This is a genomic window from Bradyrhizobium sp. LHD-71, from assembly GCF_031157255.1.
Lineage (GTDB): Bacteria > Pseudomonadota > Alphaproteobacteria > Rhizobiales > Xanthobacteraceae > P52-10.
The window spans coordinates 1-191,438 of the sequence record NZ_JAVIFX010000013.1 but is presented as its reverse complement, the minus strand read 5'-3'; the positions used below and the strand labels follow the sequence as shown (position 1 = coordinate 191,438).

At 61.5% G+C, this 191,438-nt stretch carries 184 protein-coding genes and 4 pseudogenes; 83 read left to right on the top strand and 105 right to left on the bottom strand.

Translation table 11 applies throughout. From position 1 onward, the window contains the following. Nucleotides 1-155: 155 nt before the first annotated feature. A complete protein-coding gene (gene ligD / locus RCO31_RS16445; protein ID WP_308969497.1) occupies nt 156-2,861 on the bottom strand; it encodes a DNA ligase D in 2,706 nt (901 codons plus the stop codon). Nucleotides 2,862-2,966: 105 nt separating this feature from the next. Between ligD and RCO31_RS16440 the strand changes: the two genes are divergently transcribed. The 5 genes from RCO31_RS16440 (at nt 2,967) to RCO31_RS16420 (ending at nt 5,317) form a co-directional block, all read left to right on the top strand. Beyond that, the gene (locus RCO31_RS16440; protein WP_308969503.1) at nt 2,967-3,989 is read left to right on the top strand and encodes an ATP-dependent DNA ligase; all 1,023 of its coding nucleotides are present in this window, start codon (nt 2,967-2,969) and stop codon (nt 3,987-3,989) included. Nucleotides 3,990-4,109: 120 nt separating this feature from the next. Continuing rightward, nucleotides 4,110-4,313: a hypothetical protein gene (locus RCO31_RS16435; protein WP_308969496.1), complete on the top strand. Its 204-nt coding sequence runs from the start codon at nt 4,110-4,112 to the stop codon at nt 4,311-4,313. A gap of 52 nt (nt 4,314-4,365) precedes the next feature. Continuing rightward, the gene (locus tag RCO31_RS16430) at nt 4,366-4,635 is read left to right on the top strand and encodes a hypothetical protein (protein WP_308969495.1); all 270 of its coding nucleotides are present in this window, start codon (nt 4,366-4,368) and stop codon (nt 4,633-4,635) included. Nucleotides 4,636-4,746: 111 nt separating this feature from the next. Next, on the top strand, nt 4,747-5,013 hold the full coding sequence (locus tag RCO31_RS16425) for a hypothetical protein (protein WP_308969494.1): 267 nt from the start codon (nt 4,747-4,749) through the stop codon (nt 5,011-5,013). An 85-nt stretch (nt 5,014-5,098) separates the two neighbouring features. Next, nucleotides 5,099-5,317 (top strand): hypothetical protein, encoded by a 219-nt coding sequence (locus tag RCO31_RS16420; RefSeq protein ID WP_308969493.1) that lies wholly within the window; start codon nt 5,099-5,101, stop codon nt 5,315-5,317. Between the two features lie 92 nt (nt 5,318-5,409). Here the strand turns inward: RCO31_RS16420 and RCO31_RS16415 are convergent. Continuing rightward, nucleotides 5,410-5,610: pseudogene (locus RCO31_RS16415) on the bottom strand (DUF6496 domain-containing protein); the annotation flags it as partial. A gap of 111 nt (nt 5,611-5,721) precedes the next feature. Beyond that, nucleotides 5,722-5,902: pseudogene (locus RCO31_RS16410) on the bottom strand (DUF1328 domain-containing protein). A gap of 45 nt (nt 5,903-5,947) precedes the next feature. Between RCO31_RS16410 and RCO31_RS16405 the strand changes: the two are divergent. After that, on the top strand, nt 5,948-6,850 hold the full coding sequence (locus tag RCO31_RS16405; RefSeq protein WP_308969491.1) for an FkbM family methyltransferase: 903 nt from the start codon (nt 5,948-5,950) through the stop codon (nt 6,848-6,850). A 47-nt stretch (nt 6,851-6,897) separates the two neighbouring features. Here RCO31_RS16405 and RCO31_RS16400 read toward each other — a convergent pair whose 3' ends face one another. Further along, a complete protein-coding gene (locus RCO31_RS16400) occupies nt 6,898-8,367 on the bottom strand; it encodes a DHA2 family efflux MFS transporter permease subunit (RefSeq protein WP_308969490.1) in 1,470 nt (489 codons plus the stop codon). A 138-nt stretch (nt 8,368-8,505) separates the two neighbouring features. Between RCO31_RS16400 and RCO31_RS16395 the strand changes: the two genes are divergently transcribed. Together RCO31_RS16395 and RCO31_RS16390 are read left to right on the top strand one after the other, a co-directional pair. Beyond that, entirely contained in the window at nt 8,506-9,027 is a 522-nt protein-coding gene (locus RCO31_RS16395; protein WP_308969489.1) for a MarR family transcriptional regulator, read from the top strand. Further along, nucleotides 9,024-10,100, top strand: coding sequence for an HlyD family secretion protein (locus RCO31_RS16390; RefSeq protein ID WP_308969488.1), 1,077 nt, complete (start codon nt 9,024-9,026; stop codon nt 10,098-10,100). Before RCO31_RS16395 ends, RCO31_RS16390 begins: the two co-directional genes overlap by 4 nt. Before the next feature lie 66 nt (nt 10,101-10,166). Here RCO31_RS16390 and RCO31_RS16385 read toward each other — a convergent pair whose 3' ends face one another. The 3 genes from RCO31_RS16385 to RCO31_RS16375 all read right to left on the bottom strand — a co-directional run bounded on the left by RCO31_RS16385 (nt 10,167) and on the right by RCO31_RS16375 (nt 11,336). Further along, complete coding sequence (locus RCO31_RS16385) at nt 10,167-10,316, bottom strand: hypothetical protein (RefSeq protein WP_308969487.1); 150 nt, start codon at nt 10,314-10,316, stop codon at nt 10,167-10,169. Between the two features lie 104 nt (nt 10,317-10,420). Beyond that, entirely contained in the window at nt 10,421-10,780 is a 360-nt protein-coding gene (locus tag RCO31_RS16380; RefSeq protein ID WP_308969486.1) for an SPW repeat protein, read from the bottom strand. A gap of 61 nt (nt 10,781-10,841) precedes the next feature. Then, the gene (locus RCO31_RS16375; protein ID WP_308969485.1) at nt 10,842-11,336 is read right to left on the bottom strand and encodes a DUF892 family protein; all 495 of its coding nucleotides are present in this window, start codon (nt 11,334-11,336) and stop codon (nt 10,842-10,844) included. A 233-nt stretch (nt 11,337-11,569) separates the two neighbouring features. Here RCO31_RS16375 and RCO31_RS16370 point away from each other — a divergent pair, with 233 nt between their 5' ends. Next, on the top strand, nt 11,570-11,821 hold the full coding sequence (locus tag RCO31_RS16370; protein WP_308969484.1) for a hypothetical protein: 252 nt from the start codon (nt 11,570-11,572) through the stop codon (nt 11,819-11,821). A gap of 2 nt (nt 11,822-11,823) precedes the next feature. Here RCO31_RS16370 and RCO31_RS16365 read toward each other — a convergent pair whose 3' ends face one another. The 10 genes from RCO31_RS16365 to RCO31_RS16320 all read right to left on the bottom strand — a co-directional run bounded on the left by RCO31_RS16365 (nt 11,824) and on the right by RCO31_RS16320 (nt 24,014). Beyond that, on the bottom strand, nt 11,824-15,003 hold the full coding sequence (locus tag RCO31_RS16365) for a multidrug efflux RND transporter permease subunit (RefSeq protein WP_308969483.1): 3,180 nt from the start codon (nt 15,001-15,003) through the stop codon (nt 11,824-11,826). 32 nt (nt 15,004-15,035) lie between these two features. Next, entirely contained in the window at nt 15,036-16,217 is a 1,182-nt protein-coding gene (locus RCO31_RS16360; RefSeq protein ID WP_308969482.1) for an efflux RND transporter periplasmic adaptor subunit, read from the bottom strand. A 406-nt stretch (nt 16,218-16,623) separates the two neighbouring features. Continuing rightward, complete coding sequence (locus tag RCO31_RS16355) at nt 16,624-17,268, bottom strand: flavin reductase family protein (protein ID WP_308969481.1); 645 nt, start codon at nt 17,266-17,268, stop codon at nt 16,624-16,626. Nucleotides 17,269-17,270: 2 nt separating this feature from the next. Further along, nucleotides 17,271-18,167, bottom strand: coding sequence for a polysaccharide deacetylase family protein (locus tag RCO31_RS16350; RefSeq protein WP_308969480.1), 897 nt, complete (start codon nt 18,165-18,167; stop codon nt 17,271-17,273). A gap of 104 nt (nt 18,168-18,271) precedes the next feature. After that, nucleotides 18,272-19,582, bottom strand: coding sequence for a TRAP transporter large permease (locus RCO31_RS16345; RefSeq protein ID WP_308969479.1), 1,311 nt, complete (start codon nt 19,580-19,582; stop codon nt 18,272-18,274). Nucleotides 19,583-19,618: 36 nt separating this feature from the next. Further along, a complete protein-coding gene (locus RCO31_RS16340) occupies nt 19,619-20,155 on the bottom strand; it encodes a TRAP transporter small permease (protein WP_308969478.1) in 537 nt (178 codons plus the stop codon). 50 nt (nt 20,156-20,205) lie between these two features. Next, nucleotides 20,206-21,219, bottom strand: a complete 1,014-nt coding sequence (gene dctP, locus RCO31_RS16335; RefSeq protein ID WP_308969477.1) for a TRAP transporter substrate-binding protein DctP — start codon at nt 21,217-21,219, stop codon at nt 20,206-20,208. A gap of 63 nt (nt 21,220-21,282) precedes the next feature. Beyond that, a complete protein-coding gene (locus tag RCO31_RS16330; protein WP_308969476.1) occupies nt 21,283-22,641 on the bottom strand; it encodes an amidase in 1,359 nt (452 codons plus the stop codon). Then, nucleotides 22,638-22,829, bottom strand: a complete 192-nt coding sequence (locus RCO31_RS16325) for a hypothetical protein (protein WP_308969475.1) — start codon at nt 22,827-22,829, stop codon at nt 22,638-22,640. The genes RCO31_RS16330 and RCO31_RS16325 overlap by 4 nt, the downstream gene beginning before the upstream one ends. A 153-nt stretch (nt 22,830-22,982) precedes the next feature. Next, nucleotides 22,983-24,014, bottom strand: coding sequence for a C4-dicarboxylate TRAP transporter substrate-binding protein (locus RCO31_RS16320; RefSeq protein ID WP_308969474.1), 1,032 nt, complete (start codon nt 24,012-24,014; stop codon nt 22,983-22,985). 263 nt (nt 24,015-24,277) lie between these two features. Here RCO31_RS16320 and RCO31_RS16315 point away from each other — a divergent pair, with 263 nt between their 5' ends. The 4 genes from RCO31_RS16315 to RCO31_RS16300 are packed head-to-tail and all read left to right on the top strand — an operon-like array spanning nt 24,278 to nt 28,035. Further along, on the top strand, nt 24,278-25,702 hold the full coding sequence (locus tag RCO31_RS16315; RefSeq protein ID WP_308969473.1) for an amidohydrolase family protein: 1,425 nt from the start codon (nt 24,278-24,280) through the stop codon (nt 25,700-25,702). Further along, a complete protein-coding gene (locus RCO31_RS16310) occupies nt 25,693-26,028 on the top strand; it encodes a hypothetical protein (protein WP_308969472.1) in 336 nt (111 codons plus the stop codon). Before RCO31_RS16315 ends, RCO31_RS16310 begins: the two co-directional genes overlap by 10 nt. Then, a complete protein-coding gene (locus tag RCO31_RS16305) occupies nt 26,025-27,032 on the top strand; it encodes a GTP-binding protein (RefSeq protein WP_308969471.1) in 1,008 nt (335 codons plus the stop codon). The genes RCO31_RS16310 and RCO31_RS16305 overlap by 4 nt, the downstream gene beginning before the upstream one ends. A 4-nt stretch (nt 27,033-27,036) precedes the next feature. Beyond that, a complete protein-coding gene (locus RCO31_RS16300; protein ID WP_308969470.1) occupies nt 27,037-28,035 on the top strand; it encodes an asparaginase in 999 nt (332 codons plus the stop codon). Between the two features lie 59 nt (nt 28,036-28,094). Here RCO31_RS16300 and RCO31_RS16295 read toward each other — a convergent pair whose 3' ends face one another. The 9 genes from RCO31_RS16295 to dctP (RCO31_RS16255) form a co-directional block, all read right to left on the bottom strand. After that, nucleotides 28,095-29,729: an acetolactate synthase large subunit gene (locus tag RCO31_RS16295; protein WP_308969469.1), complete on the bottom strand. Its 1,635-nt coding sequence runs from the start codon at nt 29,727-29,729 to the stop codon at nt 28,095-28,097. A 144-nt stretch (nt 29,730-29,873) separates the two neighbouring features. Continuing rightward, entirely contained in the window at nt 29,874-30,281 is a 408-nt protein-coding gene (locus tag RCO31_RS16290) for a hypothetical protein (protein ID WP_308969468.1), read from the bottom strand. 29 nt (nt 30,282-30,310) lie between these two features. Then, a complete protein-coding gene (locus RCO31_RS16285) occupies nt 30,311-32,098 on the bottom strand; it encodes a hypothetical protein (RefSeq protein ID WP_308969467.1) in 1,788 nt (595 codons plus the stop codon). 149 nt (nt 32,099-32,247) lie between these two features. Continuing rightward, nucleotides 32,248-33,384, bottom strand: a complete 1,137-nt coding sequence (locus tag RCO31_RS16280) for a helix-turn-helix transcriptional regulator (RefSeq protein WP_308969466.1) — start codon at nt 33,382-33,384, stop codon at nt 32,248-32,250. 183 nt (nt 33,385-33,567) lie between these two features. Next, the gene (locus tag RCO31_RS16275; protein ID WP_308969502.1) at nt 33,568-34,419 is read right to left on the bottom strand and encodes a shikimate dehydrogenase; all 852 of its coding nucleotides are present in this window, start codon (nt 34,417-34,419) and stop codon (nt 33,568-33,570) included. Nucleotides 34,420-34,431: 12 nt separating this feature from the next. Further along, complete coding sequence (locus tag RCO31_RS16270; protein WP_308969465.1) at nt 34,432-34,881, bottom strand: type II 3-dehydroquinate dehydratase; 450 nt, start codon at nt 34,879-34,881, stop codon at nt 34,432-34,434. Between the two features lie 26 nt (nt 34,882-34,907). Then, nucleotides 34,908-36,209 carry a TRAP transporter large permease gene (locus RCO31_RS16265; RefSeq protein WP_308969464.1) on the bottom strand — a complete coding sequence of 434 codons (1,302 nt, stop codon included), beginning with the start codon at nt 36,207-36,209 and terminating at the stop codon, nt 34,908-34,910. After that, nucleotides 36,206-36,721 carry a TRAP transporter small permease subunit gene (locus tag RCO31_RS16260; protein WP_308969463.1) on the bottom strand — a complete coding sequence of 172 codons (516 nt, stop codon included), beginning with the start codon at nt 36,719-36,721 and terminating at the stop codon, nt 36,206-36,208. The genes RCO31_RS16265 and RCO31_RS16260 overlap by 4 nt, the downstream gene beginning before the upstream one ends. Nucleotides 36,722-36,765: 44 nt before the next feature. Beyond that, nucleotides 36,766-37,758, bottom strand: a complete 993-nt coding sequence (dctP, locus tag RCO31_RS16255) for a TRAP transporter substrate-binding protein DctP (protein ID WP_308969462.1) — start codon at nt 37,756-37,758, stop codon at nt 36,766-36,768. 118 nt (nt 37,759-37,876) lie between these two features. Between dctP (RCO31_RS16255) and RCO31_RS16250 the strand changes: the two are divergent. The 3 genes and pseudogenes from RCO31_RS16250 to RCO31_RS16240 form a co-directional block, all read left to right on the top strand. Further along, nucleotides 37,877-38,524: pseudogene (locus RCO31_RS16250) on the top strand (GntR family transcriptional regulator); the annotation flags it as partial. A 72-nt stretch (nt 38,525-38,596) separates the two neighbouring features. Continuing rightward, nucleotides 38,597-39,244 carry an FCD domain-containing protein gene (locus RCO31_RS16245; RefSeq protein ID WP_308969501.1) on the top strand — a complete coding sequence of 216 codons (648 nt, stop codon included), beginning with the start codon at nt 38,597-38,599 and terminating at the stop codon, nt 39,242-39,244. Nucleotides 39,245-39,281: 37 nt separating this feature from the next. Then, nucleotides 39,282-41,168: a TIM barrel protein gene (locus RCO31_RS16240; RefSeq protein ID WP_308969461.1), complete on the top strand. Its 1,887-nt coding sequence runs from the start codon at nt 39,282-39,284 to the stop codon at nt 41,166-41,168. Between the two features lie 44 nt (nt 41,169-41,212). Here RCO31_RS16240 and RCO31_RS16235 read toward each other — a convergent pair whose 3' ends face one another. After that, entirely contained in the window at nt 41,213-41,881 is a 669-nt protein-coding gene (locus RCO31_RS16235) for a glutathione S-transferase family protein (RefSeq protein ID WP_308969460.1), read from the bottom strand. Between the two features lie 69 nt (nt 41,882-41,950). Here RCO31_RS16235 and RCO31_RS16230 point away from each other — a divergent pair, with 69 nt between their 5' ends. Then, the gene (locus RCO31_RS16230; protein WP_308969459.1) at nt 41,951-42,547 is read left to right on the top strand and encodes a TetR family transcriptional regulator; all 597 of its coding nucleotides are present in this window, start codon (nt 41,951-41,953) and stop codon (nt 42,545-42,547) included. 33 nt (nt 42,548-42,580) lie between these two features. Here the strand turns inward: RCO31_RS16230 and RCO31_RS16225 are convergent, their stop codons facing one another. The 10 genes from RCO31_RS16225 to RCO31_RS16180 all read right to left on the bottom strand — a co-directional run bounded on the left by RCO31_RS16225 (nt 42,581) and on the right by RCO31_RS16180 (nt 52,658). Next, complete coding sequence (locus tag RCO31_RS16225) at nt 42,581-43,228, bottom strand: transglutaminase-like domain-containing protein (protein WP_308969458.1); 648 nt, start codon at nt 43,226-43,228, stop codon at nt 42,581-42,583. A gap of 21 nt (nt 43,229-43,249) precedes the next feature. Continuing rightward, nucleotides 43,250-43,666, bottom strand: coding sequence for a tautomerase family protein (locus tag RCO31_RS16220; protein ID WP_308969457.1), 417 nt, complete (start codon nt 43,664-43,666; stop codon nt 43,250-43,252). 80 nt (nt 43,667-43,746) lie between these two features. After that, nucleotides 43,747-44,310 (bottom strand): TetR/AcrR family transcriptional regulator, encoded by a 564-nt coding sequence (locus RCO31_RS16215; protein WP_308969456.1) that lies wholly within the window; start codon nt 44,308-44,310, stop codon nt 43,747-43,749. Between the two features lie 153 nt (nt 44,311-44,463). Beyond that, a complete protein-coding gene (locus RCO31_RS16210; RefSeq protein ID WP_308969455.1) occupies nt 44,464-45,900 on the bottom strand; it encodes an NAD-dependent succinate-semialdehyde dehydrogenase in 1,437 nt (478 codons plus the stop codon). A gap of 160 nt (nt 45,901-46,060) precedes the next feature. Next, a complete protein-coding gene (locus RCO31_RS16205; protein WP_308969454.1) occupies nt 46,061-46,342 on the bottom strand; it encodes a hypothetical protein in 282 nt (93 codons plus the stop codon). A gap of 200 nt (nt 46,343-46,542) precedes the next feature. Continuing rightward, complete coding sequence (locus RCO31_RS16200; RefSeq protein ID WP_308969453.1) at nt 46,543-48,156, bottom strand: ABC transporter ATP-binding protein; 1,614 nt, start codon at nt 48,154-48,156, stop codon at nt 46,543-46,545. After that, nucleotides 48,153-48,965, bottom strand: a complete 813-nt coding sequence (locus RCO31_RS16195; RefSeq protein ID WP_308969452.1) for an ABC transporter permease — start codon at nt 48,963-48,965, stop codon at nt 48,153-48,155. The genes RCO31_RS16200 and RCO31_RS16195 overlap by 4 nt, the downstream gene beginning before the upstream one ends. Next, a complete protein-coding gene (locus tag RCO31_RS16190; RefSeq protein ID WP_308969451.1) occupies nt 48,962-49,906 on the bottom strand; it encodes an ABC transporter permease in 945 nt (314 codons plus the stop codon). Before RCO31_RS16190 ends, RCO31_RS16195 begins: the two co-directional genes overlap by 4 nt. Before the next feature lie 23 nt (nt 49,907-49,929). After that, entirely contained in the window at nt 49,930-51,444 is a 1,515-nt protein-coding gene (locus tag RCO31_RS16185) for an ABC transporter substrate-binding protein (protein WP_374991494.1), read from the bottom strand. A gap of 53 nt (nt 51,445-51,497) precedes the next feature. After that, nucleotides 51,498-52,658: a C45 family peptidase gene (locus RCO31_RS16180; RefSeq protein WP_308969449.1), complete on the bottom strand. Its 1,161-nt coding sequence runs from the start codon at nt 52,656-52,658 to the stop codon at nt 51,498-51,500. Between the two features lie 83 nt (nt 52,659-52,741). Here RCO31_RS16180 and RCO31_RS16175 point away from each other — a divergent pair, with 83 nt between their 5' ends. Continuing rightward, a complete protein-coding gene (locus RCO31_RS16175) occupies nt 52,742-53,671 on the top strand; it encodes an FCD domain-containing protein (protein ID WP_308969448.1) in 930 nt (309 codons plus the stop codon). A gap of 56 nt (nt 53,672-53,727) precedes the next feature. Here the strand turns inward: RCO31_RS16175 and RCO31_RS16170 are convergent, their stop codons facing one another. Genes RCO31_RS16170 through RCO31_RS16150 form a run of 5 tightly spaced genes read right to left on the bottom strand, consistent with a single transcriptional unit; the run spans nt 53,728 to nt 58,715 of the window. After that, nucleotides 53,728-54,702, bottom strand: coding sequence for a tripartite tricarboxylate transporter substrate binding protein (locus tag RCO31_RS16170; RefSeq protein ID WP_308969447.1), 975 nt, complete (start codon nt 54,700-54,702; stop codon nt 53,728-53,730). Then, a complete protein-coding gene (locus tag RCO31_RS16165; RefSeq protein WP_308969446.1) occupies nt 54,699-55,577 on the bottom strand; it encodes an amidohydrolase family protein in 879 nt (292 codons plus the stop codon). The genes RCO31_RS16170 and RCO31_RS16165 overlap by 4 nt, the downstream gene beginning before the upstream one ends. Continuing rightward, the gene (locus RCO31_RS16160) at nt 55,574-56,833 is read right to left on the bottom strand and encodes a CoA transferase (protein ID WP_308969445.1); all 1,260 of its coding nucleotides are present in this window, start codon (nt 56,831-56,833) and stop codon (nt 55,574-55,576) included. Before RCO31_RS16160 ends, RCO31_RS16165 begins: the two co-directional genes overlap by 4 nt. Then, entirely contained in the window at nt 56,830-57,753 is a 924-nt protein-coding gene (locus tag RCO31_RS16155; protein ID WP_308969444.1) for a CoA ester lyase, read from the bottom strand. Before RCO31_RS16155 ends, RCO31_RS16160 begins: the two co-directional genes overlap by 4 nt. After that, nucleotides 57,750-58,715 (bottom strand): tripartite tricarboxylate transporter substrate-binding protein, encoded by a 966-nt coding sequence (locus RCO31_RS16150; RefSeq protein WP_308969443.1) that lies wholly within the window; start codon nt 58,713-58,715, stop codon nt 57,750-57,752. Before RCO31_RS16150 ends, RCO31_RS16155 begins: the two co-directional genes overlap by 4 nt. A 139-nt stretch (nt 58,716-58,854) precedes the next feature. Here RCO31_RS16150 and RCO31_RS16145 point away from each other — a divergent pair, with 139 nt between their 5' ends. After that, a complete protein-coding gene (locus tag RCO31_RS16145) occupies nt 58,855-59,781 on the top strand; it encodes a LysR family transcriptional regulator (protein WP_308969442.1) in 927 nt (308 codons plus the stop codon). A gap of 14 nt (nt 59,782-59,795) precedes the next feature. On the opposite strand, the gene RCO31_RS16140 is transcribed toward RCO31_RS16145, so the two are convergent. Next, nucleotides 59,796-60,485 (bottom strand): GntR family transcriptional regulator, encoded by a 690-nt coding sequence (locus RCO31_RS16140; protein ID WP_308969441.1) that lies wholly within the window; start codon nt 60,483-60,485, stop codon nt 59,796-59,798. A gap of 113 nt (nt 60,486-60,598) precedes the next feature. Here RCO31_RS16140 and RCO31_RS16135 point away from each other — a divergent pair, with 113 nt between their 5' ends. The 11 genes from RCO31_RS16135 to RCO31_RS16085 all read left to right on the top strand — a co-directional run bounded on the left by RCO31_RS16135 (nt 60,599) and on the right by RCO31_RS16085 (nt 70,626). Beyond that, nucleotides 60,599-61,567, top strand: a complete 969-nt coding sequence (locus RCO31_RS16135; RefSeq protein ID WP_308969440.1) for a tripartite tricarboxylate transporter substrate binding protein — start codon at nt 60,599-60,601, stop codon at nt 61,565-61,567. A 56-nt stretch (nt 61,568-61,623) separates the two neighbouring features. After that, nucleotides 61,624-62,763: a mandelate racemase/muconate lactonizing enzyme family protein gene (locus RCO31_RS16130; RefSeq protein WP_308969439.1), complete on the top strand. Its 1,140-nt coding sequence runs from the start codon at nt 61,624-61,626 to the stop codon at nt 62,761-62,763. 16 nt (nt 62,764-62,779) lie between these two features. Then, nucleotides 62,780-63,685: a fumarylacetoacetate hydrolase family protein gene (locus tag RCO31_RS16125; protein ID WP_308969438.1), complete on the top strand. Its 906-nt coding sequence runs from the start codon at nt 62,780-62,782 to the stop codon at nt 63,683-63,685. Continuing rightward, nucleotides 63,678-64,640, top strand: a complete 963-nt coding sequence (locus RCO31_RS16120) for a hydroxyacid dehydrogenase (protein WP_308969437.1) — start codon at nt 63,678-63,680, stop codon at nt 64,638-64,640. Before RCO31_RS16125 ends, RCO31_RS16120 begins: the two co-directional genes overlap by 8 nt. Before the next feature lie 8 nt (nt 64,641-64,648). Next, nucleotides 64,649-65,788 carry a mandelate racemase/muconate lactonizing enzyme family protein gene (locus tag RCO31_RS16115; RefSeq protein WP_308969436.1) on the top strand — a complete coding sequence of 380 codons (1,140 nt, stop codon included), beginning with the start codon at nt 64,649-64,651 and terminating at the stop codon, nt 65,786-65,788. Next, on the top strand, nt 65,781-66,815 hold the full coding sequence (locus tag RCO31_RS16110; RefSeq protein ID WP_308969435.1) for a tripartite tricarboxylate transporter substrate binding protein: 1,035 nt from the start codon (nt 65,781-65,783) through the stop codon (nt 66,813-66,815). Before RCO31_RS16115 ends, RCO31_RS16110 begins: the two co-directional genes overlap by 8 nt. Further along, on the top strand, nt 66,812-67,135 hold the full coding sequence (locus RCO31_RS16105; RefSeq protein WP_308969433.1) for a hypothetical protein: 324 nt from the start codon (nt 66,812-66,814) through the stop codon (nt 67,133-67,135). Before RCO31_RS16110 ends, RCO31_RS16105 begins: the two co-directional genes overlap by 4 nt. A 241-nt stretch (nt 67,136-67,376) precedes the next feature. Beyond that, nucleotides 67,377-67,700, top strand: a complete 324-nt coding sequence (locus RCO31_RS16100; protein WP_308969431.1) for a hypothetical protein — start codon at nt 67,377-67,379, stop codon at nt 67,698-67,700. Nucleotides 67,701-67,799: 99 nt separating this feature from the next. Further along, nucleotides 67,800-68,798 carry a 2-hydroxyacid dehydrogenase gene (locus tag RCO31_RS16095; RefSeq protein WP_308969430.1) on the top strand — a complete coding sequence of 333 codons (999 nt, stop codon included), beginning with the start codon at nt 67,800-67,802 and terminating at the stop codon, nt 68,796-68,798. 101 nt (nt 68,799-68,899) lie between these two features. Continuing rightward, nucleotides 68,900-69,952, top strand: coding sequence for an alcohol dehydrogenase (locus RCO31_RS16090; RefSeq protein WP_308969428.1), 1,053 nt, complete (start codon nt 68,900-68,902; stop codon nt 69,950-69,952). 362 nt (nt 69,953-70,314) lie between these two features. Beyond that, nucleotides 70,315-70,626: a hypothetical protein gene (locus tag RCO31_RS16085; RefSeq protein WP_308969427.1), complete on the top strand. Its 312-nt coding sequence runs from the start codon at nt 70,315-70,317 to the stop codon at nt 70,624-70,626. A 121-nt stretch (nt 70,627-70,747) separates the two neighbouring features. Here the strand turns inward: RCO31_RS16085 and RCO31_RS16080 are convergent, their stop codons facing one another. Further along, entirely contained in the window at nt 70,748-71,932 is a 1,185-nt protein-coding gene (locus RCO31_RS16080; protein WP_308969425.1) for a transporter, read from the bottom strand. Between the two features lie 549 nt (nt 71,933-72,481). Between RCO31_RS16080 and RCO31_RS16075 the strand changes: the two genes are divergently transcribed. The 8 genes from RCO31_RS16075 (at nt 72,482) to RCO31_RS16040 (ending at nt 81,120) form a co-directional block, all read left to right on the top strand. After that, nucleotides 72,482-73,456 (top strand): formylglycine-generating enzyme family protein, encoded by a 975-nt coding sequence (locus tag RCO31_RS16075; RefSeq protein WP_308969424.1) that lies wholly within the window; start codon nt 72,482-72,484, stop codon nt 73,454-73,456. Continuing rightward, on the top strand, nt 73,456-73,962 hold the full coding sequence (locus RCO31_RS16070) for a hypothetical protein (RefSeq protein ID WP_308969423.1): 507 nt from the start codon (nt 73,456-73,458) through the stop codon (nt 73,960-73,962). The genes RCO31_RS16075 and RCO31_RS16070 overlap by 1 nt, the downstream gene beginning before the upstream one ends. Before the next feature lie 9 nt (nt 73,963-73,971). Then, a complete protein-coding gene (locus RCO31_RS16065) occupies nt 73,972-75,186 on the top strand; it encodes a hypothetical protein (RefSeq protein WP_308969422.1) in 1,215 nt (404 codons plus the stop codon). Between the two features lie 50 nt (nt 75,187-75,236). Then, a complete protein-coding gene (locus tag RCO31_RS16060) occupies nt 75,237-77,567 on the top strand; it encodes an arylsulfatase (RefSeq protein ID WP_308969421.1) in 2,331 nt (776 codons plus the stop codon). Between the two features lie 65 nt (nt 77,568-77,632). Continuing rightward, nucleotides 77,633-78,091, top strand: a complete 459-nt coding sequence (locus RCO31_RS16055; RefSeq protein ID WP_308969420.1) for a DUF202 domain-containing protein — start codon at nt 77,633-77,635, stop codon at nt 78,089-78,091. A gap of 42 nt (nt 78,092-78,133) precedes the next feature. Continuing rightward, nucleotides 78,134-79,660 carry an arylsulfatase gene (locus RCO31_RS16050; RefSeq protein ID WP_308969419.1) on the top strand — a complete coding sequence of 509 codons (1,527 nt, stop codon included), beginning with the start codon at nt 78,134-78,136 and terminating at the stop codon, nt 79,658-79,660. A gap of 93 nt (nt 79,661-79,753) precedes the next feature. Further along, nucleotides 79,754-80,122: a DUF1622 domain-containing protein gene (locus RCO31_RS16045; protein ID WP_308969418.1), complete on the top strand. Its 369-nt coding sequence runs from the start codon at nt 79,754-79,756 to the stop codon at nt 80,120-80,122. Further along, nucleotides 80,119-81,120: an HAD family hydrolase gene (locus RCO31_RS16040; RefSeq protein WP_308969417.1), complete on the top strand. Its 1,002-nt coding sequence runs from the start codon at nt 80,119-80,121 to the stop codon at nt 81,118-81,120. The genes RCO31_RS16045 and RCO31_RS16040 overlap by 4 nt, the downstream gene beginning before the upstream one ends. Nucleotides 81,121-81,903: 783 nt before the next feature. Here the strand turns inward: RCO31_RS16040 and RCO31_RS16035 are convergent. Together RCO31_RS16035 and RCO31_RS16030 are read right to left on the bottom strand one after the other, a co-directional pair. Next, nucleotides 81,904-82,899, bottom strand: coding sequence for a transporter (locus RCO31_RS16035; protein WP_308969416.1), 996 nt, complete (start codon nt 82,897-82,899; stop codon nt 81,904-81,906). 457 nt (nt 82,900-83,356) lie between these two features. Further along, nucleotides 83,357-83,611, bottom strand: a complete 255-nt coding sequence (locus RCO31_RS16030) for a hypothetical protein (RefSeq protein ID WP_308969415.1) — start codon at nt 83,609-83,611, stop codon at nt 83,357-83,359. A 749-nt stretch (nt 83,612-84,360) separates the two neighbouring features. On the opposite strand from RCO31_RS16030, the gene RCO31_RS16025 reads away from it, so the two are divergent. Next, a complete protein-coding gene (locus tag RCO31_RS16025; protein ID WP_308969414.1) occupies nt 84,361-85,905 on the top strand; it encodes an arylsulfatase in 1,545 nt (514 codons plus the stop codon). A gap of 38 nt (nt 85,906-85,943) precedes the next feature. Here the strand turns inward: RCO31_RS16025 and RCO31_RS16020 are convergent, their stop codons facing one another. Beyond that, nucleotides 85,944-86,504, bottom strand: coding sequence for a homoprotocatechuate degradation operon regulator HpaR (locus tag RCO31_RS16020; RefSeq protein ID WP_308969413.1), 561 nt, complete (start codon nt 86,502-86,504; stop codon nt 85,944-85,946). A 177-nt stretch (nt 86,505-86,681) separates the two neighbouring features. Here RCO31_RS16020 and RCO31_RS16015 point away from each other — a divergent pair, with 177 nt between their 5' ends. Genes RCO31_RS16015 through RCO31_RS15995 form a run of 5 tightly spaced genes read left to right on the top strand, consistent with a single transcriptional unit; the run spans nt 86,682 to nt 91,724 of the window. Beyond that, nucleotides 86,682-87,488, top strand: coding sequence for an ABC transporter permease subunit (locus RCO31_RS16015; protein ID WP_308969412.1), 807 nt, complete (start codon nt 86,682-86,684; stop codon nt 87,486-87,488). Further along, nucleotides 87,485-88,282, top strand: coding sequence for an ABC transporter ATP-binding protein (locus RCO31_RS16010; RefSeq protein WP_308969411.1), 798 nt, complete (start codon nt 87,485-87,487; stop codon nt 88,280-88,282). The genes RCO31_RS16015 and RCO31_RS16010 overlap by 4 nt, the downstream gene beginning before the upstream one ends. Nucleotides 88,283-88,288: 6 nt before the next feature. After that, nucleotides 88,289-89,278 (top strand): twin-arginine translocation pathway signal protein, encoded by a 990-nt coding sequence (locus RCO31_RS16005; RefSeq protein ID WP_308969410.1) that lies wholly within the window; start codon nt 88,289-88,291, stop codon nt 89,276-89,278. Between the two features lie 19 nt (nt 89,279-89,297). Further along, nucleotides 89,298-90,731 carry an FAD-dependent oxidoreductase gene (locus tag RCO31_RS16000; RefSeq protein ID WP_308969409.1) on the top strand — a complete coding sequence of 478 codons (1,434 nt, stop codon included), beginning with the start codon at nt 89,298-89,300 and terminating at the stop codon, nt 90,729-90,731. Nucleotides 90,732-90,749: 18 nt separating this feature from the next. Then, nucleotides 90,750-91,724: a tripartite tricarboxylate transporter substrate-binding protein gene (locus RCO31_RS15995; RefSeq protein WP_308969408.1), complete on the top strand. Its 975-nt coding sequence runs from the start codon at nt 90,750-90,752 to the stop codon at nt 91,722-91,724. Between the two features lie 99 nt (nt 91,725-91,823). Here the strand turns inward: RCO31_RS15995 and RCO31_RS15990 are convergent, their stop codons facing one another. From RCO31_RS15990 to RCO31_RS15965, 6 genes are read right to left on the bottom strand one after another with little or no spacing between them, the layout of a single operon-like run. Then, complete coding sequence (locus RCO31_RS15990; protein WP_308969407.1) at nt 91,824-92,810, bottom strand: 2-dehydropantoate 2-reductase; 987 nt, start codon at nt 92,808-92,810, stop codon at nt 91,824-91,826. Between the two features lie 42 nt (nt 92,811-92,852). Then, the gene (locus RCO31_RS15985) at nt 92,853-93,533 is read right to left on the bottom strand and encodes an ABC transporter ATP-binding protein (protein ID WP_308969406.1); all 681 of its coding nucleotides are present in this window, start codon (nt 93,531-93,533) and stop codon (nt 92,853-92,855) included. Nucleotides 93,534-93,537: 4 nt separating this feature from the next. After that, a complete protein-coding gene (locus RCO31_RS15980; RefSeq protein WP_308969405.1) occupies nt 93,538-94,296 on the bottom strand; it encodes an ATP-binding cassette domain-containing protein in 759 nt (252 codons plus the stop codon). Next, nucleotides 94,293-95,201 (bottom strand): branched-chain amino acid ABC transporter permease, encoded by a 909-nt coding sequence (locus RCO31_RS15975; RefSeq protein WP_308969404.1) that lies wholly within the window; start codon nt 95,199-95,201, stop codon nt 94,293-94,295. Before RCO31_RS15975 ends, RCO31_RS15980 begins: the two co-directional genes overlap by 4 nt. A gap of 15 nt (nt 95,202-95,216) precedes the next feature. Next, nucleotides 95,217-96,161, bottom strand: a complete 945-nt coding sequence (locus RCO31_RS15970; protein WP_308969403.1) for a branched-chain amino acid ABC transporter permease — start codon at nt 96,159-96,161, stop codon at nt 95,217-95,219. Between the two features lie 41 nt (nt 96,162-96,202). Continuing rightward, a complete protein-coding gene (locus RCO31_RS15965; RefSeq protein WP_308969402.1) occupies nt 96,203-97,378 on the bottom strand; it encodes an ABC transporter substrate-binding protein in 1,176 nt (391 codons plus the stop codon). A 153-nt stretch (nt 97,379-97,531) separates the two neighbouring features. Here RCO31_RS15965 and RCO31_RS15960 point away from each other — a divergent pair, with 153 nt between their 5' ends. Next, complete coding sequence (locus RCO31_RS15960; RefSeq protein ID WP_308969400.1) at nt 97,532-97,777, top strand: hypothetical protein; 246 nt, start codon at nt 97,532-97,534, stop codon at nt 97,775-97,777. A gap of 24 nt (nt 97,778-97,801) precedes the next feature. On the opposite strand, the gene RCO31_RS15955 is transcribed toward RCO31_RS15960, so the two are convergent. The 5 genes from RCO31_RS15955 to RCO31_RS15935 form a co-directional block, all read right to left on the bottom strand. Beyond that, nucleotides 97,802-99,655, bottom strand: coding sequence for an NAD(P)/FAD-dependent oxidoreductase (locus RCO31_RS15955; protein WP_308969399.1), 1,854 nt, complete (start codon nt 99,653-99,655; stop codon nt 97,802-97,804). Between the two features lie 236 nt (nt 99,656-99,891). Continuing rightward, the gene (locus RCO31_RS15950; RefSeq protein WP_308969398.1) at nt 99,892-100,872 is read right to left on the bottom strand and encodes a tripartite tricarboxylate transporter substrate binding protein; all 981 of its coding nucleotides are present in this window, start codon (nt 100,870-100,872) and stop codon (nt 99,892-99,894) included. Nucleotides 100,873-101,144: 272 nt separating this feature from the next. Continuing rightward, the gene (locus RCO31_RS15945; protein ID WP_308969397.1) at nt 101,145-101,702 is read right to left on the bottom strand and encodes a carboxymuconolactone decarboxylase family protein; all 558 of its coding nucleotides are present in this window, start codon (nt 101,700-101,702) and stop codon (nt 101,145-101,147) included. 8 nt (nt 101,703-101,710) lie between these two features. Next, nucleotides 101,711-102,370, bottom strand: a complete 660-nt coding sequence (locus RCO31_RS15940) for a thiamine pyrophosphate-dependent enzyme (RefSeq protein WP_308969396.1) — start codon at nt 102,368-102,370, stop codon at nt 101,711-101,713. After that, entirely contained in the window at nt 102,367-102,912 is a 546-nt protein-coding gene (locus RCO31_RS15935) for a decarboxylase (RefSeq protein WP_308969395.1), read from the bottom strand. Before RCO31_RS15935 ends, RCO31_RS15940 begins: the two co-directional genes overlap by 4 nt. 656 nt (nt 102,913-103,568) lie before the next feature. On the opposite strand from RCO31_RS15935, the gene RCO31_RS15930 reads away from it, so the two are divergent. The 6 genes from RCO31_RS15930 (at nt 103,569) to RCO31_RS15905 (ending at nt 109,490) form a co-directional block, all read left to right on the top strand. Further along, the gene (locus RCO31_RS15930; RefSeq protein ID WP_308969394.1) at nt 103,569-104,627 is read left to right on the top strand and encodes a 2-dehydropantoate 2-reductase; all 1,059 of its coding nucleotides are present in this window, start codon (nt 103,569-103,571) and stop codon (nt 104,625-104,627) included. Nucleotides 104,628-104,629: 2 nt separating this feature from the next. Further along, the gene (locus tag RCO31_RS15925) at nt 104,630-105,688 is read left to right on the top strand and encodes a tripartite tricarboxylate transporter substrate binding protein (RefSeq protein WP_308969393.1); all 1,059 of its coding nucleotides are present in this window, start codon (nt 104,630-104,632) and stop codon (nt 105,686-105,688) included. 51 nt (nt 105,689-105,739) lie between these two features. Beyond that, on the top strand, nt 105,740-106,624 hold the full coding sequence (locus tag RCO31_RS15920; RefSeq protein WP_308969392.1) for an amidohydrolase family protein: 885 nt from the start codon (nt 105,740-105,742) through the stop codon (nt 106,622-106,624). Then, nucleotides 106,611-107,468, top strand: a complete 858-nt coding sequence (locus RCO31_RS15915; protein WP_308969391.1) for an isocitrate lyase/phosphoenolpyruvate mutase family protein — start codon at nt 106,611-106,613, stop codon at nt 107,466-107,468. The genes RCO31_RS15920 and RCO31_RS15915 overlap by 14 nt, the downstream gene beginning before the upstream one ends. 63 nt (nt 107,469-107,531) lie before the next feature. After that, complete coding sequence (locus RCO31_RS15910; RefSeq protein WP_308969390.1) at nt 107,532-107,975, top strand: tripartite tricarboxylate transporter TctB family protein; 444 nt, start codon at nt 107,532-107,534, stop codon at nt 107,973-107,975. A 6-nt stretch (nt 107,976-107,981) separates the two neighbouring features. Then, nucleotides 107,982-109,490, top strand: a complete 1,509-nt coding sequence (locus RCO31_RS15905; RefSeq protein WP_308969389.1) for a tripartite tricarboxylate transporter permease — start codon at nt 107,982-107,984, stop codon at nt 109,488-109,490. 33 nt (nt 109,491-109,523) lie between these two features. Here the strand turns inward: RCO31_RS15905 and RCO31_RS15900 are convergent, their stop codons facing one another. The 3 genes from RCO31_RS15900 to RCO31_RS15890 form a co-directional block, all read right to left on the bottom strand. Further along, nucleotides 109,524-110,888, bottom strand: coding sequence for a flavocytochrome c (locus tag RCO31_RS15900; protein ID WP_308969388.1), 1,365 nt, complete (start codon nt 110,886-110,888; stop codon nt 109,524-109,526). A gap of 35 nt (nt 110,889-110,923) precedes the next feature. Next, nucleotides 110,924-112,396, bottom strand: a complete 1,473-nt coding sequence (locus RCO31_RS15895; protein WP_308969387.1) for an FAD-dependent oxidoreductase — start codon at nt 112,394-112,396, stop codon at nt 110,924-110,926. A 161-nt stretch (nt 112,397-112,557) separates the two neighbouring features. Continuing rightward, nucleotides 112,558-113,373 carry an aspartate/glutamate racemase family protein gene (locus RCO31_RS15890; protein WP_308969386.1) on the bottom strand — a complete coding sequence of 272 codons (816 nt, stop codon included), beginning with the start codon at nt 113,371-113,373 and terminating at the stop codon, nt 112,558-112,560. Between the two features lie 339 nt (nt 113,374-113,712). On the opposite strand from RCO31_RS15890, the gene RCO31_RS15885 reads away from it, so the two are divergent. From RCO31_RS15885 to RCO31_RS15870, 4 genes are read left to right on the top strand one after another with little or no spacing between them, the layout of a single operon-like run. After that, nucleotides 113,713-114,558 carry an aspartate/glutamate racemase family protein gene (locus RCO31_RS15885; protein ID WP_308969385.1) on the top strand — a complete coding sequence of 282 codons (846 nt, stop codon included), beginning with the start codon at nt 113,713-113,715 and terminating at the stop codon, nt 114,556-114,558. Next, complete coding sequence (locus RCO31_RS15880; RefSeq protein WP_308969384.1) at nt 114,558-115,301, top strand: SDR family NAD(P)-dependent oxidoreductase; 744 nt, start codon at nt 114,558-114,560, stop codon at nt 115,299-115,301. The genes RCO31_RS15885 and RCO31_RS15880 overlap by 1 nt, the downstream gene beginning before the upstream one ends. Continuing rightward, a complete protein-coding gene (locus tag RCO31_RS15875; protein WP_308969383.1) occupies nt 115,279-116,271 on the top strand; it encodes a tripartite tricarboxylate transporter substrate binding protein in 993 nt (330 codons plus the stop codon). Before RCO31_RS15880 ends, RCO31_RS15875 begins: the two co-directional genes overlap by 23 nt. A 35-nt stretch (nt 116,272-116,306) precedes the next feature. Next, on the top strand, nt 116,307-116,888 hold the full coding sequence (locus RCO31_RS15870; protein ID WP_308969382.1) for a cysteine hydrolase: 582 nt from the start codon (nt 116,307-116,309) through the stop codon (nt 116,886-116,888). On the opposite strand, the gene RCO31_RS15865 is transcribed toward RCO31_RS15870, so the two are convergent. After that, entirely contained in the window at nt 116,868-117,839 is a 972-nt protein-coding gene (locus RCO31_RS15865; protein ID WP_308969381.1) for a LysR family transcriptional regulator, read from the bottom strand. The genes RCO31_RS15870 and RCO31_RS15865 overlap by 21 nt on opposite strands. Before the next feature lie 153 nt (nt 117,840-117,992). Then, nucleotides 117,993-118,901 (bottom strand): methylisocitrate lyase, encoded by a 909-nt coding sequence (gene prpB, locus RCO31_RS15860; protein WP_308969380.1) that lies wholly within the window; start codon nt 118,899-118,901, stop codon nt 117,993-117,995. Between the two features lie 273 nt (nt 118,902-119,174). Between prpB and RCO31_RS15855 the strand changes: the two genes are divergently transcribed. The 6 genes from RCO31_RS15855 (at nt 119,175) to RCO31_RS15830 (ending at nt 124,707) form a co-directional block, all read left to right on the top strand. Further along, nucleotides 119,175-120,131, top strand: a complete 957-nt coding sequence (locus RCO31_RS15855; RefSeq protein ID WP_308969379.1) for a hydroxymethylglutaryl-CoA lyase — start codon at nt 119,175-119,177, stop codon at nt 120,129-120,131. An 11-nt stretch (nt 120,132-120,142) separates the two neighbouring features. Then, nucleotides 120,143-120,670, top strand: a complete 528-nt coding sequence (locus tag RCO31_RS15850; protein WP_308969378.1) for a MaoC family dehydratase N-terminal domain-containing protein — start codon at nt 120,143-120,145, stop codon at nt 120,668-120,670. Between the two features lie 4 nt (nt 120,671-120,674). Then, complete coding sequence (locus RCO31_RS15845) at nt 120,675-121,172, top strand: acyl dehydratase (protein ID WP_308969377.1); 498 nt, start codon at nt 120,675-120,677, stop codon at nt 121,170-121,172. Then, nucleotides 121,172-122,701 carry a class I adenylate-forming enzyme family protein gene (locus tag RCO31_RS15840; RefSeq protein WP_308969376.1) on the top strand — a complete coding sequence of 510 codons (1,530 nt, stop codon included), beginning with the start codon at nt 121,172-121,174 and terminating at the stop codon, nt 122,699-122,701. The genes RCO31_RS15845 and RCO31_RS15840 overlap by 1 nt, the downstream gene beginning before the upstream one ends. Nucleotides 122,702-122,868: 167 nt before the next feature. Further along, the gene (locus tag RCO31_RS15835) at nt 122,869-123,864 is read left to right on the top strand and encodes a tripartite tricarboxylate transporter substrate binding protein (protein ID WP_308969375.1); all 996 of its coding nucleotides are present in this window, start codon (nt 122,869-122,871) and stop codon (nt 123,862-123,864) included. A 39-nt stretch (nt 123,865-123,903) separates the two neighbouring features. Next, nucleotides 123,904-124,707, top strand: coding sequence for an aspartate/glutamate racemase family protein (locus tag RCO31_RS15830; protein ID WP_308969374.1), 804 nt, complete (start codon nt 123,904-123,906; stop codon nt 124,705-124,707). Nucleotides 124,708-124,784: 77 nt separating this feature from the next. Here RCO31_RS15830 and RCO31_RS15825 read toward each other — a convergent pair whose 3' ends face one another. The 5 genes from RCO31_RS15825 to RCO31_RS15805 all read right to left on the bottom strand — a co-directional run bounded on the left by RCO31_RS15825 (nt 124,785) and on the right by RCO31_RS15805 (nt 129,437). Continuing rightward, a complete protein-coding gene (locus RCO31_RS15825) occupies nt 124,785-125,678 on the bottom strand; it encodes a neutral zinc metallopeptidase (RefSeq protein ID WP_308969373.1) in 894 nt (297 codons plus the stop codon). 224 nt (nt 125,679-125,902) lie between these two features. Then, a complete protein-coding gene (locus RCO31_RS15820) occupies nt 125,903-127,210 on the bottom strand; it encodes a TRAP transporter large permease (RefSeq protein ID WP_308969371.1) in 1,308 nt (435 codons plus the stop codon). Further along, a complete protein-coding gene (locus RCO31_RS15815) occupies nt 127,207-127,833 on the bottom strand; it encodes a TRAP transporter small permease (protein WP_308969370.1) in 627 nt (208 codons plus the stop codon). The genes RCO31_RS15820 and RCO31_RS15815 overlap by 4 nt, the downstream gene beginning before the upstream one ends. A gap of 94 nt (nt 127,834-127,927) precedes the next feature. Then, a complete protein-coding gene (gene dctP / locus RCO31_RS15810; RefSeq protein WP_308969369.1) occupies nt 127,928-128,971 on the bottom strand; it encodes a TRAP transporter substrate-binding protein DctP in 1,044 nt (347 codons plus the stop codon). 268 nt (nt 128,972-129,239) lie between these two features. After that, the gene (locus tag RCO31_RS15805; protein ID WP_374991492.1) at nt 129,240-129,437 is read right to left on the bottom strand and encodes a hypothetical protein; all 198 of its coding nucleotides are present in this window, start codon (nt 129,435-129,437) and stop codon (nt 129,240-129,242) included. A gap of 227 nt (nt 129,438-129,664) precedes the next feature. Here RCO31_RS15805 and RCO31_RS15800 point away from each other — a divergent pair, with 227 nt between their 5' ends. The 3 genes from RCO31_RS15800 to RCO31_RS15790 all read left to right on the top strand — a co-directional run bounded on the left by RCO31_RS15800 (nt 129,665) and on the right by RCO31_RS15790 (nt 131,732). Beyond that, on the top strand, nt 129,665-130,087 hold the full coding sequence (locus RCO31_RS15800; protein WP_308969367.1) for a hypothetical protein: 423 nt from the start codon (nt 129,665-129,667) through the stop codon (nt 130,085-130,087). Between the two features lie 156 nt (nt 130,088-130,243). Further along, entirely contained in the window at nt 130,244-131,335 is a 1,092-nt protein-coding gene (locus RCO31_RS15795; protein ID WP_308969366.1) for a DNA topoisomerase IB, read from the top strand. 220 nt (nt 131,336-131,555) lie between these two features. Further along, a complete protein-coding gene (locus RCO31_RS15790) occupies nt 131,556-131,732 on the top strand; it encodes a hypothetical protein (protein ID WP_308969365.1) in 177 nt (58 codons plus the stop codon). An 86-nt stretch (nt 131,733-131,818) separates the two neighbouring features. On the opposite strand, the gene RCO31_RS15785 is transcribed toward RCO31_RS15790, so the two are convergent. The 4 genes from RCO31_RS15785 to RCO31_RS15770 form a co-directional block, all read right to left on the bottom strand. Continuing rightward, a complete protein-coding gene (locus RCO31_RS15785; RefSeq protein ID WP_308969364.1) occupies nt 131,819-132,877 on the bottom strand; it encodes a Crp/Fnr family transcriptional regulator in 1,059 nt (352 codons plus the stop codon). 78 nt (nt 132,878-132,955) lie between these two features. After that, nucleotides 132,956-133,831: a GntR family transcriptional regulator gene (locus tag RCO31_RS15780; protein WP_308969363.1), complete on the bottom strand. Its 876-nt coding sequence runs from the start codon at nt 133,829-133,831 to the stop codon at nt 132,956-132,958. Nucleotides 133,832-134,699: 868 nt separating this feature from the next. Then, the gene (locus RCO31_RS15775) at nt 134,700-136,139 is read right to left on the bottom strand and encodes a GntR family transcriptional regulator (protein WP_308969362.1); all 1,440 of its coding nucleotides are present in this window, start codon (nt 136,137-136,139) and stop codon (nt 134,700-134,702) included. Between the two features lie 809 nt (nt 136,140-136,948). Beyond that, a complete protein-coding gene (locus RCO31_RS15770) occupies nt 136,949-138,142 on the bottom strand; it encodes an NADH:flavin oxidoreductase/NADH oxidase (RefSeq protein ID WP_308969361.1) in 1,194 nt (397 codons plus the stop codon). 266 nt (nt 138,143-138,408) lie between these two features. Here RCO31_RS15770 and RCO31_RS15765 point away from each other — a divergent pair. Next, a pseudogene (locus RCO31_RS15765) lies at nt 138,409-138,856 on the top strand (NapC/NirT family cytochrome c); the annotation flags it as partial. Between the two features lie 27 nt (nt 138,857-138,883). Here RCO31_RS15765 and RCO31_RS15760 read toward each other — a convergent pair. From RCO31_RS15760 to RCO31_RS15695, 14 genes are all read right to left on the bottom strand, one after another. Beyond that, nucleotides 138,884-139,267 carry a rhodanese-like domain-containing protein gene (locus tag RCO31_RS15760; protein ID WP_308969360.1) on the bottom strand — a complete coding sequence of 128 codons (384 nt, stop codon included), beginning with the start codon at nt 139,265-139,267 and terminating at the stop codon, nt 138,884-138,886. A 149-nt stretch (nt 139,268-139,416) separates the two neighbouring features. Then, nucleotides 139,417-139,866 carry a hypothetical protein gene (locus tag RCO31_RS15755; RefSeq protein ID WP_308969359.1) on the bottom strand — a complete coding sequence of 150 codons (450 nt, stop codon included), beginning with the start codon at nt 139,864-139,866 and terminating at the stop codon, nt 139,417-139,419. 110 nt (nt 139,867-139,976) lie between these two features. Then, the gene (locus tag RCO31_RS15750) at nt 139,977-140,978 is read right to left on the bottom strand and encodes a putative sulfate exporter family transporter (RefSeq protein WP_308969500.1); all 1,002 of its coding nucleotides are present in this window, start codon (nt 140,976-140,978) and stop codon (nt 139,977-139,979) included. A 420-nt stretch (nt 140,979-141,398) separates the two neighbouring features. Further along, complete coding sequence (locus tag RCO31_RS15745; RefSeq protein WP_308969358.1) at nt 141,399-141,602, bottom strand: hypothetical protein; 204 nt, start codon at nt 141,600-141,602, stop codon at nt 141,399-141,401. 207 nt (nt 141,603-141,809) lie between these two features. Continuing rightward, entirely contained in the window at nt 141,810-142,301 is a 492-nt protein-coding gene (locus RCO31_RS15740; protein ID WP_308969357.1) for a Rid family hydrolase, read from the bottom strand. A gap of 40 nt (nt 142,302-142,341) precedes the next feature. Further along, nucleotides 142,342-142,764 carry a cytochrome c gene (locus RCO31_RS15735; protein WP_308969356.1) on the bottom strand — a complete coding sequence of 141 codons (423 nt, stop codon included), beginning with the start codon at nt 142,762-142,764 and terminating at the stop codon, nt 142,342-142,344. Between the two features lie 47 nt (nt 142,765-142,811). Further along, nucleotides 142,812-144,410: an NAD(P)/FAD-dependent oxidoreductase gene (locus RCO31_RS15730; protein WP_308969355.1), complete on the bottom strand. Its 1,599-nt coding sequence runs from the start codon at nt 144,408-144,410 to the stop codon at nt 142,812-142,814. A gap of 137 nt (nt 144,411-144,547) precedes the next feature. Then, nucleotides 144,548-145,279, bottom strand: a complete 732-nt coding sequence (locus RCO31_RS15725) for an alanyl-tRNA editing protein (RefSeq protein ID WP_308969354.1) — start codon at nt 145,277-145,279, stop codon at nt 144,548-144,550. A gap of 125 nt (nt 145,280-145,404) precedes the next feature. Continuing rightward, nucleotides 145,405-145,926: a hypothetical protein gene (locus RCO31_RS15720; protein WP_308969353.1), complete on the bottom strand. Its 522-nt coding sequence runs from the start codon at nt 145,924-145,926 to the stop codon at nt 145,405-145,407. Between the two features lie 57 nt (nt 145,927-145,983). After that, nucleotides 145,984-146,409: a hypothetical protein gene (locus RCO31_RS15715; protein ID WP_308969352.1), complete on the bottom strand. Its 426-nt coding sequence runs from the start codon at nt 146,407-146,409 to the stop codon at nt 145,984-145,986. 166 nt (nt 146,410-146,575) lie between these two features. Next, nucleotides 146,576-147,685 carry a sn-glycerol-3-phosphate ABC transporter ATP-binding protein UgpC gene (locus tag RCO31_RS15710; protein ID WP_308969351.1) on the bottom strand — a complete coding sequence of 370 codons (1,110 nt, stop codon included), beginning with the start codon at nt 147,683-147,685 and terminating at the stop codon, nt 146,576-146,578. Between the two features lie 9 nt (nt 147,686-147,694). After that, nucleotides 147,695-148,552 (bottom strand): carbohydrate ABC transporter permease, encoded by an 858-nt coding sequence (locus RCO31_RS15705; protein ID WP_308969350.1) that lies wholly within the window; start codon nt 148,550-148,552, stop codon nt 147,695-147,697. Beyond that, nucleotides 148,545-149,474, bottom strand: a complete 930-nt coding sequence (locus RCO31_RS15700) for a sugar ABC transporter permease (protein WP_308969349.1) — start codon at nt 149,472-149,474, stop codon at nt 148,545-148,547. Before RCO31_RS15700 ends, RCO31_RS15705 begins: the two co-directional genes overlap by 8 nt. Then, entirely contained in the window at nt 149,471-150,751 is a 1,281-nt protein-coding gene (locus tag RCO31_RS15695) for an ABC transporter substrate-binding protein (protein ID WP_374991491.1), read from the bottom strand. The genes RCO31_RS15700 and RCO31_RS15695 overlap by 4 nt, the downstream gene beginning before the upstream one ends. 152 nt (nt 150,752-150,903) lie before the next feature. Here RCO31_RS15695 and RCO31_RS15690 point away from each other — a divergent pair, with 152 nt between their 5' ends. Both RCO31_RS15690 and RCO31_RS15685 read left to right on the top strand, forming a co-directional pair. After that, nucleotides 150,904-151,689 (top strand): hypothetical protein, encoded by a 786-nt coding sequence (locus RCO31_RS15690; RefSeq protein ID WP_308969348.1) that lies wholly within the window; start codon nt 150,904-150,906, stop codon nt 151,687-151,689. A gap of 245 nt (nt 151,690-151,934) precedes the next feature. Continuing rightward, nucleotides 151,935-153,191 (top strand): Hsp70 family protein, encoded by a 1,257-nt coding sequence (locus RCO31_RS15685; RefSeq protein ID WP_308969347.1) that lies wholly within the window; start codon nt 151,935-151,937, stop codon nt 153,189-153,191. 63 nt (nt 153,192-153,254) lie between these two features. Here the strand turns inward: RCO31_RS15685 and RCO31_RS15680 are convergent, their stop codons facing one another. From RCO31_RS15680 to RCO31_RS15655, 6 genes are all read right to left on the bottom strand, one after another. Beyond that, on the bottom strand, nt 153,255-153,605 hold the full coding sequence (locus RCO31_RS15680; protein ID WP_308969346.1) for a GrlR family regulatory protein: 351 nt from the start codon (nt 153,603-153,605) through the stop codon (nt 153,255-153,257). 288 nt (nt 153,606-153,893) lie between these two features. Beyond that, nucleotides 153,894-154,859: a tripartite tricarboxylate transporter substrate binding protein gene (locus tag RCO31_RS15675; RefSeq protein WP_308969345.1), complete on the bottom strand. Its 966-nt coding sequence runs from the start codon at nt 154,857-154,859 to the stop codon at nt 153,894-153,896. Between the two features lie 110 nt (nt 154,860-154,969). Next, a complete protein-coding gene (locus RCO31_RS15670; RefSeq protein ID WP_308969344.1) occupies nt 154,970-155,383 on the bottom strand; it encodes a nuclear transport factor 2 family protein in 414 nt (137 codons plus the stop codon). 14 nt (nt 155,384-155,397) lie between these two features. Next, nucleotides 155,398-156,507 (bottom strand): hypothetical protein, encoded by a 1,110-nt coding sequence (locus tag RCO31_RS15665; protein WP_308969343.1) that lies wholly within the window; start codon nt 156,505-156,507, stop codon nt 155,398-155,400. After that, nucleotides 156,500-157,528: an ornithine cyclodeaminase family protein gene (locus tag RCO31_RS15660; RefSeq protein ID WP_308969342.1), complete on the bottom strand. Its 1,029-nt coding sequence runs from the start codon at nt 157,526-157,528 to the stop codon at nt 156,500-156,502. The genes RCO31_RS15665 and RCO31_RS15660 overlap by 8 nt, the downstream gene beginning before the upstream one ends. Then, nucleotides 157,525-158,376 carry a fumarylacetoacetate hydrolase family protein gene (locus tag RCO31_RS15655; RefSeq protein ID WP_308969341.1) on the bottom strand — a complete coding sequence of 284 codons (852 nt, stop codon included), beginning with the start codon at nt 158,374-158,376 and terminating at the stop codon, nt 157,525-157,527. Before RCO31_RS15655 ends, RCO31_RS15660 begins: the two co-directional genes overlap by 4 nt. A gap of 133 nt (nt 158,377-158,509) precedes the next feature. On the opposite strand from RCO31_RS15655, the gene RCO31_RS15650 reads away from it, so the two are divergent. Continuing rightward, complete coding sequence (locus RCO31_RS15650) at nt 158,510-159,436, top strand: LysR substrate-binding domain-containing protein (protein ID WP_308969340.1); 927 nt, start codon at nt 158,510-158,512, stop codon at nt 159,434-159,436. Nucleotides 159,437-159,511: 75 nt separating this feature from the next. Here RCO31_RS15650 and RCO31_RS15645 read toward each other — a convergent pair whose 3' ends face one another. The 3 genes from RCO31_RS15645 to RCO31_RS15635 form a co-directional block, all read right to left on the bottom strand. Continuing rightward, nucleotides 159,512-160,135: a thioredoxin family protein gene (locus tag RCO31_RS15645; RefSeq protein ID WP_308969339.1), complete on the bottom strand. Its 624-nt coding sequence runs from the start codon at nt 160,133-160,135 to the stop codon at nt 159,512-159,514. Between the two features lie 30 nt (nt 160,136-160,165). Further along, on the bottom strand, nt 160,166-162,259 hold the full coding sequence (locus tag RCO31_RS15640) for a protein-disulfide reductase DsbD domain-containing protein (protein WP_308969338.1): 2,094 nt from the start codon (nt 162,257-162,259) through the stop codon (nt 160,166-160,168). Nucleotides 162,260-162,571: 312 nt separating this feature from the next. After that, nucleotides 162,572-164,242, bottom strand: a complete 1,671-nt coding sequence (locus tag RCO31_RS15635) for a TIGR03767 family metallophosphoesterase (RefSeq protein WP_308969337.1) — start codon at nt 164,240-164,242, stop codon at nt 162,572-162,574. Between the two features lie 115 nt (nt 164,243-164,357). Here RCO31_RS15635 and RCO31_RS15630 point away from each other — a divergent pair, with 115 nt between their 5' ends. Continuing rightward, entirely contained in the window at nt 164,358-164,612 is a 255-nt protein-coding gene (locus tag RCO31_RS15630; RefSeq protein WP_308969336.1) for a hypothetical protein, read from the top strand. Nucleotides 164,613-164,634: 22 nt separating this feature from the next. On the opposite strand, the gene RCO31_RS15625 is transcribed toward RCO31_RS15630, so the two are convergent. Continuing rightward, nucleotides 164,635-165,282, bottom strand: coding sequence for a polysaccharide deacetylase family protein (locus RCO31_RS15625; RefSeq protein ID WP_308969335.1), 648 nt, complete (start codon nt 165,280-165,282; stop codon nt 164,635-164,637). 550 nt (nt 165,283-165,832) lie between these two features. Between RCO31_RS15625 and RCO31_RS15620 the strand changes: the two genes are divergently transcribed. Both RCO31_RS15620 and RCO31_RS15615 read left to right on the top strand, forming a co-directional pair. After that, a complete protein-coding gene (locus RCO31_RS15620; RefSeq protein ID WP_308969334.1) occupies nt 165,833-166,408 on the top strand; it encodes a TRAP transporter small permease subunit in 576 nt (191 codons plus the stop codon). A 6-nt stretch (nt 166,409-166,414) separates the two neighbouring features. Then, nucleotides 166,415-167,950, top strand: coding sequence for a TRAP transporter large permease subunit (locus RCO31_RS15615; RefSeq protein WP_308969333.1), 1,536 nt, complete (start codon nt 166,415-166,417; stop codon nt 167,948-167,950). A gap of 66 nt (nt 167,951-168,016) precedes the next feature. On the opposite strand, the gene RCO31_RS15610 is transcribed toward RCO31_RS15615, so the two are convergent. Beyond that, nucleotides 168,017-169,126: a TRAP transporter substrate-binding protein gene (locus tag RCO31_RS15610; protein WP_308969332.1), complete on the bottom strand. Its 1,110-nt coding sequence runs from the start codon at nt 169,124-169,126 to the stop codon at nt 168,017-168,019. A gap of 345 nt (nt 169,127-169,471) precedes the next feature. Between RCO31_RS15610 and RCO31_RS15605 the strand changes: the two genes are divergently transcribed. Next, entirely contained in the window at nt 169,472-169,858 is a 387-nt protein-coding gene (locus RCO31_RS15605; RefSeq protein ID WP_308969331.1) for a hypothetical protein, read from the top strand. Nucleotides 169,859-170,139: 281 nt separating this feature from the next. Here RCO31_RS15605 and RCO31_RS34750 read toward each other — a convergent pair whose 3' ends face one another. Next, nucleotides 170,140-170,406, bottom strand: coding sequence for a DUF3551 domain-containing protein (locus RCO31_RS34750; protein ID WP_374991493.1), 267 nt, complete (start codon nt 170,404-170,406; stop codon nt 170,140-170,142). Between the two features lie 369 nt (nt 170,407-170,775). Between RCO31_RS34750 and RCO31_RS15600 the strand changes: the two genes are divergently transcribed. Continuing rightward, nucleotides 170,776-172,368 carry a hypothetical protein gene (locus RCO31_RS15600; RefSeq protein WP_308969330.1) on the top strand — a complete coding sequence of 531 codons (1,593 nt, stop codon included), beginning with the start codon at nt 170,776-170,778 and terminating at the stop codon, nt 172,366-172,368. 401 nt (nt 172,369-172,769) lie between these two features. On the opposite strand, the gene RCO31_RS15595 is transcribed toward RCO31_RS15600, so the two are convergent. The 7 genes from RCO31_RS15595 to RCO31_RS15565 are packed head-to-tail and all read right to left on the bottom strand — an operon-like array spanning nt 172,770 to nt 179,460. Next, complete coding sequence (locus RCO31_RS15595; protein WP_308969329.1) at nt 172,770-174,212, bottom strand: MmgE/PrpD family protein; 1,443 nt, start codon at nt 174,210-174,212, stop codon at nt 172,770-172,772. A 51-nt stretch (nt 174,213-174,263) separates the two neighbouring features. Continuing rightward, the gene (leuD, locus tag RCO31_RS15590) at nt 174,264-174,893 is read right to left on the bottom strand and encodes a 3-isopropylmalate dehydratase small subunit (protein WP_308969328.1); all 630 of its coding nucleotides are present in this window, start codon (nt 174,891-174,893) and stop codon (nt 174,264-174,266) included. After that, the gene (leuC, locus tag RCO31_RS15585) at nt 174,893-176,290 is read right to left on the bottom strand and encodes a 3-isopropylmalate dehydratase large subunit (protein WP_308969327.1); all 1,398 of its coding nucleotides are present in this window, start codon (nt 176,288-176,290) and stop codon (nt 174,893-174,895) included. Before leuC (RCO31_RS15585) ends, leuD (RCO31_RS15590) begins: the two co-directional genes overlap by 1 nt. 29 nt (nt 176,291-176,319) lie before the next feature. After that, entirely contained in the window at nt 176,320-176,649 is a 330-nt protein-coding gene (locus RCO31_RS15580; RefSeq protein ID WP_308969326.1) for an isocitrate lyase/phosphoenolpyruvate mutase family protein, read from the bottom strand. A 20-nt stretch (nt 176,650-176,669) separates the two neighbouring features. Next, nucleotides 176,670-177,290: a 3-isopropylmalate dehydratase small subunit gene (leuD, locus tag RCO31_RS15575; protein WP_308969325.1), complete on the bottom strand. Its 621-nt coding sequence runs from the start codon at nt 177,288-177,290 to the stop codon at nt 176,670-176,672. Between the two features lie 12 nt (nt 177,291-177,302). Continuing rightward, entirely contained in the window at nt 177,303-178,718 is a 1,416-nt protein-coding gene (leuC, locus tag RCO31_RS15570) for a 3-isopropylmalate dehydratase large subunit (protein ID WP_308969324.1), read from the bottom strand. Between the two features lie 46 nt (nt 178,719-178,764). Continuing rightward, on the bottom strand, nt 178,765-179,460 hold the full coding sequence (locus RCO31_RS15565) for a GntR family transcriptional regulator (RefSeq protein WP_308969323.1): 696 nt from the start codon (nt 179,458-179,460) through the stop codon (nt 178,765-178,767). A 249-nt stretch (nt 179,461-179,709) separates the two neighbouring features. Between RCO31_RS15565 and RCO31_RS15560 the strand changes: the two genes are divergently transcribed. The 10 genes from RCO31_RS15560 to RCO31_RS15515 all read left to right on the top strand — a co-directional run. After that, the gene (locus tag RCO31_RS15560) at nt 179,710-180,711 is read left to right on the top strand and encodes an ABC transporter ATP-binding protein (protein WP_308969498.1); all 1,002 of its coding nucleotides are present in this window, start codon (nt 179,710-179,712) and stop codon (nt 180,709-180,711) included. A gap of 24 nt (nt 180,712-180,735) precedes the next feature. After that, nucleotides 180,736-181,740 carry an isocitrate lyase/PEP mutase family protein gene (locus RCO31_RS15555; RefSeq protein ID WP_308969322.1) on the top strand — a complete coding sequence of 335 codons (1,005 nt, stop codon included), beginning with the start codon at nt 180,736-180,738 and terminating at the stop codon, nt 181,738-181,740. A 65-nt stretch (nt 181,741-181,805) separates the two neighbouring features. Further along, nucleotides 181,806-183,653, top strand: coding sequence for an ABC transporter substrate-binding protein (locus tag RCO31_RS15550; protein ID WP_308969321.1), 1,848 nt, complete (start codon nt 181,806-181,808; stop codon nt 183,651-183,653). A gap of 27 nt (nt 183,654-183,680) precedes the next feature. Beyond that, nucleotides 183,681-184,655 (top strand): ABC transporter permease, encoded by a 975-nt coding sequence (locus RCO31_RS15545; RefSeq protein ID WP_308969320.1) that lies wholly within the window; start codon nt 183,681-183,683, stop codon nt 184,653-184,655. Nucleotides 184,656-184,763: 108 nt separating this feature from the next. Beyond that, the gene (locus RCO31_RS15540; RefSeq protein ID WP_308969319.1) at nt 184,764-185,603 is read left to right on the top strand and encodes an ABC transporter permease; all 840 of its coding nucleotides are present in this window, start codon (nt 184,764-184,766) and stop codon (nt 185,601-185,603) included. A gap of 2 nt (nt 185,604-185,605) precedes the next feature. Further along, entirely contained in the window at nt 185,606-186,619 is a 1,014-nt protein-coding gene (locus tag RCO31_RS15535; RefSeq protein WP_308969318.1) for an ABC transporter ATP-binding protein, read from the top strand. 27 nt (nt 186,620-186,646) lie between these two features. Then, on the top strand, nt 186,647-187,510 hold the full coding sequence (locus RCO31_RS15530) for an isocitrate lyase/PEP mutase family protein (protein ID WP_308969317.1): 864 nt from the start codon (nt 186,647-186,649) through the stop codon (nt 187,508-187,510). Between the two features lie 92 nt (nt 187,511-187,602). After that, nucleotides 187,603-189,576 (top strand): FAD-dependent oxidoreductase, encoded by a 1,974-nt coding sequence (locus RCO31_RS15525; protein WP_308969316.1) that lies wholly within the window; start codon nt 187,603-187,605, stop codon nt 189,574-189,576. Between the two features lie 10 nt (nt 189,577-189,586). Next, nucleotides 189,587-190,024 (top strand): tripartite tricarboxylate transporter TctB family protein, encoded by a 438-nt coding sequence (locus RCO31_RS15520; protein ID WP_308969315.1) that lies wholly within the window; start codon nt 189,587-189,589, stop codon nt 190,022-190,024. Beyond that, nucleotides 189,922-191,438: tripartite tricarboxylate transporter permease (locus RCO31_RS15515; RefSeq protein ID WP_308969314.1), on the top strand; the 1,517-nt coding region annotated here is incomplete at its 3' end. The genes RCO31_RS15520 and RCO31_RS15515, both read left to right, overlap by 103 nt.

The window sequence follows — 191,438 nt, the reverse complement described above, 5'->3', positions numbered from 1 at the left end:
ATCCATAAACGACACTAGAATCATAAACTTGCTAGTGTCCTGATCGAATCCGAAGTTCGCTCTGAGCTCGCTGCAAAGTATAGCGAACTTCGGATTCGGGACACTAGCGCAGATCCAGTCAAATTCGCGGAGAATGGTCACGGTTCCCCGGCGAGCTACGCCGCGAGCGCCCTGCCGCGGGGGCCCTGCAGGCGGACCATCGCATCGATCACCGACCGTTCGCTGTCGCAATACTCGGCCCATGCCGACATCTTCTTCAAGAGCCGGGGCACCGTGTGCATGTTGAATTTCAACGGATCGAGTCCTGCCCGCACCTGCCCCCACGTCAGCGGCATGGAGACCGGTGCGCCGTCGCGAGCGCGCGCAGAAAGCGGCGCCACCGCGGTCGACATCCGGTCATTGCGCAGGTAGTCGAGGAAAATCTTTCCCTTTCGCCGATGCTTCGACATGTTGATCAAATACTTTTCCGGGGAATCTCCGGCCATCTGCAGGCAGACTTCGCGCGCGAAAGCCTTCGCCGCGGACCAGGCCAGCGATTGGCCCTTGCGCGGCTTGGCGAGCGGCGTCACCACGTGCAGCCCCTTGCCGCCCGTGGTCTTGCAGAAGCAGACCAGGCCAAGATCCTGCAGCCTGTCCCGCAGCTCGTGCGCGGCATCGATGACCTGATCGAACCCGACATCAGGCGCCGGGTCGAGATCGAAGACCAGGCGTCCCGGCAGAGCCGGATTGCCCGGCTGATTATTCCATGGATGCAGTTCGAGACCCGCGCTCTGCGCGACGGCCGCCAGTGCCTCCACGCGATCGAACTGCAGATATGGCTGGCGGTCGCCGGACACGATCGTGAGCTCGAAAAGGTTCGACGCGCCCTTCATCGCGTGGCGCTGGAAGAAGCGCTCGCCCTCGATTCCATCGGGATAACGGATGATCGAACAAGGCCGTCCGCGGATATGTTCGATCATCCAGTCGCCCACTGCTTCAAAGTATTGTGCGAGCCCGATCTTCGTGATCGGCTCCTCGCCGTCCGCCGCGGGCCAGAGAACCTTGTCCGGCTTGCTGATGGGGACGCCCATGACGACCGCGTTCGCCCCGCTCGCGCCAGCACCTCGTGCGGCGCTGCTCTTTGCGGCCGCCGGCTTGGCGATCTCGGCGTGGGCGGAAGGCATCTCGGCCTCCACCTCCTTGGCAGGCTTGTCCTGACGCAATCCCTTGAAGGCCGCCTGTCGGATGTTGCCGCCACCGGTCCATCCGGCAAACTCGATCTCCGCCACAAGCTTCGGCTTGAGCCAGTGAATATCGGCTTTCTTCTTCGGAGCAGTCTCGCCGCCAAACGGATTGGTCGACGATGCGGCCGCCTTCAACCGCGGCATCAGGCGCCGGACGACGTCCTGACCGAAGCCCGTGCCGATGTTCCCGACATAGACCAAATGGTCGCCGCGATAGACGCCGGCCATCAACGAGCGAAGCTTGCCTGCATTCGCGCGCCAGCCGCCCAGCACCACCTCGTGCCCGGCGCGGCACTTTGCCTTTGTCCAGCTATCGGTGCGGCCTGACCGGTACGGCGCATCCGCCTGCTTGGAGATGATCCCTTCGAGCGACATCCGGCACGCGGACTTGAGAACGGCATCTCCACTGCTTTCGAAATGCTCCACGTAGCGGATCGCGCTATCCCTGGTTCGAAATTTCGTCCGCACGATCTCCTGCAACCGGGCCTTTCGTGCCGTGAGCGGGTCGTCGCGAAGATCGACGCCGTCGTCGAACAAGAGGTCGAAGGCGAAAAAAATCAGTCCCTTCGTCCGCTTGTCGGACAGCGCCGCCTGCAGGCCTGCGAAATCGGGCGAGCCGTTGCCGTCGAGCGCGACGATTTCACCGTCAATGATGCACGAGGGCAGACGCCGGGCTGCGTCAACGATCTCCGGAAACTTTTCGCTCCAGTCCAGCCCCTTGCGCGTCTTGATCGTCACATCGCCATCGTCGACGCGCAACTGCACGCGATATCCGTCGAACTTGATTTCATGAACCCAGTCCGAGCCGCCCGGCGGCCGGTCAACAAGCCGGCTGAGCTGCGGCGCAATGAAGGACGGAAGAGCGGCCGCAGCTTTCTTGCGTTTGCGCGCAGGCTTCTTGCGTGATTTCGCGGCACGCGTCGCGCCGCGCTTCACTGTCTGCCGCCGCGCGGCGCCGCGGGACTGCGCCACCAGACCTGAACTGGAATCCCAGGATGCGCTGGCGGAGACCTTGCCCTTGCCTTTCAGCACGAACGGGCGTGGCCGCCGGCCCTTTCCGGCCGCGATCTCGTCCATCGAGCGTCCCGACGCGACGGAGCGGTCCTCCTCGAGGATATCGTTCGCCTTTCCTTCGCGCGCAGCCTCGTCGCGGTGCTTGATCAGCAGCCAGTTGGTGCGCTTACCGCCGCTCCGATCGTGGCGCAGGCGCACGAGAACCCAGCCGCCCTGCAGCTTCTCTCCGTCGAGCGTGAACTTGAGCTCACCCTTCTTGAAACCGCGTTCCGGATCGTCGCCCTCCCAATAGCCGCGATCCCACAGCATCACCGTGCCGCCGCCATACTGGCCCTTCGGAATCGTCCCTTCAAAATCTCCGTAATCCAGCGGATGGTCTTCGACCTCGACAGCCAGACGCTTGTCGCGCGGGTCCAGCGACGGTCCCTTGGTGACGGCCCAGGATTTGAAGACCCCTTCCCATTCGAGCCGCAGATCGTAGTGCAGGCGCGTGGCCGCATGCTTCTGAATGACGAACCGGCGGCGCACTCCCTTTGAAACCCTCAGCCGGCCACTGGGCTCATCCGTCTTCGAAAAATCGCGCTTGGCGCGATACTTCGCCAGCCTGGTCTTGACGTTGGGCATGCAACGAAACGTTGCCGCGACGGTTAAGGTTCCACTTCGACGCAATGGAGCAGCCAGATGGCGCCCCGCGCGCGCCCGGGCAAGATGAAAGCGAAGCGTGTCCGCATGCCCACCATCGAGCCGATGGAAGCGCGCTCGGTCGATGCACTCCCGTCCGGCGAGCAATGGCGGTTCGAACCGAAATGGGACGGGTTTCGCTGCATCCTCGTCCGGCACGGCGACACCGCCGCGCTGCGGTCGAAGAGCGGCGAAGATCTCACGCGCTATTTTTCCGAGCTGGTCGAGGCTGCGCTGAAGATCAAGTCGCAGACTTTCGTACTTGACGGCGAAATCGTCGTGCCTGACGGCAACACATTCTCATTCGACGCCTTGCTTCAGCGCATTCACCCCGCTGCATCGCGGGTCGCAAGGCTTGCAGAGGAAACTCCTGCCCTGTTCATCGCCTTCGACCTGCTTGCGGCCGGACCAGCGGATCTCACCGGGCGGCGTCTCGCCGAGCGTCGCGTGGAGCTCGAACGCTTCGCAAGGCTCTTCAAGACAAATGACAGCTTTCGCCTGTCGTCGATCACCGCCGATCGCAGCAAGGCCATGCACTGGCTGAAGATGGCCGGCGGCGGCTTCGACGGCGTGATTGCCAAACGGTTCGATGTGCCCTACGGCCCCGGCACGCGCGATGCCATGCAGAAGATCAAGCGCTATCGCAGCGCCGACTGCGTCATCGGCGGCTTTCGCTACGCGGAGAACAAGCTGAACGGGCGCAGTGTCGTCGGATCGCTGCTGCTCGGCCTCTATGACGACGATGGCCTGCTGCATCATGTCGGCTTTACGTCCGCGATCAAAACGGCGGAAAAAGCCAGACTCACGGACAAGCTGACGGCGTACATCGCAGAGAAGAGCTTCACCGGACGGGCGCCAGGCGGCCCTAGCCGCTGGTCGACACGGCGGTCGGCCGAGTGGACGCCGCTGAAGCCACGGTTCGTCGTCGAGGTCTCGTACGATCACTTCACCGGCGGGCGTTTCCGCCATGGCACACGCATCCTGCGCTGGCGGCCGGACAAGAAGGCGCAGCAATGCACGCTCGACCAGCTGAGGCAGAAGATCGTCAGCCCGGCGTCACTTCTGAGCTGATTCTGGCGGCCGGGAACCCGCGCTGCAAATCGTCGTTATCGTCGAAGATCGCGGAAAACCGAACCGAGGGAGCGAGCAATGCGGGTGAAGCAGCCAGGCAGCGCGGATGGAGGTTTCGGCATGAACGATTCGGAAAGCAGCTTCGCCTTGCTGGCAGGACGCGCCGCCTTGCGGCTCTGGCCGGACCTGCCGCGGGACGTCCAGGAGCAGCTGTTCGAGACCGCGGTGCCGCACGACGATCAGGTGCGGCACGACCTCGCGGTCTTCCTGCACGACCGCCACCCGCGCACCGCTCACCCGCAGAAGCCGACCGCGTTGGCGTAGCGATCATCGGAACTGGGGGCGGTCGCCCGGATTTCACCTTCCGGAGGTTCTCATGTACGGCCGATCCGCCACTCAAGCCCTGCACGAACAGGCCGCCGAGGAAGCCTTCTCCATCGCGTGGCACTTCATCAGGAATACCCATGATGTCGCGGACGAGTTCGCCACGCAGACGTTCCTCGCCGTCGAAATCATGAATCTGCTTGAGCAAGGCGAGCGTCACAAGATCGCGCTCGCAAACCGCGCGATCACCGCCTATGAGCATGCGCATCCGGACAGCATCGATCACTTTCTCGCGCTCGGCTACATCGACCATCATCGGTAACGGAGCCCGCGATCAGGACTCTCTCGCGAGCGGGAACCCCACTCAGTTGAGCGGAACGATCGCAACGGCGGTCGATTGATCCCCTGTAAGCAACCAGCAAGGAGTTGCGCCATGCAGGGCAACAAGACTCACGAACAGCACAAGCGCATCCTGGAACGCAAGGCCGATGTTCCATCGCCCACGCGATCGGATGCGGAAAAGCAGGCCGATGCGGTCGCCAAGTCTGCCAGGGCGCTGCGCCGTAATGCTCGGCAGAGCGAATTTCCGATCAGTTCCGGCGGCATGAACCAGGAGAGCGATCATAACAAGCACAATCGGCGGACACAGGACGGCCATAAGCCGCAAACGCCGGAGCCCGCACAGCAGAAGCAGGATTAGCCTCGGCCGGAAGCCGCTCCGACGTCCGCTCACGACGGCAGCGGTTTTCGCGCCATCTCATTGCAAAACGGACAGGGAGTTCACGATGAAGAAGGAAGGCAAAAAGGGCGTAGGGCCGCCGGCTCGCAGCAAGGGATCCGGCGTCGGCGCGATGACGGAGATTCCGGAAGGCATGCTCGGCGAGAACGACGTACTCTCGAATCGTGACAAGGTCAGTCGCTCAGCAGCCCGCGGTCAGGACGGCAGGCGCATCCAGAGCGACCAGTATCAAAGCCACACACACGACAAGCAGCTTGACGAATGAGTGAGCGCGCCCGTGGGCTGTCATGGACCCAACGCCCTGACGGCCCTACGGGCAGCAGACGCGCTCCGTCGGCGGCGTCAGGACTTCCGCTTCTTCGATTTGCGCTTCTTCGGCACCTTCGCGCCGGCACGACGTGCTTCTGACAGACCGATCGCAATCGCCTGCTTGCGGCTCTTGACCTTCTTGCCGCTGCGGCCGGAGCGCAAGGTCCCCGCCTTGCGCTCCTTCATCGCACGCTTCACCTTCTTTGCGGCGCCTTTTGAGTATTTCCGCTTGCCGGCTTTCTTGGCCATAGCTCTTCTCCAGATAATCGGTTGATGCCGCTCCTTTTTGCGCGTTCCGGAACGCCTGCTTGGCGCCCGGCCGCTTTTCAAACTCGATCGCTCTTGATTGCTATGCTGCAGTCATCCCGAGACGTTCCTGGATATCGTCAAGCCGAGGATGAGCAGAATGAGAACGATGACGATGACGATGTAGAACAGGACGCGTGCGATATCGGCGCCTGCTTCTGAGATCCCGGAAAATCCGAACAGGCGGCCACAGAGAAACCACGACGAAGATGACAGCCCATTTCAACAGCGACATTGTTCAATAGCGACGTTGTGTTCGCGGTGCCCTGGAACTTTCCGCTTGCAGAGGCAGAACGAGAGAGAGGTTCCTAGGTTCCGCAACGACCATGCTTTTTTGCAGAAAAGCTTCCCTTTAACGCCGTGCGTTGTCGCCGCACCGGTGGCTGCTTGGAGCGTTAGCTCATTCGAGCGCGATATCGCATCGCGTCGATCCTCTGGCAGTTTTTGCGCAAACTTCGAAATGTCCCGCTCAGCTTCAATTCGGCGCACACCTACGTGGCTCTATCGGCTCCGCCGAATGATGCGCACGCGTCACGTGACGATCGACGGCTTACGCTTGATCGCCTATCGGCGGGATATTCCCAAGCATGTCTCGCAAATGCTTGTACGCGGCGACTATGAGATGCCGGAGCGTTGCGCGGTGGCCGGTCTCTTGCAAAGCGAAGATCGCGTGCTGGAAATCGGAAGCTGTGTCGGCCTCGTGGCCTTGACCGCGGCAAGGATCGTCGGCGCTGCGAATGTGAAAGCGTTCGAGCCCAACCCGGATGCCGCAAGGATCGCACGGGAGAACTTCGCGTTGAACGACCTTCCTGTGGAACTTGTCAACGCTGCGGTCGGTATCGACGACGGTACGCTCGACCTGCGTGTCGCGCCCGACAGTTGGCTCGGTGCAAGCGGCCGCCGATGTTTCGACGGCCGCACCATTGCCACTCCAATGCACGCCATCTCGAAAGTCGTCGGCGCCGTCAGACCTTCGGTTCTCGTGATCGACGTCGAAGGGATGGAGGACGAGCTTCTGCCCGCGTGCCCGCTTACGGGAATCCGCACGATTATTCTCGAGGTTCATCCGGACGTGATCGGCACGGAGGGCATCGAGCGATTGCAGGTGTACTTGCGCGAAAGCGGATTCGCACCGGTCGACAGCTTGTGCTCGGCCGACACCCAGGCCTGGCAGCGATCGTAAATGACGTGAAGACGGCGGGAAAACCCACCATCATCTCGCGCTACGCTTCATTCGGGTTTCGCCCGGCGCCGGCGGATCAGCAAGACGAACACGACCGCGAGCGCAGAGGTCGCCGTATACATCATGAAGGCATTGAGATAGCCAATCATCGCCGCCTGGCGCGCGATCTCCTTCGCGACCCGGGCGAGGCCCGGCACTGTGTCGAAAGCCCAGGCACCGATCACCGCCGGCATCGTCAGCGCATCGTTATAGGGCGTGATCATCTCGGTCATACGACTGTAGTTGGCGCCAGTCGCATACACAATCTCGGCGATCGACAGTGAGATGAAGAAACTGGAACCGATGTTGCGCAGCAAATGAAAGATCGATGAGGCCTCCGCGATGTGCCTTGGCTCAAGGGTCTCGAATGCGACCACTGTGATCGGCACCCACACCACGCCGACGGCGAAGCCTTGAATGGCGCTGTTGACGACCAGAATCTCCATCGTCACGTTGAGGTCAAACGTCAGCATCCAAGCCCCTGCGATGGTCTGCAGGCCGAAGCCGAACGCCATGCTGATCCGCGGATCGATCCGGGCCATCAGGCCCGCAGTCATGAAACCGATCGTCATGCCGATGCCGCGCGCACCGATCACCTGCCCGACCAGCGCATCCGAGAAGCCGACATGCTGCTGCAGCAGGGGCGGCAGCAGCACCATCGGCGTGAAGTTCAGCATGCCGTAGATCGTCACCAGCGCCAGGCCGATCGCGTAGTTGCGGTCGGCGAGCAGCCTCAGGTTCAGGAACGGTGTCCGGGCGCCGAGGCTGTGCACCAGAAAGACGTAAAAGGCGATCGCAGCGATCAGGCATTCGATCACGATCTCGGTCGATTCGAACCAGTCCAGCCGCACACCCCGCGCGAGCACCAGCTGGACTGATGCGAGCGCCGTCGCCAGCGCGAGGAAGCCAGTCCAGTCAAACCGAACTTTCGAGAGTCGCGTGTCGGACGGTAATGTCAGGCTCATGCCGATCGTGGCGCAGATGCCGACCGGCACCAGCATGTAGAAGGTCCAGCGCCAGCTGTAGATCTCGGCGAGCCAACCGCCGAAGACCGGCCCCACGACCGGCGCTACGGCGACCGCCATGCCGAAGATCGACATCACCATTGTGTGCTGATGGCGGGGGAAAGTATTGAACAAGATCGACTGCGACAGCGGCACCACCGGCGCGCCCGTTCCGCCCTGAACGATGCGCCACAGCACTAGCATCTCGAGTGATTGCGCCATCCCGCACATCAGCGTCGCCGCCGTGAAGCAGCCGATCGAGCAAATCACGACGCGCTTCGTACCGAAACGCGACACCAGCCAGCCTGTCATCGGCGTCACGACCGCGGTCGCGAGAATGTTGAACGTCATAGCCCAGGCGATTTCGTCCTGGGTCGCCGACATCGCCCCCTGCATCTGCGGCAGTACCGTTGAGGTCGTCAGCAGCGCGGTGCCATAGAGTGAAGACCCCAGTACCACAGTGGCAAGGGTCAAAAACCGCTGCGCCGCGGACGTTGTCGCGGCCGCGCTCCCGGCATCCGTGCTTGCAGAGCTTGAAGTCATGTCGCCTGCGACGCTAAGATCGTGATAGTAACCTATCTTACTAATTCTGCGGCGGCTACAATCGACCCCATGCCCAACACAGACGAATATATCGGGGTGGTGATCTCGGACGTCGCCCGGCTGCTGCGGACAGAGTTCGATCGCCGCGTGCGGAAGCTCGGCATCACCCGCTCGCAGTGGCTGGCGCTGACCCGCCTGCACCGCCACCCCGGCGCATCGCACTCCGAGCTTGCCGACATGATGGAGGTGGAAAAGGCGACCGCCGGGCGAATGATCGACCGGCTCGAAGCCAATGGATGGGTCGAACGCCGCGCCGCTCCAGACGACCGGCGCGTCAAGTGCGTCTACCTCACAGCGGATGCCGAGCGGGTGCACAAACGCATCTGGCGCGTGGCGGAAGCCACGGTAGACGATGCCCTCGCCGACCTCTCCGTCCGGGAAAGCAGGCAGCTCATGGCATTGCTGTCGCGCGTCAAGAGAACCCTGGTGTCGACGTCGAACGGCGCGCCAGCACGGAAAACAACGGCTACCGCCGGTTCAAGACCCGGCCTGCGTCGCAGCCGCGGCCACAACGGCAGGGCCTCCCCATGACAGGCGGCTTGCGGGCGGTCGCGCTGATCGGCGTTCCGGTCCTGGTGCTCGTCGCCGCGCTGATTATATGGCTGCAGGGCGGCCGCTACGCCTCGACCGAGAACGCGTTCGTCAAGGCAGACATCACTCAGATCGCGAGCGAAGTACCGGGTCGAATCATCGACGTACGCGTGCGCGACCACGCGACCGTCGCCGCGGGCGACGTGCTTGTGCGGCTCGATCCTGCGCCGTACCGGCTCGCGCTCGCGAAGGCGGAGGCGGAGATCGATTCCGCACGCGCCACCGTCGAACAGCTCAAGGTGTCATTGCGCGAAATCCGCGCCGAGGCCACGGAAGCGGAGAACCGACTGGCCTACTTGCAGGTACAGGCCAAACGTCAACGCGACCTTTCGCAACGTGGCGTCACGTCTGCGGCGAGCCTGGACCAGGCCAACAGTCAGGAGCAGGAGGCAAGCGATCGTCTGGCGGTCCTGCAACAACGGATTGCCGGCGTCGAAGCGGCGCTCGGCGGCAAGCCGAACCAGCCGACCGATCGCTATGCCGCGGTGCGCGAGAAGCAGGCGCTACGCGATCGCGCCGCGTTCGACCTCGCGCATACCGAGATTAAGGCGTCGCACGGTGGCACGATCGTCAATTTCAAGTTGCAGCCGGGCGAACAGGTGAAGGTGCAGACGCCGCTGTTCGCGCTCGTCACCGACCGAAGACCGTGGCTCGAAGCCAACTTCAAGGAGACCGACCTGACCCACGTGACAGTCGGTCAGAAGGCCACGGTTGTCCTTGACATGCATCCGGACGTGATCTGGGACGCCGAGGTGGAAAGCATCAGCCCGGCGACTGGCGCCGAGTTCGCGATCCTGCCTGCGCAGAATGCTTCCGGAAACTGGGTGAAAGTCGTGCAGCGCATTCCTGTACGACTGAGGCTGATCGAGCGGCCGGACGAGCCGCCGCTGCGCGCCGGCATGACGGCTTTTGTCAATATTGACACAGAACGGGTCCGCACGCTGGCCGGCATCTTCGGCAGCGGCACAGCGGTTGCAGCGCGACCGAAGCAGGAATCGGTCAACGCGGATTGAGCCGCGTGCCCCTACGCGCGAAGGCGCGGCGGCTGGCGGCAGCTCGTGCTTTCTGCGTCACCGAACTCAGTGCCGTTTGAAGAACTGCACCGCGCGCTCGTGTTTTTCTGCCGCGGTCCGCGACTTGAACGTGCCGAGATTGCGCCGCCGATTGGTCCGCGGATCCTTCTTGCGCGAATAGAGGCGGTATTCGCCGGATTTCAGTTTGCGTATCATCAGTGGCTTCTCAGGCTCGTTTACGCAAGACAGTGTGCTCCGAGTACTGTTTCCGGAGCACACCATCTCGATGGAGCGGTCGACTATGGCCCGCTCCGCCGGGGCTATCGGGCCGCGGTCCGATGAGGCGGTTGCTGATGCATCATCCACAGCTCAATCGCCGCGAGGATCGCAACCAGAATGCCGATGACCACATGCACGGTCATGGCCGTCGTTCCCTGGAATCCCAGCACCCAGGGCGATACAGCGACCCAAAGGCCGACGATCAGGTTCAACCACTCTTCCCAGACGGCAAATGCCGCAAGCGCTGCGATGGCCAGCGCGCCGATGACAAGACCGCTGATCCAGGCGTTCTGGGATTGCACGCCGGGGTCAAAGGCGAATAGCCACGGAGCGCAGAACAGGATCGCTCCCAGGATCAGGTTCGCCACGTCGCAAAGTTTGGCGTTCGTCCATTCGTTCATGATGGTCCTCCTTGCACTCAGTGAGAAAACCTTCCGGACCTTGCCGACGCGCGCCGGCGCGTTACGCCGCGAGTGCGTCGTAGTTCACCTCCGCCTTGGCGAGCTTCGTCAGCAGCGCGTCCGCCCGCCTTTCCTCTTCCAGGCTGTCGTGCAGCATCCGCTGGTCGTTGCGCAGATCGAGCTGCCCGGCCAGAGCCGCCGCGGTGCCGTAAGCCGCCATCTCGTAATGTTCGATTTTCTGGGCTGAGGCGATAAGTCCCGCGTCGCGCAGGTCGCCGCCCTGCAATATGGCGAACATCTTTTCGGTCTCGTTCAGGAGCGCCTGCATCGACTGGTCGATGTGGGCTCGAACGTCCGCGCCATACTGTTGCAGGATCGCTTCAAGCCGCTGCTGCTGGACCTGCGTTTCCTCGCGGTGATGCATCAAGGCGTCCTTCAGTGCCGGATGCGACGCCACGACGGCCATCCGGCCCAACGCCTCGGTGAGCTGCTCTTCGACGCTCACGAGCTCCTGGAGCTCGGCGATGTACATGTCCTTCAAGCTGGCGATCTGCATGGTCACCGTCCTTCGCTTGCGCGACATATCGGACAAGGACCTTCGGGTCGGCAGCGGCCCGAACCCTTTGTCCGGATGCGCTTAAACGCCCACTTGATATGAACGAATGGCTCGGTGCCCGGTTCCGCCCCGTTCGTGACATTTGCAATGTCGCGGGCGTGACCCGTCCGGCCCGCCTGAACACATCCCGGGAACCAGCGTTGGCCGACCGTCGTGACTGACAGGAGATGACCATGACCGCCCTGACCCGAGACGACATCGTGAGCGTGCTGAAGCCCGCCAAGGACACCGCCGTGATGGAAATCCTGGCCACGGGCGCGACCCGGGAGGAGTTCATCGAGGCCTATGCATGGATGCAGAATGATGAGGCGCTGTTGAACGCCGGCCGGACGTTGCCATCCGGCCGGATCGGCGAGGTCATCGCCATCCTGCAAGCGGTCGAAGACGACGAAGCGCCAGGCATGGCGCCGCCCGGAGAGTACTAGGCTTATGCCGCCCCGGTCTGGTGACCGACCTCGTGTGGCTTCGATGCCGTAGTCCGCCGCTCCATCGCACGGCAAACGACATAGAAGATCGGTGTGAACACCAGTCCAAACGCCGTCACGCCCAGCATGCCGAAGAAGACGGCGGTGCCCAGGGATTGACGCATCTCCGCTCCGGCGCCCGTGGCGATGACCAGCGGCACGACGCCGAGGATAAAGGCGAACGACGTCATGAGGATCGGACGCAAGCGCACCCGCGCCGCCTGGATCGCCGCGGCAGCACGGCTCATTCCATCGTGCTCCGCCTGCCGCGCAAACTCCACGATCAGAATGGCGTTCTTGGCCGCTAGGCCGATCAGCACGACCAGACCGATCTGCGCCAGGATGTTCATCTCCATCGCAAAGATCCGCAGCCCCGCGAGCGCCGCCAGCAGGCACATCGGCACGATCAGGATCACCGACAGCGGCAGCGTCCAGCTTTCGTACTGGGCGGCCAGGAGCAGGAAAACAAATACGACCGAGGCCGCGAAGACCAGAAGGCCTGTGTTGCCGGCGAGCCTTTCCTGCAGCGCGAGCTCTGTCCACTCGAAACTATAGCCCTCGGGCAAGGTCTCGGCCGCGATCTTCTCCATTCTGTCGAGCGCCTGTCCGGTCGAAAAGCCGGCCGCCGCCGCACCCTGCACTTCCGCCGCGGGATAGAGATTGTAACGCGGCACCCGATAGGGACCGGTGCGTTCTTCAAAGGTTGCCACCGAGCTCAGCGGCACCATGGCGCCGGAATCGCTGCGCGTCTTGAAGTTCTCGACCGCCGACAGTTCCTGCCTGAACTGACCATCTGCTTGCGCGCGAACCTGGAAGGTGCGCCCGAGGAAATTGAAATCGTTGACGTAGGCCGAGCCCAGATACACTTCGAGGGTCTCGAACACGCGGCTGGCCGGAACGCCCAGCATCTCGGCCTTCACACGGTCGATGTCCGCGTAGAGCTTGGGCGTGGCCGTGTTGAACGGCGAGAAGACACCCGCGAGTTCCGCCGCCTGGTTCGCCGCGGCACTGACGCGCTGCGACACCGCCTCGATCTCGGACGCCGTTCCGCCACGCCTGTCTTCGATCATCATCTTGAATCCGCCGGAGTTGCCGATGCCGCGAACAGACGGAGGCTTGATCGGAATGACGCGCGCTTCAGCCACGTCGCGCATACGCGCCGGCAACGAGGCAATGATCCGGTCAGCATCGAGGCCGCGCTTCGAGCGGGCTTCATAGGGCGTGAGAACCGCAAAGATCAGACCGGTGTTCGTCGAACTGGTGAAGGTTGCACCATCGAGGCCCGCGATAGCGACCACATGAGCAATGCCTTCGGTCGCCATCAGCCGGTCGGAGACTTTCTTCATGACCTCATCGGTCCTGGCGAGGGATGACCCCGGCGGCAATTGCACGGCATTGATGAAATAACCCTGGTCCATCACGGGGATGAAGCCTCGTGGCGCCAGGGCGAGCTGCCACCCGGTCAGGCCAAGAAGCCCGACATACGCGACGAGCATGAGCGCGCTGACCCGCAAGAAGCGCTTCGTCAGGTGTCCATAGCCCATCGATATCCGATCGAACGCCGCATTGAAGGCGCGGAAAAATCCATCGCGCCCGCGTGCGAGGATGTTCCGTCTATGCACGACCTCCTCATGGTCATGCGGCTTCAGCAGAATTGCGCACAGCGCCGGGCTCAGTGTCAGAGACACGAAGGCCGAGATGGCCGTCGCGGCAGCAATGGTTACGGCGAACTGGCGGAAAAACTGGCCAGAAATGCCTGAGATCATGGCGGCCGGAATGAACACGGCACAGAGGACGAGCGCAATGGCGATCAGTGCACCACCGATCTCGTCCATCGATCGATGAGCTGCTTCTTTCGCGGAGAGGCCGGCGCGAAGGTGGCGCTCCACGTTCTCGACGACAACGATCGCGTCGTCGACGACGATGCCGATGGCAAGCACGAGACCCAGAAGCGAAAGATTGTTGAGCGAATAGCCGAGCGCCGCCATCACGGCAAAAGTGCCGATCAGCGAGATCGGGATGGCCAGGATCGGGATGACCGCCGCGCGCCAGGTCTGCAGGAACAGGACGACCACCAGGACGACCAGGCCTACCGCTTCGAAGATGCTCTTGTAGACCTCGTGGACCGACTCGGCGATGAACTCCGTCGGGTTGAAGGGTATGCTGTATTCCACGCCTGCCGGCAGATTGCGCCCCATCGTCTGCATCGCCGCGATGACGCGATTGGCTGTTTCCAGCGCGTTGGAGCCGGGCTGCTGATAGATCTGGATCGGCTGCGCCGGCAGCCCGTCGAGGTAGGCGGACCCGCGGAAGCTCTGCGCCGTCAGTTCAACTCGGGCGACATCGCGCACGCGCGTCACGCGCCCACCTGCATCCGTCTTGACGATGATGTTCTCGAACTGCGAGGGATCGGAAAGGCGGCCCAGAGTCTCGACATTGAGCTGGAACGCGCCTGCGTTCGGAACCGGCGGCTCGTTGAGCACGCCGGCCGCGACCTGGACGTTCTGCGCGCGTAACGCCGCGATGACCTCGCTCGCGGTCAGGTTGCGTGCCGCCACCTTGTCGGGATCGAGCCATGCCACCATGGCGTAGTCGCGCGCAGTTGGGAGGCGCACGTCACCAACGCCGTTGATGCGGAGCAGCGCATCGCGGATCTGCAACGTGGCGTAATTGGAGATGTACAACGGGGAGCGCGATCCGTCCGGCGAGTAGAGCTGGATGACCATCAGCAGGTCCGGCGACGATTTCCGAACCGTTACGCCGAGCCGGCGGACATCTTCCGGCAGGCGCGGCTCCGCGACTGCGACGCGATTCTGCACCTGCACCTGCGCCTGATCGAGGTTCGTCCCCAGTGCGAATGAAACAGTGATCGCCAACTGCCCATCGCCGGTCGCTTGCGAGGACATATAGAGCATGTTCTCGACGCCGTTGATCTCCTGTTCGATCGGCGTCGCAACCGTGGCGCTCAACACATCGGCCGAGGCTCCCGGATACTGCGCGCGGACCACGACTGTCGGCGGCGCAATCTCAGGATACTGCGCGACGGGAAGCGTGAAATAGGCCGCAATCCCGATCAGAACGATGAGGATCGAGCTTACCGTCGCAAAGATCGGCCGCTCGATGCAGAAATGAGCGACGCGCATGATCGCACCCTGTCAGTCGGAGGTCCCGGAGGTCAGGACGCGGATTGAGACTGCTGGGCGATCGCGCCCGCCTGCGGTGTCACCTTGGCGCCGGCCCGCGCGCGCAGCAGGCCGTTGATGACGATGCGATCAGTCGGCCGCAGTCCCTCTCGAACGACGCGCAGTCCACCCGGCTGGCTCGGACCGAGTTGGACCGTCTTCGTCTTGACGACATTGTCATCCCCCACCGTGAGCACGATCCGCTCGCCTTGGTCCGTAAGAAGCGCCGTTTCAGGAATAAGGATTCCGTCATACTCGTCAGACGACGGCAGTCGGATGCGACCGAATTGGCCAGGCGTTATGAACGAGTCGCGATTGGGCAACACCGCGCGCACGCGGATCGTCCCGGACCCGAGTTCAAGCCGATTGTCCACAAAGTTCATCGTGCCCTGATAGGGCCACCCGTCGTCATCCGGCAGGCGCGCCCAAACAGGAGTGCCCTTGTCCCGAATGGAGCGAAGTTTCCCGGACTTCATCGCACGCTCATAGGCAACGAAATCGCGTTCGCTCATGTCGAAGACGAAATAGATCGGGTCGAGCCTGACGATCGTGGTCAGGAGGGTGTCGCCACCGGCGACGAGACTTCCTGGATCAACCCTGCGATTGGACACACGTCCGGTCACGGGGGCCTTGATCTCCGTGAACTCGAGATCGAGCCGGGCTCGTTGCAGGGCGGCTTCAGCAGTTTCAAAGGCGGCGTCGGCCGCCCGTTTTTGCTGGTTGCGCTGATCGTAGGTTGCTCGCGAAACCGCCGCGCTTCCAACGAGCTGTTCTGCGCGCTGAAGCTCCAGATTGGCGAGATCGACTTGCGCGCGGGCGCTGGACAGCCGCGCCTCCGCTTCGGCGACGGCCGCTCGATACGGCCTTGGATCGATGACGAACAACGGCTGCCCCATCTCGACGAGTTGACCGTCTTCGAAATTGATGGATTGCAGGTAGCCCGAGACGCGTGCGCGGATCTCGATGCTGGCGGACGGTTCGAAACGCCCGCTAAACTCGTTCCAATCCACGATCGACTTCGAGAGCGGCTGGGCGACCATCACGGTCGGGGGAGTCGATGGGGGCTGCCCGACCGCCGCGTTGCTCTCCGTGCCGCGCGAGCTATAGATCCACAAAGCGCCGAGGACAGCGAGTGCACCGCCTGCGCCAATCGCGCGCGTGACCAATCGCTTCATGCCGGCTTCCCCGAAATGTCAGATGCTGTCTCGTACTATGCATGCTGCAACGCACACTTCGCAAATGACGCTTTTTAACGACTTCGTGAGCTATGGCGGGAAGTATCTCTCACTGCTTACAAATTAAGCGCGCGGCTGACCCGAGCACGTTGACCCGCACGGTAAACTGTTCCTGCAAAATCGCTTCCGTTCAGGTTTGCATCGGCTTGAGTTCGTCGACCAGCACGCGCACGTTCTCGGCAATCAGGTGCACGCGACCGGCGGTGAACGTATCTTCAAGCGCCGGCACCAGATCTAAGACTCCAGAGCGTTTTCCGAAAAGTGCGAAGCGGTTTTCGGATAAGAGCGACGGCAAACAAAAAGCTGGGGCCCTCCTCCGGCAAACCGGAATGCGGAGTGCGCCAGGTCAGGCTTGTCCCTCAGCGCCGTTCTGCTTGAGCCATTCGTCGTAGCTCAGTCGCTTCATCTCGAACTGCTCGCGCGTGCGCGTGTAGAGATTGGCGAAGAGCCGACCGACAGGCTTATAGGCGCTGATGTCGATGCGCAGCGTCCCAGGGTCGATCAGGCCGTCGCGGACATGCATCATCACCACCTCGCCGATGGCGATCTTGCGTTGCGGTGCGATCTGGACGACCGCGATGCGGCGGCATTCCAGCGTCGCCGGCGCCTCCACGACGCGCGATGCCTTCACGAGATCGCAAGGCGCGAGCGTGAGGCCGGCCATGTCAGCTTCGTTGACGTCCTCCGGGAATTCGGTCGCGCAGATGTTCATTGCCTGGGCAATGCCCTCGTCGACCAGGTTGATCGCATATTCCCCGGTCTCGACGATGTTGACCGTCGTGTCCTTTACCGTCCGGTCGTGATGGTCCTGTAAGCCCAGGATCACCACGGGAGGGGCTTCGCCGAACATGTTGAAGAGGCTGTAAGGAGCGACATTGTCGATGCCGGCGGACGACCGGCTGGAGACCAGCGCGATCGGCCGCGGCACCACCAGCGATGACATCACCTTGTACTGATCGTTCGCGCCAAGCTCGCGGATGTTGATCTTCATGTCTAGATGTCGTCACCGGGGACGGTTCCCTTGGGCTGATTTTCCACGTGCCGGCAGATGTCCGCGGGCCGGGTCAGCCAGATCTTGTCGCGGCGGCTGGCGATATGCTCGAGCGCGCGGCGCAGCTCACGCAGACGATAAGGCCGGCCCACCACGAACGGGTGCAGCGACACCGGGAACACCAGCGGCCGGTCCTTGGACTGCTTCAGCATCTCGTCGAAAGTGTCGATCATCATGTCGGCGAACTCCGCGGAGCTGTAGCGATACCAGACCAGCGCGCGATTATCGTTGTTTTCGACGGGATAAGGCATCAGCAGGATGCGGCCCGAGCGCGTCTTGGCCCAGACCGGTTGGTCATCCATGGTCCAGTCCATGGTGTAGCGGTAGCCCGCCTCCTGCAGCAGGTCGAGCGTCCTTTCGGAGTTGGAGAGCCAAGGGCTCATCCATCCCAGGGGCTTCGATCCCTCGTGTTTCTCGATGGTAGCCGTGCAGTGCTCAATGAGCTTGCGCTCCTCCTCCTCGGGAAGCCCGCCCTGCTCGTCGGAATTGGTGATGCCGTGGCCGAGGATCTCATCCTTGCGCGCGCGAATCCGCTCCATGATGTCGGGGCAGTGATCATAGACGGCAGTGTTGAGCTGGTGCTCCACCGGGAGGTCCAGCTGATCGAAGAGATCCATCAACCGCCAGAAGCCCACGCGGTTGCCATAGTCGCGAAAGGAATAGACGCTGTGGCTGTTGGCCTGATCCGGCGGCGCTATGGCGGCGCCCTTGCCCTTGCCGTAGCGGAACACCTCGATGTTCATGGCGATGTAGACGGCGAGCCGCTTGCCGTCCGGCCAGTCGTAGACCGGCCGGGAGTCGATGCCGGAATAGGCGTAGCGTCCGTGTTCTTCGATCATTATTGAACTCCAACTGCTGCTGGCACCCTGCGCGGAGCCAGATCGTTCATCAGCGGCATAGGTTGCTCCTCGCGATATCGGGGTGGGCTGGGTTGGCTGGCCGGCTATTTCATCATGTTCGGTACGAAGAGCACGAGATCCGGAAAGATGATCAGGATGGCGAGCACGATCAATTCCATGACGATGAACGGCATGACGCCGGAGAACACATCCTCCAGCGTCATAGGGACGGGCGAGGCGCTGCGGACCACATAGACGTTGAGGCCTACGGGCGGGGTACACAGGGATATCTCCGCCATCTTCACGGCGATGATGCCCAGCCAGATCGGGTCGTAGCCCACCTTCAACATGACCGGGAACATCACGGGAAGCGTCATCACCATGATCGCGATCGGCTCGATCACCATGCCCAGGAGCAGGAACAGGATCGCGAAGGACATGAGATAGGCGAAGGGCGGCCAATCCAACGCGATCATGTAATCCGCGATTTCGGTCACCAAGTCGGTATAGGTCAGGAACCGAGAAAACAGCATGCCGCCGATGATGATGATGAAGATGGTGGTGCTGGTGATGCCCGTGTCCTTGATGGTTTCGAGCAGCCCTGCTGCACCCAGCCGGCGCCGGGCGAGGACGATAAGCATGGCGCCCGCGGCACCGACCGCTCCGGCATAGGTGGGGGTGAAGAAGCCGCCGTAGATGCCGCCGATCACCAGAAGGAACAGCAGGCTAATGCCCCAGACGCCGGATAGCGCGCGGACGCGTTCGCGCAGCGACAGCCGAAAGTCCGGCATAGGGGCGAGGCTCGGCTTGCGGCGCACCATGACATAGATGCCCAAGGCAAACACGAAGGCGGTGAAGACGCCGGGAACGATGCCCGCCAGCATGATCTTCGCGATCGACTGCTCCGTTATGACGGCATAGACCACCATGAGGATGCTCGGCGGGATCATGGCGGCCAGTGTGCCGGAGGCGGCGATGCAGCCCGCGCTCAGCCGCTTGTCGTAACCGAGCTTGGTCATCTCCGGCAGGGCCATCCGTGTGAATACGGCGGCGTTCACGATGGTCGAGCCGGATGCCGCGCCGAAGGCCGCGGACGCGAAGGTGGTGGCGATGGCAAGCCCGCCGGGAAGGCGTCCGAGCCAGCTGTAGGCGGCCTGATAGAGGTCCCGCGTCAGGTTGGCCTGGGTGGCGAAGGCACCCATTAGGATGAACAGTGGGATTACGGCGAGAGTGAAGGAATTGGTGGTGCTGAACGGCACCGTGGCCAGCTGCGCCAAAGCCGCATCTGGCCCGATGACGAGATACATCCCGAGCAGGCCGGCAAGACCCAGGGCAATCCCGATATGCGTCCCGATTATGAGGAGGAAGGTCAGGGCGGCGAAGACAATCACGCCGGCGGTCGAGGGATCAAGCACAGGTCTTTCCTTCGAGACTGTTAGCGACTCCAAAACTCACAGATTATCGGCGTCGACCGGCATGAGATCTTCTTCGCGCCCGCCCCGGTTTTGCGCCAGACGCTGTATGTCTTCGACGAGATCGAGAATGAGCTGGAGACAAAACAGGCTTGCACCGAAGACCAGAGCGAAGCGGGCCGGATAAAGCGGGAAGCGGATCAAACCCGACGTGGCTTCGTCGATTTCCAAACTGTACTGGGCTTCGTTGATCCCCTGCCACAGCAGAAGCAGGATGAATGTGATGGCCGCCAGGCCGGCAATGATGTCCATGGTAGACTGCAGCCGCGGCCGGACGTGGGTGTAGAGGAGCTCAACCCTGATGTGCTTGCGCTTGATCTGGGCGTAGGTCAGGCCACCGAAGACGACGAGCACCATGGTGCTTTCGGTAAACTCGTAAGCCCCGGCCACAGGATGATTGAAATAGCTGCCGATGACGTCGGCCACGCCGAGAATCATGGAGATCAGGAGGCCAATGCCACCAATGAGTACGGAAACCCAGGCCAAGCGTTCGACGACAATGGAAAGTGCCTTCACGTATCACCCCATTTTTCTTGTACGGTTGGCTGTGCTGGGCAAGCGGGCCGTTACTTGATCAGCTCACGCCACCGCTCGGCCACCTTCTTGGCTTCCTCGCCCTTCCCGCGGCGGCTGACGTCATCCACCCAGCCCTGCAGAAGATCGGGCGTGGCGGCCTTCCACTTGGCGAATTCGTCGGGTTTGAAGGGCTTTATGACCGCGCCGGCTCGCCCGATGGTCTCGATGGCACGTCTGCCGTTCTCGGCGATCCAGTCGAGGTAGCGCTGCTGCGCCGCGGCGGCCTCTTCGGTGAAGATCTTCTGGTATTCAGCCGGAAGCCGCTTCCAGGTGCGTTCGCCGATCACCACGAGGTGGCCGCTGAAGGTCATGACGGGACCACAGATGTTCTTGCCTACCTCATAGAGTCTAAGAGCCGCGACGTTGCCGATATCGGCATTAGCGTAGTCCAGCGTCCCACGCTGCAGAGCTTCATACATCTCGGTGGTGGTGAGGGTGATCGGCGTTGCGCCGGCGGCGCTGATGATCTTCGGAATATCGGCCCCGAAGGCACGGATCTTTTTACCCGAGATGCCCGCCAGCGTATCGCAGTTCTCGCCCGGGCCAACCAGATAGTAGGATCCGAGCGGCTGCTGGAGCAGGTAACGGACTCTCAGCCTGTCCATCTCCTCGTTGAAGACCGGAAATTCCTCGGCGAGCGTCTTGAATGTCGCGATCGCCTCATTGGGAGTGTCGAACTGGAACGGAATCTGTGAAGCCTTCCAGAAGAGCAGTTGATCGGGGTAATAGCCGGGGGCCGCTGAGGCCATGTCGACCGCACCGCGACCGGCGAGCGTGAACACCTCGGTCGCTCCTCCGAGAGCACCGGAATAGGCGATGGTGATCTTCACCTTGCCGCCGGTGCGCTCCTCTATCTTCTTGGCGAAACCTTCCTCGACCTCAAGAAACGGGCCGTTCGGAAGATAATGGGCCCAGCGCAGGTTGAACTGCTGCGCTGACGCGCTTTGAAGCATTGCTGCAAGACCCGCAGCCGCCGCGATTCCACCGATCAATAGATGCTTCATATGCGGCTCCTGTTCATGGTGAGTGCCTTGGCTCTTGCAGCGGGCGCGAACTTGCAACGCAGATCACTGCATGGCCGGCGGCCTCATCGCGGACCAAGGTGTGACACTTTCATAGGCCGCGGCCGCACGAAGGATGAGGTCCTCCCGCTCCAGCGGCCCGATGAGTTGCAGGGCGATCGGCATGCGCTGCTGGGACAGCCCGCACATGATCGAGATCGCCGGATGGCCGGTGATGTTGAACGGGGCGCGAGCATGTTCGAAGTAGCTCCTGGCGATCGCCTCCTCATCATCGATCCGGCAGGCCGGATTCATCGCGTTGGCGGTCAGGAGAACATCGACGCTATCAAAGGCCCTATTGACCTCCTCCTTCAGCCTCGCCGCCATTGCCGTCGCCCAGACGTAGCTTTCGGCCGTGATGAAAGCGCCGACCATCAGCCGCCTGCGGGCGAGCTTGCCGTATTTCTCGGGTGTCGCGCGCATCCTGTCGCCATGGATGGCCCAAGCCTCCGGTGTCAGGATCGCGCGGCTGACAACCGCGAAATCGTGCAGTGGAGGCAGTTCGATGTCCGTGACGACAGCTCCCATGCCAAGGAGAGTGTCGGCGGCGGCCTCCAGCGCAGCGCGGGTATCCGGCCCCGCAACCATGTCCCGTTCATGGAAGCTCCGGACAAAGCCGATGCGCAGTCCCTTGATGTCCCGGTTGGGCGGGGTTGGTTGAGGGGCACCGGTCAGCACGTCGAACAGGAGAGAGACATCCTCCACATGCCGGGCCATGGGGCCGACATGGTCCAGCGTCCCGGACAGCGGGTAGACTCCTGTCCGGGAGATCTTCTCATAGCTCGCCTTCAGCCCGACGACCCCGCAGGCTCCGGCCGGGTTGCGGACGGAACCGCCGGTGTCGGTACCAAGGGCGAGCGGGAAGAAGCCGGCAGCCAGGCCCGCTCCCGAACCCGATGACGAGCCGCCGGGATGGTGCTCGCGATTCCAGGGGTTGCGCGCCGGGGGAAACGGAAGGTCGAACGAAGGGCCGCCGATCGCAAACTCGTGGGTTGCGACCTTCCCAAGAATGATCGCGCCACCCGCGCGCAGCCGCGCAACCGCCTCGGCGTCTTTCTGCGCAATATTCCCGCGCAGCACCGCGGAATGGCAGGTGGTCGGCAGCCCGGCGACGTCGATGATGTCCTTGATGCCGATCGGGACACCGTGCAGCAGCCCACGGTCGTGGCCGTTAGCAATCTCGGTCTCCGCCTGGCGGGCCTGCTGAAGGGCGCCGTTAGCATCCAGATGAATGAAGACGTTGAGCTCCGGGTCGAGACGCGAGATCCGGTCCAGAAGATGCTGGACGACTATCACCGGCGACAGTTCCCCGTTCCTGTAGGCAGCTCCCAGTTCCTTTGCTGAAAGCCAGGCGATCTCCGTCATCGGCCCTGCTCTTCCGGAACCAGCGTTCCAAGATAGATCGGCGACGTCTTCTGCTCCGCGATCGCCTTGTTGTACGTCTCGGCCTGCTGGATCGCGACCGTCACGTCTTCGGGAAAAGCGGCGAATACCGCTTCCAGGCCGGCCAGCTTTACCCGCGCGCGCATCCGATCTTCGTCTTCCGAACCCATCGGGACCACCTAAAGTCGTTTCTGTTCGGAGGGGGAGCCGAGGCTCTACCTCTTTGTTTTGTTCACGCGAACCTGCGCCCCACTTCGCTCGAAATTGCGCCAACCCGCATCGGTGTGCCGGCCGATGCTGACGCACCGGCCGAAAATTCATGCCTACTTCGCCGTCATCTTCCTCCAGAGATCGGCAACCTTGGCTGCGTTCTCGCCCTCGCCGCGCTTGGTCATGTCGTCGACCCAGACCTGCAGCAGATCGGGGGTCGCCGCCTTCCATTTGGCCATGCCCTCCTCCGAGAATGGCTTCACCGTGCCGCCGGCCGCCTTGATCGCCTCGATGGTTTCCTGATCGTTCCTCTCTTGCCAGGCGATGTATTCCTTCTGGGCGATGACGGCCTCTTCGTTGATGATCGCCTGGATATCGGGCGGCATGCGATCCCAGGTGCGCTTGTTCATAACGAGCATATGGCCACCCAGCGACATGATCGGGCCGCAGGTTGTCTTGCCGACCTCGTAGAGACGATTGGCGGCGATATTCCCGACGTTGAGGAACGAATAATCCAACGTTCCACGCTGAAGCGCCTCATAGATTTCGATCACGGCAATCGTGAGCGGCACCGCGCCGGCGGCACTGACCACCTTGGGGATATCAGCACCGAAGGCGCGGATCTTCTTCCCGGCGATGCCTGCCAGGGTGTCGCAATTGGGCGAGGGACCCGTCAGGTAGAACGAACCGAGCGGCTGCTGGAAGAGGAAGTGGACTCTCATCTTGTCCATTTCTGCGGTGAAGGCTGGGATCTCCTTCATCGAAGCCTGCATGACCTCGATCGCCTGGCCAGGACTGTCGAAGACGAAGGGGATCTGCAACGCCTTCCAGTAAAGCAGCTGGTCGGGATAATAACCAGGAACCACCGCCGCCATGTCGATTCCGCCACGGCCGGTCAGCGCCAGCACCTCTGTGCCGGATCCCAGGCCACCGGAGTAGGTGATGTTGAACTTGACGCGCCCCTTGGTGCGCTCTCCCACCTTTCGAGCGAAGCTCTCTTCAATCTCGAGGAACGGCCCTGCCGCGAGGTAGTGCCCCCAACGCAGCGTAAAATTCGCCTGAGCGAGAGCCGATGTCGATGTCGATGCAGCCAGCAATCCAGCAAGCATGGCAGCGCCACACACGATGCTTAGCTTCTTTTTCATTGCCTGCTCCCTCCGATGTCTAAGAGACAGAACATTGTAGCTCTGCCTGCGGCTGGACGCTGGTCGGGAAGGCCCGATCGTTGATTGCTTCTGTGACTGACCTGAGAGACAACTGTCAACTGTATACGTGAGTCCAGCCGGCTATCGCCGGCTCCACCTGGTCAGGACGGCGATAGTCTGGTGCCGTCTTGTAGGGGCCTCGACAGCCCCTCTCCCGCGCGCGGTCCGCATGGGCGGTAGCGCCTGCACCGATGGAGCAAGAGATGATCGACGTCGTAATTCGCTCGGACCAGGTGGTGACGTCGCACGGAGTCGGCGCCTATGACGTCGCCGTATCCGGCGGCAAGATCGCGGGTGTCGCAGCCGCCGGGACCTTCGACGGGGGCTCGGATGTTCGCGTGATCGACGCGACGGGTAAGGTCGTCATTCCCGGCGGCATCGATCCGCACGTGCATTGCGCATGGCATGTGCCAAACCCTGACGGCACAGCAGGCCTGTCGGACCCGCCCCCAATCGTGAGCAAGGCCGCCATCCATGGCGGCACCACCACTGTGATCGATTTTGCGCGCTGGACCCACGGCAACACCATCCGCGACACCATCGAGACGCGCGACAAAACCTGGGTGGGGCAGTGCTACTGCGATTATTCCTACCACGTCATGGTGGAGGGGACCCTGCCTCCCGATCTGCCAGGCCAGATCGCCGAGACCGTCCAGGCCGGCTATCCTACCATCAAGATCTTCACCACCGACATCCGTCCCTCGACGATCGGCCGGATGGTGCGCTTCGGCGATATCTGGGAGATATTCAAGATCCTCACGGAGAACGGCGGCATGGGTGTGATCCATGCCGAGGACAATGACATCGTTATGCACATGTACGACAAACTCATCCGGGAGGGCCGCACCGGCTTCGAGAACATGGCGGAGGTGCACAACGTCTTGTCGGAGGATCTGTCGTTCCGGCGCGTGATCCGGCTCGCGGAGCAGGTCGGCACCGCGCTCTACATGATGCATGTCAGCGCCGCGAGCGGCGTGTCCGCAATCCGCGAGGCGCGGGCAAAGGACCTCCCGATCTATGGCGAGACCCTGCATCAATACATCATGTATACCAGCGAAGACTACAAGCGCGAGAACGGCCAGATCTATCACACCTACCCTTCGCTGAAATCCAGAGAAGACCAAGATGCGCTCTGGACCGGCACGCGCGACGGCTCGATCAATACGATCGCGACTGACGAGCTTTGCTGCTCGCTGCAGAGAAAGGTGCAAGGCAAGCGCATCGACGATACGACCGGCGGCAATGCGGCGGTCGAGCCGCGTGTCTCGCTGATGTACACCGAGATGGTCGAGCGGCGGAACTATTCGCTGGGACAGTTCGTCGATCTCGTGTCCACCAACGCGGCGAAGCTGATGGGCCTCTACCCTCGCAAGGGCGTGATCGCTGCCGGGAGCGACGCTGACATCGTGATTCTCGACCCCGGGCTTCGCCGCGTGCTGCGGGCGGATGAACTGCACGAGAGCGATTATTCGCCTTGGGAGGGTCGCGAGATGGCAGTCTGGCCGTCGCTCACCATGCTGCGCGGGAAGATCGTGATGGAGAACGGTGCGTTCCTCGGCGATGCGCGCGACGGGATCTACCTGCCCCGCAAGATCTCCGGCGAAATCCTGGCGCAGGCATGTCTCTAGCCGAAGCCCAGACCGTGACGACATTGCGCGCCCTGCTCGCGGAAAGCGTGGGATTATGGGGCGCGGGCCATCGGGTACTGTCGGGCAACGAGGGTCGCATCATTCTGCAGGGCGAGGCTGGCTTGCCCACCGTCACCGTGGAGCCCTGCGATCCGTCCTCCGGACTGACGCGCTGGATCGTGGCTGTCGACGGAGAGGATTCCGTCACCCGCCCGCAGCCGTGCAGTTCCGTTCTCGGTGTGCTCGATGCAGTGCGCGATGCGCTCGGCGTGCCCTCCGGCGCGTCCAGCGCGCTACGGCTCGGGCTCTCCCCGCGCGAGCCATGATTCCGGTCACGCTCCTCACCGGGTTCCTCGGCAGCGGCAAGACGACCTTGCTGTCGCGCCTCCTGCGCCGTCCGAGCTTCGCGCGCACCGCCGTCGTCATCAACGAGTTCGGCGAGATCGGGCTTGACCATGAGCTGGTAGAACGGGGCGATGAAACCGTGGTGACCCTCAGCAACGGGTGCCTGTGCTGTCGAGTATCCTCCGATCTCGCCCAGACGCTCGCGCATCTGGAACAACGGCGCGCCATAGGCGAGATCGCATTCGATCGGGTAATGATCGAAACCTCCGGGCTCGCCGATCCCGTGCCGATCCTTCAGGCGCTGGCGGGCGATCGGCTGATAGGATCGGCCTTCGCGGTCGGCGGCGTGGTCACTGCGGTCGATGCGCTTGCCGGTACCGCGACGCTTCAACGCTACGCCGAGTCCCGGCGGCAGGTCGCCATCGCAGATGTGCTGCTCGTCACCAAGGCGGATCTGTCCGAAAGCGACGCCGACGGCCTGCGGGACGTGCTGGCCGGGATCAATCCGACAGCCGAGATCATGGACGTACGTGACTGGGACGGACAGAGTGGCGGAAACAGTCACATGACCGGCGCGCACCCGCCGGGGCGGGCGCCGCTGACCCTGCGCGTCCGGCCCCAACGCCACAGCCATAACTTCTCCACCATATCGCTCACGCGCCAGCGACCGCTGTCGGCGCTGACCCTGCCGCTCTTCCTGGAGGGCCTCGCACGGCACCTCGGGCCAAGGTTGCTACGCGCCAAGGGCCTGGTCGCAGTGCGAGAACTGCCGGACCAGCCCATGGCGATTCATGCGGTCCAGCACATGATCCACAAACCGGTCTTTCTCGCCGGCTGGCCCTCGCCGGACCACAGCACGCGGATCGTGCTGATCGGCCACGATCTGCCGGAGCAATGGCCGGGCCTCTTGCTCGATGCCTTGGAAGCCGAGGTCACGAGCGTGACACGACCGGCAGAACCGATACCGCAGCCCCAAGCAGGATAGCTTCATGAGCAAGCCAAGGATCGCTATCATCGGTACCGGAGGAACCATCTCCTCCATAGGCGCCCATTCACTGGAGGTGCTGAACTACCCCGAGACGGGTCGCAAGATGGAGCCCGCGGAAGCCATTGAGCGGGTGCCCGAGGCGGCGCAGTTCGCTGACCTCGTTCCGCTGCCATTCCGCGCAGTGGGAAGCACCAAGATTTCGCCGACGGACTGGATCGAGCTTGCACAACTCGTCACCAGAATCGCGCGGGATGAGGCCGACGTTGCCGGTTTCGTTATCCTCCACGGCACGGCGACTCTTGAAGAGACGGCCTACTTCCTCACTCTGGTGTTGAAGACGGACAAGCCGGTCGTGCTGGTGGGCGCGCAGCGCCCGGCCAGCGCCCTCAGCTCCGATGTGGGGATGAACCTCGTCGGCGCGGTCCGGACGGCGATCGACTCCAACGCACGCGGCAAGGGAGTCCTGGTGGTTCTCAACGACGAGATCCATAGCGCCCGAGACGCCACTAAGACCTCGACCTATCGTTTGCAGACCTTCCAGAGCCGGGACTTTGGCCTGCTCGGCCACATCGACGGCGACGGGGTCTATTTCTATCGCGCGCCGCTCCGGCGGCACACGCTCCAATCTGCCTTCGATATCGCTGAAATCACCGAACTTCCGCGCGTGGATATCGTCTATTCCTATGCGGGATCCGACGGCGTCGCGGTGGATGCCTTCGTGGCCGCAGGGGCACGCGGCCTGGTTTCCGCCGGACTCGCGCCGGGCCTGACGGCTCCGCTGGAGCGCGAGGCGGCAGAGAAGGCCGCGCAGGCCGGCGTCCTGATCGTGCAGTCCAGCCGCGCGGGAAGCGGCCGGGTCGCCCGCCGCACCTACCTCAGCACCAACCGCATGATCGGCGCCGATAACCTCAACCCGCAGAAGGCGCGGGTGCTGCTGTCGCTCGCGCTCACCAAGACCAGCGACCCCGACGCGGTGCAGGAGCTGTTCGCGACCCACTGACGCGCCGAAGCCCGCGCGCACCGCGCTGGCAGCCGGTCTCGTCTTGGGATTTGCTTTGGTCAGTCCTGCATCGGCTTCAGCTCGTCGACCAGAACGCGCACGTTTTCGGAATAGTCGATCGGAACGGCGATCAGGTGCACGCCGCCGGCGGTGAACGCATCTTCGAGTGCCGGCACCAGATCGTCCGCCGCACCGACGCGCCGGCCCTTGGCACCATAGGCGGCCGCGTACGCGACGAAGTCGGGATTGTCGAACGTCAGGCCCCAGTCCGAGAAGCCGTCGATGGCCTGCTTCCAGCGGATCATGCCATAGGCGTGATCCTCAATGATCAACACCACGAGATTCAGTTTGAGCCGCTGCGCGGTCTCCAACTCCTGGCTGTTCATCATGAAGCCGCCGTCGCCCGCCACCACGAGCACCCGTCGCTTCGGATATAGCAGAGCGGCCATCATGCCCGACGGCAGGCCCGCTCCCATTGTCGCCAAGGCATTATCGAGCAGCAGCGTGTTGGCGACGTCGGTCCGATAGTTGCGTGCAAACCAGATCTTGTACATGCCGTTGTCGAGCGCGACGATGCCGTCGGCCGGCATCACGCGTCTCACGTCATGGACGATCCGCTGCGGCGTCAGCGGAAAGCGGTCCTCCTCAGCCCGTTCGGCAATGTGATCCAGGATATCGCGGCGCACGGCCACCCAATCCGGATTCACGTTGAGCCTGCCCGCGAGGCGGGCTGCGAGCTGGTCGAGCCCCTTTGCGAGATCGCCGATCACTTCCGCCTGCGGGAAATAGACCTGCTCGACCGTGGCCGAGGTGAAGCCGATATGGACGACCTGATGCCGGCCGCGGGTCATCAGGAACGGCGGCTTCTCGACCGTCTCGTGGCCGATGGTGACGATCAGGTCCGCGCGATCGATTGCCTTGTGAACGTAGTCCCGCTCACTCAAGGCGGCCGTGCCGACATAGAAATCCGAAGCGCCGCCGACAGAGCCCTTGCCCATCTGTGTATTGAAGAAGGGGATGCGGACACGGCGCACGAAATCGGCGAGCGCCGGTGCAAGCTGAGGCCGGCTCGCGCCTGCACCGAACATCAGCAACGGACATTTCGCGGCCAGGATGAGTTCGGCCGCCCGCTCGATCGCGTCCGCCGACGGTACCGGAGGCTCATTGGCATGCGCCGGCACGAGCTGCGCGTCGCCCGCCTCCTCGGCTGCGACATCCTCGGGCAGCTCAAGGTGCACGGGACCGGGGCGCTCCTCCATCGAGGTTCGGAACGCATCGCGGACCAATGTCGGAATGCTGGCAGCGCTGACGATCTGTTTCGCCTGTTTGGTCAAAGGACGCATCGTCGCCACCACGTCGACGATCTGGAACAGCGCCTGCCGGCTTTGGTGGATCGCCTTCTGCCCGGTGATAAGCACCATCGGCATGCCGCCGAGATATGCATAGGCCGCGGCGGTGGTGAAGTTGAGCGCACCGGGGCCAAGCGTGGAAAGCGCAACGCCCGGCTTGCCGGTCAGCCGTCCGTGCGTCGCGGCCATGAATGCAGCCGGCTGCTCGTGGCGGGTCACCACCAGATCGATCGACGAACGGCGCAGACTTTCGACGACATCGAGATTTTCTTCGCCCGGAACACCGAAGACCCTGTCCACTCCTTCGTTCTCGAGTGCAGCGACGAGAAGATCCGATCCCTTCATGGCGATCCCTTCCGATCCTTGTATCGGGCGCGACGGGCCCTCATCGACTCAGCAGGTGGTTCCGACGAACGCTCCGCTCCGCGAGCTTTGCCGCAACACTCGTCCGCGCCGCCGCCGATACCCTCGTCATGGAGGCCTCTCACCCTATGCGGTCTTTTCAAGTCGCGGAAAAAGACTGTCGACAACGTATCCGACGACACCTCCCAGCAGAACCTCGAGGCCTGCCAACGCCTGCTGAAGCGATTCAGGCTTCGAGAACTGCTCGGTCGGAAACACGTGAACCACGTAGAACACACCAGCCATCAGAAACGCCGGTATAATGAACGACACGAACGCGTAGTTCCAATTGACCAGCTTGCCCGGGCCTCGTTCCTCGCTTGAATCAACGAAGCTTTTGACGACGGCGACAAAGTACGCCGCGAACACCGGCGCGACCGTGAGTGCGGCAGACAACTGACGATTCACATCCCAGGTATCTGCCTTTCCAAAGAAGATGTAGAGAATGATACCAAAGTGTCCCGCTATGATCGACCAACCTACAACTGTCTTCACATAGTTCCGCCCGACCATGAGATTCCCCCTCATTCAATTCCCGACCATTGCACGCGCAGACGATCAACGATCGTCTGCTGCAGCCACTTCATCGAATCGAAGTTCTTGGATCGATCGCCGCCAGTAGGGCTGAGATGATCGTAGTGTCCCTCCGGGGGCGGCTTCGTCGGCGAGGGCCAACGAGCAAGCCAGGCGTCGGGAATTCCCACCAGCATCGTATCGTGCGCTTTCGTTTCATCCTCCTGGTTCAAGGTACGGCTGAACTCGAACAGCACTTTCGCCTTTATCCAGAAGCCTTTGAAACTCGAATTCCCCAAGACATCCATAGGTGCTTCAACCGCAAACGCATATCGAAGCCCCCTTCCTTCAATTGCCAGCATCGAGTCATCGATCGGGACTTTGACGAAAAGATCCTGCAACGCGTTGCGTAGCTTCACGCGCAGATTCTCCTGGTCCTCGCTGAGCGTCCGATAAACTGAGCGTGCCGGAAAATACAGCGGTTGCGGGGGGGTGCCGGCGCCTGCAGGCTGTCGCCATACGTCAACGACCCAGGACAGCCTCTTGAGCGTTGCCACTTCGTCGACCTCGGACCCCACCGGCACGCTCAGGGTATAGATGTTGATTGCCTCCTGAGCAGCATAGCGACGGGTCGTCCAGTCGAACTGTCTTTGCGTAAAATAGTCGCGCGCCTCCTGCTCGGCATCAGGATAGACTACGACGTTGAGGATTTCAGATTCAGGTCCGACCTCGCTGCAACGACTGAGTCTCAGCTCGAAGCCGGCCAACGCCCTTTTCAATGCCAGCCTGGTCTTCTTTCCATCCAGGTCGAAATCGGACGTCTCGATCCTTTCGACAGGAATACCCCGTTCGACAGAAAATTGTCTCTTGGAGCTCACCTCAACGGATCTGCCCGACTTTTCTCCGAGGACGAGCGTGTAGGTGCTTATGTCTTGCAGATGAAGGTAAAACGGCGTGCCTTCCGCATCATAGTCGCAGTTTGCCGGCGTCAAACGACCATAGCCGTTGTAGATGACTTGACTGTCCCCCAACTGGCCGACCCAGGCGCTGTTGTTTTCCGGCAGTTTATCGTGCGGACGCCTCACTCGCTGGACATCCAGGATGAAATCCTGTTTGAGCAGATCGTCTCCAACTTTTCCCTCGTCCCCTGCCGAAATGCCGCTGATCTCCATCAGATTGCTCGGCTCTCCTTCATACGATGAAAACGGTGTCCGATGACCGCTTGCAGGCGATCGCCAGGCGAAACCGGCTTCCTTGACCTTTCTTTCGAAAGAGGCCTGCATGCTCGGTCGGATCAATGCGTGGAGCAGACCAGGTGCATAATCCACCTGTGTTCCAGTAGACGAAGACTGCCCTTCGAATATGCAGTTGTTCAATCTCTGCTTGAATTTATTGTCGACGATACCCTTGATCGACAATGGCGTTTCCCGTCCTTTCTGAGTCAGCTTGCCTGTAAGCTGGAGGTAGGGAATTCCACCAACAGTCACACGTGACGGCTTCAAGACGACGTCGGCAGTCGAACCATTCGACAGGGCCAGTGTGAGACGCAGCGTGTCCGCGCGAGCAGGACGCACGATGCCTTCTGCGATCGGCGTCTGCTCATCGCAAAGAAATCGATCCTTCGACAATTTATAGATGACGACCTTCTGTCGACCATCCGTGTCCATCAGAAACGACACTTCAACGCGATCCGGACCGAAACTCCCATACCAATCGAAAGGCTGATCAATTGCAAAGCACTGGCTGCTGATGAATACGACAATGACCATCAGGCACAATGACAATTTGCCGAAGCGCACGATCACCTCCAACGTCAGTGGACAGCTTGGTTCGGGAGTCGCGGCTACATTTGTAGCCAGGAAGACACTCAAGCGCGCAAATCAATTGATCCAGTACTTCCGCAAACGCGCGCGCTTTCTGCATCATGCCGGTCTGGACGTGAAATGGATCAATCAAAGACCGGCATGCCCGACAGCAGGCGGGCAAGCGCAACCTGGGAGCGCGTGCCCGTCTTCTCGAACGAGCGAGCCAGATGCGTCTTCACGGTTGCTGCCGTGACACCCAGCACGTTTGCGGTCTGCGGGCCGCTTAGGCCGCTTGCGACCAGACTGGCGACGCGCGCTTCCGCTGCAGTCAGCCCGAACGCGCTGCGCAGTCCCTTGATCGCATTTTCCTGCCGCGCGTTGGGATCCAGAACGAGAACCAGTGCGCGAGCAGATTCGACGACCTTCCAAAGCTCGAAAACCGGCTTTGGAAGAGGCACCGGAACCACCAGCAAGGATCCTGCACCGGACAGACGTGTGATTTTCACCGGCTCGCCGATGCGACGATCCTCGCCGGAGGCGACATCGAGCGCTTCCGTCAGTGCGCGCGAGAACGCAGCGTTTTCTGCCGGAAACGGGTTGCCAACTTGCAGCTGCCTTTCCCGGTCGAGGGAAAGCCCGTCGCGAGCAACAAAAAGCTGCTCTGCCGCGGCGTTGGCAAACCTGACGCGCCGCTGCCCATCAATCAACAGTGCAGCGCTCGGCATCAGGCTCAGGACACGTTCAATCTGCCTGGTGCCGTCGATCAGCGGCGCAAGCTTGATGCAGGCTTCCAACGCCCGACAGAGATGGGGGGCAAGCCTTTCGAGCTGCCGTGCAGTCTCCGACGTCCATTTCTCACGCCTGCGCTGAATTGAGAAATGAAGACCGCCGTAACCACCGTCAATCGCTAACGAGGGCAACATGATGCTCATCCCATCCACGATTGCTCCTGGAGCCAACACATCCGCGTGGAAAGGCGTTTTGCTGACCGATGAAAAAGGGACCAGCGACGACATCATCACGACACGTCGGTTGGGGATCACTCTTTGCATCGCTTTGGTCCAAGGGTTGGCGAGATGGCGATCCTCGAACACCTTGGCAAAAACAGGCGATAGCCGGCCGATCTCCATCATGCTCTCGCCACGCCCAAGGTTGACGTAAGCGGCCATTCCGCCAAGGCTGCCGATCTGATCGGAAACTGATGTCAGCAGGCTTGGCCAGCGGGCCGGGTCAGCTACGACAGAATAGATTTGGTCAATAAGTCCTTCATCGCCCGCCATCGTCGGCTCCGTGGTCCGGACCAGGCATAAAGCAACTGTATCACAATCGCGGCCGGCTCCCTCCCCCGATCGGAGGATGCGCTGAACGAAGCCACGTGGTGCTCGAGACAACGGCCGACATCGAAAAGGTACTGATGAACATTTGCGATACGGGTTCGAGACGACCTGTGAGCAGGTTTGCCGCTACATGGAGCGGAAATGTCTCAGCATGCGACCGGTATCCGGCTCCAGGCCTGTGAACAAGCGAAACGCGTCGGCCGCCTGAAACACTGCCATGTCACCACCATCCATGGTGCGGCATCCCTGCAATCGCGCCTGGCGCAACAGCTCGGTCTCGAGCGGAAAGTAGACGATGTCGGCAACCCACATGTCCGTCCGCAACCAGCCTGTCTCAACCGCCATGCCTGGATACCGCGCCATGCCGACCGGCGTCGCATTCACAACTCCGTCGGCCTGTCGCATCGCCTGAGCGGCATCCGCCTCGGCGCGCACCCGAGGCCCGAACTCGCCGCGCATCGTGGCAGCCACAGTGGCTGCGCGGCTCTGCTCCGTGTCGACAATCAGCAACTCGTCCACGCCGAGTCGCAGCAGGGCGCAGGCCACCGCCGCACCGGCCCCGCCCGCGCCGAACAGAGCGACGCAGCGCCGGCGCACATCGGGCAGGTTGCGTGTGAAGCTCCGCTCGAATCCCGATCGATCGGTGTTGTGGCCCATGCGGCGGCCGTCCTTGAAGACAACGGTGTTCACCGCAGCCAGCATCGCTGCCTCCGCCGATAACTCATCGAGATGTGACAGCGCCGTCTGCTTGCAGGGATGCGTGATGTTCAGTCCGGCAAAGCCGAATCGATCCGCCGCGCTGAGGATATCCGCCAGACCGGCGCCCGAAAGGCCGGGCGTATCGAGATCGATCAGCCGATACATGTAATGCAATCCCTGCGCGGCCCCCTCGCGTTCATGCAGAGCCGGGGTGCGCGACGCCTGGATGCCGGCACCGACCAGGCCGACCAGCACCGAGCGCTGTACGGACGGATCGATCATGTCGTTCGTTCACGCATGTATCGGTGCCGCCTCCACGAGCGCGCGCACGGCCCTTACGGCGATCGGGTAGCCGTTTGTCCCAAGTCCAGCGACGACGGCAGTGACGACCGGCGACATGAATGACTTGTGGTAGATCGGCTCGCGCCGGTGGATGTTGGAGATGTGCAACTCGACGATCGGTCCCGGAAACATCTTCAAGGCGTCCATGATCGCCATCGAGGTGAAGGTGAACGCGGCCGGATTGATGACGACGGCACTCGCCTCGTCGATGGCTTCCTGGATCCAGTCGACCAGCTCGTACTCGCGGTTCGACTGCCTGAACACGACAGGCCAGTCACCGCTTGCCTCCCGACACATTGCCTCGACCTGGGCGAGTGTCGTCGAGCCATAGATGTGCGGCTCGCGCGTACCGAGGCGGTTCAGGTTCGGCCCGTTCAGAACGTAGATCGGTTTCGGCATGGTTGCATCTCCTCTTCGGAACGCGATTATCCCTGATAGCCCATCAACCGCGGCAGCCAGAGCACCGTCTCCGGAACAAATGTGATGATCGCCAGCGCAACGAGCATCGCCCAGAGGAACGGCAGACATTCGCGCACGATGTCGCGCAAGGGCTCGCCGGAAATATTCGTCATGATGAACAGCAACAGGCCATAGGGCGGCGTGATGAGGCCAATCATGATGTTGACGACGACCACCACGCCGAAATGCACAAGATCGATGCCGAGCGCCTTGGCCGTCGGGATGAACACCGGCACAATGACAAGGAGAATTGCCGTTCCCTCGAGCACGCAGCCAAGCAGCAGCAGCACAACGTTGACGAGGATCAGGAATGCGGTCGGCGACAGCTCCCAGCCGGCGAGGATGCCGCGCAAGGTGTCAGGGATGTTTTCGGCGGTGACGACATAATTGAAGACCAGCGCACCGGCGATCAACATTCCGATCGACGCGGTGGAACGCGCGCTGACCGCAAGCGACTCGTACAAGCCTCGCAAGCTGACGCTGCGATAGAGCCCCGCTGAGACAATGAGCGCATAGGCCGCCGCAAGCGCGGCCGCCTCGGTCGGAGTCGTCGCGCCGCCATAGATGCCTCCGAGCAGCACGACCGGCATCAACAGCGATGGAAAGGCTTGCCAGGTGATGCGCGGCAGAGCGCGCAGGCCAACCGGCGGCTCGATCGGAAAGTTGCGCCGCCGCGCGGTGGTCGCAACGATGACCATCTGCGCCAACGCCATCAGCAGCCCAGGGATTACGCCACCGAGAAACAGATAGCCGATCGATGCGTTGGAGATGAGCGCATAAAGCACCATTGGGATCGACGGCGGAATGATCGGACCGATCACCGAGGAGGCGGCGGTCACCGCCGCCGCATAGCTTGCTGTATAGCGGCCACCGCGGGTCATCATTGCCTGCATCATGCGTCCTGAGCCGGCAGCGTCGGCGACCGCCGAGCCCGACATGCCCGCGAACATGATGCTTTGCAGGATGTTTACGTGCGCCAGGCCGCCACGGAAGCGGCCGACCAGGGCGTTACAGAATGTCAGAAGCCGGTCCGTCATGCTGCCGATGTTCATGAACTCCGCCGCAAGAATGAACAGCGGCACCGCCAGGATCACGTAATTGGTGTACATGCCGTTCAGCAGCTGCTCGGCGGCCGTCCCCATGTCCTGACCTGCGAGCAGGAGATAGAGGATCGAGCCTGCGATCATCGAATGGCCGATAGGCAGGCCTAGAAATGCAAGCGCTGTAATGGTGCAGATCGCGAGCGAGAACGGGCTTGCAAAGCTCATACGCCTGAGCTCGCTTTCGTCGGGTCGAACTCCTCGGGGGCGACGCCTCGCAAGGCGAGCCAGCCGAGCCAGAGATAGCGTATGATCACCGCGACGACGAAGACCACGTAGATCGAATACAGCCAGTCGAACCTGATCTTCAGATACGCAGTCTTCTCCACCTTCATGAAGCTCACATAATCGATGACGGCCGGTAGTGACACGCCGTAGAGCATGACCAGCGCAACAGCGGTGATAACGCACATGACCCGGCGCGCCCCGGGGCCGACGGCGCCATAGATGACGTCGAAACGGATCTCCTCGCGCTCGCGCACGACGAAGGCCGCACCAAACAACACCAGCCAGAGCCACAGGACGACGCTCAGCTCCTGGGTCCAGCCGATCGGAAAGTTCGCCACGTAGCGGAAGAATATCTGGATGATAAAAGCAACGAACATCGTTGCCAGCATGACGGCGGCGACGTTCTCGGCGCGGCGCGCCAGAAATCCCATCGATCGGACGATAGCAGACATCGATTACGGGCCCTCAAGCCGAGAACCGCCAGGCGCCGCGACGGCTACAACGCGTTGATCTTCTCCAGCATGCCTGCGGGCCAGCTCTTGGCGAGATCGGAAGCGAGGTACTTCTTCTGCGCGAACTCGCGGAACGCCTTGACGTCGGGCGTATAGACATCGAGGCCCTGCCCTTTAAAGAAGTCGACGAGTTCAGCCTCTTTCTTCAGGTGCTGCTCGGTGCTCCAGGCGATCGCCTTGTCGGCGGCAGCCTGGAATGCCGCCTGCTTCTGCGGCGTCATCGCATTCCAGACCTTGCTCGACACCGTCAAGAGATCGAAGCCGACGAGGTGTGCGGTCAGCACGATTTGTGAGGAGACCTCGTAGAACTTCATGTTCTGCACGTTCGGCAGTGGATTGTCCTGACCGTCGATCGCACCGCTCTGCAGGCCGGTATAGACCTCGGCATAGGCCATCGGTGTCGGATTGGCGCCGAGCGCTTGTCCAAGAAACTGCCAGGCGTCGCCGCCGGGCATGCGCAGTTTGATCCCGGCCAGGTCGACCGGTCCGTTGATTTTCTTCTTCGGCTTCAGCCCTACGTGGCGCACGCCGAAATAGGTCGGTCCGAGGATGCGAATCTTGAGCTGGTCCTCGGCCATCTTCGTCAGCTGCTGACCGACCTCGCTCGCAAAAACTTTCTTCAGATGCTCAGCGTCGCGGAAAAGATATGCGGAGCTGACGATCGACCAGGCCGGCACCTGGTTGGAGATGTCCTGCGGCGCAATGTTGCCCATCTCCAGGTTGCCGCGCTGGAGCGCCACGAGTTCGGTGCCCTGCTTGAATAGCATCCCGCCGTAGTGAGGTTGCAAGGTGAAGTCGCCCGCGATCTCCTCGGCAAAGCGCTTCATCATCTCCGCGCGTGTGTCCTGATCCGAGAACACGGCTGAGAAGCGCAGGACTTGCGGCGTTTGAGCCCTGACGCCAGTGCCCGCGGAGGCGAGGCCCACCAGAGCGGCAGTCCCCGTGATCAGGCGCCGCCTGTCGATCCGAACTGTCATTTGCCCGATCCTTTTTCGCGTCCATCCCTGTTTTTTGACGAACTATCTCCTCGGATATTAGTGAAATCAATAGCTGATTCAAAAATTCTATGATATTTTTGATTTTCTCAGGTGATTTATGAGCTTCGAACTTGTTGCCGCCTCCATCGCCGACCGGGCGTATGTCGACATTCGCTCGGACATCATATTCGGCCGTCTGTCGCCGAGCCGAAGGCTTCGGCTTGATGCTCTGGCCGCAACTTACGGCGCCAGCGTCAGCACCTTGCGTGAGATCCTCAGCCGGCTGTCATCCGAGGGACTCGTAGTTGCGGAAGGGCAACGCGGCTTTCAGGTGGCGGGCGTCTCGGCCGAGGGCTTTCAGGATATCGCTGCGCTGCGGCTGCTGCTGGAGACCTACGCGCTTCCCCTCTCCTTCGCTGCCGGCGATCTCGAGTGGGAAAGTCGCGTAGTTGCGGCCTACCACAAGCTTTCGCACATGGAAGGGCGCATGCTCGCGGGTGCGCAGGACCAGACCGAGCTGTGGAAGAGATACGATCGCGAATTCCATCGCACGCTGATCGAGGCCTGCGGATCGCAGACGCTGCTCGATCTCTACGATAGCGTGTTCGACCGTTATCTCCGTTACCAGATCGTCGCGGTCGTATTTCGCGGCGCCGCGGCGGCCGAAGAGCATCGGTTGCTGCGCGACTGCGCACTGGCCCGGGATTCCTCGCAGGCGTGCGTGGTCGTCACTCGTCACGTCAACGACTGCGTGGCGCACACCATTGACGGCTCACTGTTGCCGCAGGCATCTGTGCTTACCGGCGACGTCGGCGACGAGCGCGTTCCGGACGACCTTCTGTCGGTCGGCGAAAAGGCCTATCGCAGAATCCGGACCGACATCGTGTTCGGCCGGTTGCTGCCCGGCAAGAAGCTCAAGCTCGACGCGCTGAAATCAGACTACGGTGCCGGCATCAGCACGCTGCGGGAGATCCTCAGCCGCCTGGCGTCTGAGCGCCTCGTTGTGGCCGAGGGGCAGAAGGGGTTCGAGGTCGCGCCAGTTTCGGCGTCCAACCTGCAAGAGATCGCCACGCTTCGACAGTTGCTGGAGAGCCGCGCACTTGAGCAATCATTCCGCAGCGGCGACATGGAATGGGAGAGCCGGCTCGTCGCCGCCCACCATCGGCTCGCGCGCATGGAAGAGCGGATGGCTCAGGGTGACAGATCATGCGTCGAGCAGTGGAAACAGTATGATTGGCAATTCCATCAGGCGCTGATCTCGGCCTGCGGATCACGGATGTTGATCGAGACGCACGCGGCGGTGTTCGACAAATACCTGCGCTACCAGATGCTGGCGCTCAGTTACCGCGGCGACATCGCCGCGCACGAGCACACCTTGCTGAAGGAGAGCGCGATGGCCCGCGACGCGAGGGGGGCTGCAGAGGTGCTGAGCCGGCACGTATCGGGCGGCCTCGAGCATGCGCTGGCAACGGGAACGTTGCGGTAGGAGACTGTCACCCACGACGAGCAAGAGCAGCTAAAGCATGCGCACTGCAATCGCCACCGTCTGCCTGAGCGGCACTCTGCCCGAAAAGATCGACGCCATCGCCGCGGCGCGTTTCAAGGGTGTCGAGATCTTCGAAAACGACCTGCTTTCCTTCAACGGCAGGCCGCGAGATGCACGCCGCATGATCGAAGATCGCGGGCTCCAGACAGTCACGTTCCAGCCCTTTCGCGACTTCGAGGGCATGCCCGAGCCCCAGCGTTCGAAGGTGTTTGCGCGAGCAGAGCGGAAGTTCGACATCATGCAGGAGCTCGGCTGCGATCTGCTGATGGTGTGCAGCAACGTCGCGCCGGACTCGCTCGGCGGGATCGACCGGGCGGCCGCTGATTTTCATGCGCTCGGCGAGCTCGCGGCGCAGCGCGGCATGCGGGTCGGCTTCGAAGCATTGTCGTGGGGCCGGCACGTTCATGACTATCGCGATGCATGGGAGATCGTGCGGCGCGCGGATCACCCCGCGGTTGGTCTGGTCCTCGATTCCTTTCATGTTCTTGCGCGAGGCACCGACCTCTCGGCCATTCGTACCATTCCGAAGGATCGCATATTTCTGGTGCAGATGGCTGACGCACCAAAGCTGGACATGGATTACCTGTCATGGAGCCGCCATTACCGCTGCTTTCCCGGCCAGGGCGATCTGCCGATCGACGACTTCATGCTGGCCCTGAACGAGACCGGCTTCGACGGCCTGCTGTCGCTGGAGATCTTCAACGACCGCTTTCGCGCCGGCTCGACGCGAAGCGTCGCCATCGACGGCCAGCGTGCGCTGCTGGTGATGCTGGACGAACTGCGCCAGAAGACCGGCGCCGCTGTTGCGGGCCTCCCCTCGCTGCCGCCGAAGGCGCGCTGCAGCGGTGTCGAGTTCATCGAATTTGCAACGGACGCGCGCGCCAAGAACGCGCTCGAACAGACCTTGCAAGGTCTCGGCTTTATGAAGGCCGGAACGCATCGTTCCAAGGCGGTGACACGCTGGCGCCAGGGGGATGCCAATGTCGTCGTCAACGCCGAGACCGACGGCTTTGCGCACTCGTTCAATATCATGCACGGACTTTCCGTGTGCGCGCTCGCGCTTCGCGTCGACGATGCACAACGGACTGTTGCACGCGCGACGGCTTTGCTCGACCCGCCTTTCCAGCAGCCGGTCGCACCCGGCGAATTGAACATTCCGGCCGTCCGATGTCTCGGCGGCAGCCTGCTCTATTTCGTGGATCACAAGAGCGGGCTCGACCGCCTCTGGGACGTGGACTTCGAACCGGTCGTGTTGGATCCCGATTCCGGAACCGGACTCGAACGCGTCGATCACATCTCACAATCGATGCATCATGAGGAAATGCTCACCTGGCTCTTGTTCTACACCTCGCTGTTCGAAGCGCGAAAGACGCCGCTGCAAACCGTGTTGGATCCCGGCGGCATCGTCCAGAGTCAGGTCGTGGATGCCGGTAACGGCGGCCTTCGTCTCGTGCTTAATGCCTCACAAAGCCAACTGACGCAGTCGTCGCGTTTCCTAAGCGATTTCTTCGGCTCGGGTGTCCAGCACATTGCTTTTGGCACGCGCGACATCTTTGCAACCGTCGAACGGATAAAAGCAAACGGCGTGGATCTGCTTGCCATCCCGCAAAACTACTACGAAGATCTTGAGGTGCGCGTCGACCTGCCGCTGGAGACCATCGCGCGCATGCAGGCGAACAACATCCTTTACGATCGCGACGATGCAGGCGAGTACTTCCAGGCCTACACGCAAACGATCGAAGGCGGAATGTTCTTCGAGATCGTCGAGCGGCGGCACTATGCCGGCTTCGGCGCCATCAATGCGCCGATCCGCTTGGCCGCACAATCACGCCTCGCGCAGATCGCGACGCAGTTAGGTGTATGAGGGCCTGGCTCAGCGTCGGGCTCGCCAACTTTGCGAACCTACACTCACTGCAGCACCGATTGCCCCGCCAGCGCGTGGTTCTTGAGCCGGTTACCGGGCAGAAGATCATACGCGGCAATCCAGTCGGGGGTCTTGGCCAGTCTGTCCAGCCAGGCCGCTGTTGCGGGGTAATCCGCCGGCAAGTCAAATCCGTGCTCGTCTTTTGGGTAGGACAGGTACGACTGCATTGAAAGGTCCGCGATCGTCAGGGATCTGCCGACGGCAAAATCGTTCTTTTCAAAGCGTCGTTCGAGGACACTCAGAAAATCCTCGATGCGCTTTTTCAGGAAATGCAGTTCCTGCGGCTCGGGATTGGGCGTGAAGGCCCGCTTGTACCGATAGGTCGCAACGTAACCACTCAGCTTGTGGTTATCCCAGAACAACCAGCGCAGGATGGCGAATTTCTCTTCGTCGCCCTGCCCGCCAAAGCGGCCGTACCGATCTGCGAGGCGAAGCAGGATCGGAGCGCTTTGGGTCAATTTCCGCCCATCCTCTTCGAGCACCGGGATCTCGCCCATCTGGTTGACCCGCTCGCGCCATTCATTCGTCCAGGTCACACCACTGCCAAAGTCGGTCCACACCGGCTCGAACGGCTGCCCGCAGAGCCGCAGCATCAAGCCCACCTTGTAGCTATTGCCGGATTCCGGGAAATAGTGGAGACGATAGCTCGGCATGCTTTCACTCCCATCAGAACATATGTTCTGAATTACAGAACATTTGTTCTTTGTCAAGGGCGCAGAAAAGTGCGTAAAAAAACTGCCAGGACGGAACGAGACTCGGGCGTTCAGGATACCGTGGTCCTCGCGACGCTGAAGGTCATCGGCAGAATGGGCCTCGCGGGAGTGACCCATCGCGCCGTCGCCGACGAAGCAGGACTCTCGCTCGGCGCCGTCACCTATTACTGCCGGACGCGCGACGATCTGGTAGATGCAGCCCTGCAATCCGCCGTCGACCGCGAAGCGCGCCGACTGGAGGCTCTGTCCGCAAGGCTCAAGCAGGACGACTTCACCACCGCCCCCCAATGGATTGAGCATCTGGGTCGGTGGTATGCGGACGAGCTCAAAGACAATGCGGACGTGCATCTTGCCTGCTACGAGGCGTTTCTGGCTGCGGCCCGGTCCGAAAAGCATCAGCAAAAGGTCGCCGCCCTGCAGCAGGCCTGGGAGAGAACCGCTGAGGTCGCGTTGACCGCGGCCGGAATATCAAGCGCCGCGGACCGCGCCGGCATCTTCGTCGCCGCGCTGATGGGCATTCTCCTCGAAGAACTCGCCCTGCCCCGGCGCGGAACGTTCGCGCGTGTCAGCAGCAAGCTGACGCGGCTGATCGAAGGATGGACTTGACCGTCCGGTGGCCATCCTTGCCGAGCATATCGGCTAAAGGCTTCCGGCCCGAATGGCGGCGTACGCGCGGGGATACATCCTCACCATTTCAGCAGCCAGAAATCGCGCAGGCACATCATGAAACCTGCCGTGCAGCTTGTCGTAACTCATGAACATTTGCCCAATGCCGTCGTAGGGCTGAAGATAAGCATCTGACCTGCCGTCGAATTCGAGCGGCAGGACATTCATCCGTTTGCAAAGCGGCGCATCAAAGGTCGGACTTACCTTCAACCAGAATCCGTCAACGAGGGCTTCCGCGTAGCCGTGCCAGGCGAAAACGGCCCCCTCCATCAACTCCAGAGTTCTGGCCGTCGCCAGATGATTGGTAACATCGGCAAACGCAAGACGCGCGGGTATGCCGGCTGCCCTTGCAAGCGCCGCAAAGGCTGACGCCTTGGCGACGCAATAACCTCTGCCTTCCGCAAGCACGGTGCTTGCCTTGAATGAATCGAGACGGTCGAAGTCCGGAGCGCCATAGGACAGATCCCGCACGTGGTAGAACAAGCGTCGAACGACCGTCGCAGGATCTCGCACCGCTCCAGCCAGTCGCGCTGCTGTCTGCAGCACCAGCGGATGATCGCTATCCACATACTCCGCCGGAGCGAGATAAACCTTGTGAGTGTCGGTTACGCGCACCACCATCAGGCTCTTCCGGCAAGACCGTTAGTATGGGGACGGTTTGTTCTCTGCAATCCAGCGTTTCTCGTGCTCGCTGTTCGGAGGCGGCGGCCTCAGTCCCTGGATGGACCAAAGGTCGAATGGCGTCTCGTCGATATGGTACTCCCAGTCCAGTCCGCGATCGCGCACAAAGGGCGCGAGAGCTTCCTCGACCATCCCTATCCACCTGGCCTTGATCTCGTCGTTGGCGAACGTTCGCGCGATGTGATCGACCCAGATACGAACAAAGCGATCGGCAGGCTCGCCACCGACGAAGAAGCTGTCCTTGTCGACCTCCTGGAAAACGATGCCGACATAGAACTTCGGCAGAACCGGATAGAGTCGCGTAATGCGCTCCGACAGTTCCTTCTTGTCCGGCGGAGAGAACGCATCCTTCGGGTGATAGATCTTCCACAGCGGCATCTGACTGCTCCATTGTCTAATGATGATGTATATCATCATTACGTGCAAGCGTAAACGGCTCGTCGCGAGGTGCCGAGAATTTACTTGCTGTCGACGTCCGACAAGCAGGCCTTCAGGTTCGTCCTGAGCAGCTCCGACGCCAGCGGATCGTCGTTCGGGACCGCGCGCGAAAGCATGAGCGCACCGACCATGCGCGCGACCAGGCCGACGGCTTTCGCCCGCGCCGTCTTCCTGTCGCCGTCGAGCCCCGCGGCGATTGCATCGATCATGCCGTCCAAACCGGCCGAAAAGGCTTCCTTGACCTGTGGCGGCTGGCGCGCCACATCGCCCGCGAGCGCGGCTGCAGGACAGGCCTTGCCCGGTGCATTGCGAGCAGCTTCGGAAAGATAGGCGCGCAGGAGCTGCGGCAGATCCCTCGCGCGCGATCGTTCACGCGCCATATCAGCCCAGGCACTATCAAGTGCCCGACGAACCAGATCTTCCTTGGACGAAAAGTGATTGTAGAAACCGCCATGGGTGAGGCCGGCGGCCTCCATCACCTCGCCGACGGCGACACCATCGAAGCCGCGTGAGCGGAATAGCTCCGACGCCGCGGTCAAGACTCGTTCCCTGTTCTGCAGGGCCTCTTCGCGGCTAATTCGCATTTCCACCTCCTTGGACGAGCGCTCCAATGATGAAGTATATCATCATTGGAGAATGTTTACGCTCGAACCAAGGACTGGTGTCGTGATCGAATCCGAAGTTCGCTCTGGGCTCGCTGCAAACTTCGGATTCGGGACACTGGCTGCCGACGGCGCTCAGGACGCCGACTGCGTAATGTATTTGATGTTGAGGTAACCCTCGAGCGCCTCGGTGCCACCTTCCGAACCGTAGCCGGAATCCTTGATGCCGCCGAACGGCACCTCGGGCAGGGCCAGCGGTGCGCCGTTGATCGCGAGCATGCCGCTCTCGATCACGGAGCCAAGGGCTGTTGCGGTCTTGGTCGAGCCGGTGAAAGCATAGGACGCCAGGCCATACGGCAGGCGATTGGCCTCAACCTCGACCTCCTCGAAGGAGGAGAACGGCGAGATCAGCGCCAGCGGACCAAACGGCTCCTCGTTCATGGCCCGCGCATCCTTCGGCACGTCGGTGATCACGGTCGGCTCGAAGAAGTAGCCCTTGTTGCCGATGCGGGCGCCACCCGCCTTCAGCTTTGCACCCTTGGCGACGGCGTCCTGAACCATGCCCTCGATCGCCTGCACGCGGCGCGGATTGGCGAGCGCGCCCATCTTGGAAGCCGCATCCAGGCCGTTGCCGACCTTCACGGCCTTGGTGCCTTCCACGAACTTGTCGACAAACTCGTTGTAGACCTTGTCCTGCACCAGCATGCGGGTGGGTGACACGCAGACCTGCCCGGCGTTGCGATACTTCGCACCCGAAAGGACCGCGGCCGCCTTGGTGACGTCGGCGTCGTTGAAGACGATTGCCGGTGCATGGCCGCCGAGCTCCATCGTCGCCCGCTTCATGTGCAGCCCGGCGAGTGCGGCGAGCTGCTTGCCGACACTGGTCGATCCGGTGAACGAAATCTTGCGGATGATCGGATGCGGAATGAGATACTCGGAAATCTCAGCCGGCACGCCGTAGACGAGATTGATGACGCCCGCAGGGATGCCGGCGTCAACAAACGCGCGGATCAGTTCGGCAGGCGAGGCCGGTGTCTCTTCCGGCGCCTTGACGATGATCGAACAGCCGGAGGCCAGCGCTGCGGACAGCTTGCGCACCACCTGATTGATCGGGAAATTCCACGGTGTGAACGCCGCCACCGGGCCAACCGGCTCGCGCAACGACAGCTGGTAGACGCCGGGTGCACGCGGCGGAATGACCCGGCCGTAAGTGCGCTTGCCCTCCTCCGCCATCCAGTCGATCACATCGGCACCGGCGAGCGTCTCCATTTTCGCCTCGGCCAGCGTCTTGCCCTGCTCCTGCACCATGAGCGGCGCAATGTGGTCGGCTCGCTCACGCAAGATGTCGGCGGCCTTGCGCATCAGCTTGGCCCGGTCGAACGGCGCCACCGCGCGCCAGGCCTTGAAGCCGGCGGCCGCCGCCTCCAGCGCCTCGTCGAGATCCGCCTTGTCCGCATGTGCGACAGTGCCGATCGTCTCTTCGGTCGCTGGATTGAGAATGGCAATGCTCTTGCCGGACTTGCTGCCGCGCCATGCGCCGTTGATGTGCAGCAATACGTCTGGATAGGTCACGCTCGTCTCCTTCAAAAACTTGGGGGGCGCATCCTTTTAGAACACTTGGGCCGTGCGCGCCATCCGCGCTTCAAATGATCCGCGTTATCCGGTCAGCGAGACACTTTAAGAGGACGCGGTTGTTGGAACCACATGTGTCCGTGTCGCGTCTGCCGCGCAATCACTTCGGTTGATCGGACGACCCACGATCCAGCGAGACGGATTTCAGCGCCGCCTTCCGTTGTTGCTTCCACATTCCGTAAGGTGCGAAAATATAGCCGAGCATCGCCCATCCGATCATCCAGGTGATTGCGAGCCATTTCGGCAATTCCACCAGTTCTCCCAGTCCCGCCGGGACGAACATTCCGGCAACCCACACCAGAACGAACGCGAGCGCCCTCACCCAGCCATGGGTCCGGACGTAAACCCAATAGGCTCGCAGATACTCACGAAAATCCCGCATTTTGATCACACTGGTTGTGGCTTGCGCGCCGTTTGATGAAGACGAACACTGCCTGCCCCCATCCAGGAAGCCGGACAGCCGGCGTTCAATACCCGGGAATCAGGGTGCGATCCAATATCGGGTGCTCGCTGGCCCGCTTTACGACGCCGTATCTCGCCTCACCAACGAGAAGACCACATCGCCTCATGCATCCATGCAATCTAGGCGCGCACGCGCTGCTCGTCGGGCTTACCGAAATCCAGCACCGGCGCAGCCGCCAGCAGCGCCTTCGTGTAGTCGTGTTGCGGGCGGTCGAAGATGTCGTCGCGCGATCCTTGCTCGACGATGCGGCCGCCTTGCATCACGACCACGCGGTCGGCGACCTGCTCGACGGCGGCGAGATCGTGGCTGATGAACAGACAGGCGAATCCGTACCGGACCTGCAGCCGCTCGAACAGCTTCAGCACCTGCGCCTGGATCGTCATGTCGAGCGCGGAAACCGGTTCGTCCGCCACCACGAACAGTGGATCACGCACGATGGCGCGCGCGATCGCGATGCGCTGGCGCTGGCCACCTGAGAGTTCATGCGGCCAGCGGCCGCCGAAACCGGCGAGCCCGACCTCGTCCAGCATCCTGTCGACGCGCTTCGCGCGATCGCCCGCCGAAAGCCCGGTCACGTGCCGCAGCGGTTCGGCTACGATATCGCCGACGCGCATGCGTGGATCGAGCGAGGAATAGGGATCCTGAAACACGAGCTGCGACGACAGCCGAAAATCCCTGTCGGCCACCGCCGGAACATCCTTGCCGCGAAAGCGGACTTGTCCTGCTGCCGACGGAATAAGCCTCAACATCGCGCGACCGAGCGTGGTCTTGCCCGAACCGCTGCCACCGACCACGGCGACCGTCTCGCCCGCATGAATGTCGAGGTCGACGCCATCGACCGCGCGCATCCCGGGTTTGCGTTGGAAGAAGCGCCGGCGTCCGCCGAATTCGACCTTGAGGCCGCTGACGCTCATCAGCAGTTCGCCGGCCGATCGCCGAACCGCGCCGGTCGTGCGCCGCGGCAGCGCCTCGACAAGCTGGCGGGTGTAGACCTGTTGCGGCGCTGAAAGGATCTGCCGTGCGGCGCCGGTTTCAACCAGCCTGCCTTGCTGCATAACGACGGCGCGCTGCGCATAACGAGCGACCAGACCAAGGTTGTGGGTGATCAGCACGACGGACGTGCCGTGGTCGCGCGCAAGATCCACCATCAGATCGAGCACCTCGCGTTGCGTCAGCGTATCGAGCGCCGTCGTCGGCTCATCTGCAATCAGGAGCTTCGGCTTCAGGAGCATGACCGAAGCGAGCATGATGCGCTGTCGCATGCCGCCGGAGAATTCGTGCGGATAGGCATCGAAGGTGTGAGCCGGATCGCGAATCTGCACGCGCGCCAGCATGTCGAGGCAACGCGCCCTGATCTCCTGCCGCGGAAGGCGCAGATGCAGGCTGAGACCTTCCGCCATCTGCCGGCCGACGCTGATCGCCGGATTGAGCGAAACCATCGGCTCCTGGAACACCATACCGACCGCCGGTCCGCGCAACGCCCGCAAGTGCTTGGGCGAGACCTTCGCGAGATCTTTGCCATCGAGCACGATGCGGCCGCTCACCCGGCGCAGACCCGGCGGCAACAGGCCGAGCACGGCGCGCGCCGCCACCGTCTTGCCGCTGCCGGATTCGCCGACGACAGCCAGGAATTCGCCGGAGCGAATCTGGAAGGAGACGTCATCAACGACCGCTGCCCCGGTCCGTTCGACCTCGATGCGCAGGCCTTCGATATCAAGCAGAGGTGCGGTCATCCGTGTGCCATCCGCGGATCGAGGCGATCGCGCAGCGAGTCACCGAGCAGGTTGATGCCGAGCAACGTCAGCGCAATACAAAGTCCCGGCGCGATGCTGAGCCAGGCGGCGCTCTCCATGTACGGCCGGCTTGACGCCAGCATGTTCCCCCAGGTCGGAGCTGGAGGCGGCACGCCAAGGCCGAGGAAGCTGAGTGCGCTCTCCGCCAGCAGAACCCAGCCGAACATGCTGGTCGCCAGCACGGCAACCGGTGCCAGGCTGTTCGGCAGGACATGACGCGCCATCGAGTAGAATTCGGAATTGCCGATCACGCGGGAGGCTTCGATGTATTCCTTCTCGCGGATCGACAACACCGTGCCGCGCACGACACGTACGACCGACGGAATGTAGGCAAGCCCCAGCGCCAGCACGATGCCAAACTTGTTTGCGCCGACCACGATCATCACGCCGAGCGCCAGGAGAATGCCCGGAAAGGCGAGCAGTGCGTCGTTCACGGCCATGATGACGCGGTCGGTCCAGCCGCGCACGTAGCCGGTGACGACGCCCAGTGCGGCGCCGATCACGACCGCAAAAGCGACCGTGAGAAACGCGACGGTGACGCTTGTGCCGGCACCGGCCATCGTCCGGCTCAGAACATCACGACCGAACTCGTCAGTACCGAGCCAATAGAGCGCCGAAGGCGGCTGCAACCGTGCGCGAAGATTGACACGCAGCGGGTCGAATGGGGTCCAGAATGCCGCAGTCACTGCGGTCGCGACCAGAACGCCGATCAGGAAGCCGCCGATCGCGGTGTTGGCGCGTATCTTCATTCCGCAGCCACCCGTGGATCGAACAACGGATAACAGAGATCGACGATCAGGTTGACGACGACGTAGATCGCCGCCGTGAACAGCAGACAGCCCTGCACCACCGGATAGTCGCGCGCGAAAATCGAGTCGACGAGCAGGCGGCCGAGGCCCGGAAGCGTGAAAACCGTCTCGATCACCGCGATGCCGCCCAGCAGATTGCCAAGCACGAGACCGATCAGCGTCCAGGTCGGCGCGAACGCATTGGGCAGGACGTGGCGCCCAAGCACCAGCCATTCAGGCACACCCTTGGCGCGTGCATGCGTGACGTATTCGAGCCGCAGCACCTCGATCGAAGCGGCGCGGGCCATGCGGGCGAGAACGCCGATCTCGATCATCGTCAGCGTCGCGATCGGCAGCAGCACGAAGGCCAGAGCCTGGCCAAAGTTTTCCGTGAACGGCACGTAGCCGATCACCGGCAGCCACTTGAGCTTCAGTCCGAACAGGAGCAGCAACAGCAAGCCGAGCCAGAAACTGGGAATCGACAGAAGCAGCGTCGCTCCGCCGACGACCGCAAGATCAGTGACGCTGTTTTGTCGCCACGCGGCGATCAGGCCGGCCGGCACGGCGATCAGGGTCGCGATGGCGACGGAAACCAGAACGATGGTGGCGCTCACCTGGAAGCGCTCCAGGATCAGCGGCAGCACCGCAAGGCCATTGGTGATCGAATGGCCGAGATCGCCGGCAACGACTTTGCCAAGCCAATAGACGAACTGCACCGCAATGGGTTGGTCGAGACCGAGCTGCTGCTTCAGCAGCTCCGCTTGTGCCGGATCAACGGTGTCGCCGAGCATCACCTGCACCGGATCGCCAGGGATCAGCCGGACCAGCGTAAACACTGCAATCGCCACCAGAAGCAGCGTCGGAACGGTCATCGCGAGGCGTTTGGCGAGGTACCCTAGCATCGGCGACGTCCCCACTGTCTAAATCATTGCAGGCTCACACCCCAGAAGCGCGGCTGCGGAAACAGCCAGCCGGCATAGCCCTTCACGTTGTTGCGAAGCGCTGCGAGCTCGGAGCCGTTGTACAGCACGATCATCGGCACATCGGCGATGAAGCGGCGATGCAGCTCGTCGAACAGCGACTGCCGCTTCGCGGCATCCAGCGTCAACATCGACTCGCGTAGCAGCTCATGCGCCTGCGGGTTGTCCCAGACCTTGCGCGGCTGGGTCGCCTTCGGTCCGGTCAGCATCTCGAAGCTGAGCGAAGGGTCGAGGCGTGCCGAATAGACAAACGCCATCGCCTGGTAGTCGCCCTTGTTGTAGCGGTCGAGCTGCGTGGCCCAGTCAAGCACCTCGATGTCGATCTTGAGGCCGACGGCCTCCGCCATCGCCTGCACAAGAACAGCGGAATCGAACACGTTGGTGTAGCGCTTGTTGGCGATCATCTTGATCGGCTGGCCCTTGTAGCCAGCCTCAGTGAGCAGCCGCTTGGCCTCCGCGATGTTCTGCTTGTAGCCCTCCGCCTGCACTGCACCATAGAAGGGACTGCCGAGCGGCAGCGCGGAATTGTTGGGGCGCGCGGTGCCGTGCGTGATCACGTCGACGATCTCCTTGGTGTCAAGGCAGAGCGCCAGTGCGCGGCGGATACGAACGTCCCGCAGCAGCGGATCGGTCGTTTGCATCAGGATGCCGGTGAGGCCGAGCGCCGGCGTGATGCTGAGCCGAACGTCATTGCGCCCCTTCAGGTCGTCAAGGTCAGGGACCGACAGGCTGGCAACGACGTCGAGCGAGCCGCTCAACAGGCCGGCCTTGGCGGCGGAACTGTCCGGGATGAAATTGAAACGAACCCTGTCGACCTCCCCCGTCTTGGCGCCGGTATAACCGTCGCGCGCCTCGGTGCGAGACGAATAATCGTTGAAGCGGACAAGCTCGATGTATTGGCCGCGTTTCCATTCACCGAACTTGAACGGGCCGGTCCCGACCGGCGCGACCCATTTGCCGTCAGGGCCGACCGAGTCGCGATGAATGATCGCGGTCTGTCCGCAGTCCGGTCGCGCCAGCGTGCCGAGGAACAGCGCCGTCGGCTGATCGAGCTTGATCACTACGGTTTGGGGATCGACCGCGTCGACAGCTTCGATCTTGGCAAAGCCCTTGCCGTTCAGCTCCGTCAGGCAGCGCCACTGCGTCGCCGGATCGAGCCAGCGCTTGAATGACCAGACCACGTCGTCCGCGGTCATCGTCGCCCCATTGTGAAACTTGACGCCGGAGCGCAGGCGAAACGTATAGGTCTTCCCGTCCTCGGAGATCGTCCAGCTTTCCGCCAGCATCGGTCCGATCGAGGTGTCCTCGCGAAACGCGACCAGCCCCTCGACCATATGGGCGACCACGCCGTCGGTATTGGCATCACGGTTGGTGCCCGGATCGGTGGAGCGGATGTCAGCGTTCATGCGCGTGCGCAGCGTACCGCCGCCGGCCTCAGCCGGCGCTGCGACGAAGCCCATCAGAGCCAACGTCAATCCGGCGGCAAGGTTCGCAGCGAGCCGGTCGATACGCCTCATGAGGCCCTCGCAACGGTTTGCTGATCGGCGGCCGACCGGGCTGCATCCGAGCCGTCCAGACGATAGGTGGTGAACTGCCGGTTCAATGCCGGTAAAGGCGCCACCTCCATGATCCCGCGCTGCGGCTCCATCAGGATCATCGCAACCGTGGCGCTGAGATTATTGCTGAGGTTGCGCCGCGGCGGACGGCAGACCGACCACGGGCTCGCGAAATCGTCGAACAACGCGGTCTTGACCGTGTCGAGCGTGATCGCGCCAAGGTGCGGCTGAAGCAGGTCCCGCACGCGGATGTCGCGGTAGAGGCTATCCGGCGTGTTGAGGATGCCGGTGTCCTTGAGCTTGCCGAGTGCAACCGGGCTGACGAAATGATTGGCGTGCACCAGCAGTCCGCGGTCGGGATGCACCTGGAATGTCTCGTCGGGCGCACATTCGAAGTCGATCGCCACTCCTTCGCAATGGCTGACGATCATGTTGTTGGCCGCCGATTTCTGCGTGCAGTAGACCGTGCGCATGGCGATGGCCAGATGCTCGCTCTCCAGCACCTTGCGACGGATCAGCGCGAGTGGCACGCCGACCTGGCGGTAGTCGCGATCGGATTCGAGGTAGTTCGCGGTGATGGCGATGCCGACCGCATTGAAGCCGCAGCGACCGAGTGCGCCGGCCTCGGTGAAGGTCATGAGATCCGGCCCGTCGTCACGACGGACCTTGAGCACCACGGCTGTTTCGGCGCATTCGCGCTTCCAGTCCCAGTTCTGGGCATGGATCAGCCGGCCGCCCTGCGTTGCCTGCGGCAGAACGACGACACCCGTGCATCCGTCCGGATCTTCCTTCGCGGCAAGGCGCGCGCGGACTTCAGGTTTCGCCAGCTTGATGATTTCGGTGCGCGCATTCAACAGCACGATGTCTTCGAACGGAATCGCCGCACCCTCGGCGATCCCGTGCATCTCTTCGATGTAGGTCGGCTCGAACGCCTCGATCACCGGAAGATACTCGCGCACCAGGACGGCAATGCCGTCACGGTCGAGCGATAGTTCCTTGAGCTGAGCCACGTAGTGCAGCGTGCCTTTTCGGATCCGGTCGGCGGCCTGGCGGCCGTACTGCCGGCCACGCTCGCGCGGAGCTCCGGAAATCTCGATCAGCGGAAACGGTTCAACCATCGGTAGCCCCCTTCGCTTGCACGCGCATCGACGCTAATGTATTTTGTAATGACATGAAACAAAAATTTTTGCGCCCGAGACAATTGCCCCCCAGCCCGCTTCAGCACGAGCTTTCGGCGCGCATTCTCGATTTCATCAGCAAGGAGAAACTCGAACCCGGCACGCGGCTCGGAGAGGTCGCTCTGGCCGAGCGACTGCATGTGTCGCGCACACCGGTGCGCGCCGCGCTCAGGCTGCTTGGCCACCGCGGACTGATCCGGCCGGGAGAGCGACGGGGGTATTTCGTCGCGAACGGCGCGCCTGCGGAACACAAGGTTGCGCGGCGTCCGACAGTGACAGATGTCGACCGCCTGTTCCTTGCGATCGCCCGTGACCGCCGCGCCGGCAAACTTCCTCTTGATGTCTCGGAACGCGATCTGATGCAGCGATATGCTGCCACGCGTCCGATCGTTCAACGCGTTCTGACGAGATTATCCGAGGTGGCGGCCGTCCAGCGAAAGCCGGGACACGGCTGGCGTTTTCTGCCGACGATCTCCGATCCGCAGGCGCGGGCGGAGAGCTATCGCTACCGGCTTCTCATCGAACCGGCGGCGCTGTTGGAGCCGGGCTTCCACTGCGATCCGGCGTGGATCGCCGAGATGCGCCGTCAGCACGAAGAGATGATGGCGATGCCATGGAGCGACACCGCCAGCATCGCCCTCTACGAAATGAATGCCACGTTCCACGAAGGACTGGCCGCCGCTTCCGGCAATCGCTACCTGCTGGTTGCGGTTCAGCAGCAGAACCGGCTGCGCCGCTTCGGCAACTACGACTGGACGTTCGGCCACGAACGCGTCGTCACCAACTGCCGCGAGCATCTTGAAATTCTCAAGCAGATCGAGGCGAAAAACCAGGCGACTGCAGCCCGTCTGATGCGCCGTCATCTCGAGAGCGCGGCAAAGCTGAAACGCCCGGCGGCAAACGTCGCCGCCGGGCAACAGGGTCATCGATCAGGGCGCAGGACATCTCGATAGCCGGGTCCCATCCGGGCTCCGAACAGTCATCAACGACGGCGAGCCGCCCCCTCGTCTCAATCGACCGTAATGTTGCGGGCCTTCACCACCGATGCCGCACGCGCGATTTCGGTCTGCACGAACTTGCTGAACTCCTCAGGTGTGCTGCCGACGGGCTCGAGTCCCAGCTTCTCCAGGTTCGTCTTGAGGGCCGGGTCGGCGACGGCCGCCGCGATATCCTTGGCGAGACGTTTAACAACATCCGCAGGCGTGCCCTTCGGAACGAACACCCCATTCCATTCCTGCGACACGAAGTTCGGAAGGCCGCTTTCGATCAGCGTCGGCACGTCGGGCAGCAGCGGCGAACGCTTGGCGGAGCCGATCGCAAGCGCGGGCAGCGAGCCGGACGCCACATGGCCGAGGGTCGATGCGGTGTTGCCGAAGTAGCTCGACACGCGTCCACCCATGACGTCATTGAGCGCGGGAGCGCCACCCCGATATGGCACGTGCAGCAGATCCAGCTTCGCCAGTTCATTGAGCGTTTCTCCGGCCAGATGTGAGGCCGTGCCCGGTCCTGCGGATGCGAAGCTGAGCTTGCCGGGATTTTTGCGTGCATAATCGAGGAACTCGGCCATCGTCTTGTAAGGCGATGACGGAGACACGACCAGAATGTTGGGAGCGATCACGACCAGCGAGACTGGAACGAAGTCCGCCTGCGCATCGAACGGCAGCTTGCGCATCGCCGGATTCACGGCAAAGGCCGATGCGTCCAGGAGCACGGTGTAGCCGTCCGGCACCGCCTTGGCGACAACATCCGCACCGATCGCACCGCCCGCGCCGCTGCGATTATCGACGATCACCTGCTGGCCGAGCGAAACGCTCAGGCGCTGCCCGATGATGCGCGCGACGTTGTCAGCGCCGCCGCCCGCCGCATAAGGCACGATCATCCGGATCGGCTTGTCGGGATAATCGGCCAGCACAGGCGAGACCATGCACGCTGCCGATATGGCGAGAGCCATGACAGAGAAAGTCTTCACAAGTCTCGCCTTCACGAGATGTCTCCTTCGGTTTTGGGAAAGTCATAGAGTCGGGCCGGGTTCTCGACCAGGATGCGACGGCGCGTTGCCTCGTCGTCAGCCCAGCGGCCAAGAAGATCCAGCAGCTCTGCGTCGTCCGGCTTTGTCTGCTCGGTGGAATGCGGCCAGTCGCTGCCCCAGACGAGGCGCTCCGGCGCCAATCGAACCCAGGCTCGCGCGACGTCGTCGAGGTCGCGGTATCCGCCTTCCGGACCCACCTGCGAATCCAGGTAGGCTCCGGACAGTTTGATCCACGCGCGGTCGCGTTCCAGCAGCCGGCGCACCACATCGAATACCGGATGGCGGATGCCGTCCGTCACAGGCAGGCGAGCGAGGTGATCGAACACGATGGTCGTCGGCAGCCGCTGGAGCAGCTCCGCATGATCGACGATCTGCGCTGCGGTCCAGTGAAGCTGGACGTGCCACCCGAGTTCGTGCACGCGCTGTGCCAGCGGCTCGACCATGGTAAAGTCCGTCACCTGGCGCTCGGGTGTAAAGAGCGTGAAACGGATGCCGCGGATTCCGCCGTCATTCATCGACTGCAGCTGCGCGTCGCTTACATCCGGACGCAGCACGGCTATGCCGCGTGTCCGGTCCGGGCCGAGCCGTTCGATGGCGTCGAGCGTCACGCGATTGTCCGTGCCGTAGATACGCGGCGTCACCACCACTGTGCGCGCGGTCCCCAGGCGATACTGGATCCGCAGGTAGTCGCCGGCGGTCCCGCGATCGACCATCGGCCCGTCGAATGCGAAACGCGCGTCATAGACATGCATGTGCGCGTCGCAGGCGACGCGGGGAACGGAAACGACAGGGCGCCGCGCGCCGGACGAATTGGCGTATGGGCCGGTCACCCCGCCTGTCCCGCTTTCGCAGCGGGGCCTCCGCGAACGACACCGGAAGCGACCAGCTCGGCATACGCCGCGTCGTCAATTCCGATCTCGGTCAGCAGCTCGCGGTTGTGCTCTCCCAAAGCGGGCGCGGGGGTCCGTATGCAGCCCGGCGTGCCATCGAGGCGCGGCACGACGTGATGCATCGGCAGCGAGCCCATATCCGGATCGGGGTAGTCGGCAATGACCTCGCGCGCGATGAAGTGCGGGTCGGCCAGAATCTGCTCGGTATCGTAGATCGGGCCGATGGTCACTTCCGCGGCTTCGAAAAAAGCGACGTTCTCTACCTGCGTTCGCTCGGCGATGAAGCGACCTATGATGGCGTCCAGCTCTTCGGCATTCTTGACGCGATCGGCATTTGTGCGAAAGCGCGCATCCTCGATCAACTCCGGACGGCCGATCGAATGCAAGAGACGCTCGGCCATCTTCTGGGTCGATCCGGAGAGGCTGACATACCGTCCGTCCTTGCACCGGTAGGCATTGCGAGGCGCAGAGTTGGTGGATCGACTGCCGGTGCGCGGCTTGACCTTGCCCGTCAGGCGATAGTTCGCGGCTTGCGGGCCCAGAATCCCAAACAGCGGATCAAGCAGCGGCAGGTCGATCACCTGCCCTCGCCCGCCCCGCACTTCGGCTTCCCGCAGCGCGATCATCGCTGCCGTCGCCCCGTAAAGGCCGGCGATCCCGTCGGCCAGATACATCGGCGGAAGGACCGGCTCCCGGTCAGGAAAACCGTTGATCGCCGCAAAGCCGGAGATGCCTTCAATGACGGTGCCGAAACCGGGCCGTTGGCTGTAAGGCCCGTCCTGGCCCCAACCGGACACGCGCATGATCACGAGCTTTGGATTGAGCTTGAGCAAGGTCTCGGGGCCGAGGCCCATCTTCTCGAGCACGCCCGGCCGGAAGCTTTCGACCAGAAGATGCACTGATGGAACGAGCGCCTTGAGGATATCCGTTGCACGCGGACTTCTCAGGTCGAGGCACAGGCTCTTCTTGTTGCGCGCATAGATCTTCCAGTGCGTGCTGACGCCCTCGGTCTTCCAGGCGCGTAGCGTGTCGCCCTCCGGCGGCTCGACCTTGATCACCTCGGCACCGAAGTCTCCAAGGACCTGAGTGCAGACGTTCCCGGCAAACAGGCGCGAGAGATCGAGGATGCGGACACCGTCCAGCGTTCCGCGATCTCCGGCGCGATAATCCCGCTTGTGAAGTGTGGTGTCAGTCATTTCGATTGACGTCCTTCTCCGATAAGACTTCGCTGATGCTGCTCGTGCAGCGCAACGACCGCTCGCGCACTGACGAGGAACGGCTCGTCGATCATCCGGCCGTCGACTACAAAGGCGCCGACACCTTGTTCCGCCGCTTCGCTTGCGGCAGCCAGGATACGTCGCGCCTGCTCGACTTCGGCAGGACGCGGCACGAAGCAGGCGTTGGCGATCGGCACCTGCGAGGGATGGATGCAGCTCTTGCCCGCAAATCCAAGCCGCTGCGCCGCCTCGCACTCCGCGCGAAACAGGTCCGGCTCGGCGACGCCCGCAAAGGCGCCGTCATAGGCAGGAACTTTGGCCTCCGCCGCAGCAAGACGAACTGTCACGCGAACATGGTTCAACGCATGAAGATCGCGCCGATCGATGGCGAACGGTTCGAACAGGTCGGCGTAGCCGATCTGAAGTCCGACGACGCGCTCGCTCGCAGTTGCTATCTCCGCCGCCATTCGCAGGCCCTTTGGCGTCTCGATGTTCGCAAGGAGGCCGATCGGCCTCGCAATGTCTGCCGCAGCCTCCCGCCGATCGAGAAGCCTGGCAGCCTCGCGAACCTCATCGGCGCTCTCGACCATCGGCAGATTGATGATATCGAGACCAGGCTGGACGACGGCCTGCAAGTCTTGCTCGAACAACCCGCTCGACCAGCCGTTGACCCGAACGACGATCACCTTCGACGCCGCACGGGATTGCAACCACGCCGCCACGGCTCTCCTGGCGTCGGCCTTGCGGTCGGATGCGACCGCATCTTCGAGATCGAATGACAGCGCGTCCGCCGCAGAAGCCGCTGCCTTTGCGAAGAGCCCCGGACGCGACCCCGGCACGAACAGCTTGCTGCGCATCAATGGCGGCACGGCGGTCCCTCGATCGCGGGCCGCAGTCATTGCTTCAGAAGTCCGACGTCCTGGAGCGCGCCTTTCATCATCGCCTGCTGCTCCTTCAGGAACGCAGCGAACCCCTCTGAGGACCGGTAGGCATCGAGCCAGCCATACTTCTCAAGCGTGCTCTTCCAGGTCGGTGTGGCGACCATCTTTTCGATCGCAGCGCTCAATTCCTTCTTTTCCGCATCCGTCGCGTGCTTCGACGCCATCAACCCGCGCCAGGTGCCTATGGCGACGTCGACGCCCTGCTCCTTGAGAGTTGGCACGTCGAGGCCCGCCAGACGCTCGGGCGAGGACACAGCCAGCGCCCGCAGCTTGCCGGACTTGATCTGCGATGCGAGCTCCGGCACTCCGCCGACGCCCACCGTCACGTGGCCGCCCAGGATCGACGCCAACTGTTCGCCGCCACCGGGATAATGAATGCCGTTGAGCTTACCGGGATCCGCGCCCACCGCCTTGGTGAACTGTCCCGCAATCACGTGGTCGATGCCGCCGGCGGAGCCGACGCCCCATCGCACCGTCGCGGGATTCGCTTTCACCTTCGCGGCGAGGTCGGCCACGCTCATCACGTCCGATTTCGCCGGCACGACCACCACGCTGTATTCGCGCAGCAGCAGCGCGAGAGGAAATGCATCATCGAGTGAGACCGGTGCCTTGTTGGTCAGGATTGCGCCGACGGTGGTGACGCCGATCATGAGCAAACTTGCGCCCGGCTTTTTCGACGAGACGAACTGGGCGAGACCTACGGTGCCTCCGGCTCCCGGAACGTTGACGACCTGGATGCCTTTGGCGAGGCCGTTTTGCAGCAGCGCTTCCTGCACGGCCCGAGAGGTCTGATCGAAGCCGCTGCCCGGATTGGCTGGCGCTATGATCTCGAGACCGTTGATCTCAGCCCTGGCCGACGTGGCTGCGATTGCGAGACCAGCAAATGCGCACAGAACGGCGCGACGACGCGTGAATGTCATGAAAGCCCTTAGCTCCCTTCCCTGTTGCCTGTTGTAGCCCCCGCGAGACGCGGTTGCTCCTCGTGAACGATCATGGCCCGCCCCCGGACAGCAAAAAAGCTGGCGTTTTCTGCCTTTAGAAGATAGTTTTTCTTTTGTTATGGACACCGACTTTCTGGAGAGTTTTGTCGCGGTGGTCGAAGGCGGCTCGATTGCCGAGGCTGCCCGCCGCCTCAACCTGACGCCGGCCGCCGTCGCGCTCCGCACGCGGACGCTCGAGAAGGAGTTCGGCGTTCGTCTTCTCATCCGCTCGGGACGCACGGTGACGCCGACCGAAGCGGGACGAGAGATGATCGAGCTCGGGCGCCGCCTGTTGCGCGATGTAAGAGATATGAAGGCGGCCCTCACGGTCGAGACATACAGCGGAGAGCTGCGCGTCGGTGCGGTCTCGACTGCCATTACCGGTTTGATGCCGAAGATCCTGACAACCGTGCAGGAGGTCCATCCTGGAATGGAGATCGATGTCGTTCCCGGATCATCCACCGACCTCTACGCCAAGGTGCTCAGCGGTGAACTGGACGGCGCGATTATCGTCGAGCCGCATTTTGCGATGTCGAAAGCGAGCGGATGGGCCGTGTTGCGCGAAGAGCCCCTGCTCGTCATTGCGCCCGCGTCGATGGCTGGATCGGACGCTCACAGCGTGCTCAGAAGCGAGCCGTTCATCCGATACGGCCGAAGCCTTTGGGGCGGTCGACTGGTCGACAACTATTTGAGCCGCGCGGGGATCCGCCCCAAAGAACGCTTCGAACTGGCGACCCTCGATGCAATCGCCGTGCTGGTCGACCAGGGACTGGGCGTATCCCTCGTTCCAGACTGGACCCCGCCATGGCCCGAAGGTCTGTCGCTGGCGAAATTGAAGCTGCCGTTGCGGGCCGAACCAAGACGGCTCGGGCTCCTCTGGATGAAAGGCTCTGCACGGGTCCGGCTGCTGCGAGCCTTCCTGGAGCAGGCGATGGCGTCGATGCCGGCCGCGGCGACGGAACGAGCGCGAAGTCTTAGGGTCAGTGACCAGAGACGCGAACGATAAAACCTGACTGATGCCTAGCCGGGCGGACGCCTCAGTTGTCCGGTGGCGTCTGCAAGGCCGGCAAGATAATGAGCGGCTTCGCTGATGTCGGCGACGATTTCGCGCTCGGCGCCATCCGCATCACCCGCTATGATCGCCTTGAGCGCCGCGGTGTGATGATCCCAGCCTTTCAGCAGGACGACGTATTCGGGGATCACGAAGGACAGCACCGGGCCGCAGCGCAGCCACATGTTCTCGATGGTTTCAACCAGCAGCGGAATGCCCGACATCGCGTAAATGCCGAAGTGAAACTTCCGGTGATGTTCAAGATAGCTCTCGAGCTTTCGCGCCTTGATCAGCGATTGCATGGTCGTCAGCCGCTCTGACAGCTTGCGCAACGCAACGTCGTCGTGCCGACGCGAGGCAGCTTCCCGCGCTGCGCGTCCTTCGAGCGCGCAGCGCACCACAGTCAGGTCCGCAAGGTCGCTGCGCGCGAGGTTCGGCACGATCGCCGAATTGCGCGGCCCCTGCTGCAATACGCCCTGCGCCACCAGGCGCGTGACGGCGTCCCGAACGGGCGTGATCGAGGTCCCGAAACTTTCCGCCAGCGCGCGCAGTGTCAGCACCGTGCCCGGCGCGAACCGGCCGGCCAGCAACGCATCGCGCAACTGGGCGTGCGCGAGATCCCACAGCGGTTCACGCTCGATTCGTTTCAGTGCCGTCATGCAATGCTTCGCTATCCTAGCGCGCGGCCCTTGCGCAAACTCCCTCTTAACCCGGCCTGTTGACCGACCATTGTTGTTTGTTATAACAAACAACAATACGGGAGGAAACAAGAATGCTCAAAACTCGCTTGGCCGTTCTCGCTGGTCTCATCGGCACGCTGGCAGCCACCGCCACCCACGGCCAGTCCGCCTATCCCCAGCGGGACATCACCTTCATCGTGCCGTGGAATGCCGGCGGCTCGAATGACGTGGCGATACGAGCGCTCGATCCGATCCTGCGCGAGCATGGCATCAAGATCGTCGTCGAAAACGTGGTCGGTGCCACAGGTACGATCGGCATGCGCCGGGTCGCGACCGCAGACCCGGACGGCTACACCATCGGCATGGGCACGAGCTCGACCCTGGCGCTGATCGCCCAGGGCAAGACTCCGCTGACCAACGCGCAATTCACCCACATCGCCCGTGTCTCGACCGATCCGCTGATGCTGCTGGTGCCGACCAAGTCCGAGCAGAAAACGCTCGACGACTTCATCAAGTACATGAAGGCCCATCCAGGCAAGGTGACGATCGGCACGCCCGGCAATTACAACCTCAATCACATCTTCGCGTCGATGACGGCGCGGGTTGCCGGCGTGAATTACGTCAACGTGCCCTACACCGGCGGCTCGAAGGTCGTCGCCGACCTGGTCGGCCAGCACGTCGCTTCCGGCGTGCTCAAACCTTCCGAGACGCTCGGTCAGATTCAGGAAGGCCTGCTCAAGCCGATCGGCATCTTCGCCAACGAGCGGCTCGAGATGTTTCCGGACGTGCCAACCTTCAAGGACAAGGGTTTCGACGTATTCCCCTACGGCCCTGTGGTGCAGATGGCTTACGTGGTCGCTCCGGCCAAACTGCCCGAGGACGTCAGGGCCAAGCTGGTTTCCGCCTTCCGTGCCGCCATCCAGGATCCGCGCTTCAAGGAATTCGCCAAGAAGAACGTGTTTCTCGTCGACGACCTGACCGGAGACGCGCTGACCAAGGAAGTCGACAAGGTCGCCGCCGCGCTCGGCACCGTGGCGGCGCAGGTCTTCCCGAAAGAATAACCGACAACGGCGGCGTCGCTGCCGAACCGACCATTCCAGACAAAAAGGCCACGCGCTTGCTCATCAAGAAGATCACCTGTCACGTCGTTGCAGCCCCGGTGCAGCGGCCATTCACCTCCTCGCGCGGCTGGCTCTACAAGACCCGCGGCACCTGTCTGGTCGAGATCGAAACCGATGACGGCATCGTCGGCTGGGGCGAATGCTACGGCCCCTCCGCGGTCGCCAAGGCCTTCATCGACAGCCAACTCGCCCCGCGCGTGATCGGACGCGACCCGTTCGATGTCGAGGTCGTCTGGGAAGATCTCTACAACCGCATCAAGGATTACGGGCCCAAAGGCATGTCGATCGCCGCCATCAGCGGCATCGACATCGCCCTGTGGGATATCGTCGGCAAGGCCTGCAACAAGCCTGTGCACAAGCTGATCGGCGGCGCATTCCGCACCGAAGTCGATGCCTACGCGACGGGACTCTACTTCACCGACATGGAGCGGCTCGTCGATGAAGCAGTCGAGGAGGCCGCAGGTTATGTGAAGGCAGGTTTCAAGGCCATCAAGATGAAGATCGGCCTCGGCTCGATCAAGCGAGACTTCGAGCGCGTCAAGGCGGTCCGCGATGCGATCGGCCCGGACATCAAGCTGATGGTCGACGCCAATCACTGCCTGACCGTCCCCGCCGCGATCCGTCTCGGCCGGAAGCTCGAAGAGCTCGACATCGAGTGGTTCGAGGAGCCGATCTCGCCGGAAGACATCGACGGCTACGTCGAGGTGTCCCGAGCATTGGACATGGCTGTTGCCGGAGGCGAGAACGAATTCACCCGCTGGGGTTTTCGCGATGCCATCGTGCGCAAGGCGATGGACATCGTCCAGCCCGACGTATGCGCGGCGGGCGGCATTACCGAATGCAAGAAGATCGCGACACTCGCCTCGGCTCACGGCGTGGAGTGCGTGCCGCACGCCTGGGGTTCTGCAGTCGGGCTCGCCGCCACCATTCACTTCCTGGCTTCGCTCCCGAACCAGCCGCCGAGCCTGTTTCCGATGCCGCCGATGCTGGAGTTCGAGCAGGAGGAGAATCCATTCCGCGATCATCTGGCCGTCGAGCCGATCCGCCAGGTCAAGGGCATCATCGCGGTGCCGACCGGTGCCGGCCTTGGCATCCAGGTCGATCGCAGCGTCATCGATCGTTATCGCGTCGCCTGAAGCAGATGGTCCGCTCATGAAATTTGTCACCTTCCGCGAGCAAGGCGTTGCGCGCGCCGGCGTGCTCTTGGGCAATGGCGCTTCCGAGACCGACGGAATCCTCGATCTTGCGCACCCTTCCATGCGTGAAAGCCTGCAAGGCGCTTCGCCGCAGATACAATCCCTGATCGATGCGGGTCTGCAGGCGGTCGCAGACAACATCCGACGACGCACTCGCGCAGAAGCTGCAGAGCTTCCACGCGCGGCGGTCACACTGATGGCGCCGCTTCCGGAGCCGCGACGCGTCTTCGGCATCGCGCATAATTATCGCGATGCGGTGGCCGAGCGCGGCATGGCGCCGCCGGACACGCCGGTGCTGTTCATGAAGGCCCCCCGAACGATCGTCGGACCTGGACAGGCCGTCGTTCTGCCGGCCGGCATCGGCGGTGTCACCTATGAGGCCGAACTGGCCGCCGTGATCGGTCGCCGCGCCGAGAACGTCAGCAAGGAGCACGCGCTCGATTACGTCGCAGCCTATGGCTGCTTCAACGACATCAGCGCCAGCGACATCATCAAGGCGGACGGTCATTTCGACCGCGGCAAGAACTTCGCGACCTTTGGACCATTCGGCCCTTACCTGGCGACGGCTGACGAACTGGCCGACCCGCAGGCGCTCCGGGTCTCGTTGAAGGTCGACGGCCGCACGCTGCAATCCGGCTCGACGCGCGACATGCTGTTCGGCGTCGCCGATCTCATTGCGTATCTGTCGGGACTTGGCGCGCTTGAGCCAGGCGACATCATCGCCACCGGCACGCCGGCCGGCGTCGCCGGACTGCACAAGCCGCCGGCGTGGCTGACGCCGGGCTCGATTGTCGAGGTCGAAGTCGAAGGCCTCGGTTGCCTGCAGAATCCGATCGCCGAAGGACCCGCGCCAGATGCCTGAGACACCCGTCGTCCTCCTGACAAATGCGATGCACCCCGACGGCGAGGCGATCCTCTCGCCGCATGTGCGGCTGATCGTTGCACCGGACACAAAACCCGAGACTTTGCGCAAGTGGGCGCGAGATGCCGACGGCATCATCGTGCGCGCAAAGCTGCCGTACGATATCGCCGATCATGCGCCGCGCCTGAAGGGCATCGTCCGCCACGGCGTCGGTCTCGACTTCATCCCCGTCGACGCCGCCACTGCCCGCGGCATCGCGGTGGCAAACCTGCCGGGAAGCAATACCGACGCTGTCGCCGAATACGCCATGTCGGCGCTGATGCACCTGCGCCGGCCCCTGCATCGGCTGGATACACGCCTGCGCAGCGAAGGCTGGAACGCTGCGCGGCCGATGGCGGATGCCATGACCGAACTGAGCGGATCGACCCTCGGCATTCTCGGCGTCGGCACCATCGGCCGTCGCGTCGCCGGCATCGCCCGCGATGGCTTCAAAATGACGATCCTTGGCACGTCGCGCCGCAAGGGATCGCTCGGTGCCGGCATCCAGGAGGTCTCACTGGACGACTTGTTCGCACGCAGCGATGCCATCGTCGTCTGTTGCGCACTGACGGACGAGACGCGAGGCATGGTCAATGGCAAGCTGATCGCACGAATGCGACCGAACGCCGTGCTGGTGAACGTCTCGCGCGGCGCAGTGATCGACACGCCTGCGCTGATGACTGCGCTTCGATCGGGAGCGATCGGTGGCGCTGCGCTCGATGTGTTCGACGTGCAGCCGCTGCCTCCGGACGACACCTTGTTCGAGATGCCCAACCTGCTGCTGACGCCACACACCGCCGGCATCACCGCCACGAGTGGTCGCGGAATGGCAATCGGCGCGGCAGAAGAGATGCTTCGAATCCTGCGCGGCGAGCAGCCGCTTAATCTCGTCAATCCCGCCTACAAGGCGGCGTGAGGTCCACCATGCGCATTACATCGATCAAGGCAGTCCCGATCTCCTACCGCGTGCCGGAAGGCCAGAATGTCAGGCTTGGCATCGGCCGCGCCGTCAAGCGCGACGCCGTGCTGGTCAAGGTGAGCACCGATGAGGGTCTCACCGGATGGGGCGAAGCCCATCACGGCCGCTGCCCTGGCGCGATCGCCAAGCTGATCGACACCACGATCTCCGAGCTTGTCGTCGGCATGGATGCAATGAACGTCGTCGGCGTCTGGCAGCGCGTGTACCAGATGCAGTTGGCCAGCCACGGCATGGGTTACGCCGCAGCGATGGCGCTCAGCGGCCTCGACCTGGCGCTCTGGGACATCCGCGCCAAGGCGGCCGGTTGGCCGCTGTACAAGCTGCTTGGCGGCGGCTCCAAGCCGATCAAGGCCTATGCGGGTGGCATCTCGCTCGGCTGGCAGGAGCCGGAATCGCTGGCCCAGGAAGCTCTCGGCTACGTCGCGCAGGGCTACCGCGCCATCAAGCTTCGCGTCGGCGACAATCCGCGTGATGATGTCGCCCGCGCCACTGCGGTCCGCGCCGCTGTCGGGGACGACATTGAAATCCTGGTCGATGCCAACACCGGCTACACCGTCGATGACGTGCGGCGCGTGATGCCGGCCTATCAGGAACTGCAGATCGGCTGGCTCGAAGAACCATTTCCGGCGCAGGATTATCGTTCCTACCAGACGGCCGCCTCACTGGGCACCACGCCGCTGGCGGCAGGCGAGAATCACTACACGCGCTTCGAGTTCACGCGCCTGATCGAGGACGGCGCGGTCAGCTACGTACAGCCGGATTTGTCCAAGACCGGCGGCGTGACCGAAGCTGTGCGGATCGCCGGCATGGCCTATGCGTGGAAGCTTTCGTTCAATCCGCACACGTCGGCAACCGGCATCAACATGGCGGCGTCCATCAACGTGCTCGCGGCCGTCGATCTTCCGGGATACTTCGAAGGCGATGTTGCCAAGCACAACCCCTTCCGTGACGAAGTCGGCGGCGTGCCCTACGTGCTCGACGCCAACGGTTGCGTCAAGCCGTCGGAAACGCCCGGACTTGGCGTGGAGATCAATGAAGCATTCATCAATGCGCATCCACTGATCGAGGGACCTTGCTATGTCTAGACCGCAGCGGGCTGAAGTTACGTCGAGCGCAATCCGTCTTCTTCACTTCGCCTGCAGCGTTCTGCTCGCTCTCCTGGCCGGCGCGACGGCGGCATCCGCCCAGACCGCCGCTGCGCCGGCTGAGTCCGAGCGCTACCCGAGCCGGACCATCCGCTACATCGTCCCCTACCCGCCCGGCGGATTCAACGACACGCTGGCACGGATCGTCTCGCAAAAGCTTCAGGAAGCCTGGGGCGTACCCGTCGTGGTCGAAAACCGTCCCGGCGGCGGCACGCTGATCGGTACGGATGCCGTCGCCAAGGCGCCAGCCGATGGCTACACCCTGCTCGGCGTGGCGTTTCCGTTCGGCGCCAACCCGAGCATCTACAAGAATTTGCCCTACGACACGGCGAAAGACTTCACGCCGCTGATCCTCGCGGGCCAGACACAGAATCTTCTGGTGGTCAGGCCTTCCATGCCGATTCACTCGGTCAAGGAGCTGATCGACTACGCCAAGACGAATCCCGGAAAGGTCAGCTACGGCTCCACGGGCACGGGCTCGTCCAACCATCTCTCGATGGAATTGTTCAAGAGCATGGCCGGAATCGATATCGTGCACGTGCCGTATAAGGGCAGCGCGCCGATGGTGAACGATCTGCTCGGCGAACATATCGATGCGGCCTTCGACAACACGCCGAACGTGCTGCCACAGATCAACGCCGGCAAATTGCGCGCGCTCGGCGTCAGCAGCAAGACGCGTACGACACTCGCTGAAAACGTTCCGACGGTGTCCGAAGCGGGCGCCCCCGGTTACGAGGTCAGCGTCTGGTTCGGCGTCGTCGGGCCGGCCGGAATGCCGACGGAGATCACCCGCAAGCTCAACGCCGAAATGAACGCGATCCTGAACATGGATGACGTCAAGCGTCGTTTCGCGGAACAGGGCGTCGAACCGATCGGTGGGACACCGTCAGAGTTTTTGGACCATATCCGCTCAGAAATTCAAAAGTGGGCCGCGGTGGTCAAGGACGCGAACATCCCGCCTCAGTGAACATCGTCGGCTTATCGTTGCAGACCCGCAGCGTAACAGATGAAGATCGAGCAGCACTATATACGTCGCGCCTTGTCCAGCGCGGCGGCGATGTCGGCTTCGTCGCCCGTCAGATCGACGGAAACACCGTAAAGCGACAACAGGCATTGCTCGAGGGCGTGCCTGTCTCTGTTCGTCATCCCGGCTACGAGCCGAGCGGCATCAGGCTCTCCAAACCAGACAAACTTCGCTATGTGATCGAACTCGTGGTTTGCGGCTTCCATGGCTCACACGCCCTCATAGAGCGGCCACCCTCGCCAGAAACCGGCAGAGAGTGTTGAAAGTTCCTTGCGTGCAGGCACCGTTCAGCAATCACAATATAAATGATCGGCAGCCGGCCGCTCCGAGACAACTTAGATAATGTCCCTAATAGGATTCCCGGGTTCGCCTTGCTTTTCAGGAAAATTCGCTTCAATTCCATCGGCCCGGCGCAGCGCGATCAGTAACGCATCTGGCAGCGCGTTATTCGCGTCGCGACCGACAGACAGTTGAACTGCGCACCGTGAGAAAAAGAGAGGCGCCATGGCTGAATATGAACCGACGCACTCTGCATATCGGCTGGCAGCGTTGGACGAGGATTTCATCCTCGGGGATTCGATGCGGGGTGTGCGGTTCTTGCTGGAATACGCCAAGGCCGAAGAGAACCTCAGAAATTGGGGAGTTGCCTCTACGGTCGTGGTCTTCGGCAGTGCGCGCATCATGCCGGGCGGCAGCGGCAGCGCCAGCGCTGCCACCGCCCCCTTCTTCCAGGCGCGGCCCCTCGCCCCGGCTCGCGCTCCGCTCACTGGTATGAGCAGGAACGACAGTTCGGCCGAATCGTCTCCGAGCGAGGCGGCGCGCTCGTGAACAGTGCGGGCGGACGTCAGATTGTTCAGGACACGGGAACGTTTGTTCGTCGCCGCAATTGAGCGTTCAATACTGATCGCAAGCCGAAGCGGCCTCACGATGCGCGTAGCGGTATTTTCGACGACACCCGATGACCAACTATACCTGACGGAAGCAGCCGAGCGCGCAAAGCAGCAGCTGGTCTTCTTCGACACCAAACTGGATGCGACCTCGGCGCCGCTCGCTGAGGGCGCGAAGGCGGTCTGCGTCTTCGTCAATGACCTGCTTGACGCCAAATGCATCGAAGAGCTGGCAAAAATCGGCATCAAGCTGATCGCGCTCAGATGCGCGGGCTTCAACAATGTCGATCTTTCGACGGCATCGTCGCATGGACTCACGGTAGCTCGCGTTCCGGCCTATTCGCCCTATGCAGTCGCAGAGCATACCGTCGCGATGATCCTGTGCCTGAACCGCAAGATCCATCGGGCCTACAATCGAACCCGCGAAGGCAATTTCTCGCTTACAGGCCTCCTCGGGTTCGACCTTCGCGGCAAGACCATCGGCATCGTCGGAACCGGAGAGATCGGGACGCGGGTCGCAACCATCGCCCGCGGCTTCGGCTGCCTTGTCGCCGCTTACGATCCCAGTCCGAACCCCGCGTGCGAAGCGCTCGGGGTGCATTACCTGCCCAAACAGGAGCTCGTGTCCCAGGCGGACATCCTGACATTGCATTGTCCGCTCACGCCGGACACGTTCCATTTCATAGATCGCAATGCCGTCGACACGATGAAGCATGGAGCGATGCTGATCAATACGAGCCGCGGCGCCGTGGCCGATACCCGGCAGATCGTCCGTGGGCTGAAGAATGGTCAGGTCGGCAGCTTCGGGATGGATGTCTATGAGGAAGAAGCAGACGTCTTCTTTCGTGACCTCTCTGACAAGGTCATTCAGGACGATGTACTCGCGCGGCTGATGACATTTCCCAATGTGCTGATTACCGGCCATCAGGCGTTCTTCACTCACGAGGCAATGACCGAGATTGCGCGCACGACGATGGCCAGTGTCGAAGCCTTTGAGAAAACCGGCACGGTGCCAACGGCGGTGATCCTGACGGCCTGAATCGGCGGTGCGCTGACGAAACGGCGGTTCAAATGTGAGGGGCATTGACCGCCAGCCGCTTAAATCCGATGCTCAAGGTCGCCAGATTCAAGGAGCCGACCATGCGCGCCTATGCCGTCAAGATGTTCTGTGAGCCGCTCGCACCAATCGAACAACCCGATCCGCAACCCGCCGGGACCGAAGTGGTGATCGATGTTACGCGCTGCGGCGTTTGTCACAGTGATCTGCACATCCAGGACGGCTACTACGACCTCGGCGGCGGCAAACGGCTCAGCCTCGCCGATCGCGGCGTTTCGACGCCAGTGATCATGGGGCATGAAGTTCTCGGCCGGCTTGTCGCCAAGGGCCCCGATGCGCCGATCGCCGACAGCGAGATCGGCAAGACATTCCTCGTTTATCCGTGGCTCGGCTGCGGCACCTGCGAGATCTGCCGGCGCGACGAGGAGAACTATTGCCCGAAGCCCGCCTCACTCGGCGTCTTCCGATCCGGCGGCTACGCCGAAAAGTGCGTTGTGCCGCATCCGAAGCATCTGGTCGATGTCACCGGTATCGATCCGACGCTGGCTGCGACCTACGCCTGTTCAGGCATCACCGCCTACAGCGCGCTGACGAAGATCGACATCGACAAGGACAATGAAACGCTGCTGATCATGGGGCTTGGCGGCGTGGGTATGAGCGGCCTGCAGATCGCCCACGCTCTTGGCTTCCGCAACATCGTCGTTGCCGACATCGATGCCGGCAAACGCGAACTGGCGATCGCCAACGGCGCAAGAGACGCGATCGATCCGCGCAGCGCCGATGCCGCCGCAAAGCTTGCCGAGGCAGGTGGCGCTGCCGGCGCGGTCGATTTCGTCGGCGCGAAGCCCACGGCGGAGTTCGCGATCGCTGCGCTGAGAAAAGGCGGCACCTACGTCGTCGTCGGCTTGTTCGGAGGCGATATCACGCTGTCGATCCCGCCGATCGTCCTGCGCGCAATCACGATCCGCGGTTCTTATGTCGGCAACCTGCGGGAGTTGAAGGAGCTTATCGCCCTGGTTCGCGCCGGCAAGGTCAAGCCGATGCCGGTCGAGACAGTCTCCTTCAATGGTGTCAACGACGCCCTCGACCGTCTGCGCGCTGGCAAGGTGCAAGGCCGCCTCGTGATCGCGCGGTGAGCACTGGCCGCGAGGCCAACCCGTCGTAGCGCCTCGCGGCATTATTCGATCCTTTTGACCGCTGTCCTGACGGGCCAGATCGCTTCGATATGGCGATTCGTGCGCGCCCTCGCGTGCATTCCGCAACCAACCCGGGACGGCGCTAAGGGTTTCTTCCGACGTGATTTAGGGTTTTGAGTGCTAGCGGAGACGATCCAGCCGCACCACTGTTCCTGTGGTGTGGCGGCCCCTTCGCGATCTTTCGTGCGGAACAGAGGCGGGGGCCGTATCAAGGCCACGGCTTCGCGCGCGTGTGACCTCGCGTGTGACTTGATCAGCTCGCTGACTTGACGTGGCGGCTCGTATATAAAAAGGAGATCATCATGTCGAACACAACGCGATTTGTGGCAGCGATCGGTCTAGCTGGCGCAGTGCTGATGCAGTCGCCTGCAGCCTCTGCGCAGCAGGCGTGGCGCGGTGCCTACGCAGCCGCACCTCTGGCCGACTGCTATTACAACATCGGCAACGCATGCCGTCCCGGCGGCGGCGGCGCCTATGCCGCGGTCCGGACGCCCTATGGGGCCTATGCTGCCATCGGCCCGGTCAGGGGTTCTTACGCAGCAGTTCCGGTGGTGCGAATCTGGCAAGGCCTGCGCGGAGCCGATTGGACCGCCGTCCACGGTGCAGGCCCGTAAGTCGCTGACAGTTGCGATTGGCTTCGTCGGGTGCCGCAACGGCCCGGGCGGGCGCTTGCGCCCGCTCCCGGTATTGCATCGCACCGATTCTGGCGCGGCATCATGAGCGATGAGGCCGGCGCTAAAATGAAACGGTGAACACGCCAGTCACCACCTTGCTTTCGAATCTGTGCTTGGCCTCGAACTCATTGACGTATTTCAGCTTGAACCTCACCGGTGTGGCGCCAAACTTGGTGCTGTAGGTCGCGATCGGCCCGATACTGAAGACGCGGGCTTCGAGGCTCGACACGCCGACGGCCGCCTTGAACCTTTCTGCGCCCAAGCCGCTGTCCTCACCGATCTGCTGATAGGCATACCCGACGACGCCGAATGCGAACCCGTTCGGCCAATGGCGAAGCGCAGCCAGTTCGAGGATCGCGGCCGGAGCCGTCTGCCAGTTTGTCGCATGATTCCTCAACGAAAACTCGAAGCTAAGCGCCGCCGACAGCTCCAGTCCAATCTTCGGATCAAGCCAAGTGAAGCTGAAAGTCGGCATGAACGACGCGCGGTTCTTGCCGAAATTCAAAAAATTGTCGATCGCGGGTGGTACCGGCGTGGCGCTCGCCAACTCGTATTTGCCCCACGGAAGAAAGATCGAGACTGCGGTGATCCAATGAAAATTGCCGGCGTGCCAACCGATGCCCGGGGTCAACACCGGATCGCCGAAGCCATAATTTCTGTCTTCCAACTCCCCGACCAAACGGCCGCCAATCCGGCCGTCGGCCGTGAGCGTTCCGCTCGCGTAGGGAATAGTGAGGTTGATACCCGGCGTGCCGCCAAAAATCTGCGTCTTGAAGACATGCGCGATGTCGAACTTGTTCAGGTAGATATCGGCCTTTGGGTTCGCGAGCCGAATGCCGGTGGAGCCAATCATTGGTCCCCTGGCGTCGAAGTGCCAAACGCCATTCGAAATGACGGTCGTCCCGGGCGGCGGAGCGATGCCCGAAAGGGTATCACGGCTACCGAGGATGTAGGCGCCGGTTCCGCCTTCGATAGCCCGCGCGGGCACGCCCCCCAGACACGTCACCGCTGCCACAGATAAAGCGGCCGTCCACGCCCTGCTTCGCCTGCTCATGTCACGTCCCACAACTCTTGCTGCGCCCAACCCAAGAGGCCAAAGCACTGGCCCCATCCACGCGTTCTGCACGACAGCCCTTCGAGCGTCGATATCTTCACGTTCGTGATCTGGCATTCGAGGGTCGAGAGACTTGGCTCCTACTCGACTCGACCCGCGAATCAGACCGGCGGTCGCAAGCAGCATCTTCATCCTTCTGTTGTCCCAAACCAACACCCTTTGGCGAAAAACCTCTTGAAAGTCGCACCCGTGCGCCTTGGGTTCCGCGGCGATCGACGCAAGCCAGCATTCATGCGGTGGCCGACCGGGTATCGTTCCTTCGATGCACCGATTGAACGCCCCCGGGGCGACGCCGACGTCGCGTCGCAGTCGGGAATCAGGCCGCCTCATAGGGCGTAGGGGTGACGGGTGGCGATGCAGGCGATCAGGCTGCATGACGAACGGCGCGCGGCGCCATCGGTAACCGCTGCGCCGCCTTCCGAAGACCTAAACAGGTCGCGAGCCCGAGATGCCTTCGATGCCGTTGGCGAACGCTTCGCCCAGCTCATTCTCGCCCGGGGGGAACATCCCTCACCCGATATAGGGAGAACCCCGATACAAATCGCGAGCCCATAACGCTTTAATTGGTTTTGAGTCAGGAGGTTCTCTGATGGGTCGATTTCCCACCGAGTGACGGAGCTTCTGGGATCGCCGCCTGTAAGTCGTGTAGCGGCGCTGGTCTGAGCGATGGAGACGATGTTCATGGCCACCGTCGAAGCTCTCGCCAGAGTCGGACGCGCCGATACTTCGGAGATGATCTGGATCCCCGGCGGCACATTCCGTATGGGCTCCAATGATCACTACGCGGAAGAGGCGCCGGCCCATCGTGTCACCGTTGATGGCTTCTGGATCGACCGCACGCCGGTGACCAATCGCGGCTTTCGCAAGTTCGTCAACGCGACCGGCTACGTCACGGTCGCTGAGACGAAGCCCGATGCGAAGGACTATCCTGGCGCGCTGCCACACATGTTGCGCGCCGGCTCACTCCTGTTCGTTCCTCCGCCGCACATGGTTCCGCTGCACGACTGGAGCCAGTGGTGGCGCTTCACGTTCGGCGCAAACTGGTCACACCCCTATGGCCGAAAGTCCTCGACTGTCGGCCTCGACGACCATCCGGTCGTGCACATCGCCTACCGGGATGCGTGTGCTTACGCGGAATGGATCGGCAAGGAGCTGCCAACCGAAGCCGATTGGGAGTTTGCGGCCCGCGGCGGGCTCGACGGCGCCGAGTTTGCGTGGGGCGACGAATTCACGCCGGGCGGTCGGCACATCGCCAACACCTGGCAAGGCGCCTTTCCGTGCGAAAACTCAAAAACCGACGGGTTTGAGCGCACCTCGCCCGTACACGCGTTTCCGCCGAACAGCTACGGCATCTACGACATGATCGGCAACGTCTGGGAGTGGACCTCCGACTGGTACACGGCCAAACACGAGGAGGACGCTGAAAGCAGCTGCTGCATTCCAAAGAATCCACGCGGCGGACGTGAGGACGCCAGCTACGATTCCTGCCAGCCTCAGATCAAGATACCGCGCAAGGTGGTCAAAGGCGGCTCGCATCTGTGCGCACCAAACTACTGCCGCAGATATCGCCCTGCGGCGCGGCACGCCCAGCCGGTGGACACGTCGGCGAGCCATATCGGATTCCGTTGCGTGGTGCGCAGGCAGGAGCCCGGATGATGGCAGAAGCCGCATCCAGATTTCAGATCCAAATCGCCCGTATCTCGGCGATACTGATTGTCGCGCTTCTGGTCCTCGGCCTCATCTGGTACGGCACGTCTCTCGATGTGCACCGTCGCATCTGGTCGGATATTATCGACCGGCCTCAGGGGCCGATGGCTTTCCGCTTCATCCTGCAGCCGGTCATGGCCGCGATCTGCGCGCTGCACGACGGCATCCACGACGCGCGGCTTGGCCGCAATCCATATCTGTGGACGATCCTGACAGATTCCCAGAAAAGCGCAGACCGCATTCGCGAAGGCCTGCTCGCGACCGGCCGCATCATCATGCTCGGGCTGGTGATGGACGGCGTCTACCAGGCGGTGGTCCTGAAGACGTTCTATCCGGGCGAGATGGTCATCGTATCTCTCCTGCTCGCTTTCGTTCCCTACCTCCTGCTGCGCGGTCCCGTTTGCCGCCTTTTCCAATGGTGGCTTGCACGCAACGCCACCGATCGAACGCCGTGAGGACATGTCATGCGCATAGCCCTCGCCGCACACGCCGCAGAAGACGGGGGTTACGCCGAAACCAACCGCGCCGGCGACGACCATCTCCGAGAGCGTACCTTTTCATTCGATGGCCGTAGACGCCTTGGCGCCGTCCGATCCGAGAGCTTCGACGTCAAGCGTCGCGCACTGTTGGTCGTCCTTGCAGGCTGGCTGGCTCTGCTTGGCCTCGCAGCTATCCAAAGTGTGCTGGCAGGACGGGATGTGCTCACGTCCATGCTCATGGAAATCGGCCTGCACGCCCGCTACCTGATCGCCGCTCCCCTGTTGGTGCTCGCTGTCGCGTGGTGTGTACCGCGGCTCAATGCGATCGAGCACTATTTCATCGACAGCGGCATCGTCAGCGAACGCGATCACGGCCACTTCGACCAGGCGATCGCCGCCACCCACAATCTATTGCAATCCCGCACAGCCAAGGCCATTGCGATCGCCCTTGCTTATGTCGTCGTACTGGCGACAACGCTGTCTCATGCGCCAGATCAGTTGCCGTACTGGGCTCGTCCTGTTGCCGGCGTTCCCCGCTATTCACTTGCCGGCTGGTGGCACATGCTTGTCAGCCTCCCGCTGCTATTGGTGCTGATCTTCGGCTGGTTCTGGCGTCTTGCCATGTGGGCGCGGCTTCTTTCGCAAATCTCGCGACTTGAGCTACGCCTCCTCGCCTCGCACCCCGATCGCTGTGCAGGATTGAGCTTCCTTGGCCAGTCGGTCCGCGCGTTCGCCATCGCCGCATTGGCTTTGGCGGTCATCATTGCAGGGCGCTTCGCGCAGCTCGTGCTCACGGGCGGTGGGCTTCCGACGCCGGATCTCGGGTTTAACGTCGCCGCGTTGCTTGCGATCGCCGTACTGTTCGTCGCGCCGCTGCTCGTCTTCACCCCGACGCTTATACGGGCACGGCAGCAAGGAGTGCTCGCATACGACGCGTTGGCGCAGCAAGTGGGCTACAACTTCGAACGCAGGCACCTCAACAGAGGTGCAGACCAGATCGCGCCCGAGGCGCCAGACGTCTCTGCCGTCGCCGACCTTTCCTCGGTGCTTGCGAACGTACACGCGATGCGGTTCATCCCGCTCGACCTGAAGGACCTCGCTTTGATGGCAGTCGCGTTGCTGCTGCCGTTCATTCCCGCGGTGCTGCTGGCGTTCCCGATCAACGTGATCTGGGCGCAGATCAAGAGCCTGCTGCTGTGAGGAGAAACAGAAGAGAGAGCCGACAATCAGATCTAATAACGGAGATAGCCATGTCCAAGAAGCCCTTCAAAGGCGTCATCAAGCTCGATGTTCGCGACTCCAAGCCGGATTGGCGACCCTACACCCTGCCCAAGGCTCCGGCGGGGTCACCGAACGTGCTTATTGTTCTTTACGATGACACCGGCATGGCCGCCTGGTCGCCGTTTGGCGGCGCCATCAACATGCCGACGCTGCAGAAACTCGCTGATCGCGGCTTGATGTATTCGCAATGGCACACGACCGCCCTCTGCTCACCCACACGCTCGACATTCCTCACGGGACGCAACCACCATCTGAACGGCAGTTCCTGCATTACCGAATGCGCGCAAGGATTCCCGGGCTGGAGCGGTCGCCTGCCGGCGGAATGCGCGACCATCGGCCAGGTATTGCAAGATGCCGGATGGAGCACCTTCTGGCTCGGCAAGAACCACAACGTTCCCGAGCAGGACATCGGCTCGGGCGCGAGCCGCTCGGAATGGCCACTGCAGAAGGGCTTCGATCGATTCTACGGCTTTCTCGGTGGTGAGACCAACCAGTGGTATCCGGACCTCGTCGAGGACAACAAGTTCATCGATCAGCCATATCCTCCGGAGGATGGCTATCATCTGTCGAAGGATCTGGTCGACCAGGCCCTGCAGATGATCCGCGACCAGAAGGCCACCAACCCCTCGAAGCCCTGGTTCATGTGGCTTTGTCCCGGCGCAAATCATGCTCCGCATCATGCGCCGAAGGAGTACATTGAGAAGTACAAGGGCAAGTTCGATTCGGGATATGAAGCCTATCGCGAATGGGCCCTCCCGCGCATGATTGCCAAAGGCCTCCTGCCAAAGGACACGAAGCTCACGCCGCTCAATCCGGTCCCGAAGAACGCCGCCAATCCGATTGATAACGTGCGCCCGTGGAACTCCCTTAACGCCGACGAGAAGCGGCTCTTCTCGCGCATGGCCGAGGTCTATGCCGGCTTCTCCGAGTACACCGATGCGCAAGTGGGCCGGCTGATCGATTATCTCGAAAAGAGCGGCCAGCTCGACAATACGATTGTGTTCTATTGCTCAGACAACGGCGCTTCCGGCGAAGGCAGTGAGAACGGCTCCGTCAACGAAAACAAGTTCTTCAACAATTTCCCTGACGAGCTCGCTGAGAACATGAAGTACCTCGACGTGCTGGGGAGCGTCGATACCTACAATCACTATCCGACCGGATGGGCAGTCGCGTTTTCGACTCCCTTCCAGATGTTCAAGCGCTATTCCGAGTATGCCGGCGGCACGTGCTGCCCGCTGGTCATATCCTGGCCCAAGGGCATCAAGGCGAAGGGCGAGGTACGCAATCAGTACCATCACTCGACGGATATCGTGCCGACCATCCTCGATGTCTGCAAACTCGAGATGCCCAAGGTCTATCGCGGCGTGGAGCAGTACCCGCTCTCCGGTGTTTCAATGCGCTACACGTTCGAAGCCAAACCTGACTCGGCCACGCGGAAGAAGCGGCAGTACTATGCGATGCTTGGCACGCGCGGCATCTGGGAGAACGGCTGGAAGGCCGCTGCCATCCACGCCCCGCTCACCGGCAAGGGACATTTCGACAAGGACGCGTGGGAACTCTATCACGTGGATGCTGATCGCTCCGAATCGACCAACCTCGCCAAGCAGTATCCCGACAAGCTGGAGAAGCTGATCAAGGTCTGGTTCGAGGAGGCGGAAAAAAACTTCGTCCTGCCGCTGGACGATCGTACCGCCGCCGAGCTGATCACAATCGAGCGGCCGACCGAGGAGGCTCCGCGCGAGAGGTACGTCTATTATCCCGGCACTTCACCGGTGCCGGAGGCATTTGCGGTCAATGTGCGCGGCCGCTCCTACAAGATCCTGGCCGACGTCGAGATCGACGATCCCGATTGTTCGGGCGTCATCTTCGCACACGGATCGCGCTTTGGTGGCCACGCGCTGTTCATCAAGGACCGCAAGCTGCACTACGTGTACAATTTCCTCGGCATCAAGCCGGAGCAGAAGCTGGTCTCGAAGGTCCTCAAGCCAGGCAAGTATACGCTGGGCATGGAGTTCATCCGGGAGAAGACCGGCAAGCACAACGAGTCGCTCGGCAAGGCCACGCTGTACGTGAACGAGGACATCGCCGCCCAAGGCGATATGCGGACGCAGTTCGGCAAGTTCACGCTGTCCGGGGACGGTCTCTGTATCGGGCGCGACAGCGGCGATGCCGTCAGCGAGGACTACACCACGCCGGGAACATTCACCGGCGGAAAGGTCCTCTTCGTCGCCGTGACGGTGGAGACGGCGCAGTATCTCGATCTTGAGAAGCTCGCAGCCGCAGCCATGGCCGTCGATTGATCCATCCAGCAAATTTCCGCCGGGTGGCTCAGGCGCCCCCCGGCGTTCATGCAAGGAGAAGCGAGATGACTCTCGTTACCGGAAAATCAACTCCCGACGAAATCTCGGTCGAACTTTCATCTCGCCGAACCGGGATGTCGTTCCAGCGCACGCGCATGAGCGCGGACCGTACGCTGATGTCGGTGATCCGCACCTCGCTGTCGCTGATCTCGTTCGGCTTCACCATTTTCCAGATCTTCGAGAAGATGCGCGAGCACAATGTCATCACGCATGCAGCCTCGGCGCGCAATTTTGGGCTCGCGCTGGTCGGACTTGGCATCCTGATGCTGATCGGCGGCATCGGCTATCATCTGCAGTTCATGTACGGCCTGCGTCACGAGCGCGCGGCCATGACCGAAGCCGGCCTCATCCACGGCAAGAGTCATTTTCCCGTTTCACTCACACTGATCACCGCTGCGATTCTGCTGGTCGTCGGTGTCGCTGCAATCGTCAGCATGATCTTCCAAGCCGGCCCGTTCAGGTAAGCGCGGGAGAACGATCGTAGTTCAACACAACAGGAGGCGTTGATGGCTCTCAAAGCAGTTCCGAAGGAAAGACCTAACATCCTCGTCATCTTTGGCGATGACATCGGCATCCCCCAGGTCAGCGCGTACACGCATGGCTTGATGGGCTACCATACGCCGAATATCGATCGTATCGCCAAGGAAGGCGCCTTGTTCACAGACGCCTACGGCCAGCAGAGCTGCACAGCCGGTCGCGCCGCTTTCATCCTCGGCCAGGAACCATTTCGGACAGGCCTCCTCACGATCGGCATGCCCGGCGATCCGCATGGCATCACTGATTGGATGCCGACAATCGCCGATGTGATGAAGACGCAAGGCTACACCACCGGCCAGTTCGGCAAAAACCATCTCGGCGATCGTGACGAGCATCTGCCGACCAATCACGGTTTTGATGAATTCTTCGGCAACCTCTACCACCTGAACGCTGAAGAGGAACCGGAAGGATACTTCTACCCCAAGGATCCTTCCTTCAAGAAAAAGTTCGGTCCGCGCGGCGTCATCCATTCGTGGGCCAATGGCAAGGGTAACGGCAAGATTGAGGATACTGGGCCGCTTAACGTCGCGCGCATGCCGACCATCGATGAGGAGTTCCTGCAGGGAGCACAGAACTTCATCAAGAAGGCCGTCGACAATGAACAGCCGTTCTTCTGCTGGTTCAACACCACGCGCATGCACGTGTTTACCCACCTGAAGAAAGAGTCGATCGGCAAGAGCGGCAAGGGTCTGCATGCGGACGGCATGGTCGAGCACGACGGCCACGTCGGCCAGCTGCTGGATCTGCTGGACGAGCTCGACATCGCCGAGAACACGATCGTCGTGTACACGACGGACAATGGCGCCGAGATTGCACTGTGGCCCGACGGTGCCATGACCATGTTTCGTGGCGAGAAAGGCTCCACATGGGAGGGCGGCTTCCGGATTCCCCTCCTGATGCGCTGGCCTGGCACAATCAAGCCGGGCACCGTCTACAATGACATCATCTCACTGGTCGATATGTTCCCGACGTTGTGCGCCGCGGCAGGTGTACCCGATATCAAGCAACAACTCGCCAAGGGCACCACGCTTGGCAAGAAGAAGTTCAAGGTGCATCTCGACGGCTATAACTTCATGCCGTACTTCCAGGGTCGCGAAGACGAAGGGCCTCGCAACGAGATCTTCTACTTCGATCAGGCCGGCAACCTGAATGCCATACGCTTTCAGGATTGGAAAGTCAGCTTCGCCTCGCAACACGGCAACATCGCAACCGGCACCCGTTCGACTACAAACTGGGCGATGATTGCCAATCTCCGCATGGATCCCTACGAGCGGGGCATGGACGAGGGTGGCGGAGCCGTTGAATTCCTCGCCCGGCAGATGTGGTGCCTCGTGCCCGTCACTGGACTGGTGAAGAAGTTCTTCGCTGACTTCGAGGAGTATCCATATCAGGCCGGAAGCTCACTCAACGCCAGCAGCCTTGGCTACGCGACGTTGAAGGCCCAGGACGCGATGAAGCGGCTGAAGGCAGTGGAGAGCCTGCATCCGGCGTCATAAGGCATGAGCGTGCGCAGGCCGTCCCTATTGAGGCGGCCTGCGCACGCGTTTGGCGATGCGACTGAAGCGCGTTGAACGTACAAGGGCCGCCAGATGAAAGAATGGCTGGTTTTCCTCACTGAGAACGTCGCGGTCGTCATCGACTTTCTGGCGCTCGTGCTTGTCATCATCGGTAGCATCGAAGCCTTCGTCGGCGGGCTAAAGGTAATGTTCATGTCGGACTCAGGGCACGAGCGGCGCGACACCTGGTTGCGCTACGCGCGCTGGCTTGTCGCCGCTCTTACCTTTCAGCTCGCAGCAGACATCATCGAAAGCTCGATTACGGCAAACTGGGAAGCGGTGGGACGTCTCGCGGCCATCGCCGTGATCCGTACGTTTCTTAATTATTTCCTCGAGCGCGATCTTGCCGAAACCCGGCAACGGCAGCGCGAAAACGAACCGCGCCAAAGTGAGGGAGCATGATCAACAGGCGCACAATCCTGGCGTTGCTGCTGACCGCTGTCACGGCGACCGCAGCATCGCCGCAAACGCAGCCGTCAGATCCTCTCCCCTCATGGAACGACGGTCCCGCAAAGACGGCCATCGTCGATTTCGTGACACGCGTGACGGCGAACGGCAGTCCCCAGTTCGTTCCGCCCGTCGAGCGCATCGCGACCTTCGACAACGATGGTACGCTTTGGACCGAACAGCCGGTCTATTTCCAGCTCGCGTTTGCGGTTGACCGGATCAAGACGCTGGCGCCGTCACACCCTGAATGGCGGAAAAAACCCGCATTCAAGGCGCTCCTTGCGGGCGACATCCATCGTCTTGCAGGCGCTAGCCAAAAGGAACTGCTCGAGCTCCTTGCGGCCGCCCATAGCGGCATCAGCACGGAGGAGTTCGCAAGAGCCGTGCGCGATTGGACGGCGCGCGCCCGACATCCGCGCTTCAACCGTCCCTACACCGAACTCGTCTACCAGCCGATGCTCGAGTTGTTGGATTATCTGCGCGCCAGCGGCTTCAAGACTTTCGTGGTCTCCGGCGGCGGCATCGAATTCATGCGCCCCTGGATGGACAAGGTCTACGGCATTCCGCCCGAGCAGGTGGTCGGATCATCCGGCGACGTCAAATTCCAGATGGGCCCAAACGGCAAGCCCGAGCTGATGAAGCTTCCCGCAGTCGAGTTCGTCGACGACGGACCGGGCAAACCGGTCGGGATCAACCGCTTTATCGGGCGGCGGCCGATCTTCGCGTTTGGCAACTCCGACGGCGATCTGCAGATGCTGCAGTGGACGACGGCAGGCGAAGGCGCGCGCTTCGCTGGAATTGTGCATCACACCGACGCAGAGCGCGAGTACGCCTACGATCGACAATCGCGGATCGGCAAGCTCGACAAGGCGCTCGACGAAGCAACGGCGAAGCACTGGACGGTCGTCGACATGAAGCGCGACTGGAAAACGATCTTTCCGCCCGCAAAGTGACAAGCGCTTCTACCCGGCGGAACCGAATCTACTTGCTGCCTGCACAGGATAGCGACCGAAACCGCGTTGGAGGAGCTTCGGCCGCACGGTCACGCACCTCTTAGTAGGTCAGCAAACGCGGACGGTTTGTTGGACATAAGCGTAGCCATTCCAGACCGACTGCGTCCGATAACATGACGAACCGTACGCGGCTGCTGCACCGAGCGCAGCGCCGGCGGCGACACCAGCGGCCGCCGGATATCCCCATCCTCTGTAGTATCCCCGCGCACCGCCACGCCAAGCTGGTCGCGCGGCCCATCTGGTTCCTGCACCGTGCCAACCCGGTCTGGCAACTGGGCGATGAACGCCACCCGCATGAAAGCCGCCACCACGGGGCCGAGCATCAGCTTCGTAAGGTACAAGAGTCGCAGAGGCGGCGAGAAGACCAACAACCAACGATGCCTTGGGGATTTTCATTGGGACACACTCCGTACTCGAGCCCCGCTTCTGCACAATGTCCAAAGCTGGCAAGCGTTCCTCCGTGCGCCTCGAGAGGAACGCCCATGATCATTCAGAATTTTCCACGGCAATTGCCTAATTTTGGAAGCATTAGCCCGGCGACGGCCGATCACGGGCGGGCTTAACGCAGAGCACGCTCCACCTCCGACTCCAAGAGCCACTGTCAGTTCGAGAGCGCGCGAAAGTGCCTCCCGGAATTCGGCGATGCGGCGGACCTGTGCCTACACGCTATGCGATGCTATGCAATTGCGCCGTCGCGATGAGTTCGGCCGTTGCCAGGTTCGGCTACTTCCTGATGACCGGCTTGGCCGCCACATGTTGAGCAGCCGACGGTGAAATCGCAAACGTCAGCCACACATTGAAACCCTCCGGGCGATGCCGCGCACCGAATTCGCCATAGCCCTTCAGGTTCAGATAGCCTTGCATGTTGCCGACCGGAAAGAGGTAGCCGATCTGCGGACCGACCGCGAACACGCGCGATTCGAAGTCGCCGAGCGTTGCGCCGGAACCGCTATCGGCCGTCAGTTGCTGATAGGCGTAGCCGACAAGCCCGACGTGAATCTGCTTTGACAGGAATTTCGAGGCGCCCCAGTCAAGGTGCCAATCGATGCCATTCTTGTACTGAAGGTCGGGATTCTTGAAATTGTAGGTCAGCCCCGTGACGAACGAAAACTCGTTGCCCGCCTTTTGATCGAAATAGGTGTAGCCGAATCCGCCGTCGACGCTCCAGTGCCCCAACCCGATATTGGTAAGCCGATTCGGCTCATAATCCCCGACCGGCAAATTCGCCATGCCGTACACCATCGTGTTGTGTACGCCGTGGTTCCACTTCAACGTGGCTTGCGGGTAGAGGTCTCCGTAGCTGAACAGCGAATCGCTGATGCTGCGGGATCTTGAGAAGCCAATCGGACCGAGCGCACCGGTAAGCAGCGCGTCGATGCGGTCCTGTGTGTTTGCCACAAATGCGAGCATGGAGAGTGCCAGCTGCCCGCCAAACACAGGTTCGGCAAATGTGTAGCTTGGGGCAACTCCGATGAGGTCTACTCGCGCCCGAAGCTTGGCGTTCAGATCGACCGTCAGGTTCGTGGTAGTGTTGCCAAGACGAATGGCGCGCGAGGCGGCAACGTCGCCGCCGGCATTTACGCTCGTATGCATGTACATCGTGGCGAGAGCCCAACCCGGTTGTCCGGGTGTCGCCGCGAGACTGCCGAACGTGCCGGGTAACCAGAAGCTGATGCCGGCCTGGTCTGCGCGCGAGGGCCGAGAGGTGGCGAACGTCATCAGCGCGACCATAAGGAGGAGGGCCGTGCACGCTGTCCGCCCAGGACTACGACGCCTGAGTTGCTGCGCAAGTTCCCTCATCGCCGTCTCCCCCAAGATGCCCGGCGCACCGGCGAAGAACGGCCAGTCAGGAAGATAGAGCGGCTATTCCACAGCTCAACATGTGACTGAGTCGCGACTCACCAAGCGGCCTATCTACTTTAGAGCGCAACCAACAAATGCGGCAACCTCGATGAGTTGCCTATCCTCAGGATTTCAAAAGTAACGCCATTCGCCGTCGCTTCGGTCTCGCACGTGCGCACCTGCGGCACGGCGACAGTCCTTTGCAGAATTGTATGGACCGAGCTGAAAGCGCATCTGCAGCCGGCAGATCGACAGCGAGAGCGCTGCAGTTTGTCAATGAGCCGCCAGCCGACCACGCTGAAAGCGCAAGCCGTCTGGCGGCCAGTTGCGAGTGCTACGGTCTGACGCCTTTGCGCGCGGCACAAGCGGTGTAGATCGCCGTCCGCTCGTTCATTTGGCCGCCGCCGATGGCCGCGCCGGGAACACGCGCTTGAGCCTCGAGGAAGCACTGATGACGCGCTTCGATCTGGGCGTTTTGCGACTTCGGCGCATTCTGGACCTTTTGGGTCTTCATCGACTGAGCCTCGCTGGCGGTCGCCATGAGAGCGAGCGAGATAGCGACAAGGCCTAGGCTGCCGAGCTGTTTCATGGATGCCTCCTGTGAAAGCATCTCTCATAATGAGGTGATCTGCTGACCGCCTACCATCAGGCAAAACCCTGAATTCGATCTGGCGGTAGCCCATTCACCGACAGGGACAGCTGGCCGCGCTATGCGTCGTTTGCGACGAGCGGGTATTTCCGAGCTCGTTTTCGGGAAAGCGCCTGATGGGATAAAAAACCAGAAGGGCTAGGCTGGCAACTGTTCGAGGAATCGAGGAGCGGCGAGCCGGCGCTGCGTTGCCCACGTCGCCGTTTCCAATCGAGCATAAGCCTTGGGAATCACAGATGATCAAGAGGCTAGACATGTTCAGCACTCACTGGAAGCTGGCGAATGCGTTTGTGCTCGCGTTCGCATTTGCCGTCGCCATGTCGGCAACCTCGGCGGACGCCCAAAGCGCGCGAAAGCAAGTCAGCCGCGGTGCCACAGCCGGCAATCAATATATCTACTCGCCGCGCGCATACCGGGCCCGCGCGTACTACCGCGGCCCTATGCGTCGAGGAGGAATCAACTACCGCGACGGCCGAGCTGGCGCAAACTGGAACCGAAACCAGTAGCGCGTGACGGTCAGCGCTACGACGAGCCTCAAGCGCAGGCGAACCTCCTCGCCGCTCCCGACGCTCGTAGTGCAGGCAGTAACATTCGTGCAGGCCGTTCCGATCGGCTGACTGAATGTCTTCGGACGGCAGTGACCGCGCAGGCAGGAATCGACGTAGACGTTAGAACCGGGAGTAGGCGCAATGGCTGCAAAAGACAAAAAACCGAACATTCTCGTGATCTGGGGCGATGACATCGGCATCTCGAATCTGAGTTGCTATTCACATGGAATGATGGGCTACAAGACGCCCAATATCGACCGCATCGCCAAAGAAGGGATGCTGTTCACGGATTCCTATGGCGAACAGTCGTGCACCGCCGGCCGCTCCTCCTTCATCACCGGGCAGAGCGTGTTACGGACGGGTCTTTCGAAGGTCGGCGTGCCGGGCGCGCCTGTCGGCATGACCGAGAAGGCCCTTACCATCGCGGGCGCACTGAAGAACCAGGGCTATGCGACCGGGCAGTTCGGCAAGAACCATCTCGGCGATCTCAATCACATGCTGCCCACCAACCACGGCTTTGATGAGTTCTTCGGCAATCTGTACCATCTGAATGCCGAGGAAGAGCCGGAAATGTATGATTACTTCCCGGAGAAGGACTTCCCGAACTACCGCAAGAAACACGGCCCGCGAGGGGTGATCCATTCCTGGGCCACGGACAAAGACGATCCGACGGAAGAGCCGCGCTGGGGCAAGGTCGGCAAGCAGAAGATTCAGGACACCGGTCCGTTGACCAGGCAGCGCATGGAAATCTGTGATGACGAATTTATCGCAGCGGCGAAGGATTTCATCAAGCGCGCTGAAGCGGAAGGCAAGCCGTGGTTCGTTTGGCTCAACACCACGCACATGCACCTTTACACCCACACCAAGGAGAAAAGCCTGGGTCAGGCCGGCCGCTGGCAGTCCCCGTATCACGACACCATGATCGATCACGACAGGAATGTTGGCGAGATCCTCGATCTGCTGGACGAATTGGGCATCGCCGACAACACGTTCGTGCAATACTCGACCGACAATGGGCCGCATCGAAATACGTGGCCGGATGGAGGCATGACGCCGTTCCGGTCGGAGAAGAACACGAACTGGGAAGGCGCGTTCCGTATTCCGATGCTGGTACGCTGGCCGGGCAAGATCAAACCAGGTCAGATTTCGACGGAGATCGTCCAGCACCACGACTGGTTGCCGACGCTCCTGGCGATGGCGGGCGAACCCGACATCGTCGAAAAGGCAAAGAAGGGCTATCAGGCCTGCGGACGGACTTACAAGAACCACATCGACGGCTACAACTTGCTTCCCTACCTGACAGGACAGGACAGCCAATCGCCGCGCAAGCTGTTTGTCTATATCAGCGACGACGGGGACATCATTGCGTTGCGCTACGACAATTGGAAGTGCGTCTTTATGGAGCAGCGCTGCAAGGGCACCTTGCAAGTCTGGGCCGAGCCATTCACCCGGCTGAGGCTTCCAAAGCTCTACAATCTGCGAACCGACCCATACGAGTTCGCCGACGTTACGTCGAACACCTACTACGAATGGTTCCTGCGCCGTGACTACATCATCTTCGCCATCAATCTCATCGCATCAAAATGGGCTGAGACGTTTAAGGAGTTTCCGCCGATCCAGAAGCCGAACAGCTTCACGATTGACGACGCGATTGAAAAGATGAAGGACGGCGCTTCGGCCGACTGATTATCTGGGGCGGCAGGCACGTCGGCCGCCCCTTCTCCTCACGGTAGGGAGAAACCGGTCAGCCGAGTTTCGACCGTTTGCAACAGCTCAATGAGCTGGACAACACTCTCCTCGCCGATTCTCGCCTTGACCGCCTTGCCGGCCCGTTCGATGTCGGCCGATGTTCGTGCGACGGCAGTCGCCCCCTTGGCCGACAGAACGACGCGGAACAGCCGCGGATTGCGTTCGGACGAAACCAGCCGAATGAGCTCGATTTCCTCCAGATCCTTCAGGATACGAAGCAGACTGGGCATCAGCAGGGTGGCACGGAAGGACAACGTGGTCTTGTCGATCGGCACGGCCGGATCGAGCTTCCGCAGCACGCGCCATTGTTGCTCAGTAAATCCGTGCTCGCGCAGGATCGGCCGCATGTGAAACATGACAGCTTCGCGTGCGCGGAGAAGCGCGACAGGTAGAGCGGTCTCCGGTATGGCCTCCTGCATCAGACCGTGCTGCGAGCGCTCTGTGGATGCCGGCAGCCGTCGGATCCTCTTCTTCTGCGCTGCGCCTTTCCGCGGCGAGCGATCCTCCGCCTTGCGCGTCTTCAACCGGGTTCGCATCCGCCACCGCTCCTTTCCAGCAGAATCGATCGTTAGCACCGCCAGCCTACCCGATCGCTGTGGTTGACGCACTCACATAACATGTTAAGTTCATGATAACAAAGATGGATGGATCGACATGCGGCTCATCCTGGGAGGATCAATGGTCGAGCTTCAGTTGCAGGAGCCGCACTTGCGATGACGGACCGCGCGATGGAAGGCTTTGCGGCTCGCGCCTCCCATGGCCGCGTCGCTGCAGTCGGCGACGTCGGTGCGATGACGATCGTCGTGATCATCATTCTTGCGACGATGCATGTCGTCAGCGGTTTCGTTCCCGACTACATCATGCCGTCGCCGGTCGCCGTTGCGAAAGCGGGCTGGAAGATCCTGACGAACGATATGTTGCACGTCATGGCGACAGTGGGCCGACTGCTGCTCGCCCTGTTGTTCTCGATGATTGCCGGTGTGCTGATCGGGCTCGTTATGGGCGTATCCACAACGGTACGCCCGTTCCTGCGTGCGCTCGTCGTGATCGACACCGGCATTCCGGCGCTGTCGTGGATCCTGCTGGCCGTCTTCTGGTTCAAGGACCCCGAAGTGCGGATCTTCTTCATCCTCACCCTGATCCTTCTGCCGTTCTACGCGCTCAACACATACGACGGAATTCGCGCGCTGCCGAAGGACCTTGTCGACATGATCGAGAGCTTCCGGCCTTCACGCTGGCAAGTCGTGCGCTATCTGATCGCGCCACACATCGTCCCCTACATTCTGCTTACAACCAAGTCCGTCGTCGGCTATGCGACCCGGATGGTGATTTTCGCCGAGCTCGTGGCGGCCGCCGTCGGCGTCGGCTCGCGGATGGGCTTGGCCCAGTCCTCGTTCCACATCGACGAGGTGATGGCCTGGACCTTCCTTCTCGTCCTTCTCAACATGGCCCTGCAGCTGGTTGTCAGCGGGTGCGAGAAGGTCGCACTCAAGTGGCGGCCGGAGGCGTCGGTGCGATGAATGAACCGCCCATCCCTTCCGGCCGCACGGCCATCGCGGCCGAGCCGGTCATTTCGCTCAATCGCGTGGTCAAGAGCTTTGCAGACTTCAAGGTCGTCGACGACCTGAGCTTCAATGTGCGACGGGGCGAGATCGTCACGCTGCTCGGTCGCACGGGGGCCGGAAAAACGACTGTGCTCAACCTGGTCATGGGAACCATGCGCCCAGACGCTGGATCGGTACGCGTTGCGGATCACGATCCGTTTCGCGCATTCAAAGCCCTGCGCGGTCGCATGGCGGTCAGTTTCCAGACCGATCGGTTGCTGCCCTGGCGCACCGCAGTCGAGAATGCGGAGCTTGGCCTCCTCATTCTCGGCCGACCCCGGCGCGAAGCAAGGGAGATCGCCGTATCATGGCTTGACCGCGTGGGGCTGTCCGGCGCCGCGAACAAATACGTTCACGAACTATCTGGCGGTATGCGCCAGCGTGTTTCGCTCGCACGCGCTCTCGCGGTCGATCCCGAACTCGTGCTGCTCGACGAGTCGTTCAGCCAGCTGGATCACGTCACATCGACGGTACTGCGGCGCGATTTCTGCGCCCTCGCGCGACGCTTTGAGAAGACCTGCTTGCTGGTAACGCATCGCATCGATGATGCGATCGAGATGGCAGATCGCGTCATCGTTCTCGGCGCCAATGCTCGCATCCGCCTCGAAACGACGGTGCCGCCGGCAAGCGAGCTCGGACGGTTGCGCCACGACATCGAGACGGCGCTTGGTCCGGAAGCGGAGCAGGAACGCAGCCAGACCTTCGGATGAGATAAGATGGCACGCATTTCGAGACGCAGTTTCATCGCGCGAACGGGCCGGTTCACCGCGGCAGCGCTCTTGCCGGCGCCAGCCGTTCTTCAAGCGCAAGAGCAGTTTACGGCGAAATGGGCTACGGCCACGCCGGGATTGACGGTGGCATTCTACGACTACATCCGCGACAACAAGCTCGACCAGAAGCACGGATTGCGCTTTCCAGAGCCGATTCTAAACACGTCGATCGGCACGCTTTTCAACGACTTCGTGGCCGGCTCCTACGAACTGATGATCGCAAGCTGGGATCCTTTCCTGACCCGCTATCAGGGCGGCGTACCATGTCAGCTGCTTTGCACGCTGATGACCGCCGACATGATCGGCCTCGTCGCCACCGAAAAGGGACCGAGGTCGCTGGCAGATCTCAAGGGAAAGACGGTCGCCGCGCCGCTGCAATCGGGCGTGTATCGGATGACACGCGCGCTGATCAAAGAGTTCGACAAGATCGACATCGAAAGCGTCGCGCAGGTGCAGAATGCCGACAATCCTGCGCAAGGCGTTACGCTGACGATCGCCGACCGGGCCGACGCCGCCATGGCCTGGGAGCCGATGATCAGTTCAGGCATCGCCCGCCGGGCGGACCTCGGCGTCATCTACAACGTGGGCGCCGCCTTCCGCGACAAGACCTCGCTGGATCTGCCGTACTTCTGCGTCAACGCTCGCAAGGAGCTGCTCGACCGAACGCCCGGCCTCTCGTCCAAGCTCAACGCAATGTTCGGCGAATGCGTTGCGGGACTGGAAGCCAATTTCGATCAGGTCGCCGACAAGTATGCGCCGCGCACGCGCGTCGAGACGGAACCTTTAAAGGCGGCCAAGAAGGCCGGACGCCTTCGCTTCAAATTCGCTGCCGCCTCTGATCCGGCGACGCAGAAGACGATCACCATGGCTTCCGAGATTCTGGCGCGGCAAGGCGTGCTGGCACGCCCGGCGGATCCAGGCTTTTTTGCAACATGAGCGAAGAGTGGACTGAACGGTGACGACCGCAAACGAACAGACGACTGGGCCGGCACACCCTGCTATTGCAGTGAAACGCGACGTTCCCATTGCCTATGGAGCCGACGTGGTGGTGGTCGGAGCAGGCCCGGGCGGCTTCGCCGCGGCGCTTCAGGCAGCGCGCATGGGTGCCAGCGTCGTGCTTGTCGAGCGGTTCGACATGCCAGGCGGCGTTCACACCTCCGGGTTGCAGGGATCCGCCGACGTCGGCGTTGGCGGCATCCACACCGAGCTGATGCAGCGCTTCGCAGCCGAGGGCTACATCTACACAGCCACCGAAAGCACCCACCCCGGTTGGGCCGGCAATCCGCTTTCGCACTATGAGCGCAACAAGGAGCCGGGAAGCGCCTTCACTCGAATGACCTTCAACCCCGAGGGGGCTGGCTGTGTGATGGCGAATATGCTGCGGGAGGCAGGCGTCACCGCACTCTATGGAACGAGCTTCGTCGATGCGATCGTCACGCAGGGCATAGGCAACGACACCATCTCTGCCATCCTCGTCGAGAATGCGAGCGGCCTTCAGGGAATCGCCGGCAAGATCTTCATTGAAGGCTCCGGCACAAGCGAGCTCGTGGCGCGCGCCGGCGCGCCTTTCGTGCGCGGCGGCGGAGGGCAGCCTGAAGGAACGGGTTGGGACGGCAACGAGCGACCCATTCCCGGCGGGTTGCTCTGGACAATGAGTGGGATCGATTTTCAGAAGCTCGTTGCGCATCAACAGTCGGCGAAGGATCCCCTGCTGCACAAGCTGATGGCCGAGGCAACCGCCGACGGCAACCTGCCTGAAGGAGTGTACCGGCCGCGCATGGCCGGAGCGAGCGTCTATGGCGAGGCCTATATCGGACACCCGACGATCGACATGAGCCCCATCTCTGCCGATGGCACCTACGTCCTCTGGCAGAATGTGCCCTACGAATGGGGCCTGCACATGGATGACGATGCAGCAGATCACGCGAAGGCCAAGCAGGCCTTGCGGTCGTTCATCAACGCTGAGGCCAAATTCCTGCGCAAGTATGTTCCCGGCTTCGACAAGGCGACCGTCTCCAGCATCGGCCGCTTTGTCGGCGTGCGCGACGGCCGTCACCCGATCGGCGAATACATCGTCAATCTCGACGACGTGAAAGCCGGCCGCAGCTTTCGCGACGCCGTGACGAAGCCGATGACCAAGACATTCTTCTGGGGCGGCCATCGCAAATACACGTTCGAGGTGCCGTTTCGCTGCTTCCTGCCGAAACGCGTCGACAACCTGATCCTGACCGGCGCGTCGCTGTCGTTCGAGTACAAGACCCTGTTCATGGTCATGCGGAATTTTCCGTGGTGCACGCAGACCGGCGAGATCGCGGGCTTTGCCGCGGGCCGCTGTATCGAGCGCAAGATCAAGCCCAAGGAATTCGAGTTCAACACGCCCTACTTCTGAGCGATTGCAGGAGGCTTCATGACACTGCTGACCCGCCGCCGCTTCTCTCGGCTTGCTGCGGCCCTGCCGTTTGCGTTGTCTGCCCCGCATATCGCGCGCGCCGAGCAACCATTGCGAATGATTGTGGTTGTGCCGCCCGGTGCGACAATGGATACCATTGTGCGCGTCGTGGCCGACAAGCTCCCTCCGCTCCTCGGTCGCAGCGTGCTGGTGGAGTATCGCCCGGGCGGAACCGGCCTCGTCGCCGGCTCGTTCATGAAGAGCACTTCACCCGACGGCTCGCACATTCTGTTCTCGCCGATTTCAGTGGCCGCGTTCTTCCCGTTTCTCTACTCCAGCCTTCCCTATGATCCGGAGCGTGACCTTGCGCCGGTATGCGAGGGAGCATTCGCCGCCAACGCTCTCGTGGCCAGCAACGGTACCGGTGCCTCAACGCTGAAGGATTACGTTGAAGCGGTGCGGCGCGATCCGCATCTCGGCAGTGTCGGCACATCAAGTCTCGGCAGCGTCGGCGCTTTCCTCGTCACGCTGCTGCGCAAGACCACCGGCGCCGACATCCGGCTTGTCGCCTATCGTGGCGGTCAGCCCCTTCTCACCGACCTTATCGGCAATCATGTGTCCGCAGGACAGTCGGTTCTGTCCGACTACCTCGATTCACATCGCTCGGGCCTCGTCAGAATTCTTGGTGTCACCACCGAGCAGCGCAGCAAGCTGGCGCCCGATATTCCGACATTCAAGGAGCAGAGCTTCGCCGAGCTGCACGGGCAAACCTACATGGGTTTCTTCGTCCGTGGCGGTACGGCCCAGGGCTTGGTGACACAGTATGCCGCCGCATTGACCAAGGTGCTCGCCATGCCTGACGTGGCAAGCAGGCTTGCCACTCTCGGAGTGGAGGCAACCGGCGGCACGCCCGAGCAGTTTGCGCAAACATTGAAGCGCGAACGCGAGCGTTGGGAGCCCGTGGCGCGCGAAGCCGGCATCAAGCTGAGCTGATGCCTCCGCTCGGCCTCGGCACAAGGAGGCGACTGCCAAGACAAAAATGTGAGGATTAGCGCAGCGATCCCGCTGGAGAATGCGCGCAGCGCGACGCTTTCAGGATTCAGGATAAAGGCCGTGCACCCGGCCGAACAGACGGGTCAGGCCGAGAAGCGTGTCGATGTTCTGCGTCGGCAGGCCAAGCCCCTGCCCGATCTCACGCACGGCGCTGACGAGAGCGTCGAGCTCGATGGCGCGGCCCGCCTCGACGTCCTGCAGCATCGAGGTCTTGAAGGCGCCGAGAGCAGCGGTCATCGCATGCCGATCATCCGGACTTTGGTCGATGCGGCATCCGATCCGTCCACCAATGACCGCCGCCTCGCGCATCGCCGCCGAGCAGAACTCGCGAACCAGCGGATCATCGAGGATCCGGTCGCCGGTCGCGCCGGTGATCGCGCTCACCGGATTCATGGTCATGTTGCCCCAGAGCTTGAACCAGATGTCGTAACGGATGTTGCTCGCGTGGGTGACGTCGAAGCCGGCATGCGCGAGCAGATCCGCGACCCGCTGGGCGCGTTCGCTACGACCTCCCGTCGGCTCGCCGACGATCATGCCATAGCCCATCCTGTGCTGGACCAGCCCTGGCTCCGGTGTGCTGGCGCTTCCAAGCACGACGCAGCCCAGCACCTGATTGAACGGAATGGCCGCAGCGATCCTGCCGCCCGGGTCGACACTCTCGAGGCGCCGGCCGGAGAATTCGGGCACGTCCGCGCAAAACCACCACGGGACACCATTCATCGCCGGCAGGACCAGCGTATGTGACGCAAGCAGCGGGGCGATCGAGGTCACCACCTGTTCCAGGGCTGGCGCCTTGACGGCGATGATCACCAGATCCTGCGGCCCGAGTTCGGCCGCGTCCGCGGTCACGCGCACCGGAGCCTGAACGAGACCTTCGGCCGTGCGCAACCGCCAACCATGAGAGCACAGGGCGGCGAGCGTCTTGCCACGCGCCAGGGCGCTGACATCTGCCCGTCCGGCAGCCGCGAGTCGTGCGCCAATGAACCCACCAATCGCGCCAGCGCCGATGATGGTGACCTTCTTCATATGAATTTCTTAACTCTGCGCGACCGCTCCTTCAAGCCGACGTCAGAACCAGGCCCACAGGTCTTCCTTTCGCGCGAGATCGCCACCGGCGCCGTCAAAAACGATACGTCCCGCCTTGAGCACAATGGCGCGGCTGACCAGCTTCAACGTCGCGGGAATGTTCTGCTCGACGATGACAACGGTGGTGCCGCGGAGATTGATCTGCCTCAGGCTGTCCATGACATCGTTGACAATCACCGGAGCAAGACCTGTCGATGGCTCGTCGAGAAGCAGGATCGACGGCTTCGTCATGAGCGACATGCCGAGTGCCAGGATCTGCTGCTGTCCGCCCGACAGGGAGCCCGCGATCTGGTTGCCGCGCTGCTCGAGCACAGGGAACAGTCTGTAGACCTCCTCGAGCGTACCGCCGGGGGAGTTGAGGCCGGCAACGCTGAGGTTCTTTCGAACGGTCAGCTGCCGAAACACGTTGTGGCCTTGAGGCACGAGGCCAATGCCACGCCGCGAATTCATGAACACCGCGCCGCGCACGATCGGCTCACCGCGGTAGCTGATCGTGCCAGTCGCCCCCTCGACGTCACCGACACTGCATCTCAGCAGGCTCGTCTTGCCGGCGCCGTTGTGTCCGAAAATCGCGACGCACTCCCCTTCCTTGATGGTGAGAGAAATGTCCTTCAACACCGGCAGGCCGCCATAGCTTACATTGACGTTGCTGTAGGTAAGCATCCGCCTAGACCCCAAAATACAGATCTGTCAGCGCCTTGCTTGCAAGGAGCTCGTCCACGGTGCCCGCTTGAAGGATGCGGCCATTGGACATGAACACTGCGCGCGTGCACAGATCCTTGATGAACGATACGTTGTGCTCCACCACGCATACCGCGCGCCCGGCGTCCGCTTCCTGCCGCACGACGCGTTGCATGGTTTCGTAGGCTGCGCCTTCGACGCCGGCCATAGGCTCGTCCAGCAGCAGCAACTCGCCGTCATTCATCAGCGCGCGTGACAGGCCGATAAGTTTCTGATGACCGAATGGCAGATCTGTCACCATGGCATCTGCGGCATGCGCCAGGCCGACGCGATCGAGAATCTGCGTCGCACGGAGTCTGGCCTCGCGCTCGGCCCGCCGGACGCGATCGCGCGCAAGCGTCACCTTGAAGATCGATTCGCCAGGATAGGATCTGGGCGCGATCAGCAGGTTCTCCATCACCGTCATGGTGGTGAACAGCATCATGTTCTGCCACGTGCGCGCGATGCCGCTGCGCGCGCGGCGATACAACGGCAGGCCGTCGATGCGCACGCCGTTCAAGTAAATATGCCCTGTGTCGGGCTTCAGAACGCCAGAGACCAGATTGAACAGCGACGTCTTGCCGGCGCCGTTCGGCCCGATGAGCCCGAGAATCTCACCCTTCGCGATCTCAATGTTCACGTCATCGGCAACGACGATACCGCCAAACGCTTTTCTCAGCTTGTGGACACGCAGGACGACAGTCATTCCGCCACCCCTCCGCTCGATTTTTCAAGCGCTGTCCGACCTGCCATCCGGTCCCTGCTCAAGGGACCGACGAGGCCTGCGGGCCGCAGGAACAAGAACAACATCACCAGGGTGGTGAAAATGATGCCTTGCATCGGCGCCATGACCGCCGGCGGCAGGTTCAGAAATGTTATTGCCTGCGGGATGGCAATCAGCACGACCGCGCCGACCACGGGGCCCATTGTCGTACCCATGCCGCCCAGGACGACCATGGTCAGCATCGCGGCGGAATGCAGCACTTCGAACTGATCAGGGCTCACATACTGGAAATAGAAGGCATAAAGCCCGCCGGCGATGCCCGCGATCCCGCAGCCGATCGCAAACACGACCACCTTGATGGTCATGGCGTTGCGGCCGAGGGCGGAGAATGCCAGCTCTTCATCGCGCATGGCGGTGATCGCGCGGCCGTAAGGTCCGTGCACGATGCGTGCGATCAGCCAAACGGTCAGCGCGGCGATACCGCCGCAAATCAGAAGATAGGCAGGCGTGCGCCATGGGCCGGTGATCGTATTGGGAATTGCCGAAATGCCACCTGGCCCGCCGGTGAACTCGAAATTCTTGATCACCTGAAGCAGGCCCAGCTGAAATCCGAGGCTCGCAATCAGAAGGTAGTCGCCCGCAACGCGCAGCGCGGACAACGCCAACAAGATCGAAGCGACGACCGCAACCAGGGCGCCTGCAAGAACGCAGATGGCGGCAGGCAATCCAAAGTGAATGCCGAGCAAGGCGCTGGTGTAGGCGCCGAGCGCATAGAAGATCGGGTGCGCAACAGTCGCGAGCCCGCCATAACCGATTACCAGGTTGTAGCTCGAGCTGAGGATCACGAAGATCGCTATCAGCACGACGATCGTCAGGATGTATTCCATGGGGGATCGCCGTTCCTAGCTGGCCTGGGTGACATCTGCGGGTTTGCCCACCGAAACCGGTGGAGAAGCTGCCGCCTTGAACTTGAGACGGGCAAGCGTAATCCCACGCGGGAACAGCGTGATGGTGACAAACAGGAACCCATACAGCAGCAAATTCTGCCAGCGCGAGGAAATCACCAGAACACTGAAGCTCTGGATGAGCGCCAGGACCACAGCGGCCAGCGCACCGGCGAAGACGCGACCCATGCCGCCAAGGAGCGTGGCGATCGTCGCCGCAAGCACGAGTTCGAAAGGTGAGTTAGGCGTGACGCCGCCGCGCGTGCCGGACAGGTACATGGCGGCGCAGATGAAAAGCCCGGCAATCGCCGCCGTGACGCGGTAGGTCCGCTTGGCGCTGATGCCATAGAGCTCGGCCAGCTTGGCATTATCCGAGACAGCAACGAGAAACTGCCCTTCCTTGGTCGCCTTCAGAAAAAGGAAGAGCAGCGTCACCATGACGACAGCGGTCGTGACCGCCTGGAGGTCCCAGTTGCTGATCGCGATGCCGCCGATGATGCGGACCGGCGACATGATGCTCTTGTAGAGTGTCTGCGGTTCAGTGCCGAACAGCAGTGTCAGCACGTAAATTATGAACTGCGCCAGGATCAGCGTGAAGATGAAGAACATCAGACTGCCGGACTTGCGCGCACGGAGCACATCGAGTCCGAAGACCTCGGTCAGAACCGACGCCGACGCCGCACACACGGCGCCGGCCGCAAGTGCAACCAGCAGCGGCATCTGCAGATCGTTCAGGACATAGAACATCGCGTAGAAGGCGATGCCCATGAAGCCGGCCTGGGCGAAATTCCACAGACCCGTGACTTTCTGGGTCAAGGAAAACGCGACGGTGAGCAGCACGAGGATCGAGGACGTGGCCGCGCCTGTCCAGAAGATCTGCAGTAGCACGATTGGGTCAGTCATCTTGGCACTCCGGCTTGACGTTCGCTCCGATGCCCGGATTGCTAGTCAAGCTTGGCGAGAGGCTTGAACTGTCCCTTCTCCACGCTCAGCAGGAACACCGGCTTTCGCACGCGATGGCCGTCGACGACGGTTTTTCCTGTCAGCGGAGAGTCGAACTCCTTGATTGCGAGCAAAGCCGCGCGCATGGTCTCGCCGGTCGGCTCCTGCTTCTTCTCGAGCACGTGCTTGAACAGCTGAGCCGTCGTCTGCACGGAATCGTACTGATACTGGATGTAAGGCAGGCCGTTGGGATGCCTGTTCTGCTCCTTCTTCCAGCGCTCCAGGAACTGCGGCACGTTCGGATTATCATCCGCACCCGGAGCCAGCGACGTTACGATGAAGTCTTCGGCAGCCGGGCCGAGCTGGTCGATCAGCTTCTGGTTGTAGCCCGCCGAGTAGCTCGAGACGCGCTGCTGCAATCCGAGCTGCCGCATTTGCGCGATGACCATCGGCACATCGGTGAGCAAGCCGTGCACATGCACCATGTCGGGGCTCGCTGCTCTGACCTTCAGGAGCATGCCGGAAAACTCGGTAGCCCTCGGGTCGTAGGCTTCATAGGCCACCACCTGACCACCAGTCTTTTCGAAGACGTCCTTGTAGACCTTGGCGGCGTCGATGCCTGTATCGTTATTGATGTAGAGCACGGCGGCTTTGCGCTTGCCGAGCTTGTCGTAGGTATATTTGGCGAGAGCGCTGATATCGACATCGGCCAGCGGGAAAAGCGTGTAGACGAACTCGCCGAGATGGGCGATTTCGGGCGCATTGGCGCCGGTGTTGAGCAGCAGCACCTTCTCGCGGTTGGCAGTGGGCGCTTGCGCCTTAACGACGGCGCTCCATGCCGTCAGAATGACGGGCGCCTTATCCACGTTGATGAGCCGGTTCATGGCATTGATGCCGAGCGACGGTTCGGCCTGTGTGTCCAGGACGATCAACTCGAGCGGGCGTCCGGCGATACCGCCGGCATCGTTCAGGTCCTTCAACGCCTGCCGCATGCCGATGACAAAGTCGTTGCCATAGCCGGCTTGCGATCCCGTCAATGGCATGGTGACGCCAATCTTGAGCGGGTCCTTGCTCTGCGCCCAGGCGCGGCTGCCGACGAGCGGTACCGCCAGTCCCGCAGCAGCAGCGGATTGAAGAAAGCGGCGACGATTCAATGTCGGCATGCGTTTGGTGTGCATGGCCTTATCCCTCGCGTGTTATCGAACGCTGCCCTGCTGCAGCCTTCGCGTTTCTTCCCGATACGATTTTGTGTGTCGCGCTACGGTATGCCGCGATCTGTTTATCCGCGTGCTTCGATGAAGGAGCCGCGCAACTTCCGGGCGAAAATAGACATGAACGATATCATCACGATCGCAACCCGACGGCTTGCATACGATAACCCGGCGCGCCCGGAAGGTTGTTGGCAGACGCCTGGCCGGCGTTACAAACCTAAAGTGGAAGCAAAGAAGTGGCCGTGCGAAACCGATCTTCGTGAGGTCGGTCCCGATGCCGGCATTATCCAAACGCATGCGCGGCGGTTCAGACGCCGTCGTCTGGCCCACGTTTCCTCCTCGCCGTGTTTTCTTGTTCTCGTTTGATGATGAAGCCTTGTTCAGGGGCGGTCAAGACGCCTTGCCAGCGCGCCTTGCAGCGCCTCCGATCGCCCGCGCACCCGCACGTCGTTCGAGCGGGCCGAGCTTGCCGAGCTCTGTCGCCTTGATTTGCAGGGCGAGATACTTGGAGTTGATGCGGCACTGGGACAGGCCGCCGGCAATGAACCAAAGGCCTGGCTGCGGTGTCCGCTTGTACATGTTGTTGAGCTCGCCATCCTCGCCGATGCCCCACACAGGACCGATGCGCTCGACCATCTCCTCGCCAAGCGCGCGACGGACAAGCTCTGCTTGCGGAAAGTAGCCCGTCGCCAGCACCAGGATATCGGCCGGGACGGTCGATCCGTCCTTCAAGCGGGCGCCGTCGGCGGTAAATCGCTCAATCCGGTCATATTGCAGCAGGCCGATCTCGCCTTTGATCATCAGCGCCGAGCTGCCGGCGTCGAGATTGTAGCCGCCGCCGCGCCGGAAGTATTTCATCTGGTGCCCGGCGCCATCCTCGCCCATGTCGTGCTTGAAGCCGATCTTCTGCAAGCCCTCGATCATCTCCTTGTCGAGCTCGAGCATGCGTTTTGCGACCAGTTTGTAGGTTTTAACAATCAGCGATGGCGTCGACGACGATACGATGAGGTCGCAATCTTCGAGGGGCGGGCCCTCATCCCAGATCGCCTCATTCAGCCTAGCGCTCGGGTCGATCGAAACAACCGTCGTGGAACCTCGCTGAATCAGCGTCGTATTCACGCCATGGCTGTGAAGGTCGAGGGCGATATCGTTGGCGCTGCTGCCGGTGCCAAGAATGAATGCGTTCTTTCCTTTCCACGTCGCGCCACTCGTGAAGCCTTCGGAGTGAATGACCTCGCCTTTGAAATCATCGATGCCGGGAAGGTCAGGGATGAACGGATAGCTGCTGACGCCGTTGGCGAACACGAGGTGGCGCGGCCGCATGGTGCGTTCGGTCCCGTCGGACCGCCTCAGCCGGGCCGTCCAGCACTTCGTCTCGTCGTCCCAGGAGCCGCCAACGAACTCCGTATCTGTCCAGCAGTTGATCTCCATGGCGTCGGCATAGAACTCGAACCAGTTCCCGAGCATGTCCTTCGGGATGTATTTCGGGAAGGTTGGCGGAAACTCCATATATGGCAGGTGATTGAGATGGACCGAGTTATGCAGAGCCAGGGAGTGATAGCGCTGCCTCCAGCTGTCGCCGACACGTGGCCACTTCTCTACGACGAGCGTGTCCACGCCAAGCTGGTTCAGCCGCGCGGCGATTGAAAGACCTGCTTGCGCCGCGCCGACGACGATCACTGCGGGTTCGCGATCGTCAAAGGCTCTTGCCTTCCGCCGGACGTCCGCCCAGTTGTCGCCGCCAAAGTTCCTGGAATACGCGGAGCCGGACGGCCGGTTGCTGCCGATCTTCTCTTCATGCCCCCTCAACTCCTGGAGCGTCGTCGAGATCAGCCATGCCTTCATGTCGTCGCTGTCGTCAGACGCCGGCGACAGGCGAATGATACCGGCGCCACGCCCGTCGATGGTCGCGAACTCGAAGATCGCCTCAATGCACTCGGTGCCGGCGCGGCGAACCTGGCGAGGCGGCTTGCGGTTCGGCGGCAAATTGAACCCGTGCGCAGCAGTGCGCTCCTGTTCTGCTGCGAACCGCGCTGCAACGTTGTTGCGACCCTCGACGGGGGTCATGTGCCAGGTGAAAGCCAGCACGTCTCGCCAATGGCAATCCTCGTGAAACAACGCGCCGATTTTGTTCGGGTCTCTGGATGAAAGGGCCATCTCGAAGGCGCCGAGCCAGTGCGCGGCTGAACGTCGGGCACGTTCCGCCGTCTGCAGCTGCTGTAGCGATCGATCGAAATCATTCATTTCAAATCTCCCCACCCGGCGTCAGACGCCATCTTATTGTTTGTTATCAGGGTACCCGGAAACAGCGTTCGAGCAACACATACGGCCCCGGCAGCATTGCACGGCAGGGACGCCCAATGCGGATGACGATTCTCTTTGAAAATCGCCAACCGCGGCTTCCTGCTTCAAATGCGTACAGATGGTGTCTGTGCGCGGATTATCGTTACGCCATTACGGAGCCTAAGGGCTGCATCCGGCTACTCCAGTTTCAGTTTGAACGCCTCGGCATCGCGCTTGAACCTCTCCGTGTCTTGATCAATGGCCGCTTGCAGCTTGTCGAATGACACGGTCCAAGGCTCCATGCCGGTCGGCTTCATTGCCGTCAGATATTGGGGATCTGAAACGATCTCCTGCGAGACCGCGCGCAGTTTCGCCAAAACTCCAGCCGGCACGTCCGCTTTGGCGAACAATCCTTCCCAAACGCTGATAACGAGAGACGGATGGCCTTTCTCTTTGAACGTCGGCAAATCCGGCATCGCGCCGGTTCGTTCATCCGCGACTGTACCGATGGCCTTGATCTTTCCGGACGCCAGATGCGGGCCGGCGACGCTATAGGTCGTGGCCATCAGTTGAATGTCGTTCGCAAGCAACGCCTTCGTCATGTCGGCCGAGCCACGATACCCGATCTCCGTTAGATCGCCCCCGGCAATCGAACCGAATTTCCGCGAAAGCAGCATGCTGAGATGCGAGGTCATCAGGATGCCGCTGTTCATGTTCTTGACGTTGGATTTCATGTACGAAATCAGCGACGGAACGTCAGTCGCCTGCACCGAGCTGCTCACGAAAAGAATGTACGGCACCTGACCCAACGGTGCGACGGCGACAAAATCCTCCGCCTTGTATCCGGCATTCTTCACAACAAGCGGCGAGGTCGTCAGCCCGCCGGAAGCAATCAGCAAGGTATATCCGTCCGAGCTCGCGTTCAGCGCGCGTTGCGTGGCGATAAGGCCCTGGCCTCCCGTGACGTTCTCCAGGACGACCGGCACTCCAAGTTTCTGACGGAGCCGTTCGGCGAATATTCGTCCCAACAGGTCGAATGGTGAGCCTGGAGCGACAGATGTCAGGATTGAAATGGGCTTGGACGGATATTGCGCCTTTGCAACAGTGGGACATGCCGCCCAGCATGCAACGACGAACGCCAGGAGATACGTTCGAAGCGAGCTGCATGGTACGCGCATGTTGCGCCTCCCCTTGTAAGCGTCCCAATCGTTGGCGACGGTAACGGCGCAAAAGTCACGAACCGGCTCTGCGGTTCAGCCCCGTTACCTATCACCCTCCCTATCAAGCGGACGCGATCTGCGCCCGTTCTATCTTACTGTTCCAGATACCATATTATGGAACGCGCACGAGTCAACGTCACAGCGCGCAACGGGTCGCGCGCTGGGCACAACCCCCGCGCGCGACCTTGACCGCATTTCTGACGTCTGAAGTTTTTTCAGTGAGCTGAGGCTCACCGGCCGTCGAAATCAAACGGATTTGCGACCCCAGGCTCCGGGATCATGGCAAAAGCCTTCATCGCCATCGCAATCATGCTGTAATAGCCAAGCACGGCGACGACATCGAGCACGCCGCGCTCACCCAGGGCAGCCCGCGCCCTGGCATAGCAGGCGTCGGACACCTCGTGCGTCCGCAACAGCTCCTGTGCGAAGTCGTACATTGCCTGCTCGTCCTCTTGCTTGAACACGGCCGGCAAGCCTCGCCGCAGCTTCTCAAGCGCTGCGCCATCGACGCCGTGCTCGCGCGCGATCGGCTCATGATCGATCCATTCGCCAGCACAGTGCCAGTGAGCCGACATGATCAGGATGCAGAGCTCAGAGAGACGCGGCGGCAGACTTGAATGAAACCGCGCATACAGACCGAGATTCTGGCCGCGGCTCAGCAGCTCCGGACTGTGCAGCCAGATGAAGAAGGGCCCGTGCATCTTCTTGCGAGGCCCGGCGACAACCTCGTCCCAGACCTTCTTCTGGTCTGGCGAAAGGTCGTCATACGACAGCTTTTTCAAGCGCATGATGAATCTCAAATCTTGTTTGACGGCGACTGGGTGACGGGTCGATTGCCCTTGGCTCCGATCCCACGCATGAACTGGTCGCGGATGCGGGCCGGTTCGCGCTCTGTTTGACCGACCGCAGCCTGGTCGTCGATCCGAAGCGCGATCAGGGACGGCGCCGCCCTCTCCTGGGCGGCATCGAAGAGCGCATCGAAGTCGGCCTCGTCGGCTGCCCAATGGCTCGCTGCAAGACCGCATGCGCGCGCAACTGCAACGAGGTCGACCGACGCAGCCGTTGCCGTCTGCTGCGCGCCGGTGATCTGATAGATGCCGTTGTCCATCACGATAATTATGAGGTTTCGAGGCGCCCTGATGGCCACCGTACTGAGGCAGCCAAGCTGCATCAGCAACGAGCCGTCGCCTTCCAGAGCGATCACCTTGCGCGAGGGTTGCGCAAGCGCGACGCCCAGCGCAATCGGAATAGCGAGCCCCATGCTTCCCAGCATGTAAAAGTTCTCGGGCCGTTGTCCGCTGCACCAAAGATCGAAATTGGTGTTGCCGATGCCGCCGATGACGGCCTCCCCCTGTGTCAGTTTCGCGACCATTCGCTTCGTGATCTCGAACCGGTTGAGCGGGCGTGTGTTGCTTTCGCGTGTGGCGCGCCCAGCGCTGTTCGCCGAGTTGGTCATGGCTTCAAAACCTTTCCGCCGGTGAGAAGCGGCGAAAGAATCAATGCAGCGGGAGCCTGGGTCGCGACGGCCTGCTTGATCGTCCGGTCCGCGATGAATTCGAGCTCATCAAGACGCGTGCAGGTGTGGTGCTCCAGCGCAAGCGAATCCAGGACAGGCCGCATCGTCTTCAAGACCAATGCCTGGCCGTAATTGAACTCGCCCAGCGTGCCGCGCTCGGAGACGATCATCAGCGCGGGGATCTGAAACGCGGTGCATAGCGACGCCAGAACGTTGGGAAGCGTCGCAAAGCCGCTCGTCTGCATGAGGAGCACACCGCGCTTGCCACCCATCCAGGCGCCACTGATGATGCCGAGCCCCTCTTCCTCTCGCGTCACGCAGAAAGCATCGAAGAAGGGATCGCCATGGATGTCGGCGAGCAGCGGCTTCAGCACATTGTCGGGAACGTAGGTGACAAGACGGATGTCGTTCGCCACCAGCACCTTGTGCAGCACGCCGTGCCAAGTCCGAACCCTCGCCTCGGCATTGACGGCAGTGTCCATGAATCACCTCCGCTGTTGTTGCGAGACCTCGACGGCTCGACGCGATGATCCGCGTCACACCGTCATCGCTATCCGGAAATGAGTTGCTCAGAGTAAGCAACGGTGTTTTCGGCCATTCTCGGTCTCGTTTTCCAGATGCCGCAGATAACCAGGTCTGCGGCGCGAGCTACCTTAGCACGAATAGCTCAGTCCAGTCCTGCGATGGTCTCGAGACCATGCAATGCCTGGCCCCTGCCTCCGTGCCGCGACGAGGAACTACGACCATCCGTGGCTCCGTCGATGATCATCGACGTGCGCGCTCCGAGCTCTTCTCGCTGTGCCCCGCATGCAATCCATCAAGCGCTTTCCGACGCCAAAGCATCCAACAGAAGCCACGGCGGTGGAAACGAAAGGCTGTTCCAGTTTACCGAACATACTGTTTGAACGGAATGACCTACCGGTCGACTGACATCCCACTGCATCTTCAATGACGGAGCTTCGCCTTCGAGCGACGCGCTGTTGCAGCGCGTCGCGGTTGGCGGCCAGCAGCGTTCATAACAACGATTCCTTTGAACACGTTGCCGGCTAACGAAACTCCCGCGGTCGCTTCGACGGCTGAATGCAAAGGTGCGGATCACAGTGCGAGACAGGCGTCCGCAGAAACAGGGAGAGCGCGAATGAGCGATCGCATTGTCATGTTGGGGGCGGGAGCGGTCGGCGGCTATGTGGGCGGCCATCTGTCGGCACATGGTCATGACGTCACCCTTGTCGACAGTTGGCACGATAACATCGAGGCTATCCGCAGCCGCGGCCTCGAGCTTTCAGGCATGACGGAGGAGGAACGGCGGCTTGCGCGGCCGAATACGCTGCATCTGCACGAGGTAGCCAGCCTGGCGCGACAGAAGCCTGTCGATATCGCCTTCCTGTGCGTCAAGTCCTACGACACGGAGTGGATGTCGCAGCTCATCAAGCCGTATCTGGCGCCCGGCGGTTTCGTCGTCTCGCTGCAGAACTGCCTGAATGAGGAACGCATTGCCGAGATCGTCGGCTGGGGCCGGACGCTGGGGTGCATCGCCGCACGCATCTCGGTCGAGCTGTTCGAGCCCGGACGCATCCGCCGCCAGGCGCCCAAGGGTGCGGCGGAGCATATTGTATTTCGGGTCGGCGAAGTGCACGGCCGCGTCACGGACCGTGCCAAGCGCATCACCGAGATGCTGAGCGTCGTCGACGGAGCCAAGGTGACGACGAACCTGTGGGGGGAGCGGTGGTCCAAGCTCTGCCACAACGCCATGCGGAACGGCATATCGGCGGCGACCGGTCTGTCGGGGCGCGAGATTGATCAGCACGATGACATCCGCCGCCTGACGATCAACATCGGCGGGGAAGCGGTGCGCATCGGCATGGCCCTTGGATACGAGCTGGAGAAGATCGGAAAGCTCGAACCCAAGAAACTGGTGCGTGCCGCCGATGGCGACGCCGATGCGTTGGCCGAGGTGGACGCCACTCTTGTCGGTGAGTCGAGCGGCGGCGGACGCGGCAAGCAGCAACGGCCCTCCATGGGGCAGGACATGCTCAAGGGGCGCCGGACCGAGATCGATTTCATCAACGGTTACATCGTCGAAAAAGGCGCGCAAATCGGCATCGCGGCCCCTCACAACGCCAGAATCGCTTCGATCGTAAAGCGCGTCGAACGCCAGGAATTGCCGATCGCGATCAGCAATCTGCGGGAGGAATAGACATGGCTGCATACAGCCTGAGCGACGGCGGCTTGAAAAGGCGCGAGGAGCAACGAGCTGTTGCGAGCAGATTGCGCCTCGGCCTCTCTCGGTGGTCGAGGGCAGCGCTTCTCGGAATGATCCTGGCGATGCCGTACGCGGCGCATGTGACCGCCGCCGACGCTTACCCCGATCGTCCGGTACGCGTTATCGTGCCGTACCCCGCGGGCGGCGCGGCCGACGTCGTGGCCCGCATCACTGCCGAGTATTTGACCGAAGAACTTGGCAAGCAGGTGTTCATCGACAATCGTGGCGGGGCCGGCGGAACGATCGGCACAGGGATTGCCGCCGAGGCGCCGGCCGACGGCTACTCGCTCGTCATGCACACGATTTCGTCCGCCGTGCTGAACAAGTTTCTCTACAAGAACATCGACATGGACGTGGGCAACCGCTTTGCGCCCATTTCGCAGATCGGCACTGCGACGCAGCTTCTTGTGGTCAATTCCAACGTCCCGGCGAAGAACCTGCAGGAGTTCGTCGCTCTCCTGAAGTCAAATCCCCGCAAGTACCGGTACGGTTCGTCCGGTCTCGGGGCCATCATGCATCTTGGCGGCGAGCTCTTCGGCTTCATGTCGCAGACCGAAGCCGTGCATATCGCCTACAAGGGCGAGGCGCAGGCCATGAAAGACACACTGTCCGGCCAGACGCATTTCATGATCGGTAGCGCACCCGCTCTTCTGCCGCACATTCGCTCCGGCAAGCTGCGGGCGCTGTCGGTGAACGCCGATCACCGCCTCGCGCTCCTCCCGGACGTGCCCACGTCATCGGAAGCGGGGCTGCCCGGCTACATCACATTCAACTGGTACGCCATGTTTGCGCCCTTGGGGACGCCCGAGCCCATCGTCAAGCGTTTGAACGAAGCTGTGAAGAAGGCGATGGCGCGACCCGACGCGCAGAAAAGGTTTGCCGATGTCGGCATCGAACCGGTGACATCCGATCCTGCGGCCCTCACCGCGGAATTGAAGCAGCAGGATGCATTCTGGGGTCCCTTGATCGAGCGAACCGGCGTCAAGCTCGATTGAGCAGAAGCAAGCTCCTCCATTCGCCGCGGGCGACAACGAAAAGAGGCGGCCATGATGATCGTCGATTCCCAGGTGCACATTTGGGCAGCTGACAGTCCGGACCGCCCGTGGCCGCCGGGCCAGGCCGCGCGCGCTCATCGTCCGGTGCCGTTGACGGCCGAGGGGCTTCTGCACGAGATGGACGCCGCGGGCGTCTCTCGCGCCGTGCTCGTCCCGCCTTCCTGGGAGGGAGACCGCAACGACGTCGTGCTGGCGGCCGCACAACGTTATCCCGACCGCTTCGCCGCCATGGGACGCCTGTCGCTCAAGGCGCCGGAAAGCCGGGACACCCTGCTACCGCTCGCCCGCACTCCCGGCATGCTGGGCTTTCGCTTCACGTTCCACACCGAAGCCCAGCAGAAATTGCTGACAGAGGGGACGGCTGAATGGCTCTGGCCCGCCGCCGAGGCGGCAGGCGTGGCGCTGATGATCCATGCACCGCATTCGCTGTCGCTGGTCGATGCCATCGCGACGCGCCATCCTGCTTTGCGGCTGATCATCGATCACCTGGGCATCGCGCGATCGGCGAGGGATCATGCGGCCTTCGCGCATCTTCGCGAGCTTGTGGCACTGGCAAGGCGGCCAAACGTTGCCGTCAAGGCGAGCGCCTTGCCCGACTATTCCAGCGAACCTTATCCGTTTCCCATCCTCCACGATTACATTCGGCAGGTTCATGACGCATTCGGACCACGGCGCATGTTCTGGGGATCCGACATGTCTCGGGGTTCGCACTCCTACCGCCAGATCGTCACGCTCTTCACGGAAGAGCTCACCTGGCTCAGCGAGGACGACAAGACTTGGATCATGGGCCGCGCCCTATGCGAATGGTTGAACTGGTCGAGCCCGTCAGCTTCGCCGCGACGCGCCAAGGAAGGATCGGGTCATGGACTGGCGTGAGCGCAGAGAACGCTTCCGGGCGGTGCTCGCCGGCAGTCACTGCATCGGTCCGGCTTCCGTGTTCGATCCCCTGTCGGCGCGCATCGCCGAGGAGATCGGTTTCGAGGCGGGGATGTTCGCGGGGTCGGTCGCTTCGCTGACGGTGCTTGGCGCGCCGGACATCGTTCTGCTCTCGGCAACCGAATTCGCGCATCAGGCCTATCGCATCTGTCGAGCCTCGACACTGCCGCTGATCGTCGACGCGGACCATGGCTATGGCAACGCGCTCAACGTGAGGGCGACCGTCTCGGAGCTGGAGACTGCAGGAGTCTCCGCACTCACGATTGAAGACACCTCTTTGCCGCGCGCATTCGGCGCCACGAAGTCCGGCCTGATCTCGATTGACGAGGCGGTTGGAAAGTTGCGCGCCGCGGTCGATGGACGCGAGGACCGGCGGCTTGTGCTCGTCGGCCGGACCAACGTGGCCGCCGCGGGCCTCGACAACGCGCTGTCGCGTGTAAAGGCCTATGCGAGGACAGGCGTCGATGCAATCTTCCTCGCACGGCTCAAGACGCGCGAGGAGCTGGATGCCCTCGCCTCCGCCGTCGAACTTCCGCTCATGCTCGGCAGCGTGCCCGCGGAGATGAAGGATTACGACTATCTGGCCAGCCGGAAGGTGCGTGTTTGCCTGCAGGGACACAAGCCGATCATGGCGGCAGTCCAGGCCGTCCACGACACCTTGTTGGCGCAGAGAAGCACCGGCCCCACATCGATACCGGTCCCGACCCAGGTATCGGCCGAGCTCCTGGCCCACCTCACACGCGCGGACCACTACGAGCGATCCATCAAGGACTTTCTCGCGTGAGACTGAGAAGCATAGACCGCCAATGACCATCAGCACCGAACGAGAAGAAGCAGCGAGAGACTCATGAGATTGACGAAGGACCTGCTGGCTGGCGCCTTCTTCTTGTTCCTGGGCGCCGGTGCGCTCATTGTCTCGCGCGCGTATCCCAGCGGAACCGCCAGCGAGATGGGCCCCGGATACTTTCCTCATCTGGTCGGTACGGCGATCGCCATCATCGGCGCGGTGATCGTCGTCAAGGCTCTCGCTCAGAGCGGCGATTCCATCACTGTGGCCCAATGGGGCTTCCGACCCATGCTCCTGATCCTTGGCAGCGTCACAGCCTTCGCGCTGCTGGCCAACAGACTTGGCCTCATCATCGCTATCGTGGCGCTCGTGGCGGTCAGCCGTTTCGCAGCGAGGGATCGCGGTTTGGTCGAATTCGTGATCCTGACAGCGGTACTGATCGCCATTGTCATGTGCATCTTCGTACTCGGCCTCAAAGTGCCGTTCCGCCTGACGCCGTGGTGAACCCCAATGCTGGATAACCTCGCGCTCGGCTTCGAGACCGCCTTCACCATCAGCAATCTGCTCTATTGCCTCATCGGGGTGACACTCGGCACGGCCATCGGCGTCCTGCCAGGCGTCGGACCGATCGTCACGATCTCGGTCCTGCTACCGCTCACCTTCGGATTGCCGCCGGAAGGCGCGCTCATCATGCTCTCCGGAATCTACTACGGCGCCCAATACGGCGGCTCGACGACGGCTATCCTTGTGAACCTGCCGGGTGAATCCTCCTCGGTGGTTACCTGTATCGACGGCTACCAGATGGCTCGTCAGGGGCGCGCGGGCGCCGCGCTCGCCGTCGCGGCCATCGGCTCGCTCGTTGCCGGCTGCATAGGAACGCTGCTGCTCGCGTTCTTTGCGCCTCTGCTGACTTCGGTGGCGCTCGACCTCTCCGCCCCGGAGTACTGTTCGTTGATGTTCCTTTCGCTGTGTTGCACGGCATCGCTCGTGCCGAGCGCCTTGCTCAAGGGACTGGTCATGGCGCTGACCGGTGTGCTGTTCGGCATGGTCGGCACCGACGTTTATTCCGGCCTCTCGCGCTTCACGTTCGGCGTCCCGGGCCTCGGCGACGGCATCGATTTCGTCATCGTCGCCATGGGCATGTTCGCGTTCAGCGAGATCATTTCGAACCTCGTCGACCCGGAGGAGCGCAAGCTGCTTACCACCCGCGTCGAAGGCTTGATGATCCGCCTCGAGGACCTGAAAGAGTCCTGGAAGTCCATGCTAAGGGGCGCCGGGGTTGGGTCGCTGCTCGGCATCATTCCGGGCGCGGGCGTAAGCGTCGCCTCTTTCGTCGCCTACGTCGTCGAGAAGAAGATCGCCCGCGATCCCTCGCGCTTCGGCAACGGCGCGATCGAAGGCGTCGCCGGCCCCGAAGCCGCCAACAATGGTGCGGCGCAAGCGTCGTTCATTCCGACGCTGTCGCTCGGCATTCCCGGCAGCCCGACGATGGCCCTCATCCTCGGCGCATTGATGATCCAGGGCATCACGCCCGGACCGGACGTCGTGACCTCGCATCCGAAATTGTTCTGGGGTCTCGTCGTCAGCATGCTGATTGGGAACGTCCTGTTGGTTCTGCTCAACCTGCCGCTGATCGGCGTGTGGATCAGGATGCTCAAGGTCCCCTATCGCTGGCTGTATCCGGGGATCCTCGTGTTCTCGTGCGTAGGCATTCTCACCATCAACATGAATCCGCTGGATGTCGCGCTCGCGGCGCTCTTCGGTCTGGTCGGCTATATTTTCGTCAAGCTCGATTATCCGCCCGCACCTTTCATTCTTGGCTTCGTGCTCGGTCCGATGATCGAGGAAAACCTCCGCCGCGCGCTGCTGTTCTCCGAGGGCAGCTACTCCATCTTCGTGACGAGGCCGATCAGTGCATTCTTCCTCGTCCTGACGGCCCTGCTGTTCGTCTCGATCCTGGTACAGATCCTCAAAGGCGGCGAGCGGGCGGTCGCGATCGGCGGCCGGAGCGAACCGTAAAGATCCGCGCTTGGCCGATCCGCGGTTTTTCGGTCAATTCCGCAGGGCTACGTTGCGACCCGCGATGCGGCCGCAGATCACACACTTGCCAAGCGACGTTCCTGTCATGAATGCCTTGCCGTGGAAACCGCCGGTCATTTCGCCGGCCGCGAACAGGCCGGGTATCGGCTCGCCAAATACGTCGAGCACCTGCATGCGAGGATCGACGGTGACCCCACAATAGGTCGCGATCAGCGCGCTGGTCGAGGGATAGGCGTAGAACGGCGCGGTTTCGATCGTGCGAAGCTCGCCGTATCCTTGCACCAGCCCGGATCTGGCGAACTGCTCATCCCTCCCCGCCAAGACCCCGGCATTGTAGGTTGCGACCGTCTCCGCCAAAGCCGTTGCCGGCACGCCGATCTTGACGGCAAGCTCCTCGATCGAGCCCGCCTTCAGCAGTGATCCTTCACGCAGCCGCGCGCGAAAATCGTACATCTTCACGCCGTCCACTCCGAGCGCGAAGATCGGCTCGTCCAGGATCTGATAGCCGACGTGATCGGGCTGCTGCAGCACGGCGTCGCCGATGAGCTTGTAGGAGATGGACTCGTCAACGAAGCGGCGGCCCAGCTTGTTGACCGCAATCGCTCCCTTGTAGATCGCCATCATGGCCGTGTGCTCTTCCGGCCTGGCGTCGGGACGGTTGCCGAAGGTTCCTTTGATATAGGCCATGTCGCGCAGGCCGGCGCCCATGTGCCAGGCCATCTTGATCCCGTCGCCGACATTGCCCGGTCCGCCAACCGATTTCGCTGCCGACTGCAGCGGTGCAAACTGTTCGACCATCTCGGGATTGCGAGAGAAGCCGCCGGCAGTCAGGACCACGCCACGTTGCGCCGATACCTTCGTCCCGTCCTTGAGCTGGACGCCGATGATGCGCATCGAGACCGGATCGCGCAGCAGCCTGGCCACGGGCCGCCCGGTCTCGATACGAATGCGCGGCTCGGCGGCGGCCTCGCGATGCAGGATGCGGATCATCTCAGCCGGATCGGTCGGATGCTGGCGGGGCACGGACTGGCCCGCCGCCGCCTGCACCGGGGCATACTTGACGCCGCGCTCCACCAGCCAACGATAGGCATCGAGCTGATTGTCGGCATATACCTTGACCAGTGCAGGATCGTTTGCGTAGTCGCCGACGGTCAGGAGGTCTCTCGCCAGAAGCTCGCTCGAATCCTTGATGCCGCGCGAGGTCTGGTCGTCCGTGCCGGCAAAGGCCATCGATCCGCCACTGAGAACAGTGCTTCCACCGACCGTGCCCATCTTCTCCAGAAGCAGCGTATTCGCACCTTGGGCCGCAGCTTCGATCGCTGTGCAAAAGCCCGCAAGGCCTGCTCCGACGACGACGACATCAGCTTCCGAATTCATCAACCTGTTTCCGTCACGTGACACGCAATGCTCGGTCAGTCCGCCGGACGTTTATCCTGCGCCGAGGTTGCAACGGCGTGTTGTCCGCCGATGCGCCCGAACGTGGCGCCCTTCAGCACCGAGGTCGCGCCCGTGTAGTTTCCGTAATAGGTGCCGATGATTTCCCCCGCCGCATAGAGGCCGGCGATCGGATAGCCATCGAGGTTGAGGACGCGCGCATAGCGATCGACCTTCAAACCGCCGAAAGTGAACACGTTTGCCGAGATGATCGGATAGGCGTGATACGGCGCCCGGTCGAGTGGAAGGGCCCAGTGCGATTTCTTCGGATCGAGACCTTCCGTCGCGCGACCATCCAGCTTGAGCGGGTCGTAGGAACCAGGGCGGCAAGCCGAATTGTAGGCCTCGACAGTCAGACGAAGGCCTGCGGGTGGCACGTCGATCCTGCCGGCGAGTTCCTCGATCGTGTCGGCGACAATTGGCGGCTTGTCGGTGCGAATACCGAGCCGGTAATTCGGAATGTCCATATGCTTGGCGTCCAAAACCGCAAAGGCAATACCGCCGTCCTGCGCATAGATCTGCCGCGTCACGCGCTCGTAATAGGCGTCGACCGTGCCGGGCGCTTCGTCGGTAAACCGATGCCCGGACCTGTTGACCAAAATGCCATATGGGAAAATGAACACGGAAGGTTCTGACACGCCGGAACGCGGATCGATCGGCTCCGCATGGTAACTGCCGAAATCGCCGTTTGGCGCGGCACCGATTTCCAGCGCCATGCGAACGCCTTCGCCTTTGTTGAAGTATCCTCCACGGCAGATTGGACGCAGATAGACGGAACGTGGGCCGACATAACGCGTCATCATTTCGGCGTTGCCTTCAAACCCGCCGCAAGCGAGAACAACAGCGTCCGCAGAAATGATCCGCGCAGGCCCACCCTGCGTCGATGCCACGACGCCGGCAACCCGCCCGCTATCGTCCAGAACGAGCGAGGTAGCCGTGGTCTCATACAAGAATTTGGCACCCTGACGCTCCGCTTCCGCAGCCAATCCTTCGACCAGGGCAAGACCTCCGCCGACAGGCAAGAGGCGCGGCTGGGACTTGGTCAGAAACTGGGTCGGAAGAAAATCGAAGCGGATACGAAACCGCTTCAACCATGTCACGGTCGGTCCCGCTTCAGTCGCTAAGGTGGAGATGAAGTCGGGATCCGTCAGGCTGAGTCCGCGCGCCACGCGCGGCCAGGTATCGGGATCAGCCGCAGTCTCGTTCACGAGCAGCGGATCGATATAGCCCGACGAGTTCGCGGCCAGATGCATTTCGAAGTCGTCACTGACCTCGGTCTCGCTCTTCATGCGAAAGTAGGCTTCCGTATAGCGCGTCTGGCCACCGCGCTCATCGAACGGAGCACGTTCCAGAATAGTGACGTCGGCCCCACTCTCGAGCGCGGAGACCGCCGAGGCGAGTCCGCCGATACCGCAGCCGACGACGAGGATGTGGCATTTCCTTGCGGCCATGACGTGCGAGCCTCCGAGCTAATCACAGTTCTCAAATCGGCGATCGTGCGAAACGGTTGCTGCCGACCGCCCCTTGGTGATCAACGATGCGCATCTTCGCCGATCGGATGCTGATGCGCGTCGCAGCAACGGCGACCGCATCCTTGGCCCCGACCAGGGGGCTATTTCCCTTTCACGGTCGGGTAGATGTTGGCGCCATAGTATTCGCGGATCTCGTCGATCTGGTCGGGACCTGGAGGCGCATACTGCAGCCGCTTGCTGGTGAAGGTGCCTCCCATGATCTTGTCGAGTTTAACGGCCATCTCCCCCATTTTGACCAGCGTGGTGATCCCGTTCAGGATCGGAGCGCCCGAGGGGGTCGTGTAGACGCCAGCATGAGCCAGCAGCGCCATCACCACGCCGCCCGCGGCGATGACAACCTCGGCGCCTTCATCAGTATTGGCCTTCGCAGCGCCCTGAAACTGATCAATCAACGCCCGACAGATGTCCGGGTTATCGAACCCTTCGTCGAGGTTGAGGATGCGGTCCACCTTCATGCGATGCACGGCGGCCAGCCGGTCCCTCAGGCCTGCGCGAACGACGTTTTCGACAATGCGCGGGGTGAACTTCTCGTTGATGGTCACCAGCGAAAAATTCGCGCCCATGAGGCAGGCGGTATGAAGGCTCGTCTCGCACAGACCGAGCACTGGAATATTGGCGATCTCCCGGCATTCGCGCAGGCCCGGGTCGGCAATGTTGCCGATCAGAAAGGCATCAAACCCGCGGGCCATGGCCGTATGGATGTTCTCCATCACCTCGCCGGTCTCAAGATACTCGAGATAACGGTACTGGTCCGCAAAGCCACCAACCTTGGTGATGCCGTGGATCTCGACCTCCGTTCCGGGATCCTTGACCTGGTCGATAATCTTTTTCAGAGCCTCCGGATAGCGGGACCACTTCGTCTTGAACCGGCTCATGCTCTGATACCAAAGCTTCATCTCGGGCGACCTCCGCGCGTTTGTCCTTCCAGTAGGAGACAAGCGACGACATTGCTGTCAACCTGGGAGCCACGCGCATAATTCTCGCGGCATCTCTGCCTGGCAGCAGAAAGCTGAATGAAACCAGGTTCTTCCCTGTCGACTCGCTGATTGTTTGCCAGAACCGAACAAACTTTCCGGCATTTCTGAGCTAGTCCGCCGCGTTGCGTCCCGTGATGGTCCTCCCACTTGAGGGCATGCCCTACCGATGGATGCAGATCGGCCCAGTATCGCTCTTGGCGTCTGCAGGCAGCTCTGCCCAGGGCTGCATACAGCCATAACCAACGCGGAGCTCCGAATATGCCGATGCGCATTTGGCACCAAAGCTTCACTGTTCTCGAGAAGCTTCCGGCTTACGCGGAGGCGCTGGCGGCGCACTTCGAGCGTATCGCCCGGCCGGACACCGAGGTCGTGCTACATGGGATGCACAAGGACAGCTATCAGACCAACTATCCCGGCAATGACATCCAGTATGCGTACTTTCAGACGCTTCACAGCCAGCAGTTCATCGTTCGCGCCCTCGAAGCTGAAGAAAGTGGATTTGACGCCTTCGCGATCATGACGCTTCCTGAGCCGTCCATCGAGGATGTACGCGCCATCGTCGAGATCCCGGTGGTCGGCTATTGCGAGAGCGCAATGCTCGCAAGCGCCCTCATCAGCCGGAGATGCGGCGTACTGCTTTTCATTCGGGAGATGGCGCCGGTCATTGAGCGAAACGTGCAGCGCATCGGCCTGGCCGATCGGTTCATCGGCGCGCATGACGTGGGGTTCACGTTCAACGACGTGCTCGCGGCCTATGATGCGCCGGGCCGCCTCGTCGACCTTTTCAAGGATACGGCGCGAAAGCTGATTGCGCGCGGTGCCGACGCGATCATTCCTGGTGAGGCTCCTCTCTGTGTATTGCTCGCCAGGCTCGGCATTACTGACGTGGACGGCGTTCCGATCATCGACGCCCTCGGCGCGACCATCAAGATGGCAGAGATGTCGGTCGATCTGCGGCGCGCCGGAGGCTTCAAGCCGGCGAAAACCGGCTACTTTTCGGCGAAACCGCCGCGAGAACGCGTCCTGGAATTGCTCGACTTCTACGGCGTTCGCAAAACAGTTCTGGATGATCTTTCGCCCCAGCGTTTGCGGAGGAATGCCTGATGCTGGAAGGCCGCGTCGCAGTCATAACGGGGGCATCGGGCCAGATCGGCGCACAAGTTGCTCGGTCCTTTGCGCATTCCGGCGCCTCCCTCGTGCTTGCCGACGTTCACCCTCGCATCGACCAGATGCCCGCGAACGCCATCTATCGGCAGACGGACGTGACGAACGCGAGAGCCGTTGCGGACTTGATGCAAACCGCCGAGCGCGAACTTGGACGGCTCGACATCCTGGTCAACGTCGCCGGCGTGCTTTCTCTCGGCTCGGCGGCGGCACTTGCCGAGGACGAATGGGATCGCGTGCTCGATATCAATCTCAAGGGAACTTTTCTTTGCTGTCAGTCTGCGATCCGTGTCATGCAGAAGAACAGGTACGGCCGTATCATCAATCTCGGTTCGATTGTCGGCAAGAACGGCGGAAATGCCCGGCCATGGCTCGATCGGGCGGAGCAGACGAAGGCCGCCAACGTCGCCTACGGCGTGTCGAAGGCAGGCGTTCATATCATGACCGTGTTTCTCGCCCGGGAAGTTGCCGCGGACAACATCACGGTCAACGCAGTGGCGCCGGGACCCATCGCGTCTTCGATGACAACGGATTTTCCGGAGGCGTTGCGCACCTTGATTCCGGTCGGCCGCATGGGCCAGGCAACCGATGTCGCAAACGCCTGCCTGTTTCTCGCCTCCGAGCAATCCTCGTTCATCACAGGTGAAATACTCGACGTGAATGGCGGGATGTGGGGTGATTAAAATCAACGGAGGAACAGTGATCAGAGCATTGGTTCTCGCGGCAGCCGTATGCTGTGTGGCTTCAGCGGCTTCGGCACAAACGGACTATCCGACGCGTCCGATCCGCCTGGTTGTGCCCTTCGCCGCTGGCGGCGGCACAGATGCATTGTCACGCGTTCTGGCGGACGCCGTGTCGCGGGACCTGGGAAAAGGAATCGTGGTTGAGAACGTCGGTGGAGCCGGCGGTACGATTGGCGTGAACCAGGTGGCGAGAGCCGATCCCGACGGCTACACCCTGCTCTGCGCAACCCCGTCCATCACTATCAATCCGTACCTGCAGAAGCACGCCACCTACAATCCCATCCGGGATTTTGCGCCGGTCATTCAAGCGACCGTCAGTCCGGCGGTGCTTGTGGTCAACAAGGACTCGCCGGTGAAATCCGTTCAGGACGTCATCGATCTCGCGAAGGCGCGTGAACTCCAGTACGGGACTGCTGGCATGGGATCATTCTCGCACATCAGTACGCAGCTGTTTGCGACGATGACCAACACGAAGATGACGCACATCCCTTACCGCGGGACCAACCCGGCCCTTATTGATCTGGTCGCCGGACGGCTGCAGTTGCAGATCGAGAATGCGCCCGGCATCCTTGCTCAGGTCAAGGATGGTGAACTCAAGGCAATCGCGGTCGGCACATCGAAGAAATCCGCCATTCTTCCCGATCTTCCGACGATCGCCGAGACAGTGCCAGGCTACGAAGCAAGCTCGTGGTTCGGCATCCTCGTTCCCGCCAATACGCCAAAGCCGATCATCGACAAGCTCAATGCGTCCTTCAACAAGGCACTGAATGATCCCGATATCCAGAAGAAGCTGACCGAGCTTGGCGTCGAGCGTGTCGGCGGAACGCCCGAGCAGTTTGGCGACTATTTGAAAGCGAAGGTCAAGGAGATGCAGGAGCTTGCCAAGGCAGCCAATCTCCAGCCGCAATAACCTGAATTCGAGTTTCTCTGAGCGAAGGAGTACGAATGAGCAGCAACGCGATTTATCTCGTGCTGGACATGGAAAATGATCTCGTGCATGCCGATGGACCGAACGGCAAGGGCCCATTGGGTGAACAGGTCAGGGCCCGCAACATCATCGCGAACACGCAACGCGCCCTGGACAAGGCGCGCGCTGCCGGGCTGCTGGTCGGGTATGTTCGGGTCGGCTTTTCACCGGATTATCGCGAGTGTCCTCGCACGTCGCAGATCTTCTCCCATGCGAGGCAGGCGGGCCTTTTCAAGCTGGGAACGTGGGGCACCGAAATCCATCCGGACTTGAAACCCGGTTCAGGGGATTTCGACATCGTCAAGCACCGCGTGAGCCCGTTCTACGGCACCTCGCTCGAGCCCATTCTTCGCGCCCACGCGATCGAGAAGATCTACGTATCCGGAGTATCGACTGTGGCGGTCGTCCAGGCAGCCGTGCGTGAGGCTCACGACCGCGATTATCTGGTCACGATCATCGAAGATGGTTGCTGCTGCCCGACGGCGGAGCAGCACGCCGCAGCGATGCTCGTGCTCGGTCGCTTCGCGGACGTCACGACGTCAGGCGACGTCAAGTTCTGAACTGATATCTGCCGGCGACAGGCTCTGGGACGGATGTTCCGGAGCCTCTTCGCCTGCGGCCATCCGCCGGAAGATCGCATCGATGAAATCTGCGAAGGCGCGGACTTTCGTCGGCATGTAACGCTTGTCCGGATAGACAAGATAGATCGGACGCTCGCGCGTCGACCATTCCGGCAGCAGCGACACCAGCCGTCCGTCACGAAGAGCGTCGCGCACCAGCAGATCCGGCATGTAGATGACCCCGCCTCCCTGCAACGCCAGCTCGATTGCCGCTTCACTGCTGTTGAAATGCAAGGAGCCGTTCGGTGCGTGAGCAATGATCTCGTTATCGCGTTCGAACAGCCAGTCGCTGACGCGATGGTGCTCGGGCGACCAGAATCCGATGCATTGGTGGTTGCGCAGATCAAAAGGCGTCTTCGGGCGCCCGGCCAGCTCGAGATAGCCGGGCGAGGCGCAAGCGATGTGGCGCATGCGATAGACGCGGCGGGCGATCAGCGACGACGACGGCAAGGTTCCCAGTTGAACCGCAATATCGATGCCGCCTTCGATCAGCCGACCTGAACTCGGATTGAGAAGCACCGTCGTTTCGATATTGGGATACGCCTTGGCGAACTCCTGCAGGTGCGGAAGAATGTAGGACTTGCCGAGCGCGTAAGGAATCTCCACGCACAGCCTGCCTTCAGCCTCCGCCTTGCGCTTCATCAGGTTCAGCTGAATCTGCTCGATCTCCGCGAGCATGGTGCGACAGCGCTCGTTGTACTCGATCCCCTCCTCGGTCAACTTGACGTGCCGGGTGTTGCGATTGAAAAGCCGCACCCCGAGATGATCTTCCAGATTCTTGACCGACTGGCTGATTGTCGCCTTGCTGATGCGCAAGCGGATAGCGGCTTGAGAAAAGCCGCCGGCATCGACCACCGTCGTGAAGTTGCGCATGGCGTTCAAGAGATCCACGCTCGCCTGCCTCCCGCTGCAAATGTATCGACCCGTCTTGCCGTGGCCGGCGCAATTCCGCTTTGGCCAGGATGTGGTCTTGAGAGCAGTTATACTGCACCGCGCGCGCCTGCCAATGCAATGCCAGGCCGGCCGCAGGGCATGGAGCGGCGTCTAAACCGATGGCAGGACAGTCGCAACGATGGACGAGTCGAGCGCTTCGTATTCAGCCAGCCGGATCGTCTGGTACAGTTCCGCCCGCGTCTGCATCTCATCGATCAGCGACGCCGGCGTGCCTTTCTCCCGGATCGTCGCAAACAGCCGCGCTTGCGCCTTATTGGCCACGCGGAGGGACGAAACCGGCCAGATCACCATCCGAAATCCCATTGCCTCGAATTCGGCGGCCGTCATCGAGGGCGTGCGTCCGAACTCGGTCATGTTGGCGAGCAGCGGCGTATCGGTAAAATTCTTCGCGAATTCCAGAAACATCTCCTTCGATGTCAGGGCTTCGGGAAAGATCGCGTCCGCGCCAGCCTTGATATACATCTTGGCGCGCGCCACCGCGCCGTCCAGGCCTTCGCTGGCCGCGGCGTCGGTCCGCGCGATCAGATAGAGATGGCGGCGGGCCTTCGCAGCCGCAGCAATCTTTGCCGCCGCGTCTTCCGCGGTCGCAAGCTTCTTGTCGTTCAGGTGTCCGCATTTCTTGGGAAGCAGTTGGTCCTCGAGATGAACGGCGGCCGCTCCCGCCTCTTCAAAGGCGCGGACCATGTTCATCATATTCAGCGCCTCGCCATAGCCGGTATCGCCATCGACAAGGACCGGAAGCCCGCTCGCGCGCGCAACCTGTCGGATGAAGAACGAGACGTCGTCGATGGTGATGATGCCAAGGTCTGGCAAACCCATGGAGGCGGACATCGCTGCACCCGACAGGTAGAGCGCACTGAAGCCGGCATCGCGGGCCTGCAGCGCAGCATGACCATTATGGGTTCCGGGCATCTGCAAGATCCCGGGCGCCTTCAACAGCTCTCGAAACCGCGCGCCAGCCGGCCTTTCGTCCTGAACGTCACCCGTCAGATAGATCATTCACTTGCTCCGAAGTTGTGCTGCAGCACCCGCCATGCCGATCACTGGCACAGGTGGCGGCGGCGTGGAAAGCCGAGATAAGGCAATAGCGTTGGTATCGCCTGGCCATTGTTTGCTTCTGCCGAACAAACTTTCCAGCTTTTAGGGCTGGCCTGCAGGTTCGCAGTCAGCGACGTTTGCCGCCGCGAGCGCCTCATGCCCGTCCTCCGGGGGATGACGGAAATGCTCCGCAGAACCGCACGCGAGGGCCCAGCTTCGGGAGGAGTCCATCCGATGGGATTGCCGAAATTCGTGAACATCAAGGAAGTCGGCCCACGTGAAGGCATGCAGTTCGAGAAGGGTCCGATCTCCACGGCCGACAAGATCCGCCTGGTCGACATGCTTTCGGACTGCAACTTCAAGCAGATCGAAGTCACCTCGTTTGTCAGCCCGAAATGGGTCCCGCAGATGGCCGATGCCGACGAGGTCACCCGTGCCTACAAGCGGCGGCCCGGCACCGAGTACAACTGCATCTTCCTCAACGCCAAGGGCCTGGAACGTGCGGTCGCGCACGGCAAGTTCGACATGCGCGGCACGCTCTGGGCAACGGCGAGCGATACGTTTTCAAAGAAGAATACCAACAGAAGCATCGAAGAAACCTATGTGGACCTGGCGGAACGCATCGGCCTGTTCAAATCCTTCAACATTCCGGTCGAACGCATCGGCGTAATGGCGGCATTCGGCTGCAACTTTGAAGGCGATATCGATCAGCAGCACGTGGTGGAGATGGTGGCGCGGCTGATCGACATCGCACAGCGCCAGGACGTGAACATCACGAGCATCGCGCTCGCCGACACGATGGGCTGGGCGACGCCGCTGACCATGCGCCGCATGCTTGGTTCGCTGCGCGATCGCTGGCCCGAGAAGAGGATCAACCTGCATCTGCACGACACGCGTGGGCTCGGCCTGAGCAACGCCTTCGCAGCCATGGAGATGGGCGTCGACGATTTCGACGCCGCGGTCGGCGGGCTTGGGGGCTGTCCCTATGGTGGCTTCAAGGGCGCAGCCGGCAACATCTCGTCTGAGGACCTGGTGCACATGTGCCACGAGCTCGGCATCGAGACCGGCGTCGACCTCGACAGGCTGATCGAGACCGCACGCGAAGCCGAGACGATTGTCGGTCACCCGTTGCCGGGAAAGCTGATCCAGGGCACGCCGCTCAAGGCGTACCGGCGAACGCTGGCGGCGTGAGAGGACACGACGTGGACAGCCAAGAGGATTACGGCAAATATCAAGGGCTGCAGGGTGATCCTCAGATTGCCGCCATGCCGCTGGAGCGCGACGCATTGCGACGCTTCGTGCAGGCGATCATGGATCATGATCCGCTCTACTTTGACGAGACGGCCGCGGATGCGAGCAAGTTTGGCGGGCTGGCCGCGCCGCCGCTCTATCCGGTCCACGCCTTTCGCCTGCCGGCAGACACACCCGATCCGCTCGATGTCATCTCGAAAGATCCGAACGCCGACGGCACGGCTGGCATCATGGGCGTCGCCTTCGGTCTTCCGCCGATCGAGATGCCCTACCGCCGTCTCCTCAACGGCGGCAACGAGATCGAGTTTTACCGCTCGCTGCGCGTGGGCGAGCGCACCGTCGCTCATCCGAAGTATGTCGACGTCACGCTCAAGGAGGGCAAGAGCGGACGCATGCTGCTGGTCACGATCGAAACCCGTTTCAGCACGGAGGCGGGCGAACCGCTTCTCCTCAACCGGCAAACGTTGATTTGGAGGTGAGGCAGTGACGATCTACTACGACAACGTGGAGCCAGGCCAGCAACTTGCGAGCCTGTCAAAGGGCCCGATCACACCGGCACACATCATGCGCTGGTCCGCCGCGGTCGAAAACTGGCACCGCATCCATTACGACCAGACCTTCGCCAAAGAGCACGACAAGCTGCCTGACATCCTGATCAACGGATCATGGAAGCAGCATGTGCTCGTTCAGCTGATGAAGGATGGCCTCGGACCGGCCGGCTGGCTGTGGAAAATCCAGTTTCGCTACAAGCGCATGGATGTCGCCTGGGACACGCTGATAGGCCGCGCCGAGGTTATCGAGAAACGCGAGGCGGACGGTCTCGGCTTCGTGGCATGCCGCGTCGCGCTCATGAACCAGCGCGACGAGGTGTCAACCGCCGGCATTGCGATCGGCGTTCTCCCGCTCAGGGGCGGGCGCAAAGTCCCCTACCCGTTCGTGCCGAAGGCCGACTATCCCGCCTTTGCCGTCGCGGCCGACTGATGCCGACGATACTCGACGACTACCTGCGCCACAACGTCGTGCATTTCGGCGGGCGGACGGCGGTTACGATCGATGATGATGCCCTCACCTACACGCAGCTTGCCGTCTTCGTGGAGGACGCACGGCTTCTCCTCGGCAAACTCATCGAGCCGGGCGATCGCGTCGCGATCTGGCTACCAAATTCATTCTCCTGGATCGCAAGCTTTCTCGCCGTAGCTTCGCTCGGCGGCGTGCTCGTGCCGATAAATACGCGCCTGACCGGCTCGGAAGTCGTCACGATCCTCGCCGATGCCGGCGTGCGCGTGCTTATCACCGCACCGAGCTATCGCGGCCGCGACTATCTCGAGGAAGCGCGCGACATCGCGGGCTCGCTCGTCGCCAGCATCGTTTCGGCCCCACCCAGCACGCCGCCATCGGCGTGGCAGACATTCGAGAGCGCGTCGCAAACGCGCGGCGAGCCGCTCGCGGGCGGCGTGTTCTGCATCCAGTACACCTCCGGTACGACCGCCACACCGAAGGGCGTGATGCTGACACAACCGCTCTACATCCACGGCGCGAGCTATGTAGCGAATTGCCAACGGCTTACGCCGGCGAGCAATTTCATGAGTGCGGCGCCGTTCTTCCACTGCAGCGGCAGCATGCATGCGGTGACGACCTGTCTGGTCAGCGGCGCGACGCTGCACTCGATGTCGGTCTGGGATCCGGACTATTTTCTGCGGCTGGTCGAGCGACACCGCGGCGACACGGGGCACGGCATCTTCTTTCGCGATATCGTGGCGCTGGGCGCCGCCAAGGCGTGCAAACCGCTGACGACCCTGAAGGTCGCGAACGATATCGAGCCGCCAGAATTCCTTCGCCGGCTCGCTGAGGAGTTCGGCATCACCGGCATCGCAAACATCTACGGCATGACCGAAACCGGCGGAAACCTGACGATGTGGTATCCGCACGATCCATTCGAGAAGCGGATCACCGGCAATGGGCGCCCGCAGGCTCCGAACGCCATCCGCATCGTCGATCCCGAGACCGGAGAGACGCGGGGCTTCAATGAGCCGGGCGAGATCCAGATGAAGGGCCCGACGATCACGCCGGGCTACTACAGGCGGCCCGACGCGAATGCGGCTGCATTCACGGCCGATGGCTGGTTCCGCTCGGGCGACGCCGGGATGCTCAGTCCCGAGGGCGAGCTGCGTTATTTGGCACGCCAGCGCGACGTCATTCGCGTCGGTGGCGAGAATGTCGCCCCGGCCGAGGTCGAGCAGGCTCTTTGCGAGGAAACCGGCCTCAAGTTGATTTCCGTCGTCGGTGTCCCGGACGAACGGCTTGGCGAGGTTGCCGCCGCAGTCGCGCCGGCGTCCGAAAACGTCGACTGGCTGCAGGTGCTCGACAAGCTCCGCGCACGGCTGGCCGGATTCAAGATGCCGCGGCAGGTCTACGTCACCGACGCAATGCCGATGACGGCAACCAACAAGGTGCAACGTGCCGTACTTCGCCAATGGATCGGGCAGGACAAGCTGAGACGCGTTGTCTGACCCACGGACGAAAGACAACCGTCGATGGGGAGTGAAATGAGCATTGCCGCTAAAGTTCTGTCGAACAATCACGCGTCCTCCCCTCGTCGCGATGGCGGGAAGCGATCGCTGACCTCACCCGCGTGCAGTCCTGCGGTGGCATGATCATCCAAACAGGGAGAAACGCCGTGAAACATCTTTGCAAGAGAAGCTTGCAGATTGGCCTCATGCTCGGCGCAATGCTCGCCATAGCGTCGGCCGCTTCCGCGCAAACCGGCGCCGAGAACTATCCCGACCGTCCCGTGCGCGTCATCGTCCCGTTCGCTGCCGGCGGCGGCACCGACGTCCTTACCCGCTTGATCACAGACGAACTCACGCGTGCGCTCGGCAAGTCGTTCTATGTGGAGAACGCACCTGGAGCAGGCGGGACAGTCGCGACCGCGCAGGCAACACGTGCAGCCCCGGACGGTTACACGCTTTTCGCGACCTCGCCTGGACCGATCACGATCTATCCGGCCCTGTCCTCGAAACTCACCTACGACGCCGACAAGAATGTCCAGAACATCTCGGTTGTCAGCGAGGGTCCCGGGGTTGCTGTCGTCGCGAAGGACTCGCGCTTCAAGTCTCTCCAGGATGTCATAGCTGAGGCGAAAGCGAAGCCCGGCACCGTGAAGATCGCGTCCTCAGGCATCGGCGCGTTCAGTCACATCAACTGCGAGCTGTTCAAGGCGCTCGCCGGCATCGACGTGATCCACGTGCCTTACCGCGGCGCCGGACCGGCTGCGATCGATATCATCGGCGGACAGGTCGATATGACGATCGAATATTTCCCCGCCGTGGGCGCGCAGATCGAAGGCGGTGAACTGCGTCCGCTCGCCGTGACGAGCGCGGCGCGGTATCCGCTGCGGCCCGATATCCCGACCTTCGAAGATCAAGGTGTGAAAGGCTACACTACGACCTCATGGGTCGGCCTGGCGGCACCGGCCGGGACGCCGAAAGCGATTGTCGACAAGCTGTATGGCGTGATCGCCAAGGTCGCGAAGGAGCCGGCCTTCATCGAGAAGATCGCAAAACTCGGCGTCATACCGATGGCGAATTCGCCCGACGATGCGCGCGTCTATCTCGCCAACGAGCGCGATACGCTGCGCAAGCTCGGTACGTCGAATGGAATCTCCCTGAACTAACGCGCGTTTGATGACGACCTCTTGCACCCGGATAACAAAGTGAAAATCTGGCATCAAAGCTTTACCGTCCTCGAAGACCTGCCCGCCTACCGGCACGCGATGGAAGCGCATATCCGCAAGGTGGTGCGCCCGGATACCCAGGTCGAAATGCATGGACAACTTCCCGGGACCTACCCGTCGAACTATCCCGGCACCGACCTCGGTTACCTCGCACTCACCTCGCTGCACAGCCTGCAATGGGTGCTGCGCGCCGTGGAGGCGGAGCGAAAGGGCTTCGATGCCTACGCGATGGCAACGATCCCGAACCCGCTGATCCGCGAGATCCGCACTCTCGTCGACATACCCGTCGTCGGCTACGGCGAGGCGAGCTATCACGTCGCATCGATGCTGGGGCGACGTTTCGGACTTCTAGTCTTCATCGATCGCATGGCGCCGCTGCTGGAGGATCAGATCGCCGGACACGGCCTCGCATCCCGCTGCGTCGGCGTGCGACCGTCCGGCCTCACATTTCAGCAAGTCCTTGCCGGCTACGCGACGCCCGGCCCCGTCATCGAGCATTTTCAGGACAGCGCGCGCGGTCTGATCCGGGCCGGCGCGGACGTCATTATTCCGGCTGAAATGCCTTTGAACGTGCTGCTCGCGATCAATGGGGTGAAGAGCGTCGACGGCGTTCCGATCCTGGATGGTTTGGCGGTCACCATGAAGCTCGCCGAGGCCTTTGCCGATCTGCACAAGACGATCGGCTTCAGCCAGTCGCGACGTGGATTCTATGGCGAAAGGCCTGCCGACGAACGGCTCGACCAGGTTCTTGCATTTTATGGCCTCGACCAGCTCATGAAATAGCGCAGGTGCGCATCCGCGCTCAATGCAATCTGGGGAGGCCGCGCTGACGTCGACTGCAACGGCTTGCGATTTGAGGATCAGTTGCTGCTGGTGTCGCTGTTGAACGTGTTGCAAGCCTGGATCGTGCCGTTCTTCAACCCGGTCATGAACCAGTATTCGCGCTGCGCCGACGTGCCGTGGGTAAAGCTGTCCGGCACGACGTACCCCTGCGACTGCTTCTGCAGCATGTCATCGCCGATCGCCTGGGCCGTCTGCAGCGCCGCTCTGACGTCGCCTGGCTGAATAAAATCGAACTTCTGTTGCGTCCTGTTCGCCCATACGCCGGCAAAGCAATCGGCCTGCAGCTCGGTCTTCACCGAAATCGCATTGCGCTGGACACTGCCGACTTCCTGCTCCCGCTCCTGAACCCTTGGAAGAATTCCAAGGAGGTTCTGAACATGGTGGCCGATCTCGTGCGCAATGACATAGGCGAAGGCGAAGTCGCAGGCGCTCTTCGGCCCCGCCGGGCAGGCGTTGAACTGCGTACGCATCTGATCGAAGAATTGCGTATCAAGATAGACGGTCTGATCGACAGGGCAGTAGAACGGGCCCATCGCGGTCTGGGCCATACCGCATCCTGACGTTGTCGACCCACTGAAGAGCACGAGTTTCGGTGCACGATAAGGCGGCCCACCGGCTGCCGCGAAGTATGCGCTCCACGTGTCCTCGGTCGACCCGAGGATCTGCCGGACGAATTTCTCCGAAGCCTGGGCCTGCGGATCCGACGGACTCGTTTGCGAACTCGTACCGCCGCCGTTTCCCTCGATGGCTTCATAACCGCCGATCAGCGTCAACGGATTGATGCCGGTGAAATAGGAGATGCCGCAGAGGACGACGATCGTACCGAGGCTCATTCCGCCGACCCGGAAGCCTCCACTGCTCCCACGGCGATCCACGACATTGTCTGATTCTCGGAAATCATCGGTTTCCATGAATTCCCGCTCGGTTCTGCTGAGGAGGTTGGCCCATGCCCATCACAGAGCAATCCCCGCAACGGGCTCGAAAAGCTTTGATTGCCGGGGCTTTACATCGGATGAAGGAATTACCGATGCTTTGAAGCTTTATCGGCCGGTGCCGCTGCAACCGGCCAATTGCCTATCGCAGCCCGCGGTTCGATCATGCGATCCGCCGAACTCGATATGGGCAGATCTCACGCTCAGCTGGCGCTGTTGACGATGAAGGTGACGATTTCCGGAAACGCCGTCAGCATCGCGATCGTGATGATATCGGCGATGATGAATGGGCCGATACCGCGAAAGATGTCACGCACAGGAATATCCGGTCGCACGCCGTTGACGACGAACACGACCAGACCGATGGGCGGCGAAAGAGTCGCAATGCCGTTCAACTTCACGAGGATGATGCCGAACCAGATCGGATCGAACCCGAGCGCCTGCACCACCGGGAAGATCACCGGCAGGGTGAGCAGAAACATGCCAATGCCTTCCAGGATGGTGCCGAGCAGCAGATACAACAGATAGATGGCGATCATGATCACCATCGGCGGCATGTTCAGCTCGGTCACCCACTCCGCGAGCGCCTTTGGCAACCCGACGAAACCGAGAAAGCGGGTGAAGATCAACACACCCCAGATGACGGTGAAAATCATCGCCGTCAGCTTGGCGGTCTCAAGCAACGCCTGCGTGAGTTCCTTTCGCTTCAGGCCGTGGAACAGGGCGATGACGAAAATGCAGAAAGCGCCGAGCGCGCCCGCCTCGGTTGGCGTCGCCCATCCAAACAGCATGCTGTAGAAGATGATCGCGATCACCAGCACGATCGGCAGAGTGCCCGGCAGCGAAGCGAAGCGCTGGCCCCAGGTGAAGCCGCGGATCGGCCGGCCGAGCGACGGGTTGCGACGGCACATGAAGGTGATGATTGCGGTATATACAAGCGCCGAGAAGATACCCGGCGCGAATCCCGCCACCAGCAGCTTGCCGACCGATTCCTCGACGATGATGCCATAGACGACAAGGAGTGCGCTGGGCGGTATCAGGCTGTCGAGCGTGGCGCCGGCGGCGACCACGCCTGCGGCAAGACGCCTATTGTAACCGGCCTTCAGCATCTCGGGGATGGCAACCTTGGCGAACACGGCCGCCGCGGCCGTATTCGCACCGGAGACCGCCGAGAAGCCGGCCACGGCATAGACGGTGGCGACCGCAAGCCCGCCCGGCATCCAGCCAAACCATCGGCGCGCCGCCTCGAAAGCAGCCTCGGTGATGCGCGCGTAGTAGGCGAGATAGCCGATGAGAATGAACATCGGCAGCACGCTGAGCGTATAGTTCGAAGTGGTCCCGTGCGGAATGGTCCCGATCGCGCTGATGCCCCTGCTCCAGCCCAACACGCTGATGAGGCCCAGCGTTCCGACGATCGCTGCTGCGAACGCGATCCGCACGCCCAGCACGCACAATCCAATCAACAGGCCGCAGCCCACCACGCCGAGTTGCAGAGGCTCCAGATCGATCATGTGCCGGTCCTGCCTTCGCGCCCAAGCGCTTCCTCGATTTCCGTTCGCGCCTGCTCTTCGGGTGTTTCCAGCATCGGCACAGCGATCGGCACCGCGTCCGGATAGACGACGAGGCGCGCATAATCGACAGTCTGCAGCAGCAAGCGAACCCAGAGCACCGAAAGAGCGAACGGCACCATCAGCTTGGACGGCCAAACCGGCAGGCGGATATCCATGCTTGAATCGCCGCGATACCAGGCGCGCAGAAAATTATCGAAAGTACTGTCGACGAGAAGCGTAATGATCGCTATCGCCACCAATACGGCCAGTCCTTCCATCGCCCACAGCAGGCGCTTCGGTAAGCCGCGCAAAATCAGGTCCATGCGCACATGGGCGCCGAGCCGCTGGCAGTAGGAGACGCCAAGGAGAGCGAAGATCGGACTGGCCTGCTCGATGTAGTCGATATAGCCGTAGATCGCCGTGCCGAACAGCGTTCGGCTCAGGATCTGGAAAACGGCGACGAGCATCAAGAAGAAGATGGCGGCGGCTGCGCACAAAGTCAGCGTATTTTCCAGCCAACTGAGCCATCGATTCACACGGAACAATACCGGTGCTGGCGGCACCGTTGCCGAGTGCAGGCTCATGCTTCTCTCCCGAAGACCGTTCGTCGCTTCGTGACGAGCGGCCGACGCTGGCGCCGCCGACGCAAGCGCGAGCTGTGGTTGCTGATGCTGTTGTTTAAGACTTCGGCGCTGCCTTTGCGGCGTCGAGAATCAGTTTCAGGAGCTCCTCGGCCGGAACGCCCTGCTTTGATTTTTCAGCGACCCACTCGTCCCACACCGGCTTAGCCGCGACGTTCTGGAATTCAGCGAGCTGCTCCTTCGAATAGGTAATGAACTCCAGGTTCTTCCGTTTGAATTCGGCGAGATACTTGTCGTCCGCCTCCACATAGGCCTTCTTCTGCTCGGCATAGGCGATCGCCTTACCCTTCTCGAGCAGCTCCTGATACTGCTTTGGCAGCTTGTTCCAGGCCTCGATGCCGATCACGACCGGGCATGCCTGGGTGCCTGGTGCAAGGTTGGATGTGAACCATTTGCCGACCTCGTAGGTCCGGTACGACCCGTGGGCGTAAGTCGAGGGAAACGACGCCGCGTCCACCGTGCCGCGCTCCAGGAGGTTGTAGACTTCCGTCGCGTCGACAGAGGTCGGCACCGCGCCGATCTTGGCCATCGCCGAGCCGATGCCACCAATCGCACGGACCCTGAGCCCCTTCCAATCCGACATCGTTTTCGGGGGCGGACTACTGCGGCCGATGAACTCATATTGTGGCAGCAGCGTCGACATGAACGGAAAGGCTTTCCACTTCGCCAACTCCTGCCGGATATAGGGGTGCTGATGGAATTTCTCGTGCACCTTCTCCTGCACGTCAGCATTTGGGAAAGGCAGGAAGGGAAGATCGAGGGCAGTATAGGCCGGGTGCTTTTCCGGATGGTACGAGGAGCACATGTTCGTCGCTTCGAGAGCACCGACCGAAACCAGATCGAGCAGCTCCTTCGGCTCGCCATACGAGCCGTATCCGACATTGATGGTGAACTTGCCTCCGGTCTGCTCTTTCACGTAGCTGGCGAGCGTATCGAGGCCTTTGCTCGCCGCCCTCGGCTTGCCCCACGCCCCCACCTTCCAGGTGACCTTCGGGCCATCGACCGTCTGGGCAGAGGCACTTCCGATCACAGCAAGTGCAGAACCAGCAGTCAGCGCAGCGATCAATGCGAGTGCACGCATATTAATCCCCTCCCGGGTAAAGCCGACCAATTTTTTGTTGTTTATTTTGCGGCACCTTAGCAGCGCCGAATCCAGGCCGCAAGCTGCGCCATTTCGCGGCAAGCGTCGAGCGTGAGTGCACGCGGGACCTATGCGGGCGTGACGCGGATTGGCGGACAAAGACAGTGCGTTGCCCGCGCACTCACATCGGACCGCGCCCGCCTTGATCTGCCATCATCACACGAGCTCTCGGCATATGGCACGCCAAGCGTGCGGAAAATCCTCTGGCCTATTTCCTTTGGGCGACGCCTTGTTCGGCGTTGCTTGCAGGATCGGCACGCTCATGCGCCAGCAGCTTGCTGGCTTCGATTTCAAGTATGTCGCTGACGGCAACCTGTTTGACGAAATCGCCAGTGTTCGGCGCGACGCCGAGCGCCGAGTTGACTCCGATCTTCTCACCGACGGAATGGGCCGTCGCAGGCGTCACCAGGATAGCGTGATGACCAAAAGAAGTTCCTCATCGAATTCTCCTTGATAAGATTCTTTTTAATCAGATGCTCAATGAACGGAATTCGAGTCCTGGAGTTCCTCGATAGGTAAGGGTGGCGACGGCCACGAGGACAAGCGCTCGGCAACGTCCTTGCCGATCTCGCCCGTTGACCAGTTCTGACCATCAGGCACAAATTGGCGCCCACTGAACTGGTGGCGAAGCCGATGACGATGAGATTGCTCCGTGTGATGAGTGGGGCCTTGCTGTTCGGCCTGCTGTTCGCTTCGGCTGGCGCGGCTTCTGCCACGTCCGGTCTTTCGCCGGCGCAGTCATCGGCAATAGCGCGGCAGATCGCCAAGCTGAAGTTTCGCGAGGAGCGCGCGCTTGCTGGCGAATGGAGCGACGCAAAGAAGGTCGCTGAATTCATCTGCCGGCCGCTCGCGCTCGCGACCCTCAAGCGCCATCTCAGCCAGGCCGACCGCGTCTTTCTGGGAAACAACGATCCCGCAACGCTTCGCCTCATCAGCAACCGTCGCCTGGAGGGCACCGGCCAGGTCCGGACGGGCAGCAGCTGGCACGCCTTTACCTTTGTCTGCGCGCTTGATCCGCTGACAGGCAAGGGAGTGTCATTCGACGCGAAGCTGTAACCCGGGACGCTATAGTTCTGAATTGATAGGGTGGAGCCGCTCCCGGCGAGCACCACGCGTCGTTCGCTTCAACTGAAATGGTTCCCCGCCGCAGAGCCATGCGCACCCGGAACAAATTGCTCCGGTCGCGGCTTTGCGTTCCTGAGGAGCAACACCATGTCGATCATTGTACCCGAGTCCTCGGTCGGTTCAAACAGTGGATTGGTACGATCGCGCGCGCGCTCGCTGGCGAAGCTCACCAAGACGCACGGTTTGAAGATTTGCCGTCGCGACGAGCTGACTATCCGGCGCTTGCGGCGCGGCGATCGCTTCTCGTTCGTCGGCGCCAACGGGCGCGCAATCAAGAGCGCCACGACCGTCTCGCGGCTGAGGTCGCTGGCCGTTCCGCCAGCCTATGAAGACGTCCGCTATGCAGCGGACCCGAACGCTCATCTTCAAGCGGTCGGCCGGGATGCGGCAGGGCGGCTTCAATATCGCTATCATCCGGATTGGGAGAAGGTCAGAGAGCTGCGGAAGGCGCGCCGGCTAGTCCGACTGATCTCAGTGCTACCGCGCATCCGCCGCAGCGTTGCCCAACGGCTGGCCCGCGCCGAACCGACCCGCGAATTCGCTCTGGCTGCGGTGATCGAACTGGTGGCAAGCACCGCCATCCGGCCCGGCGGCGAGACATATGCGACACTTCACCGTTCGCGCGGTGCGGCGACGCTCTTGAAGTCCAACGTGAGGACAGAACCTGACCGTCTCGTCCTGTCTTTCCGTGGCAAGGGCGGCAAAAGCGTTCAAAAGGAATGCCGCGCAGCGAATCTGCTGCGCGCCGTCAAAGTGCTCGTGACCTTGCCGGGCCGGCGCCTTTTTCAGTACCGCGACGACGGGGGCGAAGTGCGCGGCGTGACCTCTGCGCAGGTCAATGTCTTCCTGCGTGAGATCGCCGGGGTTCGCATCTCACTGAAGGACTTCCGCACGTTGATGGCTTCAGCCGCCGTCCTGGAATCGCTGGCGCACTGCGTCCCCGCCGCCAGCGCGCGGGCGCGCAATAGACAGGTCATGGAAGCCGTTCGCGACTGTGCGGAGGAGCTGGCAAACACGCCAGCGATCTGCCGCAAGAGCTACGTGCATGAAACAATTGTAACGGCGTTTGAGGATGGCCTGCTCGAGCGCTTTTCCGCACGTCTGAAGGCAAGCCGTTCGCAGGCCAAACGCGAACAGGTGCTCGCGCAGGTGATTGGCCTTGCGGCAAGTGGCTCTTAGCGAACGCTCTGGCGGGAGCTCTCTCGACCACGGACGGCTGCCTCCCCGCCGGCCCCATGACTGATCGTTGCGACGTTAACATTTGATAATGCGGCTTTCCGCCGTCGGCCTAAGCTTGGAGCATGCACCCTGTTTTCGTCGCCTTCATTTGTGCCGCGTCGGGAGCAGCGGTGTCCGGGTTCGGAGCCGCTCTTTTCTTTCAATTGTTCATGTGAATGAGATGAAAAAAATCCCCAAGGCAAACTATCCGACCCGCGAAGACATCGCCGAGCGCATCAAGGCTCGCGAGTGCGAAGCCTCGCGGCTGCCACCTGGACCCGCGCGGCAGTCCATCCTGATAGAGGTCGCCAAGTTGCGGGCCTATGCGGAAGTCAAGCGCTGGCTGCGATCGAACTGAACGCCGGTCGTGCTCCGGGGCGCGCTACATGACGTTGTCGGTCGCGCTCAAGCGACGTGACCGGAGCTGGCAATCCTCGCCGCCGGTTACATCGACGGATGTAAGTGCAGATAGGTCGGATCGAACTGTCCCAGCTCCTTAAGCTTCGGGCGATCCAACAGCTTGAATTCCCGCCGCACGATCTCCAGCAATTTCTCGTTGCGCAGCTGCCTGAGCACGCGGTTGATGTGAACTGGCGTCAGGCCCAAGCAGTCCGCAAGATCTGATTGGGTGACAGGCAATTCGAACGAGTCCTCGTGTGTGCGGCCGATAGGCTCGAGCCGTTCCCAGAGCTCCATGAGCAGGTGCGCCATCCGCTCCGTCGCTGTTCGCCGGCCGATGTTGATCATCCATTCCCGAAATATCGCCGCGTCCACCAGCGTTTCGCGCCAGAGGGCCGCTGCAGTGCCGGGGTGTCGTGCGCACAGGTCGAGGATATATTCATGCGGGATAAATCCCAGCGTGCATCCGGTGAGCGCCGTAAGGTCGTGATCCATGACATGGAGGTGCAGACTCTGCAGGTCCGGGATCTCGCCGGCAACATGGATGCTCAAAACCTGGCGGAGGCCGGCGCCCGTTGTCTTTGAGCGATAGGCGTACCCATCGATGATCAGGCAGCACTCGGTCGGCCTATCTCCCTCGACCACGATCCGCTGCTGCGGCGCATAAGATTTTCCTGCAATCGGCAGGCTTTCGAGCGCTCTGATATCCTCGTCATTCAGATCATTGGAAACGCGCAGCTTCTTGATGAGTGCTTCGGGAAGTGGCCCGCTTGGCATTGTGTGCACTTTCAGAAATGACAAACATCCGCTTTTCCAAATCGCATTTCCATTCCCGGCAGGACAACGACGGCGGCAAATCGAAGTTCCATCGCGTTTCTGAAGGCGTTCGCTCCAACGGTTCACATAGGTGCATGACGAAAACTGCGGCTCTCCGGCAAACATCTCTTCATCGCAGGAACGAAAGAGGCTCTCGTGTGTGACGTGCAGTACGAGGCGCTTGGCCCGAAAGATCCAGATGATGACATCGGCGCTCGACATTGCGCGTGCGGTTATAAGCCATTCGGAATGGTGGCCCGTCGGTGAGGAGCTGGCGCTCACGTTCATCGCTCGGTCGTTTACCGTGGCCTCCCCCGCAGTGATGCGAACGCGGTGATCTCGGTGACCACCTCTACTGATCCAACCTCAGTCGGGCCGTGTCAGTTTGGCCAGATAGTGCCTGCCCCCTACTATAGGGCACTGCCCGAGACGCCATACCGCGGGTTTGCCCTCGAGCGTGTAGATCACGCGATCGAGTCGCATGACTGTCGTCGCCGGCTCGACCTCCAGCGCATCGGCCACATCGGGCGCCACGCCACTGGCGGTGACCCGCTCCTCGCCACCCCCGAGCGACACTCCATATTGTTGCGCCAGGACGGACAGTCGCTGAGACGCGTCAAAGTGTGTCGCCAGGCGGGGAAACAGCTTTGTGGGCATCACGATGTCCTCGAGCATGTAGGGCTTGCCTCCGGTCAATCGCAGGCGGCGGACGCGGTGCACGCGTTCGCGCAGACGTAGACGTAGCCGCCGAACCTCGCGTTCGTTGACGGTCGTCTCGAGCAGGCTCAGCACCTTCACCTCCCCACCTAAGCGCTTGCCGTCACGCCCTCTGATGCAGCTGTAGCGCTCCGCGTGCTTGTCGGACAATGGATCGCTGACGAACCTTCCGCCGCCCTGATGACGAGTGAGGAGGCGCTCCGCTTCCGCCAGATCCAGGGCCTTGCGCATTGTGCTCGGGCTAACGCCGAGTTCGCGGGCCAATTCGCCCTCGTCCGGAATGGTCGTATGTTGCTTCCATTCGCCGGAGGAGATGCGCTCCGCGATCGCATCGCGTGTCTGGAGGTACAGCGGACGACTTGAGAAGCGACGGGACGACATTCGATTGTTGACGATAGACGTTTCTGGCAACTCTCTCATGGAGATGTTTTCCTTGTATTGGCGTGTCGCTTCGATCCGTGAAGAAGCACACAACGGCGCTTCGACTTGCACATCGGCAAGGAGCATGTGGATCGATGATGCCATCGCCTCCAGGAGAGCGCCAACACATTGTGTGAAGAATGCTATCGTCTCGCTAGCGTGTCGACGAACAGCAAACGACAGATAACCGATAACGAACCTGGCGAGATGTTCAGTGTCCCGTTTCCTGACCGGCTTGTCTGTTGTCAATCATGCAACGACGGACTCGTCGGGTAGTAACGATCTTGACATCGAGTGCTGGCGCATGTGCGCGTGCGATGTCAGCATCCGCATGCGTCGAGAGTTTTGTTCGGGGCGTTCACTGCGAGCCCCTCCTCCCGGGACGGCCCCCGCCAGCGTCAGGCGAGGCTCTCGACGCGAACTACCCGCGGATCGGTGTGCCCCGGAACCCTCACACCGGTCCGCGGACTTTTCAGCACCGATCTGATCATCCCGGCAGCTTTCGAAACCTGGGCACCTTTCAAGTGAGATAACGGCTACGCGTCGGTTTCACCTGGCACAGCCTTCCTCGCTGCATTCCGCACCAGCAATCTTCAGCAACACTTCAGTACCAAAGGAGCGCAAACGAGCTGCGCGACGCAGAATGCCTCCTTGCCTGGAAGAGAAAGACCCTCGCCGCGCGCTGGATCCGCAACGTGAGCCGAGCGCACGGAAGTTCCGCTGCAACTATGTCATCAGCTGCGGGCGATGCGCGTTCAACGCTGCACCAAGCGCGATCAAGGCTGCACCAAGCGCGATCAAGGCTGCACCAAGAATGTCCACTGGACAGCAAGCGGCGTCCTGATTGCACCCTTCGCCTGATAGTATCGTGAAAACCCGGGGGCCCGTTTGGACCGCAAATATATGGTCACTGCATAATTATGGTCGCTGCATTAATACTGGCTGGTTCGGCGGATTAGCGCATTCAAGGTCTCTATCTGAAATTCGCTCGATAGTACCTGCCGTCCTCCATCAGGCATTGTGCGAGGCGCCATTCCGCGGGTCTTCCGTCGTGGGTATAGATCACCCGATCTAGCCGCAGAAGCATAGGTTCCGCGGCCACGTGCAGCGCCGCAGCCACGTCGGGGGCGGCCGGACCGATGGTAAGCCACTCCTCGCCGCGGCCGAGCAACACGCAGAACCGCTGAGCAAGGACGGTGAGTTGCTGAGACGCATCGTCATGGCTCGCCACACCCGGGAACAGCTTGGTGGGCATCGCAACGTCCTCCAGCATGTAGGGCTTGCCGCCGGTGATCCGCACGCGACGGATACGATGGACCCGTTCATGCGGTCGTAAGCGTAGACGGCGGCTTTCTTTTTCGCTGACTGTGGTCTCCAGGACGCTCAAGACCTCCACGTCTCCGCTGAGGCGCTCGCCCTCCCGGTTTCTGATATTGGTGTAGCGCGCCGCGTGCTCGGCAGCTGATTGGTCGTTTACGAACGTGCCCCGGCCCTGACGGCGCGTGAGCAGCCGCTCCGCCTCCGCCAGATCCAAGGCTTTCCGGATGGTGCCCGCACTGACGCCAAATTCGCGCGCCAGCTCGCTCTCGTTGGGAATGGCAGCATGCGGTTTCCATGTGCCGGTGGCGATACGGTGCGCGATTGCGTCACGTGCCTGAAGGTATAGCGGACGGGTCAAGAAGCGGCTGGTGTGTAAGCCGTCCCCGTTATTCTGCATGTGCATTTTTGACGCCTCAAGCATAGGAGCTTCCCTTGGATTGTTGCTTCTTTTCAGTGTCTCGCGAACCAATTCGGCTACCGACGGCTCGGCCGCATGACAGTGAGCGGTTGCCTTTCGGTGGAGAAACATTTGCAGTGATGATGTCATCGTCTTAGAGATGACGCGAATCGATTGTGCGAAGAGAGTTATCTTCGTGCTAGTGTGGCAGTGGATGCTGGATGGACGACAACTGACATCAGATAGCGAATGAAGGACTGAGAACGAAAGTGCCGGTTCGCCGCGCATTTCGAAAGTGCGGGATGCCGCGTTGTGTGCCGGCGATCGCTCTGCTCTCTCACACAAGCCACGGATCAGCGTCCCGCGAAGCGCGTCAGCTTTGCTTCGCGCACAGACTTCGCGACGCGTCTGTCGCGCAAAGAGCGCCGCTGTAAAAAATCCAAGATCATGAATGATGATACCGGTCAGGATGCGCCCGATCGCACGCACGCAATAAAGCGCACGAACGAAAGCAATCGGATCCTTATGTTCATCTGCGCGCGCTTCAGCGTCCGCATGACGACGAGCCGATTGCTTCGCGCAAATTTTGCGGGCAACCAACTGATCGGCCGCGCGATTCTTCCTCCTCCAGTACAGATCGAAGTCGCGCTTCATGAGAAGATGAAATTTATGCGCACCACATGCGCCTTCTGTCATCGTTGAGCGCAGCGCGCGATGGTCCTAAAGCAGTCATGACGTGACGACGCGCACCGGCGCGGGCAATTGCAGCGTGTTCGAAATAGAAATTTCGTCGGCCCCTACGTCCGAGACAATCAGCGAGCCGGCAATAACCTGGCCGCTGTTGCCTTTAGGAGGAGCAGATATAGATCGCTTCGGCGAAGCTGCTCGGCGATTTCTTGGCGCCCGCAGTCGACTTGGATCGAACTGAAATCAAAGAGAGAACCAACGCGAGATTAGCCATTTCGCGCTCCAAATTGCACAGACGCATTGCCCCTCGTTGCGCTTGAGTTTTTGCAACGAAAGGTATTAAGAATCTCCTTCTAGGTGTAATATTCAACGTGTGCGCGCGCTTTGATACATGCATCGAATGTCGCGATCATCACGCGGTTTCAGCCACATCGCGTCTTTCTAAAAAGAATCAGAACCGCGACACGTTACCTCACCTCGGTCAAACGCATCGTTCGCAGCCTTCAAACGCGTCACCTCTTGTGATCGCGAAGCAGTCGTCCTCTCGTGACTGCTCGTCGCGCTTCTTGGTATCAATCGGCTTAAACTGTATGAAGCGTCAGAATTTCTTAGAGGTTATGGCCTCACAACATGCCACGTCTCGAGAGTCCAGCCTCTTCGCGTCGCACGCTGGGTTCCATGAAGGCCGCGAGGCGTCGTCAAGTCGAAGACAGCGAGCGGTGTTCCGTACGTGCTATTCGCTCGCCGAGCTTTGTCGCGCTCGATCTCTTTAGAACCGCTGTGAATTGCTGGTCAGTCGCAGATCCCTGTAGCTCAAATCATGCGCGACGTGTGACCTCGCCAGTCGGCGTGGCGAAACCTTCCATCGTCCTGATACGCTTCTCCAGCCACCAGCCATATTCCGGAGTCCAGTCTTCGAAACGCTGATTGATGCCGAGATCGTGCGCCCAATGGTGCGCAATATTGGGATTGAACTGGGACTGCCGACCGATCGCGATGAGATCGGCTTGGCCCTTTTGAAGAATGGTCTCGGCCTGCTGCGCCTCGAGGATCAGGCCGACCGCCATTGTCGGGATATCTGCTTCCTTGCGTACCCGTCCGGCGAAGGGAACCTGAAAGCCCAGGCTGCGCGGCACCTGCATCGCTGTCGCCGCGCCGGAGATACCGCCCGAGGAGCAGTCGATCACGTCTACGCCGCGGGCCTTCAACTCGCGTGCAAAAATAATCGTATCGTCCATGTTCCAGCCCTCCTGCGTGCCATCGACCGCCGAGAGGCGCAAGAATAATGGCATCGAGGCTGGCATTTCACGGCGTACCGCCTCGGCGATCTCAAGCGGCAGGCGCATGCGTCCCGCCCGGTCGCCGCCGTATGCGTCATCGCGCGTATTCGAGACGGGCGACAGAAACGAAGCGAGTAGATAGCCGTGCGCAGCGTGGATCTCGATGGTGTCGAATCCGGCGCCCACCGCACGCCTCGCCGCGGCGGCCCACGTCCCCACCATTGCCTTGCACTCGGCTGTCGTCAGCTGCCGCGGCACCAGCCAGCCCTTAGCGACAGGCTCGGCTGTCGGTCCGACCGGCTGCCACACCTTGGCGCCGGACTTCAGATTCTCCTCGGTCAGCGGTCCCATGCCCTGCATGGCGGTCTGGGAGGACGCCTTGCGGCCGCCATGGGCGAGTTGAATGCCGATCGCCGCACCCTGGCGCTTCATGAAAGCGATCAAAGGCTTGAAGCTTTCCATCTGGGCATCGTTCCAGATGCCGAGATCATGCTCGTTGATGAGGCCGACCTCCTCGACGCCGGTGGCCTCCACGAAGACGAGACCGAAGCCCCCGAGCGCGTAGCGGCCGAGATGCACGGTATGAAACGTACCGCAGGTATTTCCCGGGTCGCAGCGATAGTGGACCATCGGCGGCACGACGAGGCGGTTCTTCAACGTCAGGCCGCGAATAGCGAGCGGCAGGAACAACATCGGCCGCGCGATCTGACCATTGGTCGATCCGTCATTCATTCGAGCGCCTCCCGGAACCATCGCCCCGGCCCTATTGATCAGACCGGTTGATCGAACGCTTTCGAGGATCCATGGCACGGTTCATCGCCTTGAACCTTCTCGTCTCGTTCACTGGCAATCAAAGCACGAGCGATAGACGCGAGTCGAGTGACGGCGATGTCCGCGACCGAAGTCCTGATGGGCACCAGAGGGGAGCGCTGATTGCGCGATTGCGCGGGCCTGACGCTCAGTTGGTGACCCGGACCACGCAAAGACATTTTGCCGGCCCGGACTGCCGCGTGCCGCATCGATGGACGGACAGATCGCACGCAAGATGCAGGCATCAAAGGAAGTCTGGGGCAAGATCTTCGGCACGATCTCGATCGCGTCAAAATTCCAGGATATGCGGCTCGAACTCGCGAAACATGAGTGGGCGCGCCTCAAGTTCAACGACTCACTGGAGTGTCCAAACTGCCACTCGTCGATAGCGATGGATTTCGCCAAGCAGACACGCAGGGCGGCCGAGATTCACGAGAAGTTCCTGGTAACGGGTGAGAGAACTTGCATCGATTGCCACAGGGGAATTGCGCACGAACTTCCAGACATGACCGGCATCGATCCCGGCTGGAGCCGCCGCCTGAACAGCGAGGCCGGCGGAGCTTCCACGATCCCGTCTTGAACGAGCTTCGTCGTTATCTGACGTCGGTGACGCCAGGTTCACCGACATCAGACTGAGAGTCACGCGCTTAGACGGTGCGATCCTTACGTCGCCGGCTCCACTTCGGTTCCCGCATCGGCAAGTTCTTTGAAACCACCGATGTTGAAGACCTTCGTATACCCCATCTCCTGAAGGGCTTTTCCAGCCAGCGCAGAGCGACCACCAGACGCACAATGCAGAAGGATCGTCTTGTCCTTGCTGAACGCTTGATTGTGATAGGGGCTGTCGGGATCGGCGCGAAACTCCAGCATGCCCCGCGACACGTTCAGAGCACCTTTGATCCTGCCCGTCTGCTGAACTTCATTCGGATCACGGACATCGACAATCAACACGTCCGGAGACTGCATTTTCTCGGCCGCTTCAGCAGGCGACAACTTCGGAACCGCAGCATTCGCTTCTGCCAACATCTGCTTCACATTTTGGGGCATCGCTTTCCTCCAGCGGGCTGTTTTGGCCGCAACGCAATCGTATACGTAGTCGCGTCCTCACGACAATATGCTGAGCCGTCGTCGCGGACTTGCGCAAGCGCAGAAACTCGTTTGCATTCAATGGAGTCCGCCAACTCACGAAGCCGGCATCAACGCTGCGCAAACGCTACGGCGGCCTCGCCTGCAGAGCGTCCGCTCAACGCTGCCGCATCGGACAGCAGGCCAGCCGATCCGACCCAGTCGCCACAGATGAAGAGGCCCTCACCATTCTGGACCACAACGCCCGGGCGGCCGTTCGTGTCGCCCGTCGCCGCAAGCGGGATGGACGAGATCGCCGGCATGGCTGGCAGAAATTGGCGCGCTCGCTCTTGCTCTCGCCAACCAGGCTGCGTCAAATCCATAAACTCTTCGAGTTCGGCAATGAGCCGATGGCGGTCGGGCTTCTCGCCGGGTTCGAGATAGCGCATGGTGTGCACGAGAGCCGCACCTTCCGGCGCGAGACGCACAGCCGCACTGTGGACCGAGAAGAGTGGTCGGTCGACGCCGAGCGCGAACAGAACGTCGGGACGCGGCAGGCTCGCGAGACCCAGATCAGGCATGCCACCCTCACTGGCACCGCATCAGCTGCCCCATGAAACGTCTTGAGCGCAGGAAAGAGCTCTGTCGCTTGCGCCGGGTTAGCTTCTTCGAAAGGCGTCCGTAATCGTGATCAGTTGAAAAGCTGTATGAGCCCAATGCTCAGCGCGAGCAGAAGCAGCAACGACAGCGTAACGGCTGCCGTCACACGTCCTCCGACCTTGACCAGAACCCGAACGTCGACCCCAAGACCGAGCGCCGCCATCGAAATGACGGTCAGGAAGACGGTGACTTTCCTTATGGGGTCGGCCAGGTCGCCAGGCAGGGCACCCAATGAGCGCAGAGCCGCCAGCGCCAGAAATCCGAGAATGAACCACGGCACAAACTTGAACAGGCTGAACCGCTTTCCGCCTGTCTTGCTGGTTGGATCAGTGTGCCAGCGCGACGCAACCAGCGACAGTCCAACGACAAGCGGTCCAAGCATCAACACGCGCACAAGCTTGACAAGCGTGCCGACCTGCGCACTGACAAACCCGGCCGGCACAGTTGCCGCGAGAACCTGCGGGACCGCGTAGACAGTGAGGCCGGCAAGAATCCCATACTGTGTTGCGGATAGCTGCAGCAGAGGAATGAGAAGCGGCAGACCCAGCACCATCATGACGCCGAGGATGGCGGTGAAGGAGATCGACGATGCGATGTCGTCACCATCTGCTCCGATCACAGGCGCAACGGCGGCAATCGCCGAGTTGCCGCAGATCGAATTGCCGCACGCAATGAGAATCGAAAGCTTTGTTGGCAGCCCGAGCAAACGGCTCAGCCCGTAGGTCGCGCCCAGCGTGACGAATACGGTCAGGACAACGATGGCCAAAAGCAACGGGCCGGAGGCAGCGATCATCGCAAAGCTGATCGAGGCGCCGAGCAGCATGACCGCGACTTCGAGCAACTGCTTGGCGCTGAATGCGATGCCGTATTGCCACCGCTGCGGTGGCGTCCAGAAGGCACGCAGGACCATCCCCAGGAGGATCGCCATGACGAGCGCCTCAACATAGGGATGCTCAAAGAAGCGCAGTTCAATGAATTCGAAACCAAAGGCGACCGACGCAATCAGGATGCAAAGCAGCACCCCGGGAAGCAGTCTCGTAGGGTAGTCGACAAGAGCAGCAAATCGCCCCTTTGGCGCGTCGTTATCGCGAGGCACAGAACTCTCCGGATAGGAACGCTTTTATGCGCTCTGGCGGGCTTTGGTGGTAGTATATTTTCGTTCTGGGCCAATAGGGAGAAGTTATTCCCCTAAATTTGCGTTTGCCACGGTTGTTCGCAGCGTTGCTCGGACCCGCGGTTTGTCGCGAGATGGATCAGCCAGCCAGGCCAAATTCGAGATCGCGTTGGAACACTCGATCGAGGGCAAGCCGGGTTAGGGCCGCGGGGCCTACCGGACAAGAATAAAGAGAAGAGCCTCGAGCGACACGCGAGGCCAGCAGCAGCGCGGGGAAGGATTGATATAGCGGCTACGAGCGCATTCGATCGTAGCCAACCGTCACTGATCGAAACGCGCCTAGCTCAGAACGCTCCGCAGAATCGCGGCGAGCCGATCGAAGTCAAAAACACCAGGGTCGAAATAGGTCGCGCGCGCTGCGACGATGAGGACAACAGCCGACCAGAAGACGACGGCCCCCGTCCGCAGCAACCAGCTGGACATGCGGCCGCCCTGCCGGCGTTCCGGTTGCCCCAATCGCTCTCCAAAAGGCTCGAACGTCATTCGTTCCGTCGCTGCAGATCCAGGAAGATACTGCAGACATAATCGGCACTCCTTCTCAATCCGGCAATGGAACCGATTGGCTTTTTCGGCCCGAAGCCGAGAACCGGATTCTCCTAATCGTCAGCGGCGCGCATGGTTCATGCTAGGCGTCCCTTGGCGGTGCCGATTTCAGGTTTTTCTGCCCTGCCGCGGGAGCTGCCAGACCCCTCATTTTGCGTCCTTCACGGCGATCACCTCGATCTCGACGAGATAGCCCGGGTTGGCAAGCGCGGCCACGCCGAACACCGAGCGCACCGGCAATTTCGGCTGATCACCACCGTAGAACTGTGTGTAGCCTTCCATGAAGGCTTTGAAGTCCATCGGAGCGCGCGAGTCGTGGACCAGAAAAACCTGCATCTTGATGACGTTAGCCATCGTCAGACCGAGGCCTTCGAGAATGGCCTTGGTCTTGTTGAGGACACCGACGGTCTGCGTCTTCACGTCGCCATAGGCCTGTGTAGTGTTCGGCGCGGTGTTCTTGTCGACAAGCGGTGGCACTTGACCGCTGATATAGTAGGTCGTCGTGTTACCGGAGACCTGCACCGCCTGAGCGATCGGAAACGTCGAATTAGGAATCGGGTGCCGGACGACTTCAGCTTGCGCGTTACCCATGGCTGCAAGAAGAGCCAGCCCAAGCGACACTGCCAATCGGAACTTCATAGTCTGCATCCTTGTTTTTGAGAGAGAGGCAAACGCCGCGTCAGGGACGAACGCCCTTGGCGTCTTCCGCCGTAACCGCATCGTTGTAGGCGTTGCCGAAATTGGTGCGCACGTAGTTCACGACTTCGGCGACCTGTTCGTCGCTCATCATCACACCCAGCGGCGGCATTCCCCTGAGCCCGTTGACCACCACCGTGACCGGGTAGCCGCCGGCTTCGAGGTTCTTGTTATCGGCCAGCGAGGGGTACGAGCCCGCGCCGACAGCTCCCTTGCCGTCCTGCATATGGCAACCTTGACAAACGCTTGCGTACAAGTCGGCCCCGCTCTTTGCCGCAAATCGAACAGTGGTGCTGAGCATCGGAACCGGCACGGTTTGCGCGACGGCCTCGACCGGCAGGGCCAACACAAACGCAAACGCGCAGACAATGACAGCGATACGCGAGAAGGAAAATGCTGTCGTCATTGAAGCAGGTCTCGGCCGCGAAGAAAAGTTCGGATGATGGATCGATCTCATGCTTTCACGACACGCTCATGGAGGCGGGAGATGGCGTCGAGCGAAGACAGGATGGCGCCTTCCATCCAGGCCGGCAGATAGGAGGCGTGCTCGCCTGCAAGCACGATCCGTCCATCCATCTGACAGAGGTTGTCATAGTGTTCCTGTCGCATCTTGTCGTTCCAGCTCGCAGCGCAGCCGAGCGTGAAGGGAACGCGATGCCAGGCGACCGAGATGCCATTTTCGAACTCCGCCTTGTACTGCGGGTGCAGCCTGGAGCCGTACTCCACCGCATGCTCGACGCGCTGGCGCGGTGTCATGGCGGTGAACTCGTAGGAGTTCGGGCCGCCATAGAGATAGGCACCGAGCAACACGCCTCTGCCGGAGTGGTTATAGGCCGTGCTCGGATAGGAGATCTGCCGGATCGGCAGGTTCGTGTAGCTGATGCCGCCATAGATGGCCTCATCTTCCTCCCAGAAGCGGCGCTTGAACTGCAGGCCTACCTTGATCGAAGCCGCGTAAGGCACGGCATCGATCGCCGCCTTCAGCCTGGCGCCGACGTCCGTCTCGATCTGACTGAGCACTGGCAACGGAATCGTACAGATGCACCAGTCCGCTTTCGCCTGCTGGGGCGCGGCAGGACCATTCCCGTCCTGGTAAGTGACGGTTACACCACGTTCGTTCTGCTGAATGCGGATCACCTTCGCATTGTACTTGATGAGGCTTCCAACCTCTTTAGCGAAGGCCTTGCCGATCATATCCATGCCGCCGACCGGTTGGAACATCGTCGTCTGGAATTCATACAGCGCGAAATTCTGCAGATTGCGCCACAGCTGCGATTTCAGGATGTCAGACAGCGCGAGCGGGATGCCCGGCGTCGGTGCCGCTCCGAGTCCGCCGCCCGGATCCCTCGCAAAGCCACGAAAATCGCCGGAGATCAGGTTGGCCTTGTAGGCATAGTTCGCGTCGAGCGCTCCCCAGGCTTTCAGTGCCTGCAGGAGAATCTCCTTGTCCTCTTTGGACACTGCGTCGTCGAGTTTGCCCTGCTGGGTGGCTTTCGCCAGCAGCTCAGAAACCTGCCCTTGGAAGTCGGTCTTGACCTCTCGAATGCGTTGCGGCTGGCCATCGAAACCGTTGGTCGAGTGCAGCAGCGCATTGTGATTGAGCTGAATGAACGGTTCGAGTGCGACGCCAAAGCGCTTGCAGTAATCGAGCACAGCGTGGTGATGGTAGGGAATGCGCCACGGCCCCGGATTGATGTAAAGGCCGTTCTCGAATTCGCAGGTCTGTTTCGCCCCGCCAAGTTCGGTGAAAGTATCGCCGCCGCGCAAGGTCCAGTTGCGGCCGCCGGGCCGGTCATTGAACTCGAGAACCTCGACCTTGTAGCCGGCCTTGCGCAACTCGAAGGCCGCGGTCATGCCCGCAAGCCCTGCACCCAGGATGAGGACGGAAGCCCCTTTGGGATCACCGTTCAGCTTGATCGGGCCTTTATAGGCCGACTCGGTCGCGAACCCGAGACTCGTCATCGCGTGATACATCGCCGCGCTGCCGGCAACTGTTCCGATCAGAGACAACAGGTCACGGCGGCTCACGCTCGATGCTGGCTGCTGCTGCATCGCCGGTCCTCATTTCATCGCTGCTTTTGAGAACAATCAATCACGCAACAGAACGCGTTTGATCTTGCCGCGCTCAGAACCAGATCGTCAATCCGTCTTTGCGCCTGCCGCAAATACATGCCGCTGAAGTGATCACGTCATGTCCCCGGCGCGATTCCAACGAGACCGATTTTCACGCGCCGATTATGCCGGCCCTTGTTCTCGATCTTCAGCACACGCACCGGCCGCGATCCGCCGGTCGAAGCCAGATGTGTGCCGCCGCAGGCCTGACGATCGAGATCAGCGATGTCGACGATGCGGACCTTGCCATCGGGCGTGGGCGGAGGCGCGGCCGAGCGCGTACGGATGAGTCCCGGTGTGCCGATCACCTCGTCCAGTGGAATATAGCTGTCGCCGACCGCGAGGTTTGTCCGGATTGCATCGTTGATTGGTCCGTCAAGCGCACGCAGCCGTTCATTGTCCGCGTCGGGAAGATCGAAATCCATGCGCGCGGTGCCGTCATGGTTCATCTGCACGCCGGTCACCAGCGCGCCATCGAACTGCTGGTACACGAACGCGTTGAGCAGGTGCGTGTCCGTGTGCAGCTCGCGCATTATCTGGCGAAAGGCGGGATCGACTACGGCCTCTGCACTACCGGAAAGCTCGACCGGCGCGCCGAGCAGCAACCACATCCGCCCGCCATCGGGCTCGAACCCGACGACCGGGACCTCGCCGCTGTTCCACCGTACGAGCCCCTTGTCGGCAAGCTGCCCACCACCGCCGGGAAAGAACGGCGACTCTGCCAGCATGACCCGCCCCGGCGCGGCGTTGATCACCTTGGTCTCAAGCGTCAGCGTGTCGGAATGCTCGTGATAGTAAAGACGCGACATGACAAGCTTTCCTTTCCGACCACTTTCGACGCCGTCAGGCATTTGCCTTGTACAAGCCGGCTCCGCTTCGTGCTGCCCGTCCATCCTCAAGGCACGGCAGGCAGTGCGCGCCCTGACTCCCGGGCCTACGAATCCGGCAGCGCGACCCACAGCTGCTTGGCGAAGCCCCGCTTGTCGAGCGTCCAGGTCGCGTTGACGACCTGCGCACGGCCATTGCGGCATCTGTACGAGTAAGCGGCATCGTGGCCCGTCGCGAAGGCCGGAACGCTATCCTGGCTCGGATGGTCTCGGCAAAATGCGGTCGCGCCGCGGTTCTCGCGCGCCGTGCTGATCTTGCTGCATGGCAAGTTGGCGCCGATAAAACAGACCATGACCTTTCCCTGCATGCAGCGGTAATGGGCCTGCCTCTGCAGGTCCGATGCATCGGGTTCGCCCTTCGCATCCGGAAACAGCTGCTTGAACGCGCGCGCTGTCTGTTGGCGAAGCGCCGGCGAATAGTCGCGGATCGTGTCGTCGTTGCCGACCCGCGCGCAGAATTGCACAAGGCTCTCACCGGAGGACTTCTCCTGTGCCGCCGACGGCCGCGTTGAGACAGCGACAAGTGTAACGACCAGCACCGCAGCGGCGATGCATGCGAGCGGCCTCATGTCATCCTCCCACATTGTCCGACCCGTCCACCGATACGCCAGACCGAACCGCTGCCGTCAGCCGGAACGGCAGCGGCGAAACACCTCGGGCTTTTCGGAAATCCAGGGAAAGCCCAGGAGCGCCACGTCAATCCTGTCCGGCGCCAGTCGACGCATGACGACCGTGCCGGTGCTCGTTGGACTCCCGCCCTTGTAGCATTGGCCGACAAAGCGGGTGCCCCCCGGCGCGCGAACGGCGCGATCAAGATCGCAGCCGACCTCATAGACATCGAAGCCGGTCGTCGTGACGGTCATCACGTCGACCTCACCATTGGCCTGTTCGCAACGAACCGGATCGTTCGACCATTTGCCAATATACTCGCTCGGAACCTGCCCGGCGGCCGCCCCTACGGTCGCAAGAAAGATCGTCGCGGCGATCGACAGGCGCGGCCGCAACGCCGCGACGCGAAACAAGACATGCTGCCCGGATATTTGCCGTCTCACCGTTCGTGCCCGTTTGGTCCTGTTGTTCGGTCGATTAGACTTGATACGCGAACGCGGCTTCGACTGATTCAACGGATGATCGCATGTAAGAAGTGATTGAGAATATGATGATGACGATCTCCTGCGAGTCAAGATCGCCATCACATCTCGAAGGCGAGCGGAGTTCTCAAGATACGATGCGATCACCCGTCGCCGGATCGAACAGGTTGATCTTGCGGGTATCGATCGCAAAGCGGGCCATTTCGTTGACACGGGGGCGAAGGTCGGCCGACACCCGGCCGAGTGCACGCTCGCTGCCAAGACGGAGCACGACAATCGTCTCCGCCCCGGTTGGCTCGGTCATTTCCACAGAAGCTGCTATGGTCAGCACAGCGTCCGGTGCATGGCCGAAATGTCGGGTTGGCTCTGTGATGCATTCAGGCCGAATCCCCAGCACGACCTCGCGGCCAATCCAGCCTTTCACCTCTACCGGTACGGGCAACCGTATCTCCCCCTCACCGTGTCCGATGACGGCCACACTCCCGCTTGGCGACGCCTCCAATCGGGCGGGAAGCGTATTCATTGGCGGCGCTCCCATGAAGCGGGCGACGAAGAGATTGGCCGGGCGGTTATAGACGGTCTCCGGGTCGGCGAACTGCTGGACTACGCCCTCCCGCATCACGGCGATGCGCGTGGCCAGCGTCATCGCCTCGATCTGGTCGTGAGTGACATACACGATCGTTGAGCCAAGACGCTGGTGCAGCTGTTTGATCTCCATGCGCATCTCGGCACGGAGCTGGGCATCGAGGTTCGAAAGTGGCTCATCGAAAAGAAAGAGCAGCGGGTTGCGCACCAGGGCCCGACCCATGGCGACACGTTGGCGCTGGCCACCGGAAAGCTGGGCGGGCTTGCGATCCAGCAAGGCCTCGATCTGAAGAAGTCTTACGACCTCGGAGACCGCGGCTTCGCGCTGCGCACGCGGAACATTACGGCATTCCATGCCGAACGTTATGTTCTGGCGCACGGTCATCGACGGGTAAAGTGCGTAGGACTGAAACACCATCGCAATGTCGCGATCTTTTGGCGCAATGTCATCAACAGTGCGCCCGCCGATTTCGACGCTGCCCGAGCTTTGCCGCTCCAGACCGGCAATGATATTGAGCAATGTCGACTTTCCGCAACCGGATGGACCGACCAGGACGGTGAAATCGCCCGAGCCCATCTCGAGGCTTACTCCCTTCAGCACTTCGCTGGGGCCGAACCGCTTGTGCACGTCGCGGATGCTGAGAGCTGACATGCGCCTTCCCTACTTTACCGCACCGGCCGTCAGGCCGCGTACGAAGTACCGCCCACCCAGGACGTAGATCAGCAGCGTCGGCAGCGCCGCGATCATCACTGCTGCGCTTTGTACGCCGTGCTGAGGAATGTCCGCGATTGCGGCGGAGAGCGCGATCAGCGCCGCTGTGACCGGTTGCTGCTGACCGGTCGTGAATGTCACGCCATAAAGGAACTCGTTCCAGATGTGCGTAAACTGCCAGATCACGGTGACGATCAGGATGGGAGGCGAGAGCGGCAGCACAATGCGCCAGAAAATACGGAAGAAGCCCGCGCCGTCGATGCGCGCGGCCCTCATCAGTTCCGGCGGAATGGCGACGTAGTAGTTTCGGCAGAACAACGTGGTGAAGGAAAGCCCCTGGATGGTATGGATCACGACCAGGCCGGTGAGCGTGTTGATAAGACCAACGTCACGCAGCACGATGGTCCATGGCAGCAGGCGCATCTGCTGTGGGAGGAAGATGCCCAGGGTAACGATGCCGTAGATCCACTGATCGCCGCGAAAACGCCAGAGCGAAACGGCGTAGCCGGCAACTGCACCAAGCATGGTGGAAATGATCGTCGCAGGAATGGTGACGATCGCAGAGTTCAGCATATAGGGCCGGATGCCGGCGCAGGTCTGAGCGACACAGAATTCGGCCCATGCGGTGACGTAGTTGCTCCAGGCCCACTGCTTCGGCCAGCCGATCATCGAGGTCTGCGCGATCTCCTCCGCGGTGCGGAGCGAGTTCAGCACGACGACGACAAACGGCACCAGCCAGGCGGTCGCTATCAGCCAAACGACCAGATAGATCAGCATGCGGCTCGGCGCAAAGATTCGGTCACGCATGGGCGGCCTGCCGTCGCTGGAGATATCGCCACCCTGCATAGGGCAGCAGCACCGCGAGAAGGATCAGCAGCATGAGAACCGCCGCCGCCGCTCCGCGCGCGAGCAGCCCGCGCTGGAACATGAGGTCGTACACAACAAGCGCCGGCAGTTGGGTCGCAAGTCCGGGCCCCCCGCCGGTAAGAGCACGGACGAGGTCGAAGGTCGTGATGGCGAACTGCAACTGGATCACGACAACCGTTACGGTGATCGGCCAAAGCGTGGGAAGGATAACGCGCCTGTACATCCGGATCGGCCCGGCACCATCGATCTGCGCAGCCTTGATGAGATCGGCGTCGACCGAGCGAAGACCGGCGAGAAAAAGAGCCATGGCGAAGCCCGAGGATTGCCAGACGGCAGCAATCACAATGGTCCAGATTGCCATGTCACGATCGATCAGCCAGTCGAACCGGAAGGATGTCCAGCCAATGTCGTTGACAAGCTTCTGGATACCGAGGCCTGGATTGAGCAGCCAGCTCCAGACCGTGCCGGTTACGACGAAGGAGAGAGCAATGGGATAGAGGAAGATCGACCGCAGCACATTCTCGCCACGGATGCGCTGGTCGAGCAGCACCGCGAGCAGCAGACCGGTCAGCAAACTGAGCAGGACGAAGCCGCAACCAAAGAGCAGGAGATTATCGAAGGCAATCTGCCAGTTCCGCGTCGCCATCACCGCGGTGTAGTTGCGCAGGCCCACCCAACCTGAGACCGGAACGAGAGTGGAAGGCGTGAACGAAATCCAGACCGTCCACAGCGCAAACGAAACGAGGTGCCCGGCTGACAGCAGCAACGGCACCCAGATCGCCAGATGTTCCGGCAGGCGGCGCAGTATCCCGAACGTCACCGGCCGTCCCGTTCGCGTTTCTGCAGCAACGGTGTGGGTCAACGCGCTCCCTCGACGGCGTCGCTGAGGCGCACCACCGCTTGATCCGGCGTGATGGCCTTGTTCTTCACATACTCGGTGATCACGTCAATCATCGCCGCGGTCATCCCGTTTTCCTGCGCCATGTTGTGCGCGACGCTGAGGACGGCTTGATTGTTGGCAACAGCCTCTTTGAGCGCGGCGGCGGTCTGCCGTTGGCCGTCGGACCAGCCCGCGCCGGAGAGGTCTACGTCGCTACGCACGGGTATCGACCCGGTGATCTGCGAATACATGGTCTGGATCGCCGGATCCATGACGAGTTGTGCCATCAGCGTCTGACCGGCCTGCAGATCCGGCTCTTTACGTTGCCAGAAGATGAATGCGTCAGCGTTCAACAGAAAGACCGGCTTGGTGTTGTCGGTGGGCCCCGGCGCGATGATGAAGTCGTCGAGCTTGAAGCCGGCGTTGAGCAGGACGCCCTGCGCCCAGCCACCCTGGATCATCATGCCCATGTCACCGGCGACGAAGCGCTGCAGGTTTGTCGAATAGTGCTGGGCGGCCGTGTTGGGATCCATCCAGTCGGCGATCTTGCGCACCTGCGCGAAGGCAGCCTTTACCTCGGGGCCCTTCAGGGCGCTCTCGTCAAGAGTCATGATGGCGGCCCGGTATGCGACCGGACTGATGCCGGCGAGAGCAGCTTCGAATTTCTGCCCGTCATCCGGCCGGGTGCCGCCATTGGCGATCGGATGTGCGACCCCACCCTCCTTCATCTTTTGGGCTAAGGTGTTGAAGTCGGCCCATGTGACAGGGATCTTGTCGGCCTTCGCCTTGTCCATCGCGCGCTTCGAGAGAAACAGCATGTTGGTGCTGTAGATCTGCAATGGCAGAGAAATCCACTTGCCGGCGGGCTTGTGCAGTCGCGCAAGATCCGGGGCAACGACCTGTTCGTAACCAGCCGCGGCGACCAGGGCGTCGAGGTCGACGGTCGGAGCAATCTTCGACCACGCCGCAATCTCCGGACCTTTGAGTTGCGAACAGGCCGGCGGATCGCCAGCCATGATCTGCGCGCGCAGCTTGTTCATCATCTCAGTCGTGAATCCGGGAACCGGCGAGTGTTGCCAGGTGCCTCCCTTCTCTTCGAATTTCTTGCCGAGCGCCGTTATCGCAGCTCCATCGCTGCCCGCCGACCATTGCGAGATCACGGTCAGGCGCGGCTTGGCGGCTTGCGCGCGTGTGAGATGGGGAGCAACGAACAGGCCGGCGGCGCCGGCGAGCATGGAACGACGGCTGATATTGTTCATTGGTGCGTTTCCTTCGGTCCAGCGGTGTATGCAATTGACGAAGCCGATACGCCTCCCCATTCTCAGGCACTCGCGGCCGTATGACAAGCTTCCACGCGGCGCGGCGGCTTCTGGTCGGCAATCTGACGGCTGGCGCGGTGAAAGGATGACCGATGAACCTTCCGAGCGGCGCGTCACGTTTCGTTTTTATCCTCGCTCATCCGGCCGCCCACGTCGTCGCGCCACGCTTCTACACGCCGTTCTTCCAGGAAGCGGGGCTCGATTGGCACATGGTGCCGCTGGACGTCGCGCCGGAGAATCTGGCCGACACCATCCGCGCGCTTGCGAAGTCAAACAGCGTCGCGGGTTTCAACCTGACCATGCCGCACAAGCCGGCGGCTTTCGCACTTTGCGATGCTGTCGGCCGGGGGGCCGAATTCGAAGGCGTGGTCAACACGATCCGGATTGAATCGAGCAGGCGCCTGGTCGGCGACTCCTTCGACGGCGGCGGCTTTCTCAATGCTGCGCGGGCGGAAGGTATCTTTGATCCAAAACGCCGCTGTGTGGTCATCGGCGCAGGCGCGGCCGGGCGAGCGATCTGCCACGCGCTTGCCGCCGCCGGCACGCGTCGCATCGGCATCTTCGACATCAAGCCGATCGACGAGTTGACGTCGAGACTGAAAACCCATTTTCCGGAGTTGGAGATCGACAACGACCAGCGGTTCGACGATGTTGGTTTGCTCGTCAACGCAACCTCGCTCGGGCTTCACCCGACCGATGCACTGCCGATGGATCCAGCGATGCTCGCGGGCGACTGCGCCGTGTTCGACATCATCGCCGCGCGCCGAACCGAACTAATGCAGGCCGCCACAGCGCGTGGGCTGAAGGTGGTCGACGGCACCGCCATGATCAAACACCAGCTTCCACTGCAGACAGCCTTCTGGCGAGGCGAGCCATGACCCGCGGCCGCCGCAGGCTATTTCGACGACAGCCTGCGCAATTTGAGACGCGCTGACGCAAACTTTTCCTTTGACGCATCAAATGGCTTGAACACGGCCTCGCCGGCGGCCCGCCACGTCCGGCCTGTCATCTTCTCTCAATTTGCTGGATGCACCACCGTCTGAGGAAAAATTGCAGACTTGTCAAGGGACCAAGTCTGTCGATAGTCGCGGCTCCTTCAATACGATGACCCGGAGCAGATCGCATGACACTTGCGTGCGGGATCGATTTTGGCACGTCGAACTCCTCCATTGCCGCCTGTAACGCGGAGGGCCCTCGCCTGTTGCCTATCCAAGGCGGCGCAACGTCTGTGCCGACGGCCTTGTTCGTCAGCTTCGACGACAATTCGATGACGTTCGGCCACGAAGCGCTCGAACGCTATTTCGCGCGCGATCCAGGTCGCTATCTGCGCGCCATCAAGAGCGTGCTCGGCACTCATCTTTTTGAGCAGACAACGCAGGTTAGGCTGAAGCGCTATGCGTTCGGCGATATCATCGCTGCGTTCCTCCGCTTCCTGCGTACAGCGGCCAGCGAAGATCTTGGCACGCCACCGACGAGCGTGGTGCTTGGCCGTCCGGCATTCTTTGTGGATGACGACCCCGACGCCGATGCTGCCGCGCAGCGGCAGCTCGAGACGGCTGCGCGGACCGCCGGCTTCGAACGGATCGCCTTCCAGTTCGAGCCGATTGCAGCCGCCCTCGACTATGAGCAGAGCGTCAATGGCGAGGAGATCGCGCTTGTCGCGGACATCGGTGGTGGCACCTCGGACTTCTCCGTGGTGCGGGTTTCTCCCGAGCGTGCCCGGTCAAGCGACAGACGTCAGGATATCCTTGGATTCACCGGCGTGCACATCGGCGGCACGGATTTCGACAAGCAACTGGGACTGGCGACTGTGATGCCCGCCCTGGGCCTTCGCAGTCGTCTTCGTCGCAAGGGACTGGATGCGCCATCGTGGTATTTTGTCGACCTCGCGACCTGGCACAAGATCGGCTTTCTCTACGATCCGAAAATACTGGCCGAAGTGCGAGGCGTCGTGCGGGATTCCGCGGAGCCCGAAAAGGTCGGACGGCTGCTGCGCGTGCTCGAACAGTGCAAAGGCCACGAGTTGCTGGCGGCCATCGAAGCTGCGAAGATTGAATTGTCCAGCGCTGAGCGGGCCACGCTCGATCTTGACGACGTCGCCGATATCAATCTGGAGATCAACCGGGCAAAACTCGAGGCAGCCGTCGCCGACAACCTCCAGCGCATCCGGTCCCGGATCGATAACGTGTTGCAGATGGCTGGTCTAATGCCGGACAAGGTGGCGGCCGTGTTCCTCACCGGCGGGGCCACCCGCATGCCTTCCGTGCGGAAAGCCATCGCCGCCGCCGTGCCCAATGCCCGCCTCGTCGCAGGCGATGCGTTTGGAAGCGTTGCCACGGGCCTCGCGCTCGATGCAACCAGACGATTTGGAGAGCGATAACGAAGCAGCGAGCTCGCCACTTGATCCTGTTGGTGCTCGTGTCGACGCACAATTTCGCTCGCTTCAGGTTTCAAACTCAAGACGCAACTGAGCTTTGAACTGAACGCTTGCTCTCCCGACGAGAGCGGTGCCTTGCACGTTGGCGGAGCCGTCGTCTGCGTACACGCCGGTAAATCCGCAACCGACGTCGCGGCCGCCGAACAAAAGGCTCAAGCCCGCTGCTTCGGTATGTTGATGCGTGACCAACTCTCCACGCCAACTGCGCTTCTGTGGAACGACGACGTAGGTGCCAGTGTAGTAGAAATAGTTGTCTCCGCCGATCAGCGATCCTTGGCGCAGCACGATTATGCCGGAGGCCGTGCCCTTACCGCCGTCGTACATCTGAATACGTATGGAATAGAGACCGTCCCTCATTGGTGTTGTTCTTCAAATGTACTAGCCGGCGCTGCGCGGCAAAATTGTATTTGGTGGACTGCATCGGCCTGCTGAACCTGCGTGATATTGATCACAGCAAGCGAGGCCCTCGAAGCTTAGGAGCTTCTCGGCGAGGTCTCAATGTCCAGATTGTCGGCCGGGCCGCGATTGTCTGCTCGCCCGTCTCTGTTTCAATAAGACGTCGAACAGCTCAGCTCGCAGAAGGCGTGGTCCCGCAGGATCGGCCAGCCATTTCACTCAGCAGAACGATTGCCAGCACCGGTAAAATTACTGCGGCACGACTCCCGCGGCCTTTACGGCATTCGACCAGAAGGCTTGCTCCTTTTTCAAGAAAGCGGTCAGCTCTTCTCCGGTCATCTTCTCGGGAAAAATGCTCAGCCCAAGCATGCGGCTCGAAACCTCTGGCGCGTCCAGCGCCTCGTTGACCGCCGCGCGAACCTTCTCGAGAATTTCGGGTGAGGTGCCTTTCGGCGCGAAGATCGCAAACCAGCCGGTCGCTTCGAGGCCTTTGATGGTCTCGTTGACGGTCGGGAGGGTCTTGTTGTTTGCCATTCGCTCCGTCGAGAAGCTGGCCAGCAGACGGACGTCGCCGCTGCGCAGCATGCCTTCGAAAGAAGGATAGCCGTCGACCATGCCGACCACGTCGCCGCCAAGGATCGCAGCAATGCCCGCGGGCGCCGTGGAGAACGGCACGAGATTGAGTTTTGCCTCTGTGCGGGCGTTGGCGAGCTCCGCCAACAGGTGGGCGAGGGAGTTGACCGGCGGCGTGGCAACTGCGGTTTTCCCGCCACTTTGTCGCGACAGGCTCAAAAGGTCTTCCAGACTCCGAAACGCGCTTTCCTTCTTGACCGCCACCACGATCGGCGTCGTGCCGACGAACGCAGTGGGAACGAAGTCGCGGTCGACGTCGAAGGACAGATCCTTGAACAGGTGCGGCGTCAAGGAGTACGCGGACGCCGCGATCAAGCCGAACGTGTATCCGTCGGGAGCGCTGCGCTTCAGGTCCGTCCAGCCGGTGATACCGCCCGCGCCGACCTTGTTCTCGACGACGAACCGCAGGTTGCCAATTTTGCCTAGCCGGTCCGAGATGACGCGTGCTGCGACGTCCGGAGAGCCTCCGGCCGCTCCCATGACAATCAGCTTCACTGGCTTGTCTGGCCAGTTCTGGGCCTCAGCGGCGGCGCCCGATAGCGCGATCGCCAGCAATCCGATCGCTGCACCAACCTTGAACATGTTTCCCTCCCCTCCGAAAGACCGAAACAGTCGCGACACGCTCTCTCACGCGATCGCCTGGAGCTGGCGCGCTGCCGCCGCACTTCCGATTTTACCGTGTTCAGGGAACGTCAGGCCGGGACCGCAAAGATCAGCGCCGGCTGCGCTTCCTTTCGACTGATCCGCCATGCGTCGCCGACCCGCCTCAGCCAATCTATGCCGCACAGGATCTGCGCGTGCCGCGGTGGGCTCGTTCCGCTCTGCGTATAGACCGAGACGTCGTAATGAACGTGCGCTGTGTCCTGTGTCAGGATGTCGACCCAGACATTCGACATCAGATGCCGGGTGGCGAGATCCGCCGGGCGTTGCGCCAGCGCCGCGACAATTGCGGCGCCGCCGCGGAACTCCACTCCCTGCCTGATCCACGCTCCGTCGGATGCAAACAGAGCCGCGATCTCATCGTATTGCCGGCGGTCGAGGCAGCGAAAAAAACGGTTCGCCACGTCAGTACACGCCTGGCGGATATCGGTGTCGGATGAGGACATCTTCCCGCTCCGCGCTACTGGCCTGCCACGCGCGGCCCCACATATCCCACCTGGCCGGCGTCGGAGCCGAGCGTCAGGATCGGACCGTCCATCCGTTCCTGCCAGATCAGCGACTCCATCCCGATCTGCAACGGATGGTCCTGGACCGTGAAAGCACCCGCTCCCTCAGGACCGAAATAGTGCGCGTGCTCCATCCATCCGGGCGCCGAGAGCAGCAGATCGCCGGCCTGCCACTCGATGATGTGATCGCCGACAATGCTCTTGCCGCTGCCTTTGTAGTGATAGTTGATCGCGACCGAGGAATGCCGATGGCCGGGTCCGATCGGTCGCGGCTGCATGCCCGGCGGCGTGGACGAAATGGTAGTGAAAAAGCTGTGCGTCGTTCCGTTCCGGCGCTCGGTCGCGGGATTGTAGAAGAGCATGATGCCGCGCTTGTTGTCGCCGGGCCGGGTTGCGAGATAGGGCGATACCAGCTCGAACGGCCAGACGTACGCCTTGTTCTCCACCACCTCGATGTCGGTCAGGAATTCGTATCCGCGCAACCGCGCACCTGATTCCAAAATGGGAACGTCAGGCGCCGTGTCCCGGACATAGCGTTGCGACTGTTCGACGTTCGCGCCCGCTCCCTTCTTCCGGTCGTGCTCGACCGGGTTCTCTTCGCTATAGTGAATGCCGAGCTTCGCCAGCAACGGCGCATTGGAATAGGTCAGTCGAACCCAGACATCGTCGCCGTCGTTGGTGTGGAAGTATGCTCGCATGGAAGGGATATTGCAGACGTCCCATTGCTCGAGTCGGAGCTTCTGCTCGCCGACGGTCACGCGACCCGCTCCGCGAATGCAGATTTCGACCTGGTTTGAATTTCTGCGGATCGGGCGCGTGCTTTCCCCCGGGTTGAGGACGTTGATGGTCACGTCGATGCCCGGCGCAAGTCCAAGCCCCGGCGCCTTCGAGCAGGGATGTACGATGAGGCTCGACCGACGGCCATCCTCGGGCCGCGGCGCGTCGGACAGACGCTGAATCTCGCGCTCGATGACTTCTTTCGCGACCTTCAAAGGGTGCCAGAAAGCTGGTCCTTCCGGCTTGTGTCCGCTTACGTCCAGAAGTTCAGCGTCGCGTTCAGACATGTTGTGCTCCTCCCGTCGCGTCTTGTGCAGTCTCGAGCACGCGCCAGCGAACGCTCGATCTCTTGTGATCCGGCATCGGCATACCGATCCCGCGCTGGTGCGCGCGCTCGATGGCGAGCTGCGCCACCGCGAGGTCGGAAATGCCCATGCCCATGGCCTTGAAAAGCGTGACGCCTCCGCGCCGTGACGATCCTGACGCGAGCACTTCGCTCAGCGGCACAATGCCGTCAGCCCTCTGCGGATCCGCGTCCAGCCAGCCTCTGAACTCGCTGGAATTCTCCTGGACGCCCGCGATGCTGTCGACGCAAATCAGCTCGGCTGCGTCGAAGACGTCCTGCGAGAACTCGGCATTCTTCGGCAGGATGGCGCCGACGGCATTGAGGTGAGCGCCGGGCGCGAGCATCTCGCCTGCGAGAAACGGCTCGCGCGCCCGTGTGACGAGCGTGACGATGTCCGCTCCGTCGACCGCAGCGCAAGCGCTGCCGCTTTCTTCGACGGCAAAGGGAAACGCCTCGCGGGCTTGATCGACGAAAGCGCGCCGCTTTTCCGGCGTCGGACTGAACACGCGCACGCGTTGCAGAGGGCGGACTGCGGCAACCGCAGCAAGCTGCATCATCGCCTGACGGCCAGTTCCGATCAGCGCCATCTCGGAAGCCATCGAAACTGCCAGTGCGCGTGTCGCCGCGCCCGATATGGCGGCGGTGCGCAGCTGCCCGAGCACTCCTGCTTCCAGGATCGCGACGACTCTGGCGCTCGCGAGATCAAAGACGACCATCATCGCAACCCCGGCCGTGCCGGTGTTCGCCCAGGTCTTGAAGCCGCCCAGACCGCGCCCCGGAAATGCCGAGCCCAGCGAATGCAGCGAGCCGCCTGCGCCGAACAGACCCAGCGATTTCGGGATATTGAGCGTCTCGCTGCGAGCCTCGAGCACGAGCGCCGCGTGCAAGGCGTCGATCGCCTCATTGAGATCGACCAACGCGGCGACGTCGGCCTCCGTGAGATAGATTGTCTTCTCCGTCATGCCGCCTCCGCGACTTCGTCCACGACGCGATTGCGCAACACGCCGATGCCGGAGACCTCCACTTCCAGGACGTCGCCCGGTTTCATCCACAGTTGAGGCCGTCGCGCGGAGCCCACACCTTTGGGAGTGCCCGTCGCGATGACATCACCCGCAAGAAGACGGGTAAACGAGCTGATGTAAGAGATCAGGAACGGCACCGGGAAGATAAGATCTGCCGTGCTCGCATGCTGGACCTCCATGCCGTTGAGGCGCGTCGCAAGGATCAGCTTCGACGGATCAGGGATCTCATCGGCCGTGACAAGGCACGGCCCGAACGCTCCGCTCTTCTCGAAATTCTTGCCGGCCGTGGCCTGCCGAGAGTGTCCCTGGAAATCTCTCAGCGAATTCTCTGCAAAGCAGCTGTAGCCAGCCACATATTCGAGCGCGCGTTCTGCAGCGACATGACGCGCCTCGCGCCCGATGATCACCGCGAGCTCCCCTTCGAAGTCGAATTGGCGAGAGGCCGCCGGTCGAACGATATCCTCTTCATGTGCGACTTGCGCATCGTTGAACCGCACGAACAGCGACGGCTTCGCCGGCAGCTCCGCGGCAGCCTCGGCCGCGTGATCCTTGTAGTTCAGGCCGACGCAAACGATCTTGGCAGGATCTGCGATCGGCTTTCGCCACGCCAGTCGCGTGGCTGATATGAGCATGCCGCTTGTCGCCCGGTCCCGGAGCTCGTCGAGCGCGTTCGCGGCGAGCGCGTCCCGCAAGCTTGGAAAGCGGTCGCTGCTGAGCTCAACGACCCCCTCCCCCACGAGCGCACCGAAACGCTCACTCCCATCGCGCCAGTATGTTGCCAGTTTCATCGCCAGCTAGTTCTTTTTTCAGGCGCCGATCGCGCCCCTCACTTCTGACCTTAGGTCCGCGTCCACTCTTGCACAATGGATGGCCAATGAATGATACTCTTTCCGGTTTGGAAAGAACTCAGCGAATACGGACATGAGAGAAAAGATCGGCTATCTGCTGGAAGACTTCCGGTCCGTTGAAATGTTTGCGTCTGTCGTCGAGACAAGCAGTCTGGCACGGACCGCGCATCGGCTGGGCGTGACGTCGTCAACCGTCAGCAAGAAGCTGACCGAGCTCGAGTCGAGGGCGAAGGCCCGCTTGCTGAACCGCACCACGCGGCGCGTGACGGTGACCGAAGCCGGCAAGGTACTGTACCAGCACTGCCTGACTTTGCTCGAGCAGATTGAGCGAGCCGAGCAGTCGGTCCGCGATCAGACGACACGGGAAACCGGCCGCATCCGCATTGCTGCGCCTGTTGTATTCGGCGAGCGCCACATCTCGCCGCTGCTGCCCGAGTTCGTGCGGACCCACCCGCGCGTCGAGTTGGAGCTCCTGCTATCAGCGCGAACAGTGAATTTCATCGAGGAAGGTTTCGATCTCTCGATCCGCATCATCCGAGGCAAGCATGCTGGCCGAAATGGACAGATCCTCGCTCCCAACCGGCGCACCTTCTGCGCGTCGCCGGGATATTTGAAGACGCATGGCGCGCCTGACCATCCGCGAGAGCTTGCGAACCATAGCTGCCTGATCGCGACCGTGATGCAGAAAACGGACCTTTGGCGCTATCAGGAGAAAGGGCGGATCGACGAGGTTCGCGTCTCCGGCCCACTGATTTCCGATAACATTTCGGTCCTGGTTGACTCCGCCGTCAAAGGACTCGGCATCGTCATGCTCGGCACGTTCGCGGCGGAGCGGGAGTTGAAGCGGGGTCGACTTGTCGAGATCCTGACGGGCTTCTCGGTGCAGGATTCCTACTTCGCGATGTACATCCCCAACCCGACACTGACGCCCCAGCGCGTGAAAACCTTCATGGAGTACCTGAAAGCAAAAGTCGGACAGCCACCTTTCTGGGATCGATAAACCGGGATACGTATTCCGGCCCGGTTTTTCGATCCGTCTTTACAGCGCTTGGGAAAGAGGCCGCGTGTTGAAGCCCTACGATGAGTATTTCACCACACAACCATAGGCGCGCGTCGCGGGATTGGTGACTGGTTTGCCGGCCTTCAATTCGGCAAGTGCTTCATCGACGTAGTTCTTCGCACCCGTGATGTCCGAAGGGCGCGACGTCGGCTTGTCGTCGATGGCGCCGGCATAGGCGAGCGTGCCGTCCGGCTTGATGACGTACATGTGTGGCGTGGAGGTCGCGCCAAAAGCCTTCGCAACCTGCTGCTTCGGATCGAGCAACACCGCGGTCGGCATCGCCTTGCGTTCAGTGGTCAGAGAATTGGCCCGCGCCCCGTCCGCAAAGCCCTGTTCGCCGGGCGGCGACGAGATGACGGACAGCCAGACGATGCCCTGATCGGTCCACTTCTTCTGCAGCGCCTGCATGTTGCCGCTGCCATAATGCTTGCGGACATACGGACAGCCATCGTTGGTCCACTCGAGCACGACCGTCTTGCCGCGGTAGTCGTTGAGATTGACCGTCTTGCCCTCGCTGTTCACCGCCGAGAATGCGGGAGCCGGCGTGCCGACCTTCACTTCCGCATGCGACAGGCCCGTGGCCAGAAGCAGAACGGCCGCGGAGGAAGCAAACATCGTTGCAAACGCGCGTCTATTCATTGCTGTCTCCATTTTCCAGTGTAACGCAATTCAGATTTGCTCGAGCGCATCCAGCACGAGGGACGGTGTCAGGATCTGCGGCAACACTACGGGCTCGCGACCGTCGCGATATAGCACATACAGCGGCACACCGCTCCGGCCGAACTTTTCAAGAAGACGTGTGATCTCCGGATTCCGGTTGGTCCAGTCTCCCTTCAGATATGTAACTTGCTTGCCGGCAAATGCCTCGCGCACGGCGCCTGTCGACAGGGCGGTGCGCTCGTTGACGAGGCAGGTGATGCACCATGCCGCCGTCAGGTTGACGAACACGGGCTGCCTGGAGGCAAGAAGCGCATCGAGCTTCTGCTGACTGAAGGCCTCGGAACTGACCTGCGGCGAGGCCCCCTGCGCGGTCGTCTCAGTCGGTCGATTGAGATCGATCACGATTGCCAGCGCCACGACGCCGACAACCGAGACAGCGGCCATGCCTCGCAGGGCGCGAGCTGACACATTGCTCTGCCCCTGCGACAGACCATAGGCCCATGCGCCGAAGGCGATCAGCACCAGGGATGCCAGTGCGGCAAGTAAGCCGGACGCGCCGACCTGAAAACTGAGCACCCAGACCAGCCAGGCGACCGTTGCGTAGAGCGGAAAGGCGAGGAACTGCTTCAACGTTTCCATCCACGGTCCCGGCCGCGGCAGCAGCCGCTGCAGGCCCGGCATGAAAGCGAGCACCAGAAACGGCAGCGCAAGTCCAAGCCCTAGCGCCAGAAAGACGGCAAGTCCGACTTGAAACGGCTGAGTAAGCGCAAAGCCGATCGACGCGCCCATGAACGGCGCCGTGCAGGGCGTCGCCACCACCGTTGCCAACACGCCGGCAAAAAACGATCCCGACAAGCCACCCTGCTGCAGCAGGCGGCTGCCGCCGACGCGCGTCAGCGACGTGCCGATGGTCAGGATTCCGGAGAGACTCAGTCCGAGCGCGAACAGGATGAACGCCAGGGACGCAACCACGAGCGGCGATTGCAGCTGGAAGCCCCAGCCGATTTCGGCGCCGCCGGAGCGCAGCGCATGGAGCACACCGGCCAGTATGGTGAAGCAGGCGAGTATTCCGAACGCATAGGCTACCCCGTGCAGTCGTACGCGGCGCGGCGTCTCCGCTTCATGTTGCGTCAGATGCAAAATCTTTATCGACAGCACCGGAAATACGCAGGGCATGAGGTTCAGGATGACGCCCGCGATCAGTGCGGATATCACGGCATAAAGGATGGTCAGACCGCCCTCGCCGGCCGCAAGCGCGGCAGATGGCGCAGCTTGAATCGCAAAAGCATGCCGGGCGAGTTTGCCGCCGACATCCTCCTCCAGCACCAGCACGCCATCGATGCGCTGCGGGATCGACTTCGCAATCTGGCTGCGTTCGATCGACAGACGCGTGGTCTCGCCGTCCGCCTGCAAGACCTGGGGGGCGGCATTGTCGATCAGCGTGTTGTCATACGGAAAGAACGTCGCCGAGCGGATGGCATCGCCGCGCAAATCCTGCGCGCGCAGGAACAGCGTGATCGCCTTGGTATCAGAGCCGAAGGCCGCGCTCCATGGCGATGGCTGCGGAAGCTGGCTGCGCGCCGCGTCGAACAGCGCATTGGTGTGTTGTGGCCTGCCCTGCTCCGATACGGGAAGCGAAAGGGAGACAGATGCTTCGCCGGGAATGCAAATTTTCTCGCAGACGAGATAGGCGACATCGGCGGCGAGATCGACGGTCGTGCCCGGCCTCACATCGCGCGGAGGCGTGACGCGTGCAAGGAGGATCGTATGGCCTTCGTAGCCGAAGTTCGCAGCCGGCCCGACGCGGATGAGCGACGGTGCCGGCCATTCAAGATCGCCGGCCGTAAAGCCCGGCGGCAGTTTCCACGTCGCCTGCGTCGGCTCTCCGGAGTCGCCCGGATTTTGCCAGTACGTATGCCAATGCTCCTTCATCGACAGCTTGATGCCAACGGTGAATGGCTCGCCCGGCACGATCGCGTCCGGCTCGGCCAGCAGTTCGACCTTGACGAGATCAGCCGGGTTTTGCGCCCGCGCGGATGAGCACGCGAAGCCGACAACGCACAGAACCAGGGCCAGGATTCGGTTGAGGTTGTTTAAGAGCATGAGCCTGAAAGCGCGGAACGACGACGGCGGAAGGTAGCATCTGTTTCATGCGAAGCCGGCGACGGGACAAACCCCTCGGCATCACAAGCACGTGAGAGAAACGTCGCATCTCCGCTTCATTTGGCCGCGGGTGCGGCCGTCTGCCGAAACGGATAAGCGCGTTTTCGCCAGAGCCGCGGCGATGCTCTAACCCACAGCGTCACCGCGAGTATCCGAGGCTCACCTGGGCTACCAGGGCTGATTGCGGATCGGTCCGTAGATTAAGGGCGTGCGCTTTCGTCCGCGGTGCGGCGAGGCCGCAACCTCAGCAGACTATGCGAAGGGTTTGCGTATGAGCAGTTCCACATTCAGATCTTCCGGCAGGCCGAGCCTGTAGGGCCGGTCGAGCGCCGGATCGTTCACCGCCGCTTCCAGGCTGAGCGCCGCCAGAGAGGCACGATTCTGAAGACCGGTGCGTTTGATGGCTTCGGGATCGGAATGATCGATCATCACGGCAAATATCGATAAGGTCTCGTCACCATTATCGACGATCTCGATCGTACGGGCTTGTTGGGGATAGTCGATATGCGACGCTGTGTTTATTTCCCAGAGGCCGTGGCCTCGCCCATCCTTGGCCGGATGCGACCAGACGCGGTTGCAATGTGTGTGCCCGTTCACCCAAAGCACGACGTTTGGGAAGCGTGCGAGCAATGCGAGAAAATCGTCCGAGCCGATGCGGTCGCTCTTCGTCTCCCCATGAGCCTTGGTCAGGTTATCAAAGGTCCTCGAATTATGATGACAAAACAGGACCACGAGTTGGTCGCGCCGCCCAGTCTCGGCAGATGACCCTTTCTCGGTAAGATAGCGCGAATGAACGCTTTCGAGCTGCTTGGTTAGCCAGGCAGCCTGAGCAGGATCGAGCGAGCCGTCGGCGCCGCCATTTGGATTGGTGCTGTCCAGCATGATGCCAACCACCCCGTCAGCCATCTGGAAGCGGTAATACGCGGTCTGTTGGGCGAGGTTCGCTTGCGAGAAACCATGTCCAGCCGGTCCTTTCGGACCCTCTTGCTCGAGATGAAGGCGGACGAAATCCGCGCGAGTGAACGGCTTTCTTTTCGAGGACGGGGTGATGGTCCGCATCGGCATGGTGTCAATCAGGGCCATCAATGCCCTGTCGTCTGCCGTCATGAGTTCGCCGAGGAAGCTTTGCACGTCCATGCCCTTGGGCAGGCCGGTGGGAAGCCGATTGCCGGTGGCAAGCGCCTCCAACAGCCGCGCGGCACCCACGCCTGCTGGAATGACGCCCTCGTCCAAGATATCGTGATTACCGAAGCCGCTATACCAACGCAAAGCAAGCCCTTGCGTCTGAATCGGAGCGCTGACGGCCTCGATGAACCCTTCCAGCGACGGATAGCCGTACGCCCGCTTCCAAAGGTCCTCTTTCTGGCCGCCCTTCACTGGCTCGGGGTGCCAAAAGGCATCGTAGGCGTCGCCTTCTCCCGGCGTCATATCCTGCAACCCCATGTAGAGGCCGCCGGCAGCGTTGAAGGTCGTTTTCTTTCCATTCAGAACGTCGATGACCGCCTCAAGTTCGTGGGTACTGCGACTGTCCGCGTTATCTCCAGTGGAGATAGCGAAGTCGAATGGACGCCCGGAGACGGGGCCTTTCCCGATGGCGTTGATGCGCCGGACCATTGCGTCAAGGACATGGACGGTGAGCGTGTCCTGTGGACGCGACGCGTTCGACAGCGGAGCGCCGGCAATGGATCCTCTGTACTGCCGAAGGAATGAGGCGTGTGATGGCGACGCAGCATCGATCACATGGAGGTCGGTCAAATGGGCGAAGGAGACCAAGGCGCGACGCCGGCCTTCTCGATCAGCCCCGGCCGCCATCAGATCCTCGCGCACGACAATCGGCCAACCAGCCTCTCGTGCCAGCACGCGGTAGGGCTTGCCTTTGGTGTGGTATTCGCCAGGACTGATGGACCGGTCGAGTGTCGTCACCCCGTTTGTGACGGACTCCGCCGCGAACGCGCCGGACACACAGCAGTTGCATACGGAAATGAAGGGCGCCGAGCTTCCTACCAGTAGTCCCGCTTTCAGGAGGCTACGGCGTGAGATGCGCGCGGCCGTGCTCAGTCTGCTTGAACCGACGGCGTCAGATTTGAACTTCGGCATTCTCGCCACACACCTCAACCTTGAGGGTCGTAGCATCATGCTCGAAGATTGCAGAATATCTGAGGGCCGCAAAAAGAATAAGCTCAAGATTTATCTTTTCGAGGCCCTGACGATGAGAGACATCCGCTCCATAGAGGCCGTCGTTCACGACAACCTCATCTCCGCCTTCTCAAGTGCGGCATGGACGATGTCCTGACCGTGACTACGTCCGGTTTCGATCAGATGACCGCGCCGGGTGGCGGGTGCCACTTGCGCCAATGCGCCGCCAGGTCGACGCGCCGCACGATCCACACCTTGGGATGACTTGCGAGCCAATCGAGAGCCTTTGCCAGTCCATACGCGCGCCCTGGATGAGCAATGATGCGGTTGTGAAGTCCGAAGCTGAGCATCCGCGGCGGATCTTCGTCGATCACGCATTGCACGGCGTTCTTTACGTAATCGAAGTAATCGGCACCGGTGGTGATGCCTTGCCGGCTGAAGCGTACGTCGTTGTGCACAAGCGAATAGGGAATCACAAGCTGATCGCGCGATCCGACCTTCACCCAGTAAGGAAGTTCGTCGTCGTAAGCGTCACTGTCGTAGGAATATCCTGCGTCCAGCAAAAGCGCTCGCGTGAAAAGAGACGGAGCATACCGCGTGTACCAGCCTTCCGGGCGGCTCCCCATACATTTGGTGATGATCTCTGTCGCAAGACGAATGTGATCGCGTTCCGCTTCAGGGGTGAGATTTGTGTGCATCTCCCACCGCAGCCCGTGACACGCGACATCCCATCCCGCTTCGCGGATCGCTGCCGCCGCTTCAGGGTTGCGCTCCAGAGCACGGGCGACGCCAAACACGGTGCAAGGAGCGTTTCGCTTGGTGAACATCCGATGCAGTCGCCAAAACCCGCCCGGCTCCCGTACATGAACATGCTCTCGGCCGCCAGATCACGGCCCGCAACGGCGGCGGTCGCGCCCTCTGTAAGCCCGGCCTCGGAAGCGGGATCACCGTCCGGTACGGAATACTCGCCGCCTTCCTCGTAGTTGATCACGAAATTGACGGCGACATGCGCACCATTCGGCCAGTGCGGATCCGGCGGCTGGCGACCGTAGCCCAGGAAATCACGTGAACGTCCAGCTTCTGCGTCGGTCATGTGTGGCCTTCCATCATCTGCCGCAGCTTCCTGTATCGCACCGATCGGTCAGCGAAGAGCCGTGATCGAACTGCCGACGGTGTGGCGTGAGTGCACGAATTATTGCCCAGATCGGTCGAGAAGAACACAGCGGATGATTGCGCACCGCAATGTCTGAGCGCAGCGCAGCAGTCACCCAGGCGCTGGCACACAGACGCCTGCTGCACTAACATCGACCTCACTTGGGAAGCGATGGGTGTCGCACTGAACGGCTCACACTCCAGTCGCAGAGCGGGCAAACTGCAATGACCATCATTTCAGCTCCCCAACAGCCTGTGCCACCTCGAGGCTATTTGGCGGTCATCCACGCTATCGACAAGTTCACGGAACTGACCGGCTACCTCTTTGTCCTCTCCATCATCCCGCTGATCTGCGCCAACGTCATCGAGGTCTTCGCCCGCTACGTCCTGGCCGATCCGACGATCTGGGCTCTCGATGTGACGACGATGTCCTACGCGACCTTGTTCATGCTGGGCTCGGCATTGGCGCTCCTGAAAGGCGCCCACATCCGTACTGACATACTGTGGGAAAACTTCTCCGATCGCACGAAGGGCATGATCGACAGCCTGGCATTCCTGCTGTTCTTCCTGCCGACAATGGTCATTCTGTTCTTCCTCTCGATCGATGACTTCCTTTACTCGCTGTCGATCGACGAGCGCGGAAGCTCCGGTGCCTGGACGCCGGTCTTGTGGCCGCTGCGCGGGGTTATTCCACTGACGGCCTTCATGCTCTTCGTGCAGGGAATCTCGGAGTTGATGAAGAGCCTATGGGCCTGGCGCACCGGGGCGTTTCTGACGAGGCACGAGAAGGTCGAGGTGTAAACAACCATGACCTCCGCCGCAGCGCTTGGACTTGCCATGCTCGCCGGCATGGTCTTCGTCATTTTCATCGGTTTCCCGATTTCCTTTACCCTGCTGTTTCTCGCGCTCGTTTTTGGCGTCATCGGCCTCGGGTGGGATCAGACGTTCAATCTCGCCTATCTGCAAATCTGGGGCACGATGAAAGACGAGATCTTTCCCGCCGTGCCGTTGTTCATCTTCATGGGCTACATGACCGAACAAGCCGGGCTCATGGAGCGGTTGTTCGGCGCGTTGCGCAGCCTTCTCGCGCCGGTGCGCGGCGCGCTCTATATCGCCGTAATCCTGACCGCGACTATCTTTGCGATGGCGACGGGCATCGTAGGCGCCGCGGTCACCGTGCTCGGCATCATGGCCGGATCGATGATGATCAAAACCGGCTATGACGCGCGGCTGTCGGCGGGTGCAATTGCCGCCGGCGGCACGCTCGGCATTCTGATCCCGCCGAGCGTCATGCTGGTGGTCATGGGGCCGGTGATGGGCGTGCCCGTCAATCTTCTCTATTCGGCGACGTTCGGCCCGGGTTTGCTGCTCGCCGGCTGCTACATCGCCTATTCGCTCGTCCGCAGCTTCATCGATCCGAAGCTTGGCCCAGCCATGACCATGGAGGAGCGCAAAGTCAGCTATGAGGCGATGACCACCGAAAAGGCGGATGCTCCCGTCATCAGTTTGGGTCTCCTGTGCCTGGTGGCAATTGCGTATCTCTTGTTCGACTGGTTGTTGGGTCAGGCACGTGCACCACGTCCGTCGTTTACAATCGGCCCGTTCGAACTGTCGGCGGTCGCTTCGGTGTTGGCGTTTCTGACTGCCTACCTCTACTTTCGGAACGCTTACTTCCGGGCTGTCGTCATCAGCATTGCGCCGCTGAGCGCGCTGATCGGATTTACCCTCGGAACGATCGTCGGCGGACTTGCCACGCCGACCGAGGCGGCCTCGTGCGGAGCGTTCGGCGCTGCCGTCCTTGCGCTCGTTTATGGCCGGCTCAGCATGAAATCGGCCACCAATGCGGCGATCGGCACGATGGTGACTTCGGCCATGGTGCTGTTTCTGGCGGTGGCCTCGACGGTCTTCGGCGCGGTCTTCACCAAGCTCGGTACGGCGAGCTTTATAACCAACTATCTGCTCGCCCTTCCGCTGAGCGACTGGTGGAAGCTGACGTTGATCATGGCGATCTTCTTCGTTCTCGGGTGGCCGTTCGAATGGCCCGTGATCATCCTGGTTTTCCTTCCGATCGTTTTTCCGGTGATCGAAAAGCTTCAGTTCGGCCTGAGCAAGCTCGAACTCCTGATCTGGTTTGGTGCACTGACCGCGGTCAATATGCAGACGTCGTATTTGAGCCCGCCCGTTGCCATGTCGGCGTACTACCTGCGGAACGTCGTTCCGCAATGGAGCTTGAGCACGATCTACAAGGGCATGTCAGACTACATGCTCATTCAGATCATTGTCCTCGGACTGCTGCTGCTGTTCCCCCAGATCGCACTCTGGTTGCCGAAACTTGTCAGGTGAGCACGATCGATCATCGTCGATACGAGAAGGGCGGCCGAGGCCACCCTTCTTTTCGTCGGCCCCGTCTTACTGTTTGACGGGCCAATAATGGTCGGCTTGCAACGCGTAGGGCGGAAACATGAAACGCTTGGCAGGCACGACCTTCGCGGCATAGGCCTTCTGAGACTCGTAGACCTTCTTGAAGAACGGATTCTTCGCAGCTTCCGCGGCGGCGAATTCGTCCCAGGTCTTGAGGAAGGCCTGATTGACCTCGGGCGGCGTCGTCAGGAGCTTGACACCGTGCTTCTCGGTGAACTCCGCGATCGCATCCGCATTCTGTCTCTGCAAGCTGGCCCACCAGCGCAGGAACGTCTCTGATGTGGCCGACTTGATCGCTTCCTGGTTCTGAGGAGGCAGGCTGTCCCACACGTCCTTGTTGATCGCGAGCTCGGCGACCGAGGCGCTTTCATGCATGCCGGGCGTGTAATGATACTTCCAGACCGTGTGCAGGCCGAGCCGCAGATCCTCTACTCCGCCGACCCACTCGGCACAATCGATCGTGCCACGCTCAGCGGCTGGCAGAATTTCACCGCCTGGCATGTTGACAACCGCCATTCCCATTTTGGCGTAGAGCTGGGAGACGATGCCGGTCTGCCGGCACTTCATCCCCCTGAAGTCGGGCAGATCCTTGATTGGACGCTTGAACCAGCCGAGCGCCTGCGGGCTCGGCGGAATGCTCGGAAACGCGACCAGGTTGAGCTTGAGCTCCTTCTGGTAGAACTCGTTCCACAGTTCGAGGCCGCCTCCCTCGTAGACCCAGCCGATGAAGTCGACAGCATCCATGCCGAAAATGCCGGCCGGCGTATTTGAAAACAGCGTCGCGGTGGCGCTCTTGCCGTACCACCAGTAGGAGATGCCGTAGGCACCGTCGATCACCTTCTTATGCGTGGCATCCAGGATCTCGAACGGCGGAACGACCGCACCGCCCGGCAAGGCTTCGATCTTGAGATTGCCGCCGGTCAGCTTGTCGACGCGCTCGGCAAAAAACTTGAGAGCGTCCTGTGTGGTTGACGATGGCGGAACGGCCGATTGTATCTTGAGGACTTTAGGCTGCTGAGCAAACGCGGTGCCGGCGAACGCCAACGCGGCGGAGGTTGCCGAGACCAGAGCTACTCTCCTAAGTGAACTCATTGTCATTGGGTGTCTCCTCCCTAGAGTGCAGGCGAGAGAGGTCCGCCGGCACCCCGACAGCCTACTGCGGCAAGGTGCTGTCAGCCAGTGCGGCTCTTTTTCCGGTTCTCACCCATTTCGAAACAAGCTGGGCATGCCGGTCTGCCTCAAGCCGATCAGTGGACCACGATGCGTCCATGCAGCGCAGAGGGAGCACACCCGGCGCTTTGCCATGTCCGTGCCAACACAACGACGCGCCGCAACCCTTCATCGCGTCTGGGACTAAGAACTCAAGACTGGTGGCCTGAATCCGAAGTTCGCTCTGAACTCGCTGCAAAGTATAGCGAACTTCGGATTCAGGACACTAGCGCGTTGATCGAAAATTACGGCGGCGGGACGGCGTGCCTCGGTTCGACAATACGGCCTGAGCCAGGTGTCCGGCGAGGAACGCAGGCCTCGACCGCCGCATTCCAGCAGAACGATTACTTCCTCAACCTGATGCTCGATCCGTTCGTCCCCAGCCGCGACGACACGATCGGCCCCGATGGCGCACCCCTGGTGAACCAGTATGCGAGTGAACGGACTGATGCCGCGACGCGCAGGCGCTCGCGCAGCGAGCAGGATGCCTATGCGGCGATGGCCCGCAAGGCGCCGCTGCGCAGCGGTGTGTTCGATCCCCGCTGGAGCATATGGGGCGCGGTCTATGGCGGCGAACTGAAGACCGATGGAGACGCTGCGGTGATCGGCTCGCACCGCTGAATTACGCGTCGAAGGACATCTCCACTTCGCGCACCGCGCTTGGTGCGCGCGCCGACGAGCAGGTCGCGCTGGGCGATGCATTGCTGACGCTGCGCGGCCGCGCAGCGTGGGTGCGAGCCGCCTGCAGTGGCGAACCCGCCGCGGTCGAGAAGCTGCTGGCCGTGTGCCAGCCGGACCTTCGCCGCTTTGCACGGCGAAACGCCGTCACTGGCGAGCATGCCGCGCTTTGGCAGCCTCTACCGCAAGGTCGGCGTTTTGGACGTTAGATGAAGTACCCGCTCTCACGGACCTGATTGGTTCCGATTCCAGTTTGCGCCTTTCCGGCTGTCGCGGGCGTTGGCTGCCCGAGGACGCGCCGGACCGCGGTACTGCGCCCGCGCTGAGCGCGCTGCAGGCGCAGAAGATAAACGGGGATTGCGCACGCAACTGCCGCCTCGTCCCCTCGCCGACTGCATGCACTGCGCCCTTGTATTGTAGCTGCACTGTTCACCACCTGACTTCGGTGCGCCACGCAGACAGTAGGCAAATGCGCGTGCTTGCGAGGACATCTCGGTCGCCTCTGCTGTGCGCGGAGCGATGTTCAGGATGGCCAAAGGCAAGGACACAGACAGCGCGAGGACTATTGAGACCTTGTTCATGAGGAGGCTCCTATCGACCTTGCGGATGCTCGAACGCAAGCCAGAGTGTTTGCTGTTCGCATCGGCTAGATGCAATCAAGGCCTTCGCGCGAAAAGGCTACAATGCGGGCTAACCCTGAAATGAACCGCGTAATAGCCCACCGCCAACTTGGTTCGATTAGTTTTAGCGGCTATTTGCGCAGTTTTTGGTATGAGTCGCGTGCGCTCCTTAAAATGTCATGAGCACTGCACTGCTAGCTACTTGTGTCATCCCTTCCGACACACCTGAAAGGCTGAGCAATGACGACATCGAATAGCTTTTCAATGAGACGTCGCGCATTTCTGGCAGGTAGCGCAGCCACGGTCATCGGTGTCCCGTCACAATCTGTTGCCCAATATGCCCCTGCGAGATCTTCTTCAACCACAGGCGTTGGCGTCTCTCTTGCGCCCGGCGATCTCGACACTGCCGTATCGCGGCTCCGGAGCCGCTTTTCCGGAGAGTTTAGTCCGGAATATGTCGAGAACGTCATTCTTCCGCATTTCCTGGTCTCGGTTTACCAGGGTGAGCGTCCGACGCTTCCTATGATCGGATTAGATCTGACCAAGGAGAATGCGCTTCCGAAAGACCTTTGGGGCATGATTAGCGAAACCTGGGGTCCGAATCCGCAAGCAGGTGTCACCGTTTTTCTTCAGGGGCTGGAGAAGCGCGGGCCGGAAAATCAACGCAAGCGCATCTACATGTCTGCGGTCACGCCGGACCTGTACCGTCCGATGTATAGCGACAAGGTCGTCGCCTTCTTCGACAAGTTGCTTGAGAACAGCAATGCGGGGCGCCCGTTGATGCGGCCCTATCTCGAAAATTACTTCGACATGTATTGGGACCTGCATCTCGGTGTCAAAGGCGATGCAATCCCGCAGCGAGTCCGCCAAATCGGCGAGGATTTCAACACTGTGCTCGCGTACCGCGATCCAACGCTAAAGATTGTTTATGAGAACTACATGTCGGTCCGCTCTAATCTCGACTATCTCAAAACATGGATCAACGAACGGCTCGGCGATCTGAAAAACGGCAAGACGCCGAACCCGGAAAAGACGTTCGCCTATTATTGGATCAGGAATGGCGGCGAGGGCGAAAACTTCGCACACAAGGACGTCGTGTTCGAATGTTTCCACAATTTCGTCGCCCTCAGCCAGTGGGGAAACACGATCTATAACATCATGGCCAGGCTGGAGAAAAGTTCGGGTGATCCCGATGCGAAGGCCTGGTTCAAAAGGACGATGGAAAACAACCCAGATCGATCGAGACCGAATGAGAACTTCACCCCGCTCGACCGTTACGTCATGGAGCTCTTCCGCGTCATCACGCCAAATGGTGGCAGCATCTCAGCGGTGGATGAAACGCGTACGCCCGCATTCGAACGCCACGGCTACATCGTCAGCCCTCACCTTTCAACGAGTATGGACCCCGTACAGTGGAAAGACCCGACGAAGTTCGATCCGAACCGCTACAATCTTGTGCCCACCAGCCACGAGAACGACGAGGATCATTGCAAGGAGATTGGCTTCGCCAAATGCCCATTCGAGCGGACGAAGTTCGATGTCAAGGACGGTCGCAAGGCAGCGATGCACAACAGCGCGTTCGGCACCGTTTACGGCATCGTTGGGGGCAAACCGCTTCCGGTCTGCGATCATGCCGGCTTCGCGCCGTTCGGCTTTGGTTATCGACGCTGTCCAGGCGAACAGCTTACCATTCAGGTGTTCGAGGACTTCCTGAAGAAGGTCTGGAAAGAAAGGATCCAATTCGAGAAGTTGAACGTTGCAAATCCGGAACGTCTGCCGGTTGGGCCGACGACCGTCATCGAAGACAATCTCGGGTTCACTCGCGCAGCGTAATCCCGGGACGGACAGACGGAATTGGTCAAGCGGGTCGCCGGCTATTCAACGCATTGATGCGCTGACGTCAGGGGGCGCACGTCGTCTCGATCACGACGCCAACGCGGGTAAGGACAGGTTGGGATGCCGATGGCAACGTCCGGTTCACTAGGTAGACCTACGGGCTAGGCTCGCGGTCGAGCAGACTAACCGCATGTGCTGCTTGCGGCGCCATCCATCACTTTTGAGCAGCGACGACCCGTGCCCAACCGCAAGCGGTCCGTCCACCGAGACGTGAGCGATCAATAAACAGATCAATCAAGAGAATAAGCCCGGAGACTCACGCGCCGCATCAACGTACGCCGACGTTCATCGCCTGCAAAAATCCAAATCTGTCACCGAGCACACCTTCGCGAACAGTTTCACTTGAACGCCGCGCCGACCTCGGTTCCGAGCAATGCGGCCAGTTCGGTCACATCTCGCATTTTCTCAAGATTCATAACACGATCCTCGATCGCCGCCTGTCTCTTCGGATCGATGATGCCATCGGTCAGCATCCGATACTTTCTCGCGACTTCCGAATTGGTCAGCGGCTGACCGATGGTACGCGCCATCTCGACGAAGTGCTCGATCTTCTCTCCGTTCTTTAATCGCACAACCATTCGGGTGTTGCGGACCGACGGCCCACCCTTGTCGAATTCTGGATCGTGATGGGCAGTGATCCGTGGGATCAGAGCCCACACATCATCACCGTCAATCCGCTGCGGAGCGAACTGCCGAACCATCGCCGCCCCGTCGAGGATCGCCACCGCGACCGCGTAGCCGACATTCATCTGCGCGCCGATCGGCGTTAGCGGCCGCTCCAGCACCCACCACCCGTGGTGATAGGCCGAGTGCGACATATAGATATCGATGTGCTCGATTTCCTCGCTTTTGAACGGACGCTTGTCCATGATGTCGAAAATTGCATCGAGCGGCGCGTGAAGCGCTCCCATCGCCGCATAAGGCTTGATCGCAATGCGATTGGTTTCCCACCGATCGCCCAAGCCTCGCGTGATCTGGCTGGCATCCGGATCGTGGCCTTCACCGAACACGGACAGGAACCCGCCGTATTCGCGCTCGAACACGCGCTTGATGCCAGTGTACCCGGAGGCTGCGAGCAGCGCGGAATACAAGCCATTGCGCGCTGAGAAGCCGTGATGCATGCGCTTGCACATCGCTTCGAACTGCGCCGCCATCAGCCCTGCGGATTGCGTGCCGGCGAGACCGACCGCGTCCTCGAAACGCGCGGCGTCAAGGCCCAGCAGTTTTCCAGCGGCGACGGCGCTCGCGTGCGTTCCGAAAACCGATCCGGAGTGCCATCCGCGTGACAGCATCTGAGCGCCGTGCAACGCCATGCCCACGCGCGGCCCGACCTCGAATCCTGCGATCGCGGCGAGCAGAAAATCCTTACCGGTCACCTGACCGAGTTCCTCGGCGCAGGCGAGCAGTGATGGGATCACGACCGCTGCACTGTGCAGCGGTCCGCCTGGATGAAAATCGTCGAGTTCGAAGCCCTGAATGAATGTGCCGTTCAAAAGCGCCGCCACCGGTCCACTCGCAGTCCGATTCCAGCCGATGATCGTCTTGTTGCCTGTCCCCTCGATGCGCAGGATCGCCTCAACCGCGGTGCGCGACCACGGCAACTGCGCACCAACCAGCGCGCAGGCGACGCCATCGAGAACCAGTGCCTTGGCGCGCGCCTGCGCGTCGCCCGGAACATCCTTCAACGCAAGTTTTTCCAGCCAGTTGCAGAGCTGCCCGGTCGGCCCTTTGCTATCGGTCGGCCCTTCGAAAGTCCCATTGAACGCAAGGCTGGCAGGCATGAGCGATTCCCCGTCTTGATTTTGACCTCTGTAGTTTTGAAAGTCGTGCCGTCAGCGCGCCGGCCTTCCGCCCGTATCCCACACCCACGGTCGCGCCAAACGGTCGGCCGACTGCCACACACCGATGGCACTGGAGCGCGCAAGCGTAAGGCCTATGTCGTCGAGCCCTGCCAGCAACGCCTCGCGCCGCATGGGGTCAATGGTGAAGTCGACGGTCCTGCCGCTCGGCGTCGTTACCTTCGATCGTTCGAGATCGACAGTGAACGCACCGGACAGTTCGGCTGCTTCCCGCGCTAGCATCTGAATCTGAGAATCGGGAAGCCGGATCGGTAGCATCCCGTTTTGAAAGCAGTTGCCATAGAAGATATCGCCAAAGCTCTCGGCAATGACGCAACGCAGGCCCATACCCATCAGTGCCCACACCGCCCCCTCGCGCGAAGAACCGCAGCCAAAATTCCGGCCGGCGATCAGAATCGGCGCGTCGCGATATTTCGATTGATTGAACGGAAAATCCGGATTCTCGCTGCCGTCGGCGCGATAGCGCAACGCTTCGAGCGCAAATCGGCCGAGCTTGCTGCGATCTGCATTGGTCAGCCGCTCGATGCGAATAACGACATCGGTGTTAATGTTGGTTTGCATCAGCGCCGCGGCGCCGCCTTTGACGACCCTGAACGGTTCCATCACAGACACCTCACATCGCTGATCGCTCCGGTTACGGCGGCTGCAACGGCCATCGCGGGGCTTGCCAGGTGTGTCCGTGCATGCGGCCCCTGACGTCCTACGAAGTTGCGGTTGGTCGTCGACACGCAACGCGCGCCGGGCGGTATGCGCTCGCCGTTTGCTGCGACACACATGCTACAGCCCGGCTCGCGCCACTGGAATCCCGCGTTCCGGAAGATGCGATCGAGACCTTCTGCCTCGGCCTGACGCTTGACCGCAAGCGAACCCGGCACCACCCAGGCCGTCACGCGCGCGTCTACTCGGCGGTCTTTCGCAAAACGCGCCGCATCGCGCAGATCGCTCAGGCGCGAGTTGGTGCATGAGCCGATGAACACCCAATCGACCTTCGTGCCGGCGATGGAGCGACCCGCCTCGAGCCCCATATAATCCAGCGCCGCGCGCATCGTAGCGCGTGCATCAAGATCGGACTCCGTCGATGGATCGGGAATCATGTCGTCGATCGCAATCGCGTGTTGTGGACTGGTGCCCCAGGTGATGGTCGGGGAGACCTCCGCGACATTGACGGTCTCGTCGCGATCGAAGGCCGCATCATCGTCACTTGCAAGCGAACGCCAATGCAGCAACGCCTGCTCGAGCACCTTTCCGCCAGGTGCGAATGGACGGCCCGCGAGATACGCAAAGGTCTTATCGTCGGGCGCGACGATACCGGATTTCGCACCCATCTCGACCGACAGGTTGCAGATGGTCAGGCGGCCGTCGATGTCCATTTGGCGAATGGCAGACCCTGCATACTCAATGCTGTGCTCAACGCCAGCGGCGGCGCCGAATTTTCCAATCACGTGCAGGATGACGTCTTTCGGTGTAACGCCCTGCCCCAAGGCACCGTCGAGGCGTATGCGCATGCGCCGCGGCTTGCGCTGCCGGATCGTTTGCGTGGCGAGTGCATGCACGCATTCGGTCGATCCGACACCGAATGCGAGCGCACCCATGCCTCCATTCGTGCATGTATGACTGTCGCCACAGATCAGCGTAGCGCCTGGCAGCACAAGCCCGAGTTCCGGACCCATGACATGCACGATGCCCTGCCCGTCCTCGCCGAGATCGAACAGGCGGATGCCCGCCTCTCTTGTCATCTTGCGCAAGCCGGACCACAGCTGCGCGCCTTCGGGGAAGGTCTCGCCGGTACGACCCGGGGCGCTCGACACTGCATGATCGGGCGTCGCGAACACCAGTTCGGGATTGCGCACCTTCAGTCCGCGCCGCTTCAACTCGTTCAGCGCGGGCGCACCGCCAAGATCGTGGATCAGCAGCCTATCGATGTGCAGCAGCGCCCAGCCATCGCCGAAATCCTCTATGACATGACTCTCCCAGATCTTGTCGAACAAAGTTTGCGGCATGGAATCGTCCTCGCTCGGTTACGGGAGTTTCATGAGCCTGTCGTTGTCGGGCGGCGCCGCAGGCTGCTCCAGTCATCGGCGCCAAACCTGCGGAAGGCGTCCATCGGGGCTGACTCCGGCTTCGCGGGCGCAGACATCTGCGTCTCGCTCAGCCTGCCGGCGTTCTCCGCCATCTCGGTCAGCGTCAGCAAGCCGAAGTTAGGACAACCCCTCGAGGCGGAAGTTCCGGCACCGGTCGTGTAGGCCGCTGCAAAACCCGCCTGCTCGACCAACCGCGCCGTAAGGCCATCGAACACGTCGGGCGCGGTGACGATGCCGGGCCCCTGCATCAACGTGCGGAGTTGCCTGGTGCCAGTCATCGAACACCTCCCTTAGGGACTTATGCCGCCCGGTAAGCCCAAGGACGCTTGATCCGGTCGCGCGAACGAAATGCGTCAGTCTCGGCCGCGCGGCGCAGGGTCACGTCGATTTCGTCCGCACCAAGCAGCAGCATCTCTCGCAACACGCCCGGCGCCTTGAAGGATTTTCGTGTTCCATCAGGCGCGGTCACGGTTTGATTCGAGAGATCTACGATGACCTTCGCATTCCCTTGCGCCGCCTCCATCTGCATTGCGATGGACCGGATGTCTTCGATCGGCATTTCGATCGGCAGCAAGCCGTTACGAAAACAGTTGTTGTAGAAGATCCCGCCGAAACTCGGCGCGATCACTGCACGGAATCCCCACGCCCGCAGCGCTTGTGGAGCCGACTCTCGTGACGAACCGCAGCCGAAATTGCGATCGGCCAGCAAAATCTGCGCCTTGTTCCATGGCTCGCGATTGAGAATGAATTCGGGATTCGGCTCGCGATCGCCGATATAGCGCCAGTAGGCGAACAGGCTTGCCGCCGCGCCCTCCGTTCGCATGCGCACCAACTCCTTGCCGGGCGTGATTTGATCGGTGTCGATATTGATGCGAAGGATTGGAACGGCAACACCTTCGACGGTGGTAAGCTTTTCCATCGTTGTTCTCCGTCAGGCAATGACGGTGCGGGCGTCGGCAATTCTTCCGGCAATCGCGGAGGCCGCCACCGTCACCGGACTGGCGAGATGCGTTCGAGTCTGTGGGCCCTGGCGGCCCTCGAAATTGCGATTGGTCGTGCTGATCACCCGCAGGTTTGCAAAATAGTCGCCGCCTTGACTGGCGCACATCGCGCAGCCGGATTCGTGCCATTCGAAACCTGCGTCGCGAAATGTCCTGTCGAGACCTTCTGCTTCGGCGGCCCGTTTGACGGTCGATGATCCCGGCACGCAGATCGCCCGCACCCCCGGCGCGACCTTTCTGCCCTTCAACACTGCCGCGGCGTCGCGAAGGTCCGAGATGCGCGCGTTGGTGCACGAGCCGATATACGCCGCGTCGATTTTAACGCCGTCGAGTGGCGTGCCCGGCCTGAGTTGAATGTACTCGATCGCCCGCTCCAGGAGTGTGCGCACGCCGGGATCCGACATATCGGCGGGATCGGGAACGCGGTCGCCGATGCCTGCAACCTGTTGCGGACTCGTGCCCCACGTCACCTGCGGCTGAATCCTGGCGCAGTCGATGGTTACCTCCTGGTCGAACACGGCGTGCTCATCGGTGGCAAGCGATCGCCAGTAGGCTACTGCCTCATCCCACGCGTGGCCCTTTGGCGCAAAATCGCGTCCCTTGATGTAATCGAACGTGACATCGTCAGCTGGCACGAAGCCATATTTCGCCTGAAACTCGATCGCCATGTTGCAGATGGTCATCCGGCCTTCGACCGACATCTTGCGGATTGCCGAGCCGGCGAATTCGGCGGCGTAGCCAATGCCGCCATTGGCGCCAATCTCTCCGATCAAATAAAGGATGAGGTCTTTCGGATAGACACCAGGCCCGACCTCGCCCTCAAAGTTGATGCGCATGGTCTTCGGCCGGACCTGCGCCAGCGTCTGCGTCGCCAACACGTGCTCGCACTCGGTCGAGCCGATGCCCCAGGCCAGTGCGCCGACGCCGCCGACCGTGCATGTGTGGCTATCGCCGCAAACAAGCGTGGTGCCCGGCAACGCAATACCGAGTTCGGGTGACACCACGTGCACGATGCCTTGGCGCGCGTCGGTCGAATCGAAAAAGGTGATGCCGTACTTGTGCGACAGCTGACGCATCGACTGGATCAGTTCAACACCGCCGCGCGAGGCTGTATCATCCGGGCCGCGGCCCGGCCTGCTGGAAATGAGATGGTCAACAACGCCGAACACCTGATCCCGGCTATTGATGGGGCGGCCCGACTCTTCGAGCCTGGCGATCGCCGCGCTGCCGCTGAGGTCGTGAAGGAAGAGACGGTCGATCTGCAGAAGCGACGCGCCGTCGCCAAGATCGGCGATCACATGGTCGTTCCACATCTTTTCGAAGAACGTCTGCGGTTTCGCCATCATTCCTCCCTTGAATTTTCTTGTTTTGAACCGCGGTGACCTCGTTAGCCTATTCTGCGGCCTGTTGAGCCTCTAACATCTTCAGATTGTCGATACTCGCTTCGCGCAGACGTGAGATATGACGGCGCATGAGAATTTCCGCGCACTCCGCATCACGATGTTCAATCGCCTCGAGAATACGTTGATGCTCGCGCCAGGAATCCTCCGTGCCGTGGCATAGCCAACTCGCCCGCGAATACCAGAGCCGCAGAAGCTGGTAATAATCGCGATTGATGATGCGTCGCAGTCGGCTGTTGTGGCTGCCGTGGACGATGTGCATGTGGAAATCGCGATCATAGCCTGCGGACCTGCCGCGCTCGCGTTCCTCCTCGAACACCTTTCGCAATTGAATCCGCTCGTCGGCAGTCATGTTGATCGCGGCAAGCCGCGCGGCCATGCCTTCGAGAGATTCGCGAATGATGAAGGTCTCGATGATTTCTTCCGTCGAATGAATGACGACGCGTGCGCCGGCATTCGGCGTGCAACTCACAAGCTGCCGTTCCTCAAGCCGCCTGATCGCCTCGCGCAGCGGACCGCGGCTGATCCCGAAACGCTTCGCCAGATCCGGCTCGCTCAGCTTGGCGCCCGGAGGAAGCTCCCCAGAGACGATTTCCTCAAAGATCGCAGCGTAAATGCGTTTGACTTCCACGCCGCCGCGACGAAGCGGCCGCGTATCGTTTCCTCGCAGATCGGCGCGTGCGGACATCGATGATCCCTTTGCAAGGAGGAGAATGAAGATCGAAAATCGAAAATGTCAACACCTTGAGAGTCTCAGCTCAACGACTCCACGGTTTTCTATCGTTTTCCGTTTATGTGTTGACACTTCCGTCATTGAAGGATCAGTGTAGGGCCAGAAAAAAAGTGGGAGTGAAGCGGCCGTGCCGCAGAGCGCTGACGAAACCCGGCATCTCGCGCGGGCATGCCGGCATGCGATTGGGAGGTTGTTCAGGTGAGCATGCCCGCACCACAGACGACGACCGCCGTCATCGACGTGCGGGATCTCCGAAAGTGGTATCCGCTGCGTCAGGGCTTCCTCGCATCTTTGCTGAATCTCAACCGCCGCTACCTGAAAGCTGTCGATGGCGTCAGCTTCGCCTTGCGCGAAGGCGAAGTGCTTGGTCTTGCCGGTGAGAGCGGCTGCGGAAAGTCCACGACCGGTATGACCGTGCTGCAGCTTCATCCGGCCAGTGGCGGTGTCGTCAGTTTCGACGGACGCGATCTGGTCTCGGTGAGCGGCGGCGCCGAGATGCGCACATTCCGGCGCAAGGCGCAGATCGTCTTTCAGAACCCCTATGAATCTTTGAATCCGCGCTTCACGATCGAGCAGAGCGTCGCCGAACCGATTGTGATCCATTTTCCATCCAACGCCGTGGAGCGACGGCGTCGCGTTGTCCGCGCGCTCGAGATGGCGGGATTGGTTCCGGCCGAGAATTTCCTGCAACGCTATCCGCACCAGCTTTCGGGCGGGCAATTGCAGCGGGTCGCCATCGCCCGCGCGATTTCCGTCGAGCCGAAATTTCTCGTCGCGGACGAGCCGGTCTCGATGCTGGACGTCTCGATTCGTGCAGGCATTCTTAACCTGCTCCGCCATTTTGCGACCGAGCTACGCATGGCCATTCTGTACATCTCACACGACCTCTCGACCATGCGCCACATCTGCAGCGATGTGGCGATCATGTACCTCGGTCGAATCGTCGAGAAAGGCCCGGCAGCCGATGTCCTCGACAACCCGCAGCACCCCTACGCGCAGGCGCTGATGGCAGCGGCGCCTGTCATGGGCGCCCGCAAGCGCGACCGCGTCGAGTTGAAAGGGGCGCTGCCGAACGCCATGAACGTCCCGCAGGGTTGCCGGTTTCATCCGCGCTGTCCACAGCGCATGGCCGTTTGCGAAACCGACGACCCCGCATTGAGACCGACAACCGCAGGCCGCATCGTAGCCTGTCATCTCTATCAATGATCTGAGCAGGGCAAGGAGAACGGCATGCGTCTTCGCGACAGTCAGATTAAAGACAAGCCGAGCACCCATTTGAAACGCCTTCTTCGCGAAGGGCCGCTACCGGTTGTCAGCGTCTGGGGCGGAACAGCGCATCACGCGCAATTGGCGGAAGCGACCGGTTTCGCCTATTTCGGCATTTCCGGCTCGAACACCTCAGCGCACCTGCTCGGCCTGCCGGACTCCGGCTTCATCACCATGAGCGAATTGGTCGAGAACACCCGCCGCATATGCCAGGCGGTCTCCATTCCTGTGGTCGTCGATTGCGACACCGGGTTTGGCAACGCCATCAACACGCTCCGCACGGTCGACGAGATCATCCGTGCAGGCGCTGCCTCGCTGTTCATCGAGGACCAGGTTGCGCCGAAACGCTGCGGCTTCGTTAAGGGCAAGGAACTGATCACGATCGAGGAAGCCGCTGGCAAGTATCGTGCAGCATGCGATGTGCGGGATGATCTCGACCCCGACTTCATCATCCAGGCACGAACCGATGCGCGGGGCGCAGTCGGCGGAGGCATGGACGAGGTGATGCGGCGCTGCGAAGCGTATCTGAAGGCCGGCGTCGATCTGATCTACGTCGAGGCGCTGCAATCACGCGAGGAAATCAGAGCCGTACGCGAAGCTTTTCCGGATGCGCTGCTCAAGGTCACCCCTTACGCGATCAATCCAGCTGTGACCACCGAGGAGATGAAGGAATTCGGCGTCTGCACGGTCGGCGTGCACATCACGAAGATCGGCGCGGTGCTGATGTATGATTTCCTCAAGGACTACGCCACGCGCGGTTCCGACGCCTTTAATGAGTTCGCGGACAGGTACAAAAACCATCCGCTCGGCGGCTTCGGCGTCTTCGATCTCACAGGATTCCCGAAGGTTACGGAACTCGAACAGAAATATCTGTCGCCGGAAAAATTGGCTCGCTACGATAAGTCGCTTGGCGTCTACGATCCACGGGTCGGGCACTCCGGCGCGGTCGAGCAGCGAGCCGCCGAGTAAGCTCCAATAATAAACAAACAAAGCCTAGGGAGGATCTGATGGCGAGAGATCGCGAGAAGTGTCCAATGGACCGCCGTTCCCTGCTTCAATTGATGTCGGTCCTTGGGGGCAGCATGGCGCTGCCCTCGTGGCCGTCGACAGCCACAGCGCAGGAGGAGGCGTTTAGTCTAGCGAATCCCAGCTATGCAAGAATGTACGACAACATCTCGGGCTTCTACTTCAAGGACGACGTTTGGGCGAAGGAGGCCCGCGCGCGTCTGAAATGGCCTACACCTGGTCAGCCGGTCCATGACATTCGGGTCGTCGTTCCAGCAGACGCGCCGGACACGGTCGATGCATTTCGGAAATGGTCGACCGACGCCAAGGAGATCGGCATTCGCTATCAAGTCGAACAGGCCTCGCAGGCCCGCTGGCTGGAACTGATCAACAAGCACCAGCACGGAGACATTGAGGTCCATCCCTCGATCCTGCGGCCCGAGCGCATCGATCCCGCTGAATGGTTGGTCTCGCGCGCCTACGGATTCGACCGGCGCAACTATGGCGAATGGGTGAACGAACAGTATGACAAGCTGATAGACCTGCAGACGTCGGAGAGCGACAAGGACATGCGCCTCAAATACGTCAAGGACGCCCAAAAAATTCTTTGCGACGATCTGTATACCTGCCAGTTCGGCTGGGGCCCGGCCATTATCGAGGCCTATAACGCCGCGGACTGGGACAATGTGGTGCGCGTGCGCGGGTTTGGCATCTCCAACTTCAACGCCATCCAGAGCTTTATCGGCATGAAGCCGAAAGGCGCCAAGAAAAGCGTACGCGTCGGCATGACGGCGCTGCTCGAGACGACCAACATTATCGCTGCCGGCAACAACATGCGCTCGATCGGTCGTATGATCTACGACCGCCTTGCTTACTTCGACGAAAATCTCAACACGATTCCCTGGGCGCTCGAGTCGTGGAAGCAGATCGATGATCGCACCTGGGACATCAAGTTGCGCGATGGCATGCAGTTCCATGACGGCAAACTGGTGACCATTCGCGATCTGCAGTTCACCTTCGATTTCATGCGCAAGCACGAGCGCGGTATTTTCTGGACCGCCAACCGCTTCCTGGCCAGCACCGAAATCACCGATGAGGGTGCGCGTATCATCCGTGTCAAGTTCAAGGAGCCTTACGCGCAATTCGAAAGCTATTTCCTGCAGCTCAATGTGATTCTGCCGCAGCACATCTGGGGCAACATCATGCAAGAGCAGAAGATCGCCGACGACCCGCGCCAGCTCCGCATCGACAAGCCGATCGGCAGCGGCCCCTTCATGTTTGGCCGCCATCGCAAGGACACTGAGCTTCAGCTGACGACCAACAAGAAGCACTTCTCCAAGCCCAGCATCAATGAGATCTGGATCGTCGCGACGCCGACACTCGACGGCCTGCTCGGCCGTCTCGAAAGCCAGGAGATCGATTTCATTGAGTCGAGCGTCATCAGCCTGAAGCCAAGCCAGGTGAAGCAGGCGGAGGCCATGCCGCATGTGAAGATCGTCAAGACCGACGACATCAACTGGTATCATGGCGTCGTTCGCATGCCGTGGCTGCCGTGGCGCGATTACGAGTTCCGCCGGGCGTGGCAGCACTCGATCGATCGTGCGTTCCTGGTCAATGTCCCGTGGGAAGGCGCAGGACGCTTGCCGAAATCCAACAGCTTTCTCGTCGAAGGCAGCCCATGGAACAATCCTGACGTGCCCGCGATACCCGAATTCGATCTCAAGAAGGCGAAGGATATCCTGCAGGCGGCCGGCTACACCTGGGGAAGCGATGGCCGCCTGCTCTATCCACCAGCCGACAACAAGGGCTTTCGCGATCGCGTGAACCGGGTCGTCAAGGAAGGATACACCTGGGGCGGCCTCAAGATGTTCAGCTAGTCGCAACACGCGAGCAGGAACGGCTGCATGAACGGCTTTCGGAATTACGTGCTGCGGCGGCTGATGCTGCTTGCATTCGTGATCTGGTGCATTCTCACCATCATGTTCGCGCTGTTTCAGTTGCTGCCCGGCGATCCGACCATGATGTTCATCGACAGCAATTTCTCACAGGACATGATCGACCGGCAGAAAGCGCTCTGGGGGCTCAGCGACCCGCTCTGGCTGCGATATGTCCGGTACCTCTGGAACATGCTGACGTTCGATTTCGGGCGCTCGTTCTTCCAGAGCGAGCCGGTGAGCGAAATCATCGGCTCCAAGATCAGCAATACCTGCCTGATGATCGTACCGGCTCTGATCGTATCGATCGTATTCGGGACGTGGATCGGCGCGGTCGCCGGATGGAAGCGCGGGAGCGCATTCGAACATGCGACCGTCGGCATTTCGCTGTTCCTGCATTCGGTGCCGTCGTTCTTCGTCGGCATTCTCGCGCTGATGGTGTTCTCTTATCAGCTCCGCTGGCTACCTCCCGGTGGCATGGTTTCACCGGGCGGGGTCGAAGGATTCTGGCCGACACTGACATCGCAAGACTACTGGATGCATCTTCTGCTGCCCGGGCTCGTTCTTGTCAGCCGCGAGATTACCGGGCCAATCCTGTTACTGCGTTCGTCGATGCTGGAGGTGAAGGGCAGCGACTTCCTTGATATTCTTCGTGCAAAGGGCCTGCCGGAGAGCGGTATCGTTATGCACGCAACGCGCAACGCCCTACTCCCGCTGGTCACATACATCGCTGTCATGACCGGCGCGCTGTTTCAGGGGCAGGTACTGCTCGAAACCATTTTCGCCTGGCCCGGCATTGGCCGTGAACTGGTGCATTCGCTCGGCGATCTCGATTATCCGGTCGCGCAGGCGGCACTCTATGTCATGGCGCTGGCAACGCTGGCGTTCAATTTCGTCGCCGACCTGCTTTACGGCCTAATCGATCCCCGAGTGACATATGCGTAGGGCCCCTCAATGACCGACTTTCCGAGAGTTGAGTCCCGCATCAATCAGGCTTGGCCTAAAGGGGCCGCTGGCGCCGTCGCAGCATCGATCGGGCGCGGACTGCAGAGCATGAGGGTCTTTCGACGATATCCGTCTGCTCTGATCGGTCTGGCGCTCGTTGCCGTCATCGTGCTGGCAGCGTGCTTCGCGCCGCTGATCGCGCCCTACGGTGCGTTTGAGGTTGTGCGCGGCGCGAACGGCGGCGTGGTGCGGCTATCGCCACCAACACCCGTGAACTGGATGGGGACGACCAACCAGGGCATGGACGTCTTCAGTCAATTGATCTGGGGCGCACGTGTGGCCCTGATGGTCGGACTGATATCGGCGCTTGGAAGCGTGCTTCTCGGAACGATCGTCGGCCTTGTATCCGGATATTTCGGTGGCTGGACGGACGAGGTGATGATGCGCGCGACGGACGTCGCGTTCGGAATCCCCTTCCTGCCCTTCGCGATGGTTGTCATCTCGATCGCCTCGCCAAGTCTGGCGCTGATCATCGCGTTGGTGATTTTCTTTCTATGGCGCACCACGGCGCGAGTGATACGTGCGCAAGTCCTGACGCTGAAGACCCGGCCGTTCGTCTGGGCGGCCAAGGCAGCAGGCGCTGGACACTTCAATATCCTGTTTCGACACATCGCGCCAAATGTGCTGCCGCTCAGCTTTCTCTACATCGCCATCGGAGTTCAGGCCGGCGTCATGCTTGAGGCCGCGTTGTCGTTCCTCGGCTTCGGCGATGTACACGCGCTCAGCTGGGGTCGCATGCTCAACGATGCATTCAAGGCCGGCGCCATGCGTACTGCCTGGTGGTGGGTGCTTCCACCCGGTCTCGCGCTCTCGATCTTCGTCATGTCGATTTTCGTCATCTCGCGGGCGTACGAGGAAATCCTGAACCCGAGACTGCGGAACCTTTGAAGATGACCGCTCTTCTCGACGTCAGAAATCTGTCGATCGGTTACCGGACCTCTCGCGGCGAGGCGAAGGCTGTCGATGGCATCTCGTTCACGATCGAGCCCGGCGAGTATCTTGGCCTTGTCGGCGAATCGGGTTGCGGCAAATCGACGATCGCGAAGGCGTTACTTGGCATCCTCCCGGAGGGGGCGCGCGTGTCGGGAACTGTCAAGTTCAAGAACACGTCGCTGGTTAATCTCAGTCAGGCCGATTTCCGAAAGATCCGCTGGACCGGTATCTCACTGGTGCCGCAGAGCGCGATGAACGGCTTCGATCCCGTTTATACGATCGGCCAGCAGATCCGCGAAGCTATCGAAAGCCATCGGCAGCTGCCGGCAGCTGAGCGCGACCGACGCGTCGAGGAGCTGTTCGCACTTGTTGGTTTGTCGAAGGTACGTCTGAAGGACTACCCACATCAGTTCTCCGGAGGCATGCGGCAGCGGGCAATGATCGCAATGTCGATGGTGCTCGACCCCGCGCTGATCGTTGCCGATGAGCCAACCACGGGGCTCGACGTCATCGTCCAGGACCAGATCATGCGCCGTATGAAGGAGATTCACGAGCGGCTCCGCAAATCCATGCTGCTGATTACCCACGACATGGCGGTCGTCGCGGAGAATTGCGACAAGATCGCCGTCATGTATGCTGGCCGTATCATGGAATACGGCGACGAACGCGTGTTCCGCGAGCCGCATCATCCGTACACGATGGGTCTGTGCGCGGCGTTTCCCGAGTTCGACGACCGCCGCCGTGAACTGATCTCGATTCCAGGCGCGCCACCGGATCTGTTGAACCCACCTACCGGATGCCGGTTTCATCAACGCTGCCCGTTTGCGACCGCGCAATGCGCGGTGGAGACTCCGCCAGAAGTCGAGATATCGCCAGGACATGTGGCGGCCTGTCATTTTGTCGACCGCGCTGGAGAGTTTCGCAAGCGATCGATCAACCCCGAAACGTGGCGCCCACCTCAATTGGCATAATCCAACCACAGAGACTGGAGATACGAGATGAGCAAGTCTGGAGATCTGCGCGAGTTGCTACGGCAGAACAAGATGCTGGTCGTGCCCGGCGCATTCGAATGCATCAGCGCACGAACGATCGAACAAGCCGGCTTTCAAGCCGCCTATATGACAGGCGCGGGAACCGCCGCAACTCTCGGCTTTCCCGATTACGGGCTGATCACGATGACAGAAATGGTCGCGAATGCGGGCCGCATGGCGAGCGTCCTGAGCATTCCGCTGATCGCCGACGCCGACACCGGCTATGGCAACGAACTGAACGTCATTCGCACGATCCGGGAGTATCAGAAGCACGGCGTGTCTGGCGTCCACATCGAGGACCAAGGCTTTCCAAAGCGGTGCGGACATCTCGACAACAAAGAAATCATCTCGCTTGACGATTACATCGCCAAAATTCGAGCTGCCGTCTCTGCGAGGACCGACCCCGACTTCCTCATTATCGCGCGCACCGACTCCCGTGCCGTGCTCGGTTTGGAGGAGGCCGTCAAGCGAGCCAATGCATCGCTCGACGCCGGCGCTGACATGGCCTTCGTCGAGGCGCCGCAGACTGTGGAGGAAATAGCCGCAGTGCCGAAGCTGGTGAAGGGGCCCTGCCTGCTCAATGTGGTCTGGAAAGGCAAGACCCCGGATGTGCCGCTCAAGGACGCCGAGAAATTCGGATACAAGCTCACGATCTTGCCTGGGATGCTGTTCAAGGCGGTGATCGGCATCTGCGATCACATGCTCGAAGGCCTGAAGCGCGAGAACGCCCACCCTGCACTTCCCAAGGACATGTCTATCCGCGAGGGCTTTGCGCGCGTTGGTGCCGCCGAGTGGGATCCTTTTCGGGACCAGTTCCGCAGACCGAATTGAACACGGTTTTCCGCAACACCCGTGCTCGACGCGTGCCCCCACAAGAAGGTTCGAGACGGAATCCGGTACCAGAGTTCTGAAGGACGACACTGATGACTGGCCCCTTCCCGCACTTGTTCGAGCCAATCTCGCTTGGGCGACGCGAAGTCAAGAATCGCATCATGAGGGTGGCGACGACAGCCAACCTTGCCGATCGCAATCGTGTCGGCGAGCGGCTCGTGGAATTCTATCGGACGTTGGCGAAAGGCGGTGTCGGCACCATCGTCACGGAAGCGCTGCGAATCTCACCGCAGGAAGCATACGGTCCGGGAGCTCTCGTGGTTCACGACCGGCCGGCTATTGAGGGGCTACGCAAGCTCGCCGACGTATGCCATGCGGAAGGTGCGCTCTTGATCGGTCAGCTCAACCACGGTGGCCGCCAGCATCTTGCATCACGTGTGGTTCCGCACCTGGTCGGCCCGTCAGCCGTCGCCTGCCCGCGCAGCGGTGGTGTTCCGCACGCACTCTCAAAGCGTGAAGTCCGGGAGCTGATTGAGCAGTACGTGTCGTGCGCCGTACACTGCATGGAAGCAGGCCTGGACGGCGTGGAAATTCACGGTGCACAGGGGCACCTCATTCAACAATTCGTTTCACCGTTCTCCAACCGTCGCACGGACGAATACGGCGGCAGCGCAGAGAACCGGCTGCGCTTCCCACTTGAGATCATCGAAGGAGTGAGGCAGCGGCTCGGCCAGCGCACGATCGTTGGATATCGATTAGGGGTTGAGGAGTTCACAGAAGGCGGGCTCACGATCGATCAGACACTTGAGATCGCACAATCGCTCACCGCTGACGGCCATCTAGATTATCTCTCGCTCAGCCAGGGGAATTTCAACACGATCGAAACCCATCTGCCGGACCGTCACTGGCCCATCCTCGCATTTCGGGACATCCAGGCCCGGTTCAAGCCGGCCGTCCGTAACGTCAAGGTTATCGCGAGCACCCGTATCCAGGGACCGGAAGAAGCAGAACGCGTACTCGCTGGCGGCGAAGCAGACATGATTGGCATGTGCCGCGCTTTGCTTGTCGACCCGGAATGGCCAAACAAGGCCCGTCGAAATGAAGCCGACAGCATCCGGCGTTGTATCGCCTGCAACCAATGCTGGGGCTGGATCTCTGGCGGCGAACCGATTGCCTGCGCGACAAATCCCGTTGCCGGCAGGGAATACCAGTTCAAGAAGCTTGTGCGCGCCGAAAGTGCCCGCCACGTGGTGGTGGTCGGCGGCGGGCCAGCCGGGCTGGAGGCCGCGCGCGTCGCGGCCCTACGTGGCCACAAGGTTACGTTGCTTGAGGCGGAATCCGAACTCGGCGGCCGACTAAAGCATGTCCACAACGTCTCTCATTATGAAGAGATGAAACACCTGTTCGATTTTCTCATTCCGCAAGCCAGGAAGGCCGGCGTCAGCATTAAGCTTGACGCGCGGGGCACGGTGGAGAGCATCCTGGCCGAGCAGCCCGACGAGATCATCATTGCGACCGGAGCAACGCCAACCGTACCGGACATACCCGGAGACGGATCGGTTCCCGTGTTGACGGGGAATGAAAGTGTCGACCTCAGGGGACGCGATGGACGCAACGTCATCATGATGGATGACGATGGTTATTACTGGAGCGCTGCCATGGCGGAGAGTCTGGCCGCATCAGGCAAACAGCTGACGATTACGACCCGCTTCTTCGAAGTATTCCGCGAGATACCGATCGTCTCTCGCATCGCCATGTTGCGGGAGATGGACAAGCACGGCGCCGCCCTGAAGTCGAGCACGTATGTAGCCAGGACTTCCAATGGCGGGGCAATTCTGTCTCACTACCTGACCCAGCGCGAAGAGGTGGTGGAAAACGTCGCAGCCATTGTGTGGGTGGGATCAGCAGATCCGAACGGATCGCTGGCAGACGAACTGCAGGATGCGGGGGTGGAAAAAATCAGAATTCGGACGATCGGGGATGCGTTTTCTCCGCGACGTCTGCCGCAGGCGCTCGTCGAGGCACATGCCGCCGGACGCGCGATCGGATCGCCCGCGCTGATCTAGAGGTATTGCCGTGGCAGAACGGGCGCTCAACGTTATCTGGATCGTGGTGGGAATCGCGATTGTCGCAGTCGCTCCACGTTACACCATCATGACAGCTATGGGTCCCGGAGGCGGCCTTGTCCCGATGGTGGCAGGTCTCGTGGTGGCGTGTTGCGGTCTGCTCCTTCTTCTCCGCCCCACTGCACCGTCGCCGGTTGATTGGCCTTCGCGAGGCGGATGGATGCGTATGGCAACCATCGCCGGTGGACTTGCTGCAATCACGCTGCTCATGCCGCGCTTGGGCTTCATCCTGACCGTCTTTCCCATCGTCATCCTGTTGATACAGGCTGTCGAACGCAAGAGCTGGTGGTCGGCCCTACTGACCTCGGCCATAGCAACGATCGGTGTGTACTTCCTGTTTACGCGCCTGCTGGCAAGTACACTGCCGCGCGGGCCGCTAGGTTTCTGAGACCGACCATGGACATACTCCAGGGCCTCATGCATGGCTTCGCCATCATTCTCGAGCCCAGCAACCTCTTCTATTGCTTTATCGGCTGCCTCGTCGGCACTTTGATCGGCGTTCTCCCAGGGGTTGGTCCACTTGCTGCGCTGTCAGTGCTGCTGCCGATCACATTCGTTCTGCCGCCGGTTGGCGCCATCGCCATGCTGGCCGGCATCTTCTACGGCGCGATGTACGGCGGATCCACCACCTCGATTCTTGTGAATATTCCGGGTGAAGCGGCATCGGTCGTGACATGCCTCGACGGCCACGCGCTCGCACGACAGGGACGTGCGGGAGCGGCATTGGGCATGGCAGCGATCGGCTCGTTCGTGGCTGGAACGCTGAGCGTCGTGGGACTCACGCTGTTCTCGCCATCCTTGACCTCCGTCGCCTTGCACTTCGGCCCGCCGGAGAACTTCGCGGTCATCCTGCTCGGATTTATCGCCACGATTTTCATGGTGCAGGGTTCAGCGGCTAAGGGCTTCATCGTCATGGCCCTCGGCGTCTTCTGCGCCTGCATTGGCATCGATCAAGTCAGTGGGGAGGACCGATTTACGTTCGGATTTACGAACCTCACCAACGGGTTTGATCTCGTTCCCGTCGTCATAGGCCTTTTTGGTGTTTCCGAGATCCTGCTGAACCTGGAGCATCCGTCGGCGCGCAAGACTATTACCGACAAGATCATCGGCCTGCTGCCGACGCTCGAGGACTGGGCTCAGTCGTGGAAGGCCATTCTGAGAGGCAGCTTTCTCGGATTCGGAATCGGCATCCTCCCGGGCGGCAGTCCGGTCACAGCGTCATTTGTCTCTTATGCCTTGGAACGCCGGGCCGCCAAAGAACCCAAGCGCTTCGGCAAAGGCGCTATCGAAGGCGTCGCCGGGCCGGAGTCGGCGAACAATTCGGCGGTTGCCGGCGGAATGATCCCGCTGCTGTCGCTTGGCCTTCCCAGCAATTCGGTCACGGCTCTTCTGCTTGGCGCGCTGATTATTCAGAACGTAACACCAGGCCCCCTCCTGGCCTCGCAGCATCCGGATATCTTCTGGGGTGTGATCGCGAGCATGTATCTCGGCAACGTCATGCTCCTGATACTCAACCTGCCGCTTATCGGTTTATGGGTGCAGCTGTTACGCGTGCCCTATCGCATCCTATTTCCGCTTATTCTTCTGCTCGCTGTCGTCGGGTCCTACTCGGCAAACAAGAACATCTTCGACCTGTGGATCATGCTTGGCTTCGGTGTAGTCGGCTACGTGTTGCGCAAGCTCGCCTACGAACTCGCGCCATTTGCTTTCGCACTCGTCCTGACACCGCAATTGGAGCAAGCTTTTCGCCAGTCGCTGATCATGTCCGGCGGAAATCCAATGATCCTCGTACAGCGGCCAAT

Excerpts from the sequence above, each read along its gene's own strand:
- ligD (WP_308969497.1), bottom strand. The coding sequence starts at position 2,861 with ATGCCCAACGTCAAGACCAGGCTGGCGAAGTATCGCGCCAAGCGCGAT.
- RCO31_RS16440 (WP_308969503.1), top strand. The coding sequence starts at position 2,967 with ATGCCCACCATCGAGCCGATGGAAGCGCGCTCGGTCGATGCACTCCCG.
- RCO31_RS16435 (WP_308969496.1), top strand. The coding sequence starts at position 4,110 with ATGAACGATTCGGAAAGCAGCTTCGCCTTGCTGGCAGGACGCGCCGCC.
- RCO31_RS16430 (WP_308969495.1), top strand. The coding sequence starts at position 4,366 with ATGTACGGCCGATCCGCCACTCAAGCCCTGCACGAACAGGCCGCCGAG.
- RCO31_RS16425 (WP_308969494.1), top strand. The coding sequence starts at position 4,747 with ATGCAGGGCAACAAGACTCACGAACAGCACAAGCGCATCCTGGAACGC.
- RCO31_RS16420 (WP_308969493.1), top strand. The coding sequence starts at position 5,099 with ATGAAGAAGGAAGGCAAAAAGGGCGTAGGGCCGCCGGCTCGCAGCAAG.
- RCO31_RS16395 (WP_308969489.1), top strand. The coding sequence starts at position 8,506 with ATGCCCAACACAGACGAATATATCGGGGTGGTGATCTCGGACGTCGCC.
- RCO31_RS16390 (WP_308969488.1), top strand. The coding sequence starts at position 9,024 with ATGACAGGCGGCTTGCGGGCGGTCGCGCTGATCGGCGTTCCGGTCCTG.
- RCO31_RS16385 (WP_308969487.1), bottom strand. The coding sequence starts at position 10,316 with ATGATACGCAAACTGAAATCCGGCGAATACCGCCTCTATTCGCGCAAG.
- RCO31_RS16380 (WP_308969486.1), bottom strand. The coding sequence starts at position 10,780 with ATGAACGAATGGACGAACGCCAAACTTTGCGACGTGGCGAACCTGATC.
- RCO31_RS16375 (WP_308969485.1), bottom strand. The coding sequence starts at position 11,336 with ATGCAGATCGCCAGCTTGAAGGACATGTACATCGCCGAGCTCCAGGAG.
- RCO31_RS16370 (WP_308969484.1), top strand. The coding sequence starts at position 11,570 with ATGACCGCCCTGACCCGAGACGACATCGTGAGCGTGCTGAAGCCCGCC.
- RCO31_RS16365 (WP_308969483.1), bottom strand. The coding sequence starts at position 15,003 with ATGCGCGTCGCTCATTTCTGCATCGAGCGGCCGATCTTTGCGACGGTA.
- RCO31_RS16360 (WP_308969482.1), bottom strand. The coding sequence starts at position 16,217 with ATGAAGCGATTGGTCACGCGCGCGATTGGCGCAGGCGGTGCACTCGCT.
- RCO31_RS16355 (WP_308969481.1), bottom strand. The coding sequence starts at position 17,268 with ATGAAGATCAACATCCGCGAGCTTGGCGCGAACGATCAGTACAAGGTG.
- RCO31_RS16350 (WP_308969480.1), bottom strand. The coding sequence starts at position 18,167 with ATGATCGAAGAACACGGACGCTACGCCTATTCCGGCATCGACTCCCGG.
- dctP (WP_308969477.1), bottom strand. The coding sequence starts at position 21,219 with ATGAAGCATCTATTGATCGGTGGAATCGCGGCGGCTGCGGGTCTTGCA.
- RCO31_RS16330 (WP_308969476.1), bottom strand. The coding sequence starts at position 22,641 with ATGACGGAGATCGCCTGGCTTTCAGCAAAGGAACTGGGAGCTGCCTAC.
- RCO31_RS16325 (WP_308969475.1), bottom strand. The coding sequence starts at position 22,829 with ATGGGTTCGGAAGACGAAGATCGGATGCGCGCGCGGGTAAAGCTGGCC.
- RCO31_RS16320 (WP_308969474.1), bottom strand. The coding sequence starts at position 24,014 with ATGAAAAAGAAGCTAAGCATCGTGTGTGGCGCTGCCATGCTTGCTGGA.
- RCO31_RS16315 (WP_308969473.1), top strand. The coding sequence starts at position 24,278 with ATGATCGACGTCGTAATTCGCTCGGACCAGGTGGTGACGTCGCACGGA.
- RCO31_RS16310 (WP_308969472.1), top strand. The coding sequence starts at position 25,693 with ATGTCTCTAGCCGAAGCCCAGACCGTGACGACATTGCGCGCCCTGCTC.
- RCO31_RS16305 (WP_308969471.1), top strand. The coding sequence starts at position 26,025 with ATGATTCCGGTCACGCTCCTCACCGGGTTCCTCGGCAGCGGCAAGACG.
- RCO31_RS16300 (WP_308969470.1), top strand. The coding sequence starts at position 27,037 with ATGAGCAAGCCAAGGATCGCTATCATCGGTACCGGAGGAACCATCTCC.
- RCO31_RS16295 (WP_308969469.1), bottom strand. The coding sequence starts at position 29,729 with ATGAAGGGATCGGATCTTCTCGTCGCTGCACTCGAGAACGAAGGAGTG.
- RCO31_RS16280 (WP_308969466.1), bottom strand. The coding sequence starts at position 33,384 with ATGGCGGGCGATGAAGGACTTATTGACCAAATCTATTCTGTCGTAGCT.
- RCO31_RS16270 (WP_308969465.1), bottom strand. The coding sequence starts at position 34,881 with ATGCCGAAACCGATCTACGTTCTGAACGGGCCGAACCTGAACCGCCTC.
- RCO31_RS16265 (WP_308969464.1), bottom strand. The coding sequence starts at position 36,209 with ATGAGCTTTGCAAGCCCGTTCTCGCTCGCGATCTGCACCATTACAGCG.
- RCO31_RS16260 (WP_308969463.1), bottom strand. The coding sequence starts at position 36,721 with ATGTCTGCTATCGTCCGATCGATGGGATTTCTGGCGCGCCGCGCCGAG.
- dctP (WP_308969462.1), bottom strand. The coding sequence starts at position 37,758 with ATGACAGTTCGGATCGACAGGCGGCGCCTGATCACGGGGACTGCCGCT.
- RCO31_RS16240 (WP_308969461.1), top strand. The coding sequence starts at position 39,282 with ATGCGCACTGCAATCGCCACCGTCTGCCTGAGCGGCACTCTGCCCGAA.
- RCO31_RS16235 (WP_308969460.1), bottom strand. The coding sequence starts at position 41,881 with ATGCCGAGCTATCGTCTCCACTATTTCCCGGAATCCGGCAATAGCTAC.
- RCO31_RS16225 (WP_308969458.1), bottom strand. The coding sequence starts at position 43,228 with ATGGTGGTGCGCGTAACCGACACTCACAAGGTTTATCTCGCTCCGGCG.
- RCO31_RS16220 (WP_308969457.1), bottom strand. The coding sequence starts at position 43,666 with ATGCCGCTGTGGAAGATCTATCACCCGAAGGATGCGTTCTCTCCGCCG.
- RCO31_RS16215 (WP_308969456.1), bottom strand. The coding sequence starts at position 44,310 with ATGCGAATTAGCCGCGAAGAGGCCCTGCAGAACAGGGAACGAGTCTTG.
- RCO31_RS16205 (WP_308969454.1), bottom strand. The coding sequence starts at position 46,342 with ATGCGGGATTTTCGTGAGTATCTGCGAGCCTATTGGGTTTACGTCCGG.
- RCO31_RS16200 (WP_308969453.1), bottom strand. The coding sequence starts at position 48,156 with ATGACCGCACCTCTGCTTGATATCGAAGGCCTGCGCATCGAGGTCGAA.
- RCO31_RS16195 (WP_308969452.1), bottom strand. The coding sequence starts at position 48,965 with ATGAAGATACGCGCCAACACCGCGATCGGCGGCTTCCTGATCGGCGTT.
- RCO31_RS16190 (WP_308969451.1), bottom strand. The coding sequence starts at position 49,906 with ATGCTAGGGTACCTCGCCAAACGCCTCGCGATGACCGTTCCGACGCTG.
- RCO31_RS16185 (WP_374991494.1), bottom strand. The coding sequence starts at position 51,444 with ATGGGCTTCGTCGCAGCGCCGGCTGAGGCCGGCGGCGGTACGCTGCGC.
- RCO31_RS16180 (WP_308969449.1), bottom strand. The coding sequence starts at position 52,658 with ATGGTTGAACCGTTTCCGCTGATCGAGATTTCCGGAGCTCCGCGCGAG.
- RCO31_RS16160 (WP_308969445.1), bottom strand. The coding sequence starts at position 56,833 with ATGACTGACACCACACTTCACAAGCGGGATTATCGCGCCGGAGATCGC.
- RCO31_RS16155 (WP_308969444.1), bottom strand. The coding sequence starts at position 57,753 with ATGACTGCGGCCCGCGATCGAGGGACCGCCGTGCCGCCATTGATGCGC.
- RCO31_RS16150 (WP_308969443.1), bottom strand. The coding sequence starts at position 58,715 with ATGACATTCACGCGTCGTCGCGCCGTTCTGTGCGCATTTGCTGGTCTC.
- RCO31_RS16145 (WP_308969442.1), top strand. The coding sequence starts at position 58,855 with ATGGACACCGACTTTCTGGAGAGTTTTGTCGCGGTGGTCGAAGGCGGC.
- RCO31_RS16140 (WP_308969441.1), bottom strand. The coding sequence starts at position 60,485 with ATGACGGCACTGAAACGAATCGAGCGTGAACCGCTGTGGGATCTCGCG.
- RCO31_RS16135 (WP_308969440.1), top strand. The coding sequence starts at position 60,599 with ATGCTCAAAACTCGCTTGGCCGTTCTCGCTGGTCTCATCGGCACGCTG.
- RCO31_RS16125 (WP_308969438.1), top strand. The coding sequence starts at position 62,780 with ATGAAATTTGTCACCTTCCGCGAGCAAGGCGTTGCGCGCGCCGGCGTG.
- RCO31_RS16120 (WP_308969437.1), top strand. The coding sequence starts at position 63,678 with ATGCCTGAGACACCCGTCGTCCTCCTGACAAATGCGATGCACCCCGAC.
- RCO31_RS16115 (WP_308969436.1), top strand. The coding sequence starts at position 64,649 with ATGCGCATTACATCGATCAAGGCAGTCCCGATCTCCTACCGCGTGCCG.
- RCO31_RS16110 (WP_308969435.1), top strand. The coding sequence starts at position 65,781 with ATGTCTAGACCGCAGCGGGCTGAAGTTACGTCGAGCGCAATCCGTCTT.
- RCO31_RS16100 (WP_308969431.1), top strand. The coding sequence starts at position 67,377 with ATGGCTGAATATGAACCGACGCACTCTGCATATCGGCTGGCAGCGTTG.
- RCO31_RS16095 (WP_308969430.1), top strand. The coding sequence starts at position 67,800 with ATGCGCGTAGCGGTATTTTCGACGACACCCGATGACCAACTATACCTG.
- RCO31_RS16090 (WP_308969428.1), top strand. The coding sequence starts at position 68,900 with ATGCGCGCCTATGCCGTCAAGATGTTCTGTGAGCCGCTCGCACCAATC.
- RCO31_RS16085 (WP_308969427.1), top strand. The coding sequence starts at position 70,315 with ATGTCGAACACAACGCGATTTGTGGCAGCGATCGGTCTAGCTGGCGCA.
- RCO31_RS16080 (WP_308969425.1), bottom strand. The coding sequence starts at position 71,932 with ATGAAGATGCTGCTTGCGACCGCCGGTCTGATTCGCGGGTCGAGTCGA.
- RCO31_RS16075 (WP_308969424.1), top strand. The coding sequence starts at position 72,482 with ATGGCCACCGTCGAAGCTCTCGCCAGAGTCGGACGCGCCGATACTTCG.
- RCO31_RS16070 (WP_308969423.1), top strand. The coding sequence starts at position 73,456 with ATGGCAGAAGCCGCATCCAGATTTCAGATCCAAATCGCCCGTATCTCG.
- RCO31_RS16065 (WP_308969422.1), top strand. The coding sequence starts at position 73,972 with ATGCGCATAGCCCTCGCCGCACACGCCGCAGAAGACGGGGGTTACGCC.
- RCO31_RS16060 (WP_308969421.1), top strand. The coding sequence starts at position 75,237 with ATGTCCAAGAAGCCCTTCAAAGGCGTCATCAAGCTCGATGTTCGCGAC.
- RCO31_RS16055 (WP_308969420.1), top strand. The coding sequence starts at position 77,633 with ATGACTCTCGTTACCGGAAAATCAACTCCCGACGAAATCTCGGTCGAA.
- RCO31_RS16050 (WP_308969419.1), top strand. The coding sequence starts at position 78,134 with ATGGCTCTCAAAGCAGTTCCGAAGGAAAGACCTAACATCCTCGTCATC.
- RCO31_RS16045 (WP_308969418.1), top strand. The coding sequence starts at position 79,754 with ATGAAAGAATGGCTGGTTTTCCTCACTGAGAACGTCGCGGTCGTCATC.
- RCO31_RS16040 (WP_308969417.1), top strand. The coding sequence starts at position 80,119 with ATGATCAACAGGCGCACAATCCTGGCGTTGCTGCTGACCGCTGTCACG.
- RCO31_RS16035 (WP_308969416.1), bottom strand. The coding sequence starts at position 82,899 with ATGACGTTCGCCACCTCTCGGCCCTCGCGCGCAGACCAGGCCGGCATC.
- RCO31_RS16030 (WP_308969415.1), bottom strand. The coding sequence starts at position 83,611 with ATGAAACAGCTCGGCAGCCTAGGCCTTGTCGCTATCTCGCTCGCTCTC.
- RCO31_RS16025 (WP_308969414.1), top strand. The coding sequence starts at position 84,361 with ATGGCTGCAAAAGACAAAAAACCGAACATTCTCGTGATCTGGGGCGAT.
- RCO31_RS16020 (WP_308969413.1), bottom strand. The coding sequence starts at position 86,504 with ATGCGAACCCGGTTGAAGACGCGCAAGGCGGAGGATCGCTCGCCGCGG.
- RCO31_RS16015 (WP_308969412.1), top strand. The coding sequence starts at position 86,682 with ATGACGGACCGCGCGATGGAAGGCTTTGCGGCTCGCGCCTCCCATGGC.
- RCO31_RS16010 (WP_308969411.1), top strand. The coding sequence starts at position 87,485 with ATGAATGAACCGCCCATCCCTTCCGGCCGCACGGCCATCGCGGCCGAG.
- RCO31_RS16005 (WP_308969410.1), top strand. The coding sequence starts at position 88,289 with ATGGCACGCATTTCGAGACGCAGTTTCATCGCGCGAACGGGCCGGTTC.
- RCO31_RS15995 (WP_308969408.1), top strand. The coding sequence starts at position 90,750 with ATGACACTGCTGACCCGCCGCCGCTTCTCTCGGCTTGCTGCGGCCCTG.
- RCO31_RS15990 (WP_308969407.1), bottom strand. The coding sequence starts at position 92,810 with ATGAAGAAGGTCACCATCATCGGCGCTGGCGCGATTGGTGGGTTCATT.
- RCO31_RS15985 (WP_308969406.1), bottom strand. The coding sequence starts at position 93,533 with ATGCTTACCTACAGCAACGTCAATGTAAGCTATGGCGGCCTGCCGGTG.
- RCO31_RS15980 (WP_308969405.1), bottom strand. The coding sequence starts at position 94,296 with ATGACTGTCGTCCTGCGTGTCCACAAGCTGAGAAAAGCGTTTGGCGGT.
- RCO31_RS15975 (WP_308969404.1), bottom strand. The coding sequence starts at position 95,201 with ATGGAATACATCCTGACGATCGTCGTGCTGATAGCGATCTTCGTGATC.
- RCO31_RS15970 (WP_308969403.1), bottom strand. The coding sequence starts at position 96,161 with ATGACTGACCCAATCGTGCTACTGCAGATCTTCTGGACAGGCGCGGCC.
- RCO31_RS15965 (WP_308969402.1), bottom strand. The coding sequence starts at position 97,378 with ATGCACACCAAACGCATGCCGACATTGAATCGTCGCCGCTTTCTTCAA.
- RCO31_RS15960 (WP_308969400.1), top strand. The coding sequence starts at position 97,532 with ATGAACGATATCATCACGATCGCAACCCGACGGCTTGCATACGATAAC.
- RCO31_RS15955 (WP_308969399.1), bottom strand. The coding sequence starts at position 99,655 with ATGAATGATTTCGATCGATCGCTACAGCAGCTGCAGACGGCGGAACGT.
- RCO31_RS15950 (WP_308969398.1), bottom strand. The coding sequence starts at position 100,872 with ATGCGCGTACCATGCAGCTCGCTTCGAACGTATCTCCTGGCGTTCGTC.
- RCO31_RS15945 (WP_308969397.1), bottom strand. The coding sequence starts at position 101,702 with ATGCGCTTGAAAAAGCTGTCGTATGACGACCTTTCGCCAGACCAGAAG.
- RCO31_RS15940 (WP_308969396.1), bottom strand. The coding sequence starts at position 102,370 with ATGACCAACTCGGCGAACAGCGCTGGGCGCGCCACACGCGAAAGCAAC.
- RCO31_RS15935 (WP_308969395.1), bottom strand. The coding sequence starts at position 102,912 with ATGGACACTGCCGTCAATGCCGAGGCGAGGGTTCGGACTTGGCACGGC.
- RCO31_RS15930 (WP_308969394.1), top strand. The coding sequence starts at position 103,569 with ATGAGCGATCGCATTGTCATGTTGGGGGCGGGAGCGGTCGGCGGCTAT.
- RCO31_RS15925 (WP_308969393.1), top strand. The coding sequence starts at position 104,630 with ATGGCTGCATACAGCCTGAGCGACGGCGGCTTGAAAAGGCGCGAGGAG.
- RCO31_RS15920 (WP_308969392.1), top strand. The coding sequence starts at position 105,740 with ATGATGATCGTCGATTCCCAGGTGCACATTTGGGCAGCTGACAGTCCG.
- RCO31_RS15915 (WP_308969391.1), top strand. The coding sequence starts at position 106,611 with ATGGACTGGCGTGAGCGCAGAGAACGCTTCCGGGCGGTGCTCGCCGGC.
- RCO31_RS15910 (WP_308969390.1), top strand. The coding sequence starts at position 107,532 with ATGAGATTGACGAAGGACCTGCTGGCTGGCGCCTTCTTCTTGTTCCTG.
- RCO31_RS15905 (WP_308969389.1), top strand. The coding sequence starts at position 107,982 with ATGCTGGATAACCTCGCGCTCGGCTTCGAGACCGCCTTCACCATCAGC.
- RCO31_RS15900 (WP_308969388.1), bottom strand. The coding sequence starts at position 110,888 with ATGAATTCGGAAGCTGATGTCGTCGTCGTCGGAGCAGGCCTTGCGGGC.
- RCO31_RS15895 (WP_308969387.1), bottom strand. The coding sequence starts at position 112,396 with ATGGCCGCAAGGAAATGCCACATCCTCGTCGTCGGCTGCGGTATCGGC.
- RCO31_RS15890 (WP_308969386.1), bottom strand. The coding sequence starts at position 113,373 with ATGAAGCTTTGGTATCAGAGCATGAGCCGGTTCAAGACGAAGTGGTCC.
- RCO31_RS15885 (WP_308969385.1), top strand. The coding sequence starts at position 113,713 with ATGCCGATGCGCATTTGGCACCAAAGCTTCACTGTTCTCGAGAAGCTT.
- RCO31_RS15880 (WP_308969384.1), top strand. The coding sequence starts at position 114,558 with ATGCTGGAAGGCCGCGTCGCAGTCATAACGGGGGCATCGGGCCAGATC.
- RCO31_RS15875 (WP_308969383.1), top strand. The coding sequence starts at position 115,279 with ATGGCGGGATGTGGGGTGATTAAAATCAACGGAGGAACAGTGATCAGA.
- RCO31_RS15870 (WP_308969382.1), top strand. The coding sequence starts at position 116,307 with ATGAGCAGCAACGCGATTTATCTCGTGCTGGACATGGAAAATGATCTC.
- prpB (WP_308969380.1), bottom strand. The coding sequence starts at position 118,901 with ATGATCTATCTGACGGGTGACGTTCAGGACGAAAGGCCGGCTGGCGCG.
- RCO31_RS15855 (WP_308969379.1), top strand. The coding sequence starts at position 119,175 with ATGGGATTGCCGAAATTCGTGAACATCAAGGAAGTCGGCCCACGTGAA.
- RCO31_RS15840 (WP_308969376.1), top strand. The coding sequence starts at position 121,172 with ATGCCGACGATACTCGACGACTACCTGCGCCACAACGTCGTGCATTTC.
- RCO31_RS15825 (WP_308969373.1), bottom strand. The coding sequence starts at position 125,678 with ATGGAAACCGATGATTTCCGAGAATCAGACAATGTCGTGGATCGCCGT.
- RCO31_RS15820 (WP_308969371.1), bottom strand. The coding sequence starts at position 127,210 with ATGATCGATCTGGAGCCTCTGCAACTCGGCGTGGTGGGCTGCGGCCTG.
- RCO31_RS15815 (WP_308969370.1), bottom strand. The coding sequence starts at position 127,833 with ATGAGCCTGCACTCGGCAACGGTGCCGCCAGCACCGGTATTGTTCCGT.
- dctP (WP_308969369.1), bottom strand. The coding sequence starts at position 128,971 with ATGCGTGCACTCGCATTGATCGCTGCGCTGACTGCTGGTTCTGCACTT.
- RCO31_RS15800 (WP_308969367.1), top strand. The coding sequence starts at position 129,665 with ATGACGATGAGATTGCTCCGTGTGATGAGTGGGGCCTTGCTGTTCGGC.
- RCO31_RS15795 (WP_308969366.1), top strand. The coding sequence starts at position 130,244 with ATGTCGATCATTGTACCCGAGTCCTCGGTCGGTTCAAACAGTGGATTG.
- RCO31_RS15790 (WP_308969365.1), top strand. The coding sequence starts at position 131,556 with ATGAAAAAAATCCCCAAGGCAAACTATCCGACCCGCGAAGACATCGCC.
- RCO31_RS15785 (WP_308969364.1), bottom strand. The coding sequence starts at position 132,877 with ATGAACGTGAGCGCCAGCTCCTCACCGACGGGCCACCATTCCGAATGG.
- RCO31_RS15780 (WP_308969363.1), bottom strand. The coding sequence starts at position 133,831 with ATGGCATCATCGATCCACATGCTCCTTGCCGATGTGCAAGTCGAAGCG.
- RCO31_RS15775 (WP_308969362.1), bottom strand. The coding sequence starts at position 136,139 with ATGACAGAAGGCGCATGTGGTGCGCATAAATTTCATCTTCTCATGAAG.
- RCO31_RS15770 (WP_308969361.1), bottom strand. The coding sequence starts at position 138,142 with ATGAATGACGGATCGACCAATGGTCAGATCGCGCGGCCGATGTTGTTC.
- RCO31_RS15760 (WP_308969360.1), bottom strand. The coding sequence starts at position 139,267 with ATGCCCCAAAATGTGAAGCAGATGTTGGCAGAAGCGAATGCTGCGGTT.
- RCO31_RS15755 (WP_308969359.1), bottom strand. The coding sequence starts at position 139,866 with ATGCCTGATCTGGGTCTCGCGAGCCTGCCGCGTCCCGACGTTCTGTTC.
- RCO31_RS15745 (WP_308969358.1), bottom strand. The coding sequence starts at position 141,602 with ATGACGTTCGAGCCTTTTGGAGAGCGATTGGGGCAACCGGAACGCCGG.
- RCO31_RS15740 (WP_308969357.1), bottom strand. The coding sequence starts at position 142,301 with ATGAAGTTCCGATTGGCAGTGTCGCTTGGGCTGGCTCTTCTTGCAGCC.
- RCO31_RS15735 (WP_308969356.1), bottom strand. The coding sequence starts at position 142,764 with ATGACGACAGCATTTTCCTTCTCGCGTATCGCTGTCATTGTCTGCGCG.
- RCO31_RS15730 (WP_308969355.1), bottom strand. The coding sequence starts at position 144,410 with ATGCAGCAGCAGCCAGCATCGAGCGTGAGCCGCCGTGACCTGTTGTCT.
- RCO31_RS15725 (WP_308969354.1), bottom strand. The coding sequence starts at position 145,279 with ATGTCGCGTCTTTACTATCACGAGCATTCCGACACGCTGACGCTTGAG.
- RCO31_RS15720 (WP_308969353.1), bottom strand. The coding sequence starts at position 145,926 with ATGAGGCCGCTCGCATGCATCGCCGCTGCGGTGCTGGTCGTTACACTT.
- RCO31_RS15710 (WP_308969351.1), bottom strand. The coding sequence starts at position 147,685 with ATGTCAGCTCTCAGCATCCGCGACGTGCACAAGCGGTTCGGCCCCAGC.
- RCO31_RS15705 (WP_308969350.1), bottom strand. The coding sequence starts at position 148,552 with ATGCGTGACCGAATCTTTGCGCCGAGCCGCATGCTGATCTATCTGGTC.
- RCO31_RS15695 (WP_374991491.1), bottom strand. The coding sequence starts at position 150,751 with ATGAACAATATCAGCCGTCGTTCCATGCTCGCCGGCGCCGCCGGCCTG.
- RCO31_RS15690 (WP_308969348.1), top strand. The coding sequence starts at position 150,904 with ATGAACCTTCCGAGCGGCGCGTCACGTTTCGTTTTTATCCTCGCTCAT.
- RCO31_RS15685 (WP_308969347.1), top strand. The coding sequence starts at position 151,935 with ATGACACTTGCGTGCGGGATCGATTTTGGCACGTCGAACTCCTCCATT.
- RCO31_RS15680 (WP_308969346.1), bottom strand. The coding sequence starts at position 153,605 with ATGAGGGACGGTCTCTATTCCATACGTATTCAGATGTACGACGGCGGT.
- RCO31_RS15675 (WP_308969345.1), bottom strand. The coding sequence starts at position 154,859 with ATGTTCAAGGTTGGTGCAGCGATCGGATTGCTGGCGATCGCGCTATCG.
- RCO31_RS15670 (WP_308969344.1), bottom strand. The coding sequence starts at position 155,383 with ATGTCCTCATCCGACACCGATATCCGCCAGGCGTGTACTGACGTGGCG.
- RCO31_RS15665 (WP_308969343.1), bottom strand. The coding sequence starts at position 156,507 with ATGTCTGAACGCGACGCTGAACTTCTGGACGTAAGCGGACACAAGCCG.
- RCO31_RS15660 (WP_308969342.1), bottom strand. The coding sequence starts at position 157,528 with ATGACGGAGAAGACAATCTATCTCACGGAGGCCGACGTCGCCGCGTTG.
- RCO31_RS15655 (WP_308969341.1), bottom strand. The coding sequence starts at position 158,376 with ATGAAACTGGCAACATACTGGCGCGATGGGAGTGAGCGTTTCGGTGCG.
- RCO31_RS15650 (WP_308969340.1), top strand. The coding sequence starts at position 158,510 with ATGAGAGAAAAGATCGGCTATCTGCTGGAAGACTTCCGGTCCGTTGAA.
- RCO31_RS15645 (WP_308969339.1), bottom strand. The coding sequence starts at position 160,135 with ATGAATAGACGCGCGTTTGCAACGATGTTTGCTTCCTCCGCGGCCGTT.
- RCO31_RS15640 (WP_308969338.1), bottom strand. The coding sequence starts at position 162,259 with ATGCTCTTAAACAACCTCAACCGAATCCTGGCCCTGGTTCTGTGCGTT.
- RCO31_RS15630 (WP_308969336.1), top strand. The coding sequence starts at position 164,358 with ATGCGCGCGGCCGTGCTCAGTCTGCTTGAACCGACGGCGTCAGATTTG.
- RCO31_RS15625 (WP_308969335.1), bottom strand. The coding sequence starts at position 165,282 with ATGTTCACCAAGCGAAACGCTCCTTGCACCGTGTTTGGCGTCGCCCGT.
- RCO31_RS15620 (WP_308969334.1), top strand. The coding sequence starts at position 165,833 with ATGACCATCATTTCAGCTCCCCAACAGCCTGTGCCACCTCGAGGCTAT.
- RCO31_RS15615 (WP_308969333.1), top strand. The coding sequence starts at position 166,415 with ATGACCTCCGCCGCAGCGCTTGGACTTGCCATGCTCGCCGGCATGGTC.
- RCO31_RS15610 (WP_308969332.1), bottom strand. The coding sequence starts at position 169,126 with ATGACAATGAGTTCACTTAGGAGAGTAGCTCTGGTCTCGGCAACCTCC.
- RCO31_RS34750 (WP_374991493.1), bottom strand. The coding sequence starts at position 170,406 with ATGTCCTCGCAAGCACGCGCATTTGCCTACTGTCTGCGTGGCGCACCG.
- RCO31_RS15600 (WP_308969330.1), top strand. The coding sequence starts at position 170,776 with ATGACGACATCGAATAGCTTTTCAATGAGACGTCGCGCATTTCTGGCA.
- RCO31_RS15595 (WP_308969329.1), bottom strand. The coding sequence starts at position 174,212 with ATGCCTGCCAGCCTTGCGTTCAATGGGACTTTCGAAGGGCCGACCGAT.
- leuD (WP_308969328.1), bottom strand. The coding sequence starts at position 174,893 with ATGGAACCGTTCAGGGTCGTCAAAGGCGGCGCCGCGGCGCTGATGCAA.
- leuC (WP_308969327.1), bottom strand. The coding sequence starts at position 176,290 with ATGCCGCAAACTTTGTTCGACAAGATCTGGGAGAGTCATGTCATAGAG.
- RCO31_RS15580 (WP_308969326.1), bottom strand. The coding sequence starts at position 176,649 with ATGACTGGCACCAGGCAACTCCGCACGTTGATGCAGGGGCCCGGCATC.
- leuD (WP_308969325.1), bottom strand. The coding sequence starts at position 177,290 with ATGGAAAAGCTTACCACCGTCGAAGGTGTTGCCGTTCCAATCCTTCGC.
- leuC (WP_308969324.1), bottom strand. The coding sequence starts at position 178,718 with ATGATGGCGAAACCGCAGACGTTCTTCGAAAAGATGTGGAACGACCAT.
- RCO31_RS15565 (WP_308969323.1), bottom strand. The coding sequence starts at position 179,460 with ATGTCCGCACGCGCCGATCTGCGAGGAAACGATACGCGGCCGCTTCGT.
- RCO31_RS15560 (WP_308969498.1), top strand. The coding sequence starts at position 179,710 with ATGCCCGCACCACAGACGACGACCGCCGTCATCGACGTGCGGGATCTC.
- RCO31_RS15555 (WP_308969322.1), top strand. The coding sequence starts at position 180,736 with ATGCGTCTTCGCGACAGTCAGATTAAAGACAAGCCGAGCACCCATTTG.
- RCO31_RS15550 (WP_308969321.1), top strand. The coding sequence starts at position 181,806 with ATGGACCGCCGTTCCCTGCTTCAATTGATGTCGGTCCTTGGGGGCAGC.
- RCO31_RS15545 (WP_308969320.1), top strand. The coding sequence starts at position 183,681 with ATGAACGGCTTTCGGAATTACGTGCTGCGGCGGCTGATGCTGCTTGCA.
- RCO31_RS15540 (WP_308969319.1), top strand. The coding sequence starts at position 184,764 with ATGAGGGTCTTTCGACGATATCCGTCTGCTCTGATCGGTCTGGCGCTC.
- RCO31_RS15535 (WP_308969318.1), top strand. The coding sequence starts at position 185,606 with ATGACCGCTCTTCTCGACGTCAGAAATCTGTCGATCGGTTACCGGACC.
- RCO31_RS15530 (WP_308969317.1), top strand. The coding sequence starts at position 186,647 with ATGAGCAAGTCTGGAGATCTGCGCGAGTTGCTACGGCAGAACAAGATG.
- RCO31_RS15525 (WP_308969316.1), top strand. The coding sequence starts at position 187,603 with ATGACTGGCCCCTTCCCGCACTTGTTCGAGCCAATCTCGCTTGGGCGA.